194 protein-coding genes and 4 tRNA genes (2 of these 198 cut by a window edge) are annotated in these 230,686 nt (G+C 59.6%); 88 read left to right on the top strand and 110 right to left on the bottom strand.

The features are described 5' to 3' along the window. Positions 1-235: the 3' end of an adenosylcobinamide-phosphate synthase CbiB gene (cbiB, locus tag HPQ64_RS13085; protein WP_172888944.1), read on the top strand. It extends 734 nt beyond the left edge of the window; only the last 235 of its 969 coding nucleotides appear in the window; its start codon lies off the left edge, out of view; the stop codon is at positions 233-235. Between the two features lie 6 nt (positions 236-241). Here cbiB and rarD read toward each other — a convergent pair whose 3' ends face one another. The 4 genes from rarD to cysS form a co-directional block, all read right to left on the bottom strand. Further along, positions 242-1,153 (bottom strand): EamA family transporter RarD, encoded by a 912-nt coding sequence (gene rarD, locus HPQ64_RS13080; protein WP_172888943.1) that lies wholly within the window; start codon positions 1,151-1,153, stop codon positions 242-244. Positions 1,154-1,214: 61 nt separating this feature from the next. Beyond that, positions 1,215-2,807 (bottom strand): citramalate synthase, encoded by a 1,593-nt coding sequence (gene cimA / locus HPQ64_RS13075; protein ID WP_172888942.1) that lies wholly within the window; start codon positions 2,805-2,807, stop codon positions 1,215-1,217. Continuing rightward, entirely contained in the window at positions 2,804-3,292 is a 489-nt protein-coding gene (locus HPQ64_RS13070; RefSeq protein ID WP_172889582.1) for a GFA family protein, read from the bottom strand. The genes cimA and HPQ64_RS13070 overlap by 4 nt, the downstream gene beginning before the upstream one ends. 5 nt (positions 3,293-3,297) lie before the next feature. After that, positions 3,298-4,749 carry a cysteine--tRNA ligase gene (gene cysS, locus HPQ64_RS13065; RefSeq protein WP_172888941.1) on the bottom strand — a complete coding sequence of 484 codons (1,452 nt, stop codon included), beginning with the start codon at positions 4,747-4,749 and terminating at the stop codon, positions 3,298-3,300. A gap of 756 nt (positions 4,750-5,505) precedes the next feature. Here cysS and HPQ64_RS13060 point away from each other — a divergent pair. Beyond that, positions 5,506-5,841, top strand: a complete 336-nt coding sequence (locus tag HPQ64_RS13060) for an ArsR/SmtB family transcription factor (RefSeq protein ID WP_172888940.1) — start codon at positions 5,506-5,508, stop codon at positions 5,839-5,841. A gap of 86 nt (positions 5,842-5,927) precedes the next feature. Here HPQ64_RS13060 and HPQ64_RS13055 read toward each other — a convergent pair whose 3' ends face one another. After that, entirely contained in the window at positions 5,928-6,437 is a 510-nt protein-coding gene (locus HPQ64_RS13055; RefSeq protein WP_172888939.1) for a CreA family protein, read from the bottom strand. 73 nt (positions 6,438-6,510) lie between these two features. Further along, on the bottom strand, positions 6,511-7,539 hold the full coding sequence (locus tag HPQ64_RS13050) for an MBL fold metallo-hydrolase (protein WP_172888938.1): 1,029 nt from the start codon (positions 7,537-7,539) through the stop codon (positions 6,511-6,513). Between the two features lie 554 nt (positions 7,540-8,093). Here HPQ64_RS13050 and HPQ64_RS13045 point away from each other — a divergent pair. Further along, entirely contained in the window at positions 8,094-8,591 is a 498-nt protein-coding gene (locus HPQ64_RS13045; protein ID WP_172888937.1) for a MarR family winged helix-turn-helix transcriptional regulator, read from the top strand. Positions 8,592-8,747: 156 nt separating this feature from the next. Then, complete coding sequence (locus HPQ64_RS13040; protein ID WP_172888936.1) at positions 8,748-9,896, top strand: DUF2865 domain-containing protein; 1,149 nt, start codon at positions 8,748-8,750, stop codon at positions 9,894-9,896. On the opposite strand, the gene gltX is transcribed toward HPQ64_RS13040, so the two are convergent. The 7 genes from gltX to HPQ64_RS13005 all read right to left on the bottom strand — a co-directional run bounded on the left by gltX (position 9,859) and on the right by HPQ64_RS13005 (position 19,633). After that, positions 9,859-11,220 (bottom strand): glutamate--tRNA ligase, encoded by a 1,362-nt coding sequence (gltX, locus tag HPQ64_RS13035; RefSeq protein ID WP_172888935.1) that lies wholly within the window; start codon positions 11,218-11,220, stop codon positions 9,859-9,861. The genes HPQ64_RS13040 and gltX overlap by 38 nt on opposite strands. Before the next feature lie 45 nt (positions 11,221-11,265). Next, entirely contained in the window at positions 11,266-12,486 is a 1,221-nt protein-coding gene (locus HPQ64_RS13030) for an MFS transporter (RefSeq protein WP_172888934.1), read from the bottom strand. A gap of 74 nt (positions 12,487-12,560) precedes the next feature. Then, positions 12,561-14,249, bottom strand: a complete 1,689-nt coding sequence (locus tag HPQ64_RS13025) for an NAD+ synthase (protein WP_172888933.1) — start codon at positions 14,247-14,249, stop codon at positions 12,561-12,563. Between the two features lie 54 nt (positions 14,250-14,303). Next, on the bottom strand, positions 14,304-14,867 hold the full coding sequence (locus HPQ64_RS13020; RefSeq protein WP_172888932.1) for a response regulator: 564 nt from the start codon (positions 14,865-14,867) through the stop codon (positions 14,304-14,306). Between the two features lie 213 nt (positions 14,868-15,080). After that, positions 15,081-15,908, bottom strand: coding sequence for a DODA-type extradiol aromatic ring-opening family dioxygenase (locus HPQ64_RS13015; RefSeq protein ID WP_246270704.1), 828 nt, complete (start codon positions 15,906-15,908; stop codon positions 15,081-15,083). 89 nt (positions 15,909-15,997) lie between these two features. After that, the gene (locus tag HPQ64_RS13010; RefSeq protein ID WP_172888931.1) at positions 15,998-17,983 is read right to left on the bottom strand and encodes a methyl-accepting chemotaxis protein; all 1,986 of its coding nucleotides are present in this window, start codon (positions 17,981-17,983) and stop codon (positions 15,998-16,000) included. Positions 17,984-18,250: 267 nt separating this feature from the next. After that, a complete protein-coding gene (locus tag HPQ64_RS13005; RefSeq protein WP_172888930.1) occupies positions 18,251-19,633 on the bottom strand; it encodes a class II 3-deoxy-7-phosphoheptulonate synthase in 1,383 nt (460 codons plus the stop codon). Positions 19,634-19,864: 231 nt separating this feature from the next. On the opposite strand from HPQ64_RS13005, the gene HPQ64_RS13000 reads away from it, so the two are divergent. Together HPQ64_RS13000 and HPQ64_RS12995 are read left to right on the top strand one after the other, a co-directional pair. Next, positions 19,865-20,590, top strand: coding sequence for a VIT1/CCC1 transporter family protein (locus HPQ64_RS13000; RefSeq protein WP_172888929.1), 726 nt, complete (start codon positions 19,865-19,867; stop codon positions 20,588-20,590). A gap of 135 nt (positions 20,591-20,725) precedes the next feature. Beyond that, positions 20,726-20,920 (top strand): hypothetical protein, encoded by a 195-nt coding sequence (locus HPQ64_RS12995; protein ID WP_172888928.1) that lies wholly within the window; start codon positions 20,726-20,728, stop codon positions 20,918-20,920. Positions 20,921-20,933: 13 nt separating this feature from the next. On the opposite strand, the gene HPQ64_RS12990 is transcribed toward HPQ64_RS12995, so the two are convergent. The 4 genes from HPQ64_RS12990 to HPQ64_RS12975 all read right to left on the bottom strand — a co-directional run bounded on the left by HPQ64_RS12990 (position 20,934) and on the right by HPQ64_RS12975 (position 26,423). Next, the gene (locus HPQ64_RS12990) at positions 20,934-23,264 is read right to left on the bottom strand and encodes an adenylate/guanylate cyclase domain-containing protein (protein ID WP_172888927.1); all 2,331 of its coding nucleotides are present in this window, start codon (positions 23,262-23,264) and stop codon (positions 20,934-20,936) included. Between the two features lie 228 nt (positions 23,265-23,492). After that, complete coding sequence (locus HPQ64_RS12985) at positions 23,493-24,548, bottom strand: ABC transporter substrate-binding protein (protein ID WP_210260261.1); 1,056 nt, start codon at positions 24,546-24,548, stop codon at positions 23,493-23,495. A gap of 350 nt (positions 24,549-24,898) precedes the next feature. Beyond that, a complete protein-coding gene (locus tag HPQ64_RS12980; protein WP_172888925.1) occupies positions 24,899-25,816 on the bottom strand; it encodes an SMP-30/gluconolactonase/LRE family protein in 918 nt (305 codons plus the stop codon). Continuing rightward, positions 25,797-26,423 carry a gamma-glutamylcyclotransferase family protein gene (locus HPQ64_RS12975; protein WP_172888924.1) on the bottom strand — a complete coding sequence of 209 codons (627 nt, stop codon included), beginning with the start codon at positions 26,421-26,423 and terminating at the stop codon, positions 25,797-25,799. The genes HPQ64_RS12980 and HPQ64_RS12975 overlap by 20 nt, the downstream gene beginning before the upstream one ends. Before the next feature lie 75 nt (positions 26,424-26,498). On the opposite strand from HPQ64_RS12975, the gene HPQ64_RS12970 reads away from it, so the two are divergent. After that, positions 26,499-27,701 (top strand): aminotransferase class V-fold PLP-dependent enzyme, encoded by a 1,203-nt coding sequence (locus HPQ64_RS12970; protein ID WP_172888923.1) that lies wholly within the window; start codon positions 26,499-26,501, stop codon positions 27,699-27,701. Positions 27,702-27,766: 65 nt separating this feature from the next. On the opposite strand, the gene gor is transcribed toward HPQ64_RS12970, so the two are convergent. The 3 genes from gor to rpiA all read right to left on the bottom strand — a co-directional run bounded on the left by gor (position 27,767) and on the right by rpiA (position 30,529). Continuing rightward, the gene (gene gor, locus HPQ64_RS12965) at positions 27,767-29,140 is read right to left on the bottom strand and encodes a glutathione-disulfide reductase (RefSeq protein ID WP_172888922.1); all 1,374 of its coding nucleotides are present in this window, start codon (positions 29,138-29,140) and stop codon (positions 27,767-27,769) included. 51 nt (positions 29,141-29,191) lie between these two features. Next, positions 29,192-29,734: a DUF2059 domain-containing protein gene (locus HPQ64_RS12960; RefSeq protein ID WP_172888921.1), complete on the bottom strand. Its 543-nt coding sequence runs from the start codon at positions 29,732-29,734 to the stop codon at positions 29,192-29,194. Positions 29,735-29,833: 99 nt separating this feature from the next. After that, positions 29,834-30,529 carry a ribose-5-phosphate isomerase RpiA gene (gene rpiA / locus HPQ64_RS12955; protein ID WP_172888920.1) on the bottom strand — a complete coding sequence of 232 codons (696 nt, stop codon included), beginning with the start codon at positions 30,527-30,529 and terminating at the stop codon, positions 29,834-29,836. 418 nt (positions 30,530-30,947) lie between these two features. Here rpiA and HPQ64_RS12950 point away from each other — a divergent pair, with 418 nt between their 5' ends. Further along, positions 30,948-32,522, top strand: a complete 1,575-nt coding sequence (locus HPQ64_RS12950; RefSeq protein WP_210260260.1) for a methyl-accepting chemotaxis protein — start codon at positions 30,948-30,950, stop codon at positions 32,520-32,522. 98 nt (positions 32,523-32,620) lie between these two features. Then, a complete protein-coding gene (gene gph, locus HPQ64_RS12945) occupies positions 32,621-33,307 on the top strand; it encodes a phosphoglycolate phosphatase (RefSeq protein ID WP_172888918.1) in 687 nt (228 codons plus the stop codon). Between the two features lie 48 nt (positions 33,308-33,355). Here the strand turns inward: gph and HPQ64_RS12940 are convergent, their stop codons facing one another. Further along, the gene (locus HPQ64_RS12940) at positions 33,356-34,096 is read right to left on the bottom strand and encodes a hypothetical protein (protein ID WP_172888917.1); all 741 of its coding nucleotides are present in this window, start codon (positions 34,094-34,096) and stop codon (positions 33,356-33,358) included. 513 nt (positions 34,097-34,609) lie between these two features. On the opposite strand from HPQ64_RS12940, the gene HPQ64_RS12935 reads away from it, so the two are divergent. From HPQ64_RS12935 to HPQ64_RS12885, 11 genes are all read left to right on the top strand, one after another. Next, positions 34,610-35,314 carry a hypothetical protein gene (locus HPQ64_RS12935; protein WP_172888916.1) on the top strand — a complete coding sequence of 235 codons (705 nt, stop codon included), beginning with the start codon at positions 34,610-34,612 and terminating at the stop codon, positions 35,312-35,314. A 230-nt stretch (positions 35,315-35,544) separates the two neighbouring features. Further along, positions 35,545-35,619, top strand: a tRNA-Val gene (locus HPQ64_RS12930). Positions 35,620-35,918: 299 nt separating this feature from the next. Then, entirely contained in the window at positions 35,919-36,599 is a 681-nt protein-coding gene (locus HPQ64_RS12925; RefSeq protein ID WP_172888915.1) for a sulfotransferase, read from the top strand. Between the two features lie 630 nt (positions 36,600-37,229). Beyond that, complete coding sequence (locus HPQ64_RS12920) at positions 37,230-38,255, top strand: GlxA family transcriptional regulator (protein WP_172888914.1); 1,026 nt, start codon at positions 37,230-37,232, stop codon at positions 38,253-38,255. A 235-nt stretch (positions 38,256-38,490) separates the two neighbouring features. After that, the gene (locus HPQ64_RS12915) at positions 38,491-40,161 is read left to right on the top strand and encodes a formate--tetrahydrofolate ligase (protein ID WP_172888913.1); all 1,671 of its coding nucleotides are present in this window, start codon (positions 38,491-38,493) and stop codon (positions 40,159-40,161) included. Between the two features lie 312 nt (positions 40,162-40,473). After that, positions 40,474-41,175 (top strand): corrinoid protein, encoded by a 702-nt coding sequence (locus HPQ64_RS12910; protein ID WP_172888912.1) that lies wholly within the window; start codon positions 40,474-40,476, stop codon positions 41,173-41,175. Between the two features lie 31 nt (positions 41,176-41,206). Next, positions 41,207-41,824, top strand: coding sequence for a DUF1638 domain-containing protein (locus tag HPQ64_RS12905; protein WP_172889580.1), 618 nt, complete (start codon positions 41,207-41,209; stop codon positions 41,822-41,824). A 200-nt stretch (positions 41,825-42,024) separates the two neighbouring features. Further along, positions 42,025-42,327 carry a virulence factor gene (locus tag HPQ64_RS12900; RefSeq protein WP_160777371.1) on the top strand — a complete coding sequence of 101 codons (303 nt, stop codon included), beginning with the start codon at positions 42,025-42,027 and terminating at the stop codon, positions 42,325-42,327. Further along, positions 42,320-43,216, top strand: a complete 897-nt coding sequence (locus HPQ64_RS12895) for a methylenetetrahydrofolate reductase (RefSeq protein ID WP_172888911.1) — start codon at positions 42,320-42,322, stop codon at positions 43,214-43,216. Before HPQ64_RS12900 ends, HPQ64_RS12895 begins: the two co-directional genes overlap by 8 nt. Continuing rightward, a complete protein-coding gene (locus tag HPQ64_RS12890) occupies positions 43,213-44,163 on the top strand; it encodes a methyltetrahydrofolate cobalamin methyltransferase (RefSeq protein WP_172888910.1) in 951 nt (316 codons plus the stop codon). The genes HPQ64_RS12895 and HPQ64_RS12890 overlap by 4 nt, the downstream gene beginning before the upstream one ends. Positions 44,164-44,174: 11 nt before the next feature. Continuing rightward, a complete protein-coding gene (locus HPQ64_RS12885) occupies positions 44,175-46,211 on the top strand; it encodes an ASKHA domain-containing protein (protein WP_172888909.1) in 2,037 nt (678 codons plus the stop codon). 283 nt (positions 46,212-46,494) lie between these two features. On the opposite strand, the gene HPQ64_RS12880 is transcribed toward HPQ64_RS12885, so the two are convergent. Next, the gene (locus HPQ64_RS12880; protein WP_172888908.1) at positions 46,495-46,914 is read right to left on the bottom strand and encodes a winged helix-turn-helix transcriptional regulator; all 420 of its coding nucleotides are present in this window, start codon (positions 46,912-46,914) and stop codon (positions 46,495-46,497) included. Between the two features lie 130 nt (positions 46,915-47,044). Between HPQ64_RS12880 and HPQ64_RS12875 the strand changes: the two genes are divergently transcribed. Next, on the top strand, positions 47,045-47,881 hold the full coding sequence (locus HPQ64_RS12875; protein ID WP_172888907.1) for a dienelactone hydrolase family protein: 837 nt from the start codon (positions 47,045-47,047) through the stop codon (positions 47,879-47,881). A gap of 119 nt (positions 47,882-48,000) precedes the next feature. Here the strand turns inward: HPQ64_RS12875 and bmt are convergent, their stop codons facing one another. Together bmt and HPQ64_RS12865 are read right to left on the bottom strand one after the other, a co-directional pair. Next, positions 48,001-49,002 carry a betaine--homocysteine S-methyltransferase gene (bmt, locus tag HPQ64_RS12870; protein WP_172888906.1) on the bottom strand — a complete coding sequence of 334 codons (1,002 nt, stop codon included), beginning with the start codon at positions 49,000-49,002 and terminating at the stop codon, positions 48,001-48,003. A gap of 140 nt (positions 49,003-49,142) precedes the next feature. Next, positions 49,143-51,653: a GcvT family protein gene (locus tag HPQ64_RS12865; RefSeq protein WP_172889579.1), complete on the bottom strand. Its 2,511-nt coding sequence runs from the start codon at positions 51,651-51,653 to the stop codon at positions 49,143-49,145. 262 nt (positions 51,654-51,915) lie between these two features. Here HPQ64_RS12865 and HPQ64_RS12860 point away from each other — a divergent pair, with 262 nt between their 5' ends. From HPQ64_RS12860 to HPQ64_RS12835, 6 genes are all read left to right on the top strand, one after another. Then, positions 51,916-53,457, top strand: a complete 1,542-nt coding sequence (locus HPQ64_RS12860) for a trimethylamine methyltransferase family protein (protein ID WP_172888905.1) — start codon at positions 51,916-51,918, stop codon at positions 53,455-53,457. A 231-nt stretch (positions 53,458-53,688) separates the two neighbouring features. Then, on the top strand, positions 53,689-54,777 hold the full coding sequence (locus HPQ64_RS12855; protein WP_172888904.1) for a polyamine ABC transporter ATP-binding protein: 1,089 nt from the start codon (positions 53,689-53,691) through the stop codon (positions 54,775-54,777). A 205-nt stretch (positions 54,778-54,982) separates the two neighbouring features. After that, positions 54,983-56,083: an extracellular solute-binding protein gene (locus HPQ64_RS12850; RefSeq protein ID WP_172888903.1), complete on the top strand. Its 1,101-nt coding sequence runs from the start codon at positions 54,983-54,985 to the stop codon at positions 56,081-56,083. An 87-nt stretch (positions 56,084-56,170) separates the two neighbouring features. Beyond that, positions 56,171-57,439 (top strand): ABC transporter permease, encoded by a 1,269-nt coding sequence (locus tag HPQ64_RS12845; protein ID WP_172888902.1) that lies wholly within the window; start codon positions 56,171-56,173, stop codon positions 57,437-57,439. A 13-nt stretch (positions 57,440-57,452) separates the two neighbouring features. Further along, positions 57,453-58,307, top strand: a complete 855-nt coding sequence (locus HPQ64_RS12840) for an ABC transporter permease (protein WP_172888901.1) — start codon at positions 57,453-57,455, stop codon at positions 58,305-58,307. 150 nt (positions 58,308-58,457) lie between these two features. After that, the gene (locus HPQ64_RS12835; protein WP_172888900.1) at positions 58,458-59,684 is read left to right on the top strand and encodes a M24 family metallopeptidase; all 1,227 of its coding nucleotides are present in this window, start codon (positions 58,458-58,460) and stop codon (positions 59,682-59,684) included. A 24-nt stretch (positions 59,685-59,708) separates the two neighbouring features. On the opposite strand, the gene HPQ64_RS12830 is transcribed toward HPQ64_RS12835, so the two are convergent. From HPQ64_RS12830 to HPQ64_RS20810, 12 genes are all read right to left on the bottom strand, one after another. Next, on the bottom strand, positions 59,709-60,443 hold the full coding sequence (locus HPQ64_RS12830; protein WP_172888899.1) for a hypothetical protein: 735 nt from the start codon (positions 60,441-60,443) through the stop codon (positions 59,709-59,711). A 130-nt stretch (positions 60,444-60,573) separates the two neighbouring features. Further along, positions 60,574-61,170: a sarcosine oxidase subunit gamma gene (locus HPQ64_RS12825; RefSeq protein WP_172888898.1), complete on the bottom strand. Its 597-nt coding sequence runs from the start codon at positions 61,168-61,170 to the stop codon at positions 60,574-60,576. Further along, the gene (locus HPQ64_RS12820; protein WP_172888897.1) at positions 61,163-64,135 is read right to left on the bottom strand and encodes a sarcosine oxidase subunit alpha family protein; all 2,973 of its coding nucleotides are present in this window, start codon (positions 64,133-64,135) and stop codon (positions 61,163-61,165) included. The genes HPQ64_RS12825 and HPQ64_RS12820 overlap by 8 nt, the downstream gene beginning before the upstream one ends. Next, a complete protein-coding gene (locus HPQ64_RS12815; RefSeq protein WP_172888896.1) occupies positions 64,132-64,422 on the bottom strand; it encodes a sarcosine oxidase subunit delta in 291 nt (96 codons plus the stop codon). The genes HPQ64_RS12820 and HPQ64_RS12815 overlap by 4 nt, the downstream gene beginning before the upstream one ends. Before the next feature lie 11 nt (positions 64,423-64,433). Further along, entirely contained in the window at positions 64,434-65,693 is a 1,260-nt protein-coding gene (locus tag HPQ64_RS12810) for a sarcosine oxidase subunit beta family protein (RefSeq protein ID WP_172888895.1), read from the bottom strand. A 109-nt stretch (positions 65,694-65,802) separates the two neighbouring features. Further along, positions 65,803-66,990: an amidase gene (locus tag HPQ64_RS12805; protein ID WP_172888894.1), complete on the bottom strand. Its 1,188-nt coding sequence runs from the start codon at positions 66,988-66,990 to the stop codon at positions 65,803-65,805. Positions 66,991-67,004: 14 nt separating this feature from the next. Continuing rightward, the gene (locus HPQ64_RS12800; protein WP_246270703.1) at positions 67,005-67,847 is read right to left on the bottom strand and encodes a GNAT family N-acetyltransferase; all 843 of its coding nucleotides are present in this window, start codon (positions 67,845-67,847) and stop codon (positions 67,005-67,007) included. Between the two features lie 27 nt (positions 67,848-67,874). Continuing rightward, positions 67,875-68,795 carry a LysR substrate-binding domain-containing protein gene (locus HPQ64_RS12795; protein WP_172888892.1) on the bottom strand — a complete coding sequence of 307 codons (921 nt, stop codon included), beginning with the start codon at positions 68,793-68,795 and terminating at the stop codon, positions 67,875-67,877. A gap of 177 nt (positions 68,796-68,972) precedes the next feature. Next, positions 68,973-70,121 carry an iron-containing alcohol dehydrogenase gene (locus HPQ64_RS12790; RefSeq protein ID WP_172888891.1) on the bottom strand — a complete coding sequence of 383 codons (1,149 nt, stop codon included), beginning with the start codon at positions 70,119-70,121 and terminating at the stop codon, positions 68,973-68,975. A gap of 254 nt (positions 70,122-70,375) precedes the next feature. Beyond that, on the bottom strand, positions 70,376-71,239 hold the full coding sequence (locus HPQ64_RS12785; RefSeq protein WP_172888890.1) for an alpha/beta fold hydrolase: 864 nt from the start codon (positions 71,237-71,239) through the stop codon (positions 70,376-70,378). A 126-nt stretch (positions 71,240-71,365) separates the two neighbouring features. Continuing rightward, entirely contained in the window at positions 71,366-72,175 is an 810-nt protein-coding gene (locus tag HPQ64_RS12780) for a transglutaminase-like domain-containing protein (protein WP_172888889.1), read from the bottom strand. Positions 72,176-72,192: 17 nt separating this feature from the next. Beyond that, entirely contained in the window at positions 72,193-72,456 is a 264-nt protein-coding gene (locus HPQ64_RS20810) for a DUF1488 family protein (protein ID WP_172888888.1), read from the bottom strand. Between the two features lie 538 nt (positions 72,457-72,994). On the opposite strand from HPQ64_RS20810, the gene HPQ64_RS12770 reads away from it, so the two are divergent. The 3 genes from HPQ64_RS12770 to galE all read left to right on the top strand — a co-directional run bounded on the left by HPQ64_RS12770 (position 72,995) and on the right by galE (position 76,204). Next, positions 72,995-73,498, top strand: a complete 504-nt coding sequence (locus HPQ64_RS12770; protein ID WP_172888887.1) for a hypothetical protein — start codon at positions 72,995-72,997, stop codon at positions 73,496-73,498. Between the two features lie 297 nt (positions 73,499-73,795). Then, the gene (glmU, locus tag HPQ64_RS12765; protein ID WP_172888886.1) at positions 73,796-75,172 is read left to right on the top strand and encodes a bifunctional UDP-N-acetylglucosamine diphosphorylase/glucosamine-1-phosphate N-acetyltransferase GlmU; all 1,377 of its coding nucleotides are present in this window, start codon (positions 73,796-73,798) and stop codon (positions 75,170-75,172) included. A gap of 39 nt (positions 75,173-75,211) precedes the next feature. After that, the gene (galE, locus tag HPQ64_RS12760) at positions 75,212-76,204 is read left to right on the top strand and encodes a UDP-glucose 4-epimerase GalE (protein WP_172888885.1); all 993 of its coding nucleotides are present in this window, start codon (positions 75,212-75,214) and stop codon (positions 76,202-76,204) included. Between the two features lie 125 nt (positions 76,205-76,329). Here the strand turns inward: galE and HPQ64_RS12755 are convergent, their stop codons facing one another. The 8 genes from HPQ64_RS12755 to HPQ64_RS12720 form a co-directional block, all read right to left on the bottom strand. Further along, positions 76,330-77,523, bottom strand: a complete 1,194-nt coding sequence (locus HPQ64_RS12755) for an AGE family epimerase/isomerase (protein ID WP_172888884.1) — start codon at positions 77,521-77,523, stop codon at positions 76,330-76,332. 6 nt (positions 77,524-77,529) lie between these two features. Continuing rightward, positions 77,530-79,029: a phosphomannomutase/phosphoglucomutase gene (locus tag HPQ64_RS12750; RefSeq protein WP_172888883.1), complete on the bottom strand. Its 1,500-nt coding sequence runs from the start codon at positions 79,027-79,029 to the stop codon at positions 77,530-77,532. A 67-nt stretch (positions 79,030-79,096) separates the two neighbouring features. After that, positions 79,097-80,506 carry a mannose-1-phosphate guanylyltransferase/mannose-6-phosphate isomerase gene (locus HPQ64_RS12745; RefSeq protein ID WP_172888882.1) on the bottom strand — a complete coding sequence of 470 codons (1,410 nt, stop codon included), beginning with the start codon at positions 80,504-80,506 and terminating at the stop codon, positions 79,097-79,099. 155 nt (positions 80,507-80,661) lie between these two features. After that, entirely contained in the window at positions 80,662-83,883 is a 3,222-nt protein-coding gene (locus tag HPQ64_RS12740; protein WP_172888881.1) for a reductive dehalogenase, read from the bottom strand. A 168-nt stretch (positions 83,884-84,051) separates the two neighbouring features. Continuing rightward, on the bottom strand, positions 84,052-85,083 hold the full coding sequence (locus HPQ64_RS12735; RefSeq protein ID WP_172888880.1) for a TRAP transporter substrate-binding protein: 1,032 nt from the start codon (positions 85,081-85,083) through the stop codon (positions 84,052-84,054). Between the two features lie 44 nt (positions 85,084-85,127). After that, complete coding sequence (locus HPQ64_RS12730; protein WP_172888879.1) at positions 85,128-86,099, bottom strand: PDR/VanB family oxidoreductase; 972 nt, start codon at positions 86,097-86,099, stop codon at positions 85,128-85,130. A 25-nt stretch (positions 86,100-86,124) separates the two neighbouring features. Then, the gene (locus HPQ64_RS12725; RefSeq protein WP_172888878.1) at positions 86,125-86,868 is read right to left on the bottom strand and encodes a GntR family transcriptional regulator; all 744 of its coding nucleotides are present in this window, start codon (positions 86,866-86,868) and stop codon (positions 86,125-86,127) included. Positions 86,869-86,877: 9 nt separating this feature from the next. After that, positions 86,878-87,924, bottom strand: a complete 1,047-nt coding sequence (locus HPQ64_RS12720; protein WP_172888877.1) for an aromatic ring-hydroxylating dioxygenase subunit alpha — start codon at positions 87,922-87,924, stop codon at positions 86,878-86,880. Between the two features lie 181 nt (positions 87,925-88,105). Between HPQ64_RS12720 and HPQ64_RS12715 the strand changes: the two genes are divergently transcribed. After that, the gene (locus HPQ64_RS12715; RefSeq protein ID WP_172888876.1) at positions 88,106-89,227 is read left to right on the top strand and encodes a 5-methyltetrahydropteroyltriglutamate--homocysteine S-methyltransferase; all 1,122 of its coding nucleotides are present in this window, start codon (positions 88,106-88,108) and stop codon (positions 89,225-89,227) included. A 53-nt stretch (positions 89,228-89,280) separates the two neighbouring features. Here HPQ64_RS12715 and HPQ64_RS12710 read toward each other — a convergent pair whose 3' ends face one another. The 3 genes from HPQ64_RS12710 to HPQ64_RS12700 form a co-directional block, all read right to left on the bottom strand. Continuing rightward, the gene (locus tag HPQ64_RS12710) at positions 89,281-89,583 is read right to left on the bottom strand and encodes a PilZ domain-containing protein (protein ID WP_172888875.1); all 303 of its coding nucleotides are present in this window, start codon (positions 89,581-89,583) and stop codon (positions 89,281-89,283) included. 236 nt (positions 89,584-89,819) lie between these two features. Next, positions 89,820-92,285: an adenylate/guanylate cyclase domain-containing protein gene (locus HPQ64_RS12705; RefSeq protein WP_172888874.1), complete on the bottom strand. Its 2,466-nt coding sequence runs from the start codon at positions 92,283-92,285 to the stop codon at positions 89,820-89,822. A gap of 13 nt (positions 92,286-92,298) precedes the next feature. Then, positions 92,299-93,921 carry an ABC transporter substrate-binding protein gene (locus tag HPQ64_RS12700; RefSeq protein WP_172888873.1) on the bottom strand — a complete coding sequence of 541 codons (1,623 nt, stop codon included), beginning with the start codon at positions 93,919-93,921 and terminating at the stop codon, positions 92,299-92,301. A gap of 226 nt (positions 93,922-94,147) precedes the next feature. Here HPQ64_RS12700 and HPQ64_RS12695 point away from each other — a divergent pair, with 226 nt between their 5' ends. The 6 genes from HPQ64_RS12695 to HPQ64_RS12670 all read left to right on the top strand — a co-directional run bounded on the left by HPQ64_RS12695 (position 94,148) and on the right by HPQ64_RS12670 (position 99,082). Further along, on the top strand, positions 94,148-95,110 hold the full coding sequence (locus HPQ64_RS12695; RefSeq protein WP_172888872.1) for an ABC transporter substrate-binding protein: 963 nt from the start codon (positions 94,148-94,150) through the stop codon (positions 95,108-95,110). A 71-nt stretch (positions 95,111-95,181) separates the two neighbouring features. Then, a complete protein-coding gene (locus HPQ64_RS12690; protein WP_343036040.1) occupies positions 95,182-95,817 on the top strand; it encodes a L,D-transpeptidase in 636 nt (211 codons plus the stop codon). 49 nt (positions 95,818-95,866) lie between these two features. Continuing rightward, positions 95,867-96,187, top strand: coding sequence for a hypothetical protein (locus tag HPQ64_RS12685; RefSeq protein WP_172888870.1), 321 nt, complete (start codon positions 95,867-95,869; stop codon positions 96,185-96,187). A gap of 114 nt (positions 96,188-96,301) precedes the next feature. Further along, positions 96,302-97,078: an ABC transporter permease gene (locus HPQ64_RS12680; RefSeq protein ID WP_172888869.1), complete on the top strand. Its 777-nt coding sequence runs from the start codon at positions 96,302-96,304 to the stop codon at positions 97,076-97,078. Beyond that, entirely contained in the window at positions 97,075-97,734 is a 660-nt protein-coding gene (locus tag HPQ64_RS12675) for an ABC transporter ATP-binding protein (protein WP_172888868.1), read from the top strand. Before HPQ64_RS12680 ends, HPQ64_RS12675 begins: the two co-directional genes overlap by 4 nt. Before the next feature lie 13 nt (positions 97,735-97,747). Then, complete coding sequence (locus HPQ64_RS12670) at positions 97,748-99,082, top strand: KpsE/RkpR family capsule polysaccharide export protein (RefSeq protein ID WP_172888867.1); 1,335 nt, start codon at positions 97,748-97,750, stop codon at positions 99,080-99,082. A 79-nt stretch (positions 99,083-99,161) separates the two neighbouring features. On the opposite strand, the gene HPQ64_RS20715 is transcribed toward HPQ64_RS12670, so the two are convergent. Next, a complete protein-coding gene (locus HPQ64_RS20715) occupies positions 99,162-99,467 on the bottom strand; it encodes a hypothetical protein (RefSeq protein ID WP_172888866.1) in 306 nt (101 codons plus the stop codon). Between HPQ64_RS20715 and HPQ64_RS12660 the strand changes: the two genes are divergently transcribed. Beyond that, positions 99,351-100,172: a capsular polysaccharide export protein, LipB/KpsS family gene (locus HPQ64_RS12660; protein WP_343036039.1), complete on the top strand. Its 822-nt coding sequence runs from the start codon at positions 99,351-99,353 to the stop codon at positions 100,170-100,172. The genes HPQ64_RS20715 and HPQ64_RS12660 overlap by 117 nt on opposite strands. 275 nt (positions 100,173-100,447) lie before the next feature. Next, positions 100,448-101,155 carry a sulfotransferase family protein gene (locus HPQ64_RS12655; RefSeq protein ID WP_172888864.1) on the top strand — a complete coding sequence of 236 codons (708 nt, stop codon included), beginning with the start codon at positions 100,448-100,450 and terminating at the stop codon, positions 101,153-101,155. A 134-nt stretch (positions 101,156-101,289) separates the two neighbouring features. Here the strand turns inward: HPQ64_RS12655 and HPQ64_RS12650 are convergent, their stop codons facing one another. The 3 genes from HPQ64_RS12650 to HPQ64_RS12640 are packed head-to-tail and all read right to left on the bottom strand — an operon-like array spanning position 101,290 to position 105,592. Then, complete coding sequence (locus HPQ64_RS12650) at positions 101,290-102,180, bottom strand: class I SAM-dependent methyltransferase (protein ID WP_172888863.1); 891 nt, start codon at positions 102,178-102,180, stop codon at positions 101,290-101,292. Between the two features lie 41 nt (positions 102,181-102,221). Further along, entirely contained in the window at positions 102,222-104,681 is a 2,460-nt protein-coding gene (locus HPQ64_RS12645) for a glycosyltransferase family 2 protein (protein WP_172888862.1), read from the bottom strand. A gap of 8 nt (positions 104,682-104,689) precedes the next feature. Further along, positions 104,690-105,592, bottom strand: a complete 903-nt coding sequence (locus HPQ64_RS12640) for a hypothetical protein (RefSeq protein ID WP_172888861.1) — start codon at positions 105,590-105,592, stop codon at positions 104,690-104,692. Positions 105,593-105,928: 336 nt separating this feature from the next. On the opposite strand from HPQ64_RS12640, the gene rfbC reads away from it, so the two are divergent. The 4 genes from rfbC to rfbA are packed head-to-tail and all read left to right on the top strand — an operon-like array spanning position 105,929 to position 109,378. Continuing rightward, on the top strand, positions 105,929-106,486 hold the full coding sequence (gene rfbC / locus HPQ64_RS12635) for a dTDP-4-dehydrorhamnose 3,5-epimerase (RefSeq protein ID WP_172888860.1): 558 nt from the start codon (positions 105,929-105,931) through the stop codon (positions 106,484-106,486). Continuing rightward, the gene (gene rfbB, locus HPQ64_RS12630) at positions 106,483-107,565 is read left to right on the top strand and encodes a dTDP-glucose 4,6-dehydratase (RefSeq protein ID WP_172888859.1); all 1,083 of its coding nucleotides are present in this window, start codon (positions 106,483-106,485) and stop codon (positions 107,563-107,565) included. The genes rfbC and rfbB overlap by 4 nt, the downstream gene beginning before the upstream one ends. Before the next feature lie 2 nt (positions 107,566-107,567). Continuing rightward, positions 107,568-108,497, top strand: coding sequence for a dTDP-4-dehydrorhamnose reductase (gene rfbD / locus HPQ64_RS12625; protein WP_172888858.1), 930 nt, complete (start codon positions 107,568-107,570; stop codon positions 108,495-108,497). Continuing rightward, positions 108,494-109,378: a glucose-1-phosphate thymidylyltransferase RfbA gene (gene rfbA / locus HPQ64_RS12620; RefSeq protein WP_172888857.1), complete on the top strand. Its 885-nt coding sequence runs from the start codon at positions 108,494-108,496 to the stop codon at positions 109,376-109,378. The genes rfbD and rfbA overlap by 4 nt, the downstream gene beginning before the upstream one ends. Before the next feature lie 34 nt (positions 109,379-109,412). On the opposite strand, the gene HPQ64_RS12615 is transcribed toward rfbA, so the two are convergent. The 3 genes from HPQ64_RS12615 to HPQ64_RS12605 form a co-directional block, all read right to left on the bottom strand. Then, positions 109,413-110,375 carry a hypothetical protein gene (locus HPQ64_RS12615; RefSeq protein ID WP_172888856.1) on the bottom strand — a complete coding sequence of 321 codons (963 nt, stop codon included), beginning with the start codon at positions 110,373-110,375 and terminating at the stop codon, positions 109,413-109,415. Then, positions 110,375-112,993: a glycosyltransferase family 2 protein gene (locus HPQ64_RS12610; protein WP_172888855.1), complete on the bottom strand. Its 2,619-nt coding sequence runs from the start codon at positions 112,991-112,993 to the stop codon at positions 110,375-110,377. Before HPQ64_RS12610 ends, HPQ64_RS12615 begins: the two co-directional genes overlap by 1 nt. Positions 112,994-113,127: 134 nt before the next feature. After that, positions 113,128-113,811, bottom strand: coding sequence for a glycosyltransferase family protein (locus HPQ64_RS12605; protein WP_172888854.1), 684 nt, complete (start codon positions 113,809-113,811; stop codon positions 113,128-113,130). Between the two features lie 502 nt (positions 113,812-114,313). Here HPQ64_RS12605 and HPQ64_RS12600 point away from each other — a divergent pair. After that, entirely contained in the window at positions 114,314-115,264 is a 951-nt protein-coding gene (locus HPQ64_RS12600; RefSeq protein ID WP_172888853.1) for an agmatinase, read from the top strand. A 16-nt stretch (positions 115,265-115,280) separates the two neighbouring features. On the opposite strand, the gene HPQ64_RS12595 is transcribed toward HPQ64_RS12600, so the two are convergent. Beyond that, positions 115,281-116,033, bottom strand: coding sequence for a maleate cis-trans isomerase family protein (locus HPQ64_RS12595; RefSeq protein ID WP_172888852.1), 753 nt, complete (start codon positions 116,031-116,033; stop codon positions 115,281-115,283). A 14-nt stretch (positions 116,034-116,047) separates the two neighbouring features. After that, positions 116,048-117,223 (bottom strand): M24 family metallopeptidase, encoded by a 1,176-nt coding sequence (locus tag HPQ64_RS12590; protein WP_172888851.1) that lies wholly within the window; start codon positions 117,221-117,223, stop codon positions 116,048-116,050. Positions 117,224-117,543: 320 nt separating this feature from the next. On the opposite strand from HPQ64_RS12590, the gene HPQ64_RS12585 reads away from it, so the two are divergent. After that, positions 117,544-119,604 carry a transglycosylase domain-containing protein gene (locus HPQ64_RS12585; protein WP_172888850.1) on the top strand — a complete coding sequence of 687 codons (2,061 nt, stop codon included), beginning with the start codon at positions 117,544-117,546 and terminating at the stop codon, positions 119,602-119,604. On the opposite strand, the gene HPQ64_RS12580 is transcribed toward HPQ64_RS12585, so the two are convergent. Further along, complete coding sequence (locus HPQ64_RS12580) at positions 119,589-120,194, bottom strand: hypothetical protein (RefSeq protein ID WP_172888849.1); 606 nt, start codon at positions 120,192-120,194, stop codon at positions 119,589-119,591. The two genes, HPQ64_RS12585 and HPQ64_RS12580, sit on opposite strands and share 16 nt — an antisense overlap. Positions 120,195-120,329: 135 nt before the next feature. Between HPQ64_RS12580 and HPQ64_RS12575 the strand changes: the two genes are divergently transcribed. Next, positions 120,330-121,019, top strand: coding sequence for an outer membrane beta-barrel protein (locus tag HPQ64_RS12575; RefSeq protein ID WP_172888848.1), 690 nt, complete (start codon positions 120,330-120,332; stop codon positions 121,017-121,019). 165 nt (positions 121,020-121,184) lie between these two features. Here HPQ64_RS12575 and HPQ64_RS12570 read toward each other — a convergent pair whose 3' ends face one another. The 9 genes from HPQ64_RS12570 to HPQ64_RS12530 all read right to left on the bottom strand — a co-directional run bounded on the left by HPQ64_RS12570 (position 121,185) and on the right by HPQ64_RS12530 (position 128,928). Next, positions 121,185-121,775, bottom strand: a complete 591-nt coding sequence (locus HPQ64_RS12570; protein ID WP_425483827.1) for a L,D-transpeptidase — start codon at positions 121,773-121,775, stop codon at positions 121,185-121,187. A gap of 5 nt (positions 121,776-121,780) precedes the next feature. Beyond that, positions 121,781-122,947, bottom strand: a complete 1,167-nt coding sequence (locus HPQ64_RS12565; protein ID WP_172888847.1) for a CpaE/TadZ family protein — start codon at positions 122,945-122,947, stop codon at positions 121,781-121,783. A gap of 22 nt (positions 122,948-122,969) precedes the next feature. Next, a complete protein-coding gene (locus HPQ64_RS12560) occupies positions 122,970-123,605 on the bottom strand; it encodes a TadE/TadG family type IV pilus assembly protein (protein ID WP_172888846.1) in 636 nt (211 codons plus the stop codon). Beyond that, positions 123,599-124,120, bottom strand: a complete 522-nt coding sequence (locus HPQ64_RS12555) for a TadE/TadG family type IV pilus assembly protein (protein ID WP_172888845.1) — start codon at positions 124,118-124,120, stop codon at positions 123,599-123,601. Before HPQ64_RS12555 ends, HPQ64_RS12560 begins: the two co-directional genes overlap by 7 nt. Before the next feature lie 5 nt (positions 124,121-124,125). Next, positions 124,126-125,601 carry a TadE/TadG family type IV pilus assembly protein gene (locus HPQ64_RS12550; RefSeq protein ID WP_172888844.1) on the bottom strand — a complete coding sequence of 492 codons (1,476 nt, stop codon included), beginning with the start codon at positions 125,599-125,601 and terminating at the stop codon, positions 124,126-124,128. Between the two features lie 27 nt (positions 125,602-125,628). Then, positions 125,629-125,928 (bottom strand): hypothetical protein, encoded by a 300-nt coding sequence (locus HPQ64_RS12545; protein WP_172888843.1) that lies wholly within the window; start codon positions 125,926-125,928, stop codon positions 125,629-125,631. Between the two features lie 7 nt (positions 125,929-125,935). After that, complete coding sequence (locus HPQ64_RS12540) at positions 125,936-127,375, bottom strand: type II and III secretion system protein family protein (RefSeq protein WP_246270701.1); 1,440 nt, start codon at positions 127,373-127,375, stop codon at positions 125,936-125,938. A gap of 326 nt (positions 127,376-127,701) precedes the next feature. Further along, entirely contained in the window at positions 127,702-128,562 is an 861-nt protein-coding gene (gene cpaB / locus HPQ64_RS12535; RefSeq protein WP_172888842.1) for a Flp pilus assembly protein CpaB, read from the bottom strand. Between the two features lie 192 nt (positions 128,563-128,754). Beyond that, complete coding sequence (locus HPQ64_RS12530) at positions 128,755-128,928, bottom strand: Flp family type IVb pilin (RefSeq protein ID WP_246270700.1); 174 nt, start codon at positions 128,926-128,928, stop codon at positions 128,755-128,757. 481 nt (positions 128,929-129,409) lie between these two features. Between HPQ64_RS12530 and HPQ64_RS12525 the strand changes: the two genes are divergently transcribed. From HPQ64_RS12525 to HPQ64_RS12505, 5 genes are read left to right on the top strand one after another with little or no spacing between them, the layout of a single operon-like run. Then, the gene (locus HPQ64_RS12525) at positions 129,410-130,810 is read left to right on the top strand and encodes a TadA family conjugal transfer-associated ATPase (RefSeq protein WP_172888841.1); all 1,401 of its coding nucleotides are present in this window, start codon (positions 129,410-129,412) and stop codon (positions 130,808-130,810) included. 4 nt (positions 130,811-130,814) lie between these two features. Further along, positions 130,815-131,783 (top strand): type II secretion system F family protein, encoded by a 969-nt coding sequence (locus tag HPQ64_RS12520; protein WP_172888840.1) that lies wholly within the window; start codon positions 130,815-130,817, stop codon positions 131,781-131,783. An 11-nt stretch (positions 131,784-131,794) separates the two neighbouring features. Further along, positions 131,795-132,766, top strand: a complete 972-nt coding sequence (locus tag HPQ64_RS12515) for a type II secretion system F family protein (RefSeq protein ID WP_172888839.1) — start codon at positions 131,795-131,797, stop codon at positions 132,764-132,766. 40 nt (positions 132,767-132,806) lie between these two features. Then, complete coding sequence (locus HPQ64_RS12510; protein ID WP_172888838.1) at positions 132,807-133,319, top strand: tetratricopeptide repeat protein; 513 nt, start codon at positions 132,807-132,809, stop codon at positions 133,317-133,319. Positions 133,320-133,329: 10 nt separating this feature from the next. Continuing rightward, positions 133,330-133,821, top strand: a complete 492-nt coding sequence (locus HPQ64_RS12505; RefSeq protein WP_172888837.1) for a prepilin peptidase — start codon at positions 133,330-133,332, stop codon at positions 133,819-133,821. 21 nt (positions 133,822-133,842) lie between these two features. On the opposite strand, the gene HPQ64_RS12500 is transcribed toward HPQ64_RS12505, so the two are convergent. Continuing rightward, positions 133,843-134,034, bottom strand: coding sequence for a hypothetical protein (locus HPQ64_RS12500; protein ID WP_172888836.1), 192 nt, complete (start codon positions 134,032-134,034; stop codon positions 133,843-133,845). 165 nt (positions 134,035-134,199) lie between these two features. Next, on the bottom strand, positions 134,200-134,592 hold the full coding sequence (locus HPQ64_RS12495) for a thermonuclease family protein (protein ID WP_484496825.1): 393 nt from the start codon (positions 134,590-134,592) through the stop codon (positions 134,200-134,202). Between the two features lie 606 nt (positions 134,593-135,198). Here HPQ64_RS12495 and HPQ64_RS20805 point away from each other — a divergent pair. Continuing rightward, on the top strand, positions 135,199-135,609 hold the full coding sequence (locus HPQ64_RS20805; RefSeq protein ID WP_172888834.1) for an HNH endonuclease: 411 nt from the start codon (positions 135,199-135,201) through the stop codon (positions 135,607-135,609). Here the strand turns inward: HPQ64_RS20805 and HPQ64_RS12485 are convergent. Both HPQ64_RS12485 and HPQ64_RS20635 read right to left on the bottom strand, forming a co-directional pair. Then, positions 135,561-135,776 (bottom strand): dodecin, encoded by a 216-nt coding sequence (locus HPQ64_RS12485; protein ID WP_172888833.1) that lies wholly within the window; start codon positions 135,774-135,776, stop codon positions 135,561-135,563. The genes HPQ64_RS20805 and HPQ64_RS12485 overlap by 49 nt on opposite strands. Positions 135,777-135,886: 110 nt before the next feature. Further along, positions 135,887-136,015 carry a hypothetical protein gene (locus HPQ64_RS20635; protein ID WP_281358293.1) on the bottom strand — a complete coding sequence of 43 codons (129 nt, stop codon included), beginning with the start codon at positions 136,013-136,015 and terminating at the stop codon, positions 135,887-135,889. 176 nt (positions 136,016-136,191) lie between these two features. On the opposite strand from HPQ64_RS20635, the gene HPQ64_RS12480 reads away from it, so the two are divergent. Next, a complete protein-coding gene (locus HPQ64_RS12480) occupies positions 136,192-136,986 on the top strand; it encodes a hypothetical protein (RefSeq protein WP_172888832.1) in 795 nt (264 codons plus the stop codon). A gap of 212 nt (positions 136,987-137,198) precedes the next feature. Here HPQ64_RS12480 and HPQ64_RS12475 read toward each other — a convergent pair. Together HPQ64_RS12475 and HPQ64_RS12470 are read right to left on the bottom strand one after the other, a co-directional pair. Next, positions 137,199-137,275, bottom strand: a tRNA-Arg gene (locus HPQ64_RS12475). 64 nt (positions 137,276-137,339) lie between these two features. After that, positions 137,340-137,645, bottom strand: coding sequence for an ETC complex I subunit (locus tag HPQ64_RS12470; RefSeq protein WP_172888831.1), 306 nt, complete (start codon positions 137,643-137,645; stop codon positions 137,340-137,342). A 327-nt stretch (positions 137,646-137,972) separates the two neighbouring features. Here HPQ64_RS12470 and HPQ64_RS12465 point away from each other — a divergent pair, with 327 nt between their 5' ends. Both HPQ64_RS12465 and HPQ64_RS12460 read left to right on the top strand, forming a co-directional pair. Next, positions 137,973-138,317 (top strand): hypothetical protein, encoded by a 345-nt coding sequence (locus HPQ64_RS12465; RefSeq protein WP_172888830.1) that lies wholly within the window; start codon positions 137,973-137,975, stop codon positions 138,315-138,317. A gap of 541 nt (positions 138,318-138,858) precedes the next feature. Further along, positions 138,859-139,152, top strand: coding sequence for a hypothetical protein (locus HPQ64_RS12460; protein ID WP_172888829.1), 294 nt, complete (start codon positions 138,859-138,861; stop codon positions 139,150-139,152). A gap of 10 nt (positions 139,153-139,162) precedes the next feature. On the opposite strand, the gene HPQ64_RS12455 is transcribed toward HPQ64_RS12460, so the two are convergent. The 7 genes from HPQ64_RS12455 to HPQ64_RS12425 form a co-directional block, all read right to left on the bottom strand. Next, positions 139,163-139,546 (bottom strand): hypothetical protein, encoded by a 384-nt coding sequence (locus HPQ64_RS12455; protein WP_172888828.1) that lies wholly within the window; start codon positions 139,544-139,546, stop codon positions 139,163-139,165. A gap of 72 nt (positions 139,547-139,618) precedes the next feature. Then, positions 139,619-141,472: a DUF2793 domain-containing protein gene (locus HPQ64_RS12450; RefSeq protein ID WP_172888827.1), complete on the bottom strand. Its 1,854-nt coding sequence runs from the start codon at positions 141,470-141,472 to the stop codon at positions 139,619-139,621. Between the two features lie 347 nt (positions 141,473-141,819). Continuing rightward, a tRNA-Pro gene (locus HPQ64_RS12445) sits at positions 141,820-141,896 on the bottom strand. 173 nt (positions 141,897-142,069) lie between these two features. Beyond that, positions 142,070-142,528 (bottom strand): hypothetical protein, encoded by a 459-nt coding sequence (locus HPQ64_RS12440; protein WP_172888826.1) that lies wholly within the window; start codon positions 142,526-142,528, stop codon positions 142,070-142,072. Positions 142,529-142,699: 171 nt separating this feature from the next. Then, complete coding sequence (locus HPQ64_RS12435; protein ID WP_172888825.1) at positions 142,700-143,191, bottom strand: DUF192 domain-containing protein; 492 nt, start codon at positions 143,189-143,191, stop codon at positions 142,700-142,702. A gap of 199 nt (positions 143,192-143,390) precedes the next feature. Beyond that, the gene (locus HPQ64_RS12430; protein WP_172888824.1) at positions 143,391-143,972 is read right to left on the bottom strand and encodes a cold-shock protein; all 582 of its coding nucleotides are present in this window, start codon (positions 143,970-143,972) and stop codon (positions 143,391-143,393) included. Between the two features lie 166 nt (positions 143,973-144,138). Then, the gene (locus tag HPQ64_RS12425) at positions 144,139-144,894 is read right to left on the bottom strand and encodes an SIR2 family NAD-dependent protein deacylase (protein WP_172888823.1); all 756 of its coding nucleotides are present in this window, start codon (positions 144,892-144,894) and stop codon (positions 144,139-144,141) included. Positions 144,895-144,947: 53 nt separating this feature from the next. Here HPQ64_RS12425 and HPQ64_RS12420 point away from each other — a divergent pair, with 53 nt between their 5' ends. From HPQ64_RS12420 to HPQ64_RS12400, 5 genes are all read left to right on the top strand, one after another. Beyond that, the gene (locus HPQ64_RS12420; RefSeq protein ID WP_172888822.1) at positions 144,948-145,388 is read left to right on the top strand and encodes a VOC family protein; all 441 of its coding nucleotides are present in this window, start codon (positions 144,948-144,950) and stop codon (positions 145,386-145,388) included. A gap of 137 nt (positions 145,389-145,525) precedes the next feature. Next, positions 145,526-145,601 (top strand) — tRNA-Glu (locus HPQ64_RS12415). 301 nt (positions 145,602-145,902) lie between these two features. Then, the gene (locus tag HPQ64_RS12410) at positions 145,903-146,163 is read left to right on the top strand and encodes a hypothetical protein (RefSeq protein ID WP_172888821.1); all 261 of its coding nucleotides are present in this window, start codon (positions 145,903-145,905) and stop codon (positions 146,161-146,163) included. 48 nt (positions 146,164-146,211) lie between these two features. Continuing rightward, on the top strand, positions 146,212-146,850 hold the full coding sequence (locus HPQ64_RS12405; protein WP_172888820.1) for a class I SAM-dependent DNA methyltransferase: 639 nt from the start codon (positions 146,212-146,214) through the stop codon (positions 146,848-146,850). A 175-nt stretch (positions 146,851-147,025) separates the two neighbouring features. Beyond that, the gene (locus HPQ64_RS12400) at positions 147,026-148,063 is read left to right on the top strand and encodes an NAD-dependent epimerase/dehydratase family protein (protein ID WP_172888819.1); all 1,038 of its coding nucleotides are present in this window, start codon (positions 147,026-147,028) and stop codon (positions 148,061-148,063) included. Between the two features lie 34 nt (positions 148,064-148,097). Here the strand turns inward: HPQ64_RS12400 and HPQ64_RS12395 are convergent, their stop codons facing one another. The 3 genes from HPQ64_RS12395 to HPQ64_RS12385 are packed head-to-tail and all read right to left on the bottom strand — an operon-like array spanning position 148,098 to position 150,957. Next, entirely contained in the window at positions 148,098-149,069 is a 972-nt protein-coding gene (locus tag HPQ64_RS12395; RefSeq protein WP_172888818.1) for a glycosyltransferase family 2 protein, read from the bottom strand. After that, positions 149,066-149,917, bottom strand: coding sequence for a sulfotransferase family protein (locus tag HPQ64_RS12390; RefSeq protein ID WP_172888817.1), 852 nt, complete (start codon positions 149,915-149,917; stop codon positions 149,066-149,068). Before HPQ64_RS12390 ends, HPQ64_RS12395 begins: the two co-directional genes overlap by 4 nt. Positions 149,918-149,928: 11 nt before the next feature. After that, entirely contained in the window at positions 149,929-150,957 is a 1,029-nt protein-coding gene (locus HPQ64_RS12385) for a GSCFA domain-containing protein (protein WP_172888816.1), read from the bottom strand. 95 nt (positions 150,958-151,052) lie between these two features. Here HPQ64_RS12385 and HPQ64_RS12380 point away from each other — a divergent pair, with 95 nt between their 5' ends. After that, positions 151,053-152,123: a glycosyltransferase family 61 protein gene (locus tag HPQ64_RS12380; RefSeq protein WP_172888815.1), complete on the top strand. Its 1,071-nt coding sequence runs from the start codon at positions 151,053-151,055 to the stop codon at positions 152,121-152,123. 75 nt (positions 152,124-152,198) lie between these two features. On the opposite strand, the gene cysN is transcribed toward HPQ64_RS12380, so the two are convergent. From cysN to cysQ, 3 genes are all read right to left on the bottom strand, one after another. After that, entirely contained in the window at positions 152,199-154,100 is a 1,902-nt protein-coding gene (cysN, locus tag HPQ64_RS12375) for a sulfate adenylyltransferase subunit CysN (RefSeq protein WP_172888814.1), read from the bottom strand. Between the two features lie 12 nt (positions 154,101-154,112). Then, the gene (cysD, locus tag HPQ64_RS12370) at positions 154,113-155,018 is read right to left on the bottom strand and encodes a sulfate adenylyltransferase subunit CysD (protein ID WP_172888614.1); all 906 of its coding nucleotides are present in this window, start codon (positions 155,016-155,018) and stop codon (positions 154,113-154,115) included. A gap of 82 nt (positions 155,019-155,100) precedes the next feature. Then, on the bottom strand, positions 155,101-155,946 hold the full coding sequence (cysQ, locus tag HPQ64_RS12365) for a 3'(2'),5'-bisphosphate nucleotidase CysQ (RefSeq protein WP_343035994.1): 846 nt from the start codon (positions 155,944-155,946) through the stop codon (positions 155,101-155,103). Between the two features lie 564 nt (positions 155,947-156,510). Between cysQ and HPQ64_RS12360 the strand changes: the two genes are divergently transcribed. Together HPQ64_RS12360 and HPQ64_RS12355 are read left to right on the top strand one after the other, a co-directional pair. Next, complete coding sequence (locus HPQ64_RS12360; protein ID WP_172888813.1) at positions 156,511-164,112, top strand: type I polyketide synthase; 7,602 nt, start codon at positions 156,511-156,513, stop codon at positions 164,110-164,112. Beyond that, positions 164,109-165,512: an aminotransferase class I/II-fold pyridoxal phosphate-dependent enzyme gene (locus tag HPQ64_RS12355; RefSeq protein ID WP_246270698.1), complete on the top strand. Its 1,404-nt coding sequence runs from the start codon at positions 164,109-164,111 to the stop codon at positions 165,510-165,512. Before HPQ64_RS12360 ends, HPQ64_RS12355 begins: the two co-directional genes overlap by 4 nt. A gap of 34 nt (positions 165,513-165,546) precedes the next feature. On the opposite strand, the gene HPQ64_RS12350 is transcribed toward HPQ64_RS12355, so the two are convergent. From HPQ64_RS12350 to HPQ64_RS12335, 4 genes are all read right to left on the bottom strand, one after another. Continuing rightward, on the bottom strand, positions 165,547-167,253 hold the full coding sequence (locus HPQ64_RS12350; RefSeq protein WP_172888812.1) for a capsular polysaccharide export protein, LipB/KpsS family: 1,707 nt from the start codon (positions 167,251-167,253) through the stop codon (positions 165,547-165,549). Continuing rightward, the gene (locus HPQ64_RS12345; protein ID WP_172888811.1) at positions 167,250-168,575 is read right to left on the bottom strand and encodes a capsule biosynthesis protein; all 1,326 of its coding nucleotides are present in this window, start codon (positions 168,573-168,575) and stop codon (positions 167,250-167,252) included. Before HPQ64_RS12345 ends, HPQ64_RS12350 begins: the two co-directional genes overlap by 4 nt. Continuing rightward, the gene (locus HPQ64_RS12340) at positions 168,559-169,902 is read right to left on the bottom strand and encodes a capsular polysaccharide export protein, LipB/KpsS family (protein WP_172888810.1); all 1,344 of its coding nucleotides are present in this window, start codon (positions 169,900-169,902) and stop codon (positions 168,559-168,561) included. Before HPQ64_RS12340 ends, HPQ64_RS12345 begins: the two co-directional genes overlap by 17 nt. Before the next feature lie 76 nt (positions 169,903-169,978). Next, positions 169,979-171,055: a polysaccharide biosynthesis/export family protein gene (locus tag HPQ64_RS12335; protein ID WP_246270696.1), complete on the bottom strand. Its 1,077-nt coding sequence runs from the start codon at positions 171,053-171,055 to the stop codon at positions 169,979-169,981. A gap of 631 nt (positions 171,056-171,686) precedes the next feature. On the opposite strand from HPQ64_RS12335, the gene HPQ64_RS12330 reads away from it, so the two are divergent. Together HPQ64_RS12330 and HPQ64_RS12325 are read left to right on the top strand one after the other, a co-directional pair. Continuing rightward, positions 171,687-173,573, top strand: coding sequence for an autotransporter assembly complex protein TamA (locus tag HPQ64_RS12330; protein ID WP_172888808.1), 1,887 nt, complete (start codon positions 171,687-171,689; stop codon positions 173,571-173,573). Positions 173,574-173,590: 17 nt separating this feature from the next. Next, positions 173,591-177,940 (top strand): translocation/assembly module TamB domain-containing protein, encoded by a 4,350-nt coding sequence (locus HPQ64_RS12325; protein ID WP_172888807.1) that lies wholly within the window; start codon positions 173,591-173,593, stop codon positions 177,938-177,940. A gap of 255 nt (positions 177,941-178,195) precedes the next feature. On the opposite strand, the gene HPQ64_RS12320 is transcribed toward HPQ64_RS12325, so the two are convergent. After that, the gene (locus HPQ64_RS12320) at positions 178,196-179,143 is read right to left on the bottom strand and encodes an Acg family FMN-binding oxidoreductase (RefSeq protein WP_172888806.1); all 948 of its coding nucleotides are present in this window, start codon (positions 179,141-179,143) and stop codon (positions 178,196-178,198) included. Between the two features lie 116 nt (positions 179,144-179,259). On the opposite strand from HPQ64_RS12320, the gene HPQ64_RS12315 reads away from it, so the two are divergent. After that, the gene (locus HPQ64_RS12315; protein ID WP_172888805.1) at positions 179,260-179,442 is read left to right on the top strand and encodes a hypothetical protein; all 183 of its coding nucleotides are present in this window, start codon (positions 179,260-179,262) and stop codon (positions 179,440-179,442) included. Positions 179,443-179,514: 72 nt separating this feature from the next. Here the strand turns inward: HPQ64_RS12315 and HPQ64_RS12310 are convergent, their stop codons facing one another. The 4 genes from HPQ64_RS12310 to HPQ64_RS20630 form a co-directional block, all read right to left on the bottom strand. Beyond that, the gene (locus HPQ64_RS12310; protein ID WP_172888804.1) at positions 179,515-179,949 is read right to left on the bottom strand and encodes a TadE/TadG family type IV pilus assembly protein; all 435 of its coding nucleotides are present in this window, start codon (positions 179,947-179,949) and stop codon (positions 179,515-179,517) included. Between the two features lie 16 nt (positions 179,950-179,965). Beyond that, positions 179,966-180,394 carry a TadE/TadG family type IV pilus assembly protein gene (locus HPQ64_RS12305; RefSeq protein ID WP_172888803.1) on the bottom strand — a complete coding sequence of 143 codons (429 nt, stop codon included), beginning with the start codon at positions 180,392-180,394 and terminating at the stop codon, positions 179,966-179,968. 28 nt (positions 180,395-180,422) lie between these two features. Then, complete coding sequence (locus HPQ64_RS12300) at positions 180,423-181,646, bottom strand: pilus assembly protein TadG-related protein (RefSeq protein WP_172888802.1); 1,224 nt, start codon at positions 181,644-181,646, stop codon at positions 180,423-180,425. 511 nt (positions 181,647-182,157) lie between these two features. Beyond that, positions 182,158-182,916: an FKBP-type peptidyl-prolyl cis-trans isomerase gene (locus HPQ64_RS20630; RefSeq protein ID WP_172888801.1), complete on the bottom strand. Its 759-nt coding sequence runs from the start codon at positions 182,914-182,916 to the stop codon at positions 182,158-182,160. A 676-nt stretch (positions 182,917-183,592) separates the two neighbouring features. Here HPQ64_RS20630 and HPQ64_RS12290 point away from each other — a divergent pair. From HPQ64_RS12290 to HPQ64_RS12260, 7 genes are all read left to right on the top strand, one after another. After that, positions 183,593-185,128, top strand: coding sequence for a L,D-transpeptidase scaffold domain-containing protein (locus tag HPQ64_RS12290; protein WP_172888800.1), 1,536 nt, complete (start codon positions 183,593-183,595; stop codon positions 185,126-185,128). Between the two features lie 153 nt (positions 185,129-185,281). Next, complete coding sequence (locus HPQ64_RS12285; protein WP_172888799.1) at positions 185,282-185,860, top strand: YceI family protein; 579 nt, start codon at positions 185,282-185,284, stop codon at positions 185,858-185,860. A gap of 83 nt (positions 185,861-185,943) precedes the next feature. Then, the gene (locus tag HPQ64_RS12280) at positions 185,944-186,528 is read left to right on the top strand and encodes a cytochrome b (protein ID WP_172888798.1); all 585 of its coding nucleotides are present in this window, start codon (positions 185,944-185,946) and stop codon (positions 186,526-186,528) included. Positions 186,529-186,580: 52 nt separating this feature from the next. Continuing rightward, on the top strand, positions 186,581-187,147 hold the full coding sequence (locus tag HPQ64_RS12275) for a YceI family protein (protein ID WP_172888797.1): 567 nt from the start codon (positions 186,581-186,583) through the stop codon (positions 187,145-187,147). 141 nt (positions 187,148-187,288) lie between these two features. Then, positions 187,289-188,923, top strand: coding sequence for a fumarate hydratase (locus tag HPQ64_RS12270; RefSeq protein WP_172888796.1), 1,635 nt, complete (start codon positions 187,289-187,291; stop codon positions 188,921-188,923). Positions 188,924-189,250: 327 nt separating this feature from the next. Further along, on the top strand, positions 189,251-189,844 hold the full coding sequence (locus HPQ64_RS12265; RefSeq protein ID WP_172888795.1) for a L,D-transpeptidase: 594 nt from the start codon (positions 189,251-189,253) through the stop codon (positions 189,842-189,844). 255 nt (positions 189,845-190,099) lie between these two features. Beyond that, positions 190,100-190,513 (top strand): hypothetical protein, encoded by a 414-nt coding sequence (locus HPQ64_RS12260; RefSeq protein ID WP_172888794.1) that lies wholly within the window; start codon positions 190,100-190,102, stop codon positions 190,511-190,513. Positions 190,514-190,599: 86 nt separating this feature from the next. Here HPQ64_RS12260 and HPQ64_RS12255 read toward each other — a convergent pair whose 3' ends face one another. After that, positions 190,600-190,968, bottom strand: coding sequence for a gamma-butyrobetaine hydroxylase-like domain-containing protein (locus HPQ64_RS12255; protein ID WP_172888793.1), 369 nt, complete (start codon positions 190,966-190,968; stop codon positions 190,600-190,602). A 239-nt stretch (positions 190,969-191,207) separates the two neighbouring features. Between HPQ64_RS12255 and moaA the strand changes: the two genes are divergently transcribed. The 4 genes from moaA (at position 191,208) to HPQ64_RS12235 (ending at position 194,226) form a co-directional block, all read left to right on the top strand. Next, positions 191,208-192,197, top strand: coding sequence for a GTP 3',8-cyclase MoaA (gene moaA, locus HPQ64_RS12250; RefSeq protein WP_172889573.1), 990 nt, complete (start codon positions 191,208-191,210; stop codon positions 192,195-192,197). 6 nt (positions 192,198-192,203) lie between these two features. Continuing rightward, the gene (locus tag HPQ64_RS12245; protein ID WP_172888792.1) at positions 192,204-192,530 is read left to right on the top strand and encodes a hypothetical protein; all 327 of its coding nucleotides are present in this window, start codon (positions 192,204-192,206) and stop codon (positions 192,528-192,530) included. Positions 192,531-192,606: 76 nt separating this feature from the next. After that, positions 192,607-193,770, top strand: a complete 1,164-nt coding sequence (locus tag HPQ64_RS12240) for an iron-containing alcohol dehydrogenase (protein ID WP_172889572.1) — start codon at positions 192,607-192,609, stop codon at positions 193,768-193,770. 9 nt (positions 193,771-193,779) lie between these two features. Continuing rightward, the gene (locus HPQ64_RS12235) at positions 193,780-194,226 is read left to right on the top strand and encodes an acyl-CoA thioesterase (protein ID WP_172888791.1); all 447 of its coding nucleotides are present in this window, start codon (positions 193,780-193,782) and stop codon (positions 194,224-194,226) included. A 75-nt stretch (positions 194,227-194,301) separates the two neighbouring features. Here HPQ64_RS12235 and smpB read toward each other — a convergent pair whose 3' ends face one another. Together smpB and dapA are read right to left on the bottom strand one after the other, a co-directional pair. Then, the gene (gene smpB, locus HPQ64_RS12230; protein ID WP_172888790.1) at positions 194,302-194,781 is read right to left on the bottom strand and encodes an SsrA-binding protein SmpB; all 480 of its coding nucleotides are present in this window, start codon (positions 194,779-194,781) and stop codon (positions 194,302-194,304) included. Positions 194,782-194,854: 73 nt separating this feature from the next. Further along, complete coding sequence (dapA, locus tag HPQ64_RS12225; RefSeq protein WP_172888789.1) at positions 194,855-195,733, bottom strand: 4-hydroxy-tetrahydrodipicolinate synthase; 879 nt, start codon at positions 195,731-195,733, stop codon at positions 194,855-194,857. A gap of 231 nt (positions 195,734-195,964) precedes the next feature. On the opposite strand from dapA, the gene HPQ64_RS12220 reads away from it, so the two are divergent. Next, positions 195,965-196,864: an alpha/beta fold hydrolase gene (locus HPQ64_RS12220; RefSeq protein ID WP_172888788.1), complete on the top strand. Its 900-nt coding sequence runs from the start codon at positions 195,965-195,967 to the stop codon at positions 196,862-196,864. A 70-nt stretch (positions 196,865-196,934) separates the two neighbouring features. Here HPQ64_RS12220 and HPQ64_RS12215 read toward each other — a convergent pair whose 3' ends face one another. From HPQ64_RS12215 to parA, 5 genes are all read right to left on the bottom strand, one after another. Further along, on the bottom strand, positions 196,935-198,227 hold the full coding sequence (locus HPQ64_RS12215) for a porin (RefSeq protein WP_172888787.1): 1,293 nt from the start codon (positions 198,225-198,227) through the stop codon (positions 196,935-196,937). A 413-nt stretch (positions 198,228-198,640) separates the two neighbouring features. Beyond that, positions 198,641-200,695 (bottom strand): penicillin-binding protein 1C, encoded by a 2,055-nt coding sequence (gene pbpC / locus HPQ64_RS12210; protein WP_343035992.1) that lies wholly within the window; start codon positions 200,693-200,695, stop codon positions 198,641-198,643. Positions 200,696-200,770: 75 nt separating this feature from the next. Then, positions 200,771-206,290: an alpha-2-macroglobulin family protein gene (locus tag HPQ64_RS12205; protein ID WP_172888785.1), complete on the bottom strand. Its 5,520-nt coding sequence runs from the start codon at positions 206,288-206,290 to the stop codon at positions 200,771-200,773. A 193-nt stretch (positions 206,291-206,483) separates the two neighbouring features. Beyond that, the gene (locus HPQ64_RS12200; RefSeq protein ID WP_172888784.1) at positions 206,484-209,534 is read right to left on the bottom strand and encodes a PAS domain S-box protein; all 3,051 of its coding nucleotides are present in this window, start codon (positions 209,532-209,534) and stop codon (positions 206,484-206,486) included. Positions 209,535-210,000: 466 nt separating this feature from the next. Next, complete coding sequence (gene parA, locus HPQ64_RS12195) at positions 210,001-210,648, bottom strand: ParA family partition ATPase (RefSeq protein WP_172888783.1); 648 nt, start codon at positions 210,646-210,648, stop codon at positions 210,001-210,003. A gap of 607 nt (positions 210,649-211,255) precedes the next feature. On the opposite strand from parA, the gene HPQ64_RS12190 reads away from it, so the two are divergent. The 3 genes from HPQ64_RS12190 to HPQ64_RS12180 are packed head-to-tail and all read left to right on the top strand — an operon-like array spanning position 211,256 to position 215,024. Continuing rightward, positions 211,256-212,305 carry an ABC transporter substrate-binding protein gene (locus HPQ64_RS12190; protein WP_246270694.1) on the top strand — a complete coding sequence of 350 codons (1,050 nt, stop codon included), beginning with the start codon at positions 211,256-211,258 and terminating at the stop codon, positions 212,303-212,305. 50 nt (positions 212,306-212,355) lie between these two features. Then, the gene (locus HPQ64_RS12185; RefSeq protein ID WP_172888782.1) at positions 212,356-213,351 is read left to right on the top strand and encodes an ABC transporter ATP-binding protein; all 996 of its coding nucleotides are present in this window, start codon (positions 212,356-212,358) and stop codon (positions 213,349-213,351) included. Continuing rightward, a complete protein-coding gene (locus HPQ64_RS12180; RefSeq protein WP_172888781.1) occupies positions 213,348-215,024 on the top strand; it encodes an ABC transporter permease subunit in 1,677 nt (558 codons plus the stop codon). The genes HPQ64_RS12185 and HPQ64_RS12180 overlap by 4 nt, the downstream gene beginning before the upstream one ends. A 217-nt stretch (positions 215,025-215,241) precedes the next feature. Here the strand turns inward: HPQ64_RS12180 and rpsI are convergent, their stop codons facing one another. From rpsI to HPQ64_RS12165, 3 genes are all read right to left on the bottom strand, one after another. Further along, positions 215,242-215,718: a 30S ribosomal protein S9 gene (gene rpsI, locus HPQ64_RS12175; protein WP_172888780.1), complete on the bottom strand. Its 477-nt coding sequence runs from the start codon at positions 215,716-215,718 to the stop codon at positions 215,242-215,244. A 2-nt stretch (positions 215,719-215,720) separates the two neighbouring features. Then, positions 215,721-216,185: a 50S ribosomal protein L13 gene (rplM, locus tag HPQ64_RS12170; protein WP_172888779.1), complete on the bottom strand. Its 465-nt coding sequence runs from the start codon at positions 216,183-216,185 to the stop codon at positions 215,721-215,723. 211 nt (positions 216,186-216,396) lie between these two features. Then, positions 216,397-216,822, bottom strand: a complete 426-nt coding sequence (locus tag HPQ64_RS12165; protein WP_172888778.1) for a PaaI family thioesterase — start codon at positions 216,820-216,822, stop codon at positions 216,397-216,399. 137 nt (positions 216,823-216,959) lie between these two features. On the opposite strand from HPQ64_RS12165, the gene HPQ64_RS12160 reads away from it, so the two are divergent. From HPQ64_RS12160 to HPQ64_RS12150, 3 genes are all read left to right on the top strand, one after another. Continuing rightward, positions 216,960-217,793, top strand: coding sequence for an enoyl-CoA hydratase (locus tag HPQ64_RS12160; RefSeq protein ID WP_172888777.1), 834 nt, complete (start codon positions 216,960-216,962; stop codon positions 217,791-217,793). Next, positions 217,790-218,335, top strand: coding sequence for a CoA-binding protein (locus tag HPQ64_RS12155; RefSeq protein WP_172888776.1), 546 nt, complete (start codon positions 217,790-217,792; stop codon positions 218,333-218,335). The genes HPQ64_RS12160 and HPQ64_RS12155 overlap by 4 nt, the downstream gene beginning before the upstream one ends. Before the next feature lie 63 nt (positions 218,336-218,398). Next, on the top strand, positions 218,399-219,682 hold the full coding sequence (locus tag HPQ64_RS12150) for an O-acetylhomoserine aminocarboxypropyltransferase (protein ID WP_172888775.1): 1,284 nt from the start codon (positions 218,399-218,401) through the stop codon (positions 219,680-219,682). 53 nt (positions 219,683-219,735) lie between these two features. Here the strand turns inward: HPQ64_RS12150 and HPQ64_RS12145 are convergent, their stop codons facing one another. Continuing rightward, a complete protein-coding gene (locus HPQ64_RS12145; protein ID WP_172888774.1) occupies positions 219,736-220,824 on the bottom strand; it encodes a COX15/CtaA family protein in 1,089 nt (362 codons plus the stop codon). A gap of 162 nt (positions 220,825-220,986) precedes the next feature. Between HPQ64_RS12145 and HPQ64_RS12140 the strand changes: the two genes are divergently transcribed. Then, a complete protein-coding gene (locus HPQ64_RS12140) occupies positions 220,987-221,199 on the top strand; it encodes a DUF2842 domain-containing protein (RefSeq protein ID WP_246270693.1) in 213 nt (70 codons plus the stop codon). Between the two features lie 9 nt (positions 221,200-221,208). On the opposite strand, the gene HPQ64_RS12135 is transcribed toward HPQ64_RS12140, so the two are convergent. Continuing rightward, positions 221,209-222,309: a polysaccharide deacetylase family protein gene (locus tag HPQ64_RS12135; protein ID WP_172888773.1), complete on the bottom strand. Its 1,101-nt coding sequence runs from the start codon at positions 222,307-222,309 to the stop codon at positions 221,209-221,211. Between the two features lie 117 nt (positions 222,310-222,426). On the opposite strand from HPQ64_RS12135, the gene HPQ64_RS20710 reads away from it, so the two are divergent. Continuing rightward, on the top strand, positions 222,427-223,614 hold the full coding sequence (locus HPQ64_RS20710; RefSeq protein WP_172888772.1) for a GNAT family N-acetyltransferase: 1,188 nt from the start codon (positions 222,427-222,429) through the stop codon (positions 223,612-223,614). A 123-nt stretch (positions 223,615-223,737) separates the two neighbouring features. Here HPQ64_RS20710 and HPQ64_RS12125 read toward each other — a convergent pair whose 3' ends face one another. From HPQ64_RS12125 to HPQ64_RS12115, 3 genes are all read right to left on the bottom strand, one after another. Continuing rightward, the gene (locus HPQ64_RS12125) at positions 223,738-225,345 is read right to left on the bottom strand and encodes a DUF1254 domain-containing protein (protein ID WP_246270692.1); all 1,608 of its coding nucleotides are present in this window, start codon (positions 225,343-225,345) and stop codon (positions 223,738-223,740) included. An 84-nt stretch (positions 225,346-225,429) separates the two neighbouring features. Beyond that, a complete protein-coding gene (locus tag HPQ64_RS12120; RefSeq protein WP_172888770.1) occupies positions 225,430-227,046 on the bottom strand; it encodes a DUF1254 domain-containing protein in 1,617 nt (538 codons plus the stop codon). 430 nt (positions 227,047-227,476) lie between these two features. Next, entirely contained in the window at positions 227,477-229,681 is a 2,205-nt protein-coding gene (locus tag HPQ64_RS12115) for a GumC family protein (protein WP_172888769.1), read from the bottom strand. 212 nt (positions 229,682-229,893) lie between these two features. Here HPQ64_RS12115 and HPQ64_RS12110 point away from each other — a divergent pair, with 212 nt between their 5' ends. Beyond that, complete coding sequence (locus tag HPQ64_RS12110) at positions 229,894-230,451, top strand: polysaccharide biosynthesis/export family protein (RefSeq protein WP_172888768.1); 558 nt, start codon at positions 229,894-229,896, stop codon at positions 230,449-230,451. A 210-nt stretch (positions 230,452-230,661) separates the two neighbouring features. Further along, positions 230,662-230,686: the 5' portion of a glycosyltransferase gene (locus tag HPQ64_RS12105; RefSeq protein WP_172888767.1), read on the top strand. 1,220 nt of this gene lie beyond the right edge of the window; the window shows 25 of its 1,245 coding nt (coding positions 1-25); the start codon lies at positions 230,662-230,664; its stop codon lies beyond the right edge, outside the window.

Here is a 230,686-nt window from a genome sequence, read left to right as displayed (position 1 = left end):
TGCGTCGCGCCACCGCTCGCCCAATGCAGGCTGGCCGGAAGCCGCCATGGCAGGCGCTCTCGGCCTCGCACTTGCCGGCCCGCGCCGCTATTCGGGGTATGAGGTCGACGATCCGTTCATGAACGAAAACGGCCGGCGCGAGGCTCGTGCGGATGATATCACCCGCGCCTTGCGCGTCTTCGCCGGCGCATGCGTCATACAGGCTGCCATCATCGGGATCATCGCCGCGCTGTGAACGCGCTTACCGCCGCCGTCCCCTGCGCAGCATGTCGATCGAAAATATTGCCAGCGATATCCAGATCAGCACGAAACTTGCGAGCTTTGCCTGCGATAGCGGTTCATTCCAGATCGAAATCGCCAGGATGAAGTGGATGGATGGCGCGAGATACTGCATGAAGCCCATGACGGAAAGCGGCAGCCGCCGCGCGCCCGTCGCAAACAGGATGAGCGGCAGCGCGGTGACGGCGCCCGTGCCGATCAGGGCAACCATGAGACCTGGATCATCGCTCGGCAGCACATTTTCGCCCACCGCTCCAAGATAAAGCAGCAGCCCGAGGAAGAACGGGCTGACCAGCAATGCCTCGACGAGAAGGCCGGGCGTCGCGCCCACCGGGCTCGTCTTTCTCAAATATCCATAGGTGGCGAAGCTGAAGGCAAGCGCAAGCGACACCCAGGGCAAAGCGCCAAGGGAAACCGCCTGTATTGCGATGGCGAAAACGGTCAGCCCGACGGCCGCCGTCTGCGTCCTGTTCAGTCTTTCGCCCAGAAAGACCATGCCTATGACGATGCTGACAAGCGGGTTGATGAAATAGCCGAAGCTGACTTCAAGCACGCGGCCCACATCGATAGCCCAGATGAATGTCAGCCAGTTGAGGGAAATCACGCAGGCCGACAGGAAGAGCCGCGACAGCAGGTTCCGGTCGGCGAGTATCGCTCGAACCTCGCCAGAGCGCCCGACCAGTGCCAGATAAAGCCCGACGAAACCGACGGACCAGATCACGCGATGCGCGACGACGACAAGCGCCGGCACGGTGTCGGTCAGCGTGTAATAGATCGGCAGGAATCCCCAAAGCAGGTAAGCGGAAAGACCCGCCATCATTCCAAGGCGCAGTTCCGCCTGCTCCGGCGTTCGTGCGTGGGCAATCTCGGTCATGAAAGCTCCAGAAGTGGCCGAGCGAACTCCGTCCGCCGGCTTTTAAGTCAGACTGTGCGGATCAGACGCCCGCTTTCAAAAGCGCGTAGGTCACGGAATCGATCAGCGCCTGGAAGGATGCGTCCACGATATTGCCGGAAACGCCGATCGTGAACCAACGCTTGTGTGAAACCTTGTCCTGACTTTCGATCAGCACGCGGGTGACAGCATCCGTGCCGCCGTTCAGGATGCGCACCTTGAAGTCGATAAGCTCCATCCCGTCGATCGCCGACTGATATCGGCCGAGATCCTTGCGCAGCGCGATATCAAGCGCATTGACCGGGCCGTTGCCTTCGGCAACCGACATGCGCGTCTCGCCGTCGATATCCACCTTCACCACGGCCTCCGACACGGTGACGAGTTCGCCAATCGCGTTGAAACGCCGCTCCACCATTACGCGAAAAGATTTTACGTCGAAATAATTCGGCACTTCGCCAAGCCTGCGCCGCGCCAGAAGTTCGAACGAAGCATCGGCCGCCTCGTAGGAGTAGCCCTGCGCCTCGCGCTCCTTGATGTCCGTCAGTAGCCCGTCAAGCCTTGGATCCTTGCGGTCGACCTCGATGCCTATCCGCGACAGTTCGTTGATGAGGTTCGACTTGCCGGCCTGATCGGAAACGAGCACGCGCCGCCGGTTACCCACCGTTTCAGGCGGGATGTGCTCGTAGGTCTCGGGCTCTTTCAGGAGAGCGGAAGCATGGATACCCGCCTTCGTCGCGAACGCATTCGCACCGACATAAGGCGCGTGGACATCTGGCGCACGGTTGATGAGCTCGTCGAAGGCATGGGAAATCGCCGCGATATCCCTCAGGCCCTCATTGCTGATGCCGACTTCGAACATTTCGTTGTAAGGCGCCTTCAGCATCAGGGTCGGGATGAGCGAGGTGAGATTCGCATTGCCGCAGCGCTCGCCGATGCCGTTCAGCGTGCCTTGTATCTGGCGGCACCCCGCCTCGACGGCCGCCAGCGAATTGGCGACCGCCTGCCCCGTGTCGTCATGGGCATGAATGCCGAGGTGGCTTCCCGGCACCACGCTCCTTACATCCTCCACAATCCGGCGCACATCACCTGGCATGGTGCCGCCGTTGGTATCGCAAAGCACGATCCAGCGCGCGCCCGCATCATAGGCTTTCTTCGCGCAGGCTAGCGCGTAATCCCGGTTCGCCTTGTAACCGTCGAAGAAATGTTCGCAATCGACCAGCGGCTCGCGGCCCGCTTCCCTTGCGGCGATGACGCTGTCTCGAATGGAGACGAGGTTTTCCTCGTTCGTCGTCTCCAGAGCCACACGCACATGATAGTCCCAGGACTTGGCGACGAAGCAGATCGCATCCGCTTTCGCCTCAAGCAGGCCTTGAATACCGGGATCGTTCGAGACCGAGCGCCCTGCCCGCTTCGTCATTCCGAAGGCCGTGAAAGCCGCCTTTTTCGTGCGCTTTTCCGCAAAGAAAGCGGAATCGGTCGGGTTGGCGCCGGGATAGCCACCTTCCACGTAGTCGACACCCAGGCGCTCCAGCAGATCGGCAATCGCGATCTTCTCGTCGACGGAAAAATCGATACCGCTCGTCTGCTGGCCGTCGCGCAATGTGGTGTCGAAAAGATAAAGGCGCTCGCGGCTCATTTCCTGCGCTCCTTGGCGGGCCATTCGGGCGTGTCATGGTCGGGGTGCTGGTAGGATTCGATCGACTTCAGGAAAGGCGCTTCTTCCGTGTCATCCATCGTCTCCCGCTTCGGCAGCGACGGAAGATCGTCAACATAGTGAAGCTTCCCTTCGGTGCCGTACTGGATCGTCGGCTCGATCTCGTCCGGACGGTCGAAGGCGCCGATGGAAACGGCGATAGAATCTCCCGGCGCCTCATAGGTAAGCTGCGTTCCACAATCTGCACAGAACCCGCGCGCGACATGGTTCGAACTCTGGAACATGCGCGGCAGCCCCCGCGTCCATGTGAAGCCCATGGCAGGCACCTCGACAAGCGGGGCGTAGAAGGAGCCATAAGCCTTCTGGCACATGCGGCAATGGCAGATAGAGGCCGTGCCGAGCTTGCCTTCCACGCGAAAACGAACAGCCCCGCACTGGCATCCGCCGGTGTGTACGATCGGCAGCACTTCGGTCACCGGCTCACCTCCCAGGTTGTTTTCGGCTCACCGGTTTCCTTGTCCTTATAGTCTTTTAGCAGGATTCCTTCAGACGCCAGTTCATCGCGTATACGGTCGGCTTCCGCCCAATCCTTTGCAGCGCGCGCGGCAAGACGCTCCGCTATCATGCCTTCAACCCGCGCGGAAAGCGCCGGATCCGCTGCGCTCGCGATCTCGGTCTTCTGCATGCGGGTGAGCATCACTGCGGGCGCGAAGCCGAGGAATTCCAACGCGTCCGTCAGCTTCTGCGCCGCCGAAAAGTCCCCCTTGCGCGCCTCACGTGCAAATCCGTGGATCGCGGCAATGGCCCTTGGCGTGTTCAGGTCGTCGCAAACGGCTGTGAGGATTTCGTCAGGCGGATTGCGTCCGAAATCGAGGCTCGCTTCGTTCATCTTCATCAACTCTGCCCAGCGGTCGAGCAGCTTGTCGGCTTCGACGAGCGACTTCTCGGTAAAATCGAGCGGCTGGCGATACTGCGTCATGAGCAGGACGAGGCGGATCGTATGGCCTGGCCACTTCCGCCCGCCGACCTTGTCGGTATCGAGAAGCTCATGCACGGTGAAGAAGTTGCCGAGCGACTTCGACATCTTCTCGCCTTCCACCTGCAGGAAGCCGTTGTGCAGCCAGTAGCGGGCCATGATCTGCGTATCGTGGCTGCAGCGGGACTGGGCGAGCTCGTTCTCGTGATGCGGGAACGTGAGGTCCAGGCCGCCGCCGTGGATGTCGAACGTCTTGCCCAGGTGCTTGCCCGCCATGGCCGAGCATTCGATATGCCAGCCGGGCCGCCCCGGCGCCTCGATCCCGCAGGGACTCGGCCAGCCGGGTTCGCCCTCTTTCGAGGGTTTCCAGAGCACAAAATCCATCGGCCCCTTCTTGTAAGGAGCGACCTCGACACGCGCACCGGCCTTCATGTCCTCGATCGATCGGCCGGACAATTCGCCATACTCCGCCATGGAGGAAACGTCGAAAAGCACGTGTTCTTCGGCGACATAGGCGTTGCCCTTTTCGACCAAGGTCTCGATCATCGCCTTCATATCGTCGATATGTTCCGTCGCACGCGGCTCGACCGTGGGATCGAGCGCACCGAGCGCATGCATATCGGCGTGAAACTGCGCCGCCGTGCGTTCGGTGAGGTCGCGGATCGAAACGCCCTCCTCAGCCGCGCGTGCGTTTATCTTGTCGTCGACGTCGGTGATGTTGCGCACATAGGTAACGTGGTCCTCGCCATAGAGATGGCGCAGGAGCCGAAAAAGGACGTCAAAAACGACGACAGGCCGTGCATTGCCGATGTGGGCATAGTCGTAAACGGTCGGCCCGCAAACGTACATGCGCACGTTTTCAGGATCTTCCGGCAAGAAGGTCTCGCGTTCGCGCGACAGCGTATTGGTAAGTTTCAGCTCGTGCCTCACCGGCGTCGCCTCACTCATGCCGATCCGTCTCCATTGGCGCACATGTTTCCATTGCGCGGTAAACGATTAGAGGGAGATGATCGCGCATGCGAGGGATCATCCTCCAGCCGGCTGACCGGGGCGTCCGTCTCAAGGCCCCTTGGGGCGCATCTGCATGAGGAGAACGGCCACAGCCAGCGATGTCGCTAGCTGCAAATAATGATCGTCAAAATGATCGTCTTCGCGGCCGTTGTCATGACAAAAGCTTTTGAACCGAATGACACTGCCGGTCAACCCCCGAAGCAAGGCTCTTGAAGCGTTAACGATCCTGAACGGCAGCTAAATTGCCCCCTCAGGCTGCATTCAAGGGCGCTTGGGTAAGATTTCCGCATCCTGAGTATTCGAGTTGCGAGACCCCTTCGATGCGCCAGCACATCCTTGACTTCGCCACCCGCGCTTTCATCCTTACGGCCATTTTAGCGCCCTTCCTGATGATGGCGGGCTTGGTCACCGCTCCGCGCGAACCCGCTGGCTCCCTCGCTGCACATAACCAATGCCTGCACGGTGCGGGCTTCTGCAAATCGGTAAGATTCTAGAAATCCCGTTGAGAACCCACGCGTTTTCTCAACAATTATCGATTTACGATCATCGCGTCACTTGAATGTGACATCGCTCATGTGGATATATTCCGGGCGAAATTCCGTTACGTATCGCGCATCGCCGCTATCAAGCCCCAAAATGCATCGAAGGGGTGGTTCCTTGCGCTTCAACCGGATTTAACGATGGTCGATAATCATGAATCCTCTTGAGGACAAGGCGGAAGAAGCCGCCACCTTTCTGAAGATGCTGGCGTCCGCCCCACGTCTCATGCTTCTCTGCCATATGGCTGAGGAGGAGGTGAGCGTCGGCCAGCTTGCGGACCTGACGGGGATGCGAATGCCGACGGTTTCCCAGCAACTGGCCCTGCTGCGTGCGCAGGGAATCGTCGCCACACGCCGAGAAGGCACCACAATCTTTTACAGGGTCGCAAGCGAGGCCGCCAAGGACGTGATGCTGCTTCTACAGCGTCACTTCTGCCCGCCGGAAGTGCTCGCCGCCGCCAAGGACGGTATCAAGGAAACGGCGAGCTGATCGACCGACCGGTTTTCAAGTTCTTGCGACAAAGTAGCCGGCCAAATCGGCTCTAACCGTTTCCGTCAATTTCATGGGTCCAAACCCTAATCATCCAGCCATTCCTCGCAGCGCGGCGCCGCGCTCTCGCCCCACGGCATGATCGGTACGGTCGACGTCGAGTTCTTGGGGCTGCCTTCGATGATCTTGTCGGAATAGACCAGGTAAACGAGCACGTTGCGCTTCCTGTCGCAACCACGCACGATCCGCATTTTCTTAAAAAGGAAAGAGCGGCGCTGGCGGAACATCTCATCGCCTTGCTCGAACTTCTCCTTGAAGGAGACGGGCCCCACCTGCCGGCAGGCGAGCGAAATATCGGAAACTTCTTCCGCAACGCCGATCCAGCCGGAGATGCCGCCCTTTTCCGGCACCGTGAAATGGCAGGCAACACCGTCGATCAACGGATCGTCGATCGCATAGGTCGCGAGCTTGTGGTCCGGCGTCAGCAATTTCCAAACGGTCGATTTCTTGAAGATCAGGTCGGGCTCGTCCTGAGCGTGGGCCGGGTTCGCGACCGCAAGAAACAGGGCCACCATGAAAAGTCCGGCAAGGCGCATAAGCATTCTCCATTCGCTTCGAGAATGGATATAGGCATGCGCCCACTCGTTCGCGACCGGAAAGAGCGAGATTCTATTGCGCCGCGTCTTCTTCCTCCAGCAGCACATGCCCGGTCGCGGCCCCCGCCTCCGGTGCATTCGGGGCATCGGCCAGGCCTTGAAGCATCTCCCACATCTCGCGATCACGCTCTTCGGTCCAGATCGCCGGATGATCGATGCCCGATGCCTCGTCGTAAGCGCGCGAGACATTGAAGGGCATGCAGTGCTCGTAGATCGCGAAATCCGAGAACTTCGGGTCCATCGCCGTGCGCACGGCTTCATAGCATTCGGTCAGCGACGCCCCCTCGTTGACGGCGCGTTTCGTCGTCTCGAACAATGTGACGATGAAATCGCGCGTCATGTCGATCGCATCATCCGCGGCTTGCGCGCTCATCAGCGCTCCGCCACGTCCGGGCATCAACGCTTTCGGCCTGAACGCCCTGATGCGGTCAAGCGTCCTGGGCCAATCCGCAAGATGGGCATCGCCGCAATAGCAGGCGGAACGGTGTTCCACGAGATCGCCGGCAAACATCACCCCAGCATCCGGCACGTAGCAGACGACATCTCCCATCGTGTGCCCACGCCCGAGGGTCGAAAGCCGTACCTCGCGATTGCCGAGCCAGACGGACATGGCGGAAGAAAAGGTGAAGGACGGCCATGTCAGGCCGGGAATCGTCTCTGCAGCCTGAAAGAGCCGCGGAAAACGTCCTAACTCGCTTTTCCAGTCGGCTTCGCCGCGTTCGGCGATCATGCGGCGGGTAAGGTCGGAGGCAATGACATTTTCCGCATCCAGGCCTGAAGCACCGAGAGTGCGCACCGCGTGGTAGTGGGTAAGCGCGAGATGGCGGATCGGCTTGCTCGTCACCTTACGGATCTTCTCGACCACCTTTTCAGCCATCGCAGGCGTCGCCTGCGCATCGATCACGAGCACGCTGTCGTCGCCGATGACGACGCCGGTGTTCGGGTCGCCTTCGGCGGTGAAAGCATAGCAACCCCGGCCCATTTCAATGAAGGAAATAGACTTTTCTTCAGTATCGCCGACGGATGCGAACTCTGTACTCATTGACCCGACTTTCAGTGTTTTTCTGTCGAAGTATCGCTCTGGAAAGGCATCATTCGTTCAGATGCTCATTTCGGTAAGGCGCACTGCCGCGACCAGCGGCGAGATCGTTCCGAGCCCTATCAGACTGCAAAAGCTCAGAACTCCCAGACATATCGTGACCCGTCCAAGCAGCTTCCGCCCTTCGCTTCGCGCCAGATACCATAGGCGCCAGTGTATGATTATTGACGCCAGCAAAAGTATTGCAAAGAGCGACCAAGCTTCAACATTATATGTGACGTCAAGTAACATAAATATTACCCCGGTCACCAAAGGAGTAAAGAAACCCAACAGCGGCAGAATAAAGACGTGGCACAACACCAGCCAAAACAACGCAGCACTTTGGGGAGTTGGGGCGGGCGCCGGGCCGCTATCGTCCTTACCGCGAGATCCCGTCAATTGATTTCACCTGCAACAATCTTCACTAAGCCGACCTGCGTTGATAATCTTGGTTGTGAAAGCGCATCTCGCGCTGTAATCCGACTCGCCGAGCAAGGGTCGGAGATAGAGGGCGTTCGATGAACCGGCAAGACCAAAAGGGCGGCAGTGTCCCGCTCGAGTTGGAAAACTTCCTTCCCTACCGGTTGAACGTCCTGGCCGAAACCGTCAGCCAATCGCTTGCCCGATTCTACGAGAGTCGCTTCGGCATCGCGATACCGGAATGGCGGGTCGTTGCCACCCTTGGTCAATATGCCCGGATGACGGCCAAGGACATCGGCGCGCATAGCCGCATGCACAAAACGAAGGTCAGCCGCGCCGTGGCCTCTTTGGAAAACAAGAACCTTGTAAAGCGTCAGCCCAATATCGAAGATATGCGGGAAAGTTTTCTCGAGCTCACATCCAAAGGGAAGAAGGTTTACGCCGAACTTACCCCGGATGCCCTTGCCTTTTCCCGGGCGCTCGTCGCTTCCCTGTCTCCCGAGGAGCAGAAATCTCTTGAAAGGATTCTCGAGCGGCTAACGGAGACATCCTTTCAACTTGCGGATCAGATGCTTCAGGAAAAAGAAAAAGGGTAGCGCAAGCAGCAAGGCCAACCTTGTCTCGCGCCTGTTCCGCTGAGATAGTCTTCATCGAAGGATCGCAAGTCCGTCGCGCATCGCCAATCCGTCGAAAGGACCTATGAAGGGATGCCGGATATCAGCTCATTCCGGGTGCGGGCGGTCGTCGGGTTCGTGGCAGCAGGTCTTTGCGCGGCCATCTCCGCCCCGGCAAATGCAGCCGATTGCGAGGTTTTGGAAGCACGTCTCGCAGCACTTGGGCGCGCAGAATCCGCGCATCCCGAATATGCGAAATGGAACGCCGCAGCCAAACGCCAGGCGATGACGTTGCGCGCGGCGGAGCGCGATGCCGCACGCCAAGGCTGCTCGGCAAGTGATCGCGGTTCCACCTGCGAGCAGATGTTGATGAAGATCGAACGTATGCGCGCCAATCTCGTAAGCATCGAAGAGCTACGAGACCGCTATGGCGATGCTTCGGGAGAAGATGATGCTGCGCGCGCAGCGCTTGAGCAGCAGTACCAACGGCAGGAATGCGATGCGCAGTTGGCCTCGCCACAGGTCACCAATGACGACGATCCAACCGATGATGGCTTCGCTCCCCGGCGAGAGCCGGACACCTCGCTCAGCGTTTCCTCCCGCCATGGGAATGGACTGAACCGATCTCGCTCTGCTTATGCGCCTGGTGGCCGACCGCGTGAGGGTGAGCAAGGCCTCGTCTCGGCGCGGTTCGGCAGCGGTTATTACCGCACGCTCTGCGTAAGAACCTGTGACGGATACTATTTTCCGGTCAGTTTCAGGACGCGAAAATACGGCTTCGGGCGCGACGAGGCCATCTGCCGCTCGATGTGTCCCGCGGCGGAGACGGCACTCTACGTCCATCTAAACCCTGGCGAATCGGCTGAAGACATGATCTCGCTTGACGGTATTGCCTACGCAAAGCAGGAAAACGCATTCGCTTTCCGCAGCAAGTTCGTTGAGGGCTGCAGTTGCCAAGGTGTCCCTGCGCGGAATGACGCGATAGAGAGCCTGAACCGAAGCGGAGACGGCGAGCCTCCCTCCTATAAGCACTCTAATTCTTCTGGTCCGGACATTCTCGCTTCCAACGCGAGCAACCGGCACGCCGCCGCGGCAATTCCCGAAGGCGCAGACCCCGACACCGCAATGAACATCCGTCTCGGCTTTGTTCCTGAGGCCTCTTCGCCCTCCATCGCCAGATTGGGAAACGGTTCCAAGGCTCAGCCTCAGCCGGAAGCCTCGAAACCGACCAGTCGGCAAAAACGTTCGGTCAGGATAGTCGGGCCAAGGTATTTCGTCGCCCAATAACCGGCAGGAAGCGTTTCATGTCCGGGCCATGGTCGAGGCCGGTGACAGCTTTTCTGAGAGGCATGAAGAGCCCCCGCCCCTTTCGCCCGGTCTTCTCCTTGAGAAGCTTCGTCCACTCGCTCCAGGTTTCTTCCGACCATGGCTCCTGCGGCAGATTCACGCGGGCAAGCGCGATAAAGTCCCGGTCTTCGTCGCCGACCTGCGGCTCCACAGGCCCGGTCACCACCTTCCACCAGCCGAGAGCATCGCCGACTGTCTCGCAGTTTTCGCGCACTGCCTCCCAGAACGCGGCATCCCCTTCGATACCCAGTTCCCTGAGCCGGTCCGCCACGACCGCATGATCCATCCCATGCACGAGCTTGGCGTTCAGCGGTTTCAGGTCGGCGGGGTCGAATTTCGCCGAAGATCTGGAAATGCCTGCAAGGTCCAGCATATCCGCCAGTTCCCGCAAGGTCGTCACCGGCTCGATCGCGTGGCTCGTTCCCGTCAGCACGGCGAGAGAGGCAACCGCCATCGGCTCCAGTCCGTCTTCTCGCAGCGCTCGGAGCGAGAGCGCCCCGGACCGCTTGGATAGCCCTTCGCCGTCAGCCGTCGTCAGCAGGTTGTGGTGGGCGAATTTCGGTGGTTCGGCTCCGAGCGCGCGGAAGATCGCGATCTGTACGCCCGTATTGGCAATATGGTCCTCACCACGAATGACGTGGCTCACCCCCATGTCAATGTCGTCCAATATGGAAGGAAACGTGTAGAGGTAGCTGCCGTCTGCGCGGATCAGCACCGGGTCGGAGAGCGAGGCAAGATCGACCGTCTGCGGACCACGGCAAAGGTCGTCCCAATGAACTTCCGTGCGTTCCGTAGTAAAAGGGTCATCGGAAAAATTCGGTAGGAGAAACCGCCAGTGCGGCTTGCGCCCTTGCGCTTCCAGTTTCCCCCGCTCCTCATCGGTGAGCCTGAGGCCGGCACGGTCGTAAACCGGCGGCCGTCCCAGTGCTCTTGCCCGCCGCCTGCGCCGCTCCAATTCGTCGGGCATCTCGTAGCAGGGGTAGATGAGCCCCTGCGCTTTCAGCTTCTCCGCCGCCGCGTCGTAAACGGAAATCCTCTCGGACTGCCGCTCGACGCGATGTGGATGGATGCCGAGCCAGCCAAGGTCCTCCGCAATCGCTTCGGCGTATTCCGCCCGCGAACGCTCCCGGTCGGTGTCGTCGTAGCGCAGCACGAACTCTCCGCCGTGCTTGAGCGCGAACAGCCAGTTTATCAAGGCCGGGCGGGCATTGCCGATGTGCAGATAGCCGGTCGGGGACGGGGCAAAACGAACGATAACGGACATGGGCGAAGTCCCTACTCAAATTGAAGCTTTTCAGCAAGTGTCGGATCATGTGGCCGCGCTCATGCGCCTTGTTACGCGTACTGAAATTACGCCCATCAGGATTGCCACACTCACGCAATAGACCGCCATGGCTACCATCTGCGTCCCGTAAGGCACGCCGATGTCGATCAGCCAGCCCGTCACACCCGGCCCAAGTGCTGAGGCAAGCACCATCATCGCTACGACAATGGAGCGGATCGCGCCCAGGTGACGCGTGCCGTAAACCTCCGGCCATAGTGATCCGACGAGGGTTGAGGATATTCCGTAGGTTACGCCCAGAAGCATCATGAATATGAAGGCGGCTACCGGATGCGTAATCCCGGCAAGCGCGAGGCACGCTGCGGCGAGCGGCAGGAGAAACGCCGGCAGGATGCGCACCGCTGTAAAGCGGTCGACCAGCCAGCCCGTGATCAGCGCGAAGACGATGGTCATGATCGCCATCGCCGTGAAGGCGGAGGCGAAAAGCTCCATCGTCCAGCCACGAAGTTCCACCAGATAGACCTGATGAAAGAAGATCGTCGTCCCGATGAAGGCCGGCGCCAGCGTGCCGCAGGACATGATCCAGAACGCCGGATCGCGCAACACCTCGCCGCGCGTCCACTGCCGGCCGACCTCGGGCGCGCCGGAAACCTTCTTGGCCCGCGGTGTGCGCTCGATCTGCAACAGCCAGAGAAGCAAAGGCAAGCCCACCAGCACGAGTGCGCCCGCCGCAATCCACCAGCCGCCGCGCCAGCCGACGACGGCGAACATCGCCACGAAGATCAACGGAAGCGTCGCCTCGCCAAGCTGGTGGCCAAGGGTTGCAATCGAAACGGCCCTGCCGCGTTCGGCCGAATACCATCGCCCCATAGCCGTCATCGCGGCATGCGTCATCATACCCTGGCCGAAAAGCCTGAGCCCGTAGATCACGAAGAAGAGCATCCACACGGACGAGACATTCGCCATGCCGATGCAAAAAAGCGTGAGCCCCAGGATCACGCCGGTCGAAATCACCGCGATCGAATGGTCGTCGACGATCCTGCCGAAGATTGCCAGCGTGGCGGCGGAAAACAGCGTCGCCATCATGTAGATCCCGCCGAAGTCGCCGTGCGACAGCGAAAATGTCTCGCGCAGATCGCCCGCCACAAGCGAAATGAAGAACGTCTGCCCGAAACTTGAAAACAGCGTCAGCAGCAGGCCCGCTGCAAGCCAGCGGATGTTAGCGACAACAAATCCGAGCGTCGACATTACGATCGCCTCACCGGGGCTGCCGGTGTCCCGAGGGTTGGGAAACAGGGCGCCGCCTCCGGGCGCCCATGAATTCAGCTGCGGTCGCGGAAACGGTTGGTTATCGGGTAGCGCCGGTCGCGGCCGAAGTTCTTGCGCGTGATCTTCACGCCAGGTGCCGATTGCCGGCGCTTGTATTCGGCAATGTAAAGCAGGTTTTCGATCCGGTGGATAAGCTCGCGGCTGTGGCCGCGCGCCTCGATATCGCCCACCGACATTTCATTTTCCACGAGGCATTCCAGAATATCGTCCAAAACGTCATACGGCGGCAGGCTGTCCTGGTCCTTCTGGCCTTCCGCTAGCTCGGCTGAAGGTTCCTTGGTCAGGATATTCGGCGGAATAACGGTCCCGTCCGGCCCTTTCATGCCTTCAGGCCGGTTTTCGTTTCGCCATGCGGCAAGCGCGTAAACTTCGCTCTTGTAGAGATCCTTGATCGGGTTGAAGCCGCCGTTCATGTCGCCGTAAAGCGTGGCGTAGCCCACCGACATTTCGGACTTGTTGCCTGTGGTGACCACCATGTAGCCGAACTTGTTGGAGATCGCCATCAGGACCACGCCCCGCGCGCGCGACTGCAGATTTTCTTCCGTGACGCCGGATTGCGTGCCCTCGAATACTTTTGCAAGCGCGTGCTGGAAACCCTCCACCGGCTCGGCAATAGGCACTGTGTCATAGCGAATGCCAAGATCCCGCGCCAGTTGATCGGCGTCAGTGATGCTTTCTTCCGAGGTATACCGGTAGGGCAGCATCACGCAGTGCACCTTTTCCGGCCCCAGCGCATCCACGGCCATCGCCGCCACGACCGCGCTGTCGATCCCGCCTGAAAGCCCGAGCACCACGCCCGGAAAGCCGTTCTTGCGTACATAGTCCCGCAAGCCCAGTACACAGGCGCGCCAATTCGCCTCATGAACGTCCGGCAGCGCTTGCGCTTCTCCGCCTTCGCACACCCAGCCGCCGCTCTCCTGGCGAACCCAGTCCGAAACGCCGATCCCCTCTTCGAACTGTTTCATCTGGAAGGCGAGTTGCCGGTTGGGCTGAAGCGCGAAAGAGCCCCCGTCAAAGACGAGTTCGTCCTGTCCGCCCACCTGGTTGCAATAGATGAACGGAAGCTCGTTTTCCACGACGCGGGCGACCGCCACCTGCAGGCGCACGTCGGCCTTGTTGGCATAATAGGGCGAACCATTCGGCACGAGCAGAATTTCGGCGCCCGTCTCGGCCAGGCACTCGCAAACCTCGTCGGTCCACACGTCCTCGCAGACCGGCACGCCAAGGCGCACGCCGCGAAAGCCGACCGGGCTCGGCAGCAGACCCGGCTGGAACACACGCTTTTCGTCAAACTCGCCATAGTTCGGCAGGTCGAACTTGAAGCGCACGCCCTCGATCCGGCCTCCATCGACCACTGCGACCGCATTATGAAGCAGTTCGCCCTCGCGCCACGGCAACCCGATCACCACGCCCGGCCCGCCGTCCTTCGTGTCCTCCGCCAGTTCGTCAAGCGCCGCCCGGCAGGCCGCCACGAACGCCGGTTTGAGCACCAGGTCCTCCGGCGGATAGCCGGAAAGAAACAGCTCGGAAAGCAAAAGCAGGTCGGCGCCGGCTTGCTTAGCCTCGGCCCTCGCCTTGCGCGCAAGGTCCAGGTTGCCGCGAACATCACCCACCGTCGGGTTCAGTTGCGCGACGGCGATACGGAAACGGTTTTCAATGCGGGAAGAGCTTTCGTCGGTCATGTCAGCGGTTTATCCCGCCGTGGCCGACCATGCAATCATCACCCTGCCGGCCGATCATATGAAAACGGCTTCTTCGTCATCCGGCGGTGGCTCTTTTCGTTTACCGGTCGATGAAGGCGCGGGCACCGAAGACCTTGGCACGGGCCCGAAATACCGCCCCTTGCGCAAGAACGGGCGGTTTTCGCGGATCGTGCGCTCCATGCGGGCATACATCAACGCCGGAGAAATAGGCTTTGCGAGAAATTCGTGAATCCCGAGCTGGAGCGCTTTGAGAATCACTGCTTTTCTGGTGTCCGCGCTCAGCATGATAACGGGCGTGGTGGAAACGATGGCGTCTTCATCAGCCCTTAGTCGCGTCATGAAGTCCGCGCCGTCTCCGGGCCACATGACCCAGTCGCACAGGACGATATCGGGCCGCTGTTCAACGGTGGAGGAATAGCCGTCCTCGCCGTCGCTTGCTTCATAAACGCGGCGAACACCGAAACCGTTCAGAATTTTACGTAAGAGCGTGCGCATATGCGCACTGTCGTCAATAACAAGGATGGACAGTCGCGACAAATCCATGGGGGTAAGTTGCACGACACACCTCCCGCCTAAGTCGCCGGAGCGCCGTCTCAACGCATGGAACGGTCCGACCGACAGGAATTCGCTCCAGAATGACTATGCCGGAGCATATCCTCAACGCCAATCCAGATTCAGATTCGGCGGGACACGTCCCGGGAATCGCGCTCACCCCTGGCGACCATGTGTCTAGTCATTTTTACTAAAGGTCAAGCGGTATCACGGTTGAAACGGTATGGCCATGAACCAAGCGCCGAAATATATACCGCTTCATTCGAATGAAAATGTATCCATCCGTATAAGCCCGCGCGAGTGCCCGGCGAAGAGCCTGTGGCCGCTCCATCCTTCCCCTGCAAAGCCCATGGCGGTAAAAATCGGGAGCAAGTGCTCGTCCGTTGGATGGTTGCGCACCGCATGCGGCGCGCGGGCACGGTAGTCGAGAAGCGAAGCCTCGTCGCCGGCCGCCACGCGCTCTCCCACCCAGTCGCCGAACTCGTTGACCCAATCGGGAGCCGGCGCGTCGAGTGCCGGCATACCGCCCTGGAAAAGCTCGCGAAGATTGTGCGTCAGCGCCCCGCTCGCGAACAGCAAGACATCCTCCGGCAGGAAATCACGCAGCATCCGCCCGATGCGCAAATGATGCTCCGGCCCTCCACCCGGCTGAACGGAGAGCTGCACGACGGGAATGTCGGCGCCCGGATAGACAAGCGTCAGCGGCACCCATGTGCCGTGGTCATAGCCGCGCTTTTCCAGCACGTCGACCGCTTGCCCCCGTTCACGCAGGCCCTTGACGATTGCGCGCGCCAGTTCCGGCTCGCCCGGTGCGGGATAGGTCATCTCGAACAGGCGTGGATCGAAATTACCGAAATCATAGACCGTTTCGGGTGAAGGGTCGGCGACGACGGATGGTCTTGCGGTTTCGAAATGCGCCGAAACGGAGACGATGGCCCGCGGGCGTTTTATTTCGCCCGCAAGCCCTTCCAGAAAGCGGCGTTCCGGCGTGTCGAGCACGGCAAGATCCGGCGCGCCGTGGGAAACGAAAAGCGCGGGCAGGAACATCTTTACTCCCCGGTTGTTCGCCACGAAGTGCCGCGGCATCCACTTCCGGAAAATAAACCCGATCCGCCAACTCCGGGAGTCCCCTTCCGGTGAACGGTGCGGTCACGGCAAGGCCCCGCCGCTTACGATCATGCGGCCGCTCTACCCGCATTCACCGAATTCAGGAAACCGTTGACTGTCTGGTCGAGATCCCCGGCAAGTCGGGTAAGGCTGTTGGCGGCATCATCCACGTTCGCCGCTTCGCGATTGTTCTCCGAAATCGCCTTTTCCACCGTATCGACGTTTTCCGTGATTTGCCCCGCGCCGTTCGCTGCCCCGGCAATACGGTCGGCGATTTCCTGGGTTGCCGATTCCTGTTCCCGTACGGATGAAGAAATGCCGGCGGAAAGCTGATCGACATCGTCGATCGTTTCGTGGATCGCCTTTATCGCTTTCACCGCCAGTTCGGTCGACGCCTGAATTGCCTGAATCTGGCCGGAAATCTCTTCGGTCGCTTTCGACGTCTGCGTCGCCAGCTCCTTGACCTCGGTCGCCACCACGGCAAACCCTCTGCCAGCCTCGCCGGCACGCGCGGCTTCGATTGTGGCGTTGAGCGCAAGAAGATCGGTTTGTGCAGCGATATCCGAGATCAGGTTGACGACCGTACCGATCCGCTCCGCCGCATTCGCAAGGTTCGTGACATCGTTTGCTGCCGAACGCGAAACATCGGCCGCCTTCGAAATCGCCGCGCTCGCCTTGCCCGCCTGGCCGGCTATGTTCTGGACGGACGCGGCCAGTTGCTGCGTCGTCACCGCGACACCTTCAAGGCTTTGGGAAGAGCTTTCTGCCGCTCTTTTCGCGGATTCCGTTTCCCTGGAGGCCGTCCCCGAAATGGAAATGAGGGACTTCGATGAATCGCGCATCGCATCGGTCTGGCGCGTAAGCGTCGTCGAGATCTCCGTGATCCTGTCCCGGAACGCCGAAATGGCGTTTTCCAGCCGGTCGCGTTCGGCCAGGGTCTTTTCATGGTTGGCCCGGTTGGTGTTTTGCAATTTTGCCTGCGCGGCCGCACTTTGCTTGTAGTTTGCGGCGGCTTCGGCAAGTGCCTGCAGCTCATCTCCGGAGTTGAGCAGCGGAATTTCCACCTCCAGATTGCCTGCCGTAATCTCGGCCATGCCCGAGGAGATGTGGCAAAGCGGGTTGGCGATCGAGCGCCCTATGAAGAAAGCCATTGCCGCGCTAGCCAGCCCGACGACCGCGGCAGCCAGCACGATAAGCAGGGATGCACGCCTGTGGGTGGTATCAAGCTCATCCGCGGATGCGGAAACGATGTCCGCCGCGCGGCTTTGGGCCTGCGCGAGCACGTTGCCCGCCGTTTCCTGGTTTGCATGAACCACGTTCACGGTTGAGGCGAGCGCCTGCTTCTTCTCTGCCCAGGCTTTGAACCTTTCTTGATATTTCAGCAGCAGACCGCGGATGTCGTCCTTGGTTTCCTCGTCGAAACCGGTCTCTCTCAACAATGTCAGGAATTCGTCCACCCGCTTGTTGAGGCGTCCGATATATTTCTCATCGCCGCGCAGAATGAAATCCTTCTCGTGCCGACGCATTTGCAGCATCTTTACGCGAAGAGAATCCAGTTCTCCCGCATTCGACGTGCCCTTGCCGACATCCTCGATCTTTTCTTCAATGCCATGAACCGCCATACGCAACGAACCTTGCAGGCCGGCATTCTCGTCGTAACCGAGTTCCTTTTGCAGGTCGATCGTAGCAATAGCGCTTGAGGACAGGCCGCTGACGGCCTGTTCGATATCCGCCATCACCGCATCGTCGATTTCATATTCCGCGTTTTTCAGATCGCCGAGATCGCGCGCAGCCTGTGACAGCCGGTCTTTCGTGAAGGCTTCCGCGTCCTCGCTCGGCACCAGAAGAAACCGTTCGAACAATGAAGCGCTCTCGGCGACATTCTTGCCCAAAGACAGGAGTTTTTCGCTTGCTTTTTCCGCCCTGAGTGCTTCGGAGGCTGTATCGTTGAAGTTCTGGATCGTGACCCAACCGATAAGGCCGACAACTATCAGGCCGAGTAGACCCGTTGCGGCAAGCAATGCGAGCTTCATCCGCAAACCGATGGTTCTCATGAATTTTCTCCGGAAACGGTATCAGAACATAAATGCAATCCTGGGTTTATATCCCGGAAGGAATGTATGAGCGGTTAAATCGAGTACGTGTAAATCCCTATAAGACGGCTGTTTGAGCCGCGAGACCTGGAACCGGTCATCCGCCGCCTTTGGCGCCGACGATAGCCGCGGTCTGGAGCAGGCATAAAAAAGCCTGCGTCCGGATGTTTGCATCCTGACGCAGGCCTATCAGGCCAGCCCGGCGAACCGGACCGATCCTTATCCGCCTCAAGCGCTTGCCGCCTCGCGCTCCGCGCCCCGCTCGTCGCGTTCCTTCTTCAGGTTTTCGGCGATCAGGAAGGCAAGCTCCAGTGCCTGTTCCGCATTCAGGCGCGGATCGCAATGCGTGTGGTAGCGGTCGGCAAGGTCGTCAGCGGTCAGCGCGCGCGCACCGCCCGTACATTCGGTCACATCCTTGCCCGTCATCTCCACATGAATGCCCCCGGCATGCGTTCCCTCGGCACGGTGAACGGCGAAGAACGCCTCCACTTCCTTCAGGATGCGGTCGAAGGGCCGCGTCTTGTAGGCATTCGCGGTGATCGTGTTGCCATGCATCGGATCGCACGACCACACCACCTTTTTGCCCTCGCGCTCCACCGCCCGCACAAGGCCCGGCAGATGCTCGAACACCTTGTCCGCCCCGAAGCGGCAGATCAGCGTCAGCCGGCCTGCTTCATTGTCCGGGTTCAGGATGTCGGTAAGCTTGAGCAACTCGTCCGGTTTGAGCGAGGGACCGCATTTCAGGCCGATCGGATTCTTGATGCCGCGGAAGAACTCCACATGCGCATGGTCGGGCTGGCGCGTACGGTCGCCGATCCAGATCATATGGCCGGATGTGGCATACCAGTCGCCTGAGGTGGAATCGACGCGCGTCATCGCCTGTTCGTAGCCCAGCAGCAGCGCCTCGTGGCTGGTGAAGAACTCCGTGGAGCGCAGTTGAGGCGCGCTGTCGGGATCGATGCCGCAGGCCCGCATGAAGGAAAGCGCTTCGGAAATGCGGTCCGCCAGCGCCTGATAGCGGTGGCTTTGCGGGCTGTCCTTGACAAAGCCGAGCATCCAGCGGTGCACGTGGTCGAGGTTCGCGAAACCGCCCTGCGCGAAAGCGCGCAGAAGATTGAGCGTCGCCGCCGACTGGCGGTAGGCCATCACCTGCCGGCGCGGATCGGGGATCCGGCTTTCCGGCGTAAAGGCGATGTCGTTGATGATGTCGCCCCGGTAGCTCGGCAGTTCCACATCGCCCTGCTTTTCGATGTTGGACGAGCGCGGCTTGGCGAATTGCCCGGCGATACGCCCCACCTTAACCACCGGTTGGGAAGCCGCGTAGGTGAGCACGACCGCCATCTGAAGGAAGACGCGGAAGAAATCCCGGATATGGTCTGCGTGATGCTCGGCAAAGCTTTCTGCGCAGTCGCCGCCCTGGAGCAGAAAACCGCGTCCTTCGGCGACTTCGGCAAGCTGTGCCTTCAGCTTCCTTGCCTCACCTGCAAAAACCAGCGGCGGATAGGTCGACAGGCGATGTTCGACATCCGCCAGAGCCTCTTGATCCGGATACTCCGGCACCTGCACGATCGGCTTCGACCGCCAGGATTCCGGTGTCCATTTCTCCGCCATTTTTCCAACTCCCGAACCATTTGACGCGGTCATTGTCTTCCAGTGTCAGACCGCCGGATTTCCAACCCCTTCTCTTAAGGGCAGCACCGCTTTCGGCCTTCGCCGAAACAAGCGTGCGCGGGGTTATACACGCAAGGCGGCCTTGTGGCCATAAGCCGGGTTGGCAATTCTTTGCCTGCCCTGCGATTATCGATGGGCCCGAACAACGCCTTGAAACGAGCTGGAAACCGGATGCACCTCGAACACGATCACGATCCGGAAGCGATCGCCGAACGGCTGGCCGGCGGTCCCAGGGTCAATTACCTGCGCGACTGGATTTACGGCGGTATCGACGGCGCGGTGACCACATTCGCCATCGTCGCCGGCGTGGTCGGAGCCAATCTTTCAGCAAGGGTCGCGCTTGTACTTGGCATCGCCAATCTTCTCGCCGACGGGTTTTCGATGGCGGCGGCCAATTATTCCGGCACCAAGGCGGAACGGGACGACTATCGCCGCCTGCGCCGGATGGAAGAGCGCCACATCGACACCGTGCCGGAAGGCGAACGCGAGGAAATCCGCCAGATCTACTCGCGCAAGGGCTATTCGGCCGGAGATCTGAGCCGCATCGTCGCCCTGATAACCTCTCGCCGCCAGGTCTGGCTGGACACCATGCTGGAGGAGGAGCACGGCGTTTCGCCGATCCGGCGCGATCCGGTAAGGGCTGCGCTTGCCACCTTTTCCGCCTTCGTCATCTGCGGTGCGGTGCCGCTCATTCCCTTCGCCTTCGGCGCTCACGCGAGCGCGGCGACGGCAACGCTCCTCACCGGCCTCGTTTTTTTGATGATCGGAGCGGCAAAATCGGTCTGGTCGACGCAGCGCTGGCTGGCCTCAGCCATCGAAACCTTGATCATCGGAATGACCGCCGCAGGTATCGCATGGTGTGTCGGCTTTCTGCTTCAGCGCTATGTGATCGGGTAATGGCCGGCTAACAGCATGACCCACCCACCCCGAGATGAGGGCATAGACGTGCACCCTTTTCCTGCCGTAACGTAATATATTCAGGCGGTTCGATATGCCGCCGGTCGTTCCAGGACCGCGATGGAGGAACGGGCCATGAGCCTGAAAGACAAGCTGACCGCGGCGATCATGCTGATCGCGCTCGTCAGCATTCCCTTCCTGCTCTTCGGCAACCCGACGGGCCTCAGCGCCAAGGCCTTCGGCGCCGTCTCCTTCGGCATTATCCTCCTGTTCGGCGCGGTCAACCTGATCCTGGTCTGGTGGGACAGCGCCGGCGGCAAGAAGCCGTAGAACGGTCGCTCCTTCATTCAACCACCGAAAACGGAAACGGGCCGATGTCCGTAACCATCACGTAGTCGCCCCATCGGGCGCGCGAGCGCGCATCGAACATGCGATAGACGCTTGAGCAGATTTCCACCCATTGGTCTTCGAGCAGCCATCGCTCGCACAAGAGGTTGTCGCGTGTCGTCCCCTCCCCCTTGTCCGCTTGAGGAGGGCCAACATGGATCGGCACACCGTGATGGGTCACCTCTCCCTCTTCCGTCCGCGTTTGCCGCCATTCCTTTTCGGCAAGCCAGAAATCGCTTCCCGAAATCTCCCTGCCGAAGGCTGCCTCCCTGATCTCCGCGCCTTCAAGCCTGTTGCCCCGGTTGAGCGGCAGATAACCCCCGATGCCTTCCGGCGCGCCCGCGACCCGAAGTGAAACGGCGAAACGCTCCTGCACGAGCGGGTCGCGAAACGGATGGGTGAAGACGGCCCAGGCAAGGTCGATGTTGCGCCAGGTGTGAAAGCGCGGGTTGCGGAAGGTTTCGGGCCGCACCGTCCATGACATCGAGGGCCGGTCGAGATAGCCGCGCGAAAAAACCTCGAACGCTTCGCGCGCATCGTCGTCCCGCCCCAGCTCGGCGAGCGTGGCTGCGCGGATACCGGCGAATTCCGAGCGTCGGCCAGGGGCAGCCGCGATGGCACGGTCCAGAGCTTCCAGCGCGGCCTGCGGCTGACCTTGGGCATAATTGGCAAGTCCGATCAGGTAATGCGCCTTGGCGGGAGCCGCCGGGTTCTGGCGCAGCGCCTGCTCCGCCACCTTGAGCCCGGCTTGCGCCCGTCCGGCGTATATTTCGGCTTCGGCCAGCGCTTCCATCGCGTCGGTGTCGTTGGGGCTGAGGATCAGCGCTCGTTCCGCATCGGCAATGGCGCGCTCGTGCTGGTGTTTCCTGAGCGCAAGCCAGGAACGGATCACCTGCCTGTCCGCATTCGGCTCTTCGGTTTCCTTCGCCAGCAGAACCCACGAGCGGGCAAGCGCATCGGCCCAGTGAAGGCCAAGTGCATCGGCGTAATCCTGCACGCCGAATGCGGCCTGGGCGTATGTCTTGGCAAGTGCGGTGCGCGGGCGCTCGTAACCGGTATCAAGCTCCATCGCGCGTGAGAATGCCCTTGCCGCTGCCGCGTAGTCTTGCGGGCTCCCCCTTCGGTAGAGCGCGAGCCCTCTCAGGTACGCATCGTGCGCGGCCGGATTTTCCGTTTCCTCGCGTGCCGCGACCTCGGGACCGCCCGGCAGTAGCCGGTCCGTCAGTTCCGCGATGATGCGGGATGTTATTTCATCCTGCAAATCGAACACGGCTTCGGCGTCTCCGTCATAACGTTCGGCCCAGACCGCGCCTCCCGTTATCGTTTCGACAAGCTGCGCATTGATGCGCACCCTGTTTCCAGCCCTTCGCACGCTCCCTTCCAGTACATATCTGACGCCAAGCGTCTCTGCCGCCTGTTGCGTCGATGTCTCCTTGCCTTTGAACGTGAAAGAGGAATTGCGAGAAATCACGAATAGCCCGTCCACCTTGGAAAGGTCGGTTATCAGGTCTTCGGTCACACCGTCTGCGAACCAGCCGGCCTCGTCCTGCGCGGTAACGTTCTTGAATGGCAGCACGGCGATAGACGGCTTGTCGGGCAAGGGGTGGGCCATCAGCGCTTCACGGGCCGGCTCGGCAACCTGCCGCACTCCGGGCCAGAAGAAGTAGGCACCGCCCACAAGTCCCGCGGCCACCGCCACAACTGCTCCCGCAATTACCAACCGCCGCGGTCGCCGACTGGCGATCGGTGGGGCCGAAGGATCGATGCGCACTGCATATGTTTCGACGGGCGTAGGAATGTTCTTGAGCGCCCGCGCGCCCATCGGCTCGAAGGCGGTGTCGATCTTGCCCCTGATTTCCTCTTCCACCTTTGCCGAAATGCAGATGCCACCGGGCGGGGCCAGCGGCTCCAGCCGAGCGGCGATATTCACGCCGTCGCCATAAATGTCGCTGCCATCGCCGATCACGTCGCCGAAATTAATGCCGATCCGGAAAATGAGCTTCTCGCCGTCGCGGCGCGGCTCGTTGGCTGTCGCCATTTTTTCCTGAAAGGCGAGCGCGAAATTCACCGCATCGACAATGCTCGGGAACTCCAGCAGAAACCCGTCGCCCATGCGCTTGACGAGCCGGCCATGGTGCTGCCCTGTCAAGGGCAGGATGATGGTATCATGCGCCTCGGCAAGATGCTCGAAAGTGCCCGTCTCGTCCCGAGCCATCAGGCGGCTGTATCCGGCCACGTCCATGACCAGGATTGCTGAAAGCCTGCGCTGTGTGCTTGCTTCGCTCATGAAACCCCAAAGGCAAGTCTAACCGACTTGACCTAGTGTGGTGGATTTGAAATACGCCACAGTTTAGCAGCAGCCTCCGGAGCGTATTTCAAATCCGAAAACCACACTAGAAACATATATTTGCTAGTCGCCCTTTTGAATCTGAAGTTCGTTCAGAGCCTGCCGGGAACTGAGACAAACTTCAGATTCGGGTGACTTGGGGAAATAGCTTTGGATCGCAATGCCCCGTCAGCGGCTTTCCATCCAGGCCTTGTAGCGTTCGGATGCCTCAGCGCCATTATTCGTCCACCAGTCGGGGTCGGCGATTATGGTGCGGTCCATAACCTCTTCACGGTCAGGCATATGTTCCAGAACGGTCTTGCCGCCGTGAAACCACGGTTCGTTCTCGCGGATGATTTTCAATGCCGAGCGACGCATGGGACCATAGGGGATCCACCGGGCCTGTTCGGCCTGGGCCTGCGGCGTGGCGCTGATTTTCAGGAATTCCAATGCCTCCTGCCGGTTCGTCGATCCTTTCACCAGCGCAAACCATTCCTCTTCCAGCACCTGGCCATCCCAGATGATTTCGTATTCCGCACCCTGGAAAAGAATGGCCTCGCTCACCCGGCCGTTGTATCCGGTCGAGATCGCCACCTGGCCCGAATTCACAAGTTCCAGCGGCTCGGTTCCCGCCGACCAGAACACAATCTGATCGCCAAGGCTCTCAAGCTTGCCAATCGCACGGTCGAGCCCTTCTTCGGTGGATAGCACGTCGTAAACGTCGCCGGGCGCCACGCCATCCGCCACCAGCGCCATTTCCAGGTTCGATTGGGCGAATACGCTCAAGCCACGCTTGCCCGGAAAGCGGTCTATATCGAAGAAATCGGCAATCGTTCGCGGGCCTTCGCCCTTAAAGCGGTCTTTGGCGTAAAAGGTCACCCACGACCAGATGATGTTGGGAGAAACGCATTCGTTGGGGCGCGGCACGATCAGATCGTCTTCGAAATTCCCGTCGGCATCCGAGGATGAAAACATGTTTTCGGGCAGCTTCTCGAAAAGCCCGTCGGCGCATCCCTTTCGCGCATCGCTCGGAAAAACGTCGACGACATCCCAGATAACATCGCCGCTTTTCACCTGCGCGCGGATATCGGCAAGCCCGCCGTTGTAGTTCACCCAGTCGATGGTCTTTCCCGTTTTCTCCTCAAACGGCTTTCCATAGGCCTCCTGCTGGCTTTTGGCGTAGCTGCCGCCCCATGTCACCACCGTCAGATCGGCGGCGTTTGAATTAACAATTGAAAGGGTCATGCCCATCAAAAAGGCCAGCGGGAAGCAGCTTCCAATCCTGAGAAAAAGGGCTCCTGGCAACATGTTCCACCCCCGCTGCACGGCTTTATCCAGACAAGGCAGTCTCGGGTCTCCCGAAAAATACCGTACTTTCGTTACGGTAACATGCCCTGCACGGATGCCCCAACGCCCGCTTCAATCCGCAAGGTATTGGTTCCGGCGGCCCGACATTAACTCGCCGGCGACAAGTCTCCCCGCCAATGGCCCCAGGATCAGCCCGGCATGTGCGACAGCTATAAAAAGGCCTTCGATGTCTCCTGCCGGCTCGATGATCGGCATTCCGTCATCGGGCATCGGGCGCTGGCCGAAGGTCAGAACGTTTTCGCGCCTGTCGTGCAAAGCCGCACGGTATAGACACTCTTCGATGCGGTGATGAAAAGCCGGTTTCCCTTCGGCCCGCCAAAGCAGACGTTGGAGACGATTTCCGGCACGAATATCTTGCCGATCAGCGTCCCGTCCGGGTGGATGCAATGCACCCCGTCGGCGGCACTTGTCCAAATGCGGCCCTGGTTGTCGAGGCGAAAGCCGTCGAACACGCCTTCCTCGCACTCGGCGAACACTTCCCCGCCTGAAAGCTTGCCGTCGTCACCAACCGAGAATTTGCGGATATGGTGTTCCCCGCTTGCGTAGCGCGTTCCCCCGGAATCCGCGATATAGAGCGTCTTTTCATCCAGCGAGAAGGCCAGCCCGTTCGGGCAGGCGAAATCGTCTGCAACCCGCGTTATCTCTCCGCTCACCGGGTCGATACGGTAGACGTGTTCGCCGTCCTGCTCGGGGTCGGCCTGAAATCCCTCGTAATCCGTCTCGATGCCGTAGGCCGGATCGGTGAACCAGATCGAACCGTCGGATTTCACGACCACGTCGTTCGGGCTGTTGAAGCGCTTACCCTGATAACGGCTTGCAAGCGTCGTCACCGTGCCGTCGTGCTCGATGCGCGTGACCGTGCGCGTGCCGTGCTCGCAGGCGACGATGCGCCCTTGCCGGTCGAGGGTGCTGCCGTTCGTATAGCACCCAAGGCCGCTTCGGAAGTCGCCTACAGCACCCGTCAGTTCGTCCCACCTCAGGCGCCGGTCGTTGGGGATGTCGCTCCATATCAGCGAGCGGAAGGCCGGCGAATAGACCGGGCCTTCCGTCCATTGTCCTTCCGCCCAGATCTGCTCGACAGGTTCGGCAAGCTTGATGCTTCTCCTGAAGCGTTCGTCGCGGATTTCATAGCGCTCGGTCTTCAATGGCCTCTCCTCCCGAAACTTGGATATAATCCACGCCAACTTGTGAAAGCTTTTCGTCGATCAGCAAGGCAAGTTCCCGCTCAAGCGAAACTGCCCTCGGGTAGCGCGGGTCGGCGCGGTCGGCGAGGATCGGCACGTGCCAGCCGTCGGTCGTCGCCAGAAAATGATCGATCCCCTTTTCGCCCCAATGGTCGAAGAACCCGGCAAGCACGCAGTCGACATAGCTTTGCAGGATCGGGTGGTCCGCATCACCCCAGTCATAGTGGCCTGATTTCGCCTGGTAGAGGAAGGCGTCCTGCGGCACGTCGTCCTCCTGGCGTTCGGCGTGGAACTCCGACGCGATCCCGTCGATGCGGTCATAGCGGATTTCACGTTTCGTGAGTGCGGCAAGCCCGCTTGCCGGCTCGCTCACCATAACGCCGCGGATCGAAACTTCCGGTTCACGGCGCACGGTCAACGCGCAAGCCCCGGTGCCGATCCCGGCGACCTTGCCCTTGACCCGCCATTCGCGCACCCAGCCTCGCAGTTCTCCGGGCACGGCCTTGCTTTCCGGCGAAAGGGTTTGCCGATTGACGAGCGAACCATAGCCGAAATAAGTGATCGTCAAAGCATTATCCTGATCGATGAATCGCGGGTGATCTGTCGAAGTCCGTGACCATAGCGCCATCAAGCGAGCCGTCAAATGCCAGCCAATTCCAGCGAACAGCCATTCCTCACATCCTCCGACATTGCAGGCCTGCGCGCCGACACGCCGGGTTGCGAAACCGTCACCCATTTCAACAATGCCGGTTCGTCCCTGCCTCCGCGCCCCGTCGTTGCGGCGGTCAAGGCGCATATCGATCTGGAAGCGACGATCGGCGGTTACGAAGCGGCGGCAGCGGCAAAAGCGAGGATCGACGATTTCTATCCGGCAGTTGCAGAACTCATCGGCGCACAGCCGAACGAAATCGCATATATCGAAAACGCCACCCGCGCCTGGGACATGGCTTTTTACTCCATCCCCTTCAAACCGGGCGACAGGGTCATCACCGGCCGGGCTGAATATGTCTCGAATTTCGTCGCCTTCCTGCAATTGAAGGAACGCAAGGGCATTGAGATCGATCTGATCGAGGACGATGAAAACGGCCAGATCGACCTGAAGGCGCTCGAAGCCGCGATCGGTCCGAAAACGCGCCTCATCGCCCTCACCCACGTCCCGACCTTCGGCGGTCTCGTCAACCCGGCCGAGGAGGTCGGGGATATCGCCCGCCGGCACGGCATTCTCTATCTGCTCGACGCCTGCCAGTCGGCCGGCCAGATCGCCCTCGATGTCACCCATCTAGGCTGTCACATGCTCTCTGGCACGGGCCGCAAGTACCTTCGCGGCCCGCGCGGCACGGGCTTCCTTTATGTCGCCGATGGAATTCTCGATAACCTTGATCCACCCTTTGTGGAACTTGGATCGTCGGTCTGGAATGATGCTGAACGCTTTTCCTGGGTGCCCGGCGCGAAGCGTTTCGAATCGTGGGAGCGGTTCGTCGCCGGCCAGATCGGCCTCGGCGTTGCCATCCGCTATGCGCTCGACCTTGGCCTGCCTCGCCTGGAATCCCGCATTTCGGGGCTTGCAGCACAGCTTCGCCAGGAACTGGAAAAGCTTCGTGGTGTCAGCGTTCACGACAAGGGTCTTCGCAAATGCGGGATTGTCACCTTCAAGGTCGAGGGCGAAGATCCGCAGGAAACGAAGGATCGTCTTTCCCGCCAGTCGATCAACACATCCGTGACCAGCGCAACGTCATCGCAGATCGATTTGCCTGTGCGCGGCCTCGATTCCCTCGTTCGCGCCTCGCTTCACGCCTATAACACGGAAGAAGAAATCGCCCGTCTTCTCTCAGCGTTAGGCGGCTGAATCGAAAAGCACCCGCGGGTCGGCCTGACCGGCGGGTGCCTTGAAATACTTGTGCAATCGGTAATTTAGGAGCGAATGCGCTCCGACGGCTCGCGCATGGTGACCAGTTCTTCGGCCGCAGTCGGGTGAACCGCCATCGTCGCGTCGAAATCGGCCTTTTTCGCACCCATCTTCAGCGCGATGCCCAAAACCTGCGAAAGCTCGCCGGCATCCGGTCCCAGAATGTGAACGCCGAGCACCCGGTCACTGTCGGCATCCACGATAACCTTCATCAGCATTTTCTCGTCGCGGCCTGAAAGCGTGTGCTTCATCGGCCGGAACGATGCCCGGTAGATGTCGAGGTTGGCGTATTTCGCCTGGGCTTCTTCCTGCGTCATACCGACGGTGCCGATCTCGGGCTGCGAGAAAACAGCGGTGGGGATCAACTCATGATCCGCCGACCATGCCTTTTCGCCGAAGACCGTATCGGCGAAGGCATGCCCCTCGCGGATCGCCACCGGTGTGAGGTTGACGCGGTCGGTGACATCGCCCACGGCATAGATCGACGGCACGTTCGTGCGCGACTGCCCGTCAACGATGATCGCTCCGTTACGGTTGGTTTCAACGCCCGCCGCTTCAAGGCCGAGACCCGCAGTATTGGGCTTCCGTCCAATCGCGAACATGATCTTGTCGGCGGTTATCGCCTCGCCGAGCTTTGTCGTTCCGACCAGCCCTTCCGAAGTCTTTTCGATTGCAGTGAAAACATCGCCGCAAATGACGCGTATGCCCTTCTTTTCCATCTCCTCGTGCAGCGTCTTGCGAAGGTCCATGTCGAAACCGCGCAGGATTTCCTCGCCACGGTAGATAAGCGTGGTCTCCGCGCCCAGACCGTTGAAGATGCCGGCGAATTCGACCGCGATATAGCCGCCGCCAGCCACCACGATCTTCTTCGGGAAATCGGCGAGGTGGAAGGCCTCGTTCGAAGTGATCACATGCTCGCCACCCGGCATGTCCGGGTCGACATTCGGCGTGCCGCCTACGGCAACCAGAATGTAGCGCGCGGTGATCCTGCGGTCGTCGGCCATCAGCCTGACGGTATGCGCATCCTCGATCACGGCGCGGCTGTCGTGCAGTTCGACACCTGAACGCTCAAGATTCCGCCTATAGATACCCTCAAGACGGGTTATCTCCCGGTCCTTGGCGTCGACGAGCTTCTCCCAGTCGAAAGTCCGCTCGCCAACCGACCAGCCGAACCCTTCCGCATCCTCGAAGGTTTCGGAAAAATGCGAAGCATAGACAAACAGTTTCTTGGGTACGCAGCCCCGAATGACACAGGTCCCGCCATATCGGTACTCCTCTGCCACGGCAACGCGCGCGCCATAGCCCGCAGCGATGCGCGCGGCCCGCACGCCGCCCGAGCCACCTCCGATCACGAAGAGATCGTAGTCGAAATCCGCCATGTATGCCTCGTCTGTCGATTCAATGCCGCGGCCATCGCCACCGGTCAGGTATCAGTCGATATAGCCGCGCTCTTTGAGCTGTTCACGCGCCTGGGACACCATCTGTGTCGAGATACGGTCGCTCCACTGCTTGCCGGCGCCTACAGATAACGCCGTAAGTTCTTGCCCGATCTCAGAAAACTTTTGCCCTACCGGAGAATTGTAGAACTCCGCGATCTGATTCAGTTCCTCGATGGAAAACCGGCGAGCCCAGACCCGATAGATCGTGTTGTTCAACTGGGCACGCTGTTCAACCATCTCAAGCGCAATAGTGTTCACGACTTCGTCAATCTCGGCCGCAGCGCTCGGGTTGCTGCGCACGAAAAGCGTTCTCGTCTGATCTGCGATCAGCGGCAACATGTTGTCGTAAGTATCCAGCACCTTCGCCGCTTGAACCGCATTCTTGGCCGCTTGCAGGTGTTCGGGCGCGATTGCTTCCTGTTCCTGCTGCTGCGGTTTCTGCGCTTGTTGGGCATAGGCGGCGGTGCTGACAAACGCGAGGCATACAGTCGCCGCAAGTGCTGCCTTAAAGACTTTGACAGTCCCGTTGACCATCCCGATCTCCCTTTTCATTTGCCGGAGCACACTATCGGTCGCCGGCCCGGCATTTCGCTTACGTTTTGTAATTCAGATATCTTTCGGTTTCAGTCCGCTTCAGCGCGCCGCCTCGATCTTTCTTACGCCACCGTCTCCGGCAATATAGGCGCAAGCCGCTATTCCGAGGAAAAGTCCGTGATCGACCACTCCGGGCACGCGAAGCAACGCGTCGGACAGCGCATCGGGATCGGCTATGTGTCGCAAGTCCGCGTCAAGAATATGGTGACCGCCGTCCGTCACGAACGGATTTTGCCTGCCGCCGCGCAAGGAAAGCCGCGGCTCATAGCCGCAGGAAGAAAGCACGCGCGCCAAGGCGCGTTCGGTCGACCCGAGGCCGAAAGGCACCACTTCAACAGGAAGCGCAAACGCGCCGAGTTGCCGGACATGCTTTGAGCTGTCGGCAATCACGATCATACGTTTCGAAGCTGTCGCGACGATCTTCTCCCTTAGCAATGCGCCGCCACCGCCCTTGATCAGATTGAGGTTGTCGTCGAGTTCGTCGGCACCGTCGATCGTAAGATCCAGTTCCGGCAAATCCTCAAGCGTTGAAAGCCTAATTCCCTCTTCGCGCGAAAGTTTCGCCGAGCGCTCCGAGGTCGGCACGCCAACGATTTCCAGCCCCGCCCTGACGCGTTCACCGACAAGCCGGATAAAATGTTCCGCCGTCGATCCCGTTCCGATGCCGATCCGCATCCCGGCCTCGACTTCCTCCAACGCGGCCGCTGCCGCCTTGCGCTTTAGTTCGTCGCTCATTTGATCGTCCGACAATCGTTACTGACGCGGCTTTCGCCCCGCCTCTGCGAGCGGGGGTTTAGCATGGCAGCGTCACAGGGCAAAGCGCGGCTTTGCCGGTCTTCGAGCAGACCGTTATTCCGTGGGGCGTGATGGAGTTGTTAACCGGCGATTCAGTATATTTATCTAGGTTTTTCACCGCATCCGCATAGATTAGTGAAAATCGAGGCTCGAAATGCGCTTGTTCGCAAGAAAAAATGATCAAACCGGACAGAATGCGAAAAGTACAAAGGGCGAAACGAGCTTAAGTGTCGTTGAGTTAGAATCTGCTTTAAACGATCCCGGCACCGCTCATCGCGACCAGTTCTCACTGACGCTCGATCTGATCGAGGCGGATCTGCGAACCGCGGCCGGAAGCATCGCAGCCGGAGCTGGCGGTTTGCGCGGACGCATTGCTGAGCAACTCCAAAAGCTGTCGGAAATCCGCAATGATTCGCAGCTTCTACGCACCGAATCCGACGCCGCGAATGAAAATGCGCAATGCCTTGCGGATGCGATCGAGGAACTGGCCGCCGCGAGTGCGGAAATCGATACCCAGGTGAAGCAATCGAGCGCACTTGCCGAAGAGGCGCGAACCGTCGCCGATACCGCGAATTCCGGCGTGCAGGAACTCAAGACCGCGATCGACGATATCGCCGATGTCGTCAAGCTCATCTCGGACGTTGCCAAACAGACCAACCTGCTTGCGCTCAATGCAACGATCGAAGCCGCGCGCGCCGGCGAAGCCGGAAAAGGATTCGCCGTTGTCGCAAATGAGGTGAAATCGCTTTCGGTCGAGACGCAAAAAGCTACCGATGTGATCGTCGCGAATATCGAAAGGCTGCAGAAATCGGCCGAAACGAGCATTCAGGCCGTTGATCGCATCATCGAGGTAATCGGAGAAATCAGGCCCAATTTTTCCGCTGTCGCCGGCAGCGTTCAGCAGCAGGTTTCCACCACGCAGGAAATCGGCATGACCGCCCGCCAGACGGCGGAGTTCGTCCACGCGGTTGCGGAAAAGGTCGACGCTATCGTCAGCGCCACCGACCTGGCGGAGCGATCCGGCTCCGCGGCCGATGCCGCAAGCCAGGACATGACGGCGCTAAGTTCCGCGCTTAATCGCCGCTTCACGATGATGGTCCGCCAAAGCGCGATGGGCGACCGGCGCAAATATGATCGCTACCCTGTCGAGCGCAAGGCGACCCTTGTCCTGCAGGGTCGAACGATTCCGGCCAAAACACGCGATATTTCCGAAGGCGGCGTCCTCCTCTTGCCGGAAGCCGGGGCGAAACTTCGTCTGCCGGCATCGGGAACAGTCGAAATTTCGGACATCGGCGCGGTGGGCGTGCGTATTGTCGGCCAATCGGAAAACGGCCTGCACTGTGCCTTCGAGAACCCGGACGCAGCCACTCAGTCGGCCATAAGCGAAGTTATCGAGGGGATCGCCCGCGAATCCAAAGCGAAAATCGACCTCGCCCAGGAGACCGCTGCTCTCGCCTCCCAAGCGATGGAACGTGCGATTGCTGAACGACGGCTGACCCTCGAAGCTCTCTTCGACACAGATTATCGCACGATCGAAGGCACCAATCCGGTTCAGTTCGAGACGCGAGCGCTGAAGGTTCTCGACGAGATCCTGCCGCCGATCCAGGAAGAACTTTTCGCAAAGTCCGCACGGTCCGGCATGGCCTTTTGCGCGGCGGTTGACCGGAACGGCTACCTGCCGGTTCACAACAAGATCTATTCCAAGCCCCAAAACCCGGACGATCCGGCCTGGAACGCCGCCAACAGCCGCAACCGCCGGATATTCGACGACCGTGCAGGCCTTTGCGCGGCTCGCAACACTAGGCCCTTCCTGCTTCAGACCTATCCCCGCGACATGGGCAACGGCAATATCATCTGGATGAGCGAAGTTGACGCACCGATCATCATCCAGGGGAGGCACTGGGGTGGTTTCCGCACGGCCTACAAGCTCTGAATTCTACCCGCCTTCACGTTGTTGCGACCGAACGTCCGCTTGCGGTGCCGCGCGAAGGGCGGTAAGCCCACGACGTCCCGAACCGACGGAGAAACGCCGTGCCGCAGCCTGTGCTTGTATTCGATCTTGACGGAACCCTCATCGAGACGATCGGTGATCTGGCCGCGGCTATGAATCTTGCGCTTGAAGATGCCGGCCACAAGGCGATCGATCCCGAGCGCATAAGGTCGATGGTCGGCCATGGCGCGCGCAAGCTTATCGAACGCGGCCTTGAAGCCAACGGCGTGACCCCAGACGACGCCGTTATCGACCCGTTGTTCGACAGGTTCATCGACTATTATTCGGCCAATATCGCCGTCCACAGCCATCCGTATCCGGGGCTTTTAAGCGCCATCGAGCGGTTTCGCGAAGAAGGATGGGTCTGCGCGGTTTGCACGAACAAGCTGGAAGGTTTGTCGCGCCCGCTTCTCGACGCTCTCGACATGACGAAATATTTCGAGGCGATTGTCGGAGGCGACACATTCGAAAAACCGAAACCGGATGCAATGCCGGTTCTCGGCGCGATAGAGCGCGCGGGCGGCGACCCCTCGCGTTCCGTGATGATCGGCGATTCCCGCACGGACATCGATGCCGCGCGCGCCGCCGGCATTCCGGTCGTCGCCGTCACCTTCGGCTATACGCCGGTGCCTGTCACCGAACTTGGCCCCGACAAGGTGATTTCCCACTTCGACGAGCTTTATGATGCCGTCGCCTCTCTCGGTGAGGCGGTGCCGGCCGGCGTTTAACAAATCGCGAAAAGACAAGGCGCCGGAGGCAAGGCGGAAAACGGGGTTTTATGAGCTTCGCATCTCCGGCGCGGCCGCCCTTTTGTAGAGCGCCCTTCGTATCCGGTCCTTGAAGCGCACGTTACGGCCGTCAAGATGAGCCGCCGTTGCGGGATGCCCTAGTGCGCCGTAGACGTAACCCCCGCCAATCTGCCGGCAAATCCACCCCTCGACACCGCTTGCCCCCTTTCGCGAGGGATCGAGCAATGGCACCACCATCCTTCGGTAATAGTCGATCTCGACGATCTGCGGATTGTTCGAGCGCCCATTGATCCTGCACACCGGCAAGACCTCATCGCCTGCCTGCACCATGAAATGGTCATAGCCCCGAACCCGGTTGGCTCGCTTGTTGAATTTCAGATAATTGATCCCGAGGCGCCTCATGCCGGCGAGGATTTCATCGATCGAATGATCGATCCTCCGCCCCACGAAAACGAAGTCATGCTCCAGTTGGATCGCATAGGGCGCTTCGCACATCTCGATCGACTTTATGAATCCCGACGCCAAACCCGTCGTTTTCACGACCTCAACATTCACACCGGGCAGGCCACCGCGAATCGCATCCGCCCACGCATCGAAGTGCGACGGATTCGGGTTCGGGTCCACGAACGCCCGAATGACGACGCCGTCGCGATTCCGCAGGCAGAATGTGTCGAGGCAGGAACGAACCGCGAGCGGCGCCAGGCATCGCCCGATATCCGTCGAGGCTACATTCGAGAAGACATTCACATTGAGAAAGCCGCTTGGCATCAAGCCTGGACTCACGTTACGAAATAACAATGATAGCGCAACGGAAGAATACACTCTTCAACTGTAACTTCACAACGTCGCGGGCCGAAACCGGTGGGATTTACGAGACCTTTATCGTCCTCACGCGGGAACGGTCATAGAGAATGAAGGACAGATGCTCAGTACAAATCGTTACATCCGAAGACGATGCGCCTACGCAATGCGTCAATAATGTAACAACCCGCATAAAACCGGAAAGGCGCCAATGACCGTTGGAAACGGATTGTGATCCGCTCTCGGTCCGCGAACTCACGGCGCGTGGGGTGAAATGATCCCGCCTCTGGCGGGCAGTGTACGAGCTTAAAAAGCGAGAATATCGCCATGATGAACAAGCGGCGCAGGTATTTCTACCACCTTAAGTTCAATACTTTGAATTTCTTTGATTCAGACGAGAAATTGGAGAAGGAAGTATCGAAGCTCAATGACAGAATAAATATTTTCTGCATTACATCGGGCCGTTCCGGCTCCGGCACCATGTATCGCATCTGGGATAGCCTGCAAGGTGTGGATGCCTCCCACGAGCCGAAGCCCAATTTCCACAAGGTTATGCGCAGCGCGCAGAAAAACCCCAAATGGGCAAGGGATTTTCTCCGCTGGGAGAAATTCCCGGCGATGCTCCGTTCTCACGCCAAGGCTTACGTCGAGACGTCGCACCTTTTTTGCAAGGCCTTCATCGAACCGGCGCTGGAATTCGGCTTGCGCCCCTCGTTCATTACCTTGCGAAGGGATCCGCGTGCGATAGCCATCTCGCATCTGATGCTCCGCACGATACCCGGGCGCACCTGGGGTGGTCAGGCCTTTTGTCTGTCTCCCCAGGATAGCGTATTCCTCTCCGTGGAAGATTGGGAAGGGCTTACGGATTACCAGCTCTGCTACTGGTACGCGCTCGAAATTCAGAAGCGCCAGGCCGTTTACGAAAAAATCCTTCCCCAAAAGGGCCTTCAGAATTTCTCGATCACCACCAGGGAACTGAACGACATCGACCGCGTGACGGAAATGGTGGAAACGCTGGCCGGCGACGCCATTACTCCCGATACGAAACGCCTTTCCACCGTTGTCGGGCAGCTTTACAACCACCGTAGGGGCAGTGGGGCCCGCACGCCGGATATAGACTTTGACCGTGAGGAATCGGAACTTGAAAGGCGCCTGGCGGCGACTGAAAAGACACTTGTGCTGTAAGGCCGCCTCACCCAGTCTATTTTTGACGCCACGACGAAAGCATCGCCAAAGAGCGCCGGAGAGTAACAAGACACCGCAAGGCGGGTTTTCCACCCCGGGCGTGGGTGAAAAATATACAGAGTTACCAACGATGTATGAAGCCGCGTTCCCAATGACACCCGAATTTCTCAATTACCTGTTGCCTAACCGACTGACCTATAATAGATAACCGCGACAACTCGAATGCTGACGGGCGATTAGCTCAGCGGGAGAGCGTTCCGTTCACACCGGAAAGGTCACTGGTTCAATCCCAGTATCGCCCACCATCCCCCACCCTTGGAACTCGATAACCTGCAGCAGCCGGATAGTGATTTTGCGTGCGCTCTTCCGATTCACCGGAATTTGTCGGCTTTTGCGCTCGCACACTCCCGCCCAGAGCCGCCGGTCTCGCGAAAGGTTTTGCTGCCCGCTCGGGATCGAAGCCGTGCGTGACAGCTAGGGCGGTCAGCCGGATAATTCGCTTTTTACCCCTGCTTTATCCCCAAACCGCTTGCCCTGAAGTTCTTCGAGCGGCATATGAGTGTATAGGCACGCATGAATTCAGCGCGGACGGACATCCTGTGACATGACGAAGATCTTTTGTGTCGGGCTCCCGAAGACGGGCCTATCGAGCCTTCTGGCGTTTATGTTCGAAAACGGGTTCGACGCTTTCGGAAAGAGCCATACCCTGAGCAAATACTATTATGACTGGCGGCTTGACGAGATGGCCCGGTTTTACGATCAGGGCGAATACCATTGCGACGTTCCGACGCCTTTCGCCTATGAAGCCCTGTTTGAACGCTACGGTTCGGACGCAAAATACATCCTGACCACCAGGAAGGACGCCGAAACCTGGTACGCGAGCATGCTTCGCCACAACACCTACGCCCACCCTTTGAAACACAAGCAGAAACGCTTCTTCGGAACGCATTTCCCGCATGGTTTCGAAGCCGCCTACTTGGATTTCTATAGTCGACACAACGGTTCCGTCGCCGATTTCTTCGAGAAAAAAACGCCGGCCAATTTCATGATCATGCGGACGGGGTCCACTCTCGATCTTGATGCCCTTTGCGACTTCATTGGCATTGAACCGGCGCGCAGGGTCTATCCGAAGGCGAATGTCAGCGGTACGCGCGAGGAATCTTCCTCCGATGCGTTCAAGCGCCGGTTCAACGGGTTCGTGCAGCCGCTTTACGGTCGAATCTGCGCGCGGCTCTATCCCGATGCCGTATTGAAGCCCCGTTATATAAAGTCTTTTTCGAACTGAAACCCGACCGGATACGAGCTGCATGCAGCTCCGCCCAATATACAGGCAGGCATCCTCCGCCAGATGCGGCAAGGCCCCGTGCCCGCCACATAAGGATCTACATTTAAAATCATCCGATTCTTCCGGCTAGACCTGCTGTGGGAAAGAAAGGCGCGCCGCTTTTCCGCTTGAACCACCGGCGACGCACGGTGATGCCATACCGATTGGCGTGTTCATGCCTTCGTGATTGCCCCGATAGCACAATTTGCGCGAAACAATTCCCTCTTTCTTGATGAATATAGATGTATATCTTAAAAAGAATTCGAACAACGTCCGAGAAATTTCGAATTATACCTTAAAAGCTCAAATTGACCGCTCCGGCGAGCAATTCTTTGCGAAGAAAAAGACGGATTTAATGCGCGCGCCCTGTCGAACGCGCGATTTCCCTAACCGTGTGAGGTTCGACTGGCTCCTTCACGAAGAATACAAACACTTACCAATTTTTTTCTTCATTTTTCGAGTTGTTGAAATTGAGTTATAAGTATGGCAACTTGCAAAACTCTGATTTTTATTTGACAAATGGCTGTATAGCCCGCATTGATGAATAATAAAAATAAGACCTTCCGGCGTTTCGAAATGCGGGTGCGGAATATGGCTGGCAGTGTGCGGACATCCGAGCGGCAGCGTATCGCTCTGGTTCTTCTCGACAATTTCTCGATGATCGCCTTTTCGTCGATTATCGAACCTCTTCGCCTTGCCAATCGGCTGATCGGCGATGATTTCTACGAGTGGAAGACCTATTCGATCGCGGGCAGCGAAGTCTCGGCCAGCAATGGCTGCCGGGTTTCCGTCGACGGTTCGATCGAAGAGCTCGATGACGCGGATATTACGCTGCTTTGCGCGGGCGTCGATGTCGAGCGCATCCCCCTCAGTCGGGAGCTTGGCATCCGTCTCCGGCGGCTGAATGCGCGTGGCCGCACCTACGGCGCGGTCTGCACCGCCTCCTACGTGCTTGCGCGCTACAACCTTCTCGAAGGCAGGCGCTGCACGATCCATTGGGAAAATCTCCGCTCCTTCCGGGAGGAATTCCCGGATGTGGAAGTTTCCGCCGATATCTTCGCGATCGACCGCAACTGCATTACATGCGCCGGCGGCATGGCCGCACTCGACATGATGCTGCGCGTGATCGCGATACAGCATGGTGCCTATCTCGCGCATGAGATCGCCGAGATGGCGCTATACCACAACATCCGCTCCGGCGAATCGGCACAGCGTCACGACCTCGAAACGCGAACGGGCATCTCCAACACCAAGATTCTCGACGCGATCCGCATCATGGACCTGCACATCGAGGATCCGCTTTCCTGCCAGCAGCTTGCCATGACGGTGAACCTGAGCCCGCGACAGCTTGAGCGACTGTTCCGCCGTCATTTCGACTGCACGCCCGGTCAATATTACCTGAAACTCCGGCTAGAGACCGCGCGCGATCTCCTCCGGCGGACCAATCGCGCCGTGCTCGACGTGGCGATCGCCTGCGGATTCGCGTCCACCTCGCATTTCACGAAATGTTATCGGGAGCGGTATGGCTGCACGCCGACCGAGGAGCGACAGAACTACTTCTGGGCGCAGGGAAGCCGGCGCAATTCGAACACGACCGCGCGCGCCGCCTCCCGCTGACCGGCTGCCGCATTTTCACATTCCAATGAAAAAGGCGCGGAAATCACCGCGTCTTTTTCATTTTTCACGGCCCTTTTCCCAAAGCTTCCCGCATGGGTCGAATGCGTAGCAGCAGACGTCGGATTCTCAACAGTCCGCTTGCAATCCCTCCCCTAGCCTCCCAAACAAATCGGCGGCAGAGTTCATCCGGCTGCAATTCGGGCCTCTGCGATACGTTTTTCGGGAGAGACAGGCAATGGCGAGCGACATTGAAATTGCAAGGGCCGCATCGATGCAGCCCATTAACGAAGTTGGCGAGAAACTGGGCATACCGCCCTCCGCGCTCGAAAACTACGGCAAGACGAAAGCGAAGGTTCGAGCCGATTATATCGAGACGCTGAAAGACAAGCCGGACGGCAAGCTGATCCTCGTCACCGCCATCAACCCCACACCCGCCGGCGAAGGCAAGACGACGACGACCGTCGGCCTCGGCGACGGTCTCAATCGCATCGGCAAGAAAGCGGCGATCTGCCTGCGCGAACCCTCGCTTGGCCCGTGCTTCGGCATGAAAGGCGGCGCAGCAGGCGGCGGCTATGCCCAGGTGGTGCCGATGGAGGACATCAACCTCCATTTCACGGGCGACTTTCACGCCATCACCTCGGCGCACAACCTGCTTTCGGCCCTTATCGACAATCACATCTACTGGGGCAATACGCTTGAAATCGATCCGCGCCGCGTCGTCTGGCGCCGCGTGATGGATATGAACGACCGCGCGCTGCGCCAGATCGTCTGTTCGCTTGGCGGCGTGGCGAACGGTTTCCCGCGCGAGGCCGGCTTCGACATCACGGTCGCGTCGGAAATCATGGCGATTCTCTGCCTTGCCGATGATCTTGACGACCTGCAGCGCCGCCTCGGCGATATCATTGTCGGCTACCGTCGCGACAAAACCGCCGTGACGGCGCGCGATCTCAACGCCGACGGCGCGATGACGGTGCTTCTGAAGGAAGCCATGCAGCCGAACCTGGTGCAAACGCTTGAAAACAACCCGGCCTTCATCCACGGCGGACCATTTGCCAATATCGCCCACGGCTGCAACTCCGTAATCGCCACAAAGACGGCGCTGAAGCTTGCGGATTACGTAGTGACGGAAGCCGGTTTCGGCGCGGATCTGGGTGCGGAGAAATTCTTCGACATCAAATGCCGCAAGGCCGGGCTGGAGCCTTCCGCTGCCGTTATCGTGGCTACGATCCGCGCGCTGAAGATGAACGGCGGGGTGAAGAAGGACGATCTTGGCGCGGAAAGCGTGACGGCCGTCAAGCAGGGGTGTGCGAACCTCGGCCGCCATATTGACAACGTGAAGCAGTTCGGCGTGCCGGTCGTTGTGGCGATCAACCATTTCAGCGGCGATAGCGAAGCCGAGATTGCGGCGGTGAAGGCCTATGCGTCTGAACACGGCGTGGAAGCGGTTTTGTGCCGCCACTGGGCCGACGGCTCCGCCGGCACCGAGGAACTGGCGGCAAAGGTCGTTCAACTGGTCGAAAACGGCGGCGCCCAGTTCGGTCCGCTTTATTCGGACGACATGCCGCTGTTCGAAAAGATCCAGACCATCTGCCGCCGCATCTACCGCGCGGACGATGCCGCGGCCGACAAATCCGTTCGCGACCAGTTGAAGAAATGGACGGAGGACGGCTTCGGCAACCTGCCGATCTGCATGGCCAAGACGCAGTATTCCTTCTCCACCGATCCGAATCTGCGCGGCGCGCCGACAGGCCACATCGTGCCGATCCGCGAAGTTAGGCTGTCGGCAGGGGCTGGCTTCATCGTCGTCATCTGCGGTGAGATCATGACGATGCCAGGCCTTCCGAAAGTACCTTCGGCCAATCACATCCGCCTGGATGAGGCCGGCCAGATCGAAGGCCTGTTCTGAAGGCGGACTCGTTTCGGAAATCTCCCGCCCGTCATGCGGGCGGGGGATTAATTGACGTATTTACGTTACGATACATATCGACGGTTTTTTGCCTGGGAATGCCAAGGCTGTCGCTGTGGCGACCTGGCATGTCGCTTTGAAGATATTACGGATGGGCGGCTGACTTCAAAGTATTAGGTAGAAAACCGGATTCTTCGCTGAGAGGCCATCTCGATGGCCCTCGCCAAGAAGCCGGGATGCTGTCAAGCGGCCGGACTTGCCCCCGCCGTGAAGTGGTGGAGAGCAAGCCTTTTGGCGTGCATGGAGTGATTAATGTCCGACGAAGAACTCGATCTCCGGTCCCTCTCCGACGAAGAACTTGTCGAGCAGATGCATGACGACCTTTACGACGGCCTAAAGGACGAAATCGTCGAAGGCGTCGAAATCCTGCTTGAGCGCGGCTGGACGCCCTACAGGATTCTCACCGATGCTCTCGTTGAAGGCATGCGTATCGTCGGCATAGATTTTCGCGATGGCATTCTCTTCGTGCCGGAGGTACTTCTGTCCGCCAATGCCATGAAGGCGGGAATGGGGCTGCTTCGTCCGCTTCTGGCCGAAACCGGCGCGCCCAAGGTCGGCAAGATGGTGATCGGCACGGTCAAGGGCGACATTCACGACATCGGCAAGAACCTCGTTTCCATGATGATGGAAGGCGCCGGCTTTGAGGTAATCGACATCGGCATCAACAACCCGGTCGAAAACTACCTGGCGGCAATCGAGGAGCACCAACCCGACATCCTCGGCATGTCTGCCCTGCTGACCACCACCATGCCCTATATGAAGGTGGTCATCGACACATTGATCGAGAAAGGAATACGTGACGATTACGTCGTTCTCGTCGGCGGTGCGCCGCTCAACGAGGAGTTCGGCAAGGCGATCGGTGCTGACGCCTATTGCCGCGACGCCGCAGTCACGGTGGAAATCGCCAAGGACCTGATGATGCGCAAGCACAACCAACTGGCCAGGGGAGCCTGACGGGATGACGGCCGAAGCGTGGACCGCATCGATGTCGGGCGGCGATGCCCCGATCGTCGGCGATGCGGCCACGCGCGTGCTCATTATCGCCTGTGGCGCACTAGCGCGCGAAGTGCTTGCGATAATCGAACAGAACGGCCTGAAGCATGTCGATCTTCAGTGCCTTCCGGCCCAATTGCACAACCGGCCGCAGAAAATTCCCTCCGCCTTGCGCAACGCGATCCGCACCGCCAAGCAAAGTTATGGCAAGATCCTCATCGGCTATGGCGATTGCGGAACGGGCGGCGAGATCGATCGCCTGATCGAGGAAGAAGGCGTCGAGCGGATCGCCGGCGCGCATTGCTACGCGTTTTTCACTGGCCTTGAAGCTTTCGACGAAGAGGCGGAACGTGAGCTTGGCACCTTTTATCTAACGGATTTCCTTGCCCGTCATTTCGAAACACTGGTGATCCGCCCGCTCGGGCTCGATTCCAATCCGGAACTTCGAGACCTGTATTTCGAGCATTACACACGCCTGCTTTACATTGCTCAGACCGAGGATGCCGAATTGGAAGAGCGCGCCCGCCAGGCCGCCCTCCGTCTCGGCCTTCGCTTCGAAAAGCGTTTCACGGGCTACGGCCTGCTCGACGAATTCCTGCGCCGATCCTGACGCCGCAGACGGCTATTTCTCCAAAATATCGCATATACGACTTGGCGCGCAGGCGCCATGCCAGACTTTCTGCACGGAAATACTAGGGTCTTGAGTAAAAGCCGAAATCACGACGTCGCTTTTTCGATTGCGGATGTCGTGTGAAGGCCGACCCGAAATGCATGCGCAGGCATGATGGCCCGACAATTCGGAGCGAAGGAATGGCAGACAGAATCGTCGTCTTTTGGCGGGACATCCCGGCACAGGTTCTGGTGAAGGCGGGCCGCAAGTCCGCACGCCGCGAACTGCCGGAGCGTTTCATCCAGGCGATAGATCGCTGCGCGATGAAGGTGGGTGCGCGGGATACCGACGCCTATCTTGCCGAGTGGCGGCGCGGCGAGCCTCATTCCGTAAGCGACGATCTTGAGATGGAAGCCGACGCGGCCCTGGCAGAGCTTGAAGCCGCGTTCCCGACCGAGCGTTTGAAGACGCTCGTCGAAAACGGAGGGTTCGAACATGCCTGACACCCGCCTCAACGCCCAGGGGCTTATCGCGGCTTCCACGGAAGTCTCCCCGCGCCAGGTTCTGGAAAAGCCGGAAAACCTGGGTTTTCTGCCGAAGTTGACGCGAGCCTATATCACCGACCTCGGCAACGCGAGTGAGGACGATATCGTGCTTGCTGCACGGCGGGTTCATGAAGCTGGTCTCGTGCCCGTGCCGCATATGGCCGCGCGCCGTTATCCGAGCGTTCAGGCTTTCGACCGCCGCATTCGCCGTCTCGTTGGCGAGGCCGGCGTGCGCGAGGTGCTGACGATCGCGGGCGAAGCGGAAAAGAGCGGCCCCCTCACCTCCTCCGTCGCGTTGATCGAGACCGGGCTTTTCGACGAGCTTGGCATCGAAAGCATCGGCGTTGCCGGCCATCCGGAAGGCGCGCCTGCGATCCCGCGCGACACGATCCGCGCATTCCTTGCCCGCAAGCACGAACTTGCCGCGGAAAGCGATGCGCATTTCCACATCGTCACGCAGTTCGGCTTCGATCCGCATGCCGTCAGCGTCTGGCTCGACGAGCTCCAGGCCTGGGGCAACAAGTTCCCGGTGCATGTCGGCGTGGCCGGTCCCGCCAAACTGACGACGCTAATGAAATATGCCGCTTTCGCCGGCATCGGCAATTCCATCGACTTCCTGAAAAAGCGCGGCGGCGCCGTCGTCTCCATGCTGTCGGGCTACGATCCGGAAACGATGGTTCGCCCGCTGGAAGCGCGCATCGAAGCACGCCCCGACACTCAACTGGAGCAGATCCACGTCTACCCCTTCGGCGGCATCCAGAAGACGTCCGAATGGCTGGTGTCGCGCGGTAGCTGGTCCTTTCAGACCCACGCCCCTCTACCCAAGGCCTACGAGGTAGCTCAATGACCCGTACCATCGTCGCGTCCGCCAAGAAGGAAATCGCAATCGGCTTCGACCAGCCGTTCTGCGTGATCGGCGAGCGCATAAACCCGACCGGCCGCAAGAAGCTTGCTGCTGAAATGGCCGAGGGCAATTTCGAGACGGTGGTCAAGGACGCTCTCGAACAGGTTGCCGCCGGCGCAACCATGCTCGACGTCAACGCGGGCGTGACGGCGGTCAATCCTAACGAGACGGAGCCGCCGCTTCTCGTCAAGACGCTCGAGATCGTGCAGGATCTCGTCGACGTGCCCCTGTCGATCGACAGTTCGGTGACGGCGGCGATCGAAGCGGGTCTCAAGGTCGCCAAGGGTCGCCCGCTTGTCAATTCCGTGACGGGCGAGGAAGAAAAGCTCGAGGCGATCCTGCCGCTTATCAAGAAATACAATGTACCCGTCGTTGCGATTTCAAACGACGAGACAGGCATTTCCGAAGACCCGGACGTGCGTTTCGAGGTGGCGAAAAAGATCGTCCAGCGTGCCGCTGACTACGGCATCCCCGCGCATGATATCGTGGTCGATCCGCTGGTCATGCCGATCGGTGCGATGGGCACCGCCGGCCAACAGGTCTTCCGCCTGCTTCGCCGCTTGCGCGAGGAACTGAAGGTCAACACCACCTGCGGCCTGTCGAACATTTCCTTCGGCCTGCCGCATCGCCATGGCATCAACGCTGCCTTCATCCCGATGGTGATCGCCTCCGGCATGACCAGCGCCATCATGAATCCCTGCCGCCCGCAGGAAATGGAGATGGTCCACGCAGCGAACGTGCTGAACGGCACGGACCCGAACTGCACCAACTGGATCATGACCTATCGCGATCATGGGGCGGCGGCTTCCGCCGGAGCGCCGGGGGCAACCGATGCAGGCGCCGGGCGGCGCCGGGGCGGGCGTGAATCAAGGCGGCGCGCGCAAGCATAAGCCTGTACATTATGACAGTGACGCAAAAACTCGCGAAAGTCGTATTCCAGCCGAGCGGCCGGCGGGGGCAATTCCCCGTCGGCACGCCCCTGCTCGATGCCGCCCGTTCGCTGGGCGTTTACGTTGAATCCGTCTGTGGCGGGCGCGCCACCTGCGGGCGTTGCCAGGTAAGCTGCTCGGAAGGAACCTTCGCCAAGGAAGGTATCGTCTCCTCGCCCGGCAACCTCGGCGAGGTCACAAGCGCGGAAGCCCGCTACAAGGAAATTCGCGGCCTTGCGCCGGACCGTCGCCTGTCGTGTCAGGCTACCGTCCAGGGCGACATGGTCATCGACGTGCCGGCGGAAGCGCAGACCAACCGCCAGATCGTGCGCAAGCGCGCGGAAAACGTCCGCATTCCGGTAGACAGCACGGTATCGCTCGTCACCGTCACCATTGCCGAACCGGACATGGAGGTGCCGCGCGGCGATGCGGACCGTCTTCTGGATGCGTTGAAGGAAAAGACGGGCCTTCAGGATCTCACGGTCGATTTTTCTGTCCTGCGCTTTGTACAGGGAACACTACGCACCGGCCGCTGGACCGTCACCGCCGCCATCTGGCAAGACGATACCGCGCGCCCCGCTGTCATCGCCCTTTGGCCCGGCGAAAAACGCACGGCGTACGGCATGGCGGTCGACATCGGTTCCACGACCATTGCCGCCCATCTTTGCGACCTGACGAACGGGCGCACCGTCGCCTCGGCCGGCACGTCGAACCCGCAAATCCGCTTTGGCGAAGACCTTATGTCGCGGGTCTCCTACTTACAGATGAATCCGGACCGTCAGCCGGACCTCACAAAAGCCGTACGCGACGCGATCAATTCGCTCGTGCAGAAGCTGGTCGATGACATCGGCGCGAAGCGCAGCGACATCCTGGATGCCGTCTTTGTCGGCAATCCGATCATGCATCACCTCTTCCTCGGCATCGACCCGACGGAACTTGGCGGTGCGCCATTCGCACTTGCCGTATCCGATGCGGTCCACACCCGCGCAATTGATCTCGATCTCGATCTGAATCCCGGTGCAAGGGTTTATACCCTGCCCTGCATCGCCGGCCATGTCGGTGCGGATGCCGCCGCCGCCACGCTTTCCACCGCGCCTTATGACAGCGATCCGATTACGCTCATGGTGGATGTCGGCACGAATGCCGAGATCATTCTCGGCAACCGGCAGCGTGTGCTTGCCGCAAGTTCGCCGACGGGACCGGCCTTCGAAGGGGCGGAAATCTCCTGCGGGCAGCGCGCGGCTCCCGGCGCGATAGAGCGCATCCGCATCGATCCGCAAACGCTTGAACCGCGATTCAAGGTGATCGGCGCCGACCCATGGTCGGATGAGGAGAATTTCGCGGAGGCCGCCGAATATGTCGGTGTTACCGGCATTTGCGGCTCCGGCATTATCGAGGCTGTGGCCGAGCTTTACATGGCCGGGATCATCACCACAGACGGTTTGATCGACGGTTCGCTTGCCGCGAAAAGCCCGCGCATCGTCCAGAACGGGCGCACGTTCGAGTATCACATTACCGATATAACGACGCCCATTTCCATTCGGCAGACGGATATTCGCGCCATCCAGCTTGCCAAGGCCGCCCTTTATGCCGGCGTAAAGCTGTTGCAGGATAAGCTCGACGGCGCACCGATTGAGCGTATCCGCCTTGCCGGCGCTTTCGGCAGCTACATCGACACAAAATACGCGATGATCCTCGGCCTCATTCCAGATTGCGAGCTTGAGAATGTCTCAGGCATCGGCAATGCGGCCGGCACCGGCGCACGCATCGCCCTCGTCAATCGCTCAAAGCGCCGCGAGATCGAGCGCGTGGTGCGGGAAATCGAGAAGATCGAAACGGCGCTCGAACCGAAGTTCCAGGAGCATTTCGTCAACGCCATGGCGATCCCGAACAAGATCGACCCGTTCGAGAAACTCCGCGCTTCCGTGACGCTTCCGCAACCCAGGGCGATGGACGAAGAGGATGCGCCGGATGATGGTGGTCGCCGCCGCAGGCGGCGTCGGGGGTAGAGTGGCCCCCGCCCTGGCCGGCCGTCATCCCGTGCGCAGTGCGATGCGAAGCATTGCGCTGCAGACGCGGGATCCATGGTTTCAAACGCGATGTAGGCTCGGACGGATGCCGGATCTGCGCAGCAACATTGCATGCTGCAGCGCGTCCGGCATGACGACAGCATGCGTCCCGCCATCATGAGTAGTCGCCCTATCCCGGTATCCTCCGCGAACACCTGCCTTGCCCTACCTTCCGCGTGGAAGGCGGCGGTCGCCGCTTTTTGGGGCAATTAGGGCGGTAAATCTAGCGGCTCGGATCCGTCCTGAGCGCCAGTCTGGCCTCTTCAAGGGGAACGATCTCCCCTGCCTCATCCACTAATGCAACATGAAGCCGTCGACCGCTCTTCCCACTGACAACCTCCACCGGTGATTCACTTGCACTGGCGTATTTTTCACCCCATTGCGTCAAGGCAAGCATTGTCAGCGCCAGATCCCTCCCGGCATCCGTAAGCGCATAGGCATAGCGAACCCGTTCGCCCGGCTCCTGATATGGCTGGCGCGTCATCAATCCGCTCTCGACGAGCTTGCGGAGCCGATCCGACAGCATGGAGCGCGGCACGTCGAGATCGACGCGCATATCGTCAAAACGCTGCACCCCGTAAAAGGCTTCGCGAAGCACGAGAAGCGTCCACCGGTCACCGACGATTTCGGTCGCCAGCGCCATCGGGCATTCCTCTTTCGGAACCGCCGCTCGATGCCTGATTTCCGTCCGACCATCTGAGTTTGACATTTGGAACCAGATAACTGAAAACGGTCTGAGTTCATAATTCGAACTTAATAAAGGTGGAATGATCATGGAAGGCAACAGGATCGAAGCGGATCCGCTGACCGATTTCGAAGTCCGGCGGATCACGTTGGACGGTACTACCAAACGTGTCTATGTCTCGGGACAAGGGCCAGCCGTGATCATCATGGCCGAAATGCCCGGAATCAGTCCCCGCATCGCGCGTTTCGGGCGCTGGGTCCGGGAGGCGGGCTTTACCATTTTCATGCCGTCCTTGTTCGGGCCGGATGGCACGGTTCCGAGCGCGGATGAAGGGGCCGCGGTTTTCAGGCGCGCCTGCATCAGCTTTGAGTTTCATGCGCTCGCAGGGAAAGGAGCAAGCCCTGTCACTGAATGGCTGCGCGCCCTCGCAAGGCACGCACACACGGAATGCGGAGGGGAAGGTGTTGGCGCAATCGGCATGTGCTTTACCGGAAACTTCGCGCTTTCAATGATGCTGGAGCCGAAGGTGCTCGCACCGGTCGTCGCACAACCTTCGCTTCCGCTTGATGATCCCGAAGGCCTTGAAAGTTCTCCGGAGGAGCTGGCTGCTGTCCGCCGGCGTCTGGAAAAGGAAAACCTGACCGTTCTCGCTTATCGTTTCGAGGGAGACCAGATTTGCAAGGCGCAGCGGTTTGCGGCCTATTCCAAGGCGTTGGGGCCGGGTTTCAAGCCCCGCACGCTGCCGGACAGCGCGGCAAATGCCAGCGTCGATCCGTTTTTCAAAAAACACGTGCCTTTCCCGCATTCGGTATTCACGCAGCATCTCATCGACGAGGCAGGCCAACCAACTCTGGAGGCACGGGACGAAATCCTTGCTTTCTTCAAGCAGCGCCTGTTCTCGGCTTGCTCAGTCGGAAGTAATTAAAAATTTCACCTTCTCCCAGAACAGCCTCGGTGAGGTGAGGAACTGCGCAGGCAACATTCCGGCAAGCGATCACTTACCTACACAATGGATGGGAGGTACGGGCGGTTTTTATACCGTCCCTATCCTCGCCTCCGCCGCGACCGCCTGCCTTCTCCATCTCCGCCCGTCGAGGGAGGAGCGACAAGCGGGCCGATTTCCGCCGTGATACGCCCGATGTCCGGGCGGGTCTCGGCCTTGTGCGTATCCATGGCCTTGCGCATGGCGGCGATATGTTCGGCGGAGGTGCCGCAGCATCCGCCGATAATCTTCACGCCCGCGTCCATCGCCAGTTCGACATAGCGCGCCATCAGGTCCGGCGTACCGGTATAAACCACCTCGTCACCCCGGATCTGGGGAATGCCGCAGTTCGCCTTGGCGATCACAATGGCATCCGGGTTCGCCTCGGTGATTTCAAGCATCGCCGCCAGCAGATCGGATGCGCCAACCCCGCAGTTGGAGCCGAAGGCAACCGGCTCGCAGACGAATTGGCTAGCAAGATCCCCCATGCCCTTGGGCGAAAGGCCCATCATCGTCTTGCCCGCCGTATCGAAACTTGCCGTCACGACGAAAGGCATGTCGCATTTCGCCGCCGCTTCCGCCGCCGCCTTCATTTCATCCGGAGACGACATGGTCTCGATCCAGGCAACATCGGCTCCCTCTTCCTTGAGGGCCGCGATCTGCTCGGCGAAAGCCTCGACAGCGTCTTCATACGTAAGCGCGCCAAGGGGCGCCAACAATTCCCCCGTCGGGCCGACGGAACCCGCGACTATCACCGGGTGATCGGCAGCTTCCGCCACATTGCGGGCGATTGCCACGCCCGTCTTGTTGAACTCCGCCACCCTGTCTTGAAAATTATGCAGCTTCAGCCGGTGCCTGTTCGCGCCGAAGGTGTTGGTCAGGATGATGTCCGATCCCGCCTTCACGAAGGATTCGTGCAGCGCCCGCACCTTGTCGGGCTGCGTGACGTTCCACTCCTCCGGCGGATCGCCGGACGTCAGCCCCATGGCGAAGAGGTTTGTGCCCGTCGCGCCATCGGCAAGCAGCATACCCTTTTCCCGGATAAGGTCCTGAAGGCTCGGCACGTGAGTTCTCCTGCAAAACGCCCCGCAGGCAAAGCAAGCTGCGGGCTTCCCGGAACTCGTAATATGGAAAACCCCGGCTGCAAAGCATCGCAATTGCGAACTTCACAACCGGGGCGAAAATCTTTTCGCGTGGCGTGTTGTCAGGCGCGCAGTGCTTCGTTCTCCGGATCGAACGGGCTTTCGGGGATCACCGTCGCGCGGTGCATCTTGCCAAGTATCTTGATCTCAAGCTTCGTTCCGACTTCGGCAAGATCCGGATGCACCATCGCAAGGGCAAGGCTCTTGCCAAGCCGCCATCCGTAACCGCCCGACGTTGCGCGGCCAACGAGTTCGCCACCGCGGTAAATCGCCTCGTTACCGCGCGCATCGGCATCGGTTACGTCGTGAACCTCCATCGTCACGAACTGCCATCTGAAGCCTCGCTCCTTCCAGGCTTCCAGGCCCGCCTTGCCAAGGAAGTCTTCCTTGTCGAGGCGCACAAACCTGTCGAGCCCGCTCTCAAGCGCGGAATACTCGATCGAAAGTTCGCGCGGGATCAGGCGGTAGGATTTCTCAAGCCGCATGGAATCCATCGCCCGGATACCGAACGGCTTGATGCCGAATTCCGCACCCGCCTCCATAAGGAGATCGAAGATCGTGTTCTGCATCTCGATCGGGTGGTGGAATTCCCAGCCAAGTTCGCCGACGAAGTTGACGCGAAGCGCGTCGGCCATCGCATGGCCGATGCTGATGCGCTTGCCGGTAAGCCAGGGGAACGCCTTGTTGGAAAGATCAGCATCCGTCAGCTTTGCGAGCACGTCGCGCGATTTCGGCCCGGCCAGCACCAGCACGCCGTAGGCTGTGGTTACGGGCGTGAAACGCACCGAACCGTCCGCCGGAAGCAGCTTTTGCAGGATGTCATGGTCGTGCCGTTCGTACGCGCCGGCGGAGACGAGGTAGTAGCTCTGCGGCCCCGTCTTGTAGACGGTGAACTCGGATTTCACGCCGCCGTATTTCGTCAGGAGATGGCAGAGGCCCACGCGACCGATTTTCTTGGGGATCTTGTTGGCAAGAATGCTTTCAAGCCAGCTTTCGGCGCCCGGTCCCTTGATCGTGCATTTGGCGAAAGCCGACATATCGAGAAGACCGACGTTTTCATGCACATTCCGGCATTCCTTGCCAACATGCTCGAAATAGTTGGAGCGGCGGAAGGAGTATTTTTCCACGATCCGCCCGTCATCGAGCGCCGGCGAATGGTTCTCGTTGAGGAGAACGTCCGGCCGGTTCAAGTCCTCCTCGGTCAGGCAATAGCCTTCCGGCGCAAACCAGTTCGGCCGCTCCCAGCCGTAAACGGAGCCGAAGACGGCACCAAGCGCTTTCATCCGGTCGTAGCAGGGCGCGCGCTTCAGCGGGCGGGCCGCCGGGCGTTCCTCGTCGGGGAAGTGCGTGGTGAAGACGTTTGCGTAGGCTTCCTCATTCTTTTGCTTCAGGTAGCCGCGCGAAGCGTAAGGGCCGAAACGGCGCGGGTCGACGCCCATCATGTCGATGGAAGGTTCGCCTTCCACGATCCATTCGGCAAGCTGCCAGCCCGCGCCGCCCGCCGCCGTCACGCCGAAGGAATGGCCTTCGTTCAGCCAGAAGTTCTTGAGCTCCCACGCGGGGCCGATGATCGGCGACCCGTCGGGCGTATAGGCGATGGCGCCGTTATAGACCTGCTTCACGCCCACCTCGCCGAAGGCCGGAACGCGTGCAATCGCGGTTTCGATATGCGGCTCCAGGCGCTCCAGATCCTCCTGGAAAAGCTCGTACTCGCTGTCGTCCGAAGGCCCGTCCACATAGCAGCACGGCGCGCCGACCTCGTAAGGGCCAAGCAGCAGCCCGCCGTTTTCCTCGCGCATGTACCAGGACGAATCGCTCTCGCGCAGCACGCCCATTTCCGGCAAGCCGGCTTTCTGGCGTTCCACGATCGCCGGGTGCGGCTCGGTGACGATATACTGGTGTTCGACCGGGATGACAGGCACGTCCAGACCGACCATCTCGCCCGTCCTGCGCGCGAAATTGCCCGTCGCCGAGACGACATGCTCGCAGGTGATGTCGCCCTTGTCGGTGGAAACGACCCATTCGCCGCCCGACTTCTGCTCGATGCCGGTGACGGCCGTATAGCGGTAGATCTCGGCACCGCCCGCGCGTGCTCCCTTGGCGAGCGCCTGCGTCAGGTCCGCCGGCTGCACATAACCGTCATCGACATGCTGGATCGCGCCCAGAAGGTCGTCCGTCTCGCAAAGCGGCCAGATTTCCTTAACTTGTGCGGGCGTCAGTATCTTCACGTTGACGCCGATCGTCTCCGCGACGCCGGCGTAGTACATGTATTCGTCCCAGCGGTCTTTCGTACGCGCAAGGCGGATGTTGGAGCATTGGCGCAAGCCCACATGCTGTCCCGTTTCCGCTTCCAGGCTTTCGTAGAGCTTGACGGAGTACTTGTGGATCTGGCCGACCGAATAGCTCATGTTGAACAGCGGCAGGAGGCCGGCGGCATGCCATGTGGAGCCGGACGTCAGTTCCTTGCGCTCGATCAGCACGACATCTGACCACCCCTTCTTCACGAGATGGTAGAGCGTCGACACGCCGACGACGCCGCCACCGATCACCACAACACGCGCGTGACTTTTCATCCTCGTCATCCTTGCCCGTCCGGCCAGATGTTCATCGCCGGATTTCATCGTTTCTGTTTGGGTTCACCCTAAGAAACATGGGCCCCCACAGGACGTTTCGGGGCGACAGGAATTGTCGTCAACGCGCCATGGGGCCGTGCGGTCGCGCTTGCCGGCCGGCATGACGGATTTGACCAATGTGGCGACGCTTTGAAGCCGCTGGCGAAGCCGCCGCGGGCGCACAGTAGGTCATCTCGAATTAGCCTGAAAAAGGTCGAAAAGAATGACTGATTTGGACGTGCGTGGCGCAAGGCGGGGACGGGCGGCGCGGCGTGAACGCCGCAGCGGCGGACAATCCGGCCCGGCCAAGCCATATATCACCCGCAATATCCCGGTGACCGACTTCCTCTCCGACGAAGGGGCGGAAATCATCGAGGCCAATGCCGATAGGTTGCTGCAGGAAATCGGCATCGAGTTCCGCGACGATCCGGAAACGCTGAAGATCTGGAAGGATGCCGGCGCCGATGTTTCCGGCGAACGCGTGCGCTTCGAAAAGGGAATGCTGCGCGAGATCGTGAAGACGGCGCCTTCGCAGTTCACCCAACATGCGCGCAACCCCGCTCGCAGCGTGGAAATCGGCGGGAACAACATGGTCTTCGCGCCGGTCTACGGCCCACCCTTCGTGACGGACCTCGACAACGGCCGCCGTTACGGCACGATCGAGGATTTCCGCAACTTGGTGAAGCTCGCCTACGCCTCGCCCTGGATGCACCACTCCGGCGGCACTGTGTGCGAGCCGGTGGACCTGCCGGTCAACAAGCGCCATTTCGATATGGTCTACAGCCATATCAAATATTCCGACAAACCCTTCATGGGTTCCGTGACGGCTTCCGAGCGCGCTGAAGATTCGGTGGAGATGGCGAAAATCGTCTTCGGAGCGGAGTTCGTCGACAAGAACTGCGTGATGATCCAGCTCATCAACGCGAATTCGCCACTCGTATTCGATTCCACCATGCTCGGCGCGCTCAAGGTCTATGCGGCGGCGAATCAGGCGTGCATCGTCTCTCCCTTCATCCTAGCCGGCGCCATGAGCCCGGTCACCGTCGCGGGCACACTCTCCCAGATCTACGCCGAAGCGCTCGCCGGCTGCGCACTGACGCAGCTCGTGCGCCCCGGCGCTCCGGTGGTTTTCGGCGCCTTCGTGTCCTCCATCTCCATGCAGTCGGGTGCGCCCACATTCGGCTCACCAGAAGGAACGCTGCTTTTGAACGGCGCCGGGAAGCTCGCCCGCCGCCTCGGCCTTCCTTTCCGCTCCGGCGGCTCCTTCACTTCGTCGAAAACACCTGATGCGCAGTCCGCGCAGGAATCGGCCCACACGATCAACGCCACGGTGCTTTCCGGCGTGAATTTTGCTTTGCATTCCGCCGGCTGGCTGGAAGGCGGGCTCTGCTCATCCTACGAAAAGTTCGTCATGGACGCCGATCAGCTCGGCATGATGCACGTACTGGCGAAAGGCATCGACCTTTCGGAAGACGCCCAGGCGATGGATGCGCTGAACGAAGTCGGCCCCGGCGGGCACTTCCTGGGCGCTTCGCACACGCAGCGCAATTTCGAGGCGGCCTTTTACCGTTCCGAAATCGCGGACAACAACTCATACGAGCAGTGGGTTTCGGACGGTAGTCAGGACGCCGCGCAGCGCGCCAACCAGCGCTGGAAGGCGATCCTGGCCGAATACGTAGCCCCCGAACTCGATCCTGCCATAGACGAACAGCTCATATCATTTATGACAAGGCGAAAGGCTGAATTCCCGGATAGTAACATCTGATCCGCATCCGTTTAATACTTGGCGCAAACCAATAAGTCAGTCGGAGTGTGCAATATGCACTCCGACTGCCTATTGTTAATACGATTGCCGCTTATTTTTCTTTACTCCACCGATTTCAGAAAGTTACCCTTGATTTCATAATCTTTGGCGTTACTGTGACGGGAAAACCAGAGCAGGCCCGTCGTACAACCCAACGGCGGAGACCAAAGAAAAAGGGGGCAGAACCAGGCTGTGAGCGAAAAAGACATTATCGTCTCGTTCAGCGAGGTACAGAAATCATACGACGGCGTTTCGCTCGTCGTGAAAAACCTCAACCTCGACATCCAGCGCGGCGAGTTTTTGACGATGCTCGGCCCGTCGGGGTCCGGAAAAACCACCTGCCTGATGATGCTGGCGGGTTTCGAAACCGCCACACATGGCGAGATTTATCTGAACGGTCGCCCGATCAACAATGTCCCGCCGCACAAGCGGGGCATCGGCATGGTTTTCCAGAACTATGCCCTTTTCCCGCACATGACAGTAGCCGAAAACCTGGCGTTTCCGCTGCAGGTCCGCGGGATGAGCAAGGCGGAGCAGGAGCAGAAGGTCAAGCGCGCCCTGGAAATGGTGGAGCTTGGCGCCTTCGGCAACCGTCGCCCTGCACAGCTTTCGGGCGGACAGCAGCAGCGCGTGGCGGTCGCCCGTGCGCTTGTTTTCGAGCCCGAACTCGTGCTGATGGACGAGCCTCTGGGCGCGCTCGACAAGCAGCTGCGCGAGCAGATGCAGTTCGAGATCAAGCACATTCACGAAAATCTCGGTGTTTCCGTGGTTTACGTGACGCACGACCAGTCAGAGGCCTTGACGATGTCGGACCGTATCGCGGTTTTCAACGACGGCATCATCCAGCAGCTTTCGGGCCCGGACGATCTTTACGAAGATCCCCAGAATTCGTTCGTTGCGCAGTTCATCGGCGAGAACAACAAGCTTGAGGGCAAGGTCACTCACGTAAATGGCAGCCTGTGCGACGTCGAACTCGACGACGGCACGAAACTCAAGGCTGACAAGGTGAACGTGAATGGGGTCGGCGACAGGACGACGCTTTCGCTCAGGCCGGAGCGTATCGAGTTCGAACCCCAGGGCCTTGAAAATATCGTGAAAGGCCGGATCGAGGAACTGATCTACCTGGGCGACCACATCCGTGTGAGAATGGATGTGGCCGGCAATCGGGAATTCGTCGTCAAGGTCCGCAACCGCGGGCAGAAGCGCGAGTTGGCCGTCGGCCAGATGGTCGATATCGGGTGGGCCGCGGACGACTGCAAAGCGCTCGATTTTGTACAGTAGGAATTGGGGTGCTGGAACCTGCGTCCGCACCTGATGATGCGGGCGTCATGGTTGGCGAATATGCTAGGGAACCGCGCCCGTCGCGCCGGCGGTGCCGGCTAGCGGCGAACGCCGGGTTCCATATTGGCCCCACCGGAATACCGGGCCGAAATACAGCCCGGTAAATGCCTCCAACGAGAGGGCAAACCTGAAAAGGGGAGATAACATGAATCTCAAAACACTTATTCTGGCCACCACGGCCACGGCGATGTTCGCCGGCACGGCCATGGCTAAAGATCTCACGATCGTATCGTGGGGCGGAGCCTATTCGGCCAGCCAGAACAACGCCTATCACAAGCCGTACATGGAGAAGAATTCGGACGTTAATATCATTAACGACGAGTCCTCTCCCGAGGCGGTGGCCAAGCTGCGCGCCATGAACGAGGCCGGCAACATCACCTGGGACGTCGTCGACGTCGTCGCCTCCGACGCCATTCGTCTTTGCGACGAAGGGCTCGCGATGGAGATCGATCACGATGAGTGGCTGGCTCCGGCGCCCGACGGCACGCCCGCATCCGAGGATTTCGGCGATCTGATCGTCTCCGATTGCTTCATACCGCAGATCGTCTACTCGACCACTTTCGGCTATCGCACCGACGTCGAGGAATGGGGCGGCAAGGAGCCGCAGGACATCTGCGCCGTGTTCGACTTGGAGAACTTCCCCGGCACGCGCACGCTCGAGAAGCGCCCGATCAACAACCTTGAATGGGCTCTGCTTTGCGACGGTGTCGCCAAGGAAGACGTCTATGACGTTCTCGAGACCGACGCAGGCGTCGATCGCGCGTTCGCCAAACTCGACACCATCAAGGACAACACCATCTGGTGGTCGGCCGCGGCCGAAGCGATTCAATCGCTTGCCGACGGTGAAGCGGTCATCGGCTCCAGCTACAATGGCCGCCTCTTCTCGGCGATCGTGGAGCAGGATCAGCCGATCAAGATGCTTTGGGACGCCCAGGTGTTTGACCTTGACGGCTGGATCATCCCGGCCGGCGTATCAGAGGACAAGCTGCCCCTGATCAAGGACTACATCCGTTTCGCGACGGATACGCAGCGCCTCGCCGACCAGGCCAAGTACATCTCCTATGGCCCGGCCCGCAAGTCCTCGGCCCCGCTCGTCTCCAAGCACGCCACGCTTGGCATCGAGATGGCGCCGCATATGCCGACGGATCCGGCCAACGCGACGAACACCTTCCTCTATAACTACGAGTGGTGGGCGGATTATCGCGACGATCTCGACGCCAAGTTCCAGGCTTGGCTGAGCCAGTAAGACAGCGCCAGGAAGGCGGGGCCGTAACGGCCCCGCCTTCGCACAAGAAATCCTTCCGGCAATAACGACAAAAGACGCGACACCGCCATGACGGATACCACGGCCAACGGTGCCCCAGTCCTGACGACACAGGACGGAACGCCTCTCAAGGTGAGCCTTGCAAGAGCCCTCAGGCGCGAAAAAATGCGCTCTCTGGTGCTCATCGCGCCGCTGCTCATCTTCATCCTGATCTCGTTTTTGGCGCCGATAGCGGACATGTTGTTCCGTTCGGTGGAAAACCGCATCGTCGCCGATACGCTGCCCCAGACGGTTGCCGCCCTGAGCGCCTGGGACGCCTCGAGCGGTGAACTTCCCGGCGAGGATGTTTACGCCGCATTGCACGACGACCTTGTGATCGCCGCGGAGGAAAAGACCCACACGCGTCTCGGTTCCCGGCTCAATTATGAGCTTTCGGGAATGTCCAGCCTCTTCCGCAAGACCGGCCGTCGGGTCGACCGGATGGACGAAGGCAATTACAAGGAACAGTTCATCGATATCGACAAGGATTGGGGCGATGTCGAGACGTGGCTGTTTCTCAAGCGTTATTCGCCGAAATACACGCCGGGCTACTTCCTGAATGCGGTCGATGCGGAGTATGGCGTCGAAGGCATCAAGATGAAGCCGGAAGACGAGCGCATCTATCTTTATCTCTTCTGGCGCACCATGTTCCTCAGCATGCTGATCACCGGGTCCTGCCTACTTCTCGGTTATCCGGTCGCTTTCCTGCTGGCGAATCTGCCGCTGCGCTATTCGAATCTCCTGATGATCCTCGTGCTTCTGCCTTTCTGGACATCACTTCTCGTGCGCACGTCCGCATGGAAGGTGCTGCTTCAGCAGCAGGGCGTGATCAATGACACGCTCGTATGGCTTGGCGTGGTCGACGATCTGAACCGATTGGTGATGATCAACAATCAGACCGGCACAATCATCGCCATGACGCATATCCTGCTGCCGTTCATGATCCTGCCGCTCTATTCGGTCATGCGCACGATTTCGCCATCTTACGTGCGCGCGGCGAAAAGCCTTGGCGCTACGGACTGGACGGCCTTCTGGCGGGTCTATTTCCCGCAGACGATCCCCGGCATCGGCGCCGGCGCGATCCTCGTCTTCATCCTTTCGATCGGTTACTACATCACGCCGGAACTCGTCGGCGGCACCGACGGCATATTCATCTCCAACCGTATCGCCTACCACATCTCGTCGTCTCTCAACTGGGGGCTCGCGGCCGCGCTCGGCGTCATCCTGCTGTCACTCGTGCTGTTGCTCTTCTACGTCTACGACAAGATCGTCGGCATCGATAACGTGAAGCTCGGGTAAAGGAGGATTAAGAATGAGAAACCTTCCTCCATACTATTCGACCGGCCAGATCGCGTGGCACTACGGCTTCCGGGTGATTTGCGCGATCATATTCTTCTTCCTGATCTTCCCGATCATGGTGATCATTCCGCTCAGCTTCAACGCGCAGGATTTCTTCACCTTCACGAAGGAGATGCTGGCCTTCGATCCGGCGGGCTATTCGCTCAAGCACTATGAGGATTTCTTCACCAATCCCGACTGGCAGCAGGCCCTGCAGAATTCCTTCACGATCGCGCCTGTCGCAACGCTTCTCGCGACCGCGCTCGGCACGCTCGCCGCAATAGGTCTGTCGCAGAGCCACGTACCCTATCGTTCGGCGATCATGGCGGTCCTGATTTCGCCGATGATCGTGCCGCTGATCATTTCAGCGGCAGGCATGTATTTCTTCTACTCCCGCATTGGCCTGCAGGGCACTTACTGGGGCGTGGTGCTCGCGCATGCCGCGCTTGGCACGCCCTTCGTCATCGTGACGGTGACCGCCACTCTCGTCGGCTTCGACCGGAGCCTTACAAGAGCGGCCGCCAATCTCGGCGCGGATCCGATCACCACCTTCTTCAAGGTGCAGATGCCGCTCATCATTCCAGGTGTTGTTTCGGGTGCGCTGTTCGCCTTCATCACATCTTTTGACGAGGTGGTGGTAGTGCTCTTCCTGGGCTCCGCCAGCCAGAAAACGCTGCCCTGGCAGATGTTCACGGGCTTGCGCGAGCAGATTTCGCCTACCATCCTTGCCGTAGCGTCTGTTATGGTCTTCCTGTCGATATTGCTTCTGACGACGCTGGAAATGCTCCGTCGTCGGTCGGAAAGGTTGCGCGGCCTGTCGCCGGGCTGATGCACAAACATCGCGCTTCGCGCTCTATGGTCAGATTGAAGATATGACCTGAGCACGCGGCGCACCGGACTTAACCAGGCCTGGCGGGCCGGCTCCAGACGGAGCCGGCCCGTTTTTTGTTAGGGCCCAATCAGGAAGGAGAGCGATGAAATGACGAAGGAGATGGACCGTCTGGTACGCTGGCACAATGGGGAGAAGGCCTATACGCCGTTTTCCGACGCCGAGATGGACGCCCGCCAGGCGAGGCTTCGCGCGATGATGGCCGCGCGCGACATCGATGCCTGCCTTTTCACCTCCTATCACAACGTGTGCTATTTCTCGGGCTTCCTCTACTGCTCGTTCGGCAGGCGCTACGGCTTCGTGGTCGATCAGGAGAATGCCACGACTGTGGCCGCCGCAATCGACGGCGGGCAACCCTGGCGGCGCACCCATGGCGATTGTCTCACCTACACGGACTGGCGCAGGGATAATTATTTTCACGCCGTTGCGACGCTAACCACGGGCGCCAGACGTGTCGGCATCGAGTTCGACCATGTCTCACTCGACACCAGGCGTTTACTTGAGGAAGCGCTACCCGGCGTCGAATTCGTGGATATTGCGGCCGACGTCATGAAGCAGCGCACGATCAAGTCCGCCGAGGAGCACGATCTGATCCGCGAAGGTGCGCGGATTTGCGATGTCGGCGGAGCGGCGCTCGTGGATGCGGTTGCCGCCGGCGTGCCGGAGCATGAGGTGGCGATCGCCTCGACCACAGCCATGATCCGCGAAATCGCCCGTTCGTTTCCCTTCGTGGAACTGATGGACACATGGACGTGGTTCCAGTCGGGCATCAACACGGACGGAGCGCACAATCCGGTGACGAACCGCGTCATCCAGCCGGGTGATATCCTGTCGCTCAACTGCTTTCCGATGATCTTTGGTTACTACACCGCGCTGGAGCGCACGCTCTTTTGCGAATACGCCTCAGCCGAGCATCTGCGCCTTTGGCAGATCAACTGCGATGTCCATCGCGCGGGGCTAAAGCTCATTCGCCCCGGCGCTCGCTGCTGCGATATCGCCGCCGAGCTCAACGAGATCTATCGCACGCACGACGTCCTGAAATACCGTTCCTTCGGCTACGGCCATTCCTTCGGCGTGTTAAGCCACTATTACGGCCGCGAGGCTTCGGTGGAACTGCGCGAGGATATCGAAACCGTGCTTGAGCCCGGCATGGTCGTCTCCATGGAGCCGATGATCATGATCCCGGAAGGGACGCCCGGCGCCGGCGGCTACCGCGAGCACGATATCCTGATCGTGACGGAGGATGGCGCGGAAAACATCACCGGCTTTCCATTCGGGCCGGAGCACAACATCATTACCAATCCGCGCAAGGCGTAGCCGGAACGGTCGCGCGGGCGGGTATCAGGCTTGTGCCCGCCCCGCGATATCCCGCTTTCGGCATTCGGAAATGTGCCATACGGCAAGCACGAGGAAATAGAAAATGAAGAATTCCTGGAACTCGCTGTAGCGGATATCGGGAATGATGCCGACACCTGCGATATCAAGCCGCTTCGGCAGTTCGGAAAGCTGGATCAGGATGGCGATCGGCATGAACCAGAAGCCCGTCACATAGGGCTTCATGAACTTGGGCAGCCAGCCCCTCACCCACTCCTGCATGAAAGGCACTACAAGCCCCGCCAGGATCGTGATGACTTCCAGGATGGCCCGCGGCTTCTGGTCGAACCATGAGCCGATGTTGTGCAGGTTCGTTTCCCGCTGGTCGTTGAGTTCCAGGAAAACGCCGTCCGCCTCCCAACCGAAGAAGTGCTGCCCGTAGCTTGCCTCCTCGCCGGCGGCGAAAACACTCGCGGCAACCGCCAGCACGCTGAACGCGGTCATCGGCGGGTTGCCGTCCCGGCGAAACGCAAGGATAAGGCGAAATGACATAATCGCGGCGATCAGCGGCAGGATGATATGTAAAATTTCCAGATAGGCCGTCTCGCCGTTGAAATAAGCCTCATACGCCGCCGGGCTGACGTAGCCTATGGTCATCAGCGCGAAGAAGACCGCTGTCGGTACGATTGCGTAGAAGAACAGCTTCACGGCAAAACCGGTCTGGGCCGCCGGCCCGGTGCCGGCTGGATAGGTCGTCGTCATTCGGATTTTCCGCCGCAATTGCGATTGTTCTCCACCACGTGGAGGCTGGCGGCCCATAAAAATGACAGAACGGTGGCGTTAGCAAGCCTATTTTTCGTGAGCGTCCCGCAATCCGGCCACGGTCCACCGGTCAGTCGAGGCCCGCCGTCCCGCTCACGCGGTAGCCGAACTCAAGTGACGCATCTTCCAGCCATTCCGCGAAAGACCGCGCAAGGCTCGAAGGCGCGAAAATATCGAATCGCGTTTCGTCGATGCGCAGGATCAGCACCGGAATGTGATGGACTGGCGCCTGCGCAAGGGCGCCTGGCGGAAAGGCGGCAAGGTGAAGGTCGATGGCAACCGCCTTGTTGAGAACGGCCGCCGCCTTTTCCCCTTCGATCCTCACGCCGTGGCGCGCATGGCGAAGGTCGACGACCGATCCGTCATACGCTGAAATCCGCTCCTTCAGCGCAGCCGTTGTCGCAGCATCCTCGGAGATCACGAGAAACCTGCCGAAGGCGAGCCAGCAAAGGCGAATGCCGCTTCCCGCCGTAAATCCGCCTGGGCCTTTCGGCAGTTCCAGCCCGCAGGTCCTGCCAAGCTCGCTCGCCACTGCCTCCAGCCGGTCGGGCCAGCTCGCGACTTCGCAGATGCTACCCATCAGCACTTCGCGAAGGGCAAGCGCTTCCGGGTCGCGCCCGCCGCGTTTGGCCCGTTCCAATAGCCTCGGCCAATCTGCATCAGCCATTGAGCCGGCTCCCCTCCTTGTCGTAGAAACAGGGGTCCACGACCTGCACCGTGACGCTGCGCTCCTTCAACTGGAAGGCGGCTTCCAGCGTGTCGCCGATCCGCTCCCGCCCCTGCTTCAAAAGCGCAAGCGCGATATAGGTCTCCTTCGCGGGCGAGAAGGCGAAGGCCGTCACATGGCCGAGGCTCTTGCCGTCGTCGCTCACGAGGTGGCTTCCGGCGGGTATTGGCTCTGCGTCCTTCGAGACAAGCCCCACCATCACCTCCCTGTCGGGATCGCAGAGCGCAGGGCGGTCCTGCATCGCGCTGCCGACATAGGGTTTGCGCTTCGCCGCGAGCGCGCCAAGGCCGAGGTCGGCGGCGGTAGTGCGCCCGTCCATTTCGGCATGCGTGACGTGGCCCTTCTCGATGCGAAGCGTGCCCATGGCTTCCATGCCGTAGGGCATCAGGCCGAAGGGAAGCCCCGCCTCGTATAGCGCCTTCCAGACGGCAAGCCCTTCGTTCCATCCGCTGTAGACCTCATAGGCCAGTTCACCGGAAAAGGACAATCGTGCGATCTTCACTTCGATTTCGCCGATCTTCCCGTCGGCGATGCCCATCTGCGGCAGGGCGTCATGCGAAAGGTCGCAATCCCTGACAACCGCCTCCAGCAGAGCCCGCGCCTTCGGGCCCGCGACCGCCGTTCCCGCCCATTGGTCGGAAACGGAAGCGACATGCACTTTCAGTTCGGGCCATACGACCGAAAGATAATATTCCATATGGGCCAGCACGGCCGCCGCCCCCGCCGTCGTGGTGGTCACGAGATAGTGGTTCTCGCCGAGCCGCCACGCAGTGCCGTCGTCAAAGAGTATTCCGTCCTCCCGCAGCATTAGGCCGTAGCGTGCCTTGCCCACCTTCACCTTGGCCATGGCGTTCGTGTAGATGTGGTCCAGGAATTTCGCGGCGTCCGGCCCTTGCACGTCGATTTTTCCAAGCGTCGAAACGTCGACGATACCGACGTTCTCGCGCACGTTGCGCGCCTCGCGCACATAGGCCTGTTCCAGCGTTTCGCCCTCGCGGCGGTAGATCTGCGGGCGCATCCAGAGGCCCGCTTCCATCATCTCCCCGCCGTGCGCCTCATGCCAGTCGTGCATCGGCGTGCGCCGGACGGGCATCAGATGCTCGCCCGCCTCGCGGCCCGCGATCGCGCCGATCGGCACCGGCTGATACGGCGGGCGGAAGCGCGTCGTACCCACTTCCGGGATCGACTGTCCGCGCGCCCTGGCAAGGATCGCAAGCCCGTTCACGTTGGACGTCTTGCCCTGGTCAGCCGCCATGCCGAGCGTGGTGTAGCGTTTCAGGTGCTCGACGGAGCGGAAGCCTTCGCGCTCCGCAAGACGAACATCCTCCGCCGTCACGTCGTTCTGCAGGTCGACGAAGACCTTGCCCTTGCCCGCCGCCGGCACTTCCCAAAGGGGTAACGGCGTTTCCGGGCCGCAGGCACCGTGCACCTTCGGCAATTCCTCTTCGCGCAATACCGCGCCGGCGGCTTCGGCCCCGGCCCTCGTCCCGCTTGTAATACAGCTTGCAAGATTGAGTTCGCCCGCCACATTGCCGCAGGCGATCCAGTCCTCGCGCGGCTCACCCGGCAAAAAGGCCTGCAGCGTCTCGTCGAACACGGGCGGTCCGCCCGCCTGGCTTGCCAGATGCACTGTCGGCGTCCACCCGCCGGACACGAGCAGCGCATCGCACTGGATCGTTTCCATCGCTCCGACAAGCGCACCCCGATCGGCGTCATAGCCGGAGATGTCGATGGCCTTCAGTGCACGCCGCCCCCTGGTCCCCGTCACGGCGGACCCGGTCCAGACCATTACGCCGCGTGCCGACAGCGCGCCCGTCAGCCCTTCGCCGAGGCTTGCCCGCGCGTCGACAAGTGCGGCGACATTGACCCCGAGATCGCTAAGCGCAATCGCCGCACGCGCGCCCCCGTCGTTGTTGGCGAATACCGCGACCTTGCGCCCCGCCGCAACGCCATGCCGCGTTGCATAGGCAAGGCCCGCGGAAGCAAGCATCACGCCCGGCGCATCATTGCCGGCAAAGGCGATGGGCCGTTCGATAGCACCCGTCGCAAGCACCACCTTCTTCGCGTGGATCGTCCAGTGGCGATGTCGCGGCTCATAAGCGTCGGGCGTTTTCTTGTGGTCGGACACCCGCTCGGCAGCGCCCAGGATATTGTCGTCGTAATAGCCGTAAACAGCGGTTCGAAGCAGGATGGTGACATTCGCCCGTACCTCCAGGCTGGCGATCACCGCCCTTGCCCATTCGTGCGTCGGCATTCCGTCGATTTCGCCGCCCTCGTCCCAGAGCCTGCCGCCGGCCTGCGCGTTTTCATCCACCAGCAGCACGCGCTTGCCCGCCTCCGCCGCCGCTTTGGCGGCCATCAGCCCGGCGGGTCCCGCACCCACGACAAGCACGTCGGTAAATGTGTTCGTCTTCTCGTACCGGTCGGTGTCGGCCTCGTGGCTCGCCTTGCCAAGGCCCGCCGCCCTGCGGATGAAATGCTCGAAGAAATGCCAGACGGGCTGCCCCGTCCCCATGAAGGTCTTGTAGTAAAAGCCCGCCGACAGAAACCGGGACAAACGGTCGTTGACGGCCATGACGTCGAAGCCGAGCGAGGGAAACCGGTTCTGGCTGTTCGCCTCCAGCCCCTCGTGAAGTTCCACCATGGTTGCGCGCGTGTTCGGCACCTGGTGCGGGCCCGGCCTCAGTTCCACCAGCGCGTTGGGTTCTTCGGGACCGGCGGAATAAAGCCCGCGCGGACGGTGGTATTTGAACGACCTGCCGAAAAGCGTTTGCCCGCTCGCCAGCAGCGCCGAGGCGAGCGTATCGCCCGCATAGCCCTCATGTGTCCTTCCGTCGAAGCGGAAGGCGACTTCCCTCGTCCTGTCGATCAGAAGGCCGCCCTTGTCGAGCCTGTAGCCGCTCATCTGCCGGCCTCCCCGGCATTCGCGTCCTTCGCATGCGGCCCCAGCAGCTCGACTGCGGAAATGTCGTGCGTCGTCACGTTCCGCGTCACCTTCAGCCAGTGGCGGCAGCCGAAAACGTGGTGCCATAGCTCCTGATGGTCGCCCCGCGGGTTTTCCCGGTCGTAGACGAAGGCCTGCCACCTGGCGATGTCGGTATCATCCGGGGCCGGACGCACGATGGTCGCGTCACCGCCATAGGTGAATTCGTGGTGGCTTCGCGGTCCGCAGGCGGGGCAATGGATAAGCATGAAGGCTCTCGTCAGTGCAGGCGCGGGAACGGGCCGTGGCCGGCTTCGTCGATCACCGCCCCCTGGTAAAAGCGGTCGAGCGTGAATGCGGCGTTGAGCGGATGCGGCTCGTCCTTCGCGATCGTCCAGGCGAAACACCAGCCGGATCCGGGCGTGGCCTTGAAGCCGCCGTAGCACCATCCGGCGTTCAGATACATGCCCGGCAGCGGCCCGGTGGTGATGATCGGGCTGCCGTCCATCGACATGTCCATGATGCCGCCCCAACTTCGAAGCAGCCTGATGCGCCTGATCGCCGGGAACATGGTGGCGACCTCGCTCATCACCTCTTCCACCAGCGGCAGGTTTCCACGCTGCGCATAGGAGTTGTAGCCGTCGAGGCTGCCGCCGAAAACGAGCCCGCCCTTGTCGGACTGCGAGATATAAAGATGCCCGGCGCCGAAGGTGACGACGCTGTCGATGAAAGGCTTGAGCGGTTCCGAGACGAAGGCCTGCAGCACGTGGCTTTCGATGGGAAGGCGCTCCACGCCCGCCCGGCGCATCACCTCGGACGTGCTTCCGGCAACCACCACGCCGATCTTCCTCGCCCTGATCGGCCCGCGCGTCGTCTCGACCCCTATCACCCGGTCGCCGTCTTTCTGAAAGCCTGTTACCTCGCAGTTCTCGATTATATCGACGCCCAGCGCATCCGCCCCGCGCGCGAACCCCCAGGCAACCGCATCATGGCGCGCCGTTCCCGCGCGGCGCTGCAACAGCCCGCCGTGGATCGGAAATCTAGTCGACGCGGAAACGTCGAGGCCGGGCACTAAGCGCGCCACCTCGTCACGGTCGAGCAGGTCCGCATCCGCCCCCTCGATCCGCAGCGAATTGCCGCGCCTGGCGAAGGCGTCCATCTGCGCCGGCGAATGGGCAAGGTTCAAGACCCCGCGCTGGGAGAACATGACGTTGTAGTTGAGTTCCTGCGACAGCCCTTCCCAGAGCTTCAGCGACCACTCGTAGAAGCGATTGTTTTTCGGCAGCATGTAGTTGGAACGTACGATCGTCGTGTTGCGGCCGATGTTGCCGGAGCCGAGCCACCCCTTCTCCAGCACCGCGACGTTCCTGATGCCGTGCTCTTTGGCAAGATAATATGCGGTCGCAAGGCCGTGGCCGCCGCCACCTATGATGATGACGTCGTATTCCGTCTTCGGGTCGGGCTTGCGCCACGCCGGCTGCCAATGTTTGTGGCCGGAAAGCGCGTGCTTGACGAGCGAGAAGATCGAGTAGCGCTGCATATCACCTGCTGCCAGTACCTGTCTGCCGACCCTAGCCTGCGGGAGATCATTACCCAATGGCCTGTTTGCGTCCGCCTCTTTTCCATATCCGACACGAAAACAGGAAACGTCAGCCCGCGATTTCAGCAATCTCGCGCGCAAGCGAGATCAGCGAAAGGTCCGCACCCTTGGGTCCGATCAGCGACAGGCCGAAGGGCGCGCCATGCACCCGCCCCAGCGGGAAGACCACCTGCGGCAGGCCGGTGTGGCCGGATACGCAGAGTAACTTCATGGCGTCGTGCCGGTAACTGTCGAATTTCGCCGGACCGTCATCGCGCCGCAGTGGCGCATCATGCACCACCGGCGCGACCAGCACGCCGTCCGCCTCGATGATCTCGTCGAGATGGCGGACAAGGTCTGCGCGCCGTTCCTGGGAATGCCTGAGCGCTTCCTTCGTAACACCGCGCGCGAAGTCGAAACGTTCCGCGATGCCGGGGCCGAGCGGCGGACGGTAACGCTCCACCCAGTCCCCGTGAACGCCGAGCACTTCCGCCGCCTGTATTTCGCGGAACGCCGTATAGATCGCTTCCCGCTCGCCCCGGTAGACGTTGACCCGCTCAAGTTTCCCCCGCCACCGCTCGATATGCTGGATAGCCGTCTCGATCAGCCTGCGCCCTTCCGCCTCGATCCCGTCGAGCATGTCTTCGGGAACGAGCAGGCGCGGATCCTTGAGCGGCGTCTTGTCCACCTCGAACATGACATTGGCGACACGCTCCATAGTCTCGCCGTCGCGCGCGAAGAAGCCGCAAGCGTCCCAACTCGGCGCCAGCGGCATGCAGCCGTCCAGCGGCAGGCGCGCATGCGTCGGGCGGATGCCCCAGATACCGCAGAAGCTCGCCGGCGCGCGCACCGATCCGCCCGTGTCCGTGCCAAGCGCGATATCCGCCAGATGTCCTGCAACAGCCGCCGCCGATCCGGACGAGGAACCGCCGGGAATGTGCTCGGGTGCCGCCGGATTGACCGGCGTTCCGAAATGCGCATTCACTCCGTAAAGCGACCATGCAAGCTCGTCCGTATGCGTCTTGCCGCAGAATTCCGCGCCTGCCGACAGGAGCTTGGCAACAGCGGGCGCATGCGTCGTCTTGGTGCCGCTTGCGGCCAGCATCAAGGGGTTGCCGCAGCCGGTCGGATAGCCCGCGACGTCGAAGAGATCCTTCACCGCAAGCCGCAGGCCTTTCAATGGTCCTTCGGCGGATGACGGCACATCGGCAGAAGGGTAAGGCAGGAAGGCGCGGTAACGGTCGAGTTGCGGCAGCATTTAATGTCCTGTTTTTATCCGAGTTCGAATGTCGTGATGCCGAAGGTTCTTTTCAGCGGAAGGTCGGGCCGTGGGCCGCGATACATGCGGGCGGTCTCGAAGACGGGCGAAAGCTCATAGCGTTCGGCAAGCGCCTCAGCCGCCCTGTTCGTCTCCGGAATATCGAGGGTCACCTCCTGCCCCCGCACCATGCCGGCAAGCGCGCGAAAAAGCGTATCCGCCACCGCTTCCGTGTCGGCGAAAAGCGGCCCGATCTTGAACCCGTCGAGGCAGGCACGGATGACGCCGTAGCCCCTCACCTCGCCATCCTCGACAAGGGCGAAGCCGCGTCGGTTTTCCTCAGGCATCAGCCACGCGGCAAGAAACGCTTCGCGGTCGTCGGGAAAAAACGGCCGGTCGTAGTCTCTCACACTCGGGTAGAGCCCGCGCCCGATCATCGAGATCCTCGGGTCCATTGGCGTATCGGTGATCGAAATTCCGCTCATGCGGATGTTTCGGTGGGCAAGCTCAAACCCGGATTTCGCATAGTTTCCCTGCTGCTCCACCACGCCGTCGAGGCCGATGACCCGGTCTTTGAGCGTTTCCATGGCATAGCTCCACAGGCCCCGGCCTATGCCCTTGCCACGATGCTCCGGTCTGGCGATGTAAAATCCGATGAAGGCGTAGGTCTTTCCATATCGCACGGCGGAAATCACCGCCGCCGGCTCCCCGTCCATGGTCGCCATGTGAAATCCGCTTCTGTCGGCGGCGAAGAAAGGGTCGCCGTCGTCCTGTCCCGGGTTCCAGCCTTCGCTTGCCGCCCAGTCGATCGCGAGGTTGAGATCGGCGCGCGTCATTCGCCGGTATTCTACGGTCATGGCGCCTCCTCCCATTTTAGAACCTCCTCAAGCCGATTGGCGCGTCGCGTTCGCAAAGCGCTCCACCATCCGTCTTCGGAAGAACTGTACCGCCTCGCGCTGCATATCCTCGGGGCGGAACAGCATGAAATAGCCGAAACCGGATTCCGACGTGCCCTCGAAGGGTGCGACCAGCCTGCCCGCCTCGATGTCGTCATGCGCCAGATGCCGGTCGGCGACGATCAGCCCGCCTTCGCGCATGACGAATTCGAGCGCCAGATGCGCGGTGTCGAACACGAGCCCGTCATTGATGTTGATGTCCATCCCCATTTCGCGCAGGAAATGCCTCCAGGCGGAATGCCGCCCGCCGGCGTTCCGCACGTGGACGACAGCATGGCGCTTGAGCATTTCGTTCAGGTCCGGCTCGCCCATGCCCTCCACCTGGTCGGGCCGGCAGATCAGCGTCAGTTCCTCCATCCAAAGGAGGTCCATCACCTCGCTCGTCGCCTTTGGACGCGAGAAGACGACCGCAACGTCGTGGTTCGTATGGTCGAGGTCGACCATTTCATAGGGCGTTTCGATCTCGACGCGGATGTTGCCCTCGCTCCGGCACGCCTCGATGATCGGGCTCGCCCACCTGAAGGCGAAGGACGGCGGCAGCGCGATGCGCAGCATCCCGCCCCGGTCCTGCCCCTGTATGCCGTCAAGCGCCTTGATGAGCCTGTCGAAGGAGGGCGTGACGTGGGAAAGCAGGTACTGTCCGGAATCGGTCAGCGCCAGCATGGAGCCCCGCCTGTCGAAGAGCGCAACGCCGACCACCTCTTCCAGGTTCAGCACGTGCCGGCTCACCGCGCTTTGGGTAACGCCGAGCGCCTCCGCTGCGCGGGTGAAGCTCATGTGCCTCGCCGCCGCCTCGAAGGCGCGCAGCGAGTTGAGCGGCAGTCTGCGGCGGTCGATGGTCGTCGACATCGAAAAGGCGCTCTCATGCGGCGGAAGTGAATCTCTTAAGTGGAAACACTAAGCCTTGGTTCTGGAAATGAGAAGCGCGATGGGACTGCAAGTTCGATATGCGCGGGATCGGGCAAGACGGCCGCTGCGCTCTTCCGCCCTTCCTTGCGCGACTGCACGGGATCAGCGGCCATCCCGTCAGCGGAAGGCCAGCGTCCGTTCGGCCAGAAGCAGAAGGTCGTCGTCACTCGCTTCCCGGTAGCTTGCGGCGCGCATCGCCGCGTTCTCGGGCCTTGCCATCTGTTCGGCCAGCCGGCTCGGAGCCAGAAAGGGAAGTTCCTCTTCCAGGTTCATCGTGATGCCGAGCCTGCGCACGAAGGCTGCGAAAGACATCGGCAGTTCGCCGGTACGCTCGCAGCCAAAGGCGCGCGCTACGTCCGTATAGCGCAGCTTGTCCTTTTCCATCGACCAGCAGAGCGTCGCGCACATGGCGACAGCCACCGCCCGCCCGTGGTGGATCGGCACCAGGCTGCCGAGCGCATGGGCGACATTATGGGCGATTCCCGTTCCCGCATTGTCGATGCCGATGCCCGCATATGTCGCCGAAAGCAGCATCCCGGCCCGCGCCCCGATGTTGTTCGGCTCGGAAACGGCGGTCGGCAGGTGCCGCGCGCCGAGGTTGATCGCGTCGAGGCAAACGCGGTTGTTCGTCTCGAAAGCATTGGCGTTCGTCGCAGCCTCCATTGCGTGCACGATCGCGTCGATGCCGCAGGCGGCTGTCAGATGCGCGGGCAGGCCCGTCGTCAGCTCCGGGTCGAGGACGACGGCGTCGGGCTTCAGCGAAGGCGCCCAGAACCAGTATTTCGAACCGTCCTCGCCGGAGACGATGGAAACGGCGGTTGCCTCCGATCCCGTTCCCGCCGTCGTCGGCACGCAGACGAGCGGGACCCGCGCCACGGGAAGCGGGCTCGCGCCAAGACGATAGTCGGAAACGTCACCCTGCGCACCGATCAGCGAGGCGATCAGCTTGCCCGCGTCAAGCGCCGATCCGCCGCCGAGGCAGACGATGGCCTCCGCCCCCTTCTCGCGCGCCGTGGCGACCGCCGCACGCACCTGCGCCTCGCTGGGGTCGCTCTTGATGTCGGCAAAGGTGACGACCCTATGACCGGCGTCCTTCATGATCTCTGCAACGCGCTTCGTCATCCCAAGGTGCGTCAGCCCCGGATCGGCGACAAGAAAAACGCTGCAGGTTCCAAGCCTCAGGTCATGCAGTATCCGGCCAAGGTCTTCGACCTTGCCGGCGCCGGAGACGATGCCCGGCACGGCGTTCAAGGAAAAGCTCGACATCTGGCGTCAAGACAAAGCCCCCGTGAGCGCACAGGCCCTGCCCCCTCTGGTTCCGGCGCGTTCCAATCCGCGCACTGGTTATCGACGCCGCTTCGTCTCGAACCAATGCCGCGTCATATGGGAGATGCTAAGCCGCATTCACCTGAAGGCCGAAATGCAAAAAGTCGATTGCCCCATGCGAAAAACTGTTGGGGGAACAGAGGCCAGGCCAGACCATGCACCGGATACGGCACGGCAGGTGGAGCGCACCCGCCTCAATTCGCGAGAAAACCTCGCACGACCGCATTGAACCGCCCGGCGTTCTCCATGCACATGAAATGCGATCCGCCGTCCGCCTCCTCGAAGATTTCAAGGGCGGCGCCCGGTATCCGGCTGGCGATCCATTCCTGCGATTCTGCCGGAAAAACGCTCTTTCGCGCGCCGACGACCAGCGTGGGAAGTTCGATGCGGGATATGACGTCCCGCCAGTCGCGCGGCGCATGATCGAGCATCAGCGCGGCGGCGTGGCGACGCGGCATCTTCAGCACCTCCTCCACGATTGCCTCGGCCTCCTCGGCGGGAAAACCCGATGTAAAAAGCCCCAAAAACAGATCGCGCGTCTTTTGTTCACCTGCCGGACCCGCCAGGTCCGCGCACAAGTCGAAAATGTCTTCGATGGTGTTGCAGCAGCCGTAATCAAGCTGTTCCTGCCGCGTCCACCAGGGCTGGATGAGTTGTGTCGCCGCCTGGTCGACGAGGATGAGCCTCGCAAGCTTCTCCGGCCCGAAGAGGTCGAGATAGGCCCAGATCACCGAGCACCCCATGGAATGGCCCATGACGACAGCGTCGGTGACATCCAGTTCACTCAGCAAATCTTCGAGATCGGCCGCGAGACGGCTCACGCGATAGCCGTGCTCGCATTTTTCCGATGCTCCATGGCCGCGCATATCGACCGCGATAACCCGGTGGTCCCGCGCGAAATCGTCGATCTGGCGCCAATATTCGATAGCGGCGTTGGACCATGCCGGCAGTATCAGGAACGGCTGGCCGTGGCCCGTATCGATCACGCTCAGACGCACGCCGTCATTCGTGTAAACGTCCCGGCGATGGCGATCAAGAGCGGCCTTGTCCCGGATCATCGAAACCCTCCTCCGGCGCGTCTGCCGCTGGCCCCTTCCCGGCCGATGGCGATTGACGCGGCGGTCTTCAGGCTCGCTGTTGTCTGCGACAGACAAAAAGCCGGCAGTCGCGGGCCCGCAGCCTCTTCAAATACTCGCCACCTCGTAAGTCCATACACGGAAGGACTTCAGAATGTGCGGGCCGAACGAATTGATGAGGGGGATGTCGGTTGCATCCCGGCCGCGCGCGATGACGATCCTGCCAATGCGCCGCGCATTGTTGCGCGGATCGAACGTATACCACCGGCCGCCAAGATAGACCTCCATCCAGGCTGAGAAATCCATGGGATCGACCACCGGCACGCCGATATCGCCCAGATGGCCGTTGACGTAGCGTGCCGGGATATTCAGGCAGCGGCACAGCGCTACTGCAAGATGGGCGAAATCGCGACAGACGCCGACGCGTTCATTGAATGCCTCGAAAGCGGTTCGCGTTGCCCTTGCCTGCATGTAGTCGAAATGGATGTGGCCATGGACAAAGTCACAGATTTTCTGAACACGCCCCCATCCCGGAGGCGTCGTCCCGAACATGTCCCATGCGATCTGGCTTAACCGGTCGGTCTCGCAATACCGGCTGCCCATCAGGTAGACGAGACAATCGTCCGGAAGATCGGCAACCGGGGTTTCGACAGCTCCCCAATCTTCGGGGTCGAGTTGTTCATCGTCCTCGATCGTCGCATCGCCCCACAGCGTCAGGTCGCCCGCGGGCGCCACGAAACGCCGGCAACGGTTTCCGAACATGTCATGATAGGTCGTGCTCGGAATGTCAGGTGTGAAGTAAAGTTTCTCGGGCACGCGAATATCCGCCTTGCGGTCTTCATGCACCGAAAGAAGGCAGACCATAGCGGTCGGTTGCAGGCAATTTAGTGTAATTTCATAGCCATATCTGATTAGCATGGGTATCTCGACGTTCCTTATCGAAAGTCAACCGAAGTAAGCAGGTATATTGTCTTTTCGCAATTGCAATACGCTTCCCTAGCTACTTCGTTTATCGTCCTTCGCTTCTTATCAAAGGCCTTCAGATATAATTTTTCGGAGACGGAATCTTTCGATTGGACAACTTTCAGCGCACTAACATCGACTGCGAACGGGATTTCCTTCTCATCATCGTGGCCTACGAAATGGATCCGACGCAGTACGGGATCGTAGCTACGGCCTGAGTTTCCAAATCTTAACATATTTTGTCGCCTTCCTGGTCGCGACGCCTGCTCGCCGCCTTGTGCGGGCGTGCCTTCCGTCTGCGAAAACAGGCCCGCTCTTACAAAAATAATTCGGTCAAAAGCCGTATATTGGAGTATAATTCATCTTCAAAAAGAATATATTTCTCATTATAACATATTTTAAATGCCCAATAAACATCTCTATAGTGAGTTTTAATTTTTTAAATTATGTTTTTAATGAAATAGAAATACGGCCTTTATAAAACCCCAATTGAAGAACATCATCAAATTTATGAACTTAGAGATTTACTATCGTTCTGCTCTCACCGTCCTGGCACCGGCAGGACCGATTTTCATTCTCCGAATTCGATACCTGTGGCAATCCACGTCGAAACGACCTGGCGCGTGTGATTTCGATCGAGTGTTTTTTGCGACCGAGACGTGGAGCTGAACCCCTTTCCGTGACCGCCACCATGAGGACCTTATCATGCCGACGAGAGTACAGCGCCTGATCGCCGCCCCACTCTTACGGCTATCGTTCAAGGGCGCAGGCACGATGGAGCCGCAGGGGCGCGGCAGTAAACGGGAATGCATTGAACCGGCCGAAGGGCCGGCATGCGCACGGCAATACGCCCTGTCCGGCGGTTTGCCCGATGGCGAACCGATTTTCGCTGAGCGACAAGCGCAACTTCACAAGAGGTTTGTCCGATCCATCTTCCCTGCCGCGGCCGGTCTGGAGCGGTGGGATGATGACGGGGGCGCCTCCGATCATGACTCGGAATACAGCATATATGGCCGACGCATCGAAGGCGACGGAACCTGGACGATCTATCATGTCTTCACCGGTGTGCCCGCAACGATTGGCGGACAGGTGATGAAGGGCTTGAACGCAGCCGATTCAATGACGCGAACGATGCTGACGAATTCCGATAATTCGCGGCAGCGCAAGGCGTCTCGACCGGAATTTCCGGTCGAACCCGTGCCTGCCGGATGGCGGCTGCTTCTGAAAGGATACTTTGGCCGCTTCATTCATCGGCGGTCGGAAAATAGAAATTCGTGACTTCAGCCCCGTTGTGCAAACACTGCGTCCGCACGAAAAATACTGGAACATATCCAGATACTTTGGATACACCGTCGATGGCCCGCTGGAGAGCAAAGGTATTGCGTGCCTTGGCGGGCCTGAAACGGCGAGGACCCTTTGTACAGTCCAATTCCTGCAATCAGGCTGAATTAAAACAATCCGCTCTGGTCGGTATAAGCGACTGCTTCTTCGCAGCTTCCCGCGCCCTTCCCACTTGACGTCGCACCGTCACCCGGCCAAGAAACGCGGAGCGTTTTCCTGCTCCGGGGTTCCTTCATGTCCGCGTCCTCCTTTCCCGCATCGTCGACCCTTGCCATCGTCCTTGCGGCCGGCCTCGGCACCCGCATGAAGTCCAACAGGCCGAAGGTCATGCACGAAGTGGGCGGCCTGCCGCTCGTCGGCCATGTGCTGAAGGCGGTTGAAGCGGCGGATGTCGGGCGTGCTGCCGTCGTCATCGGCCCGGATATGGATGACCTTGCGAAGCTTGTCGGCGACATCTCGTCTTCCGCCACCTGCCATGTCCAGGAAGAGCGGCTTGGCACCGCCCATGCCGTGCGCGCCGCCGAAGCCGCATACCGCGATACGCCGGATCACGTCCTCGTCCTGCTGGGAGACGCGCCCCTTGTCTCGCCGGAAACCATTCGGCGCGTGAAGACGCGCCTTGAGGATGGCGTCGATATCGTCGTCCTCGGCTTTGAGGCTGCGGACCCTTTCGGCTACGGGCGTCTGGTGAAGGAAGGCGACCGTCTTGTCGCGATCCGTGAAGAGCGTGACGCGTCGAATCCGGAAAAGGCGATAACTCTCTGTAATTCCGGCATTATGGCCTTTCGTGGCGAGCACTTTTCCGATCTCGTGAACGCGATCGGCAATGACAACGCCAAGGGTGAATATTACCTCACCGACGCCATAGAGATTGCCCACGCGCGCGGCCTTCGCCTTGAAACCGAAACCGCGCCCGAATGGGAAGTCCAAGGCATCAACACGCGTGGACAGCTCGCCGCGGTTGAAGCCGTCTTCCAGAAGCTTTGCCGTGAGCAGGCGATGGCCTCCGGCGTCAGCCTCATCGCCCCCGAGACGGTGTTCTTCTCCCATGACACCCGCCTTGCGCCTGATGTGACGGTGGAGCCCAACGTCGTCTTCGCAACCGGCGTTACCGTTGAGAGCGGCGCGCGCATCCGCGCCTTCAGCCATCTTGAGGGTGCGCATGTGGCGCGCGGCGCGACCGTCGGCCCCTACGCTCGCCTGCGGCCCGGCGCTCGCATCGGCGAGACGGCGCATATCGGCAATTTCGTGGAGATCAAGAACGCCACGATCGAGACCGGCGCGAAGGTCAATCATCTGAGCTATATCGGCGATGCCCGCGTCGGCGCGAAAGCCAACGTCGGCGCCGGTACGATCACCTGCAATTACGATGGCTTCCTGAAGCATCACACCGACATTGGCGCAGGCGCCTTCATCGGGTCGAACGCCACGCTCGTCGCTCCCGTTTCCATTGGTGACGGCGCCTATACAGCCGCCGGCAGCGTGATTACCAAGGACGTCGCCGCCGACGCTCTCGCCCTTGGCCGTGCAAGACAAAGCGAGAAGCCCGGACGGGCGGCCGAAATCCGTGCCCGCCTTGCAAAGGAGAAGCAAGCCCGACAGAAAGGGTGATCGTAAGTTCGCATCGATTCTTCCTTCAGGGGTTTCATCATGACCGTTCTCGTTACCGGCGGGGCCGGTTACATCGGCAGCCACATGGTCTGGGCGTTGAAGGATGCGGGCGAAGCGGTCGTCGTCGTCGACAATCTGGTAACCGGCTTCGACTGGGCGCTTCCCGGTGACGCCCCGCTCGTGCGCGGCGATGTCGGCGACGTGGCCCTGATCGGCCGTGTGCTTAAGGAATATGCCGTCGATGCGGTGATCCATTTCGCAGGGTCCATCGTCGTACCCGAATCCGTTGCCGATCCGCTGAAATACTATCGCAACAACACCTGCGCCTCCCGCAATCTGATCGAGGCCTGCGTTGCCGCCGGCGTCGACAAGTTCATCTTCTCGTCGACCGCCGCCGTCTACGGGGACCCGGAAACGGTTCCAGTGGCCGAAAACGCGCCGCTTGCGCCGCTGTCGCCCTATGGCACGTCAAAGCTCATGACCGAGTTGATGTTGCGCGACACCGCAAATGCGCATCCCTTCCGTTACACCGCCTTGCGGTATTTCAATGTGGCGGGTGCCGATCCGGACGGGCGGACAGGCCAATCCACCGCAGGCGCCACCCATCTCATCAAGGTTGCCGGTGAAGCCGCGCTCGGCAAGCGCTCCGGCCTTTCCATTTTCGGCACGGACTACGACACGCCGGACGGAACCGCGCTTCGCGACTACATCCACGTGAGCGACCTTGTCGCCGCCCACAAGCTTGCGCTGGACCGTCTCAGGGACGCTGGCTCCAGCTTGACGATGAACTGCGGTTACGGGCGCGGTTTCTCCGTGCTTGAGGTTGTCGATACCGTCCGGCGCGTGTCAGGGCGCGACTTTCCGGTCAGGCTGGAAGGCCGGCGTCCCGGCGACAGCCCGAAGGTCGTCGCCGATCCGTCGCTGATCCGTTCCGAGCTTGGCTGGAGGCCCGCCTACGACGATCTGGAGGTGATCGTAACCCATGCGCTGGCATGGGAGGATAAGTTGTCGAAGCGCAATCGGCGGGGGTGAATTTATCCCCGCTTCCAGGCCGCGGAGTAGGCTCGTCGTCCCGGTTTCGGGATGCGCCGCCGCTGCGGATTTCTCAGGAACCTTTTTGACCCCTGAAATCCATCAATTGTCCGCGTCTGGAATTCTCAATGGCGCTCGTTCGGATTCCTGCTGTGATTACAGAGCTCTACGATTGCGCAAACGACATGATAGAGCGAACTTGCAGGCGCCGGCTCCAAAATGAAGCTTCCGTCGGCGAGCATCCTGTCGCGGTAAAGCCCTCTGACGGGAACGTCGAAAAACCGCTCCATCGCCGCCACCGCCTTCACGGCAGAGGCGAGGTACCGCTTCCGCTCCGCCCCGGAACTCATTTCGCCCAGCAAAAGCGCGGCTTTCAGCCATTCCGTCTGACCCCAGAGCCGCGCGACTGGATCGACGGCCTGGAATTCGTCGTCGATCGCCATCACACAGACGCCGCGTTTTTCATCGATGCCGTAGCACTCGCCGATTTCGAACAAACGCCTTGAAACCGCTAAGGCATTTTCGTTTCCGCGTGATCGTCCCCAGCGCGCAAGCAGCCACGCCCACTCGAATTGATGGCCCGGCTCCACCCGCCGTCCGTCTTCGCCCGGCGCGGGCTTGAACTCCCCGTCGAAGAATTCCCTGAGAGCCCCTGTTTCCGCAGCGACAAATTTCGACAGCGCAAGGCCTCCGATCTCGTCCGCCAGTTCTCTCCAGGGCCCCTCTGGCTCCAGCGCTTCCCAGGCAAGGGCTGCCTCGAAGAGATGCATGTGCGGATTGGAACGTAGGGGAAGATTGCGCGGGTTCGCTTCCTCGAAACCGGCCATCGGATGCGACAGGTCCTCCCTCATTGCGGTAAGGATGGACGCTGCGCGGGCCGACATCTCGTCGCGTCTTGAAGGCATTGCCTCTGCTACGTTCGCGAACGCAAAAAGCGCAAAGGCTTGATCGTAGATGTCGACGCCTTCGTCGACAGGTTCTCCGGACATGTTGACCGACTTGATCGCCAGAGGTCCGGCCTGAAAAAAATCGGCAAGATAACGATCCAGTGCGGCACCGGCGAGTTTCCGCCAATTTCCGCCCCAGCCGAGGCTTCCTCCGGCAATCACCGAATAGATCTGGCGCGGTGGAACACGGGCGCGGACCGGCCTGTCGGCCGGTTCTCCGGTTTCAGGGTCCAGAGCCTCCAGAAACCGGCCGTTTTCAACATGAAACCCTGCTCCACTCCAGACCGGCAGCGCCTCTTCGCAGGTCCATCTCGCCAGCCGTTCCGCCGCGTCCCGCAGCAGCCGCGCCTCGTCCTCGCAAGCCTCGCTCATGTTTCCTCAAAGCGTCTGATTGTATTCGCCGACTTCCGGGTTTTCGCGCAAAACCGTATCGACCGCCTTGAACATTTCCTTGAGCCTTGCCTCGGACACCGGGCTTTCCACAACGACGACCAGTTCCGGCTTATTCGAGGACGCGCGCACCAGACCCCACGTCCCGTCATCGGCAACAACACGAACGCCGTTTACTGTGACCAGTTCCGCAATTTTGTGACCAGCAACCGTTTCGCCGTTTGCCTGCATCTCCTCAAAGCGCGCCACGACGCGTTCGATCACCTCGTATTTGATCTCGTCGTCGCAATGGGGCGACATGGTCGGCGAGCCCCAGGTCCTGGGCAGGTCGCGGCGGAGATCGGCCATCGTCTTGTCCGGGTTGCGGTCCAGCATGTCGAGCACCGCCAGCGCCGAGAGAAGACCGTCGTCATATCCGCGCCCGATCGGTTCATTGAAGAAATAATGTCCGGATTTCTCGAAACCGACGATAGCACCAAGCTCGTTTACCCGCCGCTTCATGTAGGAATGGCCCGTAATCCAGTAATCGGTCAGCGCCTTGTTTTCGACAAGTACCGGATCCGTCTTGAACAGGCCTGTAGACTTCACATCGGCAACGAATGTACAGCCTGGATGAAGTGCCGAGATATCGCGCGCCAGCATGACGCCAACCTTGTCGGCGAAGATCTCCTCGCCCTCGTTATCGACAACACCGCAGCGGTCACCGTCGCCGTCAAAGCCGAGGCCTACTTCCGCCCCCGTCTCCAGCACCTTGTCACGCAGCGCGTGCAGCATCTTCAGGTCTTCCGGGTTCGGGTTGTAGCGCGGAAAGGTATGATCGAGCTCGCAGTCGAGCGGGATCACCTCCGCGCCCAGCGCCTCCAGCACCTTCGGCGCGAAGGCTCCGGCCGTCCCGTTGCCGCAGGCCGCGACCACCTTGATCGGCCGCTTGAATTTCGCTCTGTCCGTCAGATCCTTCATGTAGACTTCGGGAAAGTTCTCGACATAGCGATATCCGCCGCCGTCGCGAGTCACATATTCCGCGCCCAGCACGATCTCCTTCAACCGACCCATCTCGTCCGGCCCGAAGGTCAGCGGGCGATCGATGCCCATCTTCACGCCGGTCCAGCCGTTGTCGTTGTGCGAGGCGGTGATCATGGCGACCGCCGGAACATCAAGCGCGAACTGGGCGAAATACGCCATCGGCGAAAGCGCAAGGCCGATATCGTGAACCTTGATGCCCGCCGCCATCAGGCCGTTGACGACGGCCATCTTGATCGCGCCCGAATAGCTTCTGAAATCATGGCCGACGACGATATCCGGCCTCACGCCCCGCTCATGCATCAAGGTGCCGACGCCGAGGCCCAGCGCCTGCATGCCCATCAGGTTGATTTCCTTTTCGAAAAGCCAGCGCGCATCGTACTCGCGAAAGCCGGTCGGCTTCACCAGCGGCGTGGTTTCATAGGCATAGGTGTTGGCGGAAAGCTTGGCTACGGGCTTTGGAAACATGAAAGATCCTGCTGTTGAGGAAGGACAAAAGAAGCCGTTTGGCAATTAGGCACTCAATATGGAGATTTTACGAAGCTCCTTCACCGCCGTCATGCCGGGTAATGTCCTCTTCGCTGATATGTGCGCCTGACTGTACCTCGATCAGTCGCGCCGGAATGAGGCCGGGGTTGGCGAGCCTGTGGTGCGCCCCGATCGGAACGAAAGCCGACTGGTTCTCCGATAAAAACCGCTTCGCGCCTTCGATCTCGATTTCCAGCGTACCCGAAACCACAACCCAATGTTCCGCACGGTGAACATGGCTTTGCAAGGAGAGACTCTTGCCAGGCTTAATTTCGATTTCCTGAACGTGGTAACGCGCATGGGCTGCGATTTCCTCGCGCCAGCCCCATGGCCGATATACGCGACGATGACGCCGCGTTTCCCGCCGCTTGTCATTATCGAGCCGCTGGACGATCGCCTTGACGTCTTCCGCCTTGTCCTTCGCGGCGACGAGCACGGCGTCTTTGGTCGAGACGACCATGACATCCCTCAACCCCACCATCGCAACGACGGCATCGTCGGAAACCACGAGATTGTCGCTCGCATCGACGAAGAGCGCTTCGCCCAATGTGCTGTTTCCGGCTTCATCCTTGTCCAGAATCTCCCAGACCGCAGACCAGGCACCGAGATCGCTCCAGTTCGGGTCCATCGGCACGCAGGCGATATTGTCAGCCTGCTCCATGATCGCGTAATCGATCGATATATTATCGGCCTTTGCGAAAGCGTCCGCATCCAGCCGCAGAAAATCGAGGTCTTCGCGCCCATTCTCATGAGCGCTTCGAACGGCGTCTAGCACGCCGGGGGCATGCTTTTCGAATGCTCGCAGCATCGTGCGGGCCGAAAACAGGAAAATGCCGGAGTTCCAGACATGATCACCGGATGCGAGAAAGGCTTGCGCTCGCGCTTTATCCGGTTTTTCGATAAAAGCCGCGACGTCAAAAACGCAATCCGTCCCCTCGCCCAGTCGGATGTATCCGTAGCCGGTGTGTGCCCTGTCCGGCGTGATGCCGAAGGTGACGATGCGGCCCGCCTCGGCTGCAGGGCGCGCGCTCTCCACCGCATTCAGGAAAGCATTCGTATCCCGGATGAGATGATCGGACGGCAGAAGAAGCACAAGCGCGTCCCGGGCGGTCTCCGCGGCAATAAGCGCTGCAAGCGCGGCTGGTGCCGCCGTATTACGCCCGAAAGGCTCCAGCACGATCGCTCTCGGTTCCACGCCCGCTTCGGCAAGCTGCTCGCCAGCCATGAAACGATGCGCCTCGTTGGCAATCACGAGCGGAGCGGAAAACGCTTCCCCGGACACGCGCTCGACCGTTTTCTGAAACAGGCTTTCGCCGTCGAAGATGCGCAGGAACTGCTTGGGCATTGTCTGACGCGACAAGGGCCACAAACGGGAGCCAGCGCCACCGGACAAGATGCAAGGGATGATGGCGCTCAAGTCTGCTTGCTCCGGTTCGAGGGAAGAATGGTTCGTAGCAATGAATGAATCACCAGGTGACCCTCGAGAGCTTATACGAACTCGCGCGCCGAAAGCCAAAATACAGCGGGCCTCGGAGCTTCGCGCTCATGCAGCTGGTGCTTCAGGACTTCCGATCAAAGCTCGATTGTAATGACACCGCCTGCTTCGGCCGCACGCGACTGGCATAGGATCATCGTCGTCTCGCGCTGCTTTCTGGACAGTACGAAGTCGCGGTGCTCCACCTCGCCGGATATGATGCCGCACTGGCAAACTCCACAAAGTCCGTCCGAACATTTGATGTCGACCGGATAGCCATTCTCGACAAGGACATCCGCGGCGGTCATATCAGCCGGCACTTCAATCTCCCCACCGGATTTGGCAAGGCGCAGAACGAACGGATGGTTTTCATAGTCCGGCTGTTCGGGGACGGAGAAATACTCAAGATGACGCGCTTCTTCAGGAAAACCGGCATTTTCCGCCGCCTCAATCACGGAACTCATGTAGCGGTCAGGCCCGCAGGAATAGACATGCCAGCCTCGCCGGTAACCCTTCAGGATCGCAGCAAGATCGGCTCTCGTTCCCTCGTCGGAGAAATGCAGTGTCACCTTGTCCGACCAGTCGAACTTCGCAAGGTCTTCAAGATATCCCGCTGTCTGTCGGGATTTCGCCGAATAATGCAGCTCGAAATCTGCACCCAGCGCATGAAGCCGGTGTGCCATGGCGATCATCGGCGTGATGCCGATGCCGCCCCCCATCAGAAACGTCTTCGCCGCCGTCTCGTCGAGCAGGAAGTGATTGATTGGCTTTGAGATGAAAATCTTCCGCCCTTCCGTGAAGATGCGATGCAGGAGCTTCGACCCGCCTTTCCCCATATCCTCGCGCAGGACGCCGATCTGGTACTTCGTGCGGTCCGCCGGTTCGCCAGAAAGCGAATACTGCCGGAGGTACTCCGGCGCGACCACAATGTCGATGTGGGCGCCCGCCGTCCATTCCGGCAGGGGTGAACCGTCAAGCGATACGAGATCGTATTTGGCCACATCCGCCGTCATATGGTCGGCCTTTGCCACCTTCACACGGATGACGGGCGCATCGCCTTCAACGCGATATTCATGCGCCAAACCGTCCGTTTCGCTCCGCGAAAGCCGCGCCTTGTATTCTTCAACCGTTATCAGGGCCTGATAGGCCTCGATCCCCTTTTCCCGATCCATGGGAAAGGGAAACGGCCATGGATGTGGAGCGAGGTTTGCGGGGTAGACGGCAAGCGTCTGATCTTCGTATTTCAGGGCGAGGTCGCGCTGCAGGTCGCGCGCGTTGACCGGCGCCTTCGCCGGGCGATAGCCGCCATCTTCGGAAATCTCGATATCCCACCACCACTTCTTGACCGGGTTCAGCCCCCCATTGCCGGCCATATCGTCAAGCTTCGCGAGAAAAGGCGCCGCGGAAGGAATATTCATCGCCGCCCAGCGGAACGGACGCTCCGCGAAAAGGCCTTCCAGGTTCCAGGGGCAGGTCTTCATGCAGCGGCCGCACATCGCGCCGCCTTGCGTGGTGATGCGGTAGGTCGCGCATTTCTGGCTGTCGGACTTCCAGATCTCATAGCCGTTGAACATCAGCTTCGGCCCCGCCGTGATAGCGCCGGACGGGCATTCGCGCGCGCATTTGTTGCAGGCTTCGCAAAAGGCCTGCATGCCGAAATCGATCGGCTTGTCGTGAGCAAGCGGAAGGTCAGTCGTCACCACGCCGGATTTCAGGCGCGGGCCGAGATAGGGGTTCAGGATCACCTCACCGATCCGGCTGACCTCGCCGAGCCCGGAAAGGAGCAGGAGCGGCGGCTGCAACACCTCGCCATCGAGGACGGTATGCGCCTTCGCCTTGTAGCCGAGATTGCGGATCTGTTTGGCAATCACCCCACCAAGCAGGGAAAACCGCAAGTAAGCACGCATGGACTGGGCAACCGAAATCCAGTCGTCGCCCGAGGCGCCCTCCATGGTCTCGTAACCCTGGTCGATGATCATGGATATCGCCTGATCGTGCGGCGGGTCGATGGGTTCTCCCACTGCGTCATGGGAATACCAGGCCCAATCCGGACAGCGCGAGATTCCGACGGCGTCGACACCGAGGAAGTAGCTTGCCGCCTTGATCCTTTCCGCGTCCCGCACCGGATCGCGATCATCGCGCGCAATATCCGTTTCAGGATCTCCGTCCTGCAGAAGAACGAAGGCGCCCAGCGCGCGGCGCTGCGCCATCGACGGGGCGGATTTGCGCGCGTAATGCCCGTTCTTCGCGCCTTCCTGAACGGCCTTGCCCATATCGCCGAACTGGGCGCGCGCGAACATGTCCGTGCGCTTCGGAACCCGGGCGACACGCTCCTCGTCGATGAAGGTCGTCGGCTTTTCCACCCGCTTCAGCTTTTCGAACGGATGCTCACCGTCTACGAAACGCCGGCCGGAGAAAGGCTCACGATTGAAGGCATTCTTGGAAAAACCCTTGCCCGTCCACCATGCCGGCCCTTTGGCCGAAAACCATGGTTGGTCGGCAAGGCCAGCCAGCGGCTTGTCCGCCGCAAGCTCGAATTGCGTGGTCACGGCGGCAATGCCGAACCGGCTTCCGATATAGGGATTTACGAGTTTGCCCGCCTCGCAGCTTGCAAGGCCCGCTGCAACGGTGAGGCGGTTGAGGTCCACATCCGACGATGTACCGGTATGAGCACGGGCATCGTATCCGAGCAGCCTCAGATAATTGGCGATGACGACAGCCGTTTCGGATGCTCTAAGGCAGGCGCGCGCTTCCTGCGCATCCATGATCCAGTCCGCACCCGGTTCATCGGCTTTCGGATCGCGCGGAAATTCATAGAGGAACACGATCGCATGCGTCTGTCCGTCGATCGTCGTCGGCGGGGCTTCCATGGACTCCTTCAGATCAGCCATGATCATGTCGATGCCGGAAGCAAGCGTCTTGGTCTGCTTCGTGCGGAGGTCTTCGGCCAGTTTCTCCACGCCGGGATTGTAGTAAGGCTCGCGAAGCACCACCTCACCCGGCAGTTCGCAGATACCCACCATCGAGGCATCGGAGAAATACCCGAAAGCCTTCAGATGATCGGAACGCTCCTGGCGGTCGTCCGGGCACTCCGCCCTGACCTTGTTGACCAGCCCGTCGCGGATCGCATCCAGCATCGCCTGGTAGTCGCGCATGGCGTTGACTATGGAGGCCGGCGCATGCGGACGGACGAAAGAGACGGGCCTGAAAGGCGGAATATTGTCAAAACCGGCAGGCGTCTCGCGGCGGCGCAGGCGCTCAAGCGGATAGGGGCCCATATGTACGGGCCTGTGTTTATCGGAAAAAAAACGAAATCCCATATTGCCGCTCGCGATCAGCCAACTTCGGCGTTGGATTTACTATTGAACAGATCGTTCGGTATCTCAGCAGAATGGATGCCCCTGTTAAAGGCGGACATGGCGCGGTCACCAACAAATGAAGGCGGCGAAGTTTCCTCCGCCGCCTCATGATCCGCACCGATCAGGCTCTTAGGAACCGCCGCTGTATTTCTTTATCAGCGAGCGGGCCTGTTCTACGAGCGCCTTGCCGTCCTTGCCGGCATTGTCCATTTCCGCCGCCCATGCGTCGATGAGCGGAGTCGCGGCATCTTCGAAACGCTGCTTCTCTTCTCCGGCGAGCATATAGATGTTGTCGCCGGCTTCCTTCGCGATTTCCAGGCCTTTGACATCGCCTTCATCCATCGCCTTACCGAACAGCCCCGCGGTCTCGATGCCCGAATTGTTGTCGATCACCTTCTTCAGGTCGGCGGGAAGATTGTCGTAGGACGACTGGTTCATGGCGAAGACGAAGGTCGCCGCATAAAGGCCGTGCTCGCCGTCAAATCCCGTATGGTTGTCGACAAGCTCGGAGATCTTGAGCGGCACCGTCACCTCCCAGGGGATCGTCGCACCGTCAATGACACCCTTGGAAAGCGATTCCGGAACGGCGGGAACGGGCATGCCTATGGGCGTTGCGCCCAGCTTTTCGAGCATCTGGTTGATGACGCGGGTTGCGCCGCGCAACTTGAGCCCGTTCAGGTCCTCTAGCTTCTGGACAGGCTGCTTGGAGTGAATGAGGCCTGGTCCATGCGTGTGCCAGGCGATCACTTTCACACCCTGGAACTCATCCTGGCAGTGTTCTTCGCAATATTCATGGAACGCCTTGGAGGTCGCCTCGCCGGTCGTCACCATGAACGGAAGCTCGAATACTTCCGTTGAGGGAAAACGGCCCGGCGTGTAGCCGATAACCGTCCATATGAGGTCGACGACGCCATCGCGCGCCTGATCGTAGAGCGACGGCGGCTTGCCGCCGAGTTGCATGGAGGGATAGTGCTCGACCTTGATGCGCCCGTTCGATTCTTCCATCACCTTGGCCGCCCACGGCTCAAGCGCCTTGGCGGGAATGGTCGCCTGCGGCGGTAGCATCTGGTGAAGGCGCAGCGTCACTTCCTGGGCGTAAGCGTTCGCCGATATGGCAATACCTGCGGCTGCGGCCGCGAGCAGTAGCGTCAGTTTCTTCATGATTTTTCCTCCCATCGGATCATTATCGTTCGTTACTTTCCCGGTCAGGGTTTCCTGTAGCCTGTATCAATGACGGCGCTTCCTCCCGCCAGCCGCGACACGCAAGTGCACATCCTGCGTTGCTCTTGCTTCTCCTCATCGGAGAAGAATACGTCACGATGGTCAAGCTCTCCATCGAGCTTGACGATTTCGACCGCGCAAAGACCGCATTCGCCGCGAAGGCAGTCCCAGATCATATCCACACCCGCGGCGTTGAGCGCATCGAGCAGGGACTGATCTGGAGAGACATCCACGCGCTTGCCAAGTCCCGCGACCTCGACGCTGAAGGGTGCTTCCGGTTTTTCGCCTGAATCTCCGAACACCTCGAAACGCAGCCTGCTCGGCGGCCTGCCGGTCTTCGCCCATTCCGCCTTTGCCGCGTTCAGCATGCCGAGCGGGCCGCAGATGTAGGCTTCGCCATTTGGCGGCAACCCGGCAAACTCGGCGGCAAGGTCAATGCGCCGCCCCTCTCCGGAGATAAAGAATTCGGCGCTCTCACCCATCACGTCCGCGAGCTCATCGGCAAACGCGAGTTCGCCGCGCGTGGACGCGGCGTAGGCGAGGCGGGCAGGCTTTCCCCGCTCGCTCAGCGCCTTCGCCATCCCATAGATCGGGGTGATGCCGATGCCGCCCGCGATCAGCAGATAGGACGACGCGCGCCAGGACAGAGCGAATCGGTTTTCAGGCACGGTGACGCGCAGCTTCGCACCTTCAATGAGCGTCCACATGAAGCGCGACCCGCCGCGGCTGTGCTCATGGCGCTTCACCGCAAGCCGGATGTGGCCGGCATCACTTGAGACGCATGTATAGGAGCGGATGGCGGGCATGCCGTCGACCATGACTTCGACGGAGACATGCGAGCCCGGCTCAAAGGGCGGAAGCCCGCCTTCAACCGAGAGTTCGATCAGCCTGATGCCATCCGCTATCGCTTGAGCACGTGTGACGACGGCATTTCGCCATTCCCGCCTGCCCTTCATCACCACGGTCCTCCCTCGTCTCTTCTTACCCGGAAACGAGCATCAGCCCCGGAACCTGCGCCATGAGTTTGTGATCGTCCATGACGAAGTCCAGATTCTGCCGCGCAAGGCGCGAGTGCTCACGCGCGACCGCTTCGGCTCTTGCCCCCTCGCGCATTTCGATTGCGTGGGCAATCGCCCTGTGCTGGGCTTGGCCAACGACAAGCGAGGTGCGAAAAGCCGGGATATCCGGCTGCGCGTTCAAGAACGCGCTCGGGCCTGCGAACGGAAGGCGCATCACCCGGTCGATCTCGCGGGAGATGATATCGCTCCCAGAGAGCACCTTCAGAAGGTCATGGAATTCGGCATTCATCTCCGCATAGCGCGGAAAGTCGAACGCATCGTCCGGGCCGCTGACCACCTTATCGATTTCGGCAAGGATCGCCTTCATCGAGGCAAGGCGAGACGGCGAAATACCGCGTTCGGCGGCGAGCCGCGCCGCCGTTCCCTCGAGCACGCCGCGAAGCTCGATCGCGTCCACGATATCGGCTTCGGTGAAGGAGCGAACCGTATAGCCGCCGGAAGGGATCAGCTCCAGAATGCCTTCCTGCTCAAGGCGGGCTAGGCCTGCACGGACCGGCGTGCGCGACAGGCCGAGCCGTGCCGAAAGGTTGACTTCCGACAGGCGTTCGCCCGGCGAAACCTCACCGGAGAAGACAAGCTCACGGATCCCGAGCACGGCCTTCAGCGTCTGGGAAGACGCCTTTTCGCTCACACTGCGTTGCGCCATCGCAATCTCCTATTCGGCGGCGGCTTTCGCGGCATTTTCCTGATCGATCATCCGGTCGATAAGCTTGCGCGCCCACATGGAGCCCGCATCGATATTGAGGTTGTAGAATACGTGGTCGGGGTTTTCCTCAATCGCCTTCTGCTGGGCTTCGAGGATCAATTCATCCTCGCGGAAGATCGTCGCAACCCCTTCCCGGAGCTCATGCGTGCGCGCCTGTTCGCCAAGCCGATAATTACGGGCGAACGCCCAGAAATAATGGCAGGTGGATTCCGTTTCCGGCGTGATCGTGTTTAGAACGAAGCCGTTCACACCTTGCGAGCGATCGCCGTCCGGAGCGCCCGTTCCCGCGGGAGCCACGCCGACGTCGATCGCGATCGTTGCCGGAGCCTCGAAATTGATGATCTGCCAGCGGTCGACATTGCCGGGCTTGCCAAGCTGCGCGCGCCAGAACGGCGGCGGGTCGATGTCCGTCATCCAGCGCGTTACGGTCGCCCGGCCATCACCATGGGTCACGGTGAAAGGCGCCTCGGCGACGGCGCGATTACCGATCGACGAACCGTGCACGTAGGTTTCGTGCGTGAGGTCCATCAAATTGTCGATGACCAGCCGGTAGTTGCATTTGACGTGGATGACCTTGCCGTCCGCCGCCCATTCCGGATCGTCGTTCCAATGCATGTCCGGCACGAGATCCGGATCGGCAAGAGCGGGATCACCCGGCCAGATCCAGACAAAGCGATGCCGCTCGACAACAGGGAAGCTGGTCACACATGCGGACGGATTGATGGTGTCCTGTGACGGCATGTATACACACCGGCCTGTATCATCGAATTCCAAACCATGATATCCGCAGATGACGTTGTCGCCATGAAGCTCCCCCTTTGAGAGCGGAAGCAACCGATGCCAGCAGGCGTCGGCCAAAGCTACAGCCGAACCATCCTGCTTTCGGTACATAACAACCGGTTTTCCGCAGATCTTGCGTGCCAGAAGGTTGCGCCTGACCTCGACGTCCCACGCGGCAGCATACCATGCGTTCAACGGAAAGCTGCGATCTTCCATCACCGGTCCTCCCGGTTCGACCAGCCGATTGTCTTTACGAGATACTAACTGTATACATTCTGTACCAACCAATTGCAAGGCGCCGCCGTATCGGCGAAACTGCGGTTCAAATGACGCATCCGCTCGCCCCGCATTGCGCCTGCTTGCGACACTGAATGAAAACGATCGGGAGGAAAGAGATATGACCGTTCCGAAGCCGCCCTACCGCGCCGACCACGTCGGCAGCCTGCTTCGCCCCGAAAGCGTGAGGACGGCGCGAAAGAAGCATTTCGAAGACAAGACTATGTCAGCCGAAGAACTCAAGGCCACCGAGGACGACGCCATCCGCGACGTCGTGAAGTTGCAGGAGGACATCGGGCTGCTTGCCGTTACAGACGGAGAATACCGCCGCTCCTGGTGGCACTATGACTTCCTGGGCGGGCTCACGGGATACGAACTGGAGGAACGGGACGAAGGCGTTCAATTTCATGGGGTGAAACTGCGCCCGACCTACCCGACGATCAAGGGAAAGCTCGACTTCCCGGCCGATCACCCGCATGTGGAGCATTTCAGGTTCCTGGCGGGCGTGACGAAAGTGACGCCGAAGATCTCGATACCGGGCCCGAGCGTGTGCCACTTCCGCACAGCCCCCGCCGACATCGCCCCTGCGGAATACAAGGACGTCGAAGTGCTGACGGCCGACATTGCCGCGACCTACAAGAAGGCGGTGCAAACGTTCTATGACGCCGGCTGCCGCTACCTGCAGATGGACGATATCTTCTTCGCCTATTTGTGCGACCCGAAGCACCGCGCCGATAAAAAGGAGCAGGGCTTCGATCCCGACTGGCTGATCGACCGTTACGCCTGGATGATGCATGAAGCGATCAAGGACCGGCCGGACGACATGCTCATAGGCATGCACATGTGCCGAGGCAACTTCCGCTCCACCTATGCCGCGGAAGGCGGTTACGACCCTGCGGCGGATGCCGTCTTCAACAAGACGGGCGTCGACATTTTCTTCATGGAATACGACACCGAACGCGCCGGCGGGCTCGAACCCTTACGCCTCCTCGCCAAGGGCAAACAGCGCGTCCTGCCGGGTTTCATCACCACGAAAACCGGCGAACTGGAAGATCTGGACGATCTCAAGAGGCATTTCGAGGAAGCTTCGAAGTTCGCCGACATCGATCAGCTCGGCATTGCTCCGCAATGCGGCTTCGCCTCGACGGAAGAAGGCAACCTTGTCACCTACGACGACCAGCGCCGCAAGCTGGAACTCGTCGTCAAGACGGCGGAAGCCATCTGGGGCGGTGTCGCGGCCTGACCGCCGGCACCAGCAGTAGCGATAAGGGCGCGAGCGATCTCGCGCCCCCTACCTCACTCTACGAGTTCGATTTCTTGCTGCGATTTGGGATGCAGGAACTTCAGCCCATATTTGCAGCCTTCCGCCCAAACGATGACAGAGTAAAGCCGGGTATCGGACTGAGGGATCGACAGCGAGAACGCGCCGGAAATCTCAAGTGGCTTTTCGGTTCGAATTCCGCAGCCGGTAACACTCAGGTTTTCGATCACGCAGTCGATTTCCCGGGCACCGTCGATAATTTTTCCCGCAATTTCGCAATCGGCACGAGGAATCTTGCGAGCCTCGAGCCCGGCATTCGCCCCTTCGGCCATGGCCATATACCTTCGACAATGAAACACGACTGCTTTTAAAGCTATCAAACATTTCTCTACGTAAAGTTAAATTCTATTTCCCTGTAATTATTACCTATAAATCTATCTTACTCTAAATAAAAACCCTCTCTAATTTAAGTAGAAGATATAATGACATCAAGATTATTTTCTCAGCCAAACCAAAAGATGGGCGTACATCCGTTGGCATTCAGGTGCACTCAAGAAATTCCGGCTGACAAGAACTACTTCTCAGACAGCTCATCCAATGCTTTCTTCAAGATTGCGACAGCCTGCACTCTTTGATCGGCGGACATCGACCCCGCATCGAGATCGAGCCTCATATTGGGCATTTCCTCGCGCAGTTGGCGTGCCTTCGCGCCAAGCACCTCATAGCTGTCGACAACACGATAGGTCATGACCGGATATGCAAGTCCCTTGACGGTAATTTGGCCTCGCTCCTCGCAATGAATTTCGTCCTTCACATGCGCGAAGGTTTCATAGGAAATAAGGATTTCACCTGGCTCGGCGCTGGTCTCAAGACGCGCGGCAAGGTTCACGCCGCCGCCGATGATGGTGTAGTCCATACGGTCTTCGCTGCCGAAATTTCCAACCGTGCAATAGCCTGTGTTGATGCCGATCCGGCACCTGAGCGGACTTTCTATTCCAGAGGCGCGCCACACCTCGGTCAGCTCACGCATGCGGCCGCGCATGGCGATCGCCATTTTCACGCAATTCAGCGCATCCTCGCGAACGCCGCGCGTTTCCGGATCGCCGAAGAAAATCACGATGGCATCGCCGACGTATTTGTCGATCGTCGCGCCATGAGCGAGCGCAATTCGCGACATTTCAGTGAGGTAATGATTCAGAAGCTGGGTCAGATCCTCCGATTCCATTTTGTCGGCCGTCTCGGTGAAACCCGCGATATCGGAGAAAAAAACCGTCAGCTTCTTGCGCTTGGCGGAAATCTCGACGCTCTGGCTTCCGGTAAAGATTGACGAATAGACCTGCGGGGAAAGGTATTTGGAAAGCTTGGTCGAGAGTGACTCTAGCATCCGGTTCTGTTCCAGCACGCGTTCGTTCGCCTCTTCCGCCTGGCGCAGCGCCTCCTGGGCTGAGGCGTAAAGCCGGGCATTTTCCAGCGAGATGGACGCCAGTTCGGCGAAGCGGGAAAGGATAGCGGCTTCCTCCTCGCCGAAATTACGATCCGTATTCGTGTCATAGGCCATGCCAAGCACGCCGGTGACCCGCGTGCCGGATTTCAGGGGAACGCCGATCACCGCGCGGATCAAGCCGTCGTGTCTGGGGTTCGGAACCCGGTCCGGCCATGTGGCGTAATCGTTGACGACAACCGGGGCCCCGGCCTCCCATACCTTTCCAGCCACCCCCTGCCCGGGCTGCAGCTCGTAGCCGACCGTCTCCCCATAGACGCCAACCCCGATCCGCCGGCGAATTGCGGCCTCGGTCTCATCGGCCAGATAGACATAGCCATGGGACGCATCCAGCATCTCGCCCGCCCGCGTGACGATCGCCTGCAACAGTTCATCAAGGTCGAGGCGGCTGATGATGCCAAGTGTCGTCTCGTTGAGGGCTGTGAGGTAATCCGCCTGCCGTCGCAGCTTTTCCTGCGCCAGCACCCGCTCCGTCACATCCGTGGCAACGCCGATCACGCCATTCGCCTCACCTTGAGGGCCGGTATGCGGTGCGCACCAGACCTCGAAGATCTGATCGTGCAGTGCTGCAACCGAACTGACTGTCCCACCACGCCGCGCGGCTTCGGCCGCCGACAGGATTTCAGGCGAATTGGCGAATACACTGGACAAGGGGCGACCGACCGCCCCTTGCGGATCGAGGCCGAGCGTATCGAGGCCCTTGCCCTCCAGAAGGGTGAGCGCCCCTTTCGCATCGAGCGCGAACAGGATGATCGGGGCATTCGAAACGACGGTGGTCAGCCGCTCCTCCAACCGGCTGTAAAGCACGCGCAGTTCATCCGTCATGTCGTTGAAGGAGCGCGCCAGCAACCCGACCTCATCGCGCGTGCGAACCGGGATCGTGGTGTCCAACTCACCCCGCCCGACGCGCTCCGCCCCTTGCACCAGTTCGGCCAGCGGCGCGGTCAGGCGCCGCGTCAGCGACATCAGGACGATAGCAATGATGACGGAACCGGCGATACCGAGGATCAGGACGTAGGTGCCAAGTCGGTTGACCGCGCCGTAGACCTCGCTTTCCGGATCTGTCGCGACGACATACCATTGCCACGGTTCGAAGTAATGGAAGCTGCCCAGATATCTCCGCCCGCCGAAACTGTAGCTGATCCGGCCACTTTCCCGGGAGACCATCTGCGCGAACCAGGGCTGCGCGCCCACTTCCTCGCCTATGAGGCCGGGGTCCGGCGCATGGGCGATCCGCCCCGATCCATCCATGACAAGGATGAAACCTTCCTGGCCGATGTCTATGGACGCCATGATCGCCGCGGCATCGCTTTGCGCCTGGCGCACGCTGGCCTCCACCGTATCGAGCGAATAAGCCTTGAGAAATTCGGCCTGGCTTTCCGCCGCCTGCAGAGCTTCCTGCCCGCGTGTTTCGAGCCACTCTTCGGCGATTTCACGCAACGCCTCGCGCGACAGGTAGTAGGTGATCCCGCTTGCGGTGGCGAAGGCGGCAAACAGCAAAGGCAAGGTCGCCCATAAAATCTTGCTGGAGATTTTCATGGAGCCCTCGCACTTATCGGTCCTTGAACCGGGTCGTTTCGGTGAACTGCGGATAAAGCGCCAATGCCGCCTTCAGCGGATGGCCATAGTCGACATTCTTGCGCCGGGCATAGACAAGGTTCACGTAGTGCAGCGGGTAGGCCGCGGCATCGGACAGGAGCTTCACCTGCGCCTGCTTCCAGATACGCACCTGTGCGGCTGGATCGCGGGTGCTTCGCGCGGTCTCGATCAGCCGGTCGATCCCGTCATAATGCGAAAAGTTCGTATCGGGGCTTTCGCCGGTCACGACAGTCGAATCCGAATGAAAGAACCGGGTGAGAAACACATCCGCATTCGGACGCCACGCCACATAGATGACGATTGCGTTCTCATCCTCCCGGATGCGCCGATGCATCTCCCGGTGCTCCACGACCTCAAGCTCGATATCGACGCCGACTGCCGCCAACTGGTCGCGCAGGCTCTCGTAATTGGCGAGGTAGTGGCCACGCTCCGACGTCGCGAGTTTGAGCTTGAAGCCATCCTCGTATCCGGCTTCAGCAAGCAGGCCTCGCGCCTTTTCCGGATCATGAGGATAGTCAAGCCGAAGTCCGGCGACTTCTTCCCGCGACAATCCACCTGGAAGGAATTCCACAGGCACCGGCGAATAAACGTTCTCGACAACGCCTTCGGCGAAAAGGGCGCGGAAAACATCGCGATCGACCGCATGTGCCAGCGCCTTGCGCACGCGAATATCGTCAAGCGGAGGCCGACCCAAATTGAAATGCATCGTGATGACCTGACCGACGCCGAAGACATCCACCGTGATCGGCCCGTGATTTGAAATCGCGGAAAACCAGTCGGGCTTTTCCGAGCCGAAGATCACATCGAGTTCGCCGTCCCGCAGCAGCCGGTCACGCTCCTCGAATTTCGGGAGATAGCGGACTTCCACTCCGTCAAGCAGCGGCCGCTCGCGAAAATAGCGCTCGTTCGCCGCAAGCATTATACGCTCGCCCGCGACCCGGCCATTGAAGACGAAAGGCCCGGTTCCGACGGGATGCGTCGCAAAGCCATGATCCCCAAGGGATTCCACCGCCTGCTTGCAGACGATGAAACCACCGGCATAGTCCGCGACCTTCGGAAAGAACAATATGGAAGAAAGCGGCGTATCGAATGTTACATCGACGGTGAAATCATCGACCTTTGTTACCGTCATGCCTTCATAATCGCCCGCATAGGACGAAACATCGGGATCGGCCGCCCGCCGCAGCGAAAAAACGACGTCGTCAGCCGTGAGCCGGTATCCTTCCGTCTGAGGGCCGGGATGGCACATGACGTCCCGGCGCAATTCGAAGCGCCAGACCTGCTTACCACCGGCAATCTTCGGCACTGGAATGGATGTCGCGATATCCGGCTCGATTTGCGGTGCCTCGCCGGGCCTGTAACGCAACAGCCCGTTGAAGATCATATCGACAACCGCACGGTCGTTACGCGAAGCCGCACGATGCGGGTCCCCCGTGCCAAGGTCGGCGGCATCTATCCCCAGGCGCAAAAACTGCGAACCGCTTTCCATCGCCCAGGCGGCCGGCGCGATGACCAGTATCGCGAGTAGTGCCGTAAAGGCCATGCCGGCCAACCGGCAAACGTTCCTTTTCGTCAATCGGTACTTCCGCACGGCCCTCCCCTGTTTTTGTGCTCCGGCTTCCTCCTGACGCCGAAAGAAGACCACCTGCCGGGCAAGACACCATCAGGTGAACAATCTACGAGCATTTTCGCCATGATCAGCATTAATAATGCGAAATGTAATCGATATTATCTCCCGTAGCGTATGAAATGGAAACTCCGTGTTTGTTTTTCACAAAACGCTGGATAAGGCTTCGAAAACTATGAAATCAATCTTAAGTACCGCTGTGCAAGCGACTGTTTTTTCTTGTTTTCTGGCATTTTCTCCATCCGCACAAGCCGAAAAACTGGTCATTGGCGTCCCCGCCTGGCCTTCGGCCAAGGTAACCGCCAACATCATCGCCATGTCCGTCAGGGACACGCTCGGTATCGAAACGGACCTTCAGGAACAAGGAACACTGACCATCCTCGGCGAGATCGGCTCCGGCGATATTGACGTTCATCCCGAAATCTGGCTGCCCAACCTCTCCCAGATCGTAGAGCGAATGAGCGGGAATGAAGGCTCGTTGCGGCTCAGCCCGAACGGCGTGAACGCGACGCAAAATATTTGCGTCACAAAATCCACGGCGGCCGATACGGGTATCAAGGCCGTTGCCGACCTTACCAACCCGGACATCGCCGTCAAATTCGATAGCGACGGCGACGGCAAGGGCGAAATCTGGATTGGTGCGAAGACGTGGTCATCCACGGAGATCGAAATGATCCGGGCCCACAGCTACGGCTACCACCGGACCATGAACTTGCTGGAAATGCCGGAGGACGTGGCGATGGCTGCGGTCGACGCGGCAGTTGCCACCGGCCGTCCGGTCGTCTTCTATTGCTACGGGCCGCATCACGTCTTTGAGCTTCATGACATCGTGAAGCTGGAAGAGCCCGCCTACGACGCCGCGCGCTGGAACATCGTCAAGCGCGCGGACGATCCGCAGTGGCTGGAAAAATCCAGAGCGGATACCGCTTGGGACGGATCACATTTCCATATCGGCTACGCGGCGCATCTCGAAAGGGACATGCCCGGGGTGGCCAAATTTCTGAACCGGATTTCCTTCGAGCCGTCAGACACGACCGCGATGAGCTACGCGGTCGTCGTCGAAGGAAAATCTCCGCAAGACGTTGCGCAATCATGGATCGAGGCAAACGGCGATCGTATCGAGGAGTGGATGAAGTGAGTGCTCAAAGTATCGCGTCGAGACTAAATATCCTCATCCCCCGGCAAAAGCTTCCGCTTCGCTCGCCGGTCGTGGCGTTGATCGCTGTCTTTTGCGCGTGTGCGGCACTCGCGCAGGCGCTGGAAACGCAGATATTCGATCCCGCGACGCGCACATGGGTCACCTACGATCCGCGCCAGGCGGTTAAATACTACCGCGCCCACGGTCAGGCCCCGGAAGAATTCCAGCGCCGGATCGTGGATTTCAGGACCGCGGAAAAACCCGGCACCATTATCATCGATGGCGACAAACACTTCCTCTACTATGTACTGCCGGATTTCCAGGCGATCCGATACGGCATCGGCGTGGGCAAGGACGGCTTCGGCTGGGCCGGCATTGTCAAGGTCGGGCGGAAGCAGGAATGGCCTACGTGGACGCCACCGGCGGAAATGATCGAGCGCGATCCCAAGGCCGCCCAATACAAGGATGGCATGCCGGGTGGGCCGGAAAATCCACTCGGCGCCAGGGCGCTTTACCTCTACGAGGGCAATCAGGACACGATCTACCGCATCCACGGCACGAACCAGCCCTGGTCGATCGGCCTCAACATCTCGTCAGGCTGCATACGCATGAACAACGATGACGTCACCGACCTTTATAACCGTGTCGAGATCGGCGCAAAGGTGATCGTCTTGATGCAGGGAGCCGCACTTTATCGCGGCGTTTAAGACCGGCCTTCCACGACAATCCAGTCAACCACCAGAGGACCCCGGCCCGATGAACTCGTTGAAGCCCCATGCCGCATTCTTTTTCGCACTTGGATTTCCGGTGGCTCTCGCAGGTTGTTCCACCAGCAATTCTTCCACACCAACGAGCCCGGTCGTGCGCACATCGGAGGCGACCGCACCGGCAGCACTTCAGCTCACCTGCGCTTCGGAAGCGGCAACGCGTTTTGACGTCTCAAGCGACAAGATCCTGCCCGTGTCCTCAAGACCGGGCGGCGATGGCGGGTATCTCGTGGATCTTTCCATGGACGGCCAGCAGGCGACCTGCGCGATCGGCGAAGACGGCGTTGTGACATCGCTGGAACGGGCCTGACCCCACCACCCGCACTCGACATTAATAGCGACGTGTTGCGTGGGCACCCTATTTTCGTTCGCCGTAATTGGGTATCAGAAGCGAATCTTTTTCGTATCTGATACATCAAGGCTTATGAGCGCCGCGCTGCGAACACATTTCCGGGTCATCGCCGCTCTCGTTATCCGCGAGATGACGACACGTTATGGTAACAAGATCGGCGGTTATATATGGGCGATCGTCGATCCGGTCGCCTTCATTGCCTTGATGTCAATCGTATTTTCCGCGATTGCCCATTCTCCTCCGATTGGCAGGAGTTTCGTCCTGTTTTATGCAAGCGGCTATATGGCTTTTTGGATTTACCGGTCGATGACGGATCAGGTCAGTCAGGCCGCGAAATCCAATCGGGCTCTTCTAAATTATCCGATAGTCTCGCCTTTCGATACGTTCGTTGCGCGGGCGGCACTGCAAGGCGGGACGCAGTTGGCTGTATGCGTCCTGATTTTTTCGGGAATCGCGGTTTTCATCACGCCCCTGCATTCGCTCGACTTCCAGTCCCTCATTACAGCCAGCCTCGTCGCTATCACCTTGGGCGTTGGTATTGGCATGCTGAATTCGGTCCTCTTTCGGATGAGCGAAGTATATCAACAGGTATTCAATATAATAAACCGCCCACTCTTTATTGTCTCAGGAGTGTTTTTCTTACCGGAATCAATTCCACATCCCTACCAGGACTATCTTCTCTGGAATCCGGTTTCGCATATTATCGGTTGGTTCAGGCGCGGAATTTATCCATCTTATCGTGCCGCGTTCGTGGATGAAGCCTGGCTAATCGGAATCGCGATCGCAGCGCTTTTCACCGGTCTGCTGATAACATCGGCCTTTAAAGCAAAGCTTCGGGAAGTTGCATGATCCGCCTTGAGCGTGTCACAAAGGGATTCAAGTCGGGACGTACCACACACTATGTGGTGCGCGACGTCTCCTACACCATCGAGCGGGGACAAAGCATAGGCCTTCTCGGCCGCAACGGCGCGGGAAAATCGACCCTCCTGCGTCTCATTGCCGGAATTATTCAGCCCGACAAGGGACGCGTGCGGCGCGAAGCCAAGGTTTCATGGCCTTTGGGATTTGCCGGAAGTTTCGCCGGCTCTTTAACGGGCGAGCAGAATGTGCGTTTCGTTGCACGCATCTATGGAGTAGATACCGAAGAACTGACCGAATACGTTGAGGAATTCGCCGAACTTGGCGATCAGTTTCGCAAGCCGGTGAGCGGCTATTCCTCCGGCATGAAGGCGCGCCTGGCATTCGGTATCAGCATGGGAATTCAATTCGACTATTATCTGATCGACGAAACGCTTGCCGTTGGAGACGTCAACTTCAAACGAAAATGTCAGGAAGTCTTCACTGATAAGCTATCCAATTCCGACGTCATCATGGTATCGCACCAGACAAGCGCAATCCGAAACTATTGCGACAGGGCACTGGTGCTCGAAGACGGAAAATTGACGTTTTTCGAAAACATTGAAGAAGCGATAGAATTTCACAACAGAACGCTGTCGATTCGCTAACGGGAAATCATTCATGAAGGCGCAGCCGCCTAAATCTTCAAACGCGGGCGAATTGGGTGACTCCGGTGCGAAGCCTCGCACGGTCCGTACCGCACAGCGACTCCAGGGCGGCCGCAATCTCGCGGTTGTGGCAGGAAATGCAATTTCCTTACGCTTGAAGGATGCCGGCCTCGACCCGGCGCAGTTTACCCGGGACCCGTCCTCGGCGAGAAGAGCGCATCGCACGCGCAAGCCATTGCGCCACCGGATCGTCTCGCTAAGCTTCCTCCTGGCTGTTGTCATTCCATCGATTGTAACAGCTCTATACATGTTCCTTTTTGCGGCAGATCAGTATCACAGCAGGGCCGCCTTCGCCGTACGAAGTGTGGAAAGCACAGGTGCGACGGACCTGCTCGGCCTGGTCGTCCAGGGTGGTGGCGCGACGAACGTCTCCGATAGCTACATCATCAACGATTACCTTCAAAGCCAGGCCGTCGTGGAGGATGTCGCCAGGGAAATCGATATTGTGTCGGCCTTCAACCATCGAGATGCAGATTGGTTTTTCCGAATGGGAGATGACCTGTCGATCGAGGAAAAAGTCGACTACTGGAACGACATGGTCGATGTGGATTTCGATTCCACTTCGGGCCTTATTTTTGTCAACGCACGGGCATTTACGGCCAAAGATGCCCAGGCAATCACGGGTAAGATTGTCGAAAACAGCGATATTCTCGTAAACCGGCTTTCGGAAGATTCCCATCGCGAATCCCTCAGGCTCGCCAGGCAGGAGGTCGCCCGCGCGGAAGCGCGCCTAAAAGTGTTTCGAAAGGAACTCCTTGCCTATCGTGAGGCCACGCAGGAAATTAGCCCGCTCGAAAATGCGAAGATCACCATCGAACTGATCGGCACGCTCGAGCAGGAGCTGACGAAGAACCAGGCGGAACTCAAGACGCTCAGTCAGTATCTCGATCCGAGTTCCCCGCAGGTCCGCATTCTGCAAAGGCAAATCGAAAGCTTGAAGGAACAGATCGCTGCAGAGCGACAGCGCCTTGGCGACGGTCGTACCAATGAAGGCAGTGACAGTTCGGCTGGACGTACGATCTCCAACAGAATTGCGAGTTACGAGGAACTCGAACTGGAACGGGAATTCGCGGAACGGCTTTATACCGCTGCGCTTTCCAGCCTTGAAAAGGCGCGCGCTGAAGCTGACGCGAAACAAACCTATCTTGCGGTGTTTCAAAAGCCGACCTTGTCTCAGGAAGCGCAATATCCCGAAAGAGGCATGACATCGCTTCTCGTATTTTTAGGTTTGCTAGCCGCTTGGGGCATATGCGTAATGGTCTACTATAACATTCGGGATCGATCCTGACCTTCGGCCTGACCGCACGGTTTGTCCGCACTCAGTCCGCGCAACCATTCCGAGGTTCATATTTTCAGCGTTCCGGTTTTCAACGTTCCGGCGGTTGCCGAAGAAGCATTGGTGCCTGGTCTTGCCACTTCCCGATGACGATCAGCATATATTCGCGGTAGACGTCGCGGATTACGGCTTGTGGATACAACGGAACCTGCTTGAGAAGTTTCTGCGCGGCCCGGTTCGGCGGGACTGGCGCTTCAAACGGCACAAAGGCGCAATCCGGATCGGCTGGGGACGCAAGCCAAGCGGACTTAGGGCTGACCGCATCGCGGCGCGAACCGGTGCAAGGGTCTGGAGGCTTGAGGATGGTTTCCTGCGCTCCCACGGCCTTGGCAATCACGAACCCCCGCTGTCGATCGTGGTCGATGATCTGGGTATTTATTACGATTGCAACCGCCCATCCCGGCTTGAAAGATTGATCTCTCAGCAAAACACGAGCTCGCAAGATGAGGAAGCACGACGCATCGCCACCAAATGGCGCGAGGCGCGGGTTTCCAAATACAATTGCCATCCCGAATTCAGCGGCGAACTTCCAGACGATTATGTTCTTGTCGCGGATCAGACCCGCAACGACAGTTCGATCCTTTATGGAGCCGCGAGCGCAGCTTCATTCGAGACCATGCTCAATGCCGCCATTCACGAGAACCCGAACTCCCATGTCGTCGTCAAAACCCACCCCGATGTACTGGACGGCAAAAAATCGGGATATTTCTCCATGGATATTGCGGGCCGCTCGCGAAATATCCTGCTCATCGCCGACAGGGTCCACCCAGTCCGGTTGATCGAGCGCGCCAGGAAGGTCTACACCGTCACGTCCCAGATCGGCTTTGAAGCCTTGATCTGGGGCAAGCCCGTGCGCACCTTCGGCATGCCGTTTTACGCCGGCTGGGGCATGACGGAGGATGAAATCTCACCTCCGGCAGAGCGCAAGCGCATTGATATCGAAGATTTGATTCATGCGGCGTTGGTTGGATATCCGACTTACAATTCAAATACTGATGTCTCACGATATTTACGACCCGGATATTTTATTGACATTCCATAGTAAAATATTCTTTTAAATTACCATCGTTCGTAAAGCTCAACGCTTACATATAAGCAAAGAAAATAGAAATATGAAGCGTCCATCATCATTAATTGGGGATTAAACAGAACTCACTGATTGAGCCAATCTCGATAGAATTCTACTTTATGAGGCCTACGAATACCGATTCATCCAATCTGTAACCAAATCGACAAGGGAGCTGAAAGTGCACTGAAATTTCTGCCATACAATTAGAAATGCATCCAAATAAAATGGACCCAATGCAGGTTAAAACTATGATATTCGAGTACAATTTCAATAAACTTAATTATCTGGCAAACATATCCGCATCAAAAAATATTTTGTATATGGAAACACCAAAAGTTTGCTGTTCAACGATCAAAAAATATTTACAAATTATCGAAACAAATGGAGATTATTCACTTCTCCCGGATAATGTACACGACAAAGTCAACTCCCCATTAAAATCCCCTTCTGAAATCGAACTACCTATATCACGACTCTTCAGTGGCGATGAGTTTTTGCGTTTTTCATTTGTGAGAAATCCTTTCACAAGAGTTTTGTCCGCCTATCTAGATAAAATTGTCCAGAACCAATGGGAGCGTCACCGACATTTACCAGCGCTCGGTTTCAATAGAGGCGCAAATGTTGGATTCCGCGAATTCCTCGAGCGAATTCACGCGCAACCTCCATTAGAGCGTGATATTCATTTCATGAGTCAATACGATATCCTGCGGCCCGATAGAGTAAAGTACCATTTCCTAGGGAATTTTGAGAAGTTTTCGCATGACTACAGTCATCTTCAAGATTTAATATCCGCCACCGCAACAATCCGAGATTCTAGTATAAACTGGCATGCAACTAACGCCAGCAATCGCATAGGTGAATACTATGGAGAAATAGAAACCACATTGGTTCGCACAATATATATTAATGACTTTATATATTTCGGCTATTCAATGGAACTCTCAGACATTCGTTGATGCATTCCGTACTCACAAATATCATGCATACAAAAAATTTTGTATTTTTACATTCTCACTATGCGCGATGAATTTCAGATTTCACTATTTCTCGATCGCACTGACATTTTGTATTATATGCCATATTCAGACCTTTAGTAATTTGGAATTCGATCCACTGATGGTTTTTTTTCATTTCGATAAGCCGAAGAAACTAGAGCGAATGTATCCTGGTGATTCAACGCCCCAGGCTTCTCCGCCCACTTGCCTACATCGTATGAAACAATCTTTAATCCAGAACTATCGACAATTTCTTTCCATTTATTCATTGTATAACCCGCGAAAAAATCTTGCCCCGAATAGGCATAGTAGCATCCAGGCTCTATCTGCCGAACCGCGCTATGCATCCCCGTACGCCTCACATATTCGAAGAAATACTCATCAATTATAAATGCCGTAACATAGGCGCAACCACCAGAAGCAAGAACACGGCCCAACTCAGAAAAATAATTATAACAATCGAAGCTGCGAAGATGAGTAAATAGAGAAATCGCAAAGGCAAAATCGACCGAATTACGCTCTATTTCACCTAAATGGTAATCATTTTGCGATGAGAAATCGACCTCCGAAAAATAATAATTATTCTTAGACTCTCTCAAAATAAACTCGAACTCAACACCATCACGTTTAATATTGTTTCGACACCATTCTATACCTTCCTCCCAAACATCGATACCATAGTATTTACCTGTCTCCAAAAAGCGAGAAAACGGAATAGCCATCCGCCCGCAACCACATCCAATATCGAGCACCGTTGACCCTGTCGAAATGTCACCGCGTAAAACCATTTCCCTAAATATATGAGCCATTGCAGACTTGAAATGTTGAGGATTGGGGCTCCCAATTATTTGCATCATTTCCTGATTTGGAAGAGCGTCAGCAGGCGCCTCCCAGCAATAGTCAATAACGGCCTGTATCTTTTCCTGAATGGAGTTCTTCACATTCGCCTTTTTTTCAAGGCTTTCAATATATGCACTCTTTGCCATTTGTTTCACCATCTTGATGGAATTACAGCTACCTGGGGTATTTATATTTTTGGCCGGTTGCGACCCTCGTTTTTCCCATGTTTTACATAGTGGTCAAAACCACTGGCAAACTGCCCTTTCGATACACTATCGGAAACATCCGCATATTTCCTTAGATACGACTCATCATCAAAATCCGGCGGCGAGTGAATTTTGTTTTTCTTCAAATAGTCCTTTATTTCTTCTTTTGTCGATCCAATTATTTCGATTGCAGATACTTTCATTTTTTTGGCTTTGATCAATTTATCGGCTATCTGATGCAACATTATCCAACGCTCATCCAGTTCGGCCTGAAGACCTTCCATTGCCTGGCGGCATTCATCCGGATCGCCGATAACGTGCCCCACTGGTGAGACGTGTGGTGCCCCGCCCGTTTGGGTCCCTGTTATTCTGACATTATTCAATCGAGAACGCGTATCCGACTGTGTAAAACCAAGCGCCATCAGATTGCCGAGCGCCGCGAATTCATCGTCCGTGGCTGCCCGCCTGATATATTTGTTGCGAACTATCGCATTGTATTCGGCGTGGCGATCGATACCACCGATCACAGAATTCGAGTAAGTACCAGCCTGGCTGCCTCTATCTCTGTGATGATAGAACGCGAGATGCTTGGGCAAGACACCGATATTCGCTTTCATAAGGAACCGCAAATTGAAATCCCAATCCCCAAGCACGGGAAGTGTCTCGTCAAATCCGCCGATTTCTTCCAGAACACGCCGGCGAAACAAGAAGGCAATAGGGGCAAAGAAATTTCCGACAATCATCTCGGAAAGTTGCACATCTCTTATCCAGTCATTATAGGGGAAGCGACCGTGCTCTATAATCGTATTTCCAGATATTTCTTCCGAAACATAGGTAGTCTTTGTAATCACGCCATCGTAAACATGAGAATTACTCGTCAAAAATTCGACCGTTTGCTTTAGAAAGTCACAATGCCAACTATCGTCATCATCATGAATGACTATATACTCAGAATCCCCGCCATATATTCCAACATTAGATGCAGCTTCCATTCCAAGGCTACGTGAATTGGAACAAATGCGGATTTTCGTAGGATCAACAGAAGACTCGCCAATCACTCTTAGAACTTCGCCAATATCTCCACCATCATTCACAATCACCCATGTATAATTTTCATATGTCTGTTCCGCTACGCTTTTGGCCGCGCGTTCTAGCAATACTGGCCGGTCTTTGGTCCTGGTAATAATAGCTACGTGCCCTGGGCCGGATCCGATAGCACCGCCCATTTGCTCATTCGCAACAAAATACTCACTAGAGCGACCATCCGTGTATTCCGTCACGATTCTCCGTTGATGTTTCTCGACTTCTTCCTCTGGATATTCCACCCGCGCTTGTGCAGTTGGCCATATGGCTTCTGCCACCCGAAGAGCCTTGCTGTCGCCATCAAAGCGATCCCGGGCTGGCATCACCGCATCCACCGCACCAGACCGCCCAAGATCCAGAGATCTGGATTTTCCAGAGACAAAAAAGATATCATCTAGCGTCGGATAACATATTGCGGAGGATAGAAGTTTTACTGCTTGATGATAGTTTGTTGTGATTTCATAAACCGAATCCGATGCGTTTGACCTAATATAATCCAGCACTCCCAAATAAACTTCGTCCCATTTTTCTTTTATTTCCGTCTTTAAAAATTCTGACCTATCGATTTTTTTATAAATATCTTTAGCTTCGATATGATCGAACGACGGTATTCCAGCTTCAAACAAACTCTCGATAACATGGCGATGAATAGTGAATGCTGTCTCCGGCTTATTTGACCTAAATGTTTGGCTATCAAAAATCAATCCGTGCATGATGCCTGGCTGACGGTCAAAGATTTGCGCTCGGCCTATACATCCGAAATACAACCCTTCCCACTCATAGTTTGAATATGCCGCCTTAAGTAATAACTGAGACGTGCCTTTCCAGCCGGAATCTACAAGTATTATGCGCTTGGCGTCTCCGGCTATACGTGCCAAATATTCAGTATAAATCTTAGATTGTTGATGGAGGTAATTATTAACATATTCGGAAATTCTATCATTTCTTTTGAGGAACTTATGTAAAGGCATTTGATCAATCGGAGCAAACTCAGGGCAACGTCCTGATGTGATCTCCTTATTCAGAATGCTTCTTATTATTTGATCTAATGAGCAGTCAGAAAACTCGCGCCCAAGCGCCGTAGTAGCGACATTCGGCACAAAGCAATAGGCTGCCTTGATTGCCATCATGCGCGATACGCCCAACAGCTCTACATCAACCGGCGCCTCAGTGCTTCGGGCGGTTAGCCATGTTTCATAAAGCTCCTGAATTCGCAGGCCAGCCCTAAGGCAAAATAGAACCTTGTCGTCCTTCTCATCGCACTGCAAAAGATACGAATGTAGCCTAAGCAAATATGCATTGACGATCGGACCAAGTGCATCATATCCAAACTGATGTAGTGAATTCCAATTAGCCATTTTCTGTTTCACATGTTAAATGCGAGTTGTGATTCAATGTCGATCTGCATTTCAGAGAACTGATTTTTAAGTTGCAAATAACACTCTTGTCTTTTCCTCTTTTCTTTTTCCGACACTGGAAGATAGAATGCATTCCAACCGCTTTTTTTGGGCATTTTATAGTCTGACCAAAGATTATCGCCAATATGCAAAATGTTTTCCCCTCGTGTGCGATATTTGCCTTCCAAATAGGAGAAAATTCCGCCAGTTCGCTTGCTACCGTTCAAATCCGCAGAAGAATATACGTCGTAAATTTTTTCGATACCAAATTTGCTAGAGAGCAAAGTTCTGATGTCAAAACTTTCGATATACATGTCGGAGACATAAATAAAGGGAATGTCCGGCAGTGCTTCCTCCAGATGGTTCAGCATTGGATTTGCGATCAACGAGGCTGCTTCATACAAAAGTTCATTCGTAACGTAGTCATCTGCCAATTCTGGATGACCTAACAAGTCGCAAGTTATACGAGCTATGTCGCGAAGCCGCCCCTCTCTATTTCCAGCAATGTTCGGCGAAATCGAATACGCTGCTTTCGCTGCCATGATCCGCGCTAGGAAAACATCTTTCTTCTCAAACCGAACAGCTAAGCCAGCCTCGCTACAGCGACCAACGAACCACTCTGCACTTTCCAGAAAGCGCAATATTTCTGGCTTACCTTCCCGCAATAGCGCGGTATCGAAAACGTCAAAAGAAATTATCTCAATTTCTTTATTCTTTGCTATATCGCAAATCGCTTCGACAATTTCGTAGCAATTTGAACTATCATTATAAAATTCTCGAAATTCTTCAGCCTCTAATATTTTTTTATAGTAGTCATTTACATTCATATATTTCGTAATTGCCTCTTTATTTATTGCTTTCTGAATTGACATTTCTTTAATGCTCACTTCCTGTCAGGATTACCAGCATTTTTCTGGGGAAATTTACCACCAGCACGGATAATGCCGCCTCACCCGCTTACCTGCGTTTTGTATCGTCAATAGAGTTTGTGCGACACAAATATGCATTACAGAACAAACTCCTTTTGCGACGTTCATTCCCACGAACTATGATACCAATCCCGCATTTTGGGGCATCAAACAGGGTTTCAAGAAATAAGTCATCGCGCATTGATACTTATCCACATATCAATTTGCAATTTCGAGAATATATGTTCATATACTGTTGTCTGGCGTGAGCATTCCCTAATATAGATAAATATAAGACTGATGAATAACAGTATTAAAATATTAAGACCTCCCATACACGGAGACGATCGCGGCTTCTTTTCCGAAACCTACAACAAGCGCACGTTGCTGGAGGCCGGAGTCGACATAGACTTCGTGCAGGACAATCATGCTTTTTCAGCGGAAAAAGGCACCGTTCGCGGCCTGCATTTTCAGACACCTCCATATGCTCAGGACAAGCTTGTGCGCGTGGTGCGCGGGGCGATCCTCGATGTCGCGGTGGACCTGCGCGTCGGCTCGCCCACGTTCGGGCGCCATGTCTCCGCTGTGATTTCCGCCAAGGATTGGAACCAGATTCTGGTTCCGGTCGGCTTCGCGCATGGCCTTGTGACCCTGGAGCCGGATACGGAGGTTCTTTACAAAGTATCCAACTACTATTCGCCGGAACATGACAAGGGGCTATTGTGGAACGATCCTGCGCTTGGCATCGACTGGGGGATCGACCCCGCAAGTGCAATCCTGTCCGAAAAGGATAGGCGCCATCCGACCCTTGCCGAATTGCCGGAATATTTCAGATACGACGAAAAGGACGATCGATGAAGGTTATTGTAACCGGCGGCGCGGGCTTTATCGGTTCGGCGCTCGTGCGTCGACTTGTACTCGACGAAGGCGTTCACGTCATCACAGTCGACAGCCTCACATATGCGGGCAACCTGACGTCACTTGGCGAGGTGATGGCCCATCCCCGACACCGCTTCGTGCAGGCGGATATCCGCGACGGCGCGGCGATGGAGCGACTTTTCAAGGATGAGGCCCCCGACGCCGTCATGCACCTGGCGGCGGAAAGCCATGTCGACCGCTCGATCGACGGGCCGGCCGATTTCATCGACACCAATATCATCGGCACCTATCGCCTTCTCGAGGCGGCCCGCGCATTCTGGAGCGCCATTCCGGCGCCGAAGCGGGATGCGTTCCGCTTCCACCATGTCTCCACGGATGAAGTCTACGGCTCGCTGGGGCCTGACGGCGCCTTCAGCGAGACCACGCCATACGCTCCGAACTCCCCCTATTCGGCGTCTAAAGCAGGTTCCGATCACCTGGTCCGCGCCTGGCACCACACCTACGGCCTGCCGACACTAATCACCAACTGCTCCAACAACTATGGTCCTCGGCAGTTTCCGGAAAAGCTCATCCCGCTGATGATCCTGAACGGTCTTGAGGGAAAGCCCCTTCCTGTCTATGGCACGGGCGAAAACGTGCGCGACTGGCTGTTCGTCGACGATCACGCGGATGCCCTGTGGCACGTCGTCAAGAACGGCGTGCCGGGCGAGGTCTACAATATCGGCGGCGAAGAGGAGCGGACCAACATCGATGTCGTGCGTACCATTTGCGATCTCCTGGATCGTCAATTGCCAGCCGATCGATCCCGCAGGAATCTGATAACTTTTGTTGCGGATCGCCCCGGTCATGACGCTCGCTACGCGATGGATATCTCCAAAATCACAACTGAACTAGGCTGGCGGCCCAGGCATACGTTCGAGGAAGGGCTGGAGAAGACGGTGGCCTGGTATCTTTCCAACCGGAACTGGTGGGAGGAAATTGGCTCCGGCCGCTATGCCGGCGAGCGCCTCGGCCTGCAGGCGGGCGCAAAGGAATTCGCTCCCGCGACGGCTGACTGACGATGGATGTGCTTCTGACGGGTGCCGGCGGCCAGCTCGGATTCGAAGTCGCCGCGAGAGCGCGGGATTCCGGCCTCGAAATCGCGGCCTTTGCTCATGGTGATCTCGACATCGCCGACCGTGCCGCCGTCGACCGCGCCGTTGCAAGCACGCGGCCGAAGATTATCGTGAATGCCGCTGCCTACACCGCGGTGGACAAGGCGGAGGCGGACCTCGATGCGGCGTATGCCGCAAATCGCGATGGTCCCGCATATCTTGCCGCAGCCGCGCAAAGATGTGGTGCTGCGATCATCCATGTTTCGACGGATTACGTTTTCGACGGCACGAAACCCGCACCATATGTCGAAACCGACCCTGTCGCCCCGCTCGGCGTTTACGGCGCAAGCAAGCTGGCTGGCGAAGAGGCGGTTCGTAAGGCGTGCGACCGCCATGTGATCCTCAGGACGGCCTGGGTCTATGGCGCCAAGGGGCACAACTTCGTCAAGACAATGCTGCGGCTCGGATCCGAACGTGACGTTTTGCGCGTTGTCGACGACCAGATCGGCTCGCCAACGTCGGCAGCCGATCTTGCGCAGGTCATAGTCGCAATATCGCGGCGCCTGTGCCTGGATGCCGTTTCCCCCGCGTGCTATGGCACATTCCACGCGGCAGGCTCCGGTGAGACGAGTTGGCATGGTTTCGCCCGCGAGATCTTCAGACAAGCCGAAGGTCGGGGCTTGCGTATTCCTAAGTTGGAGGCCATCCCTTCTTCACAGTTTCCGACGCCGGCGGCACGCCCGGCGAATTCCCGGTTGGACTGTGCGAAGCTCGCGAAGGTTCATGGCATCCGCTTTCGTTCCTGGCAGGATGCCCTTGCCGAGGTTATGGCATCGCTCAACAACGAACGGACGAGCTCCGGACTTACAAGAAATTCAGGAAACTCATCGCCATGAAAGGCATTATTCTTGCCGGCGGCTCCGGCACGCGGCTTTATCCGATCACCTATTCGGTTTCCAAGCAGCTTCTGCCGGTCTACGACAAGCCGATGATCTATTATCCGCTCAGCACGCTCATGCTCGCGGGTATCAAGGATATTCTGATCATCACCACGCCGCAGGATGCGGGCGCGTTTCGCCATCTGCTGGGCGACGGAAGCCAGTGGGGCATCAGCCTCACCTTCGCCGAACAGCCAAGCCCCGACGGGCTGGCACAGGCTTTCCTGATCGGACGGGAATTCATCGGAACCGATTCTTGCGCGCTTGTTCTCGGCGACAATATCTTTTTCGGGCCGGGTCTTACCGAAAAGATGCGCCGTGCCGCCGATCGCCGGGAGGGCGCGACTGTCTTCGCCTATCACGTCCAGGATCCGGAGCGCTACGGCGTTGTCGCCTTCGATGCGGAGGGGCGCGCGACATCCATAGAAGAAAAGCCCCAGACACCACGCTCGAACTGGGCGGTCACGGGGCTCTATTTCTTCGACAGTTCCGTCGTCGACATCGCGGCGGGCCTCAAGCCCAGCTCCAGGGGAGAACTGGAAATAACGGACGTCAATGCCCGATATCTGGAACGCGGCAACCTCCAGGTGGAGCGCCTCGGCCGCGGTTACGCATGGTTCGACACCGGCACTCACGACAGCCTGGTGGAAGCTTCCGGCTACATTCAGGCCATTGAGAAGCGTCAGGGGTTGCGCGTGGCGGTGCCTGAGGAGATCGCCTTCGTGAATGGCTGGATCGATAGCGAGGCGCTCATCAATCGCGGCAATGCCCTGTCCAAAAACGGTTACGGAAGCTACCTTCTGCAAGTCGCCCGCGAAGCCGGCCAGACCGACGATTGAAGTTTATCGCGATGCAGGCTTTTCCGGGAAACCATTATTTTTCCGGATCGAATGCCTGTTTACCGATCGGCTGTTCATCTTCGGCGGCAAACGCCTCTACAACATCGCCAGGAGAAAGCGGCCGCTCGAGATGGATATGGTAACCCACGAAGCCGGCTCGCGTGACACCGAACCCGGCCAGGTCCGGCCTGTGGCTAGCCGCCGGTATCGGATCGGTAATCTCGCGGCCGTTGACTGTCAAACGTACGAAAACCGGATCCGTATCGTTCATCCGGTAAGCAAAACCGATAATCGCGCGTGGCAAAAGTCTAAGTATCGCGCCGTGGACATACGGGCGGCCAGCGTCGAATTGGCGAAGACGACGCTCAAACAGACCCGCGACACGATCGTACAGGTTCCGATCGACGCGCGTAGCTCTAATGGCGATCTCTCGCATTTCCGGCGTAATTGCAGTCTCGCCATCGGTTGGGGAAACATTTTTTTCCAAAACGCGCAGGTTCAGGCCAAGCGTCTGATTGAGCAGGGCAATCGATTCCGAATAACGCTCGGTCAACCCCAGAAAACCGATTGCTTCGAGTGGCAACGGCGCCTGAAGAACGCGGCTTTGGATCTCAGCCATTCCCCGGCGGCTTGCGAACTCTTCGAAAGTACCGGTGAAACCATGATGCCGCCTGTGATGGCGAAAGTGGGAAATGATCTGGTCTTCGGGACGGCGCAGAAAACTGATTACCCGATCCGCGCCGCTCAGGGCCGCATATTTGTAGAGGGAAACATGTCCCGCCACCATGACGGGGCGGTCTGAAGGTAAAGCACCCTTCAGCGCATACAGGTCTTCTTTCTCATAAACGTTCTCAAGAATAAGCCTGTTCGTAATATTCGACCCCGAGCCATAGTCATAGATCAGGTTTTCCGAACCGAACTGTTCCTCCACCGATAAACGGAAACTCGTTCCTGCGGTTTTCGGAATATGCACGAAAAAATAGGGGGGGCGATCCATTATATTTTCAGTTCTCTGATGACTTCCGTAACGTCCGTAAAGGAAAAATCCTCTTCGGTGTGAGTGAGGTTCGGATTGTAGTAACGGTCCACCTCCTTGTCGGTCCGCCAGGTTCCTTGCAGATAGGCTGCCTCGCGCCGATATCTTTCGGCCTTTTCTCCATAGAGATCATGGCCTCGGGAGACGGACTCATGATGAACGAGCACTGCTTCGGGAGTGTAGATATTCTTCCAGCCTGCAGCCTGCAATTTCAGGCATAGATCCACATCGTTGAATGCGACCTTCAGCTGTTCCGCCTCAAGTCCGCCAACGGCAAGAAATTTCCTTTTTTCCACGACGAGACACGCGGCCGTAACGGCTGAAAGATATTGCGGAGCGTTGAGGCGCCCGAAATAGCCCGGCGCCGCCTCATGGGCAAAACGATGTCCATGTCCTGCCAGTCCTCCGAGACCGCATATGACGCCGCCATGCTGGATACGGCCATCCGGGTAAAGCAGCTTGGCACCCACTGCCCCTCCTTCTGGACGAACCGCATGGCGCATCATTTCCTCAAGCCAGCTGCCGCGCAGCACTTCTATATCGTTGTTGATGAGGCCGATGTACTCGCCGCGCGCTTTGTCCACAGCCAGGTTGTTCATCGCCGCGTAGTTGAACGGGCCCGGGCAGGAAATCACCCGCACGCGAGGGTCTTGGGCTATTTCCTTGAAATAGGAAATGGTTTCCGTCTCGCGGCTGTCGTTGTCGACGATCAGTATCTCTTTCGGCGAATACTCTGTCTTGTTCAGCAACCCGTCAATGCAGGGCTTAAGCAAGTCCAACCGGTCGCGTGTCGGCACGATCAGCGAAACAAACGGCCTATTTTTCGGCAGCGGCCAGACGACCCGGTGCCTGCCCTCGCCCGAAGCACGAATCTCGGCTTTAGGCCCGGGTCGCAGGGCTAGATAGTCGGACAATAATATAAGCCGGGAATCGGGAGGCGCTTGCCCGCGTGCCGCATCGTCCCGGGCAACCGTATTTTGCGAAATATCCGTCAGGATCAGCGGACGGGCAATCCTCTGAATATGGCTGCTCTGCATCAAAAGGCTTGCGCGCAGGATCATGTCATAGACCTCTGCACCTTGCGCTACTTTCCGATATCCGCCCGCTTTTCTGGCCAGGCCGACGCGTATCACAGCAAGGCGGTCGATATAATCCTGATGCAGGAAAAGCTCCTCGTTCCATCCGGATTTGAAATGCAGATCGATAACGCGTCCGGCTGCGTCCGTAAGTGCCTGATCCGTATAAAGGATGGCGAGATCGGGTGCCCCCCGCACCGCCTGTGCAAGCCTGAAAAACGCGTCCGGCATCAAACGATCACCGGCTATCATATGCCCGACGAAGCCTGCTTCTGGTAAATCAGCCAACGCGACGTTCAGCGCATCCGCCGTACCGTATATTTCCTCAATTACCCTGACCCTTGCTTCGTCCTCGCTTAAGCCCCGCGCTTTCCCGGCAATCGCCTCAGCCCCCTGCGGCACAACGATATAGGCGCGCCATTCCGGGTAAAGCTGCCCCTGAAGCGACCGGATGGAATCATCGATCGCTTCCGCGGTCCCCTCCTCGAAGGTCAACACAATCGCGAAACAAGGCCGATTCTCCTTCCAGTTGCGGAGCTCCCCCCTGATGAGCTCACGCTCGCTCCTTGGCAGGAATCCGTGCCGCTGCCACCAAAGGCCTGCCTTGTGAAGACGGCTTGCGGAAAACGGCGCGCTGGAAAGAGCTGAGCGCAGGCGGTTTCGCGCCCGCACCTTCTTTCCCAAAAGGCGCCAGAACAAGGCTGCGGATACCATTCGGGGCGCATGGCGGAATGCACCCAGCATAACCTCTGGCGTCCCAATGCGGCGCAGCCTGAATTCTTCGATGTATGTTGTTCCGGCGGCAATAAGCGTATCGATATGAAGCGCGTTTACCGGCCCCTCGATGCGTACCATCGTGTCAACCATTCCGGTGGAGCGCATCTCCAGAATATGTTCGCTGACACTTCGCCATTCCGCATCATGCGCAACTTGGAGGCGAGGTGTGGCCGAAAGCGGCTGTTTATCCATGCTGGCACGAATGCGATACCAGCCAGGCAGAAGGTTGTCTTCAGTCTCGATGCGGATGCGCGTCTCATCGCCGCCCGCGACAGAATGGGCAGCACCGGGTTCGACCGCATCTCGTTCCGGTACGAGGCGTAATTTCATGGTCCTCCCGAACCACCACGCCGTAAGATCCAGAAGGCTCCACCCGGTGGCAGATTTTCGATAGATCTCCCGGATCGGGACTTCGAAGCCCAGCTCGAAGACCTCGAGCATCAACTTGTCGTAGAAATCGTCCGGAACACCATCCGGCCAATTCAGATCGACGCGGAAGCCGCATCGTTCTGCATGGACGGCTGAAGCCTGCGGCTGGTTCGCAATCGCAGTCCCGATAAGCTGGCCGTCACAGTGAATACGGATTGTTGCGTGTTCTTGTTCGGCGGATGCAGGCAGTCGCCACCAACCTGAAATCCGGTCCGCCGATACATAGTCGGCGGAACCAACACCTCTTTTGGATGAAGCGCCCTTCCCGAACAGGTCGGACAGAATTCCGTACTTCATAAAATCTGTTTTCGACTTTCCGGCAGTTTTTGAGCCGAGTTCGCCGCCCCATTGGATGGCTCGCTCAACTCCAGAACCTCGCAGCCGCACAAAGCAGCCTATTTTTGTGGAGGACGCGCAACGCTCGGCAGGCATCAGGAGGCGGCAATTTCAAGCTCGTTCTGCCAGAAAATTCGCTGCTTGTCCCCATCGTTCAGCCGGTACGCCAGTGTTCTGGCATTCGACTGAATGGATTTCAGACCTTCCTTTCTGGAAATTGCCTCCTGCAATCCTTCAACCCAGACCTCCGGCCGGTCTTCAAACGACAAACCTGCCGCTGCCGCCCGAACCTGGTCCGCCTCTTTCCAGCCTGCGCTGTAAACGCCAATGCCGCCGGCAACGGCATGTTCGATAAGTTTGTTGACGGACCGCCCGCGATTGAAAGGGGTATCGAGCATCGGGCACAGCGCGATATGGCATTTCAACGCCGCTACGCGCTTACGGTGAAATATCCATGGCAAAGGCGGGCTGGCACAAATTCGGCTGTCCTTCTTGAGGGAAACCGGCAGGTCGTGATCTCCGAATACCGTGATCTTCAGGTTCGGCATTTTCCCTAATAAGCCCTCAAGAACAGTAAACGTGAAAAGCCTGTCGGCGGCATGGCTCGCGCTGCCCAGATAAGCAATGTGAAGTGCATCACCCTTTTCGACGTCGCGAAAATGCAAACCATCCGCAAGCGGTTCGGACCAGAACGGATCAAGGCGGGCGACTTGGTGCTTGTCGCGGTAATGCCGGGCGATTTTGTCCGACGAAACCACGATTGTCTCAGCCTTTTCCACCAAAAGCCTGTGCTGGCCTTCTCGAAGGATTGCAAGTCGCCTGCGGTAATCGTCCGGCAAGCTGGCATCCTCTTCTGCCGCCCAGAGGTCATCATCGATTACGTAGACGAGCCGCCTGTTTCTGTCCGACTGGACACGTGCGACCACCTTGGGATGATCTCGGCGTATGCAGACAATAGCCTTATCCGTTGCGAATGTGTTTGCTCCCCACCTTTCCAACCGGCTGTGGCGCCCCGGGGCAAGCCAGTGCCGGCATGCGTTCAAGAAATAAAGGTCCGTTGTTGGCAGGACCGCGCGCCCCGGGTGGACCTTGCCGGCCCATCTCAAAATCTCGTCGAGCAATATCTCCATGGCAGTCTGTCACTAGACGGGCTCAAGCAAGCGGACAAGCACAAAGACACAACTCGGCTGCACGTTGCCGTGACGCTTGCCTGAAGGATCGACCGCTCCTTAATCTGTCAGATTATTTGTTCCCGGCTCTAGCCAATGCGGGTGACGCAACATGCCCCACCAACGCTCCTCCGGTCGCCTGAACCTGCCCTTCGTCGGCATCTGCACCTTCGGCAAGAATCCTTACGTCGAGGATTGGGACAAGATCGATGCCGATGTCGCGGTGCTTGGTGCGCCGTTCGACCTTGGAACGCAGTGGCGGTCCGGCGCGCGCTTCGGCCCGCGCGGCATCCGCGAGGCGTCGACGCTCTTTTCTTTCGGCCATGCCGGTGCTTACGACCATGAAGACGACGTCACCTACCTGCCGGCTGAAGCCACGCGCATCGTCGACCTTGGCGATGCGGACATCGTCCACACCGACACCATGAAGAGCCACGCCAACATCGAATATGGCGTGCGCAAGATCCTGGCGGCAAACGCCCTGTCCGTCGTGCTCGGCGGCGACCATTCGGTCAACATTCCCTGCATCAACGCCTTCGACGGGGAAGAGCCGATCCACATCGTGCAGATCGACGCGCACCTCGATTTCGTGGACGAGCGTCACGGCGTGCGCTACGGCCATGGCAACCCTATGCGCCGCGCCGCGGAAAAGCCTTACGTCACGGGCCTCACGCAACTCGGCATCCGCAATGTCTCGTCCACCGCGAAGGAAGGTTACGAGGATCCGCGGCGCTACGGCTCCGACATTCTTTCCGTGCGCCAGTTCCGCAAACTGGGCGTGGACGGCGTGCTCGCCCGCGTGCCGGAAGGTGCGCGCTATTACGTGACGATCGATATCGACGGCTTCGACCCGTCGGTCGCGCCCGGCACGGGCACGCCGAGCCATGGCGGTTTCCATTACTATGAAATGCTGGAATTCCTGGACGGGCTAGCCCAGCGCGGCACCATCGTCGGGCTGGACCTTGTGGAAGTCGCCCCCGACTACGACCCAACCGGGTCGACAACGACGCTCGCCGCCCAGCTTCTGATGAATGTCATCGGCCGCATCCTGCATTACCGCTGACGGGCCTCGCCAGGCTTCACGAAAGCCGCCGACGGAACAATTCGCCGAAGCCTTCCCGCGTATCGGGAATTCCCGCCTTGCGCAGCATGTGCCAGGCAAGCGCCTGGTTGGAGGAAATCACCGGACGCCCGATCAGCGCCTCCGCCTCTTCCAGGATGCCGGCGACGCGCAGGTTCGTGCAGGATACGAACACCGCGTCGCAGGGCTCTATCTCGGCGACCGCGGCAATCGCCCGCAGCGTCGAGTGCGGCTTGATGCGTGCCACGACACCTTCCTCGCTTTGCTCGAAGGAGCCGAAACCGGCAATCGTCACCCCATCCACCTCCAGCTTCGCGCGTATCGCGGCGGAAACCTCCGCCACATAGGGCGTGACGAAGCCGAGCCGCCTGACGCCGAGTGCCCAGCAGGCATCGCGCACCGCCGTCACCGGGTCGCTCACCGCCGTGCCCGGCCGCACGTGGCGGATAATGTCGGCGACCTTCGCTTCGCCGATCACCGCCGCGCCGGACGTGCAGGCATAGCCGATCGCATCAAAGCGCACCGTTGGCGGCAGCAGGTCGACCGCCGTCGGCAATTCGGCTTCCATCCGTTTCAGCGTATCGGGCGTGACGTCCCGCCCGCTCGGGATCCGGCTGGTGGCAAGCGACACGCCGTCAATATCCAGGAAACGGCGAAATTCGGCCTCGATCGTCTCATCCGCCTGCAGCACCACGAGGCCAAGCGAGGCGCGAGTGCCCAGTCCGTCGTCGGTCTCATAACCAAGCTTCATAAGCTTTCCCCGGTTTATGGAGCGGTCAACATCGGCAATTCTCGCGGCGTGCGCCGCGTCAGTAGCTCCGCGCCGTCGTCGCGCACGACGATGTTTTCCTCGTGCACCATGATACGGCTTCCGACCGTTCGGGTCGCGGGTTCCAACGTCAGCACCATTCCCGGCTCAAGCACCGTTTCGTCGAAATCCGTCAACGACGGCCATTCGGTGAGTTGCATTCCAAGCCCGTGGCCAAGCCGCCCGACATCGCCATCCGCCCCGCCCGCTTCCGCGATCACGCCGCGCATGGCGTTATATAGGTCGCTGCAGGTTGCACCCGGCCGTGCGGCGGCAATGCCTGCCTCAACGGCCAGGAAGAGAATGTCATGCGCCCGTTTGGCGGCGTCATCCGCCTCGCCGATAGCGTAGTTCCGGTCGAAATCGCAGAAATAGCCGTCGAACACCGCGCCCGTGTCCAGCATCAGCACATCGCCCCGGGCAAGGGGCGCGTCCGACGGTGGCGAGATCACGTCATCATAGCCGCCCAGCCCCGCGCCGCCGACGAGATAAGGAACGTCATCCGCGCCAAACTCCAGGCATTTCGTCTTGAACGCTCTGAAGGCGTCGGAAAGCGGCTGCCCTTCGCGAAAAAGCTCCGCCCCTGCCTCGAACGTGGAAGACGCGATGGCGCAGATATGCGTAATCTTCGTGATCTCGGCTTCGGATTTTACCATCCTGAGCTTGCGGATCATCGGCGACGCATCACGGAACCTTTCCCGTCCGAGCGCATCCGTCAGCCGCTTGAAGTCCTTAAGCGGCATCCGCAGGTGGCTTTCCCGGCCCATCGGCGTGCCTATCACGCCCTCGCCCGCCACTTCGCGCAAGGCTTCCCTCAGCAGCGTCACGCCATCGTCCGTTGGATGCGGCGAGGCCCATGTGCGGATGTCGTCGAGCCACGTCTTGCGCATGAGCGCCGCGCCGATTTCCGGAATCACGGCTATCGGTTTTCCTTGTGCCGGCACGACGAGGAACCAGGGCCGTGTCGGGCTTTGCCAGAACTGCGTGAGGAAGCCTGAGAAGTAGCGCACCTCCGGCTCGCTCGTCAGAAGCAGGGCATTGAAACCCGCTTCCGCCATAGCGAATTGAGCACGCTCAAGACGGTTTTCAAATTCCCTTTCCGGAAAACCTCTTTCGGGCGTTTCGCCGCTCATAATGTCGCCTCCCGACCGACTGGCCGGTCATGAACCGTCCGATCGATAACACCTTAAGCGTGGATTGTGGGCACCTGGAAGTTTCCAGCCAGCCCGACTACGGATTTCAGATGGATATAATGGATAGGGTGGACAGCGGATAGCGGCTCCATCCGGAACGCCAGCGGCCAATATATCGTCGGCGTCGGCCCAGGAGCGCAACTATCCTAGCGGCACTTACATGACTATCATAACGGTGACGAAATGTCGGTGCCTTGGAGGCGAGCGATTGTTTGCGAAAAAACACTCCAATCCGATAGCCGAATGATCCGGGCGACCTAATGACGTTGCGTGTGAAGAAAGCCCTCGGCCGCAAGCGTAGGCCCCCCTTGGCCAGAGCCATCGGCAGCACGCTGTTCAGCGCATTTCTGGCGCTTGGCCTTGCCGTTCTTTCCTATTGCGTCCTCATTGCATGGGATCTGCCGGCAGACTTCCGCGATACGGTCCGTCGCAATCCAACCGTGACGCTGCTGGCTTCCGATGGTGCGCCTTTCGCGTCCTACGGGCCTTATCGCAAGGAAGACGTAACGGCGCAAAACCTTCCGCAACACGTTATCGACGCGCTCGTGAGTATGGAAGACAAGCGCTTTTATTCGCATTTCGGAATTGATCCGCTTGGCATCTTGCGCGCCGCCTGGCGAAATCTCGAAGCCGGGAAAATTCTTGAAGGCGGAAGCACCCTCACCCAGCAGCTTGCGAAGAACCTCTACCTCGGCCCGGAACGCACCTTCGAAAGAAAACTGCAGGAACTTATCCTTGCGCTTCGCATGGAGGCGAACCTGAGCAAGGAGGGAATTCTCCTCCGGTATTTGAACTCCGCCTATTTCGGATCGGGCGTCGTCGGTCTGTCTGGCGCCGCGGATCTCTACTTCGCCAAGCCCGTAAAGGACCTGACCGTCCGCGAAGCGGCATTGCTGGTTGGCCTTCTGAAAGCGCCTACCAGACTGAACCCCTTGCAAAATCCGGAAGACGCGCTTGCGCGTGCCGACCTCGTTATCGCGGCGATGGTGAGGAACGGCAAACTGCCGCGTGAAGCGGCGCAGGCGGCGCGCACCCGGCCCATCGCCTTACGCCAAGGCAAAGCCGAAACGCAAACGGGGGCGTGGTTCGCGCATTGGATCGCCCTCACTCACCATTACGAAGGTCACGACGACATAGCCCTTGAAACGACGCTCAGCCGCCCGCTGCAGAATATCGCGGACAAGGTGATCGAAAAGGCCCTTGCGTCCCAAGGAAAGCGGCTGAACGTAGGCCAAGCGGCCCTTGTCGCCATGCATTCCAGCGGCCCGGTCCTGGCCATGGTCGGGGGCAGAGACCGCCGCTCCAGTGCGTTCAACCGTGCCTTTCAGGCGCTGCGTCAGCCCGGTTCCGCTTTCAAGCTCCCGGTTTATCTTGCCGCCTTCAGAGCGGGCTACCTGCCGGACGAATACGCATTCGACGAGCGAGGCACATCCGACGACTGGCTGCCCCGCAACTACACGCGAAAGTCCTACGGCTATATCACTCTGCGCGAAGCTTTCGCGAAGTCGATCAACACGATCGCGGTTCGCATCGCGCGGTCGGTGGGTCTTGACGCGGTCATGCGTGCCGCGCGCGATCTCGGCATTGAAAGCCCGCTTCGCAAGGTAGACAGCCTTGCGCTCGGAACATCCGGTGTTACGCTGCTGGAATTGACCGGCGCTTATGCAAGCGTTGCTTCGGGCATGACCGGGCTCAAGCCTTTCGGAAGCTACCGGCAACGTCCCGCCCAGCCCCTGCGGAGGCTTCACCATCGCGAAATGCTGGTTGAAATCCTCCGTGACGTCGTGGAGCGGGGCACAGGCGGTCGGGCGCGGCTTTCGGTTCCAGCCTACGGCAAGACCGGTACGAGCCAGGATTATCGGGATGCCTGGTTTATCGGCTTCGCGGGCGATCTCGTGGTGGGCGTATGGGTCGGCAACGACGATAACAGCCCCATGAAACGCGTGACCGGCGGTTCGCTTCCCGCCCGCATCTGGCATGATTTCATGACCGAGGCCTTGCCCCTCGCGCAGGCAGAGGAATGGCCCCGGATAAATGGCCTTCTGGCGGACAACCCGGCGGATGAAGGGCCCTTCCGGCTTTCCGGCGCCAGCGGCGAAGGCTCGTTCTTCAGGGTGATCGAAACGCCGGTGGTGGTAGATCTGATGACGGACGGCGGCGTTTTGCCGGATGATCCGGCGCAAACCGCGCCCGGCGCGGAAGCCCTGTTCGGTTGGCAGGAAACCGCCGATCCGGATACGGAAGGTGTGGAAGAAACCGTGGACCCAACGCCGGAAGGCCTTTCCGATGCCGGCATTCCCCGGCCTTACACCACCCCTTGACGGGGGGCCGCTCCCTGGGAAGAACCGTGAGAGGAATAACCGGCCATATCACTCTCGTCAGGTGTGGCGATCGCGTCGCGCATATCCTGGGCCATACGCCTGAGTTGGGCGATTGCCTGCCTCGATTGACGCTCCGCCCGTATCTCGCGAATTTCATTCAGGAACTTGCGATGCACCGAAGCGCAGGCGATGAGCACCGGCAGGGCGAACACGGTCGCAGCCGGGCCGCCGGTCAGGGAATAGAGGGCATAATCCGCCACCGGTTCCCCCGAATAGGCTGCAACGCCAAGGGTGATAACCGCGCCATGCGCGCTCAGGAACAGCCCAACCCGATTTCGTGATACCGCCGCGAGAAGCGAGAAAGCGCCCGCGCAGGCGAACGCAAACAAAAGCCTGGCGCCACTCAGCCCGAGATCCGTCTCAAGACCGTAGAAAAGCCCGCGAAACTCCGGCCGCAATTCCAGCTGGATTGCCCAGAGCGTCGAACTCGACGGAAAGTCTCCCAGAAGCATCGACGAACCAAGCAACATTGCCAGCCAGAAAAAGACGACTGCCGGGAATATCGAGGCGCAACGTTCGATTTTTCTCATGCAATAGAGTGTGGCAAAAACGCATTAATCGCGAATTAATGCGCAGGATGCATTCTCGATACCTGCAAGTTGAGATAAAAGAAGAGATCGTCGGAAAACAGACCGGAAGCAGCGAGTCTTCGGACTGAAGGGTGTGTGAGCGTGCGTGTATTTTTAAGTTTTTGCGTATGCCTGCTTCTTCTGTTTTGCGTTCCGCAAAGAACCGCTTCGGCCAATCCGTTCATCATAAGCAAGCCCGTCTACGCGTGGGACGGATTTTACTGGGGCGCGCATCTGGGCGCCGCCTGGACCGAGCTTCTCGCCCCGCCGAGCAATGATTCCGGCGCGACCGAATTTTCCGGCGGGCTTTCCGTGGGATACGACCGCGAATTCAGCAGGGTCGTTTTCGGCGTGCTCGCCGATGTGGAGATCAACACTTGGGACGATCGTGGGCCGGTGGTCGATCCGTCCATCCTTGCGCCCCAGCTCATAATGCACAGCAAGCTGAACTGGTTTTCAACGCTGCGCGGACGCATTGGCTATCGCTACCAGCGTTTCATGACCTTTGCGACGGTCGGTCTTGCCGCCGGCCAGGTGGAGACCGAACTTTACGCCGGTCCTCCCGGGCCCGCGCCTTTTACGACTGTCAAGGACGAGGAATGGCGCTTTGGATATGCCCTCGGCGGCGGGGTTGAATATCTTTTGACCACACGGGATGCCATCGGCATCGAATATCTCTATTTCAACCTCGGCGAAAAAACCTATGGCATCGCCGCCACGGGCCAGAGCGTCGAGCAGGAGATTTCGGGACACACCGTCCGCGCGACGTTCCGCTACCGTTTCTGAACGGCTTGCCGCCCTCCGTCAACGCAATGTTGGGGAGCGCCTGCGACAGAGGCGGCACCCGAAGCATATCTCGCGAAATCTCAGTGTCGGATTTCGCAAGGAGAACATGCTGAAGATATTGATTGTGTGTCGACTATTCGCGTCGAAAGCACGCTGTCCCGCCCGCTATCGCACAATCACCGTCGCACCGACGTTCACCCGTTCGTAGAGATCTATCACATCGCGGTTGCTCAGCCGGAAACAGCCGGACGTCACGGCCTGCCCGACGGCGCCATTGTCGTTCGTTCCGTGGATACGGTAGAGCGTGTCGCGTCCTCCCTGGTAGAGGTAGATCGCACGCGCGCCGAGCGGATTATGCGGCCCCGCCGGTACGAATTCCGGCAGCGAAGGGTTTCGCGCCCGCATGTCGGAGGGCGGACGCCAGTCCGGCCACTCGCGCTTGGCGCCCACTCTCGTCGTTCCGCTCCAGCCGAAACCCTCGCGCCCGACGCCGATGTCGTATTTCAGCGCCGTTCCCTTGCGGGTGACGAGGTAAAGCACGCGCGCCTGCGTATCGACGACGATCGTCCCCGCGCTCGCCGCTTCGGAATAGGCGACTTCCTGGCGGCTTTGCGGGCCCAGTGTCTTGGGAACCGCGAAGGGGTCCCCGGCGCTCACGCGTTGCGCGCCAAAAAGGGAAATCAGCATCGCCGCCGCGCAGACGGAACACACGGAAAAGGTTCGCCGCGCGTGGCGGTCCCTGGCGGTCCTTCGCATGGTATTCATGAGCGTCCTCCCCAGAAGCTTCGTTTCTTGCGCTCGAACAGATGCTGCCCGAGCCAGGCGTCAAGCGCCTTCGCCGTCGCCGAGCGGCCGTTCACCTCCTGCCAGGGCAGGCCCCGGTTCATGGCTTCCGACGCCGTCTTCCCGTCTTCCGGCAGGAATACGATCTCCGCGTTCGCGAACACCTTCCTGATCTCGTCTTTCGAAAGCCCGCGCGACAGCAGGCCGCCGTGAAATTTGTTGACGATGACCTCGATCCTCGCGGGATCTGCCCCCGCCTCGATAAGTTCGTTGCGCAGACCCCTGCAATAGCGAAGTCCGGGCACATTGGCCTCTGTCACCATCGCGACCACATCGCACGCCTTGACCACCGACGCCCGCCAGGCCGTGTGGTGCGAGGGCAGGTCGATGATCGTGTAGGGATAGCGGAACGCGACATTGTCGAGCAGGCGATAGATGAACTCCGATGCCTCCGGCGACCAGTCGAGTTCGGGACAGTGAAAGGAGAGCACGGCGAAACCGAGCGGATGCTCACGCTTCACGATGTCGAGCAATTCGAGGTCGATACGCTCGGGATGGTGGGCGAGTTCCATGGCGTCGAATTCCTGGTTGGTCAGGTCCAGGTAGTTTCCTGCCGCCGCCCGGCCGAAGGAGAGATCGACGAGGCACACCTCCGCCTCGTCGGCCTTTGACCGTTTGGCCACGGATGCCGCCGCCATGATGGAAAGAGACGTGGCCCCGGCCCCGCCCACCGCTGGAAGAAACGACGCGACGCGGGATTTGCGGGCGTTCTGGCCGCCCAGTTGGGCGCTGACCGCTTCCATGAGCTGCGAGGGATCTACCGGTTCCTGCAGCCAGTCGGCGGCATTGAGCTGGACGACGCGGCGAAGGCCATCCGCGCTCAACTCGCCGGAAACGACGATGAACGGGATCTCCAGCCGCCTGAGCCCTTCGGTGAATTCCGGCTGGCCGAGCCATTCGCCGCCGTCGATGCTCACGACGACGAGATCGGCGATGCCGTGGATATCCTGCGTCGAAAGCTTGGCGAAGTCGCTCGGCGAAGAGGTTCGCACACGGTAGGACGGGCGCGCCGCAAGCGCGGACAGGGCCGTTTCGGAAAACGACGGATCGTCGGAAACCGCAAGGATCGTACGTTCGCTGGTCATGCGCTTTGGCACCGGCCTCTTGTCAATTGGTGAAAGTTGACGAAAGGTCTTCGCCCGTCGCCGTTCCGGTCATCGGGGGAAGGTTGATCTGGCCGAAACCCAGCAGCCCGCCCAGGAAGAAGAAATCGAAAGTCAGGTTCTGCAGGCTCACCTGCACGGTCGGCACCGGCCCGTTGGGCCTGCCCGCGTAGCCAAGCCCGCTATAGGTGTAGCTCACCCTCACGTTCTGCGGCTGGATGGCGCTATAGACGTCGCACATGCCAAGCGGCCTTGGATCCCCTGGAGCGCGCGGGCCGCACGCCCCGTCGCCGCCGGCGACGATACGTGTCATGGCCGCGGCGCTGTAGGTGGCGTTGGTGCAGCTCGATGTCCCGCCGTCGCAGACAAAACTGTAGGCGGCACTCGGCTCGCCCGGAATGATGCCGGCGTTGATCCCGGCAACCACCGTGCCCATGTTGCTGGCGACCGGATCGGAAACCACCGCCAGCCTCGCGCCCACCTGCACTGCCTTGGACGCCTGGTTCCACTGGTAGAGCGCATAGCCGAAATCGACGAACCCGAGCGTTACGATAAGAAGCAGTGTGATGACGATCGCCATCTCAACGAAGGCCGCCCCGTCCTCTTGGCTTTGGAAGCCTTCGAGCCGTCGCCTCACCATCCCACCACTCGCTGCTCGTGGGTGGCTGTCACCTCCCAGGGCGAAAGGCCTAGATAGTCGAGAAGCCCGGTGCTGCTGAGCGCCACCGTGGAGGTCACTCTGACGGTGACGATCTGCCCGCCCCCGCGGTAGAGACGGTTTCCCGCGCCGTCATTGTTCGTCGTCTGGATATAGGTAAAGGTCACGTCCCCGGTCGTCCAGCCGTCGACCCTTGGCGTTGCCCCGCCGCCCGGGTTGCCGAAAACGGCGATGTTCCGCGCCACCGCCTCCGAACATCCGGCGAGCGTGCAGCGCGACATGTAACGCCCCGCGTCGCGCACGCCCGTTTCCACCAGCATGCGCTGGTAAAAGAGCGATCCGAACTCGAAGACGCCTGCGCAAAGGGTCAGCAGCAGCGGCAGCATGATCGTCGTCTCGAGCAGGACAGCGCCGTCCTCGCGCGAGAAGAAGTGGCGAAAGCGGCGCGCTCTTGCGGGGAAAAGCCTTCTCGGCGGGCGGCGGCGGAAGTATCTCATGCCGGTCACCGGTAAAGCTGCACGTCGTCGCGCCGGATATTCTGCAACGTGCCGAGGCCTTGCGCGCTGTCGATGTCGACGAGCTCTATGAAGATATCGTCCTCCGGTCCTGTCGGCAGCGGCGTGACGAGAAAGAAGCTGGCAAAGCGCTCCACCGGAAGCGGCGGTGCGGAACCGCCGGTGATCGGCCCGTAATTCGCCTCCAGTTCGTTGCAGTTGAGGATCGCGCCGTAGATCAGCCGCCTGTCGGGATCGTCGCTCAGGCCGCCGGGGTCAGCGTAGCATTGGGCAGCACCCGTTTCCCCGCCGGGCGAAGCGTCCTGGATCAGCGTGTTGTCTTCCAGCTCCGCCTTGTAGACTTCGTAGCGCGTCGGGCGCGAAGCGGAGGTGTCCGCCCAGCCGGATCCGGCGGGAAACGGGCGCCCGGAGTGGTTTACGTTCCAATAACCTGTCAGGTCGTAGTCGCCGTCGCCCAGCCGGCCGCCGCTGCCGCCACCGAGCGTCTGGCAAGTGCCGGTGGTGAAGCAATTGTCTAACGGAAGCGAGCGATATTGCGTCGGATCCGTGCCCAGGTCCGGTTTGCAGGTGTTCTTGCTGGTGTCGTAGCCCTTGCGCACGTTGCGCGCCGGCCGATAGGAGGAATCGCTCTTTTTGCCGCTGAAGGAACCCTCGTAGATATCGAAGCGCACGTTGAGCGCGTGGCGAACGGAATCAATGAAGCCCGTGCGCAGTTCCACGCCGTTCGCCGAAAAGCAGGCGTTCGGGTTGACGCGGGCGATGGATTCCTTCAGCGCGTTCGCGCCGCGCCCGTCATAGGGCTGCAGGAAGCCGTAGTTTCCGGGGAAATTCTGCGCCCCGCTGCCGCCGTTCTTGCGAAGCTGGATCATGCGCCGGCGCAGGCTGCGGGTGTTGACCACCTGTTCCAGCGTCGTTCCGGTGCCTTCATAAGGGTTGCAGATATAAAGCGGGGTGAACTGGCACACGGCGGAGCCGAAGCCCGCCACGGCGCTTGCGCTGGGGTTATGGGTGTTCGAGGCCGCACCCAGAAACGTCGCCGGGAAGATCGAGGTGATCGCCGTCGGGTTTACCGTCACCTCCACGAAGCGCGCCAGCGCCGGGTCCGTGGTGACCATGCTTCCGAGAATGGGTAAGTCGTCGCTGGCCGGCAGGTCCGAAAGATAGCGCACCGACAGGTCTCTGAGCCTGTCGAACGTCACCGCGCCCGCGTCCGAAAGGTGATGCTGGTTGGTGACGAGATTGTCGATCGCCCGGTTCGCGCGGATGATCGCATCGCTCGTGCCGTCCAGTTCGGCGGCGGCGGCAAGCGCGAAGGAATCCGCCCCCTGCTGCAGGTCGAAATGCAGGTTGTAGACGCGCGAGCTGTCGACGGCGAGCAGGGCGAAGCCGATCAGGGCCGGCAATAGTACGGTCACATAGACAAGAGCGCTTGCATCTTCCGACTTGGCAAATCTCTTGAGCATATTCAAGGCTCCACGCGGGGCGGCGGCCTAATTCGATCCGGTCCCCTGCCCCTGAACGTTGACGTTCACCACCGGCTGACCGCCGCCTGCGGACGGGTCGGGCGGATTGGTATAGCGGTCCGTCACCTTCTCAATGCGCTTGCCGCTTCCCCCGGTCACGTTGCGCCGGGAGGCCGGCGGCCACGGGTCGATGGTCTGCACCGCGATGTTGAAGCGCTGCGCATCGCCGCCGTGCTGGGTAATGGTGTCGCGGTGGTCCAGAAGGTCCGCACATCCGCCAAGCGCAGCTAACCCCGCAACAACGGCGATCAACCGGCCGGCGCGCATGCATCCACTACTTCTTGTAGCCATTGTATTCCCCAGCCGGCAGTTCGATGATGTGGCCAAACGGCCCGGTCACGCCGGCTCCTTCGGAAAACCCGCGCAGCGTCTTGTCGTCCACTTCCAGCGCGCCGAGCAGGAAGAACTCCGGATCGTTCGACGGTTTGGTGGAATCGAGGGGCGATTTCAGCGGCTCGCCGGGCTTGGCCGGGCGCACCAGATGCGGCGTGATGATGATGACGAGGTCCGTCTCCGACTTCTGGAACGAGGAGGAGCGGAACAGCGCGCCGAGAACGGGAAGCTGGCCGAGCCAGGGGATCTGGTCCTGGTTGCGGGCGTTGACGGATTGCAGAAGCCCGGCGATGGCGAAGCTCTGGCCGTCGTTCAGTTCCACCGTCGTTTCCGCGTTGCGGGTAACGAAGGTCGGGATCTCGATGCCCAGCGTGTCGGACTGGATCGTGTTCGTGAAGTCGGCCTGGCTGACTTCCGGGGCGAGCCTCAGGTTGATGCGCCCGCCGTCAAGCACGATCGGCGTGAAATTCAGCAGAACGCCGAATTTCTTGTACTCGATGGTGATCGTGTTGTCGTTCTGCGCAACGGGGATGGGCACCTCGCCGCCTGCCAGGAAGCTTGCCGTCTCGCCTGAAAGGGCTGTCAGGTTCGGCTCCGCCAGGCTGCGGGCAAGGCCCTTTTCCTCAAGCGCCTGAACGAGAACGTCTGCGATGACGCCCTCGTCGAGCACGCGCGAGACGAGCGTGCCGAAGGGCGCGTTGCCGCTTTGCAAAAGGCTGCCGATGACGCTGAGCGAGGTGACCGAGCCGCCATTGTCGATGCCGCCGAGCGCCGGTCCGCCGAAGTTGCCGGTGCGCAGGCCCAGCCCGTCGGAGCGGTTGCGGATGAACCAGCTTGTGCCGAGTTCGCGGCCCGCGTCGCGCCGCGCCTCGATGAAGCGCACTTCCAGAAGCACTTGCTGGGCGTTGGTCACGCTGATCGCGTTGATCACCGGCTCGTCGGTGTACTGGCTCGCGAGTTCCAGGACCTTTTGCAGCTCCAGCCCGTCGGCCACGGTGCCGCCCAGGCGCAGGCGCCCGTTCACGGTCTGCACAGTCACCTTCGCGCGCGGCGCCGTCTGGCGGATCGCGCTGCTGAGGTCGGAGATATCGACGCCCACCTCGATGTCGATGACACCGACCAGCCGGCGCTCCGGATCGAATACGGAAACGTTCGTGCGGCCGATCTTCTTGCCGAGGATATAGAGCGAGCGATTGGTGATCGGCAGCACGTCGGCCACCTCGTCGTCACCCACCAAAAGCTCGCCAACTTCCTGATCGGTCTCGATCGTGACGGACTGGCCCGCGGGAATGCGCACCTTGCTGCTGACATTCTGTACGGAAGTGACCAGCCCCTGGGCGAACGCCTGGCCAAGCGGAAGGCCGATCAGCATGGCGGCCATCGCAAGGGCCGCCGGCAACCTTCCAGTTACTTTGAATCGACGCCACACACTCACTTCAAGCCCCTTCGCAACGCTTCGGCGCGAGCGGGCGATTCCGGCCCGCAATCCAGGTTTCCGTAACGACATAGCCGCTATGGTTACCGACTGAATTTAACTCGCGTTTAAATTTTATCGTTAATTTTGTATTAATCGCGTAGCGGTATACATGCATGATACAGAGCGTCACGCCGAGTCAAAATTCGATGTCTGGCTGTAATCGAAAGCCGATGTTGCGCTATCGCAACATCGGCGGCGGCTTGAATAGCCGCACGCCTTGATGAAATTACCTATTTTTCCTTGCGAACATGATACTCGGAGCGCTTCAAACTCCGCGTTACGCCCACAGTCGCAAATACAGGCCTCGGGCTTGTGTCCGCCTCAAGTTCGGTCGAATCGGGGTCGACCTCGTTGCCAAGGCTCAGGTCGCCGACTGTGACCCGCCGGGTCACCTCTCCCTGGGCGGATACGACATTGCGAAGCGCCAGCGACAATTGGCCGATGTTGGCGGCAAGGGTCAGCTTCTGCGCCTGTTCGGTGTCCACCTCCAGCGTCACCGCCTTGGCGACAAGCGGGTCGTCGCGGCGGTCGTCCGCCTGCTGGTCGGTGGCGAGAACCTTCACGTTCTGCAGGAGAACGTCTGTAAAGGCCTTTCGGGCGTCATCATCCGCGCGCTTGTCCTCGCGGGTCAGCAGAATGTCCACACGGTCTCCGGGCAGTACGAAGCCGGCAACCCCCAGCACGTCGTTGACGCGGATGGTCACGGCCTTCTTGCCCTCCTCGACGATGGCCGAAAGGGTCGCGCGCTGGCCGGCACCCGTGATCTTCCATTCAAGGATCGGTTCGTTCGCCTCGATGGCGGTGATGACATAGCGCTCTCCGTCTGCCAAAAGCGCGTCTTCGTCGGTAAACGCGCCAGACGGCGTCACGCCCGAGGGCCAGGGAATACGCTTCAGGTTTTCCGGCTGGATTTTGTCGCCGAAGCGCATTGGCGTCGCCGCGACGAGAACCGTGTCGGTCGGGGACAGTGTAGCTTCCGCGCGCGGCACTACCTGGGAGCGCTGCGTATCGAGCCAGTATTTGGTAACGATGACGGCGCCGAGGCCGAAGACGACCGCGAGCCCGAGCATCAGGAGAGAGTTTCCACGCATTACATGCCTCCCTCGGCGTGCGCAGTGGCGCAAATTTCGACGGTGGTTTTTCTCAGCGCGCCGTAGTCACGGCGCGGCTGCCCCCTGTCGCAATCAAAGAAGGGAACGACCGCGCCGCGGCGCGGTCGTTTTTGTTCGAAACGCTAGGTCTTTTCGTTGTCTCACCCGCGTTTCGCAGCACGTCTTGACGACTTACGGCAGCGCAGCGTTGAGCGCCGTCCACTGGCCGCTGATCCACGTACCGACAAGGCCGATGGTCACGATCACCGCGACAAGCAGGATGCCGAGAAGCACCGTGTATTCGATAAGGGCCGCACCGTCTTCTTCCTCGCGGAACCGGTCAGCGATATTCAAAATCTTACGCATACTTACCTCCACGTAACGAGACAACCTTACGCAATTCCCGGAATGGTTGCCCTGAAACAAATATTAAATTTTTCTTAAACGATGAGTCAAAGGCAAAGTTCGAATTGATTAAAATATGGTTAAACTGTTGCATAGCGGCTATAGTCATCGAACCTTCCATTTAGTATGTTTTTTGAGAAACTGACGTTAACCATACGGAATCATTAACGCTTCCCGAAAGGTACCGTCATTTTTGCGGGGGCATATGGGCAACACATTGATGTTGCGCGATTATTTTCACTTCGGAACCAGCAGGCTCCCCTGCTCCACCGTAAATGTCGGGTGAGAAAAAGTGCAACCAAGCCCTTTACGCGGCCTCGATTCGCCTCACAATAGTCATACAAGTAAAACGCGAAATTTCTGGACTCATTTTATCTTAAAAACTTTGCCGTACCTTGCGGAATCGTTCGCAACCACAGCTTGGCTGCCGGAGTAGAAAGAGATGTTGGGTCGCTTCAGTCGCGCAAAGGAAAACAGCCCGAGGCAGGAACCGAAGCTTGCTCCCGCCGGGCAACCCGCTGTTCCCGCCGCCCCCGTCGTCGACGCGCCGGCCAAGGCGGAACTTCGCGAAAGCGACCGTTTCCTCGTCACCAAGGTCGAACTTCACCGCCATCTGATCGACAAGATCAACCTCGGCGCCCTGGACAAGGCGGACCGCGAAGCTCTTGCCCGGGAAATTCTGCCCCTCGCCCGTGATTATGTGCGCGAGCGTGCTTTCGCGATCAACGCGCGCGAGCTGGAAGATCTCGTCTCCGATGTCGCGGATGAAATGCTGGGCCTCGGCCCCATCGAGCCGCTCTTGAAGGATGACACGGTCAGCGACATTCTCATCAACACGCACCGCTCGGTCTATGTGGAGCGTTTCGGCCAGCTCGAACTCACGCCGATCCGCTTCAAGGACGAGGCGCATCTCCTGCGCGTCATCAACAAGATCGTGGCGGCGATCGGCCGGCGCGTGGATGAAAGCTCGCCCATGGTCGATGCCCGCCTGCAGGACGGTTCGCGCGTCAACGCCGCCATCCGGCCCATTTCCGTCGACGGGCCGCTGGTGTCGATCCGCAAGTTCTCCCGCCGGCCATACTCGCTCGAAAAGCTTGTCGATTTCGGCAGCATACGTCCGGCGATGATCGAGCTTCTGACGGCTGCCGTGGGCGGCCGCGTCTCCATGCTCATTTCCGGCGGCACGGGTTCGGGCAAGACGACGCTCCTGAACGCGCTGTCGAATTACATTTCCCCGAAGGAGCGGCTCATCACCATCGAGGATGCGGCCGAACTGCAGTTGCAGCAGCCCCATGTCGGCCGACTTGAAACCCGCCCGCCCAATGTGGAAGGCCGGGGCGAAATCCGCCAGCGCGAGCTTGTCAAGAACGCGCTTCGCATGCGCCCGGACCGCATCATCGTCGGCGAGGTGCGCGGCGAAGAGGCGTTCGACATGCTTCAGGCCATGAACACGGGTCACGAAGGGTCCATGACGACGATCCACGCCAACTCGCCGCGCGATGCGCTTTCGCGTCTGGAGCAGATGGTCGGCATGGCCGGCATGCCGATGGACCAAAGCTCCATTCGCGGCCAGATCGCCTCAGCCATTCATCTCGTCGTTCAGACCCAGCGTCTTTCCGACGGCGGGCGGCGCGTCATCAGCATCGGCGAAATCACCGGCATGGAAGGCGATGTCGTTCAGATGCAGGAGATCTTCCGCTTCATCAAGAAAGAGGTCGACGCCGACGGCAAGATCATCGGCGAATTCCGCGCGACCGGCGTTCGCCCGCGTTTCCTTGATGAGGTCGCCGCCCTCGGCTTCCGCATCTCCAGGGAGGTTCTCGACCCCTCGAAACCATTGTAGCGCCATGTTCAACCAGACGACCCTCACATATCTGATCTACTTCCTGATCGCCGCGGCGGTGATCCTCTTGGCGGAAGCGGTATATGTGGCGCTGAGCCGCCGCCGCTCCTTGTACGGCACCGTCAACCGTCGGCTTAAGTACCATGAGAAGGGCGAAACGGTCGAAAACACGCTGCAGCGCCTTCGCCAGGAGCGGGGCCTGACCGCTGAGGGCGACTATCGCCTGCCCTGGATCGCGCTCAACCGTCTGTTCCTTCAGTCCGGCATGCAGGGCGAATTCACCAGCTTCATGGGAATTTTCATCGTGCTCGGGATGACGGCTGGCGTGATCGTCTATCTCGTCACCTTCTCGCTTGCGCTCGGTCTCATCACCGCCTCCGTGCTGATGACGGTCTTTCCAGCCCTTATCCTCATGCGCCTGCGCGCCAGGCGCAAAAGCCGCTTCGCCGAACAGCTCCCCGACGCCGTCGATATTATCGTGCGCAGCCTGCGCGCCGGTCACCCGACGCCGGTCTCCCTCGCCCTTGCTGGGCGTGAGCTTCCCGATCCCGTCGGCACGGAATTCGGTATTGCGGCGGATGAAATGACCTACGGCATGGACCTTGCCACGGCCATGCGCAACATGCTGGAGCGGGTCGGGCTGGACGATCTGCGCCTGATCGTCGTCTCCATGTCGATCCAGTCGCGCACGGGCGGCAACCTGGCAGAGATCCTGGGCAATTTGTCAAAGGTCATCAGGGACCGTTTCAAGCTGCGGCGCAGGGTGAAGGCCATTTCTGCCGAAGGGCGGCTTTCGGCGATCGCGCTGTCGATTTTCCCCTTCGGCCTCTTTCTGGTCGTCAACATCCTCTCTCCCTCTTTCTATGGCGACGTCTGGGATCACTGGATGGTCACGCCCCTGATCGTGGGCATGCTCATGCTGATGGCGGTCGGTGACGTCATCATGTACCGCATGGTGAATTTCGACTTCTGACGGACAAGGTCATGATCGACAGGTTAATTGCACGCCTGACCTCCTTCCTCGCCGGCCTCGAGAGCGAGTGGCTGGTGCTTGTCCTGGCGTTTCTTGCCGCGATCACCCTTTTTCTGTTTCTCGCGTTCCTTATCCTGCCGCGGCTCGAAACGCGTCGGCGCGTGCGTCAGGAGCTTTTGAAGAAAAGCCTGACCTCGCGCTCCCTTCTCGCCGAACAGGAAGGCGAGCGAACGAAAGCGCTTTTGCCGCTACAGGCCTATTTCGAGTCCGTGGAGAACGAGGAAGACAAGAACTCCATTCGCGCCCGCCTTCACCGCGCCGGTTATTATGGCCGCAACGCGATCTACGGTTTTTACGTCATTCGCGTGGCGTTGTGGCTCGGCTCGTTTGCGGTCGCGTTCATCATCGGCAGAATATTCGCGCCCGGCTTTCCGATAGAACTTCTGTTCGTGCTTTGCTTCGTCTACTCGCTGCTATTTCTGATGCTGCCCAATTTCATCCTCGACCGGATGGGCCGCAAACAGGAGCAAAGCTATCGCCGCGCCTTTCCGGATTTCATGGACCTGATGGTTGTCTGCGCCGACGCGGGCCTCAGCCTTGAGGCCGCCATCGAGGAAGTGGCCGAGGAAATGGCTTCCACGAGCAGCTCGCTCGGCCTGCATCTGAAGATCATGACGCTCGAGATGCGCGCCGGACGGCCCATGCGCGAGGCGCTGCACAATCTCGCGCGGCGCATCAACATCGAAGAAGCGCGCGCGCTCGCCGTGCTCTTCGCCCAGTCGGAGGAACTCGGCACCAGCCTGACCAACGCGCTGCGTGTCTATTCCGCCGAAATGCGTGACAAACGGATCACAGCCGCAGAGGAAAAGGCCAATGCGCTGCCGGTCAAGATGGTGTTCCCTCTTGGATTCTGCATATTTCCAGTCATTCTCGTAATGATACTCGCGCCGGTGTTCATCCGCTTAAGCGGGATAATATTTTAACCGGGGCAGCCTGTTGGGTATGAGTAGGGGGACCTTTCGAATGCTTTCACGCCATTGGAAACAAGGTGCAGCGGCACTCGCGTTACTGCTCGGCGCCTGCGCGGGAGAAGGCGATTTCGCCTTGTCCTCGTTCGGCGATTCGACAAGCGGTATCCTGCCCGCGCCTCCTCCGAAATATTATCCCGACGATCAGGTCCTCACGGTTGCCAAGGTCGAGTTCGAGGAACGCAATTACGGTAACGCCCAGCACTATTTCCAGCGCGCGGTGGAAGTCGTTCCCAACGACGCGGAAGCTTGGCTCGGCCTTGCCGCCTCTTATGACCGTATCCGCCGTTTCGACCTTGCCGACCGGGCCTACAAGGAAGCCGGCAAATACATCGGCGACACGGCGATTTATCTCAACAATCGCGGTTATTCCTATCTCCTGCGCGGCGATCTCGTGAAGGCGCGCCGGTATTTCCTCAAGGCTTACGAGAAGGATCCGGCCAATTCGACCATCGCCAACAACATCGCGATGTTGAGGGACAGCGTCTCCCATCCCAAGCGCTCATAGAGGTTTTCTCTTGCTTGAGACCTTGCGCATTCTTTCGGCGCTGGCCGCCTGCGTGTGGCTGGCGCGCATCTTGTGGAGCGATTTCACCACATTGAAGATCAGGAACAACGACATCCTGATCCTTCTGGGGATTCTCGCCATCTGGCTTGCCGCCGATTATGCGCAGGCGCTCCCTCACCTTGGCATGGGCGCCATTTTCTTCCTGATGTCCTTTCCCCTGTGGCTGGCGGGAAAGCTCGGCGCCGGCGACGTGAAGTTCCTGGCCGTTGGCGGGTTGATCTGCGGATTTCAGTCGGCGCTGATTTTCGCTCTTGCGCTTTTGGGCTGCGCGCTGCTCTTCGCCGCGCTTTATTATTGGCTGCCGTTTGTCAGCGTTTCTCTCGTTTCGCTCGGCCCCATGGGCACCCGCCTTTCCGAACTGATAGAAATGCGCAAGGTTCCTTACGGCGTGCCGATAGCCGTTGCCTCCGCGGTGGCTCTTGCCGCGAATACCGTCTTCTAGCTTGCTTTTATGGAAATCGCTCTAACGTCGAGCTTCGGTCGAAATCCGCGCTTCGAGTAGGGAGAGTTTACCGGCGCGCCCAAAATCCGCACGCATGTTGGAAACGGCGGCAATCAAATAGAGGAAAGCAAGCACCCACAGAACGAAAAGGAGGCCGAGTTCCGGCGTCGTGAGTATCTGGCCGGCGATGATGGAACAGATCACATATTTCATCGACTAGCTCCAATCGCCTCGAAATTGTGTGAAAATCCGCTTCCACTAAGGCATCCAGGATGCAATTGCATGGTTAATATATAATAAAAATGCTCACGAGATAGTCACCTTAGCGAGAAAACTGCTCGACCGGAAGCACGTTCCCCCGCCTGCGCCCGCCCTGCGTCAGTTTCTTCGCCGCCATTCCCACGGCCGCTCGAACGTCCCTTGCCAGATGCCGGCGCGCTCCGCCTTTGCGGCCCGCTCTTGGCGTGCATATTTTCCTCCGCTATAGCGCGGCCAGTCCAGCGCGTGGCCGCTGCGCACCAGCCATGACGCCACGCTCCGCCCGTCCGCCCTGTAACAATCTCCCACGAAACGGCCATAACGGTCGCGGTTGACGTAGTTGCAGCGGGTCGGACTAGACGCGGACAGAAAGCGCGCCAGAGCGTTCGCGGCCACCGCTCCGCAGCGGTAGGCGCGCCCTCCCCCATCCCGGCACAATTGGCGGGACTCGGGCGCGTCGATGCCGTTGAAGCGGACACGCTCGCCACGGATCTCGATCGTATCTCCGTCGATGACGGATGCCCGGCCCTCAAGCGCCGGCCCGGCCGCGCCGGATTGGGTGAATGTCCACGAGCGGAAACCTTCGTCGAACAGGACGACGGCAATGGCGCCGAATGCCACCAGGGCGGCGAGAGGAAGCCACGGCGGCGGCCCCTTGGGCCTGCGCCTGGCGGCATTGCGCTTTCTGGTGCGCCGGCCCGCTCTCTGGCTCCGGCGCTCGAACCGATAGACGTTGGGCGGCAATTTATCTCTACGCATATTCCGTAGAGTAAATTGATACTGAAACTGATCTCCATTGTTAAATTATGTAGAATTACACAAATCAATGCGCTCACTTCATAAGCTATTTTATTTTTATAGATTCTTGATTATTCTGACATTGCGGAAGCGATTGCTCATCAATCGCTTGGAGGCCGGTTGCGGCTTCTGTAAGGGTCGACTTATTGCGGCGGCCTACCGTCAAGGGACTGTGGAGTGGCGTTATTATTGACGCCGTCTTGCGCGAGTTTAGCTCCCAACCGAGGAGCGGTGATAGGTACCGCTGCGCATCCACTTCGAACAAACGGGCGAGGAAACGGGCTTTCGTTTCCGCCGAACCTTTCGAAGTGAGTGTGCAATATGTGCAAGAAGATACAGTCGATCCGCAAAAAGAAATTCAAAGCCCAAAATGGCAGATGCTTTTACTGCCGCTCGCCCATGTGGGAGCCCGGCAGCTTCGATGCCTTCGTCCGAACGCACGAATTGTCAAGACAGTCTGCCGACTTCTTCCGATGCACCGCGGAGCATCTCCACCCGAGAAGCGACGGCGGCAAGGATCAGGCTTCCAACATCGTCGCCGCTTGCCTGTTCTGCAACGCCACACGGCATAAGGCCAAAACTCCGATGGAGCCGGGCTCATATGCCTTGAAAGCCAGAAGAAGGCTCGCGGCCGGCAAATGGCATAGATGGGTTTCAGGCCTCTCTGAAAAAGCTCGCCCCGCTCAGCCGCCAGGCTCCAGCGTGAATGCAGCCTTCAACACCACCTGGTAGTGGTCCGTCTTGCCGCCTTCCACATGGCCGCGGATCTGAACGACCTCGTACCAGCGAAGGTTGCGGATCGTTTCATTCGCCCTGGAGATCGCGTTGTTGATGGCCTCTTCGATGCTGCTGGGGGACGTTCCGACCAGATCGACCAGCTTGTAGACATGATCCGACATTTCATCGCTCCTCTTCAAGCCCGGGCGATCATGCTAGCCAGACATGGATGCCTGGTCGATCGCCCCTCGTAGCTCCCGCCACACGCGTGGAGACGGTATGCGGTCCGCGATCAATAACCGCCACCGCCATTCCCGTTTCCGTCTGTCGCCGGGGCGATTGGCTGCAAGATGGATGGCGTGGCCTGCATGGTCTGGCACGCCGCCAATATCAACATCGCTGCCAGGACGATCATACGCATAGCGAAATCCTCCCCATCCCTTCAATGATGGGCGCTTCGCAGATCGGGCAATGGCCCACGGCAAGCAAAGCCGCAGTTGAATATCAACCGCTTGCCCTCGACCATCGCAAGGCGACAGTTCAGCGTAATTCTGGTAGAATTCGAGTTATCCCAATTAAAATATTGGAGCAGTTGTCATGGGTACTCAGTATACCGACGACGGCGGCCTTGGGGATTTTATTGTAGGGCAGGCTACCGGCGTGGGATACAACTTCCACAGTTCGCTCGGCGCCCAGTGCCATCAGCCGTATACGCCGCCTGCACCATACATTCCGCCAAAAGGCAGAGATTCCTCGGCACAGACAGTCATTGCACCGGCAGCTCCGGTTCAACCGTTGACGCCGGAGCAAGTGGCCGCGCTCAAGCGCCGCTCGGCAAACCGGGCAGCATACGCACGCCGAGCGCCTTTTTTTAAGCGCATCACAGGCAAGGTGGTGTCATGGCTTGGTGAAGACGGTGCCGTCCTCGCGAATGCTGATGGTGACCTCGAAGCCGGTGAAATCGTCCCCCGTCGCGAGCATCTTCGCCGCCTCGATACGGCCTACAAGAAATTTTGGGAGCACCGGCTGGAAACATTTACAGATAACGACGATGAAGATGCGTTTCACTATCGCCGCGACGCTGAAGAACGTTTACTGCTTCTGAAACGAGGGCGCTATCTGTCTCCTGTCAACAGAAATGCGATCAAGATGGAGGCCGATCTCTTCAAAAAGAGGCGGCGCATTTTCCGAACGAAGGTCGTTCGTCGCCCCGTCTGGAAGGTCGGCTTGCGTGAGTACGACAGGCGCTTCCTGCTCTACGCTGACAAGGTGTTCAGCGGCCATTCGTTTTTAAACTGGAAGGCCGATGGAAAGCAGATCGGCTTTCTTAGCGCCAAACGGATTTTCGAGTTCTATCTGAAGTGGCCCTATACGATCACAAAACCGGAATAAAGGGACACGCAACCCAACTTTGATTCTGAGCTTTTCGCCCGTCGTTCGGGCCGCCTTCGGTCACGCACGCAAACGGGGTACATCGCATCGCTTCGGTCATTCCCCGAAGCATGTGGACGCAATACTGCACCGTCATTACCTCGCCGAAAGCCAGGCCGTGGGCGGCGCCTCGTAATCGGCACGCAAGTTGCGCGATAAGTTCTTGAAAAAATTGGCGACCCCGGCAGGATTCGAACCTGCGACCATCGGCTTAGAAGGCCGGTGCTCTATCCAACTGAGCTACGGGGCCGTTTTGCGCGGTGCGAAAACGCGTGCGTCCGGCGCTGTCGCGCGGCATGCGCCGGAGCGGACGCTCAGTGCGTCCAGGGCATGTAGCGGTCGTATTTGAAATTGTCCGAATAGGCGATCTTCGGGATCCGGCGGTCTTGCGCCTCTTCCACGCGGAAGGGAATTCCGTTTCGCTTGGCATAGGAGATCGCCTCGTCCTTCGTCTCGAAACGAAGGCGGATCTGCTGCTTCATGTCCGAGGAGGACGTATAGCCCATCAGCGGTTCGATGGAGCGCGGCTGTTCCGGCTCGAAATCGAGCACCCATTGATGCGTCTTGCCCTTGCCGGACTGCATGGCCGTCTTCGCCGGGCGGTAGATCCGTGCAACCATCTTGCGTTTGATCCCGTCAAATCATCCGAAAACACGGGCGCCCGCGATGAGGCGCTCGCCGGTTTGTTTATTTCTCCGCAAATCCGCCCTGTCAATGGCGTGCGTCCGTGCCGGCCGCATTCTCCGCACACTCAATTACGAGGAAGGCCTCAATCATTACGACCTCCAAGCGCAGCCATCTATTTTTTACAAATAAAGCCACAATTATTTTTAATAATGCATTTCTTATTGTCCAGTTCATTGTTATATTTATCAGAGTTTGGAGCGTATTTTATCAAATACCCCAAACTATATTATAATATTATTGTACTATTTTAGGAGGATAGCATGCGATTTGCAGCAGTTATCTTTGTGATCCCATTTGGGATTTTAAATACAGCAGCTCTCGCCGAAACCATTACAGAAGCGGCATTCAAATCGGAAATTGTCGGCTCGAACTGGAAATGGCAAGAGGGCAAATACGGCGGTACGATTACCTATAAAGCGGATGGCACGATAAGCGTGACCACTAATGTCAAGGGTATTGCCAAAGACACCGGGAGATGGTGGTACAAAGGTGACCAATTCTGTAGCAGTTACAAGAAGCTACGCAAGGGCAAGGAGAAGTGCATCACTTTCTCGAAGAATGCAGGCCAGTATCAGACTTCAAGCGGCGGAAGGCTCTACAAATAAGTAGGCATCCTCCGCTTTCGGCGTAATTTCGGCACTGGCGTGTCCGGTCCGGTTCAAGGCCGGGCCGGCATCGAAATTTTGGCCGTGCGGCAGTTTCTCAAAAAACTCGCACCGGATTTCGCCAAACTATGGATGGCCTTGCGAATAAATCTTCCGGACCCGGCCAATCGTCCGTGCGAATCCGCTAGGATTAGGGTCGGGGCCTGTTAAATTGACGGAAATGGCACCTGAAACGGCAGAGAGATGCAGGAGAAGTGCGCGGGGCGGGTTGACCACCCGGTCAGGCGCTTCGACAAGGCAGGTCGAAGCCGTTTCGGTGTCTGGAAGATATGGCCGATTTGGCCGGCTACCTTGTCGCAAAACCTTGAAAACCGGACGGTTTCCTGCGTTCTTGCTCCTCGTACCCAACCAAATCGGCTCATACCATTTCCGTCAATTTAATAGGTCCTGACCCTAGTGATACAAACTGAATTCGTGCTTTCGATTGCGGCGCGATCGGGCCGCAACTTTCATCTTCTCCATCAACGGCCTTCCAAATTCCATGAACTGGCATATCGAATTTCCCCAGGACATGACGCCCCAGCATTGGGCGGCGATCGTCACCGTCCTGCAGCCCGCGTTGCGCAAGGCGATCGAAGAAGGCGCGCAGGCGCATGGCGAAGACGCGCGCATCTGGTTCGAGCAGCTCTGCCACACCCTCATGACGCGCGCCAAGGGAACCGTGACGGAAGGAATACCGATGGATGTCGAGGCGGAAGGCCTGAGGCTCGGCCTGCGCATTCTTCAGGCAACGCTCGAAGCCTGCCGCCACGATCTGTTCACCGGCTCCCGTTAGAAACCGGGCCCTACCGTGGAACCGCGGCCTCGCCAGCCGCGTTGCGGATATCTTCCACCAGTTGCGCAAGGTTGCGGTCGACGATGCCCCAGGGGTGCATCTGCGCGAGATCGGCGAGCAGACGGTGGTCTTCGTCTTCCAGCGCCAGAACGCCGCCCTCCGCCGCCTCCAGCGCGTCGGCGATGCGGAAGCGGCGTTTCATCTGGCCGTAGTCGATCCCCTTTTGCGGATCGACGCGGTTGACGATCGCGCCGATCAGCACGCGGTAGTCGGCGGGCGCGCCATTCCTAGCAAGTTCCGCTTCGGCTTCGCCTTGCGTGATTTCGCCCGCCTGCAGGCGTCGGTTGAGGGTTTCAAGGTCGGTGCCCAGTTTTTTCAGTTCGATGAATTTCATGACAAGGCTTTCCTTTGTCGCAGCATGTTGTCGCGCCGCAACCCGTGAACGCAGGTTGTCGCGCTGGATGTTTCAGGCGGCTTCAAGTGCTTCCACGCGTTCGTGGAGCTTGGCGATGCGCGCTTCATGGTTTTTGTGGCCGGCGATCAGATGCGGCACGATCCGCTCGTACATCACCCCTTCCGGCGCCCCGTCCGCACCAAGGTGGACGAGCGAGGGCGATACCTCGAACACCTCTTCGGCGATCAGGCCGAAGTGCCGGCGTTTCGGGTCATCGCCGCCGCAGGTTGAGAGATAGGAAACCGGGCGAAGCGCGTTGAGCACATCGCGCTCTGGGGCGGTCATATCCTGAATATCGGTCTTGTATTTCGCCGAGGACGTCGAGCGCTGGAGCGTACCGTCGGAGGCGACAAAAACATTGGCGGCGGAGGCCGTCGTGGAAGTGTAGACGCCATCGGCGCGAAGCGTTCCGCCGGTGACGCGAAATCCGCCTTCCGCGGTCCAGATACCATCGGCGGCGGCGTCAAAGGTGAATTCCTTTCCGTAGACGAACGATCCCGCGCGGTCGGTCGGCGCAATCCAGAACCTGTCGCTCGCAGCACCGATACGGGCGGCGCTGGCCCCGCCCGTCGCCGCGCCAATGTCCATATGCGCCGACACCTGGGCGGTGCCGACGACATCCAGGGTATGGGTCGGCACCGTCGTGCCGATGCCGACGTTGCCGTTGCCATCGATGCGCATCCGCTCGGCCGCTCCGCCCGTCTGGAAGACGATAAAGCCCTTGGAGCGGAGGAGCATGCTGTCGTTCGAATGGGCATAGGAGATGATGCCGGGATTGAACTGATCGGTATCGCCGAAGTTGATCTGCGTCAGGCCAGTGTTCGCCCCGGAGATATTGAAGCTCGCATTGCCGCCGGTCGCCGCCAGGCGCAGCGCTACGCCTTCCGGGTCGCTGACTTCGAGCCTGTTCGAAGGAACGGCCGAGCCGATGCCGACATTGCCGTTCGCCAGAATCCTGATGGCATTGGTCGGCGCACCGGCCTGGACAAGAAGCGGCTCGGTCCCCGCATTGGCATCGCGAATGCGCAAAGACCCGTCGGTCGGCAGGCGAAGCGTCCATTGCTGATCGGCGGCGAGGTCGGCGACCATCTGAAGCTGGAATTCGACGTTTGGCGCGCCTCGAAACCGCACTGCCCCACCCGCGACATCGAGCGGCAGGCCCGGACTGGTCGTGCCGATGCCCAGGCCTGCATCCGTCCATCGGCCGCGTTCCGCACCGTTCAACGTCACCCGCAAATTGTGGCCGATCGGATCGATCGACAGGGCGTCATCGAAGGCGATACCGTCGGCGGAGGCTTTCATTTCCAGCGCGTCCGATCCGGCAAGGCCGATCTCGCCACGGCCGGAATATCCGGTCTGAAAAAGAAGCGAGGCGGTATTGCCGGCGGCAAGCTTGTTGATGACGAAGCGAATGTCGCCGCTTCCGGGCGTAACGTCGTCATAGCTGAACAGCACCGCTTCGGATTTGACCGCAAGCCTGTTCGTGGCATCGGCATTCGTGTTGATGCCGAGCATCGGTTGCGTTCCGCCGCCTGCGAAGTCGCTCCACTCGGCCCCGTCCCAGATCGCGAGCTTGCCCGTCGCCTGGTCAAAGGCGCGCCAGCCAACTTCCGGCGAAAAGAAGCGCCACAGCCCGTTCACGAAGGCCGCCACCTCGTTCTCGCGCCCCGCCCAAACGCCGCCCGCAGGAGATGCCGGTATGTATTTCGCGCCATCGCCGGGGTTGGCCGGCGGATCGGTCAACGCGCGCGAGGTGACGACAAGGTTCATGGCCGCGTCGATGACACGAAGCGCTTCGTTGACGGTGACGTGCTTTTGCGCCTGGGCGGCGGCAAGTTCAGGTATGGAAAACGATCGCGTGGTCATTCGCACCTCTCCCGTGAAGGTCAGGCACGAGAATAGGGCCGTGTGAGACGGTCGGGGATAAGTTTGTTCGTTTTTTGTTCTTGCGTAGGGTGACTGGCGGATCCCGCGAGGCCGCCTTGCGCACGAGTTATCCCCGCGCCCTAAAAAATTTATCCCCGGTGCGAAGTGGCGATGCGCCGATCAGGCGGAATCCGCGAAGGGAAGAAAAGGAATTAAACTGGGCGGCCTGATAACCTTTTTCGCCCCGGCGGGAATTATCCGCGACGCCATGGCAGGATTCGCGCCCGCAAGACTCTCACAGCGCGTCGAAAAAGGTTGAGCAACAATGGCTAAGTCATTGAAATTATTGGTCGGGGCAGCAGGATTCGAACCTGCGACCCTCTGCTCCCAAAGCAGATGCGCTACCAGGCTGCGCTATACCCCGATCAACGAGCTTCGCGATGTAGCGGGGTTTCTCCCGATCCGTCAAGTGCGAAGCCGGACCGAAAGGACCGATGCCGGTGGATGATAAAAAATCTGCCGGCCGCCAGCATCGCCTGCATTGGTCTCATGCGGACAAGCTCGGTGCGGCCGGCTCAATGGGCTTGCGTCCTGCGCTCAGGCGCCATAGCGCGTCGAACCGATCAGCATGCGGGCCAGCCTTTCGAAGATTCCGGGCCCGGTTGGCTGGCTGATCGTCGCCCGCACGCAGCGCGCCGCCGTTTCCGCTGCCATCGATGCGCCGAAGTGGCAGTAGCAGACGATGCCGTGCAACTGCCAATCGTCGAGTTCGAAGAACGCCTTGGCATCGCCGTAGGTGTCGCCTGTCAGGCCCTGCCCGCGCAGGAGCGGATCGTCGAACGCAACGGAAATCGCGGATCCAGCCGCGCGCATACCGTGGCGCACATCCGGCGGTTCGTGCTCCGTCCCGCGAAGCGTCGCGAGCCGTCTGTCGGGCGCTCGCTCCAGAAGCCTGGCCCAACGCTCAAGGCGTTCATTGCGGGAAAGTTCGGACGCTTCCGCAGTGTCGTGTACCGTAGATACGACCTTCAGGTCGTCAAGTGACGTGTGCTTCATAGCCGCCTCCCTTGAGGTTGCTGACTATTCCGCCCCCTTCTTTGAATGCACCCAGAACAAGCCTGACACCGTCAGCCAGCCAAGTCACGCCCAATTCCTGATTTACCGGTCGAATTGATCGCCGGAACCTTGGTTCCGGCTGATGGGCGGCCGCCGGCCTGCGTCGCGCCGTTACCTGCTGGCGTCGATCGTCGGGCTCTTCAGCAGGTCGCCCTCGTTGATGCCGAGCCTTTCGGAAGTGCCCGACGGCACCTCGAGGACGAAACGCGTCGGCGCGTTGGATGGCACCACGTCAAGCGAAAGAGGTGTCGTGTCTTTGGCGATACGGACTATTTTTCCTTCCGAATCCGCAAAGATCATGTCGAGCGACACATAGGTGTTCTTCATCCAGAAAAACACCGGACGCTCTTCGCCGAAGTCGAACAGCATTCCTGCGTCTTCGGCAAGCGTCTTGCGGAACATCAGCCCCTGCCCGCGCGCATCCGGCGTATCGGCGATTTCGACAGTAAAACTGTAGCTGTTTCCCTGGGCAGTCTCGACGAGCAGTGTTTCGCGCGCCAGTTCAGCGCCCGCCGGGCCGGAAATCACGAAAATTGCAAAAAACGCCAGGGCCAGCCGCAGGCCGGCCGCGCGGTAAATCGAAATGGATGCCGAAGGCGTCATGTGTCACCAGTGCTTGAAAGGTTCTAGCCAGACTTGGCTGTCGCCCGCCATTCGTCAAGGCGAGATGAGAAAATGCCGGGACATTGATCAGGCGCGATCGACGGTCCGCAGGTCATCGCGCCGAATATTCGGGATCGCACTGCCTTTTCATGGCCAAAAAGCCATAAAATACAATAGCTTGTTTATCAGGGGGTTTGCTTCAATGCGATGAAGGAATATGCGTGCCATCGCCTGCGGGCCGGATTTCGGCCGCCATCCGCCCTTTCGGGCCATTTCCGAATCTCACGAGAACGGTCTGCCCTGGACGCAATTCGGTAATACCGAACCTGCGAAGCGTTTCCATATGGACGAAGATGTCTTCCGTTCCCTCACCTTGCGTCAGAAAACCGAACCCCTTGACCCGGTTGAACCATTTCACCTCTGCGCGCTCCAACCCGCTTTCCGGCGTGACCTGGACATGGGTTCTGGAAGGGGGAAGCTGGGAAGGATGGACCGCGGTGGATTCGTCCATCGAGAGGATACGGAATGCCTGCAGCCCGCGCGAGCGCTCGACCACCTCACAAACGACGCGCGCACCCTCGTAGGCGGTCTGATAGCCATCCTGCCTCAGACAGGTTACATGGAGAAGTATATCTCCGCTGCCGCTATCGGGAACGATGAAGCCGTAACCTTTGGCAACATCGAACCATTTTATGGCGCCGGCAACTACAGAGACGTCAAGCGAAGGATCTTCTCCCGCAACGTCAATGGGACGCGGTTGAGTTGCTGTTTTCGCCCCCATGATACCCTGTCTCCGTCGTCTTGACCGCCACGATGTACTTGGAACGGTGAATCAATCCGCTTTCGACCGATTCCCTTTCAAAAGCATATCATTCCACGGCGGCGTCTACAGACATAATTTTTACAGTCTTCGAAAACTTTCCGTTTCCACAGTGACTATTGTGACCTCAAATCAGCGATTCGCAAACCTCCGCGATCGGTGCCCTGATCAACACGTCGGCCAGATCATCTATCGGAGTTGCCTCTCGATTTACAATCGCGAGGGTCGCACCGGCCCGTTTCGCCAGGATTGGCAGGCTCGCTGCAGGCTGAACCTGCAAAGACGATCCAAGGACGAGAAAAAAATCACAGGATTCTGTCCCTTCTGCGGCACGGGCAAGCTCGGTTTCGGGCATGCCCTGCCCGAAACTGACCACAGCCGCCTTGATGAGACCGCCGCAATCCACACAGCGCGGCGCGCGCCCCGCTTCGACCGTGGCGCGCAAATCGTCAAGTTCGCGGCGGCAGCCGCAGTCGAGGCACGTCGCATAGGTTCCGTTGCCATGCAGTTCGACAAGGTTTTCATGCGACAGTCCCGCCTTCTGGTGAAGACCGTCGATATTCTGCGTAACGACCAGCGAAAACCTTCCCTCTTCGACCCTCCGTGTCAAAAAGAGGTGACCCGCGTTCGGCTCGGCCTTGCGTATCGTATCGATCATTTCAAAACGCCGGCGCCAGTCCTCCAGCCTTGCTTCCTCGGATGTCAGAAATTCATCGAACTCTATAGGGCGGTAACGTTCCCATATCCCGCCGGGCGAGCGAAAGTCGGGAATACCGGAATCCGTTGAGATTCCGGCCCCCGTAAAGCCGATACCCCGCTTCGCCCGCCCCAGATGGGCACGAAGCATCCCAGATGCCTCATTGATGTTTGTGATCGCCGCCATATTGTGGTCCCCGAACCGGATTTCAATTTCCACTCAAAACAATGAGGAAAACCATGCGCTATCTCCATACTATGGTCCGCGTGAAGGACCTGGACGAATCTCTCGATTTTTATTGCAACAAGCTCGGCCTTACCGAAGTGAGGCGAACCGAAAGCGAAGGCGGCCGTTTCACGCTGGTTTTCCTGGCCGCGCCGGAAGACAAGGCCGCGGCCATGGAAAACAAGGCCCCGCTCGTGGAGCTTACCTACAACTGGGATCCTGAGGACTATCAGGGCGGGCGCAATTTCGGCCACCTCGCCTATGAGTGCGACAATATCTACGAACTTTGCGATTCCCTGCAGAAAGCCGGCGTTACGATCAATCGCCCGCCCCGCGACGGGCGCATGGCGTTCGTCCGCTCGCCCGACGGCATCTCGATCGAGATCCTGCAAAAAGGCGAAGCGCTGCCGAAAAAAGAGCCATGGGCGTCCATGGAAAACACCGGCAGCTGGTAAAAACCGAACTGAACGCGGCGTCGGACACCGGCGCCGCGCCTGCCCGAACCAAGCCTGTGGATATCATTGCGATTTCCCACTTGCCCGCCTGCGCAAACATCCCTATAACGCGCCCACGTCGCAACGACGACGACCGCGCGCCCATCGTCTAGCGGTCTAGGACGCCGCCCTTTCACGGCGGAAACAGGGGTTCGAGTCCCCTTGGGCGTGCCACTTTTCCTGAGTGGCCGGATTTTCCGGTGGCGGCTTTACTTTCCCAACCTTACTGCTCTGTTCAAAGCCGGTGCAAGCATCGCATTTTCCGGGCACATGTCTGTTGTGCCCGTTCCAGCAATTGTGAACGTCGGCGCCTTTTGCAACCTTAATGGCGCTCTCAACAACGTTCGCATCGCCCGTAACGGCTCGATCGCGAAGGATGCCGTGACCGGCGCGCATGCGACCGTTTTGCGACACGCGCCACCCTATGCCATTGTAGTGGGCGCACTTGCGAGAGTGGCGCGCCTGCGCTTCCCCGATGCGACGGTCAAGCGGCTCCGCAAGCTCGAATGGTGGCGCGCATGTCTACGACCTGTTCGACGCACCGATGGACGATATCAAGGCCGCTATCGACAAGATCGAGGGCATGGAATCGGCACGCCGCATTCGCCCTTACGAAGGAACGGTCGCCACTGCGGAAGATCTGACGGACCCGGACGCCGTCATCGACGACCTGAAACGCCGCGCGCAACCCACGGGCCAAACGCCAGCGGATGCCGGCCGCACAAACCGCGCCTGAATGCGGATAACGCCTAATTCGACGGTTTTTCACGGAAGGAGGCCCACCATGGCGGAAATACCCGATGATGGCCTTGAGCGAATTCATTGGGCCGTGTCTCCAGCCGGTGGCGAAGAGCTGAAAGCTCGTTACGACCTCTGGGCAAGACACTACGACACCGATCTGACGGAGATCGAAAACTACACCGCGCCCATGAAAGCTGCCAGCGCGGCGGCGCGATACATCAAACCCGGTGCCCGCATTCTGGATGCCGCCTGCGGAACCGGGCTGAGCGGCGCAGCCCTTCGCGACAAGGGTTTCGACGACCTGGTTGGCCTCGATTTTTCCGCCGGTATGCTGGAGCGGGCGAAGCGAAAGGGCATCTACCGCGAATTGGTGACCGGCGACCTTTCAAAGCCGCTTGATTTTCCGGATGACGCCTTTCAGGCCGTGATCATCGTCGGGGAAAGCATTCACCTTCCCGTTGAATGCTACCGCGAATTCGTGCGGATAGCGGAACCGGGCGGTTATATCGTTTACTGCGGGTCGGGCGAACGCGCGCAAGAGCGAGGTCTTTGGAAACTGTGCGGCGCATTGGAGCGCGAAGGAAAACTGAAATTCATTGAAAGCGGCGAACCGTTTCATCCGCTTCCAAGGTCCGAACCCGAGCTGACGTTCGTTACCGTCGTACATGCGGTCCCTGGATAGAGCGTTTTTCCCGGAAAACGATGCGGCCATCGATCCTTGGGAAAATTCTTGATACGTCCATGCCTGGATGCGTGCTCCGGAGGTGAAAACATCGGCATTCGAAAGGGTTTTCAGGCGTTGACTTTGATCCTGCGAGAGCCTTCACTCATCGCATGTGTATAGGTGTGAGGTCGGTATGCGTACGGCGTTTGTAACTGGAACGGCCGGTTTTGTGGGCTTTCATCTGGCCCGGCTTCTCCTTGAGGAAGGCTTCCGGGTCGTCGGCTTCGACGGCATGACGGACTACTACGACGTAGAGCTGAAACGCCGACGGCACGCGGTCTTGAACGAGAACCCCCACTTCACGGCGCATGAATGCTACCTGGAAGACATGGATGCGCTTGCAGCCGCCGTTCGCGATGCCAAGGCTGACGTCATCGTCCATCTCGCGGCCCAGGCCGGTGTGCGCTACAGCCTTGAAAACCCTCGCGCATATATCGATTCAAACCTCGTCGGCACATTCAACCTTCTGGAATGCGCCCGCGAATACCCGCCCGAACACCTCCTGATGGCCTCAACATCATCCGTCTACGGCGGTGAAACGGATATGCCATTTCTGGAAACCCAGAAGGCCGACACACAACTGACCCTTTATGCAGCCACGAAAAAGGCGAACGAGAGCATGGCGCATTCCTATGCGCACCTCTGGAAAATCCCGACGACGATGTTCAGGTTCTTTACCGTGTACGGGCCCTGGGGCCGGCCGGACATGGCCTTGTTCAAATTCGTAAAGGCAGGCCTGGAGGGCAAGCCGATCGACGTATACAACCACGGCAAGATGGCGCGGGACTTCACATTCGTCACAGACCTCGTGCGCGGAATTCGCCTGCTGATCGACTGCCCGCCTCCGCAGGTGGCGGATCGTGGCACTCCGGTTCAAAACGACAGCCTGAGCCACGTCGCGCCGCATCGCGTGGTCAACATCGGAAACTCGGAACAGGTCACGCTGCTCGAATTCATCGATGAGATCGAGGCTGCGATCGGCAAACCGATCGAGCGCAACTACATGGAAATGCAAATGGGCGACGTCCCGGCCACCTGGGCGGACACGTCCCTCTTGCACGCGCTGACCGGATATCGGCCCCAAACGTCTGTCCGGGAAGGGATTCGCGCCTTCGTCGAGTGGTATCGCGAGAATTATCGGGAAAAAGCGCTTACTGCCGAGCTATCATGAAAGCGGATTCGCTTCGAAATAAGTTTGCTCCAGCTCAACCAGCCGCTTCGACAGGGGCAGCCGAAGCCGTTTCACTATCGGGAATTCGCACATTTCCCGAGGCTGCAAGGCGCGCGCACTCTTCTTCCAGGTGTTTTAGCGGGTCGTTCGACACCCAGCCCAAAGAAGCACCTATCCAGGCCATGCGAATCGCAAAAGCTGCCACGCCCTCGGATTTACGCCGCCTTGCAATCCTTTGATAGCAGCGGCGCAACAGCCTGCCCCGAACCGAGCGGTTGGCTTCGCCTTCGGAAAGGAAATTTCGCACCGCCATTAAATAATCGTGGAGTTCCTGCGCTTTATTGGACGACACCGAATTTTCCGCGTCGCGCACTTCAACCACGACAGCTTCAAGGACCGCAAGAGAGGAAGATGCGGCCGCAACCCGAAGCGGGAGGCTCACATCCTGGATAAAGATCCTTTCATCCGCGCCATTCGCAGCGACGACCGCCCCTGCCTTGGCTAAAAACCTGATCCCGACAAGACGCCCCCGAACGAGAGCAGGCAAGGCTGGCGCGAACGTTTTGAATTCGCCGTTCAACGCCACTTTGGAGCCGCCTGAAAGCTTGCCGGAGCTAAAATGCGCTTTCCCGCCATAGACAATTTCCGCCCCGGAGAGCTCGGACGCCTTGATCATCGCCGCGGTTGCGCCTTCCGGCAATCTGTCGTCCGCATCGACAAAGTGAAAATAATCTCCGGTCGCTTTGGATAGCGCCAGGTTTGTCGCCGCCGCAGGGCCCTTGTTGCGCAGGCTGCAGGCAATATTGATATCCAGATTTTCGAATTTGGAATATTTCTCGGCAATATATTTTAGCACTTCGACTGAACCATCGGTCGATGCGTCGTCCGCAAAACAGATCTGCTTCGTTTTATAAGGTACTTGCGCTATAATACTCTCGACAAGTTCCGAAAGGTATTCCTGCTTGTTGTAAACCGGAACGATATACGAGACATGAGGTTTGTTCATGTCGAAACGCGTTGGAGGCTGGGAAGATCCATCGAATAATCGAACCTTTCAAAATCTTCCTTGAATTTTTCACGCACCATATCCGCGGCCTTATCCGTAAAGAAAGATGCAATATCATTCTTCCGGCGCTCACTGGAATTCGTTACGTCCCCAGCACGCGCGATGATCTCGTCTGGCGCGTCAAGATGCTTCAAAACACTGACAAAATTGGAAGCAAATTTCTCCATCTTGCCCACAAAGTCGTAATTTATCTTATTTATTTTCAATAAGTCGCATTGTGTTCTCCAATGCTGATCCTGCATATGGTGTGTATTACGGCAAACCCCTTCGACGAACTCTTCGAACCCCATTTTCGTTCGCGTCTTGGGATCACGATGGGGATCCCACTTTCTCAGGTATATGCTCTTCTTTTCGGCATTGAAGCCCGGCTGATCCACTCCACGTTGGAAATAAGTGTAGGCCGACACAAGTCTATCGAATGGATTTCGCACAAACGAAAACGTGTAATAGCCTTTCCTTCCGGAGCAGATGTCGAAAAACTCTTTTTCGCTCAAATGCTTGGGAAGCACGAAGCCGGAACCCTTGTGGCCCATGACATCGCGCGGGTTGTCCAGAGGCGGATACCCGTTCAGTTCACGCAGCCGGTTGCGAATGGACGTGCTGGCGACCTTTGGATTGATTACATAGAGATATTTGTACTCATGCGAAATTATGATCATAAGCTTCAGCCGGCGATATTCATGAAACTCCGGCGCCAAGTCGCGTATGAATTTCCGAGGTTCGCCAGCCGGCATGCGAACCCATAAATCATAGTAAAACGAGCTTGCTAGAGTTCCGATCCCGTACATTTCCTGGTCACCTAGTCGATCAGGAAATGCTTATGGAAGGTTTTCATGATCGTTTCCACCACACTCGATTTTATGTGCCGGTTGTCCTTTTCGTACGGGTCCCTGAAGTATTCTTTCACCAATTCATAGGACGGGAAATAATATAGATCGCCGTCGTCCGCATGATCCCGGTAGAACTCGTCAACGGCAACACGAAGCACCGCTTTCGATACGGAGTTCGCGGTAATGCAGGAGACCGGGCGAAATGTTGCCACCAGCGGCACCGGCGATAACGTAACGACGATGGATGCATCCGGGCGATAGGTCCGGATCAGCCGGTAGATCGTTTGCAGGTTCTGCAAGTTCTCCGAGACCGTCGAGACCTTGAAGCCATGCACTTCAGGGTCGTATTCGCTCCTGGGCACGGCACGCCAGAAAGCGTCGCCCGTCCGCTTGTCGTACCAGACTTCCGACAAGCCGAGCGTGATGATGAAAACATCGGTCTGTTCGAAGATATGGCGGGTTTCGGACTGAATGTCGGAGCTTTGTTCGGCAACATTCCCCTTCTTGTCGTGCCAGAGATTGTCGCCGAAATCACGCTCGCCGAAAGCCCATTCGAATTGCTGAGCTATCGCGAACGTATTGACCATGCCCTCGCCGCAACGGACGACGTAGCTGTCAAGCTTCAGGTTTCCGCCGAAAATGTTGAAGTTGTTCTTCGCAAGGTAATTCGTCATATGCGCCGCAAAGCAACTGCCGAACGCGGTAACGTAATGCTGCCTCGTAATGAACGGCCTATCCGGCAACCAACCCTTCAGGAAATAGTCTTCGATCGCATTGGCTTCGTGAAGGTTCACCTTGGTCGGCTGGTAGTTCGTGCTCTCGCCGCGATACCATGTGCCGTGAGCGAGCTGCCGGTCGCTGCCCATCTTGATGACGACGGCATCCGCGCCCGCTTCCCGTGCTTTCGCTTCAAACCTTTTTGCCTTGCCCGGCCGCAAACGTTCCTGCACCGACAGGGGCACACGGCTTTTCAGCCAATATTGAAACTCAGACAACATTCCGTGGTTCCCTATCGATCTTCCGCTGCGTTAGTATCAAGCAGATGGAAGATTTGCACCAAAAAAGTCGGTTCGTGCGGCTTCGCCGAAAGGCCATGAATGCGTGGCCGTCGGCCGAGTATTCATCATTTGCGCAGGAGCTATACTGCTCAACGCGCTGCCTCATTCCCGAGCCATTCAATGCCGATCTGCCGGATTTCCTGATCCATCTGCGTGAAGCTTGGGGCGGAGCGCGGGATATAGCCTACGTGAGGCGATATCGTGGCGACCTTGCGGTGGATCCGAGGTCCGGGCACGTTTTCGCGGGCAGGACGCTTTTGCGGGGTTCAACGGATATCGAGCGGGATAGATCGTCCGAGCCCACGCCGGTGTTTGCGCGTCATATTCTGCGTCGCGGCCGCACATTCGGCCGCATCGCACTCGCGCACCACAAGTTTTCCAGCAATTATTTCCATTTCTGGAACAACATAGCGCCTAAAGCGGCAATGCTGTCGCTGGCGGGCGTTCCCGCCGACGTCCCCATCGTGGTGCCGAAAGCGGCCGTTGAAATCCCGTTTTTTGCTAAAGCCCTGGAACTGGGCGTCTTCGGCAAACATCCGATAATCATTCAGGGAAAGCGCGAGGTCATCAAGGCCAGCGAGGTCTATGTGGCCAAGCCTTTCGATGTCGATCGAACAGCGATCGACGCGACATTCGACGGTATGGGACTGGAAAGATATCCTGAAGGAAACCGCCGCATCTTTCTCTCGCGCGGTCCGAAATCGCCCAACCGGCGTTTCTTTCGCAATCAGTCCGAACTCGACGCGCTGCTTGAGGAATTCGAAATCGAGAAAATCGACCCTCAGGAACTCGATCTTCGCGAACAGATAGATGCCTTCAGCCAGGCCGGACTCTTGATTTCAGCGCATGGCGCGGGCCTGACCAATTTGCTTTTCCGCCGCTGCTCATCGACAACGGTTATCGAACTCTTCAATCCAAACCTTCAATCGCTTCACTATGCCCTGATCGCGAGCACGTTCGGCCACGACTATTTCGCCCTGCAAAATCTACATGCCGAAGGCCGCAATTCGGTCGCAAGCTCCGAGGTGGATATTGAGGCTTTACGGAACATTTTGACAGGGATAGCGGAAGCCGCTCCGCCGAAGCGGCAAATGACGCCGTCCTGACAGCATTCGGCCTGCGCCCCGGATAAACCGGAAGGACGCAGGCCGACGCCATATCAAAACGACAAGAAAAGCGGTCTACCGCCCGATATAGCCGTTGTCCTCCAGATAGCGGATGACCTGGTCGGCAAGCACATCCGCATCGTTGCCGACCGTATCGAGAACGAGCTGGGCGTTTTCCGGCTCCTCATACGGACTGTCGATGCCGGTGAAATTCTTCAGCTGCCCGTCACGCGCCTTGCGGTAAAGCCCCTTCGGATCGCGCTCTTCCGCCACTGAAAGCGGGGTGGAAACATAGATCTCGATGAACTCGTCATCCGCGACAAGGTTCCTTGCCATCTGGCGTTCCGCACGGAACGGCGAGATGAAGGAGACCAACGTGATGAGGCCCGCATCGACGAAGAGCTTCGCAACCTCGCCGACACGGCGAATATTCTCCACGCGGTCGGCTTCGGTAAAACCAAGGTCGCGATTGAGCCCATGGCGCACATTATCGCCGTCCAGCAGGTACGTGTGGCGGCCGCGCGCATGGAGCTTCTTCTCCACGAGGTTCGCGATCGTCGACTTGCCGGCACCCGAAAGCCCGGTAAACCAGAGCACCGCCGGTTTCTGTCCCTTGAGATCCGCATGGGCCGTCTTGTCGACGTCGAGCGCCTGCAGGTGAATGTTGGACGCTCGGCGAAGCGCATACCAGATAACGCCGGCGCCGACGGTCTGGTTGGTGAAACGGTCGATGAGGATAAACGATCCCATCTCCCGGTTCGTCTCATAGGGATCGAACGCGATCGGAGAAGATAGCGAAAGGTTGCAGAAGGCGACTTCATTGAGATGCATTTCCTTCGCAGCCAGATGCTCGAAGGAATTCACATCGATCTTGTGCTTCAGTTCCGTAACGGTCGCCGTAACCGTCTGGGTGCCCGTCTTGAGCAGGTAGGGACGGCCGGGATAAAGCGCCTCGTCGCTCATCCAGATCAGATGGGCCGAAAACTGGTCGGCCACTTCCGCACGGGAATCTGAGGCGCAAATCACATCGCCCCGGGAAATGTCTACTTCATCCTTGAGGAGAAGCGTGATGGAATCGCCGCTTACCGCCTCATCCAGATCCCCGTCCATCGACACGATACGGGAGATTTCGGTGGCGCGTCCGGACTTGGCGATGACGACCTTGTCGCCCGGCCGCACGGTTCCGCTCACGACCGTCCCGCAATATCCGCGGAAATCGAGGTTCGGCCGGTTCACCCACTGTACCGGCATGCGGAACGGGCGCTCGGCCTCGTCGCTCCCGATCTCGACCGTGTTCAGGTGGTCCAGCAGGCTCTTGCCCTGATACCAGGGCATGACCGGCGATCGCTCCATGATATTGTCGCCCTTGAGCGCCGATACGGGAACGATTTCGAGAGTTTCGAAATCGAAGGTTTCCCCGAAGGCGCGGTAGGCCTGCTCGATCTCGCGAAACCGCTCTTCGCTGTAATCGACAAGATCCATCTTGTTGACCGCGACGACGACATGGCGAATGCCTAGCAGCGACACGATGAAGGAGTGGCGACGGGTCTGCGTCAGAACACCCTTGCGGGCATCGATCAGGATCACCGCCAGATCGGCTGTCGAGGCGCCGGTTGCCATATTGCGCGTGTACTGCTCATGGCCGGGCGTATCGGCGACGATGAACTTGCGCTTGTCGGTCGCGAAGAAGCGATAGGCGACATCGATCGTGATGCCCTGTTCGCGCTCGGCCTCCAGCCCATCGACCAGCAGCGCGAAGTCGATGTCGTCACCAAGCGTGCCGTGTTTCTTTGAATCTCGTTCAAGGGCAGCGAGCTGATCCTCGAATATCAGCTTGGTGTCGAACAAAAGCCGCCCGATCAGCGTGGACTTGCCGTCATCGACGCTGCCGCAGGTGATGAAGCGGAGGAAGCCTTTGTTTTCCTGCTCGGCCAGGTAGTCGGTTATATTCGCCGAAATTTCGGTCAATTCATTCATGGTCCCGGCCTCTCAGAAATAGCCTTCGCGCTTCTTCTTTTCCATAGACGCAGAATCGTCATGGTCGATCATCCGCCCGGAACGTTCCGACGTCCTTGCGATCAGCATTTCCTCCACGATTTCCTCAAGGGTGCTTGCGCCCGATTCAACCGCACCGGTCAGCGGATAGCAGCCGAGCGTACGGAAGCGAACGAGCCGCATTTGCGGGCTCTCGCCATCCTTCAGCGGCATGCGCTCGTCGTCGACCATAATGATCGTCCCGTCACGCTCCACCACCGGGCGGTGATCGGCGAAATAAAGCGGCACGATCGGGATGTTTTCCGCCAGGATGTATTGCCAGATATCGAGCTCGGTCCAGTTCGACAAGGGAAACACGCGGATGGATTCGCCCGCTTTCACGCGCGTATTGTAGATCGACCAAAGCTCCGGGCGCTGGTTCTTCGGGTCCCAGGCATGCGTTGCCGTACGAAAGGAGAAGATCCGTTCCTTCGCGCGCGATTTTTCCTCGTCGCGCCGCGCGCCGCCGAAAGCGGCGTCGAACTTGTGCATGTCGAGCGCCTGCTTCAGCGCGTCCGTTTTCATGACCTGCGTGTAATAGGACGAGCCGTGGTCGAACGGATTGATATTGTCGGCCTTGCCCTGCAGGTTGGTATGGACGATCAGTTCCATCCCCGCTTCCGCAGCCATTCGGTCGCGAAATTCGATCATCTCGCGAAACTTCCAGGTCGTATCCACATGCATGAGCGGAAATGGAGGCGGGGCGGGATAAAACGCCTTTCGGGCAAGATGCAGCATGACGCTGGAATCCTTGCCGATCGAATAGAGCATGACCGGCTTTTTCATCTCCGCCGCGACTTCGCGGATGATGCGGATCGATTCCGCTTCCAGTCTTTCAAGATGGCTACGCCTTTGAGGCACGATCGACGTCTCCGATATCTGGGCCCGGCTTTTCCGGTGGCTTGATTTTGAGTGCAGCGTTCCTGAACAGGTCGAGATCAACTCAGGTTGCCCCGGCGATATCCGGCGACTTGAGCATTTTTTCGACCATGGAGCCGATTTCCGGATCGGCGAACGCGATGAAATGCGGGTTTGCGAAATCGCAATCGCCGGCCTGGTTACGCTTGTCATAGACGAGCGGCATGCCGGCATCTGTCACAACGCCTCCGCCCGCCGCCAGTAGAACCGCATGTCCGGCAGCTGTGTCCCACTCCATCGTCCGGCCGAAGCGGGGATAAAGATCGGCTTCGCCTGCCGCCAGCAGGCAGAACTTCAGGGATGAACCAACGGATACTTTCTCCGCAACATCGAATTTCGCAAGAAAAGCATCAGTCTCAGGCGAGTTATGAGAGCGGCTTGCAACCGCGACGACACCCTTCGCATCAAAGTCTCGAACCGAAATCCGCTTCGCATCTTCGCCAATCTCGGCGCTTTGACACATAAACGCTCCGCATTCGCGACCACCCGCGTAGGATGTTCCGCGTGCCGGGGCATGAACGACCCCGCAAACCGGCGTCCCCTCTTCGATGAGCGCGATGTTGACGGTGTAGTCCGACCGCCCGGCGATGAACTCCTTCGTACCGTCAAGCGGATCGACAAGGAAAAAGCGCTCCGCAGTTGCGGGCACGGACCCTGCGCTGACCGCTTCCTCCGCGACAACGGGCACACCGGGACAAGTTTTTTCCAGCTCGTCGAGAATGTATTTTTCCGCGGCCCGGTCGGCCATCGTCACGGGAGAATCGTCCGCCTTGCTTTCCACTGCGGTGCCGGTCTGGAAATAATCGAGCGTGATACGCCCGCCCGCCCAGGCGATTTCATTGAGTTTTCCTACGAGCTCCAAATCGGCCACGGCGGCCTCCTCTGCATACGGACAGGCAGCAGGTAAAGACGTCCTTCGCGATTTGCAAGGAAACGCCGGCCCAAATATCGCGTGCACCGGAGCATGATTTTCCAACAGTCCACCTTCCCATCCACATCCTATACGTTTGGGAAAGGCGATCGATCAGGCATCGTCGGAATAAAGTCCGGCTCGCCGCGCGCCGGAATATTCGCAGGTGCTCGCGCTGAATGATTCATGATTTTCCACAAGCGAGCGCCCGGCGGCTTGGAACGCTGATACTCACGTTGCGAATTCAATATCTTAAATGGAGGGTTTTTCAACCATCCGAAGCGCGGTTGCATATGTCAGGTCCAGCCATTATCAAATCAGCTGCTGGAGTGCGCCGGTTTTGAAGATGGATGGCCATCGTTTGCTGGAACCGGTGCAGGGATTTGTAAACTCGCTCGACCACGTGCGGCGGATTCAACCTTTATTTTTTAAAAAAACCGGCCGAATTTCCGCCGATGGGTGGAGCGTTACGACCGGGCAGAACGGGTGCGGCATCGAAATGCATTGGACTGAGTGGCGGCGGTAATGGCGATCCGGGGATGTAATGTTTCGATTTCAGGTTATGCCGCCCGCCTGCCCGGCGCCGCGTCTGCAGATGAGTTCTGGCGTGTTCTGGAAGGCGGAAAGTGCACCGTTTCTTCGATCGGGGACGATCGCTTCCCCACGAGCCGGTTCATCCATCCCGACCGCAGCGCGGCAGGAAAGACCTATACCTTCGCCGCAGGCGTCATCGACGATGTCTGGGGTTTCGATCCCGGTTTCTTCGGCATCTCTCCGCGTGAGGCGATCCAGCTCGACCCGCAGCAACGTTTGTTGCTTCAGGTCGTCTGGGAAGCACTCGAACATGCAGGTATCAAGCCGAGCGAACTTTCCGAATCCGGCGCAGGCGTTTACGTAGGCGCGTCTTCGCTCGACTATCACCACCGTTTCGTTTTCGATCCGGCGGCAGCGGACGTTCAGTTGATGACCGGCAATACCTTGTCGATCATCTCCAACCGGATTTCGTACATCTATAATCTTCGCGGCCCGAGCTTCACCGTAGACACGGCCTGCTCGTCGTCGCTCGTAGCCCTGCACGAGGCGATAAACGCGCTGGACAGCGGCCAGATCGAGACGGCGATAGTGGCCGGCGTCAACATGCTGCTGAGCCCGCTGTCCTTCGTGGGCTTTTCGCGCGCATCGATGCTTTCCGAAAAGGGGCTTTGTAGGGCGTTCGACGCGGATGGTGACGGTTACGTCCGTTCCGAAGGCGCCGTGGCGCTGATCCTGCGTCGGATGGACGTGGCCCGCGACCGCGGCGACGAGGTTCACGCACGGATCGTCGCATCCGGCCTGAATTCCGACGGTCGCACCGTAGGCCTCTCGCTCCCATCCTCGATTGCCCAGGCCGATCTGCTGCGTGATATTTACGGCAGCCTCGAACTTGACGTTAACGACCTTGCCTTCATCGAAGCGCACGGCACCGGCACCCGCGTTGGCGACCCCGCCGAGGCAAACGCCATCGGCTCCACGCTTGCGCGCAGGCGCGATTCCGCCCTTCCGATAGGCTCCGTCAAAACGAATATCGGGCATCTGGAATCGGCTTCCGGCACGGCTGGTCTGCTGAAATCCCTGCTTTCGTTACGGAATGATATTTTCCCGCGCTCCCTTCATTTCGAAACTCCGAATCCCGATATCGATTTCGATGGGCTGAACCTCTCCGTTGCCGGCAATCCGGTAACCCTTGAGCGCAAGGACCGCCCGAGGCTTGCCGGCATCAACTCGTTCGGTTTCGGCGGCACCAACGCACATGTCGTGATAGCGGATGGCGAGCCTACCCCTAAGGATAAGGGCCCTTCGCAGGAATATGCGCCCCTCGTCATTTCGGCAAAAAGCCGCGATGCACTGCGCAAGCTATGCGCCGAGTACCGGCAACGCCTCGTCTCAAGCAACGATCCGCTGAGCGTGGGCGCACTGGTGGCGGCTGCCGCCCACAATCGCGACGCGCTTGATGAACGCCTCGTGGTTCACGGCGCAACCGCGGCTGACAAGGCCGCAGCACTCGATGCTTATCTGGAAGGCGGCAAATCGCCTGCGTTGGTGACCGGTCAGGCAAACCAGCATCCTTTGAAGGTCGTATTCGCCTTTTCCGGCAACGGCTCTCAGTGGGCCGGCATGGGACGCGACGCCTTCTTTGCGGATGCGCCATTTCGAAGCATGTTCCGCGAAATCGACGATATCTTCAAAGGTCTCGCCGGCTGGTCCCTGGAAACCATGCTGTTTTCGCAAGATCTTGAAGATGAAATCGACCGCGCCGCCGTCGCACAGCCTCTTCTCTTCGCGCTTCAGGTATCGCTTGTTCGCTCACTCCGCGAAAAAGGCATCAAGCCGGATGCGGTGATCGGCCACAGCGTCGGCGAGGTCGCGGGCGCTTGGGCATCAGGCGCGCTTGGGCTTGCGGATGCCGTAAGAGTGGTTCATGCGCGCTCGCTGCATCAGGAAGTCACGCGCGATCTCGGCGGTATGGCGGCACTGCTTCTGCCAGAGGATGCCGCTCGGGCGGCGATCGACAATACGGCTTATCCGGGGCTTGAAATAGCAGCGGTGAACAGCGCGCGCAGCGTGACGATTTCCGGCCCCTCGGAGAGCCTGGACGGATTTGCCCGCCATGCCCGCAAGAACCGTTGGGCGATGCGCCGCCTGAAGATCGCCTATCCGTTCCATTGCGCGCTTGTCGATGCGATCGAAGAGCCACTGCTTGGCGCGCTGGGGGACATCAGGCCCGCGAAACCGGAAATCCGCTTCATTTCCACAGTTGATCCTGAAGACGAAGCGCCCGTTCTCGATGCGGGCTACTGGTGGCGTAATGTGCGCCGGCCAGTGCAGTTCGCAAAAGCCGTCGCGCGCGTTCTGGATGACGAAGCGGCGGTATTGGTCGAAATCGGACCGAAGCCGATCCTGGCGACCTATATAAATGACAACATCAGGGAGGCCGGGAAGAACGGGCGCGTGGTTTCTTCGCTCGATACTTGCGAGGATTTCGAACCTGACGTCAATCCGGTCGAACGCGTCGCCGCGGGCGTTTTCGTGAATGGCGGGCGCGTGGACATGGATGTGTTCGTCGGTCCGCGCGGGCGCATGCCCGGCAGCCTGCCCACATATCCCTGGCAGAACGAAGAATTCAAACCCGCGTCGACGGATGAGCAGAACCAGGCGATGTTCGGCCAAAGCTGGCCGCTGCTCGGATACCGCTTCAACACCAGTTCAACCGAATGGTTCGATCACTGCGATCCGCAGCGCTATCCGTTCCTTCTCGATCACAAGATCGAAGAAGCGGTCGTCTTTCCTGCCGCAGGCTTCGTCGCGATGGCCCTGCGGGCCGTGGAGCAATGGACAGAAAAGCCCGGAATCGAGCTTCGTGATTTCGAAATCTTCCGTCCGCTGGTATTCGACGCAGGCGGAATACGCGAAACGATGGTGCGGCTTTCCGCCGATGACCGCGTCATTGAAATTTTCAGCCGCCCCAGACTTCAGCACACCGAATGGTCCCTGCATGCGCGCGGGCGTTTCGTCACCCTCACGAGCGATGGTGAAACCGGACTGGCATCGATAGACGACCGCCAGGCGGAAATCACCCTTGACGAAAACGCGTTATACGAACTGACGGCTTCCTATGGCCTCAACTACGGTCCCGCATTCCGGCGCGCCGAGCGTGTGGACCGTTTGGACGAGCGCACCGCGCGGGTTCACCTGCTTGCGCGTTCGCCGGCAGTAGAAGACTATGTTTTCCCGCTGTGTCCAACACTACTCGATGCCGGCTTTCATGGCCTTTTCGCGCTTCTGGCCGGTCATGACGGGGATGCAGCCGTCAAGAAAAGCTATCTGCCGGTGCGCATCGACCGGCTGCGCGTCTTTGTGCAGCAGGAAAATCCGACACAGGTCAATATCAGCGTCACCCGTGCCTCTTCGCGCTCCGTTGAGGCCAGCTTCGACTTCCTGAATGCGGATGGAATCCTGATCGCCCGATTGGCCAAGGCGCGTTTCAAGGCGGTGCAACTGGGCGTCGATGCACGCGAGGAAAAACTCTCCTACCGAACGATAAGCCGGCTTCTGCCGGACGAAAATGCCCTTTCGCCGGCAAGCGAATTGCTTCAGGCGAAAGACACTGCCTTGCATGAAGCCGGCATCGTTGCGGGCGATGATCGCGAACTTGACGACGCCCCTCTCCTATTGGAGGCGCTATCGCGCTCGGTCGCGCATAATTCGCTTTATAAGATCGTCGGCGACGCAACCTTCGATGTCGAAGATCTTGTCGCTACCAGGCAGATTGCCGAAAACGCACGCTCCCTGGTCCATGCGCTGCTGCACAGGCTGCGGGCCGCCGGAATAGCCACGGATACCGAAGCCGGCTGGCGGATCGACAACCCTTCCACCCATCTGCCTGTGGATGCCCTGCTGCAAACGCTTGTCCAGGCGGCGGGAGATCAGGTCGCGCCCGCAGCAATGCTGTCCAGGCTCGACGAAGCGCTTCCCGGAATGCTCCGAACCGGCCTGCCAGAAAAGGCCGAGGACTGGTATGCGCCCTCCCTCTTCGAGGCTTACCGGTCATTTTCGCCCTCCGTTCAGGCCCTCTTTGAAGGGGCTGTCGCATTTGCCCGCAACATCATTGAACGTTGGCCCGCCGATCACACTCTTACCATCCTGATCGCCGGAGCGCGCGACAACACGATGGCCCAGGCGATCGCGCCCCTGTTGGATCCAGCGCTCTGCAAGCTCGTCATCGCCGATGTCGACGAGGCGATGGTGCAACGCCTCAAAGCAGACTGGCGCGGAAACGGCGACGTTCGCTTCCTTGCGCTTGACGATGAGGCGACCGAGGCTTGCGCGCCGTTCGATCTTGTCCTGTCGGCAGGGGGACTGGATTCCCTTGGCGCTCCTTCGCACGAAAGGCTCGCAAGGCTCCTTGCGCAAGATGGCGTAGTTTTCGCTATCGAACCGATCCCGACGATAACCGACGACCTTCTTCGCGGGATCGGCCGGAACTGGTGGGCGCAAGGCGTCTCCGCCGATTTCCCGGCATCTGGTTTTCAATGGCCTGAAGAATGGCGTACCACCCTGCTTGGCGCCGGTTTTTCGACAGTCGACACATTCGAGTTTTCATCCCGCCTGATCGATGCCACGGTCATCGTCGCCCGCGCAGGCGACAGACGACGACAATCCGCCACCGAACCGGATGAAGCGACGCTGGACGAACCGTCCCGCCTGCTCGTGATTTCCAGTCCGGAAGGAAAAAGCCGACGGATTGCCGACAGCTTGAAATCGGTCCTCCACGCGCACGGGATCCAAGTTTCCATCGCCATCCCGGGTGAAACGACCGGGGAAAGTGCCGAAGGCCTCTGGACGATTGCGCCGGAGAACGACCCCGAGCGATCGCAGGAACTACTCGGTGTGGCGAACGCGGGCATCGTGTATCTAGCTGGCACCGATGGCCCCGGATACGAAGGCGATCACAATCAAGCGGTCGATTCGAACGTCTGGTTTCTCACCACCTTGTTTCGGGCGATCGGGTCTTCGCCGACGCCCGTCAGAATCGTCGCCCCCGGCGCGCAGCGGGACCTCATCGCCGCGCGCCCGGCCGATCCGGTACAGACCGCCATATGGTCCTTCGCGCGCGTCGCGATGAACGAATATCCCGGCATCGAACTCAGCGTGATCGACATCGACCCGGATGCGGAACCGCTGGAATCCGCGCGCGGTATCTCCCGCGTGTTTCGCTGTGAAACCGATGAGCGAGAAATCGTCGTTGCGGAAGACAGGCTTTACGGCCTTCGCATTCTGCGCGACGAGGGCAAAGCGGCAACGCGCGAGATCGGGCCCCTTCAAGAAGATACGGCGATGCGTCTCGATATCCGCCGTCAGGGATCGCTTGATGAGCTTGCCTGGCGCGCGCAAAGGCGCCTCGCCCCTTCCGACGACGAGATAGAGATCGCGGTCGAAGCGAGCGGCCTGAACTTCAGGGATGTCATGTGGGCTCTCGGGCTGTTGCCGGAAGAAGCGCTGGAAGACGGCTTTGCCGGCCCCACGCTCGGCATGGAGTGCTGCGGCCGGGTCGTGCGAACGGGAAGTGGCGCCAGCCGGTTCAACGTCGGCGACAGGGTGATTACCTTCGCCCCTGCCTGTTTCGCCTCGCATGTGACCGTCACCGAGGCTGCCTGCGCTCCGATGCCTGGGGCGCTCAGCGCCGAAGAAGCGGCCACGATTCCTGTAACTTTCCTGACCGCTTACTACGCGCTCTGTCATCTGGCCCACCTTTCCGAAGGCGAGACGGTGCTGATCCACGGCGGCGCGGGCGGTGTCGGGCTTGCCGCACTCCAGATCGCCCAATGGCGAGGAGCGCGTGTGATTTCCACAGCCGGATCGGAAGAAAAACGCTCGTTCCTCAGGCTCCTTGGCGCGGATCATGTACTCGATTCCCGCAGCCTGGAATTCGCAGATCGGGTGATGCAGCTGACCGATGGCGAGGGTGTCGATGTGGTGCTCAATTCGCTTTCGGGCGAAGCGATGGAACACAGCATCGAGGTCCTGCGCCCGTTCGGCAGATTCCTCGAACTGGGCAAGCGCGACTTTTTCGAAAACACCCACATCGGGCTCCGGCCTTTCCGCCAGAACCTCTCCTACTTCGGTATTGATGCGGATCAGTTGCTCACGCGCCAGCGCCCGCTTGCCGAAAAGCTGTTCGGCGACCTCGTCGCCTTGTTCGAGGAAGGGGTGCTCTCTCCCCTGCCCTTCAGGGCATTTGCAGCCGACAAGGCCCTGGATGCGTTCCGGCTGATGCAGCAGGCGGGGCACATCGGCAAGATCGTGCTGACACCGCCGCAAGTTCCCGTGACCGAACCTGCCGCGACTGTCTGCGAACTCCGCGATGATGCGACCTATGTGGTTGTCGGCGGCTTTGGCGGCTTCGGGACCGAGCTTCTGAAACGGATGGTTCTCGCGGGCGCGCGTCACTTGCTGGTGCTTTCGCGAACAGGTGCCGCATCCGAAGCCGCCAGGGCGGCGGTCGCCGAGCTTGAAGCCGCCGGTGCGCAGGTTCATGCGCGAGAATGCGATGTCACGGACGAAAGCAGCCTCGCAAGCCACTTTGGCGATGCGCGCAAGTCGCTGCCGCCCATCCGCGGCGTTTTTCATACCGCCATGGTCATTGAAGACACTCTTCTGGCCAATCTTGAGCATGAAGCGCTTTCGAGGGTGCTTGCGCCGAAAGTACGCGGTGCCGAACTCCTCGACCGTCTGACGGCGGAGGATCCGCTGGATCATTTCGTGCTGTTTTCCTCCGCGACGACACTTGTCGGAAATCCCGGGCAGGCGAATTACGTTGCCGCCAACGGATATCTGGAGGGGCTTGCTCGCCGGCGTCGTGCAGAGGGACGTCCCGCGCTTGCCGTTTCATGGGGTGCGATATCCGATGCCGGATATCTCGCGCGTAACACCGGGGTGAGCGACCTTCTGGCCCGCAAGCTTGGCCGCCATGCGCTTTCCGCGCGCGAAGCTCTCGACGGCTTGTTCGATCTGATGGGGCAGCCGCAGGATGATGTCGGCACGGCCGCCACCGGCTACGCCCGCATCGACTGGCAGGCCGCCCAGCGCGACCTGAAGCTTCTGTCCACGCCGTTAGCCGATCTCCTGTCCCTTGGCGATGCCGACGACGCAAGCGCCGGGGATGGCGAAATCGACCTGGCAAGCATGGTCGAGAACCTGTCCGAAAAGGAAGCGAGCAAACTCGTTGCCGATCTGCTTGCAAAAGAGGTTGGAAAAATCCTGCGTGTATCCGCCGAGGAAATCGACGCCAGAAAACCTCTTTCCGACATAGGCATGGATTCACTGATGGCGTTGGAACTGCGGATGGCGGCGGAACGGCAGCTTGGCGTCGATATTCCTTTGATGTCGCTTGCCAATGGTACGACGCTCGCCGATATCTCCGCAAAAGTTCTTGCTGGCGTCAAAGGCAGCGAGGATAGTTCGTCTGGATTGTCACGCGAAGCGAAGAACCTTGCCGGCCAACATACGGACGATGTCGAACTCGGTGATATCTCCGAAATTGTCGAGAGCATCGAAGCCGAAAGCGACAAGCTGAGATCACTGCTTTGAAGGACGACGGAAAATCCAAAGGGCTCGCCGCCGCTGAACGCGCGAAGCTGCTGGAAAATCTGCGGGCGGAAAAGAAAACGGAGCGTCACAGCGCCGGCCCGAGCCGGGTTGAGCCCGTGCGCAAGGGCGCCGCAGGGGCAAAGTCGACGAACGCCAAAGCCTTCGATTTCGGAACGCTCCCGCAAGTCAAGCAGTTGAAGATGCAGCGCGCCGCAGCCGATCGCATGGGCATCGACAATCCGTTCTTCCGGCCACACGACGCGCTTGCCGCTGGCCAAACGATGATAGAAGGACGCCCACACGACAATTTCGCGTCCTATAATTACCTTGGCCTCAACGGCCATGACGAGGTGATGGAAGCGGCAAAAGCTGCGGTCGAACGTTTCGGGACCAGCGTTTCCGCGAGCCGGGTCGTCGCCGGAGAGCGGCCATTCCATGGTGAGCTGGAGCGCGCGCTTGCCGATCTTCACGGGGTTGAAGATGCCATAGTCATGGTGAGCGGCCATGCAACCAACGTCACCACGATCGGCCATCTGCTTGGCAAGTCGGACCTCATCCTGACCGACGCTCTGATCCACAACTCCATTTCCGAGGGCGCGCGTCTTTCCGGCGCGACGCGCTTGAACTTTCGTCACAACGATCTGGAATCCCTGGAAAACCTCCTTGCCGCCAACCGGCACAAGTACGAGCGGGTGCTGATCGCCGTCGAGGGCATCTATTCAATGGACGGAGATTTTCCGGACCTGCCGAAACTGATTGCCCTAAAGCAGGCCTACGATGCGTGGCTGATGGTCGATGAAGCCCATTCCGCCGGTGTCATGGGAAAGACCGGGCGCGGAATTGCGGAACATTTCGGAGTTGATCCGCAGGCAGTCGAAATCTGGATGGGAACGCTTTCCAAGACGTTTTCCGCTTGCGGCGGCTATATCGCCGGCTCGAAATCGCTTTGCGACTACCTTCGTGCCACAGCGCCTGGCTTCGTCTTCTCCGTCGGCCTTTCGCCGGCCCTGGGTGCAGCCGCACTCGCCTCCATCGAGGTCATGAAACGCGAGCCGGAGCGCGTTGCAAAGCTTCAGGAAAACGGCCGACGTTTCCTGGAAAAAGCCAAAGCCGCCGGGCTCGATACGGGGTCGAGTGCGGGTTATGCGGTCGTTCCGGTCATTGTCGGGGATTCACCTCGCGCGGTAATCCTTTCCAACCGGCTTCTTCGACGCGGCATCAACGCCCTGCCGATCATCTTTCCAGCCGTCGCCGAGAAATCGGCAAGACTGCGTTTCTTCATAACCAGCGAGCATGCGTTCGATCAGATCGACCGTACGGTGGAAACTGTTTCCGAAGAAATGGCGGTGGTGCGGGGCGCGGATTTCGACCTGGCAGCGCTTATGTCCAGGTCCCGCTAGAAAATATCCCGAAAAATCGGGGACGGATTTCCGCTCAAAATCCGAGTTTACGGCCTATCCATGACAGTTCGCTCAACGCCCGGACCTTGATGTGGTGAAGGGCGCTCTCGCGGCGTCGGGCGAGCCTCTTCAGCAGGAATTCAGGCGTGCAGGGTTTCATGGAAACCGGATCGATCGTCCGGCAATATTCCACAAGAGCGAGATAGACGAGTTCATCCACACCGCGTTTCCGGTTGCGGCGAGAACAGAATCCAAGGTCCTCCGTCAGGCCCCACCCGGCATAAAACGGCATCCCGTAAACGGTGACCGGCTTGCCCCGGAGCAACGCTTCAAACCCCGATAGCGAGGAAAACGTTTCGACGCGGTCGCATAGCCCGATCAGTTCCAGGATGTCGACGTCCGCTACCGTCTGGTCGGCAATCCCATCCAGCTCCCGAGGCGCAACCCTGCCCTTTCGCAGCCGCGCCTGCACGTCCGGGTGCGGCTTGTAGAGAATATGTGCCGCCGGGTTTCGCGCCCGAACCAGGCGCAACAGATCGAGGTTGACGTTTTCCGTCGTATTGCAATCGATCAATGAAGAAATGGAGCGTCGAATTCCCGCATCATCCGCGACCTGTCCGGGCACGAGAATGATTTCCTTGTCCGTCGGCAGGCTGAGTTGCGCCGCACGCTTCCCGACGTTGTACTTGGTGAGCCGCAATTCGACGATGCGTTCCCGCAAATTGCGGCCGCGCGCTATCTGCGCCTCCGTCAGGCTCGCGGTCGCCAACAGCCGCTCCATGCGGCTCGGCCGGCTCGCATCATAGTAGATGCCGTCATCGTCACAGGCGATCATTGCACCCCCAACAAGCCCTGCGCCCAGCCCCACGGAACGTATGAACCCATCCTCGATCCTGAGAAGCGGTACTCCGCGGGCCGCGGCAAAGGATGCCAGCGCATCGTCGGTCTTGCCGGCCCAGGAGACGACGCGCCCCTTTGCTTTCGCCGCCCGTTCAATAGCTTCTTCCAGCCGCCCGCAAAACGTCACCGGTAAATCCGCCGTCCCGAACGCCGCATTGATGGAGGCATGGTTCCAGGATTGCGCGCCCGCACAGAAGGTGGGTAGCGAATTGTCTTTCGATATGGACGCCCCGACAGCGAGCGCCTCAAGCGCCTCTGCCGGATCAAGGAAGCCATTTTGCGAATAGGGATCGGGATACCAAAGCGCTTCGAAAATCAAAACGTCCGAAGGTGGGCTCCCCTCATGCGCGAATTCGCCGGCCTTGTCGTCTGCATCGAGATGCCTTCCGGCCGCCGCGTTGATAATGGCGCCCCCTCGGCCCAACACCTTCGCAAACGACTGATCGATCCGTGCGATTGTGTGTTCCACGGTCCGCCAAGACCGTTGGCCTCTGCGCCGTTCAGCCATGTCAAGCAATGCCAGCCGCAAGGCCCGACCAGGCGTTGCAGCACGCTCAAGCGCGGCGCGCGGCACCGGCACGATCAGGATTGACGCTGGCTGAATGAAACCCTTGTCGACACGGTCGGAGAACGGCCCCTCGCCCGCAAGAACGAGAAGGCAATCCTCCCGTTTGGCCCGCTCACGCGCAGCCGAATAACTTTGCAGCGAAAGGCCGCAAGCAAGAATCTTTCGCTTGCCATCGGTAAGATAGCGCTGAAAGGATGCCTGTCCTGCAGCACGTTCAAGATAAGCTTTCAGCGGCTTGAGCGCCGGATCGAGGATCTCGACGCGCAACTTCACAATGGCACCCCGAGCCGCCGGGCGCGCTCGAGCCTTGGCGGAAGATCGACATAGCCGCCAGGCTCGTTCAGATCGCCGGCAAGGATGCGGCGCGACATTTCCTCCACGGCGACCTTCAACCCTTCAGTGTTGTGAATCGAGCCGCGTGCCTGCAGAGTTGCCGCGACAGCTACGACAAACGCCCCCACCAGCTCAGTGTCCGGCTTCTCCGGCGCACTCCAGAAGCTTTCAAGACTACCACCGTGTGTCATACCGCGAATGTCGTAAAGCGCTGGCACCAGCGGTTTTACGGCACATCCCGCGCGCAAGGCTTCCAGTCCTGCTGTTGAATTAACCGTCACGAGGCCTGCCGCCCGGCAAAGCAATGCATCCAGCCTGCCGCCGTCAAGAAACAATAGCCTGTCCGCAAGCGAATATCGATCCGCGAGCTCCGCTATTACCTTCGCCCAGTTCGTGATGCCGTTGTCGTTCGGATGAGATTTCACGACAAGACGAACATCATTCGGCGCCGTGCGCGAAAAAGATGAGACCATATCTTCAAGCGCGGCACGCATCGACAGATATGGAGAATGAGCGGTGAGCTGATAATCACCGTCTATCTGCAGAGGAAGTAGAAAATACGACCTATTGTCCGCACGCAAAGTACGTTCGAGCGCTTGCGCCTTCTTTCGGCGCCGCCGGCTCCTCGCAAGGCGAATAATCCATGCCGAATAGTCGGTGAACGGGTGAAGCGGGGTGTGCCTTCGATAAAAGGGATAAAGCGGGCGGCCGATGACGTTTGCAAGGTGATAGGAAACATCCTGCCATGCTTCCAGAGCGAATCTACCCGGAAACTGCGGGCGAAGATCGATTGTTCCGGTATTCGCCGCGATTTCCCGGATTGCCGCCGGATCGTCCGGGAAATGACTTAACGTGGAAAAGCCACCGCGCTCAATCGTCATCCATCCTGGTCGGAGATAACCGAGCTCGCAGGCTATCACATTGATACTGCGCGCGTTTGCGGCATCGATTGCCACGCGATGGTAGAAGCGGCGATCGCCGTGAACGATCAGATCCGTTATAGCGTTTTGATCAAGAAATGCAGAGATGAATGCCGCCCAGTCTTCGCGCCTTCCCCTGTAAGCCTGCGTATTGTGCCCGCGCCAGTGCAACCAGTCTCCAAAACAGAGATTGATCCGTCTGACATTGTGACCCGCAGCTTCAAGGCGTTCGCCGATCATGCGGAAAAGCGGCGACAGCGGCCCCTGCAGGAACAGAAACCGACGCTTCCGCGTTTCCCTGGCCTTGGTCTCCATCGATACGTTCTTACCGACGCGCGGCATGCCGCCACCGGTTCGTTCGCTGCGGCTTGGCAAGCATTTCCAAAAATCCGACCGGAAGGCCAAGGCGCCTGGCCCGTTCGACGCGCGGCGGCGGACCACGAAGCGCTTCCGGCAGATTGATACGCTCCTCGACGATCCGCCGCGCGATTTCAGCGGCGGCAATCTCGCGGCCATTTTTCTCGTAAAAGCTGCCTTTCACCTGGATGCCCGCGGCCATCAGCTTTTCAACGGCAATGCCAAGCTTCGGATCGGGCTTTTGCGGGCTGCGCCAAAAATCGTCAAGATCGCCCTGGACGGTCAATCGCGGGATATCGTAAACGGCAATGCCAAGCACCTTGATCGGGCAACCCACGCGTACGGCATGAAGCGCGGTTGTGCTGTTTACCGTCAGCATTCCGGCAGCGTTCCTCAAGAGCGTATCGAGGTTGCCGCCATCTATCAGATAGACGCGCTTCTTCAAACCATGCCGGCGCGCCATGGCCTTGATCTCGCGTTTCCAGGGCTCGATCCCCTGATCCAGCGGATGCACCTTTATGACGAGACGCGCCTCGGATTGCGCATTGGCCGCAAATGACGCCATCACCTTTTCAGCGACATCGAGCAAGTGCTCGAACGGAGCATTGTAGCGAAGCTGATAGTCGCTCTGGAGTTGAAGCGGGAGCACGAAATACGGCGTTCCGGCATCGATGACGTCATCAATCAGAAAGGTCGCACTCCTGTCGCGGTACCGAGACAGGAAAAGGCGAGGGATCATCGACAGGTATTCGGCAATCGGGTGGTAATATTTGTCCTGAGAAAATCTCGGACTGATATACCAGAAGAAAACGTTCAGCAGGTTGAACAGAACCTCGTTGAACGCTTCGATGAAAAAACTGTGCTTGAAGAGTGGCCTGCGGTCGATTTCGGGAAGATTTTCTGCAGCGGCCAATATCGCATCCGGATCATCTGGAAAACGCGATAAAACGGACATGCCGTCAAGCTCCAGCGTGATCCAGTCGGGCCGCAAGTAGCCGAATTCGCAGGCCACCGCGTTAATTCCCCTCCGATGGGCAAGCTCGACCGCCGCCGCGTGATAGGGAAGCCGGTCCTGATAAAAGACGATATCCGTAACGCCGTGATCTTCCACGAACCGTTCCAGATATGCCGGCCAATCCCGTAAGGAGCCTCGGTAAAGCCTCGCACGCTTGTCGTGCCAGACGAACCAGTCCGCCGGCCCGAGGTTTATCCTGAGCGCACGATGGCCAAGCTTTTCAACCTCATCCGCGACACGGCGAAAGAAGGTACCAGGCGGCCCCTGAAGAAACAGGACGGTTTTCTCTTCCGCCACAATATTCGTCTTTCCACCCGGTATCGGCAAGCATCTGTGCGCCATTCTCCGAAGTCGGCCGCCAGAGCACCATCGATCAGTTTGTAATCAGCCCGTTCGCCGTATTGACGTTGCTTAAAAGCGGCCCGATAAGCTGAAGGAACTTGCCGAATTCCGCTGTCGGATGGTTCGCGACGTAGATGATATCCTTGTCGCGCATTTCCATCGACCGGGCCATGAAGAAGGCATTCGGCTGCCGGAAATTGAGCTTGTAGACCACCGGGAAGGTTTCTCCGGTAATCCTGCCTTCCAGATCCGGCCTGACCCGCCGAAGAAGATCGGCGCTTTCGTATCTGAACAGGAATACGCCGCCAGCATCGGCGAAAAAGTCTTTCAAACCTCCGACCTGCGCCAGCGCTTCCGCCAGAGTCACGCTTTTGGTCTTGAACGGCACAAGCTTTGTTTGCCCGACGGCGCCGAAGGCCGAATAGGTACGCGGCTTATGCGACAGGAGGACATTGTCACCTGGCGCAAGACGCACGTTGTTTTCCGGAAAGTCGATCAGTTCTTCAAAGCGTGCGGTGCCCGAGCTTCTCCCCCGCTTCAGCGTAACGACGGTCTCATAACTCGCCTCACGCGCGCCGCCCGCTTGCGCGACCACCTCCAGAATACGCGATCCGCGCACCGAAAGCGGGTATTGGCCAGGCTTCACGACATCGCCGACGACGACGACGCTGTTGCTTTCATTGCCGTCGACCAAAACCGAAACTTGAGGCTCGATCGCCTTGCCTTTCAGACGCTCCTCGATGGCAACCCGAAGACCTTCCACGGTTCTGCCGTTGGCCTGGATACGCCCGGCATAAGGAATGAAGATGAAGCCCGACTGATCGATTACCGTCGGTACGGAAACGGATTTTCCCTGCGCCGAGGAAAACAGCCCATCCGGCGCAGCCTCCCAGATATTGACGATGAGCCTGTCGCCGACGCCGACAGTCGCCGCCCGTCCTCCACCTGCAACATTGCCGAATTGCCGCCCGAACAGCACGGGCCGATAGGCCTCGACGATGGATACCGTATTCTGGTCCAGCGGGACGACTGCATAGTCCGCGCTCGCGTTGTCGCTTTCAATATCTTCGGCGGAAATCGAAATCGCCGCCGGTCCCTGACCGGGCAAAGCCGCACAACCCGCCAAAAACACGCTCAAAAGCGCAACCGCTGATAATCGCATCAACAATTTGAACCATTCCCCATAGACGCCCCCAGTTAGCATTCCTGCCTGACGAACGCCAACCGTTATCCACCTGTTTAACGTCTGTCGCACCCCTTTCCCACCAACTAACGCAGGGGAGTTAATGAACTGAAAACCCACGCGAAACGGCCGACGCGAGCGCGCACTATACAAGGATTCGGGCGCGCCCTTGCGTTACGCTTCGGAAAACGGCTTCAAACCACACGATGCCCTAGCAATCGTTGCCCATTTGGCACACTTCGGCGAAAGTTTAGCCGATTGGGCTTTTCCCGGCCGCAGATTGCCGGATGTCCGCTACGAGCGGCACGAAAAAGGTTATCCTTAACCCCAAGGCGATAGAATTTCGCCTTTCAACCGATTGTGTCTGCTGAAGCTTCCGTTCGGGGCTGCTGGCTGTCGCGTGTCGGTTCGAAGCGTGCAAATGGTTGCCGGTGCGCGAGAACAGGTCCGAAGCGGTCTACTCGTGCGTATCATCGAGATAAATGCGTACCGACCAGTGAACGAGCAGGGACTGGATATTCCGAACCGACTTTCGACGCGGCTCAAAAGGGCTGCGATGGCGGTTTCATGCCTGCTTGCCGCCTGTGCGACCGCTCCGCCTGCGTCTGCGTTCGAGCTTTTCGGATTAACGTTTTTTGGCGACAAGGAAGAAGCGACCCCGCAAGTCGAGGTGCCCGATCCACTTCCCTATTCGGTCAAACTCACGGTTTCGGACGGAAACGAAGAGCTCAGGACCGCGCTTGAGGCGGCGTCGATCCTCATTTCGCAGAAAGACAGCCCACCCTCGGGAGAGGCCGGCCTGATCGCTCGTGCCGTTTCGGATTTCGAACGGCTGGTGGGACGCCTGTTTATCGACGGCCGTTACGGAGCCACGATCGATATCCGTCTCGCCGGCGAAAGGCTCGAAGCGGCGCTCGAAACGGGCGACTTGCCGGATGTCCGCCCGGTTCCCGTCACGATAGCGGTTGAAGCCGGCCCCGTTTTCAGTTTCGGCGACGCCGCCATTCGCGGGACGGACGGAGGCGCGCTTGAATTCGCAGGGCTGAACGATCCGGCCTCCTTCGGTCTCGTTAAGGGCGATAGTGCGGGATCGCGGAAAATCCTGACCGCCGAAAATGCCATAGCCGACAAACTCAAAGCCGAGGGTTACCCGCTTGCCGAGGTGGTGAACCGTGAAGTCATCGCCGACCATGACACCGACACGCTCGATGTCACCTTGATCGTCGATCCCGGCCGGGAAGCCACTTTCGGAGCGGTAACGGTTGAAGGAACTGAGGTCACGGACCCCGCATTCGTTGCCGAATACGCAGTCATTCCGACAGGCTCGCGTTACGATCCCGAAGCCTTGAAAAAGGCCGAGAAACGCCTGAACGATCTCGGCATATTCTCAAGCGTACGCATCGTTGAAGGGGATAGTCTCGGCCCCAACGGCTCTTTGCCGATTACCATCCAGGTTTCGGAGCGCAAGCGCCACGTTATAGGCGTCGGCGCGAACTGGTCGAGTTCGGAGGGCTTCGGACTTGAGGGCTATTGGCGAAGACGCAATCTCTTCGGCGCAGGGGAATTGCTAAGCGTAGAGGGTTCGGTTGGCCGGATCGGGAACGAATCTGTTAGCGATATGGAATATGCCCTGCGCGTCGCTTTCGAAAAACCTGGGGCCTTCGGCCCGATGACCGATTTTACCGCCAGCGTCGGCGCGAAGCAGGAAAATCCGGACGCTTATCTCAGCCGGAGCATTTCCGCCGATGCCTTCATCCGCCACCGCTTCAATGAGCAGGTTACCGGGCGCGTCGGGACGGAACTTTACTATGCCGAGGAAGAGGACGTTTTCGGCAAGCACGATTATTTCCTTGTCGGGATTCCGGCCGATATACGCTACGACAGCCGGGACGATATCCTGAACCCGACGAAAGGGATATTCACGACGCTCTTCGGCGAACCGGCCTATGACGTGCGCAATTCGGACGTGATGTTCTTTCTGCGCGGTGATTTTTCGACCTACAGAGCCTTGGGCGAGGCAAAGCGCTTCGTGCTCGCGGGGCGGGTCGCGGCGGGCAGCATCATCGGACCCGACTTGCAGGATATCCCGGCGTCCCGCCGCTACTTCCTCGGTGGTGGCGGGACTATCCGCGGTTACGCCTACCGCAATGTTGGCCCGCGCTTGAATGGCGAGGTTACCGGTGGGCGCAGCTTCATTCTCGCTTCCGGTGAAGTCCGCTTCAAGATTACCGACACGATCGGGGCTGTAGGTTTCGTGGATGCGGGCAACGCATTTGCAACGATGTATCCCGACTTCTCTGAAAACCTTAGGGTAGGCGTGGGTGCGGGACTGCGCTATTTCACTCCGGTAGGTCCGTTGCGGCTCGACGTGGCTGTTCCGCTTGACCCGGGCAAGGACGATCCGTCCTTCGCGGTCTATGTTGGCCTTAGCCAGGCCTTTTAATCGGAAGCCTGCCGGTTTTGAAACGATTTGCCAAACGCCTCCTCAAGGGCGTTCTTCTGCTGATTTTTGGCGTTAGCGTACTCTGCGCCGCGCTGCTTGCCGGCTTGCAGACCGAGCCGGGCCGCACGGCGCTGGCCGCGATCATCAATCATTTCGGAGCTTCGGCCACGGCCGGCTTCAGGGTCTCCGGTGTAAGGATAAGCTGGGGGCTCGACGCCGCGATCGCAAAACTCACACTGACCGACGCCCGCGGCGAATGGCTTGAAATCTCCGATGCTACGCTGAACTGGACGCCATCCGCGCTGCTCGGCGGCGTCGTTTCCATACGCGCTATCGACGTCGCGGCCATTGAAGTTTACCGGAAGCCTGTTGCGCCCCCATCCGAACCGACAGGGGCTGAATCTTCGGGGGCCGGCGGAATCCGGGTTCCGCCGCTTCAGCTTGACGCCCTCGAAGTCAAGCGCATTGCGCTTGCCGAGCCGGTGGCCGGAGCAACACTGCAGCTCGAGGCGTCAGGCAGCGCGAAAACGGCGAAAAACCTCAAGGAAATCCTTGCGAAACTCGATATCGACAGAACCGATGAGGCCGATGGCAGCTTGTCCGCGGATATCCGCTTCCAGCCGGACCTGGAGACGCTCAACTTCGCGCTTGTGCTTCATGAAGGGCGCGGAGGGCTTGCGGCCAGGCTTTTGAATATCGAGGATCTGCCGGCGCTCGACGTCGATCTGAAGGGCGATGGCCCGCTCGACAACTGGCGGGCCGACCTTTCGCTTTCACTCGATGGCGAACGAACGGTGTCGGGAACGGCGACCCTCTCGCAGAATTCTTCCGGACGCAGGCTCGTGGCGGACCTTGCAGGAAATTTCGAGGCGCTCTCTCCGCCGGAGCTCTATGCGTTTCTGCTGGGGCGGACCGACATTGCGCTGGACGCCCGCTTTTCCAGCGAATTCGAGCCTCTTTCGGCCCGATTGAATGCCAGAACGGCAACGGTGGACCTCCAGGCGTCCGGAGAGCGCGTGCCGGACACCGGAAGGATGCAAGCCAACGGAAAACTGACGATTTCCGCCGGCGGCGAAGCCTTGATTGGCGTGGAACTTGGGCAAAGGCGCATCATGCTCGGCTCCACGTCCCTTTCGTTTACGGCAAAGGGCAGCGAAGAAGCGCTCGACTGGTCGGCCGATGTCAACCTTGCGAGCTTCGAGACAAGCGAAGCCAAGCTGGGCGCAACGTCACTTTCGGCAAGCGGTGAGGGAGCGGAACTCTCACAAGGAACGGTCGTCACACCTTTCTCGATGTCACTTGACGCAAAGTCCGTCACCCCGCTGCTGCCGGGTTTCCAGGATTTTGCCGGCGATCTTGCTGTCTCGGTCCAAGGCAAGGCGGACAGCGCCGGCCCCGCAGTGGAACTGACCCGGGCCGAGATAAAACATCCCGTTGCGGAGATTGAGCTAAAGGACGTTGCGGCATCAATGCGTTCCGTCAGCGGCAACGGCACATTCCGCCTGCCCGATCTCGCCCGTTTCTCCGGACTTGCGAAACAGGATCTCAAAGGCGCGCTTTCAGGCGAGTTTACCGCCAGCGCAAACCCTGCCGACCTTGCCGGATCGGCGGAAATTTCCGCTTCCGGACAAGGTTTTGGGTCCGGAATTACATTGGCCGACGAGCTGTTGGGACAGGATCCGGAACTTTCCTTTCAAGGCGATTTCACAGCCGATGGCTCGGCGGATCTGTCGCGTCTGGAACTGGTCGGGCAGGCCATACGGGTTTTGGCGAGCGGAAGTGGAAACCTTGAAACCGTGGACGCCAAAGCCAGCGTCGCGCTTTCCGATCTCAGCCTTCTCAACCCGCGCGCCAGCGGCGGGCTTGACCTCGACGCAACGATCCAAGGCCCTGTTTCCAAACCGCAAATCGCGGCGAACCTGACTTCGCAGAACCTCATCCTGATCGGCAAGGCGGTAGATGCCTTGCGTCTGAATGCCGACATCGTGGCGGATAGAACCGCGCCCACCGCACAAGTCTCGCTGGCCGGCACTCTCGATGGAAAAGAGATTTCTGGAGAAATCCAGCTGGGGTCGGAAGAAAGTAAAACCGTCCTGAAAGAAATCCATTTGGTTCTCGGGCAGAACCGGATCGAAGGGTCGCTGACGGCCGGACCGGTCGACGATTTTCTGAAGGGGCTTTCCGGCAGCCTGAAAATCGACGCGCCCGATATTTCCGAGTTATCCCCGCTCGTGCTAACCGAGATCGCGGGCCGCGTTGAGGGTACCATAGATGCCGGCGACGAGGATGGAATTCTGGCGGTGCGAGCCGACGTCAGCGGCGGAGATATTTCCCTGCCGGGAGCGACCGTCGGCAGCTTTTCGACGCAAGCCGTCGTCTTCGATCCGCTGGGCGCGCTGAGGGCTGAGGGGACAGCGACCGCAAGCGATATCGCGGCGGGCGGCGCGCCGATCAAGACCATATCGCTTCAGGCAAGGAACTCGGGCAACCGGACCGACATCGAGCTTGACGCCAGGCTTGCAGAAGGCGACGGCGCCGATGGAATTGCCGCTACGGCAATATTGATCGCGCAAGACGCAGGCCTCGATATCACGCTCGACAAGATGGACGGGCGATACGCGGGCCTGACGACTTCTCTCGCCCGGCAGGGGCACATTATCCTGAACGGGGGAACGGCGACCGTCGAGGCGCTTTCGCTCAAGCTCGGCAATGGCTCGCTCGACGTTTCAGGCACCGCCGGCGAAACGCTTGACCTTGCCGCGAAGGTCGACAATGTGCCTCTGTCTCTCGCCAACGCCTTCTCGTCAGGACTTGGGCTTGGCGGTACGGCTTCGGGCAGCGCCACGGTAAAGGGCAAGGCTTCGGCACCCGATGCGAAATGGACCGTGGACATAGCGGGCCTGAGCGCGGCGGCGATGGACAGTAACGGAATTCCGGCACTGACCGTCAATTCCACCGGAACGATGAAAGGTCGGACCATCGACCAGCGTACTGTCGTTACCGGCGTAAGCGGACTGGAAGTAACGGCAAGCGGACAAGCCTCCCTCGCCTCGCCCGTTACGGTCGACATGAAGATCGGCGGCAACGTGCCGCTGGAGCTTGCACGCAGGAAACTGACGCTCGCCGGACTTTCCGGCAAAGGTGGCGTGCGCGTGGAAGCGACCGTTGAAGGTCCCGTCACCGGCTTGCGCTATTCCGGAACGGTGACGCCGCAGGAACTGCAGGTTACCGAACTCGGTTCCGGAATGACGCTCAGGAATTTCGCCGGAACGATCGCGCTCTCCAACGATGGTGCGCGCATCGAGGGCCTGTCAGCCGAACTCGGCACCGGCGGCCAGCTTACGGCTAATGGCAGTGTGGGCTTGGCAGGTGGCTTTCCGGCCGACATAAACATGACGCTGCGCAATGGGCGTTACATGGACGGCAGCACCATTTCGGCGAAACTGAATGCCGACCTCGCACTGAAAGGTCCGCTGGCGGATCCGGCACGCGGGGCCAGCCTTTCGGGCCGGGTCGACATCGAGCGTGCCGACATCAACATTCCCGACCAATTGCCGGCGGCGATCAATCCCGTCGCGGTGCAGCACAAAAACGCTTCCGCAGCCGTACGTGCGCAGAGCGAAGCGCTTTCGCAAGGCCAGGGAGACGGCGGCGGCGGCTCCAGCCGGCCGATCTCGCTCGACGTGACGGTGAGCGCGCCGAACCAGATCTTCGTGCGTGGGCGCGGTCTCGACGCCGAGCTTGGCGGAACGCTGAAACTCACTGGCACAACCAGCAATCCGCAGGCGGTTGGAGGTTTCTCCCTTATCCGAGGGCGGATGGGCCTGCTGACACGCCAGATCACTTTCGAAAAGGGGATCATCACCTTCACCGGCTCGCTGATGCCGCGCCTCGACTTCGCGGCCACCACGAGCACAAGCGACGCCAATATCACGATCACGGTAAGGGGCGAAGCCGAAGCGCCGACAGTGGCGCTCACCTCCTCGCCGGAACTGCCGCAGGACGAGATCCTCGCCCGGCTTTTGTTCGACCAGAGCGTGTCGGACCTGTCACCCGCCCAGATCGCCCAGCTTGCCGCGTCCGTCGCGGTGCTGACCGGCGGCAGCGGCGAAGGCCCGCTCGGCCAACTCAGGAAATCGCTAGGGCTCGATGCCATCGACATCGTCAACGACGGCGACAAGGGGCCGGCACTTTCCGTCGGCAAATATATCAATGACAACATCTACCTCGGCGTGAAACAGGGCACCGGCGACGCCTCGAGCCGGGTGACGGTCGATATCGACGTTTCGAAAAACATCAAGCTTCGCGGCGAAGTGGGCGCGGACGGGGAAACCAAAGCCGGCGTCTTCTTCGAGAAAGAATATTAGGTGACGCCCTCCAAAAAGGGGGGTGCAAATTTTCGGGAGTTTTATTCAAGCTCCGAAAAGAGATTGGGATTGAACATTTCAGTATAAGCGATTTTGAGTGATTCGTTATCCGGCCGCCCTTGCCGGCAAAGGTTCGCGGTTTTGAGCGTATCGACGGCCGGCCAGTGATCAATGGCATTTTGTGGCGCTGGCGAACGGGTGCGAACCAGCCGGAGGGGCCGCGAGAGTTCTGGTCGCGAGGTGCGGGCGGCCTCTTTACCTCACCAGAACCTGGGTGAAGGGCCTTCGAGGCGCCATCGGTACGTCATCTTCCGTGTAGCCCAGGCGGAGCAGGCATTGGGGACGGCCACCGTGCCCACAGAGATCTGCGAGTTTGGGGCGGAGTAGCGCCACTTGTACCGGTTCATTGAGATACGATGCCTGAAGGCCGACACTCGCTGCCGCCAGGAGTACCCGCTCCAGGGCCTGTCCTGCGGCAAGCCGGTCCGCCACACCGTCGCCGGCTGTGCCAAGAACGGCAAGAAGCGGGGAGTTTATCGCGAGTTCACGATCCTTGGCTCCGACGCTGCTTCCCATATCGAAAGTGCGAACAACAATCCGAGCGAGCGGCGCCACGAGCCAGGGGAGCGTGAGCCCATCGCCACTGTGACGCGGGCGCATCCACCGAGCCAGCTCGCGCCGCCAGCTCGGATCGGCCCACTGCAACCGGGCACCTTCCACCACAAGTGCACCCGCTGCATTGCGCGTCTCGGCACTTTGAAGAGGCAACAACCACGCACCCTCATCTTCTGCGGCGGCTTGCAAACTCTTCACGATATCGTCGGGAACTCCGCGTCCGGCGAAGCGCTTTCGGAAGGTGCGCCGTAACGCGATTGCCTTGGCCAAAGTAGCGAGCGCCTTGTCCGGTTTCCCGGAGAAGGAAACCTCCGCAAGCGCATCATCCACCTGTGTGTCAGGAGTGGTCGCCACCGAGGTGCCAAACCCCTCGCTTGCGGCTGCCGCGCGAAGGTTCATGAGCGCGCAACCGCAACTTATAACGAGCTCCCGGCCGTCCGGATCGTTCACAGGGAGCGCACGTGTTCGGTCCGCATGCAGGCGGACACGATCACCGCGGACTTCGAATTTCCACGGCTGCGTATTGTGGCTGGATGGAGCGTGAATTGCCGCTTCTATCAACCGTTCGACCAACGAGCTGTCGAGCATATCGGTTCCCCGCCGCCGTCAAAACGTGGCTGCGGCCATCGCGCCGACAGCAATCTTCATCAGCTGCCGGCTTCTTTCCGCAATCGCCTATGCTAAACGATTTAAGCTGACCTTTGGTGCCCATGCCAGGTCACCGTTACATAAACGACAACATCTACCTCGGTGTGAAACAGGGCACCGGCGGCGCATCGAGCCGGGTGACGGGCGATATCGACATTTCGAAAAACTTCAGGCTGCGCGGCGAAGTGGGCGCGGACGGAAAAACCAAGGCCGGCGCCTTCTTCGAGAAGGAATATTGATTACATCAAATCAAATCAAAGACTTGATTTCGAACATGCCGCGAAAGCGCATATCCATTGCGCAACTCATCTTCATTTCGTTGCACTGATCAGCGGCGCAAGCGTATCGACACTGAGCGTCAGGGTGGACAAACTTGTAAAAGGCACCCGTATTTCATACGGGAAACTTGCGGAAATCTCGATATATTCACCGCCGGAAATCGTTTTCTTTGTGGCGGTAACGGAGAGCCCGTCGCCATATGCGCTGGGAAGATAGCTTCTCATGGCGGAGGCGATTTCGGACGTGGAGGTCGTCGCGTCGAGATTGACGATCCGTACGACCCTGCCAAGCGCATGGCTTGCCTGATTCCAGGCAGACAGCGCCCGACCGAACTCGATCGTTCCCAGAACGACCATCAGGAAGAGCGGCAAGACGAATGCCATTTCGACGGCCGCCACGCCCCTTCGGTCCCGAAGGAAACCCGCGGCGTCGCGAACCGATCCGCGACGGGCAAAGAACATGGCCATTACAAGTTTCTCCAATCTAGCGCAGTTGCACATGGGTCGCCGACTTCAGGTCGAATTTCGGCAATAGGTAACCCGTGTAGGGTTTGGCGGCGCTGATGTTGAGAAAAACGGCCGGAGGCACCGTGCTCGTGCACCAGGTCGTGCAGGATGCCGCCGTTCCTCCGCATTTGCATGTCTTGTCGACCGCGACCGAAAGGTTCGTGGCGTTTTCGGCGGAGGCGATCACATAGGCCTTGATGCCGTCCGGGTCGTTGATGTTCGACATCACGGCCTGGACGCCCGCGCGAACGTTGCGATCAAGTTCCATCCGCCCTCCGACGGCGGTCCCGATATCCGCCATGAGCAGGAAACCGAAGGCAAGGATCGGGAAAATCAAGCCCATCTCGACCGCGGCCATGCCACGCTCGTTACCGGCGAAGGCCCTTAGCAAGGTTTTGATACGCATCGTTATTTCTCCCCCATTCCAGCTCATCTCACTCAACAAGAGCTACGATCTGCTCGGACTGGATATTGTTGAAGCCCGCACCGGTACAGTCGCCGCCAAGCCCGGTGCTCCCTGTGATCTCGATCGTATTTGCGACCACCTGGGTGCAACCGCCCGAGGTGGAGTTGCTGCCGGCAAATTCCACATGGCCGGAGGGAATGTAGACCGCTCCATCGAGGTAGGATGTGGAGTCGCCATTTACGATATGGGTCGCATTGGGATCGTCACGATCACCGAAGATGAGTATGCCGGCGTATGTGCCCGTGGTAGGTGCGGTGAGGCGAATGTCCGCGGTGCCGGCGAAACTGAGCGTCGCGCCATTGGTCAGGAAAACGGTCACACCGGTGCCCCTCACATTGGCGGTTGACGTGATCTCGAAAATTCCGCCGTCCACCACATAGACGCCGGCGCTCATTTCCACCCGGCGCTTCAAGGACAAGCCGCCGCAGTACCGGCCCGGCGAGATCACATAACTGGATGACGGAGGGCCAGCGAAGACGTTTACCGGTTCGCAAGGCCCGACGGTCGACGGTTCAGGCACCGACGCGAAAGGGTCTGCGATGGGATCGATATATTCCAGCGCCGACGCGCATTCGGTCATCGACAGCCCCGAGGTCGCGGAAACCTGCCCCACCGAGGAAACGCATGGCGTACTGACCCTGCCGCTGCCGGATACGAGCACCGCGTCATCCGCGGTCGAATTCGCATGGACGTTGCAGGATTCAAGAGACGCATTGGCCGAGCCGATAAATGTGACGGCACCGGATGCGCTGGGATGAAGCGCCAGGATACAGGTTGGCGCCACACGGTCGATCCGGGCAACGGCACGCGCCGAAATCTGCACGTTTCCCCCGAGAAACAGCGAGGTGAACAGCCGGGGCACATTCTCCTGGATGGCCGCTTCGACAGTCTTCGGGTCGCCCGCGAAAGCCCCGGTCGTGGCCGGCCAGCTCGTCGAGATCGAGCCGATGGACGCCTTGTATCCCGTCTCGAGCGCCGCCGCCTCGGCCGCACTGCTGATCACGCTATACGTCTGGCCCGCTCTGAGCTGGGCTGCGCCGGAATAAGCGGCGACATCCGCGGCGTTTTGCAGTTTCCTTTGCGTGAAATACCAGTAACCCACTTCGGCGCCGAGGCCGAAGCCGCCGATAACGACCGGCAGCACAAATGCCGTGGTCACGGCGATATTGCCGGCACGATTCGAAAGGAGCATACGAAACACCGCGCCCAGGATGGCAGGCCGACCTGCTTTCGAGCCGGCGCTGGATGAAGCGGAATGATGTGGCGAAGGCGCATTGCAATAGGCGGCGATAGGCGAAGCGGCCATAACCGGAGCCGCTGCCGCACCGCGTCCGTGACGGGAGAAACCACGCAACCGTCGGGTCAACCGGGATAGAATGGTATTCATGACCTGCTGCCTGTTATTTCGAGGCTTCATAGCCCCAACAGGCAAATTTCAACGCAAACAGGTGTATATTCGATAAAATGGATTATTAAACATTTTATATAATCTGATTTTGGTTCGATTAAAAACTCAGAAATACCTCGAATTTCAAGGTATCATCTCGATATTTTTAAACTATCCCCAACTGGGGACAGCTTTCTATTTATCTTGTTTACGTTAATTTCGGCGGTTGCCGTAGGTCGAAATCGGCCGTTCCAGCCAGTTCGGTGGCATCTCACAGGCAGCAAGGTAAATTTTCGACACCCGCTCCGGCCGCGTCTCAGCAAAGCCAGCATTTTTCCGGTTGCTCGGCCTGAACGACCGGGTTGCCCTCGCCGATCCAGCTCGCGATGCCGGCAGAGACATGGCTGATTTTCGAATAGCCGAGCCGCTCCGACAAAAGCCTGGAGACAAGAAGCGAACGCACCCCCTGCTGGCAGATGAGAACGATATCGTCGTCCTTGCCGGCGACCACCGAAAGATCCTCCAGAAAATCCGGATTGACCTGGCCGCCTTCGTCGAAAAAGGTGAGGAGCCGGCTTCCTTCCACCACGCCCGTGGACTGCCACTCATCCGGGCGGCGGATGTCTATGACGGTCGCGCCTTCTTCGATCTTTCCCTTGAGCCCGGAATTATCGAGCGAGGAGAATTTCGGCGCCTTGACGTCCAGCAGTTCGATCTCGAAGCGCAGCGTGGCATCGGGCGGAATGACGCCGCCGGCGCCGCGGCTGCCGTAGCCAAGCTCCGGCGGGATGACGAGTTCCCGCTTGCCGCCGACGCGCATGCCGATGACGCCCTGTTCCCAGCCGCGTATCACGCGGCCCGTGCCCGGCGTGAATTCGAACGGCTGTCCCCTGTCCAGGCTTGAATCGAACTTCGTGCCGTCTTCCAGCCAGCCCGTATAGTGAACGGTCACCGTCCTGCCGACGGCCGCTTCCTCTCCCGTTCCCTTGACGATGTCCCTGATCTGCAATTCCTGCGCAGCTGCCGGAAAGGCCAGGGCGATGGCGAGAGCGAATGCGGCGAAAAACTTGAACATGGCTTCCTCAATCGGGACCGGGATCGTCGTAAGGGCAAATTCAGGGTCCAGGCCCCGGAAACCAGACCCTAATCCCGCTCTTCGCTCTTGGCAAAGGAACCGCGCCCCGAAACGGACACAATCGCTTCATCGCCCCGGGGCTTCGCGCCATACTTCTTTTTCACGCCCCGACCGCAGGCCGAAGACTTGCGGCGCACGAACCCCCTCGTAATTCTATCAAGGGTTGCATCCCATAACGGAAACTGGAATTATTTCCATGCATTTCGATCGCTTTACGCGAGTTCGAGAATTTCCTTTCAAGAATGATCAGAATAACCTTTAATCATCATGACAAAACCCACCAATGCTCATCAGTGTTCGGCTGCAGTTGTTGGAGGTTCTTTTCGTGAGGCTGCATTTAAAATTGTTAATATTCAGTAGTATTATATACTTTATCTCCACAATCGCAGTAATCTTTTCGAACATTTCCGAAAGTTCGGCACTGGAACCTGTTTCGTTCAGACCGGGTCAAACTGAACGACAAGAATATGCTCGATATATAGATGCAGAAGCGAATTCTTATCGATCGGGTGTTTCAACCCGATCGATAAGCGCTTCAGACCCGGTCCTCGTCGCCCAAGCCGATCCACCCTCGACGGGATACGCTCCGGCCCCATCGTCCGTACACCCCAAAGATGTGATCGGCGAAATACGCCGGCAACTCGGTGACGAGGCAAGCCTGCCCCTGCCCATACGCGCCAGGCGCGACGACCTCTCGGCTTTCTACCACGGGCGCGACAGCACGCCTTTATGGATTGGCACGAACAATATTCCTCTTCTGCTGGCCCGCATGGAACGTTCCGCTTTCGACGGGCTGCCTGCCGGCAGCTATCCGCTTTCCTTCCTCCGCGAAACCGGCGGGAACACCGACACGGCGAGCAAGGCGGTTCTGGCGCGGATCGAGCTGTTGTTTTCGGCGCATTTTCTCCGCTTCGCCGAGGATATCAAGGTCGGGCGGGTCGTCCCGCGCATGGTCTATCCATCCGCCTATATGCCGCGCAAACCGGTCGACGGGGCGAATGTGCTGCGCGCGCTCATGCAGCTTGGCGACCTTGCGGATTTCTTCGAAGCCTGGGAGCCCTACAACCCGACCTACCGCGCATTGCGTCGCCACCTGACGTTCTACCGCCTGATCGATCTGCAGGGCGGCTTCAAGATGCTGGCGCCGGGCCCGGAGATCGGCGCCGGCGCAAAAGGCCCGCGAGTGGCGGCGCTGCGGCGCCGGCTGGCCTTGGAGGGTCTTCTCGACACTTCATTCGCTGGCGCGAACGAGCCATTCGACGCGGCCCTGGCCGACGCCCTGCGCAAGGCCCAGGCACGTTACGGCATTTCCCCGACAGGGCGCCTCGACCGGCAGACGACGATCGCCTTCAACATTCCTATAGAGCGCCGGGTGGAACAGATCGAACTGGCGATGGAGCGCCAGCGATGGCTGCCCGAATTGATCCAGGGCGTCGCGCTTCTTGTCGACAAGCAGCAGAACCTTCTGCAATTCATCGAAAACGGCCGCGTCCGCGCGACCATTGCCGCCTATCCGAATTGTCCGGACCGCAATGCCGCGATCAACGCCGGCAGCCTGAGGGAAGTGACGGTCAACCCCGTCTGGCGCGTGCCGGCCGACTATATAAGCGACGAACTGCTGGAGGAGTTGAGGACGGAACCCGCCGCACTTGAAAAACGCGGATATTCGATGCGCATCGACAATGCGTCCGCGCCGCTTTCGGCCTTTCCCTGGCCCGAATTCTCAAATCGCGATATTGCCGCCAGGCAAGACGATTTCGATATCCTGCTGGCGCCGGGCGCCGAAAATCCGCTGGGCCGCTTCAGGATACGCTTCACCAACGGGGCAAACCTCTTCCTTTTCGATATTCCCAGGGCGCCGGAGGCGCACGACTATTGCAATCCCTATCTACCCGCTTCCGGTTTCGGGCTGGTGGAGGGGCTGGGTTTGCTCGCCAACCTCGTCGACCCGCGCGTCATGCCGGTGAACGGCTTTGAGGATCTGGTGAAGCGGGGCGAAACCATCACCTTTCAACCGCGCGATGACGCAATGGTCATCGTGATCTATCAATCGGCCTGGATCACCGAGGATGGCGACATCCGCTTCGGCCATGACGCACACGGCGAGGACAGGCGCCTTCGGGAAGCCCTGCTCGGGCGCTCCACGGGTTAACCGCCGCCGGAAGCCGGGCTCTGCGGACCGCGATCGTTCGCCCCGCTTGAACGGTGCGTCAAATTGAACCTTCCATCCAAGTGACCACTTGTTAGCGCGAAGCGCCCCGCGAGGGCGTTGTTTATGCTAACGCCCTTTGATGGAGCCACGAACATGAAGCGTTTCGCCGCCGCGGCCCTTGCCGCAAGCCTTCTGGCCGCCCCGGCCGCCGCAGAACCGGTCGCCTATACTTTCGACATGTCGCATTCCGCGATCAGCTTCACCTTCAACCATCTCGGCTTTTCCACAACCGAAGGCCGCTTCGGCGAATGGACGGGCGAACTGGTCATCGATCAGGAGACGCCTTCGAACTCAAGCGTGGACGTGACGGTGGACGTGACCAGCCTCAACACGTTTTGGGCCGATCGCGACGCTCACCTGAAGAGCGCAGACATGTTCGAGGTAGAAAAACACCCAGCGGCCCGGTTCACCTCCACCAAGGTGGAAAAGACCGGCGAAAACACGCTCGCCGTAACCGGCGACCTGACCATCAAGGACATCACCAAGCCTCTCGTGCTCGACGTGACGGTCAACAAGATGGGTGAGCATCCGGTCCACAAGCAACCGGGCGTCGGACTGACGGCGACCGGCGTCATCAAGCGCAGCGACTACGGCGTGGACTATGCCGTTCCCTATGTGAGCGACGAAATCCCGGTCACCATCAACGTCGAAGCGCTGAAAGCTCAGGACTGAGGCGAAACGAAAAAACCGGGGGGGCGGACCGTTTCCGCCCCTTACCCGGACCAGCAATTTTCTTTCGACCCGAGAGGCCGCCAATGCTGCGCAACACTTCTAGCGGATACGGCGCTATCGCCATCGTCTTTCACTGGACCATGGCTGTTCTGATACTCGCGCTTGTCGGGCTCGGGCTCTATATGACCGGCCTTGAACAGACCGATCCGTCGCTTTACCCGCTCTACCAGTTGCATAAATCGCTTGGCCTGACCGCGCTGGCGCTTGCGGTGCTGCGGCTGGCATGGCGCGTAATCAACCCCTCGCCCCGCCTGCCACAGACCATGTCGCGCATCGAGAGGGTGGCCGCGCACCTCGGCCATGCCGGCCTTTACGCGCTGATGCTCGCCATCCCGCTATCGGGCTGGCTGATGGTCTCCGCCTCGCCCTGGGGAATTCCGACGGTCATTTTCAACCTCTTCACCGTTCCGCATCTGCCGGTGCCGGAAGCGCTTGGCGACAAGGCCGCCGCCGAAGCCGTATTGAAAGGCGTGCATGAGATACTTGGCTGGTCCCTGATCGTGCTTGTCGGGCTGCATGTGGCGGCCGCCCTCAAACATCATTTCATATCACGCGATACGGTTTTCAAGCGTATGACAAGCCTCAAGCCGGCCACGGAAAGCCGCTGAACTTCGCCTGCCGAATTCAGGCATACCGGAATGTGGGACAAGGAACCCGGATATGAACGTCAAGAAATTCCCCGCGCATGCTCTCGTCGCCGCAAGCCTGATGGCGCTCGCGCCGGCACCGCCCGTCTTTGCCGCGGAATGGACCGTCGATCAGGAAGAAAGCCGGCTTGGCTTCACCGCCACGCAAAACGGGTCCGAGGTCAACGGCACATTCGAAAACTGGACTGCGGAGATCGATTTCGACCCTGCGGCACCCGGAAATGCGAAGATACGCACTGTGATCGACCTTTCCTCCGCGATCACCGGCGAACCGCAGGTCGACGGGCAGATTACGGGCGAAGCCTGGTTCCACACCGCCGAACACCCGCAGGCCACATTCGAGGCGACAACCGCCCGCCAGCGCGAGGACGGCGTTTATGAGGCGGAAGGCTCGCTGACGATCAAGGGTGTGCCGGTTCCCCTTACCCTGCCCTTCACCCTTGAAATCGAAGGCGATACGGCGAAGGCGAAGGGCGAGATAGAAATCCTGCGCGACAAGTGGTCGGTGGGAGAGGGAATTCCAGGCTCCACGGTCGGCACCGCCGTCACGGTTAGCTTCGAGGTTACCGCGCAGAAATGAGGAACGGACGGTCAGCCGAAAGCGCTATGTCCGATCCCTTGGCGTTCTCCGCCCCGATGGCGTAAAAGGCGGTCAAATCGTTTCCGCCGGATTGCGGCAGACTTTTCTCAGCCGCGATCCCGCCACCCGGGAGACCACCGAATGTCCGCAAAAACCCCGCCCCCCTACAAGCACACCTCGCTGTTTCCGATGAGCGCCGACGAAACGCCCTACCGGAAAATCACCTCCGATTTCGTTTCCACCGAAACGTTCCGGGGCGAGGAAGTGCTTGTCGTGGAGCCGGAGGCGCTGCGCTTTCTGGCGGAAGAAGCCTTCGCCGACATCAACCACTTCCTGCGCACAGGCCACCTCAAGCAGTTGAGGGCGATCCTCGACGATCCGGAAGCGACGGAAAACGACAAGTTCGTCGCATACGATCTCCTGAAGAACGCGAACATCTCCTCGCACGGCGTGCTGCCCATGTGCCAGGACACCGGCACGGCGATCATCATGGGCAAGAAGGGCCGGCGCGTGTGGACCGGTGGCGGCGACGAGGAGGCGCTGGGCGAAGGCGCGCGCGACGCCTACTTCAAGAAGAACCTGCGCTATTCGCAGCTCGCGCCCCTTTCCATGTTCGAAGAAAAGAACACGGCCAACAACATGCCGGCGCAGATCGAGCTCTACGCCGAAGGCGATGACGCCTACAAGTTCCTGTTCATGGCCAAGGGCGGCGGCTCCGCCAACAAGACCTTCCTCTACCAGGGCACGCCATCCCTGCTGACGCCCGAACGCCTCGTCGAATTCCTGAAGGAAAAGATCCTGACGCTCGGCACCGCGGCCTGCCCGCCCTACCATCTCGCCGTCGTCATCGGCGGCACCAGCGCGGAAATGAACCTGAAGGCCGTGAAGCTTGCCTCCGCGCGCTATCTGGACGGCCTGCCGGGCGAAGGATCGGAACTTGGCCACGCCTTCCGCGACCGGGAAATGGAAGAACAGATCCACAAACTGACGCAGGCGACAGGCGTCGGCGCCCAGTTCGGCGGAAAATACTTCTGCCATGACGTGCGCGTGATCCGTCTGCCGCGCCACGGCGCTTCGCTTCCGATCGGCATCGGCGTTTCCTGCTCCGCCGACCGCCAGGCGCTCGGCAAGATCACGAAGGACGGCGTTTTCCTGGAGGCGCTGGAGCGTGAGCCGGTGAAATACATGCCTGAAATCGAGGAAGCCTCGCTTTCCGACCATGTGGTAAAGATCGACCTCACCCGTCCGATGACGGAAATCCTGGGCGAACTGACCAGACACCCGATCAAGACGCGGCTTTCGCTGACCGGGCCGCTGATCGTCGCCCGTGACCTTGCCCATTCCAAGTTGCGCGAGCGCCTGGAGCGCGGGGAGCCTCTGCCCGACTATTTCAAGAACCACCCGATCTATTATGCCGGCCCGGCCAAGACACCCGAGGGCTATGCCTCCGGCTCCTTCGGCCCGACGACCGCGGGGCGCATGGATGCCTATGTCGACCAGTTCCAGGCGGCAGGCGGCTCCATGGTGATGCTTGCCAAGGGCAACCGCTCGGCCCAGGTACGCCGCGCCTGCCAGGCGCACGGCGGCTTCTACCTCGGCTCCATAGGCGGGCCGGCCGCGCGCCTCGCCCAGGACTGCATCAAGAAGGTGGAAGTCGTGGAGTTCGAGGAACTGGGCATGGAAGCGGTGTGGCGCATCGAGGTGGAAGATTTCCCGGCCTTCATCGTAATCGACGACAAGGGCAACGACTTCTTCAAGGAACTCAATCTGGGATAAGCCGCAATTGCGAGCGGGCGCTATGAAGCAGAAGGCGGCGTGCCCCAGCGCCGCCTTTTTTGACTGTATTTATGGAAACAGCCGCGAGCGACTTGTTCCAAAATCTCCGGGACAACACGCACAATCACAAAACTGTGATCACAATCACATCGGCGACGTCGCAATGGCTTAAGTTGAACTTGCGAAATATGCCTATACGTTAACATGATTGTAAGCGAGCGGCGTGAGTATCTGTCGGGCGCATTGAAGGCGACAAGGCCGCATAAATGCGCTGCGATTGCGCCGAGAGCCGACTGCGGCGACCAGGATTGAGAGAGGTTTTAGGGGATGCGGAAGCTTCTTGGGATTATCGCGGCGCTGGCCGTCACGTTTTCAGCGGCAGAGGCCATGGCGCAGGCCGGCGGTCAATTCTTCGATCCGGTTTCCAAGCAGTGGATCACATACGGCCCATTGCGAGGCGGCAAGTCGCCCATCCGCCGTGAGACGGTCAGATATGACGGCCCCTATGGACCCGGCACGATCATCGTCGATACCGGTGAACGCAGGCTCTATCACGTGCAGCCAGGCGGCAAGGCGACCAAATACGGCGTCGGCGTCGGCCGCGAGGGCTTTCAGTGGGCCGGCACGCATCGCGTCACCCGAAAGGCCGAGTGGCCGGGCTGGACGCCACCCCCGCAGATGCGCGCCCGCGCGGCAGCGAAGGGCCAGACGCTTCCCGCATACATGGAAGGCGGACCGAACAACCCGCTTGGCGCCCGCGCGCTTTACATCGGCTCCACGCTCTACCGCATCCACGGCTCCAACGAACCATGGACGATCGGTACGGCGGTGTCTTCCGGCTGCATCCGGATGGCGAATGAGGATGTCATCCACCTATACAACAACGTCGGTGTCGGTACGAAAGTCGTCGTCCGCCGCTAACGGCACACCGCAGGCAAGCGTTTTCCGAAGGCCGGCCATGCGCCGGCCTTTTTCATGCGATTGCATGAGGAGAATGCAGGATTAAGATTTGCATTTGCTATCGACGGGAATCCGTTGAAGTTGGAAATTTAAAGATTGCGTCGCCAATTCTGAATCGCGTTGGCGGCAAGGATAAGCTCGAGATACTGTTGCCGGAGCAAATTCCGATCGCGAAAGCGACGCCGCTTTTGCGGACAGCGCCCTACGGAGGACGCCTTGCGAACGAAATACCGGATAACCGCTATCGCAATCGCGGCCATGGCCCTCGGCACAGCGCTTGCGCCGCCGGCGAGCGAAAGGGCATTCGCTCAAGACAGGCTTGCGGAGAAGGGGCGGCAGATTTCGCAAGCCCATTGCTCAAGGTGCCACGTCGTCGATCCGGACAACAGGATGGTCGGCATCTCCTCCACCCCTTCCTTCATGATACTGATCAAGGCGCTGGACGACTGGCGCGAGCGCTTCGCGACCTTTCACGCCAGGCTGCCGCACCCCGCGCACGTTCGCTTTGAAGGCGACGCCCCACGCCCGATCGATCTGCCGGCGACGACCGAGGAAGTGATTCTGAAAATCGAAGACATTGAAGCGATAGTGGCCTATGCGGAAGCGCTGGCGGATGATGTGAAGGAATGAAGGGCATGAGCTGCAAGCGGCGGCAGCGCAAGGCGATTTCCGCGGCGGCTGCCCGCTGAAAGGCGAACTGCCCGGTCGGGCCTTGCCTATCTGTCGCGGCTGAGGCCCTTTTCCTCAAGCTCCTTCAGATATCCACCCCATAGCGCCTCGCGCTCGTCCGCGAGTTTCAGAAAATAGTCCCAGGAATAGATGCCGGAGTTGTGAAGATCGTCGAAATGAAGCTTCACGGCGTAATTGCCGACCGGTTCGATCTGCATGATCGCCACATCGCGCTTGCCGGGCACGGTCTTGCGCTGGGAGGGCGAATGGCCCTGAACTTCGGCGGAAGGCGAGCAAACACGCAGATATTCGGCTGAATACTCATGGGATTGCCCGTCGTCAAAGGTGACGGCAAGGACCTTGCGGCCCTTCTTCAGCCGGATTTCGGTCGGCCACGGTTTCTTGCTCTCACTCACTTGAATCGGCTCCTCGACACGTTGAAGGTGACGATAGGCATTCGCCCGCGTCTGGCAAGTGCCGTGAAACCCGTTCGATCATGAATTGACCTATTCGCACAAGACGCTAACCTTCTCGCTAGGATGAAGTTCTTGATGGCGCGGCAGGGAAGCCTGCCGTCCGACCGGAGGAATGTATGGCCAACGGCCCTGAGACCGAAATAAGCGTACCGGGTGGAGACGCGGCGGATGCGACGCCGATGGTCGACCCCTTCGGCAGGCATGTGAGCTACCTGCGCGTATCCGTGACCGACCGCTGCGATTTCCGCTGTGTCTATTGCATGGCGGAAGACATGACCTTTCTGCCGAAGCGCGAGGTCCTGAGCCTGGAAGAACTTGACCGGCTGTGCACCGCCTTCATCGACAAGGGCGTGCGCAAACTGCGCCTGACTGGCGGCGAGCCGCTGGTGAGAAAGAACATCATGAGCCTGGTGCGCAACCTCTCCAGGCACCTGGAAAGCGGCAAGCTTGAAGAACTGACGGTGACGACCAACGGCTCGCAGCTCGCCCGCTTTGCTACCGAGCTTTACGAGTGCGGCGTCAGGCGCGTGAACGTCTCGCTCGACACGATCGACGCGGACCGCTTCAAGGCGATCACGCGCTGGGGCGACCTAGGCAAGGTGATGGACGGCATTCGCGCGGCGACAGAAGCCGGCCTCAAAGTGAAGATCAACATGGTCGCGCTGAAAGGCGTCAACGAACATGAGATCATTCCCATGCTGCGCTGGTGCCACGAACACAGCTACGATCTCACGCTGATCGAGACGATGCCGCTTGGCGAAATCGACGGCGACCGCACGGACCAGTATCTGCCGCTTTCGCTGGTGCGTGCGCGCATCGCCGAAGAATTCACGCTTGAGGACATCCCCTACAAGACCGGCGGGCCGGCCCGCTATGTGGAGGTGAAGGAAACGGACGGACGGCTCGGCTTCATCACGCCGATGACGCATAACTTCTGCGAAAGCTGCAACCGCGTGCGCGTCACCTGCACGGGCATGCTCTACATGTGCCTTGGCCAGGAAGACAGCGCCGACCTTCGCGCCCCCTTGCGCGCCTCCGAAGGTAACGAGCTGCTGCATGCTGCGATCGACGAGGCGATAGGCCGCAAGCCCAAGGGCCACGACTTCATCATCGACCGGCGAACCAAGCAGCCTGCCGTTACCCGCCACATGAGCGTTACCGGGGGGTAATCCGCCATGCACGCCCACTCTCGTCTGGACCGCTGGCCGGCAAGAGTGGGTGCGCTGGTGCTTGCCGTGCTTATCCTCATACTCATGGCCTGGATCGGCCGAAACGACCTGCCGGGCTTTGCCTTGGGGAATGTGAACCTTGGCCTTGCCGGCGGTGTGGAGGGCGTGACCGCGCCGCGGGACGCCAACCCGGAGCTTGCCGCCTGCCTTGAACAGCGCCTGACGGTAGTGGACAAGATGCGGAGCGACGGCATCGTCTCCGACGCGCAATATGAGACCTTCCGCAACCGCGCCATCGCCTTTTGCGAGGCCGAGCACCCGCCGGGCGGCTAACTGCCTCTCCCGCCTCGACAATCGCCGGGCATTCGGGCAATCTGCCGAAAAACCGGAACAGGAGGCCGCTGGCGTGATCGCTCCCTTCACATTCAACACGACCGCCGGAATCACATTCGGAAGCGGTACATCCGCCAAAATCGCCGATCATGCCGGCTTGCTGGGCGAGCGCGTGCTTCTCGTCACCGACAAGGGATTGATCGCAGCCGGCCTTGTGGAGCCGGTGGTGGACAGCCTGAAGGCCGCGGGCATTGCGGTTGAAATATTCGACGAGGTGGCCGCCGACCCGGCGCGTTCGATCGTCATGGCGGCGGCGGAACGCGCAAGCGAAATGAGAGCGACCGGCGTTATCGGCCTCGGCGGCGGATCGTCGCTCGATGTCGCCAAGATCGCTGCCCTTCTGGCGGACAGCGGCGAAGACCTGGACCAGGCCTGGGGCGTTGGTAACGCGAAAGGGCCGCGCCTTCCCTTGATCCTCATTCCCACGACCGCAGGCACGGGCTCCGAAGTCACGCCGATTTCAATCGTGACCGTGGAGGAGGATGAAAAACGTGGCGTCGTTTCGCCCGTCATCTTGCCGGATGTGGCGATCCTCGACCCGGAACTGACGCTCGGCCTGCCCGCCCATGTGACCGCCGCAACCGGCGTTGACGCCATGGTGCATGCAATCGAGGCCTACACCTCGAAATCCGCAAATAACAATCCGCTCTCGCGCGCGCTTGCGATTGAGGCGCTGACGCTCCTTTCCGCCAATATCGAACGTGCGGTTGGCGAAGGAAGCGATATCAACGCCCGTTCCGGCATGTTGCTCGGCTCCATGCTGGCTGGGCAGGCCTTCGCCAATTCACCGGTCGCCGCCGTTCATGCGCTCGCCTATCCGATCGGCGGGCGCTTTCACGTGCCGCACGGGCTTTCGAACGCCCTCGTCCTGCCGCATGTGCTGCGGTTCAATGCGCCGGCCGCAGGTGGCGCCTATGCGGAGCTTGCGCCGCATGTCTTCCCCTCGCTCGGCCTTGGCCGGGTTACGGCCACGCAGGATATTACCGCGCAGTTCATCGAAGAGATTGCCAACCTCAACAAGCGCCTCGGTCTGCAGACCCAACTGCGCGAGGTCGGGATTACGGAAAGCGACCTGCCGCAAATGGCAAGCGACGCGATGAAGCAGACGCGCCTTCTCGTAAACAACCCGCGCGAGGTGAGCGAACAGGACGCATTCGACATCTATCGGGCTGCGTATTAGGAACGCTTGATGAGCCAGAAAGCGACGCCCTTCGCGCGGTCCGACTTCTCCCTCTTCCGGCATATCCCGACCCGGTGGATGGATGTCGATATCTATGGCCACGTAAACAACGTGAATTACCTTAGCTTCTTCGATACCGCCGTGAATGGATGGTTGATTGAGGAAGGCGCGCTGTCGCCCGCGACGTCGGACACCGTGTTTCTGGTGGTCGAGACCGCCTGCCAGTATTTTGCCGAGGTGAATTTTCCCGACACCGTTCACGCTGGCATTCGGGTCGCGCGCCTGGGCCGCTCATCCGTTACCTATGACATCGGGCTTTTTCGCAATGAAGAAACGAGCGCCTGCGCGCAAGGCCGTTTCGTGCATGTGCAGGTGGAGGCGGCAAGCCGCCGACCGGTGGAGATTAGCGGACGCCGACGGGAACTGCTTGAAACGATAAGGTTTTCCGGAAGCTAAGACGCTTGGGCAGGCATCCCGCCCGGCTCGCCCTTCCCCTAAAAATCAACAGCAGGCAAACAGATTATCCACAGGTTAGCCGTGACTTTTCAACAGGCGCGCCTTGTCGCGTTCCCAGTCGCGGCGCTTCAGCGTTTCACGCTTGTCGTGGATCTTCTTGCCGCGCGCCAGAGCCAACTCCAGCTTGGCCGTGCCTTTTTCGTTGAAATAGATTTTCAAAGGCACGAGCGTCTTGCCTTCCTTCTGTATGGCCCCTGCAAGCTTGCCGATTTCACGCTTGTGCATCAGAAGTTTGCGCGGACGGCGCGTTTCGTGGTTGAAACGGTTCGCCTGCAGGTATTCCGGAATATAGGCGTTGTAGAGCCAAAGCTCGCCGCCCTTCTCCGCGGCATAGGATTCCGCGATATTCGAGCGACCCTGACGAAGCGACTTCACCTCCGTTCCCTGAAGCTCGATACCGGCTTCAAAGGTCTGCTCGATCTCGTAGTTGAAACGGGCCTTTCGATTTTCCGCGACGATCTTACGCCCCGTATCGCTTCCTCGCTTGGAACTCATGACAAGCTTCCAGAAACTGCGTCCGACGCGAGTTTACGGCGCCGGACGGACAGTCGTTCCCTGTCCTCCGTCTTCAATTCAAAAGACCCGCATGCTGCATGGCGGAGCGGATCGCACCTTGCGTCGTCTCCGACACCGGCACGAGCGGCAAGCGCAATTCGTTCTCGCCTTTTCCGATCAGCGAGAGCGCATATTTCACCCCCGTCGGGTTCGGCTCGATGAAGAGCGCGTCGTGAAGCGGTGCGAGACGGTCCTGTATCGACAGCGCCTTGGCGAAATCCCCGGCAAGGCAGGCTTCCTGAAATTCGGAGCACAGGGCGGGAGCGACATTCGCCGTAACCGAGATGCAGCCCGTGCCGCCATGGGCGTTGAAGCCGAGCGCGGTAATATCCTCACCCGAAAGCTGCACGAAGTCCGGCCCGCAGGCCGCGCGCTGCTGCGTAACACGGGCCATGTTGGCGGTCGCGTCCTTCACGCCCTTGATATTGCGGGTCGTCTTGAAAAGCTCGGCCATCGTCGCCGGCAGCATGTCGATCACCGAGCGGCCCGGGATGTTGTAGATATAAATCGGAATCCCGACTGCAGCGTCGATTGCCTTGAAATGCGCGATCAGACCGGCCTGGTTCGGCTTGTTATAATAGGGCGTTACGACGAGGATACCGTTCGCGCCGACCTTTTCCGCATGGCGGGCAAAGTCGACCGCCTCTTCGGTGTTGTTGGATCCGGCGCCGGCCATGATCGGCACGCGGCCCGCCGCGGCCTCGATGCAAAGCTCTATGACGCGCTTGTGCTCTTCATGGGTCAAGGTCGGGCTTTCGCCGGTCGTCCCGACCGGGACAAGCCCGTGAGAACCCGATTTTATCTGCCAGTCCACGAAATCCTGGAAACCTTTCTCGTCCACCGCTCCGTTCTTGAACGGCGTGACGAGTGCGGGCATAGATCCCTTGAACATCTGGGTTGTCCTCTTGGAATTGCAGGATTGTCCGTAACCGGCGGCTCGGGATCGGCACAATAGTCGGCGAAACTATCAGGGGCAACAATGATCGGCGCGAATTAACGCCCGAAACGGGAGAAATTCACCCATCCGGCCCATCCAGGACGCACAACCGATTCACTCCGCAGCGCATCGCCATTGTCGCACACTTCCCCTATTGTCGAGAAAAACGGAACCGGGACGTACAGCATGCCGGATAGCGGTGAATCAAGCGAATATGGAGCCGGATGGACCCTGCGCGAATGGCGGGGCAAGGACGGCCTGAGGCTAAGGGCGCGCGACTGGAAGCCAAACACCCTTGCCACCGCGCCTTTGCAAGACATCCTCTGCCTTGCCGGCCTTAGCCGAAACGCACGCGATTTCGATCCGGTCGCGCGGTATCTGTCCGCTCACGGCCACCGCGTCGTCGCGATGGATTATCGTGGGCGCGGCGCGTCGGAGCGGGACCACGCATCGCAGGATTACTCCCTCCCCACCGAAGGTGAGGATATCCTGCTCGGCCTCGAAGCGCTCGGCATCGGCGACTTTTCCGTCATCGGCACATCGCGCGGCGGCATACACGCCATGCTTCTGGCCCTTCAGATACCCGAGCGGGTAAAAGCGATCGTGCTCAACGATATAGGCCCGAAAATCGAATTCCAGGGGCTTTTGCGCCTTTCCACGATCATCGGCAAGACCATGCGCGAGCCTTCAAGGAAAGCGGCCGCTGAACGGCTGAAGTCGACATATGGCGACACCTTCACGCGGATGAACGATGACGACTGGCACGCTTTCGCAAGGCAGCTTTACACCGAGACCGGCGATGGCGTGCAACTTGACTATGACCCTGCCCTCGCCAACACGCTGAACGACCTCAGCTCTGAAGATGTTCCAGATTTATGGCCTATATTCAACAGTCTGCCGGATATTCCTCTTATGATGGTTCATGGAGAAAACTCCGACATACTGACGAATGAAACCGTAGAGAAAGCCCTAGAAGCGCGGCCGGGGATGGCCCTGCTCGAAATTCCGGGCGAAGGCCATGCCCCGCTGCTTTGGGACGAAACGAGCCGAAGCAAGATTCTGTCTTTCCTCGCCGCTACCACCTGAATATCGGTTTTCAAAAGAAAAAGCCCGGCGGTTTACCGCCGGGCTTTCCTCAAATCCTGAAAGGATCCGATCAGAACGTGCGCTGAACGCGGATGATCGCGGAGATCTGATCCTTGTCGCCAGCACCCGAGCTGTAGTCCTGGTTGGAGTACTCGAGCTCCGCACCGATATCGAGACCGGCAACCGGATGCCAGACCAGGTTACCCTGAACGTTCCACTCATCCAGATCCGGAATAATCGAATCGTGGTCATAGCTCAGGTAGCTGGCCGAGAGCGAGCTCGAGAATTCCGGTACCCAGTAGTGGGTGAAGCCGGCGCCAATCGCCCAGGCGTCGGTCAGCTCAAGATCGCCCGTGACCGGGTCCACAACCGCATCGTAGTAGATACCGTTGCCAGCCGCGGCAAAGTTCGAAGCACCCTTGGCGTAAGAACCCTGCAACGAGAAGCTGTCGCCCGGAGCAAGCATCGGCAGGTTGATGGTCACGCCAGCGCCGATCGCCCAGCCGAGCTCGTCGTCCACACCGAAGCCGACAATCGCGTTGTCGGTGTAAACGGAGTGCAGAGCACCCATGATCTGGGCAGAACCCCAACCCTGGTCGACGCGAAGGTTCGCGACGAAGTCAGGAACGCGGTGACCGCCATAACCGTTGGTCACGTTGACGCCAACGGTGACCGAGCTAACAACCGTGGTCAGCGAGCTGGCCGGATAGATAGCGTTACCCGAGCCCACAGCCGTCGTCGACAGGGATGCGATACCAGCGCGGCGGTCGGTTCCGTCTTCGATAGACGCCGAAACCGAGAAGCCGTTGCCGAAGGCGAAGGTGTAACCGAACAGGTTCACCGAGCCGTTATCCGCAAAGCCCTGGTTCTGGACCGAGCCCCAGGCATCGCCCGTGTAGAAGTCGTAGAACGACGCTGCACGACCGGCCGTCAGGCCACCGAACTGGATGAACGCCTTGTCGATGGTGGTGCTGTCACCAGCCGCCGTCGCGCCGTTCGTGGTGTTGGTCCAGTACATTTCCAAGTACGTGCGCAGAAGGCCGTACTCGGTGTTGGTGCGCGAATCGAAACGGGCATAACCGCGAGCGCGGAATGCGGTTCCAACGTCGCTGTCCTCGTCCCAGGCGCTCAGGTTGTGGTTACCGGAATCGCCAAAGTCGTTGAAGCGGAGTTCCGTACGGATACGGCCGCCGATGCGCAGGCAGGTTTCAGTGCCCGGAATGTAGAAGAAGCCGGTGCCGAAAGCGTCGCAGACGCGAACGTAATCGACGGGCTCCGGAGCCACCGGAAGATCGGCAGCCTGAGCGCCCGATGCAGCGAGAGCAGCTGCAGAAGCGCCGAGCAGAATGCTCTTAATTTTCATGTCCTGACCTCCAAATCAGTCAATCATGGAGTCTGGTGTGCGCTTGCACGAATGAGTTCCAGAACTCCGTCCCCGCGAATTTCCTCTGAACCCTACCCAGCGGAGGTTGGACGTCCGTGGCAGGCAAATCAGATGCGGCATCGCTGCCGCTCGCAAGATCGACCATACGCAACGGGAGTTATGGTTCAACTGCGGAATGGCCTGCGAAAGCCTCTCGCAGCTCTTTCAAATCTTGGTGTTGCACCAAAGTCACGAAACGGGAGGTCAGATTTAAGAAGCTGTTTAGAAATGGGGCTCTTTTGGGGTCCCAACCGCTGTTGAAAGGTTGCCACAAAGAACTTCCGTGACGGGAATCACAGCCGCCGACGCGACTCGTCCAACATCATCCACAGGCGTGAAGGGGAATCGATTCTTCACCTGAGATCGACGCTGACACGGGCCGACCTGCCATGGCGGTCAACGACCGCGATCGTGGAAAGTCCGGGTCCGTCCGGCATCCATGAGAAGGATTTTTCGCGACTTCCCCGCGCAACCGGGCGGCCATTCGCGTATAGGGCGAACGGCGGGGTGCCCCGGCGAAGCTTGACGACGAGCGGGGCGGCAGACTCGCGGTCTTTCATGCCGAGGTCCAGAAGCGCGCCGTCGGGCGGGAAAGCGATCTCCGGCCCTGACCCGCGTTCAAGGGCGCTTTTGCGTTTGCCCACGCGCGCATATTTCAACGGTGGCGGAAGCGACTGCGCATGCGCCGTGAGCACGCCCTCGGGCTTTTCGCGAAGCGGGTGGCGTTCTGGCCCGAGCCTTTGAAAGGCCTCCGACAGGATAGGCGCCGCTGTCTCATATCCCGAAATTCCGGGTATCGGCGTGCCGTCGGCGCGCCCGGCCCAGACCGCCACCACATGGCGGCCGTCAAAACCGACCGCCCAGGCATCACGATGCCCGTAAGATGTGCCGGTCTTGTAGGCGATACCGCCCGCAGGCGCGTTTCGCGGCAAAGGCGTGCCGCTCAATATGTCGCCGACGTACCAGGCAGCCGCCTCTTCCAGCACCCGCAGACCTGAAAAAGGCTCGGGCGCCGCGCGGCCGTGCTCGATAAGCTTCACCGAGCGCCCTCCATTCGCCAAAGCCGCGTAAAGCCCTGCCAGATCCCGCAGACTGACGCCAACCCCGCCGAGAGCGACCGCAAGCCCCGGGGCCTCCTCCCCCGCGAGACTGGCGCTGACGCCCGCAAGACGCAGCCGGCTCATGATCGCGGGCGCGCCGACCGCCTCCATAAGTTTCACCGCCGGAACATTCAGGGATAGCTGCAAGGCTTCACGCACCGTGACCGTGCCTTGAAAGGTCCGGTCGAAATTCGTCGGGCTGTATCCGTTCACCGACGACGGGCGATCCTCGACGTAGCTTTCGGGATGGGCAATCCCTTCCTCGAAGGCGAGACCATATATAAGAGGCTTCAAGGTCGAGCCCGGAGAGCGCACGGCCTTTGTCATATCCACATGGCCGCGGCGACTTTCCTCCAGAAGCCCCGCCGAGCCGACACGCGCGAGAATCTCGCCGCTCGTGTGGTCGGCAACGAGAATCGCGACCGAGGCATTCGGCGCGAGCGCGGCGGCCCGGCGCCTCGCCAGATTTTCCTGCGTTTCCTGCAAGCCCGCATCAATCGTCAGCCGAACGACCGATGCTTCGGGTTCACGCAGGATGGCGTCACGCGCGGCGTGGGCGGCGAGAAGCGGAACATCGCGGCGGCGCGTCGGCACAGATTCGCGCCTTGCGGCTGCCGCTTCCTCCGCCGTCACCACGCCTGCCGTCACCATCCTGTCGAGCACGCGGTCGCGGGCCTGCCTCGCCGCCTTGCGGTGCCTGTCGGGCCGCCTTGCTTCCGGCGATTGAGGCAGCGCAACGAGAAGGGCCGCTTCCGCCGCCGTCAGCCGAGCGGGCTCCTTGCCGAACCATGCAAGGCTTGCGGCACGCACACCTTCTAAATTGCCGCCGAAGGGCGCACGCAGAAGATAAAGCGACAGAACCTCGTCCTTGGTTAGCGCGCGTTCGAGCGCCAATGCATCGACAATCTGCCCGAGCTTGGCGGCGAGCGTGCGTGTCGGCTTTTCCTTCAGGAGACGCGCCACCTGCATCGTCAGCGTCGAGCCGCCCGAGACGATCCCGCCGCTGCCCGCGGCCTGCACCGCTGCGCGGGCAAGCGCGCGCGGATCGACGCCGGAATGAGTATCGAACCGCCGGTCCTCATAGGCCTTCAGCATTGCCAGATAACGCGGATCGACATCCTCAAGCGCAACGGGAAGGCGCCATTTGTCATCATTCGTCTGAAAAGCGCGCAGCAGTTTTCCGTTACGGTCCAGCACATGACGGGAAACGGCGATTCCACCGGCGTGCCCAAGCGGATCGGCCTGCCTGACCTCACCGGCAAGCCAGATACCGCCACCGAGCGTAACCGTCAGGCAGAGGCCGAGCACGACTGCACCGGCAGGGAGGCAGCGCCTCCACCCTTCCCTTCGCAACAAGCCTGCAACCCGGCCCTGAACCATCGCCTATCTCACCGGCCCGAGCACCTCGAAAGTGCCGCTTGCCGTGCGCGCGGCGAACTGCGGCTGATACATATCCTCCACCGTCGCCGGGGGATGGGCAAAGACGCCGGGCGAAGCGGCACGCGCCATGTAGGCGAACGTATAGCCGTCGCCGTTTGCACGCTGCTGGTCGAAGGCGACGACGAAGCGGTCGTCCCGGAATTCGGAATGCTCGACCTCGCTCATCGGATCCAGCCAGTCGAGCGCACCGACGTCGCCGGCGCGTACGAGCCTCGGATTGTCGATGGCAAGGCCTGCCGGCAACCGGTCGACGACGAGAAGGCGCCCGTTTTGAAGCAGAGTGCTTTCCACCGATACCACGACGACAAGGCGCGTGTTTTGAGGAACCGCCCGCCCTTCAATACGGTTTCCGTCGAGATCATAAATCTCGCGCGAAATCGTGAAGCCTTCGCCGCCCGCAGGTTCCGGTTCCTCGGGCTTGCCAGTCACCGATATGACGATTTCGGCAGGTTCGCCGCCCGCATTTTCCACCTCGATCGTGCGGCCTGAGAGCATTTCACCTGTAAAGCGCTCCATCAGCACACCGGTGGCCGAGCGCCCGTCCACCCGCAGTTCCGCATCGCGGGCGGTTTCGCGCAGCTCATGCGCGGCCATCAAAAGCCAGGCCATTTCCTGCGTGGAGAAGGATCGATCCTCGTTCTGGCGGTCGGCGACGAAAGAGACGAGCCCGCGCTCATCGAGCGTGCCGATATTGACTTCGGCCATATAAGAAAGAATGCCTGCACCATCGCGCAAGGAAGTTCCGAAGTCACTTCGCAACGTGGCGGCGGGCTCTGCCTCCAACTGCTGGACGGCATCACGGAAGGCGCGTTCGGCACGCTCCGTCTCGCCGTAAAGCGCGAGTCCCGCCCCCACTTGCGCCTTGGCGAGAGGCGTTGCGAAATCGCCGAGCTTTTCATCGGCGAAATATCGCAGATCGCCGATCGACGCCCGGCCCGAGCGCGCCAGCACGTAAAGTCCGTAGGCGATCCCCTCGCCCCCGTCCGGGAAGTCGGAGGCATAGGCGATCCGGTTTTCAATGTTGTCGAGCGCGTTTTTCAACGGCCTTTCCGGGATCGGGTAGCCACGCTCGCCTGCCCTCAAGAGGAAGTCGGTGACATAGGCATCAAGCCATATGTCGCTGCTTCCGAAGCTCGACCACAGCCCGAAGGAACCGTTGGAACTCTGGTTGGCGAGCACGCTCGATATGGCGCCTTCGACACGCTCGCGAATGCCGCTTTCCGTTTCGAGACCGGCGGCAACCGCCATCTCGTTCAGATAAACAAGCGGAAGCGCGCGGCTCGTCACCTGTTCCGTGCAGCCATAGGGGTAACGGTCGAGCTGGTTCAAAAGGCCCGCAATGTTGATGCGCGCCGTATTGCCCTCGGAAACGCTCACCAGGGCTGAGCCAGGCTTCAGCCCGGAAATCGTTGCCGTGTCGAGCACCACCTTGCCCGATGGCGGAATGGCCACGAAGGAGCGGCGCGTAATATTCGGATTGTTGTCGCGAACGCCCAGCGCAAGGCGCTTTTCGGCGAGTATACCGCCCGGCCCCGCCACGGTGAGGTTGAGTTCACCGTCGCCTTCCTCGTTCGTTGCGCGCAACGGGACGATGACCGTCTCACGCTCGCCCTGCCCAAGTGCCAGCGTGCGCGATGCGCCATCCGACAGGACGAGAGGGCCGCTGACGCTCGCCCGGAAGGTATAATCAGCCGCGTCTCCTTCCACATTGTCGAGTTCGACAAGAAGGCGCGAACGGTCGCCGGGCGCGAGGAATCGCGGGCTGCTGGCCGTCATCACCAGGGGATCGCGCACGATCACGTCCCGCTCGGCACTGCCGACACCCGATTTGGACCAGGCGACCGCCATCAGGCGGATAGTGCCGTTGAAATCCGGAATATCGAAGGCAACCGGAGCGCGCCCGTTTTCATCGACCACGACGACGCCTGAGAAGAGAGCCACCGGCTCTTCCTGTGGCGGGGGAGCATCTAGCCTGAGGCCCATGCCGTCGCCGCCGGAGCGCACGCGACCGCGCGTGCCGGCGGTTCGGTCGATCAACTGGCCGTAAAGGTCGCGGATTTCCGTGCCGAGCCTGCGCTGGCCGAAATACCAGTCCTTCGGATCCGGCGTTTCGTAACCGGTCAGGTTCAGGATGCCGACATCGACGGCGGCAAGCGTGACGAAGGCACTCTCCCCTGCGCCAAGGTTGTCGATTTCAAGGTCCACCTCCATCGTGGACCGCGGGCGCATCTTCCCAGGCGCGTCGATGGAAACCGAAAGCGCCCTTTCTCCCGGATCGACGCTCAGCCATTCAACGCCCAGCGCGCGGGCCGGCATGCGCCTGGCTTCCATATCCATCGGCCTGTAGAGGGAGACCGTTACATAGGCTCCGGCACCCCAGTCGGCCGTCACATCAAGCGCAATTTCCGCCTGATCGCCGGAAACCTCCACCACCTTGCGCTCAATCAGCCTGTCCGACATCACGTTGACGACCGCCGTGCCGTCGAAACGCGGTTTCAGGCGCAGGATGGCCGTATCACCGATCCGGTATTTCGCCTTGTCGAGGCCGACTTCCAACACATCCGGCGTTTCGGAACCTGCCGAGGAGACATACCAGCCGGCGCTGAAGGTGACGCTCGTCGCCATCGGCGTGGCGCTGTCGGACACGATTTCGAGGCGATACTGCCCCCAGTCAACGGGAACGGCGAGGCGTGCCGGATCATCCGGGGAAACATCGAGCGTGCCGCTTGCCACGCGGCTTGTCGTGGTGATCGGTTCGAAAGACCAGCGCCCGTCGAGGCGGTACCACTGATACCGGCGGTCGAGCTTCAGGAGCGACCATTCCAGGCCCTTCGCCGCGATGCGCTCGCCATCGCGCGAGACGACTATAACGTCGACCTCCGCCGGCCCGCCCTCATCGACGCCGCCATCGAACGCCGGTTTGATGCCGATGCGCGGACCGTCGGCGACAAGAGGCAGTTCCAAACGCCGCTCGACGAAACGCCCGCCAGCCTCCACAAGCCGTGCGACGATCTCGGCCTGATAAAGCGCACTTGTCTCGGCAAGATCGGGAAGCACGGGGGAGAATGAAAGATTGCCTTGCGCATCCGTCGCCACGCCGTCGGCCAAGGGTTCACGCGCGGCATAAACCTCTTCATCCTCAAGGCCGAATTCATATCCCTGCCAGTCTGGCATATGCCGTGTGGGGCTTACGATCGTCTCGCCTTCCAGCCGCTGACCCGACGCGGGAGCGCCGTAAAGAAACTTCGCGGAGACCGAGATTTCAGGCGGATTACGCGGGTCGATTGTGTCTGCCGCAGTCTCAAGGGCGAAGTCGACACGCTCGGGCTGATAGTCCTCGACCAGGAAGCTTTTCTCCGCAAGCGCCTTGCCTTCCGGGTCGGCGAAAATGCGCAATGTCCAGGTGCCCTGCTGGATCGAAGGCGGCAGGGGGAGAGAATGCGCACGCCCGCCAAGCCCTTCGTCGCCCACCTGTACGCGGCTGTGCTCGACACCGTCCGGGCGCAGAAAAACGAAGGTGAGCGGCAAGTCATCCAACGCCACGGCCCTGTCGTCACGGACGATCGCCGCGGCATGGACCGTTTCTCCGGGGCGATAAACGCCGCGTTCGGTCCACGCGAAAATATCGATCGGCCCGGCGGCAGACCTGCCTTCAACTCCGCGGTCGCCCAGGTCGAAGGCGGGCTTGGTCAGATCGAGAAATGCGTAATCACCAGCATTCGTCTCGGCCACGAGAAGCGCCGGCGCAAGCCCGCCCGTGCCCCTCAAGAGGCCGGGTGCGAAACGGGCCAGACCATCGTTGTCGCTCACCGTCTCACCCAGAATTTCATTATTGAGGGCGACAAGGCGCACACTTGCCTGCCCGACCGCTTTCGCCGTGGCGAGCGAACGCACGGACGCGGTCAACCCGTCGCTTGCGGAATAGGTGGTGAGGCCCAAATCGGAAACGATGAACCATTGCGTCGCCCACGGCCCCCACTGGTTCTTGACATCGGTTCCGGCGCGCGCCGTCATCGCGTAGACGCCGGGCTTCGAATCAATGCCGATGGCGGCGAGCGGAATTGCCGTCGTGACGTCCTTGTTGAGGTCCGGTTCCACCTCGACAACGCCATTCCAGACGGCCTCACCGTAGTCGCTTCTGATCTGATCGGCCTGATACGAATTAAGCTGTGCCAGGAATTTGCGGTCGCGCAATGCGGAGGCAAGCGCCCTGTCGCCGATGCGGTAGATCTCCGCCTCCACTTCTTCCGCATTCACGGAAACGACCGGAATCGTCGCATCTTCACCAGCAGGCAGGACGTATGACCGCCCAAGGAAACGCGCTGTAGGTTCGCGGTCACGTACGTAAACGGAGAGATCGGCAGATTTCTGAAGCTTTTCGCCTTCGGCCGAGGGCAGGCCTTCTCTCACGAGAATTCCATATCGCCGACCGTGCGCGACACCGTCTATGCAAACCTGCGCCCCCTCGCTCTCCACCGCGAAGGGGCCTTCTCCCGTCACCTTGACGAAGGGCGACATATCGGCGGCGCGCGGCAGCGTTTCGGAGAAGACGATGCAGATGCGCGGGATCGCCGCGTCGGAATCGACCTGATGATCGAGAATGCGAAAGCCGTGCTCGGCCACGATCCGCTCGTAGCGCTCCCGCAAACCCGGCCGCTCGTCGATTGCAAGCGCCAGCCGCCATGCCTTGATCGCCGGTTTCCACGCCTGCCGCCTGGACAGTGCGGTGCCGACAAGATCAAGCGCCCGCGCGCGTTCGATATCCGTTTGAGACCGCAAATAGGCATTGATCGCCGCCGACGAACCAAGCTCGTAAACCTCGGTCTGCTCCTGCCAGTTCTGAGGGTTTTGCGCGATCAATGACGCGGTATAACCCGCCCACAGGTCGAACGCGGCCGGCTCCAGCGCCAACGCCTGGGCGAACATGCGCTGGGCGGCCTTGTAATCCTGCGCATCAAACGTCGCCCGCGCCGCCGCCGTGAGATCGGAAATTGTGCCGCCCCCCGTATCGTACTGGCGCGGTATGCGCCGCGACAGCCGCTTCGCTTCCTCGATGAACGGCCGGGGCACGAACGAAAGTTCCCCCTCGCGCTCATCCAGCGATACCTTGGCGACATCCCTGATTTCCACGACACGGCCTGCCACCGCGCCGTCGAAAGCGCGCAAGTCGCCAATATCCGATTTCAGGAAGCACCAGCGCGCATCGACGTTATAGGTGAATGCGCGGCACATACCGTTGGCAAGGCAAGCCGCCTTGCAGGCTTCAAGGTCGATTTCCTTCAGCGTCTGGAAATCCGCGCCGAAATAATCCGCCCCCTCCACCGTGACGATGCGCCGTTCGTCCGCCTGCCCTGGAGCAGCGGCGAGAAAAAAGATGCCCGCCAGAAGCCCGGCGGCACCAATTTCGAATGTCTTTCGGAAGAAACCTCCTGGCGAGGGTGCGATGGCTGAAATCTCAAACATGGCAAACCTCCCGAAAGAAAGCAGGCGCGCGCGCCATAAACAGGAATTGTACCGCAAAACAGGACGACAGACCCTGCGTCAGGAGTTTACGCAATCATGCCGCAGGCTGGGCCGCAAGGGTGGAGGGCTCTTTGCGTAAAGCTACCGACGCGATCCGGCGGGCATAGGGTCTGGCCCCATCCTGGAGCCGCCTTCAATGTGCCGCGACCCGGCGCCGCCTGGTCTTTTCGACCGCGTCTTTATCCTGTTCGCGATCCCTCGTCTCATCCCGGCATTCATCCACCGCCTGGCGAAGCGCCGATACCGTACGTTCTATCAGCGAGACAAGCTCGGGCACTTTTTCAAACACCTTGCGGTCCTCATCCAACGCTGCGCGGTTGACGGTATCCGAAAGCGAGAAAAGGGCAGCAGCACCGAATGTGCCTGCAAGAGAGCTCAAGACGTGGCTTGCGCGCTCGACGCAATCCAGATCTTCGCCGGCGTTCCTGAGGTCCTCGGCATGGGACAACAGATCGCTCTCACATTGATACAGCACCCTTGCGCAAGCGGCATCCGAGAGATTGTCGATCACTCCTTGCAGAACCGAGATATCGACCAGGGGCAGGGTCATCGGCCGTTCGCGCATCCGCCGGTTCGAGGTGGCAAGCGCCTGTGAAAGATGGCTCCTGAGTTCCGCCGAATTCACGGGCTTCGTAAGAAAGTCGCTCATCCCGGCCTGGAGAACCCGGTCCCTTTCCTCGGAAAAAGCATGCGCCGTCAGCGCAATGATGGGAACTCTCGCCATCTCGTCGCCGCGCGAGCGGATCTTGGCGGTCGCCGCCACGCCATCCAGCACCGGCATGGAAACATCCATGAGAATGACGTCGTAGCTTTCGCGGTCCAGCCGCTCGATAGCCTCCGCCCCGTTCGAGACCACATCGACTTCGCATCCCCAGCGCTGCAGAAGGTCGGATGTGATCATGCGGTTGGTGTCATTGTCCTCCGCCAGCAGAACCCGGGCACCTTTGAGAGAATAAGCCGGGGCATCTACGTTCGCCCCCTCGGGCTCCGCTTCTTTTTCGGGCGCGGGCGCAAGATCGAGTTCGAAGGCGAACCGGCTGCCCCTGCCCTCTTCGCTATCGAGCGAAATACGCCCGCCCATTCCGTCGACGAGTTCCCGGCAAATGGTAAGGCCGAGACCGACGCCGTCCATGACGCCCGCCGAAACCGTCTCAAGCGTGGTGAACTTCTGGAACACGCTGTCTCGCATATCGTCCGGTATGCCGGGGCCCGTGTCCGAAACCTCGAAACGGAGCCTCACGCCATCGCCGTTTTCAGGCTTGCCCGTCACCCGCAGTTCCACAACCCCTTCGGATGTAAACTTGATCGCGTTGCCGACGAGATTGATCAGCACCTGGCGAATGCGCCCGACATCGCCCATAAGGCCCGTAGGCAGCGCGCCATCGACATGGACGGCAAGCTTCAACCCCTTGTTTTGCGCAGGCACCGCAAAGAGGTCGCGCACGCCGAAGACGAGCGGGCGCAGGAAGAAAGGCTTGTCCTGGAATTCAAGCCGGTTAGCCTCGACACGGGAAAGGTCCAGAATATCGTTGAGGATGTTGAGAAGCGCATCCGCCGAATTTGCCGCAGCGCGAACATATTGCTGCTGGACGGGCGTCAACTGGCTATCCTTCAAGAGGTCGAGGATGCCTGTGACGGCGTTGAGCGGTGTGCGGATTTCGTGGCTCATCATGGCCAGGAAGTTCGCCTTGGCGAGATTGGCGTCCTCGGCCCTTGCCTTCGCTTCTTTCAGCGCAAGCGTTTTGGCACGCTCTTCCGTCACGTCGCGCGCAAAGCCGATCAGCAGTTTTCCGTTCGGGCCGGTCGCCACATTCATCGCAAGCTCACAAAGAAACTCCGATCCGTCCTTGCGTGCCGCCTTGGCATGAACGCGCTGGCCGGGATCTTTGCCCGGCTCTTTCTGCAGGATAGCCCGGAACCGGCGTTCGGCGTCCGCGCGGTGGCGCTCGGGCACCAGCATTTCGACGATCGATTTGCCGACGATTTCCGAACGCTCGTACCCGGTGATCCGTTCCGCCGCCGGATTGAAATCGACGACATTGCAATTCTCGTCGAGGATCGCGATCGCATCGAGCGCGCTCGTCACCATGGCGCGGGCCCGCGCCTCGCTGCGCTCCAGCGCCTCCTGACGATGCTTGAGTTCGGTAATGTCGATGCGGAAACCCACGGTTCGCCCGTCCGGCGTCCGGCGTTCGAAAACGCGCAGCCAGCGTCCGTCGTCAAGAAGCTGCTCGATCGGCTCTTGCGGCGGATGACGGTGCATCTCAAGCCGCTTTTCGATCCAGCCTTCCGGATCGTCGCTGGCGTCGGCGTATTGCCCGCGCCTGACGCCCTCGCGGATGATCTCGTCAAAGTGCATGCCAGGCTGCAGCAGGTCGGCGCTCGTAACGTATAGCTCGCGATATCGGTCGTTGCAGATCACCAGGCGATCGTTCTCGTCATAGAGTACAAAGGCATCCGGCAGGAATTCGATCGCCTCGCGAAGCTGCCGCTCCACCTCGCGAAGCTTCGCCTCCGTCGCCTTTCGCTCGCTGACGTCGCGCAAAAGGCCGGCGAACAGCCGCCGGCCTCCGAACTTGTATTCGGTAAGCGAAATATCGAGCGGAAAATCCTCCCCATCGACGCGCCTGCCGTCGGCTTTCAGGCTGATGGCCGCCCCCGAAACGGGAGGTTTTGCCGCAAGAACCTTGAGAAGATCGCGCCTGTCCGGCGGCACGAGACTTGAAATGTTGCAGCCGACGAGATTGGCGGCACTTTGCTTGAACATCTTTTCGATCGCCGGATTGACGAATTCGATCGTCCCGTCCTCATCGAAAGTGACGAGCCCTTCGCCCATCCAGTCGAGAATTGCCTGGAGCCGGGCTTCCCGGTCTTCCGCGCGCCGGCGCGGGATATCCGGATCGCGCAGAAGGTCGCGTTGCGAACCTTGCACGCGCCGTCTTTCCCTGCCACCGCCCAGAAGAATAGCGAGATAGGAGACAATCGCGGCGGGAACGGCATAGATGGCCACGCCGGCAAACAATGGCAGCACACCGGCGCGCGCCCCGCCCCGAGAGACGTCGAAACCGGGGTCGAGTGCCGCCCGCAGCAGCAAAACGAGGGCGCAATGGGCCAGTACCAGCAACAGGAAAAGCCCGACATGGCGCGCGAAAAAAATTCGGGTTGGCCCGTTTGGACTGGTCAATGCGTGAACCTCGCCGCGGATGCCTTACCGGCCATAGTAATTCGATGTGGGGCGGATGCGAAGCGAGAACCGGCTTTCGACGGAAATTGCGAATTGCAAAGGTAAATTCCTTTGCAAAATGCAAATAGTACCTGTTCTGGCCTACCTGGAATATTCACCCAAGCGAACCATAACTCTCTGATTCCAATATTAGTTTTTGATTTTTACTGGATAAATGACATTCCGGCCTGCCAAAATAGGCGATGGCACGGGAATTGAATGCTTGGCCGTATTCGCGACGAAGAGGCCCTGCTGAATGGTCAGCTCAGCAAAAGGGCCCGGCGCGATACGTTCCGCGACGCCCCATTGACCAGAATGTCGCGGAGCAAACTAAAAGCGCTCGCCAGCCCGGGACCACGCTTCCACCCCTTTACTTTGGCCTCTGGCTCGGCGGGCGCTGTTTTCTTGAAACAGCGCCCCACAAACCTCAATCTGACAGCAGCCGCGCAAGGATTTCCTCGGCAAGGGCCGCGGTTTCCGCGCTCGCCTTGCCGGATGGTTCAGTCTCGATCACCGTCTTTCCCTTGCCCATGCTTGCGGCATAGGCGGTCCTGTTGCCCACTCTGGCGTCGGCAAGCGGAAAAGAACTCTCGGTGATCGCGGCCAGCATTTCCTGCGTGAGCGCGGCGCGCGGCGGCACGCGATTGAACACGAGCAGCGCCGGTGTCCGTTCACGGTCGGCAATATCGAGCGTGCGATCAGTGGCCCAGAGATCGACAGGTGTCGGCTGTATCGGCACAAGCACGAGATCCGCGATCTCTATCGCCGGCTTGACGTCCGAATCCGTCTTCGGTGGGGTATCGACGATGACGATGCCATGATCGCGCGCAAGGTTACGCGCCTCGCGCCGCGCGCCCCAACCGCTTGAGGTGCGAAAGCTCAGTCCCGTTCCGTTTTCGCCAAGCGTTTCCTCCCGCGTCTCGAACCAGGAGCCGAGGCTTCCTTGCGGATCCACGTCGAGGATCGCGACAGGATAGTCGCCGCGCCGCATCAGGGCGACGGCAAGATGAGCTGCGATGGTGGTTTTCCCAGAGCCGCCCTTTTGCTGGGCGATTGTGATTATTTTACCGGACATGCGCTTTGCCTCCGCGCGCATTGTTGCACCGCAGCATTACTTGCGCAAGTAGTCCTGTTTACGAATTCTGGGCGTTCACTCGCATTCGACAGGCTTTCGCCACAGCTTTCCCTGTAGGCTGCGCTTACCATTCCGGCGAGAGCCATGATATGGAACGTGTTTTCCTGGAGACCGACACGGTGGCCAAGGTCGCTCCTTGTCCCCGGATTATCTGGATTGCGAAACTTCCGATGAAATTTTGTCGGGCAATCCCGACAAGCAAAGCATCGCGGATGTAAATGCTCGAAGTGTGCGGCATTTCCTTCCGCTTCGCTTCTATTCGGAAACAATTTTGGCCTTTAGCGCCTGGAAACGTTAGAATTTCACAACAGTCTGGAATAACCGCGAATATTGGTTCACAGTCCGGCATCTGGTAGAAATGACAGTAAGTCGACTTTAAACCGGAAATGAGGGGACGCCTAAATTCGACCGAAGTGTGCTTATCAGCAGGTGCCGGTACCTCCGGCTGCGAAAGCAACACGCCGAGTAAAAAATCCAATACGAAATAAATGAAAAGCGGCGTGCCGGACTGCGATGTGGAAAATACATTCCAAAGGGAGGAATTATCATGGACATGACCAGCGTTCAGCGCCCTGCACTCAATTGTATTACGCGACTGGTTACCGGCGTGTTTGTCGGCGCAGCTCTTCTCTTGGCTGTTCCAGGTATTTCGCAAGCTGGCAAGATTACAGTTTACACGTCGTATGAGGAGGATGAGCTAGCCGCATTCCTCGAGGCGATGAGCAAGGACTTGCCGGACGTCGAGGTCGATGTGCTGCGTCTATCGACCGGTGATCTCAGGGCCCGCATGCTGGCCGAGGCCGACAACCCCAAGCATGACGTCATTTGGGGATGGGCGGCGACTTCGATGGTCGATCCCCGCATTCTGGAGATGCTCGAGCCCTATTCACCGGCAGATATCGACAAGGTGCCGGCGCGTTTTCGCGACAAGGACGGCTACTGGTTCGCCACCACGGGCTACATGGGCGCGTTCTGCGTCAACAACGAGGAAATGTCCAAGGATAACCTCGCGATACCATCGTCGTGGCAGGACCTGATCAAGCCCGAATACAAAGGCAAGCTCGTAATGCCGAATCCGGCGAGCTCCGGCACCGGCTATCTGCATGTCGCCTCGATCCTGCAGATGATGGGCGAGGAAGATGGCTGGGCCTATCTCGACGAACTCGACAAGAACATGGACCAGTACATCAAGTCCGGCTCGAAGCCCTGCAACGCGGCAAGTGCCGGCGAAAATGCGATCGGCATTTCCTTCGCCCTGCGCGCCATCAAGAACATAGACGAGGGTTATCCAATTACCATGGTAATCCCGAGTGAAGGTGCGGGCCACGAGCTGGAAGCCAATGCGCTCATGAAAACCTCGCAGAACAAGGAAGATGCCAAGAAGTTTCTTGACTGGTCCGTCTCCAAGGGCGCCGAGGCCGAGTACAACAAGTGGAAGTCGATCGTAACGATGCAGGGCCGGGACATGCCGGAGAAATTCAAGAATGCGGGCCTGCCTGACGACATTTCCACGGTGCTGTTCGAGGTTGATTATGCCTGGGCCGCGGAGAACCGCGACCGCATCATTACCGAGTGGCAAAAGCGCTACGAGAAGTAAAATAATCGGCGGGGCGGCACGGGCAGCCCCGCTTGCCATTGGGGGGTTCCATGTTCCTGAGCCTGCGCGGCGTCACCAAGCGCTTCGGCTCCGTTTTGGCGGTGGATCACGTCGACCTCGACCTTTCCGAGGGCGAATTCGTCTGTTTTCTCGGGCCGTCAGGCTGTGGCAAGACGACCTTGCTGCGTCTCGTCGCCGGTCTGGAGACACTGGACGAAGGCGAGATCCTGCTCGAAGGGACCGACCTTTCCGGGCTTCCGGCGCGAAAGCGCAATTTCGGCGTCGTTTTCCAGTCCTATTCGCTATTCCCCAATCTATCGGTCGCCCGCAACATTGCCTATGGGCTCGAATGCCGCAAATGGGAGAAGGAGAAGATCAAGGCGCGCGTCGGCGAGATGCTTGACCTTGTCCATCTCGGCCAACACGCGGAGAAGCATCCGCACGAACTTTCCGGCGGCATGCAACAGCGCGTCGCGCTTGCCCGCGCGCTCGCACCTGAGCCTGCGGTGCTCCTGCTCGACGAACCCTTGTCGGCGCTTGACGCCAAGGTGCGTGAATCCTTGCGCGGCGAGATAAGCGAATTGCAGAAGCGGCTCGGTATTACCACCATCATGGTGACGCACGATCAGGACGAAGCGATGGAGATGGCCGACCGCATCGTCGCGATGAATCGTGGCCGGATCGAGCAGGTCGGCACTGCAGAAGAGCTATACTGGGAACCTGCGACCCGCTTCGTGGGAGAGTTCATCGGCCGCATAAACATGCTCAACAGCCCGCAGTTGCGTGCCGGCTTCGACGGGTCGGCGGGCGAGGCAGCGCTGGCGATCAGGCCCGAGCACGTGGTCCTGTCCGAGGGCGGGGCGCATAGCGGGAAGGTGCGCAAGGTCGCTTTTCTGGGCAACACCATGCGGCTCGGCGTGGAGGCCGGAGGCCAGGAAATCGAAATCGAGGTCCATGGTCGGCGCAGGCGCATGAACGTGGGCGACACAGTAACATTCGACCTGCCCGTCGATCGGGTAAGGCGGCTTGCCGTATCGTCGCAATGAGCGTCTTATCATCAAAGGCGCGGGCTTCCGCCCTACCTGACTCGGACCGGTTGTTCGGCGTCTTCACGGTCGGGGCGACCGGTCTCCTGCTCGTCACCTTCGTCCTGGTTCCGCTGTGGGCGATCTTGAAAAATTCCTTCGTGACGCCGGAAGGCATCGGCCTCGACAACTTCGTGCGCTACTTTACCGATGCGCGCTTCGTCACAGTCGTCGGCAACACGTTCGAAGTCGGCATAAGCGTGACGCTGACCACGCTGGTGCTTGCGTACGGGTTTGCCTATGCGGTTCAGCGCACCTGCATGCCATTCAAGGGCGTTTTGAGAATTATCGCGCTGCTGCCGGTGTTTTCGCCATCATTGGTGCAGGCGCTGGGGCTGCAGTTCCTGCTCGGCCGCAACGGGTTCGTCAATCGCACATTCGGCACGGAAATCGACATCTATGGTTTCTGGGGCATTTTCATCTCGGATACGGTCTATGCGTTTCCGCACGCCTTTTTGATCCTGTCTACAGCGCTCGCGGTCGCCGATGCGCGGCTCTATGAGTCGGCGGAAAGCCTGGGAGCCGGACCATGGCGAATTTTCCGGACGGTGACGCTGCCAGGCACGCGTTACGGAATAGCGTCGGCAGCCTTCGTCGTCTTCACCATCGTTATCACCGACTTCGGCAATCCGGTCGTTATCGGCGGGAACTACTCCGTGCTTGCGGTGGAAATCTATAACCAGGTTTCAGGTCAGGCGAATTTCGCCATGGGGGCGGTGATCGGCGTGCTGCTTCTCCTGCCCGCCGCGCTTGCCGTCACAGGAGAGAAATGGATTGCCCGACGGCAGTTCGCCTCACTGACTTCGCAGTCGGTGCCGTTGGTACCGCGACCGAACCCGGCGCGTGACGCGGCCTGGTTCGCCTATTCGGTGCTCGTGGCGCTGGCGATCCTTTCACTGGTCGCCATTGTGATCTACGCAAGTTTCGTCAGGCTTTGGCCCTATAATCTCAGCCTGTCGCTGCGCCACTACCAATTCGACGTGCAAAACGGCATCCAGCCCCTGTGGACGAGCATTTCCGTGGCGATCCTCACGGCGCTTCTCGCAATCGTCTTCGTAACCGGCGCGGCGTATGCCAACCACGCATTTCCCATGCGCGCAAACCGCATTCTCTATTTCCTGGCGATCCTGCCCGCCGCCGTGCCGGGCATGGTACTGGGCCTCGGATACATCCTTGCTTTCAACACGCCCGGCCAGCCGGTTTACTGGATCTACGACACGATCCTTATTATCGCGGTGTGCAACGTCTATCACTATCACGCGCAAGGATTCCTGCTGGCGACCACCAACATAAAGCAAATCAGCTCAACCTTCGACGAGGCATCGGCGACGCTTGGGGCGACCAAGCTGAGGACGGTGTGGCGGGTGACCCTGCCAATGATCTGGCCGACCGTGCTGGCGGTCGGCGTATTCTTCTTCATGCGCGCCATGGTCACGCTTTCGGCGGTGATCTTCCTGATCACCCCGTCAACGCAACTTGCCGCTGTTTCGGTGCTCTATCTGGATGACCGCGGCGCGCTCAACCAGGCGGCCGCCTTCGCTGTCTGCATAATGGCGACGGTTGTCGCATTTCTCGTTCTCACACAGCTTGCATTGCGCCTCGCAGGCATTCGCGGCGTCAATCTGGTGCGTTGATATCCAAGGACATCACAAAGGTCGAAAGCGCACTAAATCCTGTTTTCGTCCTATGGCGCGCTGCTTGACCGCCGCACCCAAAAATTTTTCAATAAAGTACAAAAACAACAGCCGCCATCTCCAGTGCGTCCAACGGCTTGCCTTTATCTTGCGATCAATAAAAAAGGGCCGCGAAATTCGCAGCCCTTTGAATTCTCGTATATCCCGAAGCGTATGATCAACGCTTGGAGAACTGGAAGCTCCGGCGCGCCTTGCGCTTGCCGTACTTCTTGCGCTCCACCGTACGGCTATCGCGCGTCAGGAAGCCGCCCTTCTTGAGCGGGCCGCGAAGGTCCGGCTCATAGTGGGTCAGCGCCTTGGCGATGCCGTGGCGCAGCGCGCCCGCCTGGCCGGACAGGCCGCCGCCCGTCACGGTCGCGACGATGTCGTACTGGCCGTCACGATCGACGACGTAAATCGGCTGCTGCAGGATCATCTGCAGCACAGGGCGCGCGAAGTAGGACGTGAAGTCCTTCTTGTTGACGAGGATCTTGCCTGTGCCGGGCTTCAGCCAGACGCGCGCGATCGCGTCCTTGCGCTTGCCGGTGGCATAGGCGCGGCCCTGCGCGTCGAGCTTCTGCACGTAAACCGGGGCTTCCGGCTCGCTGGTGCCGACGGCATTGCCGAGTTCTTCGAGGGACTGCAGCTCAGCCATGATCAAAATGCCTTCCAGTTCTTCGCGCTCTTCGCCTTGAAGTCGACGACTTCCGGCGACTGGGCTTCGTGCGGATGTTCGGCGCCGGCGTAGACCCGGAGGTTCTTCAGCTGGCGGCGGCCGAGCGGCCCGCGCGGGATCATGCGCTCAACGGCCTTTTCCAGCACGCGCTCGGGGAAGCGCCCTTCTAGGATCGCACGCGCCGTGCGCTCCTTGATGCCGCCGGGGTATCCCGTGTGCCAGTAGTACTTCTTGTTGTTGTACTTGCGGCCGGTGAGCACCACCTTGTCGGCGTTGATCACGATGACGTTGTCGCCGCAGTCGACATGCGGGGTGTAGGTCGCCTTGGTCTTGCCGCGCAGAGTGTTGGCGATGAAGGCGGCCAGACGGCCAACCACAACGCCCTCGGCGTCGATCAAGATCCACTTTTTGTCGACCTCGGCCGGCTTGGCGGAGTAGGTCTTCATGGGGTTTGATCCATAGGTTCAGTTGATGAAACCGGTTGAGGCGCGCCTTGACTGGCGCTCACGGGTCGCCCCGTCCTCTCAAGGCAGGGGTAATACGGCGGCCCGCGCGCGGCGTCAAGCACAAAGATTCAGGTGCATCATTAATTTATTTAATTATTTCAATGTCTTATAAATTCGGTAATATATTACCACACAAATGCACTCCGTTTTCTCACCTCGGCGGGATGGAATAGGTCACCGTCGCGTGGGCGACGAGGTCCGGCCCCGCCTCGCTCCTGATGCCGCATTCGGTGATCGCGAGCCGCTTGCCGAGCTTGAGGAGCGAGCATTCGGCGATAAGCGCGCCCGGCTCCGGCTTTCGCAGGAAATTGATGTTAAGGTTCGTCGTCACGGCAAGGGCCACCGGCCCGATATGGCCGAGAATCACGACATAAGCCGCAAGATCGGCCATCTCCATCATGGTGGGGCCCGACACAGTGCCGCCGGGGCGCAGGTGCCGCTCATTTGCCGAAAATCTGAGGCTTGCCCTGCCCGGCTCGATCGACGTGAAGGAATAGACCCTGCCCCGGTCGTGGATCTGCGGGAACTCCCGATCCAGAAAGTCGGAAATTTCGTCGATCGTCATGACCGGCTGCATAGACGCCCTCCTCCGCAATTCGTCATACCTTTGCCTAAGGTCGGAAATCGCATACTGCAAGTCGGCTTTTTGGCGGCTATCGAAACCGTCTGCATCTCATCTATAAGGGACAGAGAGAAATACCACGGAGGAACGCCATGACAGCCCCTTACAAAGGAGCGCAGGCTCCCGCAAACGACCTGTCACCGCCCGTTGGCGAAAGCCTGGAAAACGGCATCCTGACGCTCACCATGCAGCGGCCCGAACGCAAGAACTCGCTTTCGGAGGAAATGATGGCGGGCCTTCAGGCTTCTCTGGAGGCGGCTGCGGCCAACCCGGACGTCAAGGTCGTGGTAATCCGCTCGACGGGCAATGTCTTTTGCGCCGGCCATGATCTGAAGGAGATGACGGCGGCGCGCGCGCATGACGACCGTGGCCGGGCCTATTACGTGGAGATGATGGGCCGCTGCTCCACGCTCATGCAAACCGTCGTCCGCCTGCCGAAGCCGGTCATCGCCGTGGTGGAGGGCCTTGCGACGGCAGCCGGCGCCCAACTGGTTGCTTCCTGCGATCTGGCTATAACGACGGATACCGCCACCTTCTGCACGCCGGGCGTCAACATCGGGCTTTTCTGCTCCACGCCGATGGTCGCGCTTTCGCGCAACGTGTCGCGCAAGCAGGCGATGGAGATGCTTCTGACCGGCGAGACGATAGACGCCTCCACCGCCAAGGAATTCGGCCTGATAAACCGCATCGTGCCGAAGGATTATCTGGAGCCGGTGGTGAAGAAATACGCGGAGACGATCGCTTCCAAGTCGCCGCTGACGGTGAAAATCGGCAAGGAAGCCTTCTACAACCAGGCGGAAATGTCGCTGTCCGACGCTTACGACTATTGCGCGAACGTGATGGTGGAGAACATGCTTGCTCGCGACGCGGAAGAAGGCATCAACGCTTTCCTGCAAAAGCGCAAGCCGGAATGGACGGGCAAATGAACCACGACAGTTATACGGACGCATATATCCGCGGCATCCTCGACGAGGTGAAGACCATCGCCATGGTGGGCGCCAGCGCAAACCCCGTGCGCCCATCCTATTTCGTGCTGAAATACCTGCTCGCGAAGGGCTATGACGTCATCCCGATAAATCCGGGCCAGGCGGGCAAGGAAATTCTCGGCCAGACGGTTTATGCCTCGCTTTCCGACGTACCTAAGCCGATCGACATGGTGGATATTTTCCGCGCATCGGAAGCCGCGGGCGGGGTCGTGGACGATGCGTTGAAGCTCGACCCGAAGCCGAAGGTCATCTGGATGCAGCTCACGATCCGCAACGACGCGGCGGCGGCGCATGCGGAGGCGGAAGATGTCAAGGTCGTGATGAACCGCTGCCCGAAGATCGAATACGGCAGGCTTTCCGGCGAGATCGGCTGGACGGGGGTGAATTCGCGCGTGATCTCCGCAAAGCGCCCTGCGCTCAAGGCCGGCTTCCAGCATCGCGGCTTGCCGGGTATCAACTCGCGCGCAAATCAGAAGGGCTGACGGAAATCATTATTTCCGATACGAGAACCAATAATTCCAGCGACCAAATAAGGGGGAAAGCGCATGACCGACCGTATTCCTGGTTTTTCGACGCTCGCCATCCATGCCGGCACACAGCCTGACCCGTCGACGGGCGCTCGCGTCACGCCGATCTACCAGACGACATCCTTCGTCTTCGACGACGTCGATCACGCCGCCTCTCTCTTTGGGCTACAGGCCTTCGGCAACATCTACACGCGCATCACCAACCCGACGACGGCGGCTCTCGAAGAGCGCGTGGCAGCGCTTGAAGGCGGCACCGCGGCTCTTGCTGTGGCTTCCGGTCATGCGGCCCAGCTTCTCGTCTTCCATGCGATGCTTCGTCCGGGCGACAATATCGTTGCCGGCAACAAGCTCTACGGCGGTTCGATCAACCAGCTCAATCACTCCTTCAAGAGCTTCGGCTGGGAAGTGAAATGGACCGAGGCGACCGACCCCCAGAGCTTCGCCGACAAGATCGACGAAAACACCCGCGCGATCTTCATCGAAAGTCTTGCCAATCCGGGTGGGGTCGTCACCGATATCGAGGCGATTTCGGCCATAGCGAGGGAAAGGGGCATTCCGCTCGTCGTCGACAATACGCTGGCCTCCCCCTATCTCTGCCGGCCGATCGAGCATGGCGCTGATATCGTCGTTCATTCGCTGACGAAGTTCATGGGCGGCCATGGCAATTCCATGGGCGGCGTCATCGTCGACGGCGGCACGTTCGATTGGTCTGCGTCCGGCAACTATCCCATGCTGTCGGAGCCCCGGCCCGAATATTCAGGCATGGTCCTGCATGAGACATTCGGCAATTTCGCCTTCGCCATCGCCTGCCGGGTCCTTGGCCTGCGCGACCTCGGGCCCGCGATCTCGCCGATGAATTCATTCCTGATCCTGACGGGCATCGAAACCCTGCCCCTCAGGATGCAGCGCCATTGCGACAGCGCGCGCAAGGTGGCGGAATATCTCTCCACCCATGACAAGGTGGAGTGGGTTTCCTATGCCGGCCTTGAGGGCGATCCCTATCATTCGCTACAGCAGAAATACATGCCCAAGGGCGGCGGCGCGGTGCTCACCTTCGGTGTCAAGGGCGGTTATGACGCGGGCGTGACACTCGTTTCCAACGTGGAGCTGCATTCGCATCTCGCCAATATCGGCGACACGCGCTCGCTCATCATCCATCCGGCTTCCACCACCCACCGCCAGTTGACGGACGAACAGAAGACGGCCGCCGGCGCGGGGCCGGATGTCGTGCGTCTTTCGGTCGGGCTTGAGGATGTGGAGGATATCATCGCCGATCTGGAGCAGGCGCTCGCGGCGGTCTGAAGAATTCAATCTGAGACAAATTCGAGCCGGGCAATACCCTTGCCCGGCTTTTTTCACGTTTCGACGCGCGATTTTCCGGTCAGAACCGTCAGATTCACCGCAATCGCCAGCACGATGACCGCCATCGCCTGATGCAGGAGCGCATAGTCGAGCGGCACATGCTTCAAAAGCGTGGCGATACCGAAAAGCACCTGCACCAGCACCGCCGCGGCCAATGTCGCCGCCGGCATGCGCAGTGTCACAGCGTCCTTGTCGGCGAAAATCCTCACCGCCTGCCAGAGCACGGCCGCGGCCACCAGATAGGCCACCATCCGGTGCTGGAACTGCACCGTCATCACGTTCTCGAACGCGTTGAGCCAAGCCGGTTCCATGACGAAAAGCCCGCCCGGGATGAATTGCCCGTCCATCAGCGGCCATGTGTTGAAGGTAAGGCCGGCGTTCAGCCCCGCCACGAGCCCGCCAAGGAAAATCTGGAAGATCACAAGGGCGAGTGTCGCCCTTGCGCCGAAGCCATGTTTGCGCGTCGCCTCTATCGTCTCTGCGGGCCGGCTTTCCGGGGCAAGCTTTCGCGCAAGCCAGAAGAGATAGGCGAAGATGACGATCGCCAGTGTCAGATGCGTGGCGAGCCTGTATTGGCTGACGTCGGTGCGCTCCACAAGGCCAGAAGCCACCATCCACCAGCCGACGGCCCCTTGCAATCCGCCAAGCAGAAAACCCGCCACGAGCCTTGGCTTCAGCCAGGGCTCCACCTGTCCCCGCGCCCAGAACCAGACCATGGGAACGAAAAAGGCGACACCGATAAAGCGGCCGAGCAGGCGGTGCGCCCATTCCCACCAGAAGATGAACTTGAATTCCTCAAGGCTCATCCCCTTGTTAATGAGCTGATATTCCGGGATCTGGCGGTATTTGGCGAATTCCTCCTGCCACTCCGCCTCACCGATCGGCGGGATCACGCCGTGGATCGGTTTCCATTCGGTAATGGAAAGTCCGGATTCGGTCAGCCGCGTCGCCCCGCCCACGACGACCATTGCCAGGATCAGCAGGCATACGCCATAAAGCCAGAGCCTGATCGCGGCCCGGTTGCGTATATCGGCGCGCGTGCCCTTCGATGTGTTTTCGATCTCGATGGCGGATGCCGTCATATTCGCTTTTCGCTTCGGGTTGGCTTGCACTACGCCCCGTTATAGGCCAGTGGTCGCCATTGCAAGGGCTGCGTTCGCAGTACCTGCTGCGGCAATTCGCACCATCCGGCAAGGCTCATATGCCGTAAAGACTGCGAAAACACGATTGGAAGCAGAGAAACTATGTTGCCCCCTCGCCTTCGTAAATTCATCGGCATGATCGTCCTCGTCGTATTTGTGACGAGCTATGCGCTGCTTGCGATGGTTATCGGCGACATTACGCTCCAGCAGTCATCCACGCTTACGCGTTTCACCTATTTCGCAGTTGCCGGGCTCGTCTGGGTCATTCCGGCGGGAGCGATCATCTGGTGGATGGAGCGCCGCCCCAAGGCCTGAGCACGCCTTTCAAACCGCCTCGCGCGGTGCGGAGGCCACCCCGTCGTCACGAAACGTCAAATGGTCCTTGGCTTTCCGCCATGCGTGGTAAATCGGAAACGGCGCTCCGGTAATATATTGCGAAACGACTGTCGGGCTCTGGAAATGACCGTTTAGCGAAATGCGCGGCAGAGCAAATTTCTGGAGACCTTTCGTCATCATGCCGGGGCGCGTGGTCAGCGCACAGTCGAAGCCGAAACTCCCGATCACCTCGGCACTTCTGCGGTCCACCGCCGCCTCGTATCCATAAGGGTAGGCAAAATGGCGTGGCGAAATCCCCAGTTCCGCCTTGAGCCGATCGAGGCCAAGCTGCACGTTTTCACGCATCTCGTCTTCGCCAAGCCGGGCGAGCGCCAGGTGGTCGTGGGTATGCGCGCCGATTTCGGTCAAGGGATCTTCGGCGAGGCCGGAAAGCTCTGCCCAGTCGAGGATAAGCTCTTCCGCAAGCCCCTCCATGTCGACGCCATAAGCGCGCGCCATGCGGCGGATTTCAAGGCGTTGCGCCGCCTCGCTCATGTCATGGGCAAGCCATAGCACCGCCCGCTTGTAGGCGGCGCACTTCTCGGCCTTCGTGCGCGTCGGCAGGCGGACCATGCGCGCACCCAGCGGCATGTCGAGGTAATCGGCCTTTTCCAGAATACGCTCCAGCGCGACCCACCAGATTTCGGAGGTGCGGTCGACAAAGCCGGTCGCGACGAAAATCGTGAAAGGCGCCCGGTGGCGCTTCAATACGGGATATGCATGAACGAGGTTGTTGCGATAGCCGTCGTCAAAGGTAAGAACAGCGAACCTGCGGTCGCACTGCTCGTCTTGCGTGCGCCGCATCGCCTCGTCGAGCGAGACGAATTCAAGACCCGCCTGTTTCACCTGTGTGATGGTGCTGTCCAGAAACTCCGGGGTGACGTCCAGATGGGCATTCGGGCGGAATTTGTGGGCTTCGCTGTCGGGCAGCACGTTGTGCAGGGTGAAGATCAGACCCTTGCCCTGCGTCCATGGCGCCATCAGCCGTCCTGCGCCGGACAGCGCGAGAAAGCGGCAACCTCCGGCCAGCAGTCTCCGGCGAAAATCCATCTTGCGATAACGCCCCGGTCTAACGTCGTTATATTCCGGCATCTTACGCACGGTTTCTTTAGAGTTCCTTGCTAGAAACCGGGAACAGATCGAAGGGGTCGCCCCGGGGGCAGCGCAGTGGCAAAGCCATCATTTGCAATTTCCACCGAACACGAGCCGGGCCATACGTCCCGGGCTCCAGACATTTACACCTTTCGTTCGGTTGGAAACGCGGAATCCGCGTGGCGCGAGCTGGAGGCCCGTGCGTCGGGCTGCCTCTACAACTCGTTCGACTGGCTTTCATCCTTTCAACGGACCATTGGCGAGCGAAACGGCGTTGCTCCGCTTTTCGTCATGGCGGCCGATGAACACGGTCCGGCTGCCGGCTTCGCGCTCGGCATGGAAAATCGGCGAGGCGTCCTCGTCGCCCGCCCCCTCGGCCACGGTTTCGGAAACCAGAACACAGGCCTTTGGCGGCCCGACGCTGTGGACAGGCAGACCGGGCGCTGCCTGCTTGACGCGATGAAGCTTGAAGCGGGGAAATCTGGCGCCGATTGTCTCGACCTGCGAAACATGGCCTGCGTTATCGACGGCAGGCCGAATCCTCTTCTAGCCGGAAATGAGCCGCAAAGCTTCGTACCCCTTTACGCAATGGCGCTGGAGGCCGAATTCGAGGCGCTTTACCGCAAATGCCGCAGTTCGTCGGCGAGGAAGAAGCTGAACGCCAAGGAACGAAAGCTTGGCGAAGCGCCGGGCTTCCGCGTCTTTCGCTCTCAAGACGGGCAAACGGCAGCGTATCTCCTTGATGCCATGATCGCCCAGCGAAGCGCGCGCGCGGCCTCCAGCGGTATTCCGAACGCTTTTGCAGGAACTGCGCCGCGTGATTTCCTTCTGTCGCTTCTGCTTGCTTCGATCGAAGACGGTTCGGATCGCTTCACCATTTACGCGCTTGAAGCGGAAGGAAGGGTTCGCGCGACCTATCTCGGCGGCGTGCATGGAAATTGCTACTACGCTTACGCCAACAGCATTGCCGAGGACGACTTCGCGAAATTCAGCCCCGGCGACGTTCTTCTGAAAACGCTTATTCGGGAAATGTGCGAGGCCGGAATGGAAAGGTTCGATTTCGGCGTCGGTGCGGAGCGTTACAAGGCCGCCTGGGCGCAAGCCGAACCGCTGTCGGACATCGTCATTGCGCTCACCACTCGCGGCCGGATTTATTCGGTGGCCGCAAACGCAAAAACCGCATTGAAGCGAACGATCCGCGAAGATCCCCACCTCTGGTCGCTTGTCCGCCGGGCCCGCGCCTTGCGTGCACGTTTGGCGTGACCGACCTCGATGCCCGTCGTCCCGACCCGCGTGTGCCGCGAAAGCCGGAAGCGGGCGCATCGGTCGCGGGTCGGCACGTTTTGCCAGGGCATGGGCAGATTCGGCGTCCAATGAATCTTCCGGTCAATTCACCATCTCGATCTCACTGGGTCGCCAGCTCTTGTCGAAGAAGCTCTGAAGCGGGCTGTAGAGCCTGAGCAAAATAAACCAGCCTTTGTCAGGGTCGGTCTGGATCCAGTTGCCGCGCGCCACGCCTTCCGGCTGCTCTGGGCCGAAGTAGACGGTCGTGGACCCGTCGTCGGCGGCTTCGGCGGCCGGTGAGGGGTAGCTCTGGCTGCCGGCGCGCGGGTACTTCTGCGCGGTCGCCAGCATCGAGCGGGTCTGGTTGTCGTATAGGGTGAACGACCAGAATGCCGCCGCCGGAATACCCTTCGGCAATGTCACCTTGTAGGTCCTGGCTCCGTCGAAATAGTTGCCGTTCGCATCCTTCATGGCCCCCAGATATTGCGAGCCCACATTGGTCAGCCTCATGACCATCGCCGGGGTGATGCCGGTTGCGATGTAGAAGAATGCGGTCCGCGCGCTCATCTGGCGATAGCCGGTCGGGGGAAAGGGCTTGGCGCCTTCGCGCGTGATCTCCGGCGGCGGGGTCTCGAAAAGGTAGCCGCCCGCGAAAAGCGGGTTCCACCACTGGGAGCCCTCGTAATAGTACACATCCGGATCGCGCGGGTCGAAACCGAGCGTGCGGCTCGTCGCATTCGCCAGTGCTATCGCTTCGGTCAGGATTTTTTTCATCCGCTCGTCCGGCGCGAAGTCCTTTCCCTTCCTGATGCCGATGGCGGCGATCGGCCCCATCAGTTCGGGATCGAGCGCAGTCGCCGGTTCGGCCTGCACCAGGTCGTTCAGCATCTCGTAATAGCTGTAGTCGCTCGGCGGGACGGTGTTGATCGCGAGCCCTGTGCCCTCATGGAAGACCGGAGCCTTGGGCTCGGCGTCCCGTCCCAGCATGACGCCGCCTTCCAGGAATCTTGCGATGGACATGCCCACCCCTCCGGGTGCATAGGGGTAGATCTTGGTCGTCGCCTTGATCTGCTCGACCACCGGGGCCGGATCGTCGTTTTCCAGAAAGGATCGGCCCAGCACCAGCACCCGGTTGGTCCTGGAATGGGCGACGTTGAATTCGCCTTGCGGCAGATAGCCGTCATAGCCGGGTCCAACGAGCAGATATTTGCCGCCTTCGCCGCGGTCCGGTCCCGGCCGGCCGAAATCCGTCACCCAGCGGAACCACATGTCGTCGATCGTGCCGAGGGCCCCTGGAGGCGTCTCCAGCACCATCGGCCCGTCCGACAGGTTGATGAATCCGAAATAGTAGACGGTATCCGCATTGGCGGTCAGGAAGATGGAACTTGCATCCATAAGCTTCGAAAAGAGAACGAGCTCATTGTCCTTGACGTTGGCTGTCGCGAGCCCCTGGCGGATCGCCTCGACGCTCACCCCCTGAAACGCATCGGTGAAAGCGCGAAAGGCATAGGTAAAGTCGAGGTTGTCGTAAATCGCGGCCGCGGTATCGGCGCTCGGTGTTCCGTCCTTGAAGTTGAGCGTGCCGATCCGAGTTTCGACGCTGTCGGGCGTGGAAATCGAGCGCAGCGTTTCCTCGGAGACTTGAGCCGAGGCGATGGGAGCGGCCGCGAGCGCGAACGCGGCGGCAAGGGCAACAGTCGATATACGCATTGTCGGTCGAACTCCATCCATTGATGAAAGAGAAGAGAAGAGAAGGGACGCGAGTCGGGCAGATCACGGCCTTCCCTGCAAAAATCAGTTCACCACCTCGATCTCGCCCGCTCGCCAGCTCTTGTCGAAGAAGCTCGGCAACGGGCTGTAGAGCCTGAGAATCGTGAACCAGCCCTTGTCGGGGTCCGTCTGAATCCAGTTGCCACGCGCCACGCCATTAGGCTGTTCCGGTCCGAAATAGACGGTGGTCGAGCCGTCGTCTGCGGCTTCTGCGGCCGGTGACGGGTAGCTCTGGCTGCCGGCTCGCGGATATTTCTGCGGCGTTTGCAGCATCGAGCGGGTCTGGTTGTCATAAAGGGTGAGAGACCAGAACGCGCGCGCCGGAATGTCCTTCGGCAGCGTCACCTTGTAGGTTTTCGCGCCGTCGAAGGGCTCACCTGTGGCGTCCAGAAAGCCCATGAGATACTGCGAGCCGACACCGGGAATACGCATGATCATGCCCGGCGAATCCAGCGTATAGGCGTAGTAGAAGGCCGTGCGGGAATCGAGCGTGCGCGCGCCGGTCGGCGGATAAGGCTTGAACATGCCGTCCTCGAAGGCCGGGGGTGGCGTCTCGAAAAATGCGCCGCCTTCGAACAGCATGTTGCCCCACTGTGAATCCGGATAATAAGCCCAGTCCGGGTGGGAAAGCGCAAAGCGCCAGTTGAGGGCCCGGCCCGTCGCGCTGCCGACGGCGGCCGCATCGGAAAGGATATTTCTCATCCGCTCGTCGGGCTTGAATTCCTTGCCGTGCGCGATGCCGATCGCCGCAAGCTGGCCCGCAAGCTCGATGTCGTAGCTCGTCGCCGGTTCGGCCTGCACGTTCTCGTTGATCATTTCAAAGAAGCCGAAGTCGCTCGACGGGATCGTGTTGAAGGCGAGATGGCTGCCTTCGATGAATTTCATCTCCGGAATTTTCGGCTCCCCGGCAAGCTTCACCTTGCCTTCCAGCGCCTCGGCGATGGAGGTGCCGTAGCTGCCGGGCGCGTAGGGGTAGATCTTCAGGTTCTTCTTGATGTTCTCGACGGCGGGTTTCGGATCGTTGCCACCTTCGATGAAGGCACGGGCGGCATAGAGCACGCGGCGGGTCCTGGAATGGGCGACGAAATATCCGCCCTCGGGCAGCGGCCCGTCGTAACCCGGTCCGACAAGCAGATATTTCCCGCCAAGGCCACGGTCGGGGCCCGGGCGACCGATGTCGATTACCCAGGAAAACCACATGTCATTGATGGTGCCGAGGCCTTGCGGAGGTTGTTCAAGCACCATCGGCCCATTCGAAAGGTCGATCACGCTCATATAGTAGACGGTGTCTGCATTCGCCGTCAGGAACAATGACTCCGAATCCATAAGTTCGGAGAAGATCACCGCGTCGTTGTCCTTCGCCCCGATACTCTCGATCCCCTTGGCGATCGCCAGCGCCGAAGCGCCGCGAAAGCTGTTGTTGTAAACGTTGAGGGCGCGGGTAAACGCCAGCGTGTCGAACACCTTCCGCGCGGTGTCCGCCGTCGGCGCGCCGTCGTTGAATTCCAGCGTGCCCGCGCGCGTCTCCACCTTGTCGGGTGCGCCGAGGGATTTCAGCGTTTCGGGAGAAACCTGGGCGCCCGCCGTAGTGGCGAAGGCGGCAGACAAAACCAACCCGGCAAGCCCGGAAAGATACGACATGACAAACACCTCAGCGAAAACACAGGATAGATTGAACTTACGTAGAGTTTTTTTATTTAGTAAGAAAATATATCGGCATCATCGGTTTCTAATGTCAAATATTTGATGCCATATTCTATAACTAATGAATATTTGAAATCTCTAATTGAAAGCGATTACCTGCACTCGCGTCCGCCTCGCGGCGAAACATGCCATCTATATGGATTCGGGGGCACGAACTTCCAGCCAATCGGCATGGAGCGAGGCGCGGCCGGTGTCGGTCAGGCCATCAATTCGAGGATTTGCGAAAGAAAGCTTCCAGGCCAGGCAGGCCCTGTTCCTGTTGGAAGAAATTCCGCGCGCGCGACAAAACCATTCTTCTATCGGTGGCCTCGTTTCCCGCGTCACGACATCCTTCATGGCAACCGCCGAAGCGGAAACCGGGCGGGCTTCAAGCCGCCATGTCGGAGGACCGGCCTCGACCGACCGCCGTTTCAGGGTCCGCGCTTTCCACCGTCACGGGCGCGCCGGTGTGTTCCTCAAGCATGTTAAGCGCGGCTTCCAGCTCCGGCCCTGCCGGAGAGCCGCCCGTCGCCACCACCACCTTGTCGGCCAGCGACAGGATCTGCGCGCTTATGAGGCTGTCGTCGATGAGTCCAAGGTCGAAAAACACCTGGTCGTAGGTGTGGTCGATCGCTTCCAGGACGAGGTCGAATCGGCCGTTTGTCGTCAGGTCGTCGTCGATTGCGCGTTGTCCGGATTCGATCACATGCGCGCGCGATGCGGGATCGCGGTAAATGACCCCGGCAAAGGAAGCGCTGCCGTCCAGAAGCTCCGCAAAACCAGGAACGGCCTGAGGGTCGTCCATGTCCGGCCGCACCTCAAGGAATAGCGGAAGTTTGCCTTCCTCCGCCGCCTGCCGGGCGAGGCGGAAGGTCACCGCTTGCGCCACTTCTTCGCTGTCCACGCTCAAAACCGCGACGCGTTTGAAGTTCTCTCTCCTTTTCCCCCCGTCGGCAATCGAAGCCGCCGGCGCATTCGCATGCAGCGCGGGCGCGACGGTCACATTGTGGGCAATCGTCTTTTCTGGCTCTATCGGCAGGTCGCTTCCGGCGATCGCACCTCCCGGATTTGCCACCGCGATCGCCCCATGCGCCGTTTGCCCGTCAGGCAAAGCCGAGGAAGCCCGCGTGGCGGCGAATGCGGAACGATGCTCCCGCCCCGCTTCGTTGAATTCCGGCCCGCCGTAGGAAATCCGGCTCAACGCCGCGCCTGAGAGAAATTCGCGCATGATCACCCATGCCGTTCCCAGGATGAAGGCGGCAATCGCCACAAGGATCGTCATCGGCAGCGCCTTGGGCCAGTAAGGCTCAAGCGGCACGGAGGCGCGGGAAATGACGCGCGCGTCGGCCGCGAGGAATTCGGCATTGCGCCGCGTGTCGGCCTCCCGGAAACGCTGCATCATCTGGTCGAGTTGCGTGGATTTCGTCGCAGCCTCGCGTTCGAGTTCGCGCAGCCTGGCCTGGTTTTCCGCGGACTTCGCGGCCTTCCCCTTCAGTTGATCCAGTTCCGCGGACAGCGAGGCGACCCGGCTGTCGGCGATCTTCGCATCGTTTTCGAGCCCGATCATAATCTTGCGGGCTTCCCCGCGAACCTGGCGGTCGAAATCGGCAAGCTGGGAATTGAGCGCACGTATGCGGGGGTGGTTTGGCAAAAGCGTCGTGGAAAGCTCGGCGATCTGCGACTGGAGCGCCACCTGGCGCTCGCGCAGCCGCTGGATAAGCTGGGAATTGAGAACATCGCTCGCGGTTTCCAGCGACCCTCCGGAATTCAGGAGTTCGCGGATCAGCCTCGCCTTGGCTTCCGCTTCCGTGCGCGCCGCGCGCGCTTCGGAAAGCTGGGTGCTCAGTTCGCCAAGCTGCTGCTGGCTCAGCGTCTGGTTATCGGCTCCGAGCAGAAGGTCGTTGTTGGCGCGGAAGGTTTCCACGCGTTCCTGCGCGGCGGTGACATCCTCCCTCAGCCGCTTGATCTGCGGCTCAAGGGCGGCCGCGGCAAACTCCGTCGATTGCCTTTTGGCGGCCGCCTGCAGGTCGAGGTATTCTTCCACGATCGAATTGGAGACCTTCGCCGCAAGTTCCGGGGCTTGCGACGAGAATTCCACCGCGATGACGCGGGATCCCTCCACCCGGTAGACCTTCAGGTTGTCGTAGTAAACCTCGAGAACCCGCTCTTCCGGCGAGGCGAACCCCCGATCTCGCTTGATGCCGAGCATCGAGAGAACGCCGGAGATGAGCCCGCCGCTCTCGGCCTCGAATTCCGGGATGGCGGCGAGGTCGAGCCGCTTGGCGACACGGCGGGAAAGATCGCGCGATGTCAGAAGCTGAACCTGGCTTGCCACGCCCTCCTCGTCGAGAAGCGCACGCTCTTCCTCCACCCCCCGCCCCTCGCCGGGATAGACCGCTTCGGAGCCCTCGATCAGTATCTTGGAATCCGCCTTGTAATACGACGGCGCAAGTTGCAACCCCACGAAGGTGAGTGCCGCACATCCCACCGTCAGCGGCGCAAGCCACTTCAGCGACCGGCGCAATGCACCGAGCAGGGCTGGAAGATCGAGTTCCACCCGTTCGTCCGCCATGGATGGATGCGGCTGGTTCATTGCGGAAACTCCGATAACCTCTCGCCAACCATCATTACCGGTTATGGTAAGCGGAGAGTTAATGGCGCTCGCAAAACGACTGGCACGCCCAAGTTCAATGCGCAGGCTCAAGTGTCGTTTCGTAATCTTCGCAGTTCATATGAATGGGATTTATTCACTGCACGTTAACCATGCTCGTAAAAATACTGGGCGCGTTCGTTCAGGAGTCGATCATGGTTGCCCGTCTCATTCTCATAGCCGGTCTTGCGTTCGCGCTTACCGCCTGCAGCGGCTATCGCCAGCCGCCGACGGCATTCCATGAGGTCCTGACCCAGCCTTACCGGCTCGACTCCAGTGACGGACTGCGCATCATCGTTTTCGGCCAGGAAGACCTTTCCAACACCTATACGGTAGACCAGGCGGGCTATATCGCCATGCCCCTGATCGGCGATGTCCCGGCGCGCGGAATGACGGTCAAGGAACTGGCGAACGACATCGAAAAGCGGTTAAGAAACGGGTACTTGCGCGACCCTGACGTCTCTGTCGAAGTCGCTACCTACAGACCGATCTTCGTCATGGGCGAGGTTTCGAACTCCGGTCAGTACCCCTATGTCGCGGGCATGACCGTGCAGAACGCGGTGGCGACCGCCGGCGGTTTCACCGCCCGTGGCGAACAGGGCACGGTGGACGTCACCCGCCAGATCAACGGCGAGATCATTTCCGGGCGCGTCCCGATCACCGACCCGATCCGCCCCGGCGACACGATCCACGTACGCGAGCGCTTCTTCTGATTCCCCTTCCCTCCGGTTAACCGGAAACTCATTCCTCCCTGCTAGGACATCGTTGTTCGAGACGGCCAAAGAACGCCGTCCGGCTGAGATCGGCTCGCCGCCGGGCATTTGCGCCCGTCTGCAAGAAGGCCGGTCTCGTTCAGGGTATTCGGCTCAATCCACGTTCGTGCGAATGCGGGTTGGCCCGGACGTCAGACAGGGGAGCATGGGATGTCGCCCGCACCACTGCGGATCG

The organism is Hongsoonwoonella zoysiae, assembly GCF_013266695.1.
Taxonomy (GTDB): Bacteria; Pseudomonadota; Alphaproteobacteria; order Rhizobiales; family Stappiaceae; genus Hongsoonwoonella; species Hongsoonwoonella zoysiae.
Note: the sequence above shows the minus strand (reverse complement) of the source record. Positions and strands in the feature narration are given on the sequence as shown.

Excerpts from the sequence above, each read along its gene's own strand:
- HPQ64_RS12585 (WP_172888850.1), top strand. The coding sequence starts at position 117,544 with ATGACGTTGCGTGTGAAGAAAGCCCTCGGCCGCAAGCGTAGGCCCCCC.
- HPQ64_RS12645 (WP_172888862.1), bottom strand. The coding sequence starts at position 104,681 with ATGGCTAATTGGAATTCACTACATCAGTTTGGATATGATGCACTTGGT.
- HPQ64_RS12790 (WP_172888891.1), bottom strand. The coding sequence starts at position 70,121 with ATGTCGAGCTTTTCCTTGAACGCCGTGCCGGGCATCGTCTCCGGCGCC.
- HPQ64_RS12595 (WP_172888852.1), bottom strand. The coding sequence starts at position 116,033 with ATGAAGCTTGGTTATGAGACCGACGACGGACTGGGCACTCGCGCCTCG.
- HPQ64_RS12590 (WP_172888851.1), bottom strand. The coding sequence starts at position 117,223 with ATGAGCGGCGAAACGCCCGAAAGAGGTTTTCCGGAAAGGGAATTTGAA.
- HPQ64_RS12935 (WP_172888916.1), top strand. The coding sequence starts at position 34,610 with ATGTATCGCATCTGGGATAGCCTGCAAGGTGTGGATGCCTCCCACGAG.
- HPQ64_RS12485 (WP_172888833.1), bottom strand. The coding sequence starts at position 135,776 with ATGTCGGATCATGTCTACAAGCTGGTCGATCTGGTCGGAACGTCCCCC.
- HPQ64_RS12785 (WP_172888890.1), bottom strand. The coding sequence starts at position 71,239 with ATGATCCGGGACAAGGCCGCTCTTGATCGCCATCGCCGGGACGTTTAC.
- HPQ64_RS12850 (WP_172888903.1), top strand. The coding sequence starts at position 54,983 with ATGAATCTCAAAACACTTATTCTGGCCACCACGGCCACGGCGATGTTC.
- HPQ64_RS12805 (WP_172888894.1), bottom strand. The coding sequence starts at position 66,990 with ATGCTGCCGCAACTCGACCGTTACCGCGCCTTCCTGCCTTACCCTTCT.
- HPQ64_RS13055 (WP_172888939.1), bottom strand. The coding sequence starts at position 6,437 with ATGCGCCTTGCCGGACTTTTCATGGTGGCCCTGTTTCTTGCGGTCGCG.
- rfbA (WP_172888857.1), top strand. The coding sequence starts at position 108,494 with ATGAAAGGCATTATTCTTGCCGGCGGCTCCGGCACGCGGCTTTATCCG.
- HPQ64_RS12280 (WP_172888798.1), top strand. The coding sequence starts at position 185,944 with ATGCTGCGCAACACTTCTAGCGGATACGGCGCTATCGCCATCGTCTTT.
- HPQ64_RS13000 (WP_172888929.1), top strand. The coding sequence starts at position 19,865 with ATGCACCTCGAACACGATCACGATCCGGAAGCGATCGCCGAACGGCTG.
- HPQ64_RS12160 (WP_172888777.1), top strand. The coding sequence starts at position 216,960 with ATGACAGCCCCTTACAAAGGAGCGCAGGCTCCCGCAAACGACCTGTCA.
- HPQ64_RS12235 (WP_172888791.1), top strand. The coding sequence starts at position 193,780 with ATGAGCCAGAAAGCGACGCCCTTCGCGCGGTCCGACTTCTCCCTCTTC.
- HPQ64_RS12555 (WP_172888845.1), bottom strand. The coding sequence starts at position 124,120 with ATGAGATACTTCCGCCGCCGCCCGCCGAGAAGGCTTTTCCCCGCAAGA.
- HPQ64_RS12735 (WP_172888880.1), bottom strand. The coding sequence starts at position 85,083 with ATGAAGAAACTGACGCTACTGCTCGCGGCCGCAGCCGCAGGTATTGCC.
- HPQ64_RS12580 (WP_172888849.1), bottom strand. The coding sequence starts at position 120,194 with ATGAGAAAAATCGAACGTTGCGCCTCGATATTCCCGGCAGTCGTCTTT.
- HPQ64_RS12885 (WP_172888909.1), top strand. The coding sequence starts at position 44,175 with ATGACAGTGACGCAAAAACTCGCGAAAGTCGTATTCCAGCCGAGCGGC.
- HPQ64_RS12550 (WP_172888844.1), bottom strand. The coding sequence starts at position 125,601 with ATGCTCAAGAGATTTGCCAAGTCGGAAGATGCAAGCGCTCTTGTCTAT.
- HPQ64_RS13030 (WP_172888934.1), bottom strand. The coding sequence starts at position 12,486 with ATGTCGACGCTCGGATTTGTTGTCGCTAACATCCGCTGGCTTGCAGCG.
- HPQ64_RS12570 (WP_425483827.1), bottom strand. The coding sequence starts at position 121,775 with ATGCGAAGGACCGCCAGGGACCGCCACGCGCGGCGAACCTTTTCCGTG.
- cpaB (WP_172888842.1), bottom strand. The coding sequence starts at position 128,562 with ATGCGTGGAAACTCTCTCCTGATGCTCGGGCTCGCGGTCGTCTTCGGC.
- HPQ64_RS12905 (WP_172889580.1), top strand. The coding sequence starts at position 41,207 with ATGTCGGGCGGCGATGCCCCGATCGTCGGCGATGCGGCCACGCGCGTG.
- HPQ64_RS12780 (WP_172888889.1), bottom strand. The coding sequence starts at position 72,175 with ATGCTAATCAGATATGGCTATGAAATTACACTAAATTGCCTGCAACCG.
- HPQ64_RS12890 (WP_172888910.1), top strand. The coding sequence starts at position 43,213 with ATGACCCGTACCATCGTCGCGTCCGCCAAGAAGGAAATCGCAATCGGC.
- HPQ64_RS12675 (WP_172888868.1), top strand. The coding sequence starts at position 97,075 with ATGATCCGCCTTGAGCGTGTCACAAAGGGATTCAAGTCGGGACGTACC.
- HPQ64_RS12815 (WP_172888896.1), bottom strand. The coding sequence starts at position 64,422 with ATGCTTATCCATTGCCCCGCCTGCGGACCGCGAAGCCACCACGAATTC.
- HPQ64_RS12450 (WP_172888827.1), bottom strand. The coding sequence starts at position 141,472 with ATGACCACGCGATCGTTTTCCATACCTGAACTTGCCGCCGCCCAGGCG.
- HPQ64_RS12875 (WP_172888907.1), top strand. The coding sequence starts at position 47,045 with ATGGAAGGCAACAGGATCGAAGCGGATCCGCTGACCGATTTCGAAGTC.
- HPQ64_RS12640 (WP_172888861.1), bottom strand. The coding sequence starts at position 105,592 with ATGTCAATTCAGAAAGCAATAAATAAAGAGGCAATTACGAAATATATG.
- HPQ64_RS13060 (WP_172888940.1), top strand. The coding sequence starts at position 5,506 with ATGAATCCTCTTGAGGACAAGGCGGAAGAAGCCGCCACCTTTCTGAAG.
- HPQ64_RS12510 (WP_172888838.1), top strand. The coding sequence starts at position 132,807 with ATGCTTTCACGCCATTGGAAACAAGGTGCAGCGGCACTCGCGTTACTG.
- HPQ64_RS12680 (WP_172888869.1), top strand. The coding sequence starts at position 96,302 with ATGAGCGCCGCGCTGCGAACACATTTCCGGGTCATCGCCGCTCTCGTT.
- HPQ64_RS12185 (WP_172888782.1), top strand. The coding sequence starts at position 212,356 with ATGTTCCTGAGCCTGCGCGGCGTCACCAAGCGCTTCGGCTCCGTTTTG.
- dapA (WP_172888789.1), bottom strand. The coding sequence starts at position 195,733 with ATGTTCAAGGGATCTATGCCCGCACTCGTCACGCCGTTCAAGAACGGA.
- HPQ64_RS12455 (WP_172888828.1), bottom strand. The coding sequence starts at position 139,546 with ATGAAATTCATCGAACTGAAAAAACTGGGCACCGACCTTGAAACCCTC.
- HPQ64_RS12390 (WP_172888817.1), bottom strand. The coding sequence starts at position 149,917 with ATGTACGGGATCGGAACTCTAGCAAGCTCGTTTTACTATGATTTATGG.
- HPQ64_RS12480 (WP_172888832.1), top strand. The coding sequence starts at position 136,192 with ATGGGTACTCAGTATACCGACGACGGCGGCCTTGGGGATTTTATTGTA.
- HPQ64_RS12725 (WP_172888878.1), bottom strand. The coding sequence starts at position 86,868 with ATGGCGCAACGCAGTGTGAGCGAAAAGGCGTCTTCCCAGACGCTGAAG.
- HPQ64_RS12990 (WP_172888927.1), bottom strand. The coding sequence starts at position 23,264 with ATGAGCGAAGCAAGCACACAGCGCAGGCTTTCAGCAATCCTGGTCATG.
- HPQ64_RS12465 (WP_172888830.1), top strand. The coding sequence starts at position 137,973 with ATGCGATTTGCAGCAGTTATCTTTGTGATCCCATTTGGGATTTTAAAT.
- gor (WP_172888922.1), bottom strand. The coding sequence starts at position 29,140 with ATGGCGGATTTCGACTACGATCTCTTCGTGATCGGAGGTGGCTCGGGC.
- HPQ64_RS12985 (WP_210260261.1), bottom strand. The coding sequence starts at position 24,548 with ATGACCCTTTCAATTGTTAATTCAAACGCCGCCGATCTGACGGTGGTG.
- HPQ64_RS12720 (WP_172888877.1), bottom strand. The coding sequence starts at position 87,924 with ATGGAAGATCGCAGCTTTCCGTTGAACGCATGGTATGCTGCCGCGTGG.
- HPQ64_RS12140 (WP_246270693.1), top strand. The coding sequence starts at position 220,987 with ATGTTGCCCCCTCGCCTTCGTAAATTCATCGGCATGATCGTCCTCGTC.
- HPQ64_RS12705 (WP_172888874.1), bottom strand. The coding sequence starts at position 92,285 with ATGAAAATCTCCAGCAAGATTTTATGGGCGACCTTGCCTTTGCTGTTT.
- HPQ64_RS12320 (WP_172888806.1), bottom strand. The coding sequence starts at position 179,143 with ATGCTCGACAGCTCGTTGGTCGAACGGTTGATAGAAGCGGCAATTCAC.
- HPQ64_RS12800 (WP_246270703.1), bottom strand. The coding sequence starts at position 67,847 with ATGACCGTAGAATACCGGCGAATGACGCGCGCCGATCTCAACCTCGCG.
- HPQ64_RS12860 (WP_172888905.1), top strand. The coding sequence starts at position 51,916 with ATGACTGATTTGGACGTGCGTGGCGCAAGGCGGGGACGGGCGGCGCGG.
- HPQ64_RS12825 (WP_172888898.1), bottom strand. The coding sequence starts at position 61,170 with ATGGCTGATGCAGATTGGCCGAGGCTATTGGAACGGGCCAAACGCGGC.
- rpiA (WP_172888920.1), bottom strand. The coding sequence starts at position 30,529 with ATGAGCGACGAACTAAAGCGCAAGGCGGCAGCGGCCGCGTTGGAGGAA.
- HPQ64_RS12180 (WP_172888781.1), top strand. The coding sequence starts at position 213,348 with ATGAGCGTCTTATCATCAAAGGCGCGGGCTTCCGCCCTACCTGACTCG.
- HPQ64_RS20635 (WP_281358293.1), bottom strand. The coding sequence starts at position 136,015 with ATGCGTATGATCGTCCTGGCAGCGATGTTGATATTGGCGGCGTGCCAG.
- HPQ64_RS12795 (WP_172888892.1), bottom strand. The coding sequence starts at position 68,795 with ATGTCGACGACCATCGACCGCCGCAGACTGCCGCTCAACTCGCTGCGC.
- HPQ64_RS12395 (WP_172888818.1), bottom strand. The coding sequence starts at position 149,069 with ATGAACAAACCTCATGTCTCGTATATCGTTCCGGTTTACAACAAGCAG.
- HPQ64_RS12330 (WP_172888808.1), top strand. The coding sequence starts at position 171,687 with ATGGCGGTTTCATGCCTGCTTGCCGCCTGTGCGACCGCTCCGCCTGCG.
- cimA (WP_172888942.1), bottom strand. The coding sequence starts at position 2,807 with ATGAGCCGCGAGCGCCTTTATCTTTTCGACACCACATTGCGCGACGGC.
- HPQ64_RS12895 (WP_172888911.1), top strand. The coding sequence starts at position 42,320 with ATGCCTGACACCCGCCTCAACGCCCAGGGGCTTATCGCGGCTTCCACG.
- HPQ64_RS12380 (WP_172888815.1), top strand. The coding sequence starts at position 151,053 with ATGAATGCGTGGCCGTCGGCCGAGTATTCATCATTTGCGCAGGAGCTA.
- HPQ64_RS12960 (WP_172888921.1), bottom strand. The coding sequence starts at position 29,734 with ATGGTCAACGGGACTGTCAAAGTCTTTAAGGCAGCACTTGCGGCGACT.
- HPQ64_RS12650 (WP_172888863.1), bottom strand. The coding sequence starts at position 102,180 with ATGGCAAAGAGTGCATATATTGAAAGCCTTGAAAAAAAGGCGAATGTG.
- HPQ64_RS12420 (WP_172888822.1), top strand. The coding sequence starts at position 144,948 with ATGCGCTATCTCCATACTATGGTCCGCGTGAAGGACCTGGACGAATCT.
- HPQ64_RS12110 (WP_172888768.1), top strand. The coding sequence starts at position 229,894 with ATGGTTGCCCGTCTCATTCTCATAGCCGGTCTTGCGTTCGCGCTTACC.
- gltX (WP_172888935.1), bottom strand. The coding sequence starts at position 11,220 with ATGTCCGTTATCGTTCGTTTTGCCCCGTCCCCGACCGGCTATCTGCAC.
- HPQ64_RS13010 (WP_172888931.1), bottom strand. The coding sequence starts at position 17,983 with ATGAGAACCATCGGTTTGCGGATGAAGCTCGCATTGCTTGCCGCAACG.
- HPQ64_RS20630 (WP_172888801.1), bottom strand. The coding sequence starts at position 182,916 with ATGTTCAAGTTTTTCGCCGCATTCGCTCTCGCCATCGCCCTGGCCTTT.
- HPQ64_RS12430 (WP_172888824.1), bottom strand. The coding sequence starts at position 143,972 with ATGGGGGCGAAAACAGCAACTCAACCGCGTCCCATTGACGTTGCGGGA.
- HPQ64_RS12360 (WP_172888813.1), top strand. The coding sequence starts at position 156,511 with ATGGCGATCCGGGGATGTAATGTTTCGATTTCAGGTTATGCCGCCCGC.
- HPQ64_RS12245 (WP_172888792.1), top strand. The coding sequence starts at position 192,204 with ATGCACGCCCACTCTCGTCTGGACCGCTGGCCGGCAAGAGTGGGTGCG.
- HPQ64_RS12265 (WP_172888795.1), top strand. The coding sequence starts at position 189,251 with ATGCGGAAGCTTCTTGGGATTATCGCGGCGCTGGCCGTCACGTTTTCA.
- HPQ64_RS12530 (WP_246270700.1), bottom strand. The coding sequence starts at position 128,928 with ATGCGTAAGATTTTGAATATCGCTGACCGGTTCCGCGAGGAAGAAGAC.
- HPQ64_RS12120 (WP_172888770.1), bottom strand. The coding sequence starts at position 227,046 with ATGTCGTATCTTTCCGGGCTTGCCGGGTTGGTTTTGTCTGCCGCCTTC.
- HPQ64_RS12810 (WP_172888895.1), bottom strand. The coding sequence starts at position 65,693 with ATGCAGCGCTACTCGATCTTCTCGCTCGTCAAGCACGCGCTTTCCGGC.
- HPQ64_RS12910 (WP_172888912.1), top strand. The coding sequence starts at position 40,474 with ATGTCCGACGAAGAACTCGATCTCCGGTCCCTCTCCGACGAAGAACTT.
- HPQ64_RS12545 (WP_172888843.1), bottom strand. The coding sequence starts at position 125,928 with ATGCGCGCCGGCCGGTTGATCGCCGTTGTTGCGGGGTTAGCTGCGCTT.
- HPQ64_RS12150 (WP_172888775.1), top strand. The coding sequence starts at position 218,399 with ATGACCGACCGTATTCCTGGTTTTTCGACGCTCGCCATCCATGCCGGC.
- HPQ64_RS12940 (WP_172888917.1), bottom strand. The coding sequence starts at position 34,096 with ATGCCAAGCGGCTTTCTCAATGTGAATGTCTTCTCGAATGTAGCCTCG.
- rarD (WP_172888943.1), bottom strand. The coding sequence starts at position 1,153 with ATGACCGAGATTGCCCACGCACGAACGCCGGAGCAGGCGGAACTGCGC.
- HPQ64_RS12435 (WP_172888825.1), bottom strand. The coding sequence starts at position 143,191 with ATGACGCCTTCGGCATCCATTTCGATTTACCGCGCGGCCGGCCTGCGG.
- HPQ64_RS12525 (WP_172888841.1), top strand. The coding sequence starts at position 129,410 with ATGTTGGGTCGCTTCAGTCGCGCAAAGGAAAACAGCCCGAGGCAGGAA.
- HPQ64_RS12145 (WP_172888774.1), bottom strand. The coding sequence starts at position 220,824 with ATGACGGCATCCGCCATCGAGATCGAAAACACATCGAAGGGCACGCGC.
- HPQ64_RS12500 (WP_172888836.1), bottom strand. The coding sequence starts at position 134,034 with ATGAAATATGTGATCTGTTCCATCATCGCCGGCCAGATACTCACGACG.
- cysS (WP_172888941.1), bottom strand. The coding sequence starts at position 4,749 with ATGAGTGAGGCGACGCCGGTGAGGCACGAGCTGAAACTTACCAATACG.
- HPQ64_RS12305 (WP_172888803.1), bottom strand. The coding sequence starts at position 180,394 with ATGCGTATCAAAACCTTGCTAAGGGCCTTCGCCGGTAACGAGCGTGGC.
- HPQ64_RS12190 (WP_246270694.1), top strand. The coding sequence starts at position 211,256 with ATGGACATGACCAGCGTTCAGCGCCCTGCACTCAATTGTATTACGCGA.
- HPQ64_RS12820 (WP_172888897.1), bottom strand. The coding sequence starts at position 64,135 with ATGAGCGGCTACAGGCTCGACAAGGGCGGCCTTCTGATCGACAGGACG.
- HPQ64_RS12865 (WP_172889579.1), bottom strand. The coding sequence starts at position 51,653 with ATGAAAAGTCACGCGCGTGTTGTGGTGATCGGTGGCGGCGTCGTCGGC.
- HPQ64_RS12670 (WP_172888867.1), top strand. The coding sequence starts at position 97,748 with ATGAAGGCGCAGCCGCCTAAATCTTCAAACGCGGGCGAATTGGGTGAC.
- HPQ64_RS12970 (WP_172888923.1), top strand. The coding sequence starts at position 26,499 with ATGCCAGCCAATTCCAGCGAACAGCCATTCCTCACATCCTCCGACATT.
- HPQ64_RS12615 (WP_172888856.1), bottom strand. The coding sequence starts at position 110,375 with ATGGATCGCCCCCCCTATTTTTTCGTGCATATTCCGAAAACCGCAGGA.
- rpsI (WP_172888780.1), bottom strand. The coding sequence starts at position 215,718 with ATGGCTGAGCTGCAGTCCCTCGAAGAACTCGGCAATGCCGTCGGCACC.
- HPQ64_RS12750 (WP_172888883.1), bottom strand. The coding sequence starts at position 79,029 with ATGTTTCCAAAGCCCGTAGCCAAGCTTTCCGCCAACACCTATGCCTAT.
- HPQ64_RS13005 (WP_172888930.1), bottom strand. The coding sequence starts at position 19,633 with ATGGCGGAGAAATGGACACCGGAATCCTGGCGGTCGAAGCCGATCGTG.
- HPQ64_RS12205 (WP_172888785.1), bottom strand. The coding sequence starts at position 206,290 with ATGTTTGAGATTTCAGCCATCGCACCCTCGCCAGGAGGTTTCTTCCGA.
- HPQ64_RS12715 (WP_172888876.1), top strand. The coding sequence starts at position 88,106 with ATGACCGTTCCGAAGCCGCCCTACCGCGCCGACCACGTCGGCAGCCTG.
- HPQ64_RS12900 (WP_160777371.1), top strand. The coding sequence starts at position 42,025 with ATGGCAGACAGAATCGTCGTCTTTTGGCGGGACATCCCGGCACAGGTT.
- rfbB (WP_172888859.1), top strand. The coding sequence starts at position 106,483 with ATGAAGGTTATTGTAACCGGCGGCGCGGGCTTTATCGGTTCGGCGCTC.
- HPQ64_RS12275 (WP_172888797.1), top strand. The coding sequence starts at position 186,581 with ATGAACGTCAAGAAATTCCCCGCGCATGCTCTCGTCGCCGCAAGCCTG.
- HPQ64_RS12345 (WP_172888811.1), bottom strand. The coding sequence starts at position 168,575 with ATGCCGCGCGTCGGTAAGAACGTATCGATGGAGACCAAGGCCAGGGAA.
- HPQ64_RS12155 (WP_172888776.1), top strand. The coding sequence starts at position 217,790 with ATGAACCACGACAGTTATACGGACGCATATATCCGCGGCATCCTCGAC.
- HPQ64_RS12115 (WP_172888769.1), bottom strand. The coding sequence starts at position 229,681 with ATGAACCAGCCGCATCCATCCATGGCGGACGAACGGGTGGAACTCGAT.
- HPQ64_RS12460 (WP_172888829.1), top strand. The coding sequence starts at position 138,859 with ATGAACTGGCATATCGAATTTCCCCAGGACATGACGCCCCAGCATTGG.
- moaA (WP_172889573.1), top strand. The coding sequence starts at position 191,208 with ATGGTCGACCCCTTCGGCAGGCATGTGAGCTACCTGCGCGTATCCGTG.
- HPQ64_RS12520 (WP_172888840.1), top strand. The coding sequence starts at position 130,815 with ATGTTCAACCAGACGACCCTCACATATCTGATCTACTTCCTGATCGCC.
- glmU (WP_172888886.1), top strand. The coding sequence starts at position 73,796 with ATGTCCGCGTCCTCCTTTCCCGCATCGTCGACCCTTGCCATCGTCCTT.
- HPQ64_RS12840 (WP_172888901.1), top strand. The coding sequence starts at position 57,453 with ATGAGAAACCTTCCTCCATACTATTCGACCGGCCAGATCGCGTGGCAC.
- galE (WP_172888885.1), top strand. The coding sequence starts at position 75,212 with ATGACCGTTCTCGTTACCGGCGGGGCCGGTTACATCGGCAGCCACATG.
- HPQ64_RS12410 (WP_172888821.1), top strand. The coding sequence starts at position 145,903 with ATGCGACGGTCAAGCGGCTCCGCAAGCTCGAATGGTGGCGCGCATGTC.
- HPQ64_RS20810 (WP_172888888.1), bottom strand. The coding sequence starts at position 72,456 with ATGTTAAGATTTGGAAACTCAGGCCGTAGCTACGATCCCGTACTGCGT.
- HPQ64_RS12470 (WP_172888831.1), bottom strand. The coding sequence starts at position 137,645 with ATGGTTGCACGGATCTACCGCCCGGCGAAGACGGCCATGCAGTCCGGC.
- HPQ64_RS12880 (WP_172888908.1), bottom strand. The coding sequence starts at position 46,914 with ATGGCGCTGGCGACCGAAATCGTCGGTGACCGGTGGACGCTTCTCGTG.
- HPQ64_RS12740 (WP_172888881.1), bottom strand. The coding sequence starts at position 83,883 with ATGGGATTTCGTTTTTTTTCCGATAAACACAGGCCCGTACATATGGGC.
- HPQ64_RS12270 (WP_172888796.1), top strand. The coding sequence starts at position 187,289 with ATGTCCGCAAAAACCCCGCCCCCCTACAAGCACACCTCGCTGTTTCCG.
- HPQ64_RS12655 (WP_172888864.1), top strand. The coding sequence starts at position 100,448 with ATGATATTCGAGTACAATTTCAATAAACTTAATTATCTGGCAAACATA.
- rplM (WP_172888779.1), bottom strand. The coding sequence starts at position 216,185 with ATGAAGACCTACTCCGCCAAGCCGGCCGAGGTCGACAAAAAGTGGATC.
- HPQ64_RS12770 (WP_172888887.1), top strand. The coding sequence starts at position 72,995 with ATGGAGCCGCAGGGGCGCGGCAGTAAACGGGAATGCATTGAACCGGCC.
- parA (WP_172888783.1), bottom strand. The coding sequence starts at position 210,648 with ATGTCCGGTAAAATAATCACAATCGCCCAGCAAAAGGGCGGCTCTGGG.
- HPQ64_RS12300 (WP_172888802.1), bottom strand. The coding sequence starts at position 181,646 with ATGCTCCTTTCGAATCGTGCCGGCAATATCGCCGTGACCACGGCATTT.
- HPQ64_RS13045 (WP_172888937.1), top strand. The coding sequence starts at position 8,094 with ATGAACCGGCAAGACCAAAAGGGCGGCAGTGTCCCGCTCGAGTTGGAA.
- HPQ64_RS12215 (WP_172888787.1), bottom strand. The coding sequence starts at position 198,227 with ATGAAAATTAAGAGCATTCTGCTCGGCGCTTCTGCAGCTGCTCTCGCT.
- HPQ64_RS12565 (WP_172888847.1), bottom strand. The coding sequence starts at position 122,947 with ATGACCAGCGAACGTACGATCCTTGCGGTTTCCGACGATCCGTCGTTT.
- HPQ64_RS12165 (WP_172888778.1), bottom strand. The coding sequence starts at position 216,822 with ATGCAGCCGGTCATGACGATCGACGAAATTTCCGACTTTCTGGATCGG.
- HPQ64_RS12220 (WP_172888788.1), top strand. The coding sequence starts at position 195,965 with ATGCCGGATAGCGGTGAATCAAGCGAATATGGAGCCGGATGGACCCTG.
- cysN (WP_172888814.1), bottom strand. The coding sequence starts at position 154,100 with ATGAATGAATTGACCGAAATTTCGGCGAATATAACCGACTACCTGGCC.
- HPQ64_RS12285 (WP_172888799.1), top strand. The coding sequence starts at position 185,282 with ATGAAGCGTTTCGCCGCCGCGGCCCTTGCCGCAAGCCTTCTGGCCGCC.
- HPQ64_RS12845 (WP_172888902.1), top strand. The coding sequence starts at position 56,171 with ATGACGGATACCACGGCCAACGGTGCCCCAGTCCTGACGACACAGGAC.
- HPQ64_RS12610 (WP_172888855.1), bottom strand. The coding sequence starts at position 112,993 with ATGAAGTACGGAATTCTGTCCGACCTGTTCGGGAAGGGCGCTTCATCC.
- HPQ64_RS12310 (WP_172888804.1), bottom strand. The coding sequence starts at position 179,949 with ATGGCCATGTTCTTTGCCCGTCGCGGATCGGTTCGCGACGCCGCGGGT.
- HPQ64_RS12405 (WP_172888820.1), top strand. The coding sequence starts at position 146,212 with ATGGCGGAAATACCCGATGATGGCCTTGAGCGAATTCATTGGGCCGTG.
- HPQ64_RS12600 (WP_172888853.1), top strand. The coding sequence starts at position 114,314 with ATGCCCCACCAACGCTCCTCCGGTCGCCTGAACCTGCCCTTCGTCGGC.
- HPQ64_RS13050 (WP_172888938.1), bottom strand. The coding sequence starts at position 7,539 with ATGAGTACAGAGTTCGCATCCGTCGGCGATACTGAAGAAAAGTCTATT.
- rfbD (WP_172888858.1), top strand. The coding sequence starts at position 107,568 with ATGGATGTGCTTCTGACGGGTGCCGGCGGCCAGCTCGGATTCGAAGTC.
- HPQ64_RS13015 (WP_246270704.1), bottom strand. The coding sequence starts at position 15,908 with ATGCCGCGGCACTTCGTGGCGAACAACCGGGGAGTAAAGATGTTCCTG.
- HPQ64_RS12995 (WP_172888928.1), top strand. The coding sequence starts at position 20,726 with ATGAGCCTGAAAGACAAGCTGACCGCGGCGATCATGCTGATCGCGCTC.
- HPQ64_RS12730 (WP_172888879.1), bottom strand. The coding sequence starts at position 86,099 with ATGAAGGGCAGGCGGGAATGGCGAAATGCCGTCGTCACACGTGCTCAA.
- HPQ64_RS12425 (WP_172888823.1), bottom strand. The coding sequence starts at position 144,894 with ATGGCGGCGATCACAAACATCAATGAGGCATCTGGGATGCTTCGTGCC.
- HPQ64_RS12695 (WP_172888872.1), top strand. The coding sequence starts at position 94,148 with ATGAAATCAATCTTAAGTACCGCTGTGCAAGCGACTGTTTTTTCTTGT.
- HPQ64_RS12920 (WP_172888914.1), top strand. The coding sequence starts at position 37,230 with ATGGCTGGCAGTGTGCGGACATCCGAGCGGCAGCGTATCGCTCTGGTT.
- HPQ64_RS13025 (WP_172888933.1), bottom strand. The coding sequence starts at position 14,249 with ATGACCGACGAAAGCTCTTCCCGCATTGAAAACCGTTTCCGTATCGCC.
- HPQ64_RS12440 (WP_172888826.1), bottom strand. The coding sequence starts at position 142,528 with ATGAAGCACACGTCACTTGACGACCTGAAGGTCGTATCTACGGTACAC.
- HPQ64_RS12925 (WP_172888915.1), top strand. The coding sequence starts at position 35,919 with ATGACGAAGATCTTTTGTGTCGGGCTCCCGAAGACGGGCCTATCGAGC.
- rfbC (WP_172888860.1), top strand. The coding sequence starts at position 105,929 with ATGAATAACAGTATTAAAATATTAAGACCTCCCATACACGGAGACGAT.
- HPQ64_RS12830 (WP_172888899.1), bottom strand. The coding sequence starts at position 60,443 with ATGACGACGACCTATCCAGCCGGCACCGGGCCGGCGGCCCAGACCGGT.
- smpB (WP_172888790.1), bottom strand. The coding sequence starts at position 194,781 with ATGAGTTCCAAGCGAGGAAGCGATACGGGGCGTAAGATCGTCGCGGAA.
- HPQ64_RS12835 (WP_172888900.1), top strand. The coding sequence starts at position 58,458 with ATGACGAAGGAGATGGACCGTCTGGTACGCTGGCACAATGGGGAGAAG.
- HPQ64_RS20805 (WP_172888834.1), top strand. The coding sequence starts at position 135,199 with ATGTGCAAGAAGATACAGTCGATCCGCAAAAAGAAATTCAAAGCCCAA.
- HPQ64_RS12515 (WP_172888839.1), top strand. The coding sequence starts at position 131,795 with ATGATCGACAGGTTAATTGCACGCCTGACCTCCTTCCTCGCCGGCCTC.
- HPQ64_RS12710 (WP_172888875.1), bottom strand. The coding sequence starts at position 89,583 with ATGGCCATGGCCGAAGGGGCGAATGCCGGGCTCGAGGCTCGCAAGATT.
- HPQ64_RS12915 (WP_172888913.1), top strand. The coding sequence starts at position 38,491 with ATGGCGAGCGACATTGAAATTGCAAGGGCCGCATCGATGCAGCCCATT.
- HPQ64_RS12385 (WP_172888816.1), bottom strand. The coding sequence starts at position 150,957 with ATGTTGTCTGAGTTTCAATATTGGCTGAAAAGCCGTGTGCCCCTGTCG.
- HPQ64_RS12125 (WP_246270692.1), bottom strand. The coding sequence starts at position 225,345 with ATGCGTATATCGACTGTTGCCCTTGCCGCCGCGTTCGCGCTCGCGGCC.
- HPQ64_RS12135 (WP_172888773.1), bottom strand. The coding sequence starts at position 222,309 with ATGGATTTTCGCCGGAGACTGCTGGCCGGAGGTTGCCGCTTTCTCGCG.
- HPQ64_RS12560 (WP_172888846.1), bottom strand. The coding sequence starts at position 123,605 with ATGGTGAGGCGACGGCTCGAAGGCTTCCAAAGCCAAGAGGACGGGGCG.
- HPQ64_RS12540 (WP_246270701.1), bottom strand. The coding sequence starts at position 127,375 with ATGGCCGCCATGCTGATCGGCCTTCCGCTTGGCCAGGCGTTCGCCCAG.
- HPQ64_RS12685 (WP_172888870.1), top strand. The coding sequence starts at position 95,867 with ATGAACTCGTTGAAGCCCCATGCCGCATTCTTTTTCGCACTTGGATTT.
- HPQ64_RS12755 (WP_172888884.1), bottom strand. The coding sequence starts at position 77,523 with ATGAGCGAGGCTTGCGAGGACGAGGCGCGGCTGCTGCGGGACGCGGCG.
- HPQ64_RS12400 (WP_172888819.1), top strand. The coding sequence starts at position 147,026 with ATGCGTACGGCGTTTGTAACTGGAACGGCCGGTTTTGTGGGCTTTCAT.